Origin of the sequence: Chryseobacterium camelliae, from assembly GCF_002770595.1 — a bacterium.
Lineage (GTDB): Bacteria > Bacteroidota > Bacteroidia > Flavobacteriales > Weeksellaceae > Chryseobacterium > Chryseobacterium camelliae.
Map to the genome: position 1 here is coordinate 1,672,473 of NZ_CP022986.1, position 230,686 is coordinate 1,903,158.

The following is a 230,686-nucleotide window of genomic DNA, read 5'->3' on the forward strand; positions in this document are numbered from 1 at the left end:
TAGGGTTTCTGCAGGCTTAGATCATCCCATACCAAATCTCCCAGGCTGATTCCCAGCACAGCTTTTTTCTTATTCCCTTTAACTTCATTTACAATAGCTCTCCTGAAATAATCCAGCTCTTTTTCGCTATGCGGCTGAGGGTCCCCGAATACAAGAATATCGAAATTTTTGCTTTCATTCTGCCTGTACAGGCCGAAATTCAGCTCCTTAGGGAGCTCCCCTGTAGGTGCGGAACCTCTGTATTTAAAGTCAGCCGGCGAACCATTGGGCTTATACTGGTAATAATATAGCGGAAGATTATTGGTATTGACAGGCGTCATATATCCGGAAGGCTTGATCACGAAGATGGTCTGCCCGTCCTGAACCGGTAAGCTGTATCTCCCGTTTTTATCGGTCAGCACCACCTGGACCCCATTGGAAACAGCGACTCCTTCAATTCCTTTTTCACGGTTTTCTTTCTTCTGGTTTTTATTCCCGTCCTCATATACATATCCTGAAACGGAAGCCTGTGAGAATGCCATCGCAGAGATCAGCAGGCAGGGCATTAAAAATCGTTTATTCATGTTGCTTGTTTAGATTAATTGTTTGTAACTTATTTATTCCACCACACTTTGATGTTGATATCATCCCCTCCCATCTGCTGTACTGCATTCTGGTAGCTGTCCGTATTCAGGATTTTAGGATTGGGAGGATACATCAGCCTTTGAGGGAGGTTACCGTTGTTAAGAAGGCCTCCGTTGTTGGGAAGCACAGGGAATCCTGTCCTTCTTTTTTCAAACCACTGCTGCTGGTCTACAAAAAACAGCGCCACATATTTCTGAAGCATAATTCTTTGCAGGGTCCCATTATAAGCGACATTGGCATTGGAGAAATAATTGGCCGGAACGGTTGCTCCCCATTGTTCAATGATCGCCTTCACCCCATTTTCATAATACGTCTGTGCACTTCCCTGAATAATTCCTTTGAAAGCAAGCTCTGAAAGGATGAACTGGAGCTCTGCATACGGATAGATCAGGATTTTAAGCGGTGCTTTGGCTAAATTCTGGTTCATATTCGAAGGCTGGTAATTGAATACCGTTCCGAACTGATACCCGGAAGGTGCCCCTTTGTACCCGATGTTTGCATTGCTCAGGTTTTTAGCCTGGGAGAAAAACATAGACATGCGAGGGTCATTGTTGGATTTCAGGGTCTCCACGAAGAATTCTGAAGCCGCCCTGCCCGTCGTAAAATCCTGTGGCCTTGTAATAGGGGGAAGCAATGGTGAAACTCCTGAAATATCCAGTTTTGCCGTATCATTATTGCTTTGAAACAAAGGATAAGTGGCAGGATCACTTATAATTTCCTGAATCCTCTGGTATACATTGACTTCGCCATTTTTACTGAGGATCCTTGTCAGCAATCTCAATGAAAGAGAGTTGCAGAATTTTTTCCAGTTCAGGATTCCATTGGCATCCGTTTCAGCTTTATAGAAAAGATCGCTGCCATTGAGTGGTTTTGTGGTCACAAAAAGTGCATTGGCAGCTTTCAGGTCATCCAGCAGTTTTACATAAATATCCTTCTGTCGGTCAAATTTAGGCTGCGATATGCCGTCATCTAGCTTTGACGCTTCACTAAAAGGCACATCTCCATACGTATCTGTAAGGTTGGAATAGATCCACGCATTGAGCACCATAGAAATGGCCCGGTAATTAGGATCATTATCCCTTTCAGCGGCACGTCTCATATCCTGGATCTGCATCAGCCATTTATAGCTGTTGTTCCAGAATCCTGCCCCGGTATTTTCAGTGATATAATAACGGCTGAGAGAGTTGCCTTCATTGGGGAAATCCAGGGAAACCTGCATGATATCAAAGGTGAAATCATTGGCCCTCATATAATTGAACGAAGCAAGGTTGTACTGTATCGGAACCAGCAATTTGGCTGCAATCGGGTCGCTGATCCTGCTGGAATCCACATTCACTTCATCCAGGTCCCTGTCACAGGAAACTGAAATAAACCCTATCCCTGCGATCAAAACTATATTGAATAATAACTTTTTCATGACTTTAAAATTTAGAATTTAACATTTAGCTGGATACCTACCGTCCTTGCCGTTGGCAGCTGTCCTATTTCCACTCCAGAAGTGATCTGGCTGTCATTAAGCGTGGCCACTTCCGGATCGAAGAGCGGGAACTTCGTCCACATCCACAGGTTTCTTCCGAACAGGGCCAGGGTGAGGTCCGTGATTTTCAGCTCATCGGTAACGCTTTTCGGGAAAGAATAGGAAATCCGCGCATCCCTTAGCTTGACAAATGAAGTATCGAAGGAATTCGTTTCCACATTGGCTCTTCTGTAGTAATCTGCATAGTAAGTAGATACCGGAATGCCTTTCGTATTCGGGGAATATGATCCGTCCGCGTTCTGCACGACCCCTTCACCTACGATCAGGCCGCCGGGATTATCCCTTCCGATCAGCGTATGGGTAAGCTTACCCTGTTCCGTCATCTTATGGTGGGACTGAGAGTAACCGATCCCTTTGTACTGTCCGTCAAAAGAAAAGCTAATGGTGAAGTTTCTGTACCTGAAGTCGTTCTGTATTCCTGCCCTCCATTTCGGGTAGGCATTACCGATCTTTTTAGTTTTGGTAGGTTTGGCAGTAAGCCCATCACTTCCGAACACTACCTGTCCGTCCGGTGAATACATAAGTCCGTAACCGTACATATCACCCAGCGATCCGCCGACTACGGCATTGTAGTAGACTACGCCTCCTACACTTCCCATGATATAAGGCTCGCCCTGGAACTCTTCAGGAAGAGACATGATTGTATTCCTGTTCATGGACCAGTTGGCATTAACGCTCCATGAGAAATTTTTGTTTTTAACAGGATATGTATTTAAGGTCATTTCAAGGCCGCGGTTCCTGATCTCCCCGGCATTGATTACCCTGCTGCTGTATCCTGTTTCCCACAAGGCCGGGATCCTGATGATCTGGTTTTTATTGTTATTCTGGTAGGCCGTGATGCTATAGCTGATCCTGTTTTTAATAATGCTGAAATCCATACCGGCCTCCATATTCGTGAGCATTTCAGGTTTCAGGTTAGGGTTCGGATATAAGGAAGGGGATTCCACAGAACCGTTGAAATTACTGTTGTTGTAGTATTTCAGCAACATATAAGGATTGGTATCGTTTCCTACCCTGGACCATGATGCCCTTAGTTTCCAGTAATTGAAGTTGTTGGAAGATAAATTGAAAATATCGGAAAGGATAACGGAAGTTGCCGCCGAAGGATAAAAGTAAGACCTGTTCTCCTTAGGAAGCGTACTGCTCCAGTCATTTCTTGCGGTTAAATCCAGGAACACTTTGTTTTTGTAGCTGATATTCACCAATCCGTAGGTACTGTTTACCTGACGGTCTCCGGGAGCGGCAATTTTATTGATGTTTGCAATTCCGTTCGGAAGGGTATACACTCCGGGTCTCAGCAATCCGTCTGCGATATAATCACCCATGGTATATTCAAGGTAACGGATGTTTCCTCCTGCAGAAGCGCTGAAATCAAAATCTTTAAACTTGTTTTTATAGGTAAACAGGATGTCATTGTTCATATCCATCTGCTTGATGTGCTGCTCCCTGTACATCCCCTGGAGGTAGTTGGCAGAGCTCCAAGGCCTTTTCTGGGTACGTTCTTCATTCGTCAGCTCAAGCCCTGACCTCAGCATGACCTCAAAGTTCTTGGTGAATTTGTAATTAAGGTTCACATTTCCGGTGATGAAGTGCTTATCTACGCCGTTCAGCATTTCATAAGCGATGAGATAAGGATTATCAATGTATGAACTGAACGGGTGGATCTGGTCGATCTGGTATTGGCCTTTCTTCCAGATCGGCGAGTACCAGGCAAGGTCTACGTTCGGGTTCTGGAAAATCATAAAGTATGAGATGGATTGGTTGCTGTATCCCGTAGCCGGAAGGTTATCACTGGATGTTTTGCTGTAGTTGAATTTCACCCCGACTTTCAGCTTTTCATTCAGTTTGTGATCAAAGGAAAGCGCGGCATTCAGCCTGTCGAATCCGGTGTTGGGCATCATCCATTCATTTTTCAGATAGGTGAGTGAAGTTCTGAATGAGGTATTTTCATTGGAACTTTCCAACGCAACGTTGTTGGAAAAGGTAGTCCCTGTCTGCCAGAATCCTTTGATGTTATCTTTGTACGGCCTCCACAGCTGACGCTGAAGGCTCTGCCCTTCCACGGTAGGATCATACTGAAAGTAAGACTGTCCGGCGAATTTAGGTCCGAATGCACTGCTGGTGGAACCGGTGTTGACCCCGTCTGCCGAAGCGCCGTATGAGTAGTAATAATTCCCGGAGGCATCCTTCTGCATGGTTCCCTGCCCGTATTCATACTGATAATCCGGCCATTTCAGTACCGTATCGTAGCTTGAATAAGAATTCAGCGTAATCTGGATCTTTCCTTTTTTGGTTTTCCCTGATTTCGTGGTGATCATGATCGCTCCTCCGGCTCCCCGGGATCCGTATAATGCGGCAGCTGTAGAACCCTTCAGTACGGTAATGGATTCTATATCGTCTGGGTTGATGGTATTAAGCCCGTTCCCGTAATCAATCGGCAAGTCTGCTTTGGAACCTGCACCGTAAGCCGAGAAACCTGTTCCCGTCGTGGTTCCGTTCAGCGGAACACCATCTACGACAATCAGGGCATTGTTCTGGTCCATGTTCATGGAAATATCTCCACGAAGCTTGATCAATGCACTTCCCAGCGGGCCGGCTCCGGCGGTCTGGATCTTTAGTCCGGCCACTTTTCCTTCCAGGGATTGTGCCCAGTTGTTGTTCTGGGTCCTCAGGATTTCTTCAGAGTTGATCTTTTCAGCTACATATCCCAAAGACTTATCATTCCTTTTGATCCCCAAAGCAGTCACCACTACCTCATCAATATTTTTGATCGTGTCTTTTTTAATTTTTTGCTGAGCCGAAAGATTGACGCTTACCAATCCTAACAGCGATAAAACCAACAGCTTGTGTGTCTCTTTACGCATATTATTTTTGTTTGCGCAAAATTAGAATGACATGACGAGTATGGCTTTAACAGCGTTTTAACATTTATTAAATAATTATTAAACGAAATATGAATTTATCTTTAACACAAATGCATACTATCTTGATTGACTATACATTAAAATCATTAATAGTTTTTAATATAAAATATTTAAAATTTTAACCTATATTAAACAGACACCATATTTCCATAAGCATTCATTATCTATAGCCATGGTATGCAATGCATTAGCTTATCATAAAAAATCCTGTTTCTCTTCAGAAACAGGATGGTTACTATATGAACTTAATGTTATTTATTCTTCAGCTGATCAGGAATATTGGTCGTCACGAATTTGATTCCCTGACTTTTCAACTGCTGGTAAATTGCCGGATCATTAACGGTCCATGCATTGGTAATCAGTCCCAGCGCATTGGCTTCGGCAATCCAGGTGGGATTTTTCGCGAAAATACTGTAGTGGTAATCGATACCGTCCAGGCCTTCATCTTTAACCTGCTCCGGTGAAAGCTCCCCATTCAGGTACTGAACTTTGAATTTCGGTTCTATTTTCTTGATTTCCTTGCAGATATTCAGGCTGAATGAAATGAACTGGCTCTGGTCTTCCAGCTTCATATCCTTTACCATTTCGATGGTTTTTCGTACCAGTTCATCTTCAAGTTCCTTTGTTTTTGCAGGCTTGATTTCAATGATCAGCTGCAAGGCTTTATCCTTCTTTCCTTTTTTAAGGTAGCTTTTTAACGTAGGAAACTTTTCACCGTTGGACAGGTCCTCCTCTTCAAGCTGCCTGAAATTGGTTTCCGAAATTTCCATCTTTCCGTGGTGTTCATCATGGTTGACCACCAGTACACCGTCTTTGGTCATGCGCACATCAAATTCAGAGCCGTAGATCTTTAACTTCTGCGCATTCTGCAGCGACTGAAGTGAATTTTCTGTTGTGGGAGGCTGCGTCTGCCAATACCCTCTGTGTGCAACGACCTGAGTTTGTGCCTTCATAAGGACTGTACTTAATATGGTGATACCTAAAATAAAATTCTTCATAATACAAAATTAAACAATTAAAAATCTTATGCCATCGCAGGCTTTATGAAAATAATATTAAATTTAAAAAGTATATTTTGCACCCAACTGGATCTGGTAAGGGTTTCCGCTTAGCGGAGCCAGACCGCTCGTATTCAGGTTATACTTAAATTGCTTCACGGCAGCATCGAATCCTGTAATTCTGTACAGCGACATATTTCCGTATGATTTGTTGACCCCCCATTCTTTGTTCAGCAGGTTGGCTACGTTAAAAATATCTACAGAAAGCTCAAATCCCCCGATTTTCTCAAACTTGATCTTTTTTGCTATACGGACATCCCATACTCCGTAGAATCCGTTTTTACCGCCATTACGTTCAGCAATTGTATTGTTGTAATCCGTAATGTAATTCTTCAATGCTTTACCTACTTCAGGATTATCCAGCAAAGTCTGGGTGAGGTTCGGGAAAATATAAGCCAGATCGTTTGAATCTACAAAATCCCCGTTAACGTTTCCTCCTGCCGTCATAGAAAACCGCGTCCCTCCGATTCCTGAATACCTGATCCCTACCGTAAATCCGGCGAAAGTAGGCGAGTTCCCGTACAGCACCACTTTATTACGGAACTGATTGTCAGAATAGGTCATTTTAAGGTTTCTCGGATCGCTTTCGATCATCGTAAACAAAGTAGCGGAATTCGCTACATTTCCGTTATAGGATGTATTATCCTTTATATCAGACCAAGTATAACTCATCGTTATTTCCCCATCTTTGAAATAGCGGTAACTGGTATCCAGCACAAAGGAGAACTGGTTGACTTTTCCGTCACTCACCAATTCCAGTACACGGCCGAAATTCTGGTTGATCCTTCCTTCTTTCCAGTTCATGGTTCCGTTGGCATTGACCGTATTTAAAGGAACAAATACGCCCCTTCCTCCTTCATTATCCAAGGTAAAGTAAGGATTGGCCACCATATTCCTGTCATAATAGAAATAGTTGTTTCTTCCCAGTGCCGCATAGCCTGCAATCCCTGCCCTCCATCTTTCGTTGAAGAAATGGGTATAGGAAATATTGGCTTTATACACCAATGGGATCTTCGCGTCCTTTCCGGTATAATTGATGGTCGGTAACTGATATTGTGACAGGGTAGGAACCGTGTTGTAATCATTCCTGTACCCTGCAAAATCAGGAGTAATGCCTATGGCGGTCGGGTTAACATCTACCGTTGCCAGGTGCCTGCCGTCAAACACCAGGTTATTGATAATCATATAATTATTGATGTCCGAAGAGAATATTCCTGCTCCGAACCTCAGGAAATCTTTATTGCCTTCATTGATGTTCCAGTCAAACTGAAATCTCGGCTGGATGATGAATGACCGGATCTGGTTGTCTGTCCGTATCCCCATCTCATCATAGAGTTTCTGGTTCAGTTCAGCTTTAGGGTACCCTCCGTAATCGAATCTCAGACCGGCCATCAGATCCAGTCCTTTAGCGATCTTCGTCTGAATCTGCCCATACAAACCGATATTCCAGATGTCAGATTTTACCGATGGATCTGCTACGAGCGGAACTTCCCTGTAAAACCTGTATGGTGTCAGATTATTGAAGTTATCCGTTCCTAAAAACTGGAACCTCCCGTTGACCTCACTTCCGTAAACAGATTTTGCATGGGTATACATCAGGTCTGCCCCGAAAGTGTATTTGATCTTGTCTGTATTATAATAAAGGTTATCTACGATCTGGAATACATTGTTCCTGAAACTTTCCTGCCCGAAACGGTGTCCACCGATCTGGATATTGGTCGTCAGATTAGTCCCGTCGATCGTGGATGGCACCCTTTCAACGATTGCTCTGGGAACCGGATGACCAAGCTGATCATTCTGGTAGCTGTCCTGGAATGTATAGAGGTACTGACCTTTCAGTTCGTTGGTCAGGTTAGGCTTCAGGTTGGACCGTAAAGTTAAGAGTAAGCTATTGTCAAGGTTTCTGTCGTTTCCGTAAGATTCAAAAAAGTTGATAGCAGTATTGTCTACCAGGCCGTTCTTATTCAGATCGTAGGTAAAGTTGTCTCTCAGGGTAAGCAAATGTTTAGGGCTGATCTGCCAGTCAAGGCGTAGGAACCCGGCATCAGAATTCCTTACTTTATCAAAAGTCCCGAACTGCGGGGAACTTCCCACGCCGTATTTGTCTCTTGCAATGTTCAGGATATTGTTCAGGGTTTCATTGGTTACATTAAACCGCAAAGCATCTTCTTTGGTTTGCACATCGGCGATAATCAGTGGCCTGGAATCCAGCTGATGGTCCCATGCCGCAAAAAAATGCAGCTTGTTTTTAATGATCGGGCCGCCGAGTGAGAACCCGAACTGCGAAGTGGAAAAGTCATTGGTCCTTACGTTTCCCCTGATGTCATATTTGCTGGACAGCCATCCTGTTCTCAGGTATTCCCAGGCGCTTCCTGAAAATGTATTGGTTCCTGATTTCGTTACCGCACTGATGGTTCCTCCTCCGCTTCTTCCTAATGTTACATCATACTGGTTGGTTACAATTTTGAATTCCCTTACCGCTTCAATCGAAATGGAATACGGTGCACCGCTCCGGCTGGTGGTAGACCCTGCAGAAGTCGGGTTTTTGGCAGTCATCCCGTCAATGGTAAAATTAGTAGAGGAACCCAACTGCCCGGATAAATTTCCGCCTTTTCCGCTTAGAGGAGAAAGCTCGGTGAGACTGGTAAAGTTCCTTCCGTTTACTGGCAAAATGCCGATATTCTTCGCGGTAACGGCCGTAGCTGCCCCAAGGTTACCGATTTTATTCTTGAGGTTACCGGAAATAACCACTTCTTCAATAGCCTTCTCGTTTCCAAGATTCATGTTCACGGTCACTTGGTCACCGAGGTTAAGCATATACCCTTCCCTCTTATCATCATTGACGATTACCGTATAAGGTCCGCCAAGAGGAATTTCTTTAAAGATATATTCCCCTTTTGAGTTGGTTTCAGTCTCTGTACGGAAACCGGTAGATTCATTAATGATAGTCACTTTCACCTTGTCCTGCGCTTTATTATTGACGCCTGTTACCTTCCCAACGATAGCCGCCTGGGTAGTCTGCGCATAACTGAGCGTGCCCAGACCCAAAAACAACAATCCCAATACAATCTTTACTTTTCTCATATTCAAAAATTAACTGAGTGCAAAGCTATGACAGTATTCCAGGCGCCTGTTTAAGGGAATTTTAACATTTCTTGAATTAAATTATAACAGGATGTTACATCATTTTAAACATCCATTTTTATCATGAACACAATCAAATCATTAGTATATGTTACAGGATTTTAATTTTATGGGAATATTTAATTGCCTTATTTTTTAAATGGAATTACTTTAATTATTTTTGCTTAAAAGATAGAACGTAATGTCCGAAAACATTCAGCAAAAAATAGAACGGCTCCGCCAGGAACTTGACCAGCATAACCAGAACTATTATGATCTGGACGCCCCTACCATTTCAGATTATGATTTTGACATGCTCCTGCAGGAGCTTCAGGACCTGGAAGCCAAGCATCCCGAATATTATGATGAAAATTCCCCTACGGTACGGGTAGGCGGAGGAATTACCAAAGTATTCCCTACCATCCGCCATAAGTTCAGGATGTATTCTCTGGATAACTCCTACGATTTTGATGACCTGGAAGACTGGGAAAAAAGAATCATTAAAACGATTGACGATCCTGTGGAATTCGTGGCTGAACTGAAATATGACGGCGCCTCCATTTCCATCCTGTATGAAAACGGAAAGCTTACCCAGGCTGTTACGAGGGGAGACGGTTTCCAGGGGGATGAGATTACCCCGAATGTAAAGACCATTTCAGATATCCCATTGAAGCTGAAAGGTGATTTTCCCGATCAGTTTTTCATGCGCGGAGAAATCTACCTTACACGGAAGAATTTCGATAAAATCAACAAACAGCGCGAGGAAGATGGGCTGGATCCGTTCATGAATCCAAGGAACACGGCCAGCGGAAGCCTGAAGATGCAGGACAGCGCAGAAGTGCGGAAGCGCGGGCTGTCGTCTGTGCTCTACCAGTTTGTTTCGGAAGAATTTCCGGCGGAAACCCATTGGGAACTGCTGGAAAAAGCACAGTCCTGGGGCTTTAAAACTTCCCGGCAGGCAAAATTATGTACCTCAATGAATGAAGTACAGGAATTCATCACGTATTGGGACAATGAGCGCCATAACCTCCCTTTTGAGATTGACGGGATCGTGCTGAAAGTCAATTCGCTCAAGCAACAGAGACAATTGGGGTATACCGCCAAGTCACCGCGTTGGGCGATGGCCTATAAATTCAAAGCCGAAAAGGTAGAAACCGAACTGCTGAGCGTATCTTACCAGGTAGGGCGTACCGGAGCTATTACACCGGTTGCCAACCTGAGGCCGGTTTTACTGGCCGGAACAGTAGTAAAAAGGGCATCGTTGCACAATGAAGACATCATCAAAAAACTGGACCTCCACGAACATGATTTTGTTTATGTGGAAAAGGGCGGTGAGATCATCCCGAAAATCATTGAAGTCAATCCGGATAAGAGAAGTCCGGACAGCAAGGAGATCGAATACATCAGACATTGCCCGGAATGCGGAACGGAACTGGTAAAAGTGGAAGACCAGGCCATTCATTTCTGTCCGAATGAGCTTCACTGCCCGCCTCAGGTCATCGGAAGAATGATCCATTATGTTTCCCGAAAAGCCCTGAACATAGAAAACTTAGGCAGCGAAACCATCGAACAATTTTATAAGGCTAAGCTGATCGAGAATCCGGCGGATTTCTATGCTTTAACCAAGGAACAGCTCATGCCACTGGAAAGACTGGCGGAAAAATCTGTCCAGAATATCCTGAACGGGATCGAACAGTCCAAGACAGTCCCTTTTGAAAAGGTATTGTACGGAATCGGGATTAAGCACGTAGGAGAAACCGTTGCCAAAAAGCTGGTGAAGAATTTCGGGACTATCGATGAGCTGAAGAACGCAACGCTGGAAGAACTTTGCCAGGTAGAGGATATCGGGACCAAGATTGCCGTAAGCATTGCAGACTTTTTCAACAATCCGGAAAATATCCTGATGATTGAACGCCTGAAATCCTATGGCGTACAGCTGGAACGGGGAGAAAGCACCAACGAAGTGATATCCAATATCCTGGACGGGAAGACATTCCTGTTCACCGGAAAGCTTTCGCTGTTTACCCGGGAGCAGGCTGAAGAAATGGTGGAGAAGCACGGCGGGAAAAATATTTCTGCGGTATCCAAAAACCTTAATTTCCTCGTAGTGGGCGAGAAAGCCGGCAGTAAGCTTAAAAAAGCCCAGAGCATTGGTGCCATAGAAATCCTGGACGAACAGCAGTTCCTCGACCTGATTGAGAAACAGCAGTAAACTGTACTGAAAAAGAAATAGTAAAGTATATACCTATGAAGACTGTCCTTACCGGGCAGTCTTCTTTCAATATAACTGCAATCATATTGGAAAGGTAAAATTTATTGTACTTTTAGGTAGCTTAATAAAATGATGTTATGAACCTCTTACCGGAACATTCTGTTGAAAATGAACTGTTGCTGATCTTTATTTCTGTTTTATTGGGCCTGCTGATCGGCGCAGAGCGCGAGTACCGCAATAAATCGGCAGGGCTGCGCACCTTTATCCTGGTCTGCTTCGGGGCCTGTTTGTTTACCATTCTGTCCGTTGTGATCGGCAAGGATGACCCGGACCGGATTGCCGCCAATATCATCACCGGGATCGGGTTCCTGGGTGCAGGGGTTATTTTCAAAGGGGACAACAAAATAGACGGGATAACGACCGCAACTACGATCTGGGCAACAGCTTCCATCGGAATGGCTGTAGGTGCAGGTCATATTTCCATTGCGTTGTTGGGAACCTTACTGGTGCTTCTGGTTCTGAGCATCCTGACCTACCTGGAGAAGCTCATCGATAAAAACCATAAAATTATCGAATATAAAATTACAGTACCGAAAGCGGAAGACCTTCTGTATTGTGAACAGATTTTCGCACAGCATCATCTGAAATCCAGCGTCTCAAAACAGCAGTATTCAGAAGGGAAATTCAGCACGATATGGATCCTTACAGGCAAAAAGAGGAACCACGAATTGTTGGTCCAGGAGATGCGGAACAATAGCAGGATTACCAGCTATCAGTTTTAAAAAAAGCAGAAGCTTCCGCTCCTGCCTGTTATCTATTATTGTTTTTTCTTGAATACATAGAGATCTTTATTAGGACCCTCTACCGGCTGCCCGTTCATATCGAGCTGGGTAAGGGTATTGTTACCGACCTTGTACTTGTAATGTGTATCATTGCCTTTCAGTTCAAGAATATCAGTTGCAGCATTCCATATATAAGTTCCGTGATCTTTATTTTTGGACTTCCTTTCCAGGTATTCTTCCTGAAGCTGGAAGCTGTTATCTTTTTCAAGGGTAAGGGTAGTCTGAATTCCCGGGCAATCGGCACAAGGCACTACCGCTTCATAGGTTCCGTACCAGTCGGCATTGCTTTTTTCAGCCTGTGATGATGCGGGTGCAGCGGCAGAGGACGAATCCACAGGGGTCTGGATCGCCATCGGGTCTGTTTTCAGGTTTGCGGAAGAAACTTCCTGCTGCTTTTCTTTGGAACATGAACCGAGAACAACCAGTGCTGCCATCGAAATGATCTGAATCTGATTTTTCATAACAATAATTTTAGGTGATGCAGGTAATTGGGAACAAAAATTAAGCCGTCGTGAGGTTCACTGGTTTACAGGGAAACTGATCATTTGAAAATTCATCAATCCGGAAATTTTAAAATCCATCTGACCATTACCCATCACGATCAATCATCAATCATTACTTATTACCCATTATTACTCATTACCCATTACTCATTACCCATTACCCATTACTCATCATTCACTATCCCTTGCCCATAACTCTTCCTCTCTCCTGCCCTCAATTCACCTTTTCTTTGTAAATTAGGGCAAAATTTTGATTATGACCAAAAAGATACTTCTATCTGTATTCCTTGTTCCGGCTGCCATGGCTTTTGCCCAACAGTACGGGGGAATGTGGATCCCGACGGAGCTGAATGAAAAAGAAATGAAAGAGCTGGGCATGAAAATCTCTGCCAAGGATATCTTCAACACGCAGAAACCCAGCATTAAAGATGCGGTAGTCCAGTTCAATGGAGGATGTACAGCGGAAATTATTTCCCCGAAAGGACTCCTGCTGACCAACCACCACTGCGGATACGGACAAATCCAGAATCACTCTACCGTTCAGAATGACCTGCTCACCAACGGCTTCTGGGCTAAGAATATGACCGGTGAACTTCCTAACCCCGGTGTGACGGTTGATTTCATCGTTGATATTAAAGAAGTAACGCCTCAGATTCTTGAAGGTACGGAACGGCTTACCGAACCTGAACTTACAAAGAAAATCGCCGCGAACATCGAGGCATATAAAAACAGCCAGAAAATCGAACCTTATCAGTCGGTTTCCGTAAAATCCATGTACTACGGCAATAAATTCTATGCTTTTACCATTGAGACGTATAAAGACATCCGTCTGGTAGGTGCACCGCCGCAAAGCATCGGAAAATTCGGTTCCGACACGGATAACTGGGTATGGCCGAGGCATACCGGAGATTTTTCCATGTTCAGGATTTATGCGGATAAGAACAATAAACCCGCAGAATATTCCACAGACAATGTCCCGTATGTTCCGAAACATTACCTTCCGGTATCCATTAAAGACAAAAACGAAAACGATTTCACTTTTGTATTCGGCTTCCCGGGAAGGACTACCGAATACCTTCCTGCCATTGCCGTTGAAAAGATCATGACGGAAATTGATCCGGCAAGAATTGCTGTAAGAGATGTGGCCCTGAAAACCCTGGACGAGAAAATGCGCGCCGATGATGCCACAAGGATCCAGTATGCATCCAAATATGCATCGGTGGCCAATTACTGGAAAAAATGGATCGGTGAAGTTGAAGGACTGAAAAAGTCTAATGCCGTAGCGAAAAAGAAAGCATACGAAAATACTTTAGCAAATAAAAACGAGCAGATCAAAATCACGCTGGACCAGCTGAATAAACTGTACAGCGACCAGGCTCCTTTTGCCCTGAACAATGCCTACTATTCTGAAGTGATCAGGAATGCTGAAACCCTGATGCTGGCTAATCTGTATTATAATTACGTTACTGCGACAGAAGCCGGGAAAATGGATGAAAAAAGTACTGCCTCACTGAAATCCAGGCTGAAGTCATTCTACAAAGATTACAACCCTGAACTGGATGCCAAGGTTACCGCCAAGCTTCTTGCCCTGTATGCCAATAAAACGGCACCTCAGTTCTTGCCGGCAGGCTTTGAAGCATACAAAAATGAAGCGCAGAACCTGCAGACTATTGAAAATATGTCTAAAAATTCAATCATCAGCGGCAGGTCCCAAGTAAACGGAGCTTCTCTGAGCGAGGATATCGATAAAGCATTTTCTAATCCGGATAAGCTGGTTAAAACATTAAAAAAAGATCCGGTATACGAGCTGTTTTTAACCATGAGAGAAGCTTATACCACAAAAGCTGATCCACAGTTCGCCACTTTGCAGGCTAAAATCGATGCTTTGCAGAAAACCTACATGGCGCAGCAGATGGCTACAGATAAGACCCGTAAGTTCTTCCCGGATGCCAATTCCACCCTTAGGGTGACCTACGGAAAAGTAAAAGGCTCTTCACCGAGGGATGCCGTTTCCTATAACTACCAGACCCACCTGGCGGGAGTCATGGAAAAATATGTTCCCGGAGATTATGAATTTGATGTTCCGAAAAAGCTGATCGACCTGTACGGGAAAAAAGATTTCGGGAATTACAAAGATAAAACAGGCGATGTCCCCGTAGGATTCACCGCCACCAACCATACCACGGGAGGGAACTCCGGAAGCCCGGCGCTGGACGCCAACGGGAACCTTGTCGGACTGAATTTCGACCGCCAGTGGGAAGGCACGATGAGCGACATCAATTATGATCCGCGTTTCAGCCGCAACATCATGGTGGATACCAAATACATCCTTTTCATCATCGACAAATTTGCCGATTCCAAATGGCTGATCGATGAAATGAAGGTGGTTAAGTAATCTGTCGTTATGCTGTAAAAATATTTTCGGCCGCTCCAAAGGAGCGGCCGAAAATATTTATCTCAATTTCATCAGTGCCCGAAAATATCTTTCAGGCTGACTTCCGTAAAGGTTCCCATCTGATCTACGGCTTCCCTGTTCAGGTTCTCCCTTTTACCGATGATCGCCGTATTGAACCGGATCGGCTTAACAGCGGCATCATAAAATGCTCTGAGGTCTTCAAATTCCAGGTTCTGGATCTGTTCGTAAATATCTTTCCTGAAATCATGGCTGATCCCCAATTTTTTCAGCCTTAAAGTATTGAAGAAGATATTCGTACGCGTAATCCGTGCAGATGCAATTTGTTTCAGGGCTGCATTCCGTGCATTTTCAAACTGGATCGGCACTTCAGGAAGTTCATTCATCAGTTCATCCATGGTATCGACGGCAACCTGGAGCTTGTCCGGCTGCGTCCCGATGTAGGTGGTGATATAATCGTGGTGGCCGAGTTCAGCATTCGCAGCGTAAGAAACATAGGCGGAATAGGCCAAACTTTTACTTTCCCTGATCTCCTGGAAGACGATGGATGACAATCCTCTTCCGAAATATTCGTTGAATACGTTGATTTTTCCTAAATCATGGATATCCACTTCTTTTCCGCGGCCTGCTTTGCTCATTTCCATCTGCACCATATCATAATCCGTAAAATAGACATTTCCGGTGGTTTCCGGTTCAGGATAGATCTTCGGTTCAGGAACCTGGAGGCTTTGCGGCTGAATATAATTTTCAATGTATCCTTTGAAACGTTCAAAGTCCTTTCCATAGAAAAACAGCTGATACGGATAGCTAAACAGGTTTTTCATCCGGTCGGTGAAGACTTCTGCGCTGCTGTTTTCCAGTTCTTCCCTGGAAATCACATCCGTAAACCTGGAAAATGGGCCAATCTTCGTATAGGTAGTCAGTGCCGTCATGATGCGGTTCTTATCTTTCTTCACGGCAGCACGGTTCTCCAGCAGCGTTTGTACAAACTGACGGTAAATTTCCTGGTCCGGCTTTACGTTGTGCATCCAGTGCTGAAGCAGGGCGATTCCTTTTTCAATATTTTCTTCCAGCCCGTTTAAGGAAATAAGCAACTGGTCATGCGTGGTTTTAAAATCGTTGGTTACCCCGATCTTGAAAAATTCCATTTTCAGTTCCTCGGGAGAGTAACGGTCGGTACCCAGATACTGCAATACCTGTGTAGCAACGCCAAGATCCCGGTCATGGTCGCTGCCCATGGGAAAGATAAAATGGACCTGGGCCAGGTCGTTGTATTTATTACTGACAAAGCTCAGCGCCTTGCCTTTCACCTCATCCTTGCGGATCTCTTTATCATAATCGATAAATTCAGGCTGGATGTCCTGGGTTTTCTCTGCCAGGATCGCTTTTAAAAAGTCAGATTGAGCTTCACGGTTGATTTTCACCGGCGTGATGCCCGGATTGTCAACCCGGATCAGCTGATCATTGATACCTTTCTCTTTGTATACGGCAACATAATTATCCTTAAAGAATTCCTGTGCAAAATTAACGACATCTTCTTTCGTAAAGGATGCATACTCCTCCATTTCATTTAGTTCCTGCTCCCAGGTCCTGCCTTTAATATAGGTATCGTAAAGGTTAGTGGCCAGTCCGTCTGCCGTTTCCAGGGTTTTCAGTCTCTGAAGCTTAAAATCATTGATGATAGCCGGGAGCATCCAGTCCGGGAATTCCCCATTCTTTAACAGTTCGATCTCCTTTAACACCATGTCTCTGGCCTCGTCCAGCGTCTGGTTTTCTTTGGGTACAGCTACTATTGAGAAATAACCGTATTGCTTCAGGCCTACGGAAAAAGCCTGTGCCCAGAGCATTCTCTGCGTCTGGTTGATGTGCAGGTCCAGAAGTCCGGCTTCTCCCCTGTTGCTTAGGATGTTGGCTGCAATATCTGCCAGCATGGCTTCGCGTGTGCCGTAACTTTCCGTTCTCCAGGCCAGCTGTATCCTGGGCGTAGTCGGGCTTTTCACGGTCCTCTGAACGATCCGGGTCATTGGCTGTTCTGTTACAGGAGTTTTCTCAGGAAGTTCGCGGTAAGGAATGCTGCCGAAATATCGGTCGACCAGCTGAATAGTTTCCTCGAAATCAAGGTCTCCTACCAGTACCATGGCGTAATTATTGGGAACGTAATACTCGTCAAAATACTGGTGGATGGCTTTCATCGAAGGATTTTTCAGGTGTTCCGCCTTTCCCAGCGTGGTTTGCTGCCCGTTCGGGTGGTTGGGGAACAGCGCATCCATCAGTTCATACTGCACCAGCCTGGAATCATTGTCCTGCGCACGGTTGAACTCTTCATACACCGACTCCAGTTCGGTATGGAAAAGCCGTAACGTCAGTTCAGAAAACCTTTCCCGTTCTATTTTAAGCCATTTTTCCAGCTCATTGTTCGGGATATTATTCTTATAGACCGTTTCATCAAACCAGGTATGGGCATTAGTCCCTGTGGCTCCCAGGGAAGAAATAGCCTTGTCATACTCGTTGGCAATGGCATATTGGCTGGCTTTCTGGGAAACCTGGTCTATTTTCGTATAAATCTCTTTCTTTTTTTCTGCATCCGGCTCTGCTTTGTGCTGCTCGTAGAGTCCGGAAATTTCATCCAGCAAAACCTTTTCCTTTTCCCAGTCCAAGGTTCCGATCCTGGAAGTCCCCTTAAACATCATATGCTCAAGGTAATGGGCCAGTCCGGTGTTATCCGCAGGGTCATTGTTGCTTCCCGTTCTCACCGGGATATACGTCTGGATCCTCGGAGCATCGGTATTCCTGGCAACAAATACCTTCAGTCCGTTCTTCAGGGTGTAGATCCGTACATTATTTTCATCGTAGGTAATGGTGGTGTATTCGTAGTTATTATTATCAGTGTGAATCGTTTCCTTATATTTTTTATCCGTCATAAACTCGTTTCATTTTTCTCCTCAATCCTGAGGCATTACAAATGTAAGCAATCGTAAGGGAAAGGTCCCTGTTTTTCTTGTTATTGCATCTATGATCATCATAATCAAAACCCAAAGCGAACGCCGGCTGAATTCAACGCTGATGTATGGGAGCTTATTCCGGCTATCCGCTCATACTCCTCGCGCCGCAGCCAGTCCAAGCTGCTGCGGGTAACCGCTGCTATCCGGGCTAGTGAATCGAAATCCTGTCAGGTCAGTACGGTTTACCCGTCATCCAGCCTTGTCAAGGTTTTAAACCTTGACAAGGCTACCGTACCTCAACATCAGTCTCAACCTTCAGCCTTATTTCCTTTAATCCAAAATAAATTCAATAAGTTTGCATCAGTTTTTCCAAATTTACGCACCATGTCCGGAAACATCCTCATCATCGATGACGAGATCAAGCTCCTCAAGCTCTTAGGAATGATCCTCTCCCAGGAAGATTTTAACGTCAAACAGGCTTCCACCGCACGTTCAGCCATGACCATGCTGGAACAGGCTGAATTTGATGTCGTATTAAGCGACGTCCGCCTGCCGGATGCATTTGGTGTCGAGCTTGTACAATCCATCAAGGCAAAATACCCGCACCTGGAAATTATCCTGATGACCGCCTTCGGGAATATTACCGATGCCGTTCAGGCGATGAAAAATGGCGCTTACGACTATCTGGTTAAGGGGGATGACAATGAAAAGATCATCCCGCTCGTGTACAAAGCTATGGAAAAAGCAAAAGATAATGCGGTTAAAAAAGCACAGAAAGCAACGGTTCAGAAAGGTTTTGAAGCCATTATCGGAACATCGCCGCTGATCCTTCAGGCCAGAAGGCTGGCAGAAAAAGTGGCTGTCACCGATGCTACGGTCCTGCTGACCGGCGAAACCGGGACCGGCAAAGAAGTTTTTGCGAATGCCATCCACCAGGGCAGCGAAAGGAAAAAAAATAATTTTGTCGCCATCAACTGTTCCGCATTCAGCAGGGAAATCCTGGAAAGCGAACTTTTCGGGCATAAAGCTGGCGCCTTTACCGGAGCGGTAAAAGATAAGAAAGGGCTTATAGAAGAAGCCAATGGCGGCACTTTGTTCCTGGATGAGATCGGGGAAATGCCTGTTGAACTCCAGGCCAAATTACTGCGCGTCCTGGAAACCCGCGAATTCATAAAAATGGGGGAAACCAAAGTGTCAAAATCAGATTTCCGGCTTATTGCCGCTACCAACCGGGACCTGGAAGAGGAAATCAGACAGGGAAATTTCAGGGAAGACCTGTATTTCCGTCTGAACATTTTCGAGATCCGGCTCCCTCCCCTCCGCGAAAGGAAAGAAGACCTGAAAGCCCTTGCTAAAAACTTCATTGACTTCTTCTCCCAAAAACTGCATGTTTCCAGCCTCCATGTAGATCCCGAATACTATACACTATTAAGAAAGAACGACTGGAAAGGCAATATCCGTGAACTGCGGAATACCGTGGAACGAAGCCTTATCCTGATGAACGATCATCAGCTGGATGCAGAAAGCCTGCCTCAGTACTCTGAAAAAAATGTTTCCGGAACCGACTCTTTAAGCATGAAATCCCTGGAAAAAGAGCACATCCAGAAAGTCCTGCAGTATACAAAAGGCAACAAAGCGGAAGCTGCACGCCTGCTGGAAATCGGGATTGCTACGTTGTACCGCAAGCTGGAGGAATATGGACTTCGGTAAAAGTTATGAGTTTAAAGTTAAGAGTTAGCCATTCGTTTCTTTAGGATAGAAACAATGATCATTTTAATAACAGGCCTATCATTTTGATAGGCTTTTTTATTTCACGGCACTTTCCAAATTCCACATAAAATATTATTAATCAAACCCTTATTCAAACAATTCCTAAAATGGAATCCCTTTTGGCATTAAGGATACAGAATAAATAATATACAATGACAATTTCAAGACAAACCTTCCAGAAACGGAACCATGCCGTACTCAGTATGCTGATGGTTCCGTATGCAGTATCCACCGTATCAACCCTGATCGTTTCGATATGATGCTGCTGTGCCTTATCATCCTGTGTGTATTCCTGTTCTGGATGATCTACAGGTCCGTTGAATTTTTTGATCAAATATAAATCAGATAAAGAATTATGTGGAGTTTATTTTTCCTTTCCATCCTCGCTTTCGTGTACATCTGCTATGTACTTATAAAACCTGAAAAATTTTAGCCTGAAAACATGAATACAGAAATCTTAGGCATTATTGTCATGTTTGCCATAACCACCGTGATCGGTGTATTTTTAGGAAAATACATTGCCGGTGTATATGGCTATAAAAAAACTTTTTTGAACAGGCTTTTCCAGCCGGTTGAACATCTCATCTACAGAATTTCGGGAATCAATCCGGATAAGCAGATGACCTGGAAACAGAATATGTTTGCCATGCTCACCATCAATATCGTCTGGTTCATCATCGGATTTTTGATCTTGCTGAATCAGTCGTGGCTTCCCATGAATCCGGACGGCAATCCTGATATGTCCCCCGATCTGGCCTTTAACACGGCCATATCCTTCCTGGTCAACTGCAACCTGCAGCATTATTCCGGCGAAACCGGAGTCAGCTACTTTAGCCAGCTATACCTCATGTTCCTGCAGTTTGTAACCGCGGCTACGGGAATGGCAGCCATGGCAGTGCTCTTCAAGGCATTTAAGGATAAAACGACCACGGAATTAGGTAATTTCTACGATTTTTTCGTGAGGTCCATGACCAGGATCCTGGTTCCGGTAAGCATTGTAGTCGCCTTCATCCTTTCTGCCAACGGAAGTCCGATGACGTTTGAAGGTAAAGACCATATCACGACTCTGGAAGACCAGAAAGCGGATGTTTCCAGGGGTCCGGCAGCTGCCTTTATCGCGATCAAGCATCTAGGGACTAACGGCGGCGGGTTTTTCGGGGCCAATTCCGCACATCCGCTGGAGAACCCGAATTACCTGACAAATATGACCGAAATGGTTACCCAGATGATCATCCCGTTTGCATTGGTATTTACATTAGGTTTCTACCTGAAGAAAAGGAAACTGTCTTTGACTATTTTCGCGGTCATGACCATCGGTTTTATAGCCTTAACCGTTCCGAATATCATCAATGAAACCCAGGGAAATCCGCTGATTACCCAAATGGGCACCGATCCTCATCTCGGAGCGATGGAAGGCAAGGAAATCCGTTTCGGAAGTGCTGCTTCGGCCTACTGGAGCATTGCAACAACAGTGATCTCTACAGGATCTGTTAATGCCATGCACGACAGCACCATGCCGCTTTCCGGGATGAACCAGCTTCTGGCCATGATGATCAACTGCTTCTACGGAGGCTGCGGTGTGGGCATCCTGAATTACTTTATCTTCATTATCCTCGCTGTATTCATCAGTGGCCTGATGGTGGGACGTACCCCTGAATTTTTAGGCAAGAAAATCGAAGCCAAAGAAATGAAAATTGCCATGATCGTAGCTTTATTCCACCCGTTCCTGATTCTTGTGGGTACTGCCCTAACCGCCTATCTGCCGGAATTCGGAGCCAAAACACTTAATAATCCCGGATTTCACGGCTTCAGTGAAATGCTGTATGAATTCACGTCTTCTTCCGCCAATAACGGATCCGGATTTGAAGGCCTGGGCGATAATACGCCATGGTGGAATATCTCCACCGGCATTGTATTGCTGCTGTCAAGATTCATCCCGATCATCGGCCCGATAGCTATTGCAGGATTGCTTGCACAGAAAAAATACATCCCGGAAAGTGCAGGAACCCTGAAAACGGATACGGCAACCTTCGGATTCATGACCTTAGCCGTCATTCTTCTGATCGCCGCACTGTCCTTCTTCCCTGCCCTGACGCTGGGACCGATCGCAGAACAGCTGCAATATTTCAGTAAATAGAATTAAACATTGAAAGATTAAAGAGATTGGAAACATTTAAAAATTTAAGGATTGAAGGATTAAAAGATTAATCATTACGTAATGAAAATGAAGTTTTAACCTTACTCACCAATTTCAGTTTTCAAATTTTCAAATTTTTAAATGCTTAAATTTTTAATTTTTTAAATCTCTCAATCTCTCATCCCCTCACTACAAACGACATCCATTCAAAGCAATGAAAAATCAGTCACAGACACTATTTCAGAAAGATCTGGTTAACGAAGCCATACGCCAGTCATTCGTTAAGCTGAATCCGAAAATCATGTTTAAAAATCCGGTCATGTTCCTGGTGGAACTCGGAACCGTGGTCATGCTCATCGTAAGCCTGTTCAGCCTGACAGGCGACCGTTCACAGGGCAGCTTTGCCTATAATTTCCTGGTCTTCGTCATTCTTTTTTTCACGGTCCTGTTCGCCAACTTCGCGGAAGCGATTGCAGAAGCCCGGGGAAAAGCCCAGGCAGATACGCTAAGGAAAACCCGGGAGGAAACTCCGGCCAGAGTCATCCTGGAAAACCATCCCGGATTCCAGTTGGAAACGGTCTTTAAAAAATCCGCCGACATGAAGCTGGGCGATGTGTTTCTCTGTGAAGCCGGCGACCAGATCCCCATGGACGGGGAAATCATCGAAGGACTGGCTACCATAGACGAATCTGCCATCACCGGGGAAAGCGCTCCCGTGATCCGGGAAGCCGGAGGAGACAAAAGCTCTGTCACCGGCGGTACGAAGGTACTTTCCGACAGGATCAAAGTGAAGGTAACCACAAGGCCCGGAGAATCTTTTTTAGATAAAATGATTGCCCTGGTAGAAGGTGCATCCAGACAGAAAACACCCAACGAAATCGCACTTACTATATTGTTAGCCGGGTTTACGCTGACTTTCATCATCGTTACCGTAACCCTGAAACCTTTTGCAGACTATGCGCAGACGCCGATCACCATCGCAGCATTCATTTCACTTTTTGTTTGCCTGATCCCGACAACCATCGGCGGGCTGCTGTCTGCGATCGGGATTGCAGGGATGGACCGGGCTTTAAGGGCCAATGTGATCACCAAAAGCGGCAAAGCTGTGGAAACAGCAGGAGATATTGATGTTCTGCTGCTGGATAAAACGGGAACCATTACCATCGGGAACCGGAAGGCCACACAGTTCCACCCTGTTCATACGACCGAGATGGAGGAATTCATTAAAGCTGCGGCCCTGAGTTCCGTTGCGGACGAAACCCCGGAAGGGAAATCCATCATCGAATTAAGCCAGCTGAAACCTGAGCAACTGCTGGTCCCAAACCCTGTGTATATTGATTTTACGGCTGAAACCAGGACATCCGGTATCGATTTTGAAAATACAAGGATCCGGAAAGGAGCTTATGACACCATTAAGAAACTGACGGAAAAAGCAGGGAATACATTTCCTCAGGAAACCCAGGAAGCCGTAACCCGGATTGCTGAAAACGGAGGAACCCCTCTGGTTGTTTCGGTGAATGAACAGGTATGGGGCGTCATAGAACTTCAGGATATCATTAAAACCGGGATCCAGGAACGTTTTCAGAGGCTGAGGAAAATGGGAGTGAAAACCGTTATGGTAACAGGCGACAATCCCCTGACCGCAAAGTTTATTGCCGAAAAAGCCGGTGTAGACGATTTTATAGCCGAAGCCAAGCCGGAAGATAAGATGAACTACATCAAAAAAGAACAGCAGGAAGGAAAGCTGGTGGCCATGATGGGAGACGGAACCAATGACGCACCCGCCCTTGCCCAGGCCGATGTGGGTGTAGCCATGAACAGCGGCACCCAGGCAGCCAAGGAAGCAGGAAATATGGTGGACCTTGATAACGACCCCACCAAACTGATCGAGATCGTAGAAATCGGGAAACAATTGCTGATGACCCGCGGAACGCTGACCACCTTCAGCATTGCCAATGACGTAGCGAAATATTTTGCCATCATTCCGGCCTTGTTCATCACCTTTATTCCGGCCCTGCAAAAGCTGAACATCATGAACCTGCACAGTCCGGAATCTGCGATCCTGTCAGCCATTATTTTCAATGCGATCATCATCCCGATCCTTATACCGCTTGCCCTGAAAGGCGTTGCTTACAAACCGATCGGTGCGAGTGCCCTGCTGAGAAGGAATCTGTTGATCTATGGCCTGGGAGGGATTATTGCCCCGTTTATCGGAATAAAACTGATTGACCTGGTTATCAGCCTGTTCTTTTAACATTGAACCATGAACATATTAATACGGGTCATTCTTCCATCCCCATTTTATTACCTTAAATTTTTATCAAAATGAAAAATCATATCATATCTTCGTTACGACTGACTCTTGTCATGCTTGTGATAGTAGGAATTTACCTGGGCATTGTGTATGCCGGCGCCAAAATATTACCTACTCAGGGCAATGCAGAGATCATCCATTATAAAGGCCGGAAGTTTTACGCTAATATCGGTCAGGAATTTAAATCTCCTAAATATTTCCATGGCCGTCCTTCTGCGGTCAATTACAATGCCGCCGGAAGTGCCGGAAGCAATAAAGGGCCAAGCAATGAAGAATATCTGCAAACCGTCCAGAAAAGGATCGACACGCTTACCATGCAAAATCCCGGAATGCAGAATGTAAAAGTTCCTGTAGAACTGGTGACCGCCAGCGGAAGCGGACTGGATCCGGACATCTCGCCGGAAGGTGCGCTTTACCAGGTAAAAAGGATTGCAAAAGAAAGAAACCTCCCTGTAGAACAAGTTGAGGCCCTGATCCGGAAACAAACTGAACAATCCGTTTTCGGGCCTTCCAAAATCAATGTCCTGAAACTGAACATTGCGCTGGATAGAATGCAGCAAAAATAATCTGATCACCATTGCTTTTAATCCCTTTTATTTTATTTAAATCATCACTTCTTTAATATACATGTACAGTATTTGCTGTACTCTATCCACCCATGAAAAAATTCATCACCACCACATTTTTACTAGGCTTATTTTTATCTAAAGCCCAAACCTCAGATTCAGCGGCCGTTCAGCCTAAACTAACTTTTTCCGGCTATGCGGAGCTGTTCTATACCTATGATTTCAATGAACCGGCCAATCATATCCGGCAGAACTTCCTGTATTCGTATAACCGGCACAATGAAGTCAACCTGAACCTGGGATTGGTAAAAGCTGCCTATCAGACCGAAAACATGCGTGCTAACCTGGCTCTGATGGCCGGAACCTATGCCCAGGACAACCTGGCAGCTGAGCAGAATGCCCTGCGATATGTTAATGAAGCGAATATCGGGATCAGGATTTCGAAAACGAAAAATCTCTGGATCGACGCCGGTATCATGCCCTCCCATATCGGCTGGGAAAGTGCCATAGGAAAGGACAATATCAATCTTACCCGGAGTTTTGCCGCAGAAAACAGCCCTTATTTTGAGACCGGAGCCAAAGTTTCCTATACTACAGACAACGGAAAATGGTTCATCAGCGGGCTGGTCCTGAACGGATGGCAGCGGATTGCCAAGCCGGAAGGCAACCAGACGATTTCTTTCGGGCATCAGGTGATCTATAAGCCTAATGATAAGATTACGCTGAACAGCAGCTCTTTTATAGGAAACGATAAAGCCAAGGCAGAAAAGAAAATGCGGTATTTCCATGATCTCTTCGGAAATTTTCAACTGACGGACCAATTTTCAACCACACTGGGTTTTGATATCGGAGCCGAACAAAAGGAGAAAGGCAGCCACCAGTACAACCTTTGGTACAGCCCGAATATCCTGATGAAATATCAGCTGAATGATCAATGGGCTGTAGCCGGCCGGCTGGAATATTACAGTGACAGAAACGGAGTCATCATCAGTACAGGAACGCCTAACGGATTTCAGACCTACGGCTATTCCCTGAACGTGGATTATACAATTTTTAAAAATGTGATATTCCGTACAGAGGCCAGGGGATTCACTTCTAAAGATGCCATATTGATGAAAAACGACGAAGTACTGAAAGGAAACTTTTTCCTTACCACCAGTTTAGCAGCCTGGTTTTAATCAGGGATTATATCTAAAACCTAACAGATATTCACGCCTGTTAGGTTGATGTTCATTAAGACTGCGTTTATTAAGAAAACTACTTGGCCAAATGGAAGAAATTATTCCCGTGATTTTATGAAGGATGCACGAAAGATGACATGAGATGATCCATGAAAATCAAAGATTTCATCTTATGTGTTCTTCTGTTTTCAAAGCTTATATCTTCATGATTCTAATGTGGTAAAAATAACTTTTGTGACTTTGTGGTCAAATTGAACAGGTATCTTTTATCCCCCGCTTATTCCTACCGGCAGCCATGCAGAAAATACAATTAAAAAAAATCAAATTCATGTCTTCAGCAAAAGATTTTTCAGAACTGATTCAGAAATCCCGGAAAGGGAAATTCAAAATCTACATCGGGATGAGCGCCGGTGTGGGAAAGACGTTCCGGATGCTTCAGGAGGCCCATTCCATGATACGGAACGGGATTGATGTTAAAATCGGTTATGTTGAAACACACGGACGTGAAGAGACCCAGGCCCTGACCGAAGGAATACCTGAAATCCCGAGAAGGTCATCGTTCTATAAGGGCAAAAACCTGGAGGAAATGGACCTGCAGGCGATCATCAACCTTCACCCGGAAGTGGTTATCGTGGACGAACTGGCGCACACCAATATCGAAGGCTCAAAAAATAAAAAAAGATGGCAGGATGTGCTGGAAATCCTGGACAACGGAATTAACGTCATCAGCGCCATGAACATCCAGCATATTGAAAGCCTGAATGAGGAAGTCCGGAAGATCACCGGGATCGAAGTAATGGAGCGGGTCCCGGACAAGATCCTGGCCATGGCTGATGAAGTGGTTAATATAGATCTCACAGCTGATGAATTGCTTACCCGCCTGAAAGAAGGCAAGATTTATAAAAAAGAAAAAATACAGACCGCTTTACAGAACTTTTTCCAGAGCGGGCATATTTTGCAGCTGCGTGAGCTGGCGCTGAAGGAAGTGGCGACCCATGTGGAAAAGAAGGTGGAAACGGAGATCAGGACGGAAAACTTCAAGCCCGTAAAGTTTCTGGCCTGCATCAGCAGCAACGGGAAAATAGCCAAAAACATCATCCGGAAGACCGCACGGCTGGCCAGTTATTATAACAGTCCGTGGACCGTTCTCTATATTCAGAAACCTTCGGAAAGCCTGGAAAAAATTGCTCTGGATAAACAGCGTTATTTGATTAATAATTTTAATTTAGCACAGGAATTGGGCGCCAAAGTCATCCGTGTACAGAACAACAGCGTGTACAGCGGCATTCTGGAGTATGTTGTTGAACACAATATCACCACGGTATGTATGGGAAAGCCTCATGCGAGATTATGGCAGAGGGTGTTCGGGTACAGCTGGATCTATTCGCTGATGAACCGCCTGAATGAACGGCAGACCGATATTATTATTTTATCCTGAATCAAACTGATGAAACTCAAAACAAAACTTACCTTAGGCGTCGGCCTCCTTTTTTTACTGATCGTTTTGCTTTCAGTAATGGGATCTGTCTACATCAATAAATTGAAATCGGACACGGAAAAAATCCTTAATGCCAATTACAACAGCATCGAATTTTCCAAAAATATGCTGCTTGCGCTGGACAGGATTGAAACGGACCGGGAAGCTGCCGTACAGGCTTTCAGGAAAAATAATGAACTTCAGGAAAAAAACCTGACGGAATCCGGCGAAAAGGAAGCCACCCAAAGCCTGAACCTGCACTTCAACAGCTACCTGCAACATCCGGATGATGAAAAGGAAAAACTGATCCGCGAAGACCTGGTCAGGATCATGACGCTTAACATGAAAGGGATTGAGCGGAAAAGCGATATGGCTATTATCACCGCAGAAAATGCCACGTTCTGGATTGTCAGCCTGGGAACCGTATGTTTCCTGATCGCTTTTGTACTGCTGTTCAAACTTCCTCAGACGATTGCAGAACCGATCAGCCAGCTTACATCCGGCATCCGGCAGATTGCCAATAAGAATTACAGTGAAAGGGTCCATTTCAAGGGCAGTGAAGAATTCAACGACCTGGCCCGGTCATTCAATGTCATGGCTGAAAAGCTTCAGGAATACGAAAGCAGTACCCTGTCTAAACAGCTGATGGATAAAAAGCGTATTGAAACCTTGGTCAACAATATGCATGATGCAGTCATTGGCCTTGATGAAAACCATTTCATTTACATGATCAATAATGAGGCTCTGAAAATCACCCATTTAAATAAGGAAGAAATCATCGGGAAGACGGTTCATGAAGTTGCCGTTAATAATGACCTGGTCCGGGAACTGCTGAAGAACATGAATCATCCGCAGAAAGACCCGATCAAAATCGTTGCGGATCACAAAGAAAATTATTTTGAGCAGGAAGTGGTTCCGATCAATATCATAAAAACGGGTGAGAATGAAAAAAAATACATCGGCAGGGTCATCCTGCTAAGAAATATTACGCCGTTCAAAGAGCTGGATTTTGCCAAGACCAATTTTATCGCCACGATTTCCCATGAGCTGAAAACGCCTATTTCGGCGATCAAAATGGGTGTGCAATTGCTGGAAAACCAGAAATTCGGAGAACTTAATGAACAGCAGAAGGAACTGCTGAAAAGCATCAATGAAGACGGGCAACGACTGCTGGATATTACCGGAGAACTGCTAAACCTTTCACAGGTTGAAACCGGAAATATCCGGCTGAATATTGAACCGTGCTCTCCTAAAGAATTGGTTCAGGCTGCCATAAAGAATGTGGAAAAACTTGCGGAACAGAAGAATATTTCAATTGTCACCGACTATGAAACCGGAGACCAGGATGCTGTGGCCGCTGATTTTGATAAGACCGTCTGGGTGATGAATAATTTTCTGAGCAATGCCATCAAACACTCTTTTCAGGATGAAACCATTTCCATCCGGGTAGAAAGGAAAGGATCCTCTGTGTCCTTCAGCATTACAGACACCGGGAAAGGGATTGATGAAAAATACCACCGCCAGATTTTCGACCGCTATTTCCAGGTCCCGGGAGAGCACCAGAACGGCACCGGACTCGGACTGGCTATTTCCAAGAACTTCATTGAGAAGCAGCACGGGGAAATCGGGGTTAAAAGTTCACTGAATCAGGGCAGTACTTTTTATTTTTTGCTGCCGGTGAAATAATAATTTATTTAATTTTGCTTATACATACCTGAGGTGATCTAAATTTAAGTATGAATGAAATACATTTCTATTCAAGCAAAATAAAAAGTTTAATTCTGCTTATTTTATCTTCTGCTTTTGTTTATCTTTTTATTCATTTCTATGAAGAACTGATATACAAAAGCTTGTTCAGAATAATCATCAGCTATATTGGATGCATTCTTTTTTCCTTTGGTATCGTATATTCGATGCTGATTCTATTCAGGCAAAAACCATTGCTTACTATTAACAATAATGAGATTATTATTTATGATCCTTTACGAAAAAAGATATTGGTTCCTTTTGAAAATGTAGCAAGCTTCTTTGAAACATCTAGTTCTTACAGAGGAATTAAAACTTCGCATCAAATAAATATTGTGATGAAAAATGGAAGGCTAAAAAAAAGTAAAATTATCAACACTATTTTTCCTCAATTTGAAAATGTAGGATATACCATACAGGTTAATATGCTCAATGTTAAAACAAAAAAGTTAATGATTATTTTAAATTCATATCTGAGAGGTAATAGCTCACAGTGTCAAAAAAAATAAAAATGAAAGCTAAATTTTTTAAGGTTCCTCAGGAGTTCAGAGAATGGTTTGAAAAGCATCACCTGACAGAAAAAGAACTTCTGGTAGGCTTTTATAAGGTTGGAACCGGAAAACCTTCGATGACCTGGCCGGAATCGGTAGATCAGGCATTATGCTTCGGATGGATCGATGGGGTGCGAAAATCGATTGATCAGGAAAGTTACAGCATTCGTTTTACACCCAGGAAACCTACGAGCATCTGGAGTGCTGTTAATATCAAAAAGATGGGTGAACTAACCCAATCCGGCCTTGTAACGGAAGCAGGATTAAGGGCTTTTGCACTTCGGACAAAAGAAAAATCTGCCATATATTCGCATGAAAATGAATCACCTGAATTAACCAGTGAATTTGAAAAACAGTTTATCGCCCATACAACAGCATGGGAGTTTTTCAACAGCCAGGCGCCATCATACCGGAAGGCGGTATTGCATTGGATTATGGGTGCAAAGCAGGAAAAAACCAGAATTTCAAGATTAGAAAAAACAATCAGAGAAAGTGGAAATCAGAAAAGGATATTGTAATATTTGAGTACAAATTCCTTAGTTGGGCCATTCCGCGAAATCTGATTGGTCCTGCACCTGAAATCTGTTTTGTCCGTTCAAAAAATTACATAGATGTATGGAGCGGCAGATTCCTTTTGAAAAAGAATAAGTTGATTGACCAGTCACAAATCAAAGACTCCATACGGATTAAAGAAACAACCCCATATCCGTATGGGAATAATCTGTAAATTTTATCATAACTTTGAGCCTTTAAAACAAAGTTCAATCGGAAAGAATTAAGTCATGCAGACAGAAACATTAGATTTTTGGGTAGGAAATTTCAACAGTGAGGAGGATTTTTATGAATTTGTGGAGGAAGATGAGAACTATTATCTTCTCGAAGAATCTGATGACACGCATATTTCGCAGTTTGCAGCTTCACAGGATACGGTTTGGTTCGATCATGATCTGGTAGAATACGGTTTCGAAGACGGGAACAGAACGATCTACGAGAAATTTGCCGGATATTCCTTTGCCGAACAATGGCTTCCGATCCTCGTCAACAGGCTTAATGAGATCAACCTGAAATTTGATATCAATGCCCTAATTTTTGTAAGCCAGGGACAGGTTCTTAAACCCGTTTCGGTTGAAAATGATTTTTTCTCCCTGGCGTATGTGGGGGGAATTGAATATAGCTTTTAATATTAATTATTACTTTACGATTCTGTAATTAGATACATAATCCACTATATTAAAAATAAAACTTTCACGTGCAGTGAAAGTTTTATTTTTGCTTTAAATTTTAAATATTATCAATGCGCTTCCAGCCAGTTATCCCCTACGCCGACTTCAACCAGCAGCGGAACCTGGGTTTCAATTGCATTTTCCATTTCCATTTTGATGATGTTGGTGGCTACTTCCACCTCATCAACCGGAGATTCAAACACCAATTCGTCATGAACCTGGAGCAGCATCCGGGTCTTTAGCTTCTCTTTTTCCAGTTCTTTCTGGATCTTGATCATGGCCATTTTCACCACATCGGCTGCACTTCCCTGGATTGGGGCATTCACGGCATTCCTTTCGGCGTGGGCACGCACAACAAAGTTATTGGAGCTGATGTCTTTCAGATGGCGTTTCCTTCCTAAAATGGTTTCCACATAGCCGATTTCGCGGGCTTTCTTCACCTGTTCCGCCATATAGGCCTTCAGCTTGGAATACGTTTCAAAATAGGCTTCGATCATCTGCTTGGCCTCGCTTCTGGACAATCCGGTCTGCTCCGCCAGTGCAAAGGCACCCTGGCCGTATAAGATCCCGAAGTTTACGGTTTTGGCCTGGCTACGCTGGATTTTGGATACTTCCTCCAGTGGAATATTAAAGAGTTTTGCAGCAGTGGAAGCATGGATATCTTCCCCATTCTGAAAGGCTTTGATCATGTTATCTTCACCGGAAATTTCAGCAATCAGCCTCAGCTCGATCTGGGAATAATCGGCAGAGATAATTTTTTTGCCTTCTCCGGCCACAAAAGCCCCCCTGATCTGCTGTCCCCTCAATGTACGGATCGGGATATTCTGCAGGTTTGGGTTGACACTCGCCAGACGGCCGGTAGCTGCTGTAGTCTGCGAAAAGTTGGTATGGACGCGGTTATCGGATTTTTCAATCTGCGACGGCAGCGCGTCCACGTATGTGGATTTTAATTTCTGATAGGTCCGGTATTCCAGGATATGCTGGATGATTTCATGTTTGGATGCCAGTTTCTGAAGGATATCTTCTGAAGTGGCGTACTGCCCGGTTTTGGTCTTCTTTGCCTTAGGATCCAACTGCAATTTTTCAAACAGGACTTCACCGAGCTGTTTCGGTGAATTTACGTTGAACTCCTCTCCGGAAAGTTCAAATATTTTTTGTTCCAGTTGCCTCAGGTCGTTTTCCAGGTCTATGCTTTCCTGTGCCAGCCATTTTTCATCCAGGGAAATTCCGGCAAGCTCCATTTTGGCCAGTACTTCCATCAGTGGCATTTCGATATTGAAAAACAGGTCTTCCAGGTTTTCTTTTTTCAGCTGCGGAGCAAAGAGTTCGTATAACTGGAAGGTCACATCCGCATCTTCTGCCGCATAATCCGTCTGCGTCCTCAGGTCCGCATCCCGGAAGTTGCCTTGATTTTTTCCTTTTTTCCCGATGATGGTTTCGATGGAAACAGGTTTATAGCCGAGGTAAACTTCAGAAAGGTAATCCATTCCGTGCCTTCCATCCGGGTTCAGCAGGTAATGCGCGATCATGGTATCAAACATGGCTCCTTTTACGGTTATATTATACCTTCTGAGGATTTTATAATCGAACTTTAAATTGTGCGCGACTTTCACCAGGTCTTCTTTTTCAAAGAAAGGCCTGAAAATCTCCAAGGTCTGGAGTGCTTCTCCCTGATCTTCGGAGACCGGGACATAATAAGCCAGTCCTTTTTTGTATGAGAAACTCATGCCTACCAGTTCGGCTTCCAGCTCATTGAGTGAGGTGGTTTCGGTATCAAAACATACTACTCGTTGCTTCAAGAGGTTCCTGACCAGCATTTTTTGTGCCTTCGGATTGTCGACGAACTGATACAGGTGATCGTTATGCTCAATAGTTGATTTCGTTCCTGCCGCCTGATCCAGCTCTTCATAAGTAGCAAAAAGGTCCAGCTGCCCTACGGCCTGCGCTACTTTCTGCTGAGGTGTGGTTTCTGTTATAGTGATTTCAACATTTGTAACGGTTGTATTTCCGCTTACGATAGGTGCAAAAGCCCTGTACAGGTTATCATACAATCTTCTGAACTCGATTTCGTCGAAGACTTCTTTCACTTTTTCGAAATCAGGAGTTTCAAGGTCATATTGTTCCTGGTGGAATTCTACCGGGGCATCACAGATAATGGTCGCTAATTTTTTTGATAAAATCCCGCGTTCCGCAGAGGCTTCCACTTTTTCCTTAAGTTTTCCTTTCAGTTCATGGGTATTGGCCAGGAGATTTTCGATGCTTCCGTACTCTTTCAGGAATTTCATGGCTGTCTTCTCTCCAACGCCATCCAGTCCCGGAATATTATCCACAGAGTCACCCATCATCGCAAGGAAATCGATGACCTGCTTAGGATTTTCGATCTGGTATTTTGCTTTTACCTCTTCCACGCCTAAAATTTCCACCTCGCTGCCTTTCAGCCCGGGTTTGTAAATTTTGATTTTATCCGTTACCAGCTGGGCAAAATCTTTATCCGGGGTCACCATAAATGTGGTGTACCCTTCTTTTTCCGCTTTACAGGCAATCGTACCGATTACATCATCAGCTTCATAACCGGTTACCCCTAAAATCGGGATGTGCATCGCCTGCAGGATGCGGTGGATATATGGAATAGCAGCCGTGATCGCCTCTGGCGTTTCACTCCTGTTAGCTTTGTATTCAGTAAAATCCGTTGTCCTGATGCTGGCTTCTCCCACATCGAACACAACAGCCAGATGGGTAGGCCTTTCCCTCCTGATCAGTTCGATCAGAGAGTTGGTAAACCCGAAGATAGCAGAAGTATCCAGTCCTGTACTGGTAAGCCTTGGGTTCCTGATCAATGCATAATATCCCCTGAAAATCATTGCATAGGCATCGATAAGAAAGAGCCTTTTATCCTGTGTAGCGTCCATATTGTCCATGAGAACAAAGATAAGAAATTAGTTTTCTTTTCTTCGTCCGAAAGCTGATATTGAAAGAAGATCATCTGAGTCAATACTTCATCAGAATAATTTTGCTGAAAAACATTAAATACGACCTATATACAGCTTGGTATTTTATTTACCCATAAAAAAAGACCCCTGATGAGGCCTTCATGTATTGCTATTAATCTATTTCCGCTTTCAGCAGGAGGTCCTGTACCTGGACTTCATCTTCACAGGTCTTTTTAAATGCGGTGATAAATTCTTTTAAATGCTCCGGGTTTTCAGAATAGGCACAGAACATATCGGCTTCCGGATCAAATTTGATGTCTCCGGCCAGGTCGGGCCTCTTTTCTTCCACGAAAACTTTTGCCAGTGACGCCCAGTCGTACCCGTTCCCTTCGAAACCTTCATCCTTTCTCCATTCAAAAATCTCCGGTTTATACGTTCCTGCATTTAAACATACTGAAAATGTCTTTTCTGAGGCAACCCAGAAAAAGGGTTTAATTGCCGTTTCAAAATTGTACGCTTCCATACTTTAAGTGAATTTAGTTTGCTGTATTAAAGGTAGGAAATTTCTGTTTTGGCATGAAACTTTATAACATTTATTAACTTTTTGAATGGATTAAGCTTCCACTGCGTTAACGGTTATGCTGTTTGTAGCATCTGCCGCAAACTCTTCTGCAGCAATTCTGATTGCACTCTCTGCAAAATAATTGCTGACAAACGGAGCGATTAATGTAATCATTCCTCCGGCTGCTTTTGCTCCGGACACATAATTTGCCCGGATATTTTCCTGAATCATGGCGTTTCCTCTCTGATTATGCGCCTGCGAAACACGGTTTATATTACGCTCATTGATCATTCCCCGCAAAGTTCCGTTCCTATTGGTAATTCTGTCTTGTAATTCGGGGCCGAACTCACCATTCCTCATTCTTGTAATCATTTCGCTCAGCTGGGGATTATTTCTTAGGGAATAGGTACCCCGACGTTCAGCCTCGGCAACGCCGCCATCGAATGTAGCAATATCACTTCTGGTAGCATTATTCATAACCAGATTCGTTCTGATATCTCTCATGTCATTTCGGGGAGACAGAGGATCCCAGCTATCTGTTGGCTGAATTAAACTCGATGAATCTTCAGAATTACCTTTTACATTCTGATAATCTCCGTCACTTAATACACTGTTGATTCCCTGTGCTGTGTTGGACGCTATAGGATTAATTACGTAAAAGCCAACAGGAAGCCATGCCCCGAAAATGGCAGTCTGAGTAAGAACATGTAAGCTTCTGGCTCCTCCCAACATTCCACCCACCGGTAATGTTGTTCCCATACTGAATCCGAACAGTACTCCCGCGATAAGACCTGAACCGATATTGATCCATTTTTCGGTATTGTTATTGGAGGCAATGCTATTAGCTGCATTGCCTGCTGCAATACGGCTGATAAAAGGAAGCAGAACCCCTCCTTCTTTACAGGCTAACATGGAGTTTTTTGTCAATGCAAAATAAAGGTCTTTGGTCGCTATATTTATACTGTCGAAACGCACTTTACTATGATGGTTCTTCCACTGGCTCTCCTGATACCCGATCATTTCGCTGCAGGTAGGCGTCTGCATCATTTGCCATATGCCATATCCTATGGCAGCTATTGCAATAACACCTCCTACGATCCAGCCTGCAACAGGAATAGTAGCCGAGGTAGCAGCTACAGCCAGCATCCCCAACACAACACCACCTCCGAAGGCAACAGTTCCTGCACCTGAACTCCATCCGCTTTTACATTTGAATTCATCAGATAATTTCTTATCCAGTTTTACTAAGAATACTCTCTTCTGTGATCCAAGCTGTACCGTCTTAAATTTCCTGTCGTCACTTACAAGGAACTGCTTATAATCAGAATTCAACTGATTAGTACACACTGCAAACACTTTTTCCGGTAAATAAACTGCCATTTTACTTTTATTTAAAAAAATAATATTCCATTATATTGAAAAAAAGGATCATGATGATGATTCCTATGGATAAGATCATAGCAATGACCTGCCATGGTTTCATCCTGTTGATGATGCTGTACTTTATTGTTTCACCTCTTCGTACAAATACGCCAAAGTTTGGAATAATGTTAGGGTTCATCGCATTCTTGAGCACTTTTGTATTAAAATTCTCATTGATGTAGGGCTTTATATAATCGATGAATGCATCCAGTTTTTTAATATCCTGTTCACTGGAAAAAGGAGCAAACCCAGTGTTACCGACTCTTATTTTAAGAAGTTGATCTTTAGTTTTAATGGTTAAATAACGGACACCTTCATTGCCCATGTTTTTAATCATTACAATATCTTTCATATTAAAATTACAGACATTATTTCTAAATATTGCAGTAATATTTTTCTGCGCATCGATCCTGATGATCCACTCCTTATCCTGATCTTTGATCTGATTGGTCATGAGTTTCAGTATTGCGATACTTCCTAAAACAGTCATTAGGGCCGCAAGAATAAGGGGGAAGAGAAAAAATATATTGGAAAAAAAAATATGGGATAGATACAGGGTTCCGAGCATTATAATTAATGCCGGAATAACAAGCAGCAATGCAATTCTCAGTTCAGTTTTAGCATCCAGTCCCTGAAATCTAAATTCTTTACTTTCCATTTTTTAAGGAACAAAATTTTCCAGCTTTTTTACGGTGAATATACATTCGTTCTCAATATTATCAGCGATCTCTTCTTTTAAAACCACTTTGCCTGTTTTCAAAATCCTTGTTTCACTGTCTATTTCTACAGTGGTCCTGAAAATGAGCTTATAATCTGTGAAATTATAGCCTACAACGTTTTTATGTAATTCATCATATCTTTCAGTAATCTGTTTTTTCAGATCCTCTGACATAGCGTATTCTGCCACTTTTCTTACGGTTACCATTCCATTGCTTTCGTCTACTTTATCATACCTGATTTTCAAGGGAATAATGAGCGGCGGTACAATTGTAGATATTAGGTCAAAATCCCGTTCCTCCCAGTCGCTGCTGAACAGATACTGATCGAAACAACAGAAATAGAAAAAGTTGCGCCAGTATTCTTCATTATTATTGGCGTCAACAGAAAACTGCTGATCGCCAATGTTTATTAATTCCCGGATAGCTGATGGATTAACTTCCTGCAATTTTTTAATAAATGGCAAACTGTGCAGATTCTCTTTTTTGAAAACATTCCATGCAGAATTGATCTCTTCTGTATTTAATATCTCATCAATTTTTCCCGTCCGGTCAAGCCTGAATACTACATTATTTTTAATTTTTTCCGTCGCTTCTATAAAATCAAAAGTATCGGCTATTATAGCAGAAGAAATAGATTTGTTGTAATCTTCAAGTTTTACAAAACCTTTCCTTTCGGAAAAATTTAATTTTAGAAGATATTGAAACTTCTGCTCTACATAATGCTCCAGAACCCCGTTAAATTTCGAAGTGTTTACCTGTTCACACCGGTATCTACATTGATTTTCAAAACCTTCATGATCAGGGCTATTATGTTGACTTCTGTCTTTTTCAAGCAATACAAAATTAAGTTGCAAAGGAATTTCACTCCCGATAATCATATGGGTTAAACCACAATTTTCATTATGAAAACCGACTAATTCTTCGACAGAAATATGTTCTTTTGCCGCAATTGATTCTAAAGTATCTTCTTTCTGTATTTCGTATTTAATAATATCCATAGTTTTAATTTATATCCACCTGGCCACCTGTAATTGTCACATTGCTGTTAACAACCATTCCCGGACTTCCCCCGGTTTTTCCTACATTGGTAAGCGTACCGCCTTCTACATTTACGGTATCTGATTTAATGGTTATGGCCGTTCCTGTAATCTCAATATAGCTTTCCCCTACTTTCAGGGTAACCTTTGTAGCACCGTTGAGATCGATGACCCCATTTTTATCCATATTCAGGATACTTTGTCCTTTTCCTACATCCGTGCAATGCTTAGACCCGGCATTGACGGTATTATCGTTTCCTACGGTAACGGTCTTATTGTTATTGGCGTTGGTAACGGCATTTCCGGCACCATCAAACTTCATATGGGCACCGCCCTGGTCGGTTAAGAGTACCGAGCCTTCGCCATCGTTAAGCTCCAGCTTGTTTCCGCTGCGGGTGCTCAGGCTTTTGATATTGTTTCCTGTACCGCCACCACCGCCTACCTGTCCGTGGAACATTCCTCCCATCACGAAAGGACGGTCCGGATGCTGATGGACGAAATTAACAATGACCTGATCGCCAACCTCAGGAATAGCCATAAATCCCCGGTTTTTGCTTACTTTTTCACTGCTTCCTCCATCAGGAGTCATTACCCTGATCAATTCTGTGGTGGACGGCCCGTTCTGCCAGTCAAACTGAACCTGCACACGGCCCTGGTTTAACGGATCGGTATTGGAAATGACTTTGGCAAACTGAGGCTCAGCTTTGGGTACCTCGAATTCCGGGCGGGGAATATATCCTGTATCGGAAGCTATGGCTTCAAAAGTACCGGTATAGTATCCTCTGGAATCAACTTCATGCTCTGTGGCAATAATCATGAGTTTGGTAAAATAAGCCGTTTCATTGCTGTCTTCCTTCCGCATTTCCACATCGGCAATGCATCCCGGATACAGGAAAGGAACCGTAGTAGAACCTGAGGTCACGAAAACATCGGAAGCTTTGCTCCCGGCAGTCCCTTTTTGGGAAGCATCAATGTCCATGAATGATATGGCTTTTATCGGAGCTACCCGCAGTGAGGGCGTAGTAAATATCTTTTCAGATATTTCATAAGCGCGTCTGGCAATATCTGATGTATGACTGATTTTTGAATTTCCGGTAGTCAGCTTTTCGTTCTTGCTGCTGTTGTAACCGTAAAAAGTGGGATTGACATGCTGAGCCTTCATGGTTATCCTGATATCGGTCACGCTGCTGCCGTATACTAATTTGACCGGTTTTTCCTGAGGAGGCAGTTTCCCGAAATGCAGCACTTCACCGTCATAATAAAACTGTTCTCCGTATGCTTCTGCAATTCTTGCCAGATAATTATAGTGCGTTTCCTCATACTGCGAACTGTACGAAACATTTCCGTGCTGAGCATCTACCCTGTAATCAAATTTATTCTGTCCCAGCCCTTCTTTGATAATCTGATCTGCAATGCTATTCAGACTGACTTCCTGGCCGCCGCCGAAACTCTGGATGTGAGGTGCGGCATCCAGAAGAACGGTAGGGCTGAATCCACTGAGGACAATATTTCCCAAGCTGCCTTTTTCCTGGCTGAAACCCACTTCCGTAATGACACCCACAAAACTTCTTTCAGGACTGCTTTCAAGATCTTTATACCTGAAAATAACGGTGATCCTTTTGCCTAAAAAATTCTGGGCTTCTTCCAGATTATGGTTTTCTGGCTTGCCAAGGCTGTCGTAAGCAAGCATCAGATCAAATTCATGGTGTTTTACAGCACTCTGCCTGAGCTTAAAGTGTTTAAAATGCCGGATTATTTTACCTTCGATAACGATGTCAAGCCTGACTACACGATTGATTCCCAGTATCTGGCTTTCTGCGATGGCAACTGCATTATGAATTCTGGAGGTAGGCTGCCGGGACCAGATCCGGTCTTCCGTACGGATAGGGTCTGTCATCTTTGAAGCCTCGTTCATAAACATGTTCTGGCCATCCGGCGCAAGATCAGGATGGGTAAGCTTTTCAGCTGACGACAAAAGCGGGTCGTGAAATGGTTTTGAAGGTAATTGCCCCGTTTCCTGTAATGGCTGTAAAACACGATTTTCCGGTACCTGATCCGGTCCGGAATTTATTTCAAATTCATTATCCTTAATCATAATCTTTTGTTTTGAGTCATTTGACAGTGTATTGCTTCAATACCGCTGTTTTGAAATTCTTCAAATAAAAGTATAAAACATAACGCCTGAAATGGTTCAGTCCGTTATCGAATAAAAGGACAGAACAGGTTATTTTTGTATGTTCCCTGCTCTGCCTGATGTTTAGTTTATTGGGTAAGATGATTGGTGACAGGTCTAGCCGTTCACTGATCCCGGCCATACTCCGTGGTACGCAGAATCTCCGTATGTAATTTTTTCTGCACTTACGACGAAGCTGATCAGCATGTTATTGGTATCAATAGCGTCGAAGTCCACTTCGTGCTGGATAACATATCCGTTTTCCCAGTTCAGGGTGATCAGGGTACCTTCCTCATGGGATTTGTTGAATGTAATTTCTCCTGAAGTAGGTTTGTATTTTCCATTAAGTAGGCTTTCCAGAATGTCTGACTGCTCTGTAGCTTCTATGGATAATTTAATGATTGCATTGGAAGGATCCGAGGCTACTCTTCCGGAAACATCTGTAGATCTGGAAACACTGTAGTTCAGTTTTAATAATTTCTGACCTTCTCCGCCGTTGAATTTTAAGATTCCTCTTGAATTGCTTGCCATGATTTGTAAATTTTAATCGTTAATATTTTGTGACTTGGTGTCTGATTGTGTTAACAAATATAGAGGTCCTGTAACTCCCACAAAAGTTTTTCGTAATCAATTTCATTTATTGTAGTAATACTACGATTTCATGTCGTAATTCTACTACTTATTAAAACCGGATATTTAAAAACTTAATTTACAACTACTTGACCAATCATACCATCAACTTTATGATGAAATACTGCACTTTTCCGAACAATAGATGGATTAAATAAAAGTATGTTTTATTGATATGCCGGAAAGAAAAATAAAAACCGGCCTTATGATGACCGGTAATATATTACATTATATTGAGAATGGTTTAACGATAGGATTCTTTAAAAGTAAAATCACTTTGGTAAACCCTTGTACTGTCGGTTGGAACCGGCTGCTGATTAACCAGCACCTGAAAACTGCTGTTGTCCGGAGCAATCCTGATATCCATTTTAAAATCTTTTCCTGCTTTGCTGAACTGTTCATTGACTTTCTCCCAGCTGAAAAAAGCCCGGCCCTCAAACGCCTGTCCTTTTCCGGTTTCCCAGAAGAAAGCAATCTCTTTAGGCACCGAACGCTCTTTAACCGGAGGTTTTTCTACCCAGGGACGGAGCATGATTTCTTTTTCCCCATTATAGTATTCCGGCTGCATCCTGAAAACCTTCAATCCTTTATTTTCTGAGCTGATATAAGGTGCCCAGGCATATCTTTTCTGATAATTCTTCCATTCGGCAGGCGACGCATCAGGAATAAACATCTTTGCTTTGATCTCCTGCCTTGTCTGGGATATTGCAGAGAACATCTTTTCTGCATATTTCTGGTCATCCTTCACTACCTCGGCCTGAAATTCACCCAACTGTATTTCTACATAGCCGAAACGAAGCCACACCACCACCATTCCTTTCGGGGCAAAACCGAAAACAAGCGTCCCGAACTTGTAGTAGGACATTCCGAACTTATTGTATTTTTCATTATAATCAGGTTTATCCCTGATATTGATGAATTCCTTTAAAGGTTCATCCGAAGATTTTGATTCCTCATTCGCATATGCTCTCTGAACAAGATCCTGAATTTTCTCTTTGGGAAAGTCTGCTTTAAGATGGTAAAAGGTATCTTCATAATTGGAAAAATAGACGATATCCGCACCGATCGGTGTGCCGCCCTGCTCAGTAAATCCTTTCCCAGAATCTCCCCAGGTTCCCGATGAGCTGCCGTACGGTAAATGCGCCGGAACACCCTCCAGGGTAATAATCTCATCTTCTACCGGGGTAACCAGATAATTGTTCCATGGATGTGAAATCTGTACACTATAACTCGGCAAAGGCATATCTTTTTTACTCATATCCTGACAGTTGATAAGCTGGAGCATACCCAGCAGAAAAATAAAAACTTTGTATTTATCCATTGAGTATATATCTTTTGCGTTCTGCCAGAGGCTTTGCTCCGGATACCCTCGGGCCCATTCCTATTGAATCCATATTGGCAGACCAATGCAGGTAACGGTTCCTGAGTTTTTTCAGGTCACCGCTGTCCAGATTTGAATCCAGGTAAGAATACCGCTTTGATTCAGCAATATATTCACCTGCTGAAGGATTTTTATGGGCATTGTAATCATTGACATACTGGTTTCTCAGGCTGTTGCACTGAACAATATATCCGCTGGTTAATGTACTGCTGATTCCCTGTATGAAAGCATCTTTGATTTCCTGGCGGGACACCAGATTTTCATCGTACTTAACGTCAAACTGTTTGGAATAATGAATCATGTGATACAGCGAAACCTTACCATACTCATTGGATACGTTTCTTTTTCCCCACAGTCTATATTTGATTATGGTAGCCTTGCTGGGAACCACACTGGATTCGATCCATATTTCAGAGTCAATGAACCAGCCCTCTTCTATTAAAAGGTCCCTGAAACGTTTGCATTCCGTACTGCTGTTAATCTGTTCGTATAACAGCACTTTCTCTTCTGCATTATCCACATAACCGCCACCGATGTCTGAATGCACACCGGGCAAAGTGAGCTGCAGACCGCGGATTCCCGCACTGTCTATGTTGGTAAGGCTGAAATTATCCCGGTATTCTTCTGCTGACGCCAGCTGAAGGACAAAAGACGCGTTCCTCACGGCATTCAGTCCCAGCTGTTTGGAATCGTCATCCACAATACTGAATCCGAATAATGAAGTCCCTTTATGATTGACTCCATAGGAAGCCACAGTATCGTATAATCCGACAAAATTAAATCTGATGTTTTTAACCTTCAGGTTCTTGCTGAGCAGGCATGCTCCGAAATACCCGTATTTAAGCAGTGGCGAATCCGGCTCATTGATGATCAGGTATTGCGAAGGCATCGCCTCTGCATCTGATTTTTCATAATACGTAGGCGGATAGACGATGATTTGTTTATCCGACAGGGCTTCTGATTTTGCTGTGCTGCTCGCAATATGCAAAAAATGGCGCGCCGCCGCGGCTCCCCTGCTGAATCCGTATACATTAACGGTGAGCACATCAATGGTTTTCCCCGAAAATTTCATCTGGATGGCCTCCGCTCCTTTTACACAGCCTTTGGTCGCTTTTGCTTTCACGCCCCTTTCATTCATCCCCATCCCTGCTCCCCGGATCGGATACCCGAACGTATCACCATCAGACTTCATATCCACTGTTCCGATGCCTTCGATGTAATAAGATACCTGGTTCTGTGCATTGGGATCAACGGCATCATAGCCTTTGGCTACATTACTGAAGTCATTGGCATAACTTCCTTCGGGAGCAGCCTGGCGGCTTCCTGCCTGGGTATTGGTCTTGTTGTTCAGGGTTCCGTCAAAAAACAGGTTCAGGCTGACATCGATGGTATTCACAGGTTTATCAGCAGGACTGATCGGCTGAACCTTATTATAGCTTACCCCTGCTTCCGCGCCTTTCTGCTCTACGGTTTCAGCACTGTTATGGCTGATGCCTTCTTTAGCGAAGGTCCTGTAGTCGCCACCGGTCTGTGTAATGACTTTCCCTTCTACAATATATTCGATGCTCATCCCTAGTGATTTTTAGATTTCTCTCCACTGTTATTCTGAACTTCTTTTTCCGCATGGTGTTCCACCTTGCCCTGGCTGCTTACTTCCACCCCTTTCATGCTGGTCACTTTGTGCTCTTTTTCACCGTATACCTCCATATCCCCTTTCACGTAGTGGCTCATTTTACCTACCACATTGGTGAGGAAATCGGCGCCTGTAGAGAGGTATTTCATTGATCCTACACTTTCGGTGTAATTGACCATGATGGTGTCTGATTTATTCATTCCCACATTGGTTGTCATATTCATCCCGACATTGATGTTCATATTCTTACAGTTGAACGTCATGGTCTCGGGTGCGGTAATGGTGATATTGCTGCCGGTAGTATCCAGCTGGATTTCATTGCCGGATTTATCTGTAATGATGATGCTTTCATCTTCCGTAAATACGATCCTGTGCCCGCTCCGGGTCTGGATGGCTTTCACACGGTTATCAGCACCGCCTCCCAGTCCAACGCCTCCATGGAACATTCCGCCCATGACAAACGGCCGGTCCGGGTGACTGTGGACAAAGTTCACCATTACCTGGTCTCCTACCTCCGGAATCGCTACATAACCCCTGTTCTGGGTGATCTGATCGGTTCCGCCGGCATCAGGGCTCATCATCCTGATGAAGTGGGTAGTATCATTGGTCTGCCAGTCGAACCTCACCTGCACCCTTCCCTGCCCTTCCGGGTCTGCATTGGAAATAACGGTAGCGATTTGCGGTTCGGCTTTAGGAATGGTATAATCGGGTTTCGGTAAAAATCCTGTATCTGAAGCTATGCTTTCAAAACTGCCCTTATAATGGCCGATGGTATCGATTTCATGGGATACTTCCGTAACCATTACTCTGGTAAAATAGGATGTTTCATTGGAGTCAGGCTTTCTCATCTGTACATCCACAACGCATCCCGGATGCAGGAACGGCACGGTGGTATTTCCTGAGATTGAAAATACATTGACAGCTTCGCTGCCTGCCGCACTTCTCTGGGAGTGTTCCACATCCACATGGGTAGCTGCTTTGATGGGAGCCACTCTGAGAGCAGGTGTTTTATAGATTCTATCGTTATTCTGATAGGCTGTTTTTGCCATATCGCTAACATGCTGTACCGGCGTTTCCCCTGACGTCAGCTTTTCATTCCTGCTGCTGTTGTATCCGTAAAACTGAGGCTTGGTATGGACAGCTTTCAGCTCCACCTTGACATCACTGGCGCTGCTGCCGTAAGTAAGCTTAATCGGTTTGTTCTGGGAAGGAAGTTTCCCGAAATGAAGGACTTCACCGTCATAGTAAAACTGTTCTCCATAAGCTTCCGCCATTCTTGCCAGGTAATTGTAATGTGTTTCGTCATACTGGCTGCTGTAGATAATCTGTGAATAATCATTGGCATCGATGCTTACATCAAACCGTTCCATATCAATGCCCTGTTTGATTACTTCATTGGCAATGATGCTCATATTAACCGGCTGTGCACCTCCGAAACTCTGAATATGCGGGGCTCCGTCCAGTAAAATGGTCGGGCTATAGCCTGAAAGCACAATATTTCCAAGGCTCATATTTTCCTGGCTGTATGCCACTCCTGTAATCACCCCTACAAAAGTCCTTTCGGGGCTGTTTTCGATATCTTTATAAGAGATAACCGCGGTCAGCCGCTTTCCGAGAAATTTATTCGCTTCTTCAAGCGTATGGGTCTGGCGGTTTCCCAAAGCATCATAAGCCAGTGTGAGGGTAAATTCATGGTGCCTCCTGGTACTTTGCTTCAGCCTGAAATGCTTGTAATATCGGATTACCTGCCCTTCCACCACTAAGGAAAGCTTTACCAGCCTGTTGATTCCGTTGTGATGGCTTTCCGAAATACCGTCTGCATTCTGTGACGGTCGGAAAGAGGGATTCTTTACTGTATCTTGTGATTCTGTTTTCATATGAAATAGTGTTTGGATCGGTTGGTGTTGATTACTGGGATACAGGACTGCTTTCCTTTACAGACCGTGAGAGAATCTTATTTTTTCTCATCAGGAAATCAGGCATGAGGTCCATAGGCAGGAAAAATGAACTTTCCCCTTTGCTCTGAAGGGTTTCGTTGATTCCCGGGTTCCAGGCGAGTAGCTGGTCTATATTCACGTGCAGCTCATCTGCAATCACTTTCAGGTTGAATCCTGCATTGATATCGGTTTCCGCAAGTTCGGGACGGCTGACTTTACTTCCGCCGTTCACAAGAAAGACGGTATTCATCCTTGAGGAATTATAATTCGCCAGTACGCTTTGCAGCTCACCGGTAGCATAGCATGCATTGAGGTATTTGTTAACGTGATTAATGGTCTCATCAGGCAGGTATTTATAGAAAATATGGTACTGTGATGAACCTGCCGCCTGCATCGCTTTGGCAATATTGCCTTCACCGCAGTTGTACGCAGCCACGACGGTAACCCAGTTGTTGTACTTTTTATACAGTTTGGACAGGGAGACAACGGCTGTTTTCGTGCTTTTGTACAGGTCATTACGGTTCTGTTCCGAGAGTCCGTACTGATTGGCATGGGAAGTCATGAATTGCCACACTCCCACTGCTCCGGCTCCGGAAATAACATTTCTGTTGAAACCGGATTCAATAAGTGCCAGATTTCTCAGGTGGCGTGGAAGCCCTTTCTGCGAAAGAGAATATTCTATAAATTTCACAATATCCTTATTGGTATTGATGATGGTCTTATACCTACGTACGCTGTTCTCGGACGTATCTGTTGCCGAAAGAAACTGTCCGTACGCAGACCATGAGCATACCCAAACCAGAATTGTTGTGAAAATCATTCTGAAACTATTCATTATAAGCTATTTAACATATTAAATGATTATTTCCCAGGAAACTCAGCATTCCGTAGTATGCTTCCTGAGCAATATTATGCTTCTTCTACTTTCCAGCTCACCTTCTGTTCTTCATGGTCCCAGTCTGCAAAGATGGTCTGCCCGGCTTTCACTTCTTCCCTTACGATCATCTTCGAAATCGGTCTGGCAAGCTGTGCCCTGATCACGCCGGAGATCTGCCTTGCGCCATATTTGCTGCTGAAGCCTCCCAAGGCAAGGTTTTTCACTGCCTCATCAGAAATTTTCAGGGTAATGCCCAGACGGTTTAATGAGCTGTGCAGAGATTTCAGCTGGATGTTGAAAATCCTTTCCGCAATAGATTCTGTGATTGGTGCAAACGGAATAATCTCTGTAATCCTCGCCAGGAACTCAGGCCTGAATTTTCCGGAACCTGACATGATCTGCATCAAAGCCGAAGATTCAGGGATCTTACCTTCTTCAAACTGACGTACGATTTCCTCACTTCCGATGTTTGAGGTAAACAGGATGAGCGCATTACTGAAATCGCCCTCCTTACCCAGCTTATCATGGACTTTTCCTTCATCCATGATCTGTAAAAACACATCGAAAACGGAATGATGAGCTTTTTCAATTTCATCAAACAGGACTACCGTATAAGGCTGCTGCCTGATTTTATTGACCAGCATTCCGCCTTCTTCATATCCCACATATCCCGGAGGCGCACCGTAAAGCAGTGCCGCAGAATGTTCTTCTTTAAATTCAGACATATCAAAACGGACCATTGCTTTCTCGTCATTAAAAAGCAGTTCAGCCATGGATTTCGCCAGTTCCGTTTTCCCGGTCCCCGTAGGTCCGAGAAGGAAAAATGAACCTATCGGCTGTCCCGGTTTGTTCAGTCCGCTGCGGTTTTCAACAATCGCATCGGAAAGGATTTTAAGGGCATGATCCTGGCCCACAACTCTTTTCAGAAGCATGGATTCCATATTGAGAAGCTTTTCTTTTTCCTGGGCCTGTATCTTCCCGATCGGGATATTGGTTTTGGCAGCCATAACGGCAGCCAGTTCCAGCCGGTCTACTTTTTCTCTCTTTTTTGAAGCATGCTGAAGGAGCTCTTCGTAGGTACGGTCAATAACTTTCCTGATCTCTTCTACCGGCATCGAATTGTCCAGTGCCGGCTGTTCGCTTAAAGATCCCCAGAGAATTGGGCTGATCTTATCTCTCAGCAAATTATAGGTCCAGATCAGTTCATCCGCCTTGTCCTTCTCGTCAGGATAGGTTTCCAGCAGAAGGCTTTCATAACTGCTCTTCCAGCTGTCGAGTTCCTTTTCCGAAAGCTCATCGAGCATCTTGATGGCCGACATGGTCCTGTCCAGCAGGTCAATCGCTGCATCCGGCAACTTTTTACCCTTGGCGTATCTTTTCGCCAGGCGAACACATTCGGGAAGGGCGGTTTTTTCCACTTCTATCCCGTGGTGTTTTTTATATCCGTCCAGCAGGACGTCAATCATTTTGACGCAGGTTTTTTCATCGGGCTCATGAACGGTCAGAACCTCAAAGCGCCTGTTGAATGCCTGCTCAGGCTCGATGATTTTCCTGTACTCTTCCTGTGTGGTAGCTCCGATGACGGTAATTTCACCTCTCGCCAGTTCAGGCTTCAGGAGATTGGCGACATTGCCTATGCTTCCCTTAGGGTCAAGAAGCGTATGGATCTCATCGATGAAAAGGATGGCCTTTTCTATTTTTTTGCATTCATTAATGATCTTTTTCAGGCGGTCTTCAATTTCGCCTTTATAGGAAGTGCCTGCCAGCAGTGCACCGGTATCCAGTTCAAGCAGCGTTGCATTCTTAAGCATTTCCGGAACGTTACCTTTATTGATTTCTATAGCAAATCCTTCCACCAGGGCTGTTTTCCCCACTCCGGGTTCCCCGATGATAATAACGTTGGGCTTGCTTCTGCGGCACAGGATTTCTACAAGCATCCTCAACTCCTTATCCCGCCCGATGATATTCTCCAGTTCCCCTTTTTTAGCCTGCGCGGTCCTGTCTACGCAATAGTTTTTAATGGAAGGGAAAGAGGCTTCGGAAAAATCTGAACCCTTGGAAAAAATAGAAGAAAATTCCCCGTTTTCTCCGGCAGCGAAAGGCGTATCTTTCCGGTACAGGTTAAATACCTCATGTTCCCGCAGTGGCAGTGATTTAAGCTGCTGAAGGCTGAAAGCTACCTGAGGCTTTACAATAGCCGTAAGGATGCAGACCGGTGTGATTTCATCCAGCCCCAGCTTCAGGCGTATATCGTCTGCTTCCTCCACGATACGGTCAACCGTTTCATCCTGTCCGGCTTCATCGGGAAGATGCGTGGTTTTAGGATAGTCTTCGATGCGCACATCCGCCCATTCGTAAAAATAGCCCGGATCCTTATCTATGCTTTTTAGAAATTCATTCAAACCGATATCCTTATGCATCAAAGCCTGCAGGATATGCGGTGCACCGTATGTGGCATTATAATTTTCTCTTGCAATAGACTGCGCAATATGAAAAAGCTGTTTTACCGTTTCGTTGGTGACCAGTACTCCCATGTTGTATTTTTTTCAATTAATGTTATCTGATTTGGTGGTGGTTAGAATCATTTTACCGCTTACAGCAGCATAATCCTTAATCCTTAAAAAAGTTTAATTCTTTTACTAAGATATTAGTTTTTTTCAGAACATAAAAATTTATGCCTTAAGGATGTAAGGTAACATTAATATTCTCAGCATAGCAAAGTATGATGAAAATTAAACAGAAAAGACTGCCTCTGAGACAGTCTTTACAGGTTATGATTGTTCCGGATTACCCCAGCGGCCAGATACCGTCGTAGAAAGAATTACCGTATGTGATTTTTTCTGCGCTTACCACGAAGCTGATCAGCATATTGTTGCTGTCTATAGCATCAAAGTCCACTTCGTGCTGGATGACATATCCGTTTTCCCAGCTAAGGGTGATCAGGGTACCTTCCTCATGGGATTTATTGAATGTGATTTCTCCTTTTGTAGGTTTGTATTTTCCGTTCAGCAAGCTTTCCAGGATGTCCGACTGCTCAGTAGCCTCCACGGTTAATTTGATAATCGCATTGGAAGGATCTGAGGCTACTCTTCCGGATACATCTGTAGATCTGGAGACACTGTAGTTCAGTTTTAATAATTTCTGATCTCCCCCACCGTTGAATTTTAAGATTCCTCTTGAATTGTTTGCCATAATTGTAAATTTTAATCGTTAATACTGTTTATTCGATGATTCTTATACAAAGATAAATCAGCAGATTTTTTTTTGAAAATTTTTAAAAATATTTTTTGAATTTTGTCGTATTTCTACGATTGCATGTCGTAATTCTACGATCCGTTTTATGGCTTTTCATCAACAATGACCTGCGTGGTATTCCTGGAACCATATTCAGTATATTCGTAATCGATCCTGATACCTGCGATCAGACCGTCTTCTTTGCGGATGATATACTGCCCGCTGTACAGGGCACCGGGAAATGCGGCATCTGGTTCGGTTTTCTGACTTAAAAGAATCTCAGAAGGTTGTACAGGGGGTTCAGCGGTCTGGATAATTGCTAAAGAAATTCCGGGATCGGATAAAGGAAACGGATAACGGGATATCCCATTCCTGAACGGAGTGCGTATAGAAGCAAAATAGGTTTTGATAAAGATATCGTCCTTCATCCTTTCATTAAAAAGCTCAGGTTTCTGAACGGCATAGGCAAACTCTTCAATGTAGGTTTTTGCATACGGACCCGGATATAAGTCCAGAAGCCTGTCTTTGATCTCCTTGAAACGGCCAGCCACCTCCGGGCTCATCCGTATACCGGTAATTTTTCCTTGCAGATCGGTTTTTATTTCTATAGGATTCAGGGATTTGATGCAGTCTTCGGCAAGGTCTCCCAGAATACCGTCTTTCCGGTTGTAAAAACTGAGTTTGGAATAATGGAAGAGATGATTGCCTTCTTCAAGACCCATCCATTGCAGGAGGGCATCATAAAAGACGGCCTGCTGGGAAACTTCCTGTTCAAGATATGTCTTTTCTACTATGCCAACGGAATATTTCCGGTTAAGCTGTTGCGGCTGAAAAGGGATTTCCGGGTTTCTGTCCGGGCTTTTGAACGGGGCATCATTCCTGAGGTTATACTGTGCAATATCCGAATCTGCCGGAATGAGGAGCCGTTTCCCGGGAATTAACCTGTCAACGATAAAATCTTCCCTGGCACACCGCCGGTTGTGGTATTCTTTCAGGTAAAGCGGATTTTCCAATTTTATGTCTTCAGCGATACTTTCAAGCGTTTCTCCGTGAAGGATAAAATGAACAATCATAGAGCGGTCTTTTGATATAGACCAATTTAGGTAAAAATTTTTAACATCCCAACAGTTTTTTCAGGCTGTCATCCGCGAGTACAACCGGTTAAATCAGGTATTTTTAAGGTAAACACATATTGTAAAATCAGTTTCCGTACTCATTATCTGGCAACACATGAATCGAATGCATCTTTCCATTTGGCATCATATTTTAACACCAGAGGCTGCTCAAGATTTGCTGATGTGTTCATCAGCCGGCCATCCTTTTTTCGGTATTCTATCCATCCTATGATTCCGCTCCCCCCGGAATCAATAACAAGCTGGCACAAAATGGTTTCTTTATTATCATAATCGATCACGAGATTTACTTCTTTTTGATCAATCTTCCATTCTGAAAAGGGAAAATTACTGCTCCTCACCAGTTCGGTGAGATAATCATAACAGTTTTCAGCCGTTTTACCTGCAGGAGCCTCAGCAATCCTGCGAACAGCAATGCTATCAGCAGCTTTTTCTTTTTTAACAGGCTCTCCCTTACAGGAACAGAAAAGAAGTACCAAGAACAGTCCTAGCATTTTTTCTGAACAGATGGGTAATATTTTATGGGTAAAATGAAGCCTGCCATATGTAATCCCGGATTTCATGACGGTTTTATTGATTAATACCATAAAAATCGGGTTCTTATTTCCCTGAAGTACAATGGGCTTTCTTTTCACTTTCAATGAGCTGACTGAAAATGTCATCAGTAGGTTTCGGCAATATGATCTTCGGGCTGAATGTGCAGACCTGCTTTTTTTTATCCTGCCATGAATCAATTTCATGCACCACCTTATCAATAACAAAGTTTTTATTATACCTGATAAAATAGGTATACCGGTCAGTTCCTTTCGGAAAATCTGTAGTCACTGAGAAACCGTTGCCTTCTTTTTTGATCCCGGATACCTGGTTTCCGCCATCCTGGGAAAAATTGGTTGACTGCAACTGTAATGCATAACCATTATCCTGCAGAAAGAAAACAAAAAGGCCATCACCGGTCCCCGGCTTATTGCTGAAAATCTTATCCTCTTTACCGTCACCGTTGATATCCAGGCTAGTCATGGATAATTCGTCATTTTTCATGTAGGCATCTATCGCTGATGAAGAAGAGGCCGTTTTCTGCGTGCCGTCATCCAATTTGTTATAGTAATCCACCAGTGAAAAAACCAATGGCCGGCTTCCTTCGCGGTATTCTATGACAAGCCAGTTGTTTTTCTGGTCTTTTTTACTGAAGACAAACTTTTCTTTCGGAAAGCGGATCGTCTTATGATGGGTGTAGACTGCTTTTTCTTTTAACCGGCCTGAAATTTCAGCCATATAGTAATTGCTGTCGTCTGCCACAGTATAAAATACATCTTCTCCCATGGCTTTCTTTAAGGAGTCGGATTCTTTCTCACCCGGATAGAGGATATATATTCCGCTGTTATTCACAAGGGTATCCTGAATACTGCCCATTACTTTCTGAACCGTTTCAGGTGCCGCCGCAGTTTTTGCGGTGACCGTGTTTTTTTTACAGGATATGGCCAGTGTAAAGAGAGAAAAAACTCCCAGCACTGTACTATGATATATTGGTTTTATCATTGGTTTATTTCTATGTGGTAAGCTCCGTTTTCATCCAGCAGCTGATGGAGTTCCGTTCTTTTCTGCATCTCGCTTTTGAAATCTGCAGGGTTGGACAGCCTTCTGATGGACACGTCAAACGTGTTCATTACTTCCGGGTTGGCCAGGTGCTTTGATACGGTAGAAGGTCCGAGCTCATTGATCTTAGCTTCCATCTCAGAGATGATGTCAGCTTCTGCCTTGCCTGCCTTTTTTCCAGCTGCATAGACATCGATAACCTGATCACCGGCATTGGCATAAATTCCTTTTTGCGTGGCCACACTGGTCCTGCTTATATTTCCATACATAATTCTTGCCTGGTCTCCGGGTGTTCTCGCGGTACTGGTAATGTAAATATCATTGTTTTTGGAGGCGGCACCCACTTCTTCCAGGATGGTTCTCGTCCTTTGCGAAATTCCGTCTGCCAACGCTGTTTCACCTTCAAAATGAATATTTACCGTACCTCCGCCTGCTGCAGGCGTGGTCTTCCCACCATGAATACATTCTTCCGGGTATTTAAAGATCTTCTTTATTTCCTTCAGGTATTTCCTTCTCTCTGTCCTACCGTTTCCTCCTCCGTTCACCAGCCAGCTAACGGTGTCAATATAATCTGCATCTGCGAGGAGATTGAGATTTACGGTTCCGTATTTCTTGCTTACTCCGTCGACTTCGTAAGTACATTCCTGCTTTGGGAATTGTTTACCGGTTGACCCGTCATATTCACTGAATGAAGTTTTCGGTACTGTCCACGTACTTCCCGGGCTCAGCTGCTTCCCTTGCTGCCAGAACCATCCTGCCGTATCTACGGTAAGGTTCAGCTCTTCCGCCACTTTTTCGTAATTGGTAACGACATCTACTCCGGAGTAGGATTTGTATCCCGCATAGCCGTCTTTCCACGTCAGCTGCATGAGCCCTCTTCCCACATAGGGCTTATAGCTGTCTTTACCGTTATACTCTTTTGTGGTCTGTAACCGGTCTGTTTCATGATACACCTGTGCCAGGAAATGGATTTTCCTGATGCAGGTATTGATTTCATATTTGGTAAAGGCCTCATTCAGTTTTTTAATAAAACTTTCATTGGTCTTATCATCCAGCTTACAGTTAGTGGCAGTAAACATGGAGGAAGTATTGGCCATCCCCTCACTTTCCCTGAGTTTTTTAAGGATTTCTTCAAACTCCTGAAGCGTAATATCACGGTTACAGAAGCATCTTTTACCAACAACAAAATAGGCACCTTCTTTTTTAAGGAATTCTCCCTCATGTTTTTTAAGATTGCCCTGACATTCTGCTTTAAGCCAAAGATATTCCGTTACCGTTTTGTATACGTCAAACGTCACCGTATCGCCTTTATGGTAGGCATCATTGGTTAAAGCCTTGACGATGGTTTCTGTTTTTGCAAATTTCTTTTGGGTGGAAAGCTGGGATTTGATTTTATCGGCAATAGTTTTAGCCACACTATTTTTCTGTTCTTCAGTGGATGTGGCATTATTCCCCCCGAAAGTGTAGGTATGGGTACCGTCTTTAATGCCGCTTAATTTCCCTTTCCATTCAGTAAGTTTTTCATCAGCTTTAGGGCGGAGCTTGATCTTAACTTTAGCCAGGTTATTCTGGACAATGGCCTTGAGAACCGTTATTTCATTACCGTTTTCTTTCCCCTCAAGTACCGGAAGGTCAGCATCTTTTGCGATAAAAACTGATTCTTTTTCTTTGATCCTGATGCTTACTTCTTTGCCCTCCAGCAGAAATGCTTTGGCAACCACATACACCTCTTCTTCCAGCGGGGCGCTGTTGATGCGGATAAATTCAGGGCCAAGCTTAAACAGATTGATGGAAATGACTTCATCTTTTTTATAAGAAGTTTTTGTGAGCGACTGTTTAATATTTTCCAGTTTGGTATATTTCTTATCCGCTTTTACAACAGGATCAATTTTAGATTTAATGATTCCGGCGATTTTATCTTTATCGATATTGTTGTTATTGTTGCCGAATTTATATTGATGCTGCCCGGCAGCCTCATCTGTTTCCTTGATAAACTCTTCTTTGGCGAAATAAGCATCCAGCAGGCCTTCTGTTTTCGGTTCCTGTACGATACTGGTGGTTTTGCCCTGCGGATTTGCCTGTGCCGGCTTCTGATCCGGCTTTATAATCCCGTTTGATTCTGCCCAGTCCCAGAGTTCCGCCAATTTCTTTTTTACAGATTCGGTCATGGAATCTACAATTCCCTTTTCCTCTTTTTGAGGCGCAGACTTTGAAGCTGCAGGGGAGCCCTCCGCCTTAGTCGAAGCAGCAGGATCTCTTTTCGGAGCACCTGCCGGTGAGGATGGTGGCGCAGGAGCTTTATAATCAGGATTATTTACTTTTGCATCGGAGGTTGCATGCTTTTTATTTTTATAGTATTCCACCGTCACATAAAACTGTAGCTCTTTAGGATTCCGCTCTCCTTTGGCAGCCTGTTGCATCAGCGCTTTGGTAAGGACAAATTCTGCAGCAGCCACCCCTGTTTTGTCTACAACAGCTTCCCTGCTTTCCACAAACAGATTATTTGCATCATGCCCATTTCCTTTAACATCATCTTCCCAAAGGGTAAAGATCAGTTTTTCCCCTGTAAGGTTAATGCATTTGGCTTTGGCCACCAGCTTGTCCTGATAGCTGAATACTGTTCCCGGAGCATCATCAACATACCGGAGTTCAACACTGCTTATTTTAGGAACGTCCGCCGGTTGTGGCGTAATATCTAACGTTGTTGGTCCCTTACCTTCCGGCTCATGGAGATAAGCCTCCAGGCGATAGGTATGCTTGGCGGCTACCTGTCCGAATGTAAAGCTTCCGCTTCCTGTTTTTCTGATGTTGGTCGTGGTAAAGCTTCCGTCGGGACGTTTTTTAAACAATTCCCAGGTAACCAGTGCCGGATTGCGTTTTTCACTCGGCGTAGCCGGATACCAGTCTGAAACCATATAGGTGGTCTGCTCACCGATCACGGGAGCAGGATTGCCTGATATTTTTGAAACACCCTGTTTAGCCATGGAAGAGAATTTTAAAGATTAATACGCGTCGAGATCGCTTTCCTGTACTGTTTCCCGGTAATCATCCATTTTAACCATGGGATTGATATGCTGTACGGTTTTACGGTCGGCATTCTGTACATTTTTCTTGCTTACTTCCCCGCGCTGCCCGTGATCTTTTATGGTAATCTTCCCTCCAACCACGCACTGGAGTTCGGAAGCTTCCGTAACAATACTTTTACCCATGACTTTTACTTTATCATAGGTTTTCTGCCATTTACCGGCAGGAGCATAGGAACAGGGAAGATTGCCGCCTGAACTGGGCTTGAGTTTACACTTTCCGAAACTCGGTCCGGAGGGATTGAACTGAAGGTCATCTTCGGTAACGGCAAGGTAGTCTGCATTTCCATCAGAATCATTCCAGTAATGCTGCTGATGGGCCGTCACTTTATACTGCGGGAACTGGTCGCCCTGGTTGCATTGCGCCTGCCCTTTCTGTACGACAAAGTGTTTGCCGTCGTGAAGCGATGATTGATCTGACATATCAATGGGATTTGGAGTACCCTCAAAGATAAAAATTTTACCTTTAAAAAATAAAAAAAGCAGAAATAATTTCTGCTTTTTACTATTTATAACCTATTAATGTTTAGTATATTCGGGCTTTTCCACGGGCATCATCGTCGGCATGAAATACTCATTAAGCCAGTAGAAGGTCTGTCCGTTCTGCTCTATCTTCACTGCAGGATCACTCCTGTGGGCCAGCAGCCTGTCGGCAAGATTTTTATAATTGCGGAAGTAATTCCTTACCGTTTCATTCGACACGATTTTGGATTTCCTCCAGCCTTTTAGCTTATACTTAGACATCAATTCTTCTTCGGAATTGTCAAAGCCTGTCACCACCCCTACCGCAACGCTCATTGGCTGATCAGATAAGTTGGCTTTATTCAGCATTTTGAGTGTAGGATTGTATTTCTGAACTAAACTGATGTATTCTTTCACCGCCTTTGACTGGTTAAAATCAGCGCGTTCAGCACCGGTGTTCCTGTATACTTCAGTATAGAAGTTCTTCAGCTGGTCATATTCCTCTTCTGAAACCAGGATTCCTTTTTCAAGGTTCGGTTTCATGTCTTTCAGGTCTTTAGGAACGTATCCTTTTACGAGGAAAGGGTTTCCGTAATTGATCAGCTGGGCCGCGATACCTGCAGGAACCGGATTCGTCAGTCCCGGATACAGGTATTTGTACTTAAGGTCTACATCGGTCTTTCCTGCTCCTACGGAAGAATGGAAATAATCATTCAGCGACTTATCAATGGTTTCATTATCCAGGGTCACCTGTGCAATAAGGCTGTCCACAGATTTTTTAAGGTATCCCGGTGTGGCAATATCCCCTTTTTTAGGGAAGATGACGAATCCCTGAGACATGCTCTGCTTAGGGTAATCCAGGGAAAAGAAGCCTTCATCCCCTTCCACAAGGTTAAAGTTATTTTTAGTCAGGACATCATTCTGATTGATGATTTTCTGTTTTTTAAGCTCTGCAACGTTTTTAGCCGTATTGGTAACAACATTTTCCGAAAGCAGGACGAAATCGTTATATGTATCGGAAGACCTTGCACTGGTCTGGAACATGATCATCCTTGCCTGGGCTTGCGTAAGCGCATTGATAACGCCGTACATATTCCCGCTCTGGCTGTCAGAGGAAGTCCCGACGGTAATCACGATATTGGTTTCATCCGGGAAGTTGGAAAGCAGGTTTCCGGCTGCCATCAGGCCTTCGCTCACCGGCTGGTACCCGCTGTTGCTCGGGCAGTTCATCTCATTACTTTTCTGGTCAATGAAGGTGGTAATTTTGCTGTAATCGGTATTCAGAGGGGATACCGCAACATTATCGCCGCAGGAATTGCTTTTATAAAGGACAACCCCATACCTCACAGAACTGAAATAAGAAGGTTTTTCAAATCTCAGCTGAAGGTCCTGAAGCAATGATTTTACAATAGGCGCATACGGGGCATTAGGAGCACTGATATCAAGATTGAAAACAATATTGATTCTCTTATCTTTTTCAGTGATCTCCCTGTAACGGTCAAAATAAATAGGTTCTCCTAATACATTGAACACATAGTTTTTGCTGTAATCCAGGATATTGGTAAAATATTTTGTCTTGGAATCCGGAGCAGGGACCTCATAGATCGGCAGGTTTACCGGAAAAATATTTTCCAGTGGCGTTCTTTTGTTAACATCGGTAAGCAGGACTCCCGTTTTATTTTCTGCAGTTCCGCTTCCCGGATTTCCTTCCTGGATTCCCAGTGTGGTTTCCGTGATTCCGGTATCGTTTTTCATTTTGACAGCGGAACGTTCTCCCCAGGCTGTGATCACATTGGAGCTTACCCAGCCGTACAGGTTTTTCCCTATGCTGTCGATATCAATGGTAGGATTTTTACCTACCAGGAATCTCTTGTTGTTTTCCGCCTGTTTGTATACGTAAACGATCTGACCGTTCGGTATTTTCACTTTGGCCTGCTCAATAAGGCTCGGTGAATTGAATACCATGATAGAGTCATTTTTATAATACCGTTCGGAATTTTTGATGACATCACTGTTGCTCGGCACCACAGCAACCCTAACCGGAAAACCGGTTTTTTCGCTTTTCAGGGCATTGTTCCACAAAAGCAGGTCAGACTCGGGCATCCATCCGTACGTCTTCACCGATTTCGGGGATACTTTTTTCATCAGCGCATCGGGAATATATTCTGCCACTTTTACCATGCCGTCCTTATGCTTCAGGACCAGCAACGGTTCCATAAAAGTGACTTCCTTATACGATTTCTCATCGCTTTTGTCCAGGTAAGCCGTATTTTTGGCCCGGTCTGAAATAGCAATCCAGGGAACAGACTTCTTAGGAAATCCATTGATCACGGTAGCATTGTCTATCTGACCGTACTGTGAAGGTTCAGGCGTTTTTTTCGCCGGCAGTTTTACCTGGCAACCTGTTACCAGTACTGCTGCACCTATATAATATGCTGCTAAAGGAAGTTTATTTTTCATCCTGATTTTCTTTTATGATGGTGAGGTCCGGAGAAAGCCGGAAGTTTATTATTTGCTTTGGTTGATGTCTACTTTGGTTACACAGTTCTGTGCGTCATCAAAATTTACCTTTACCGTCTGAATGACCTTGTTTTTATCAAACTGAAGGCCCGCACAGTACATATAGAAATTATTCACTTTACTGTCGTTGACTTTCACTACGGTATTTTCATTGTTGCAGAGATAGGTCCTCAGCAGGTAATTATAATGCATATTGAAGCTGTTCCCGTTGGCAATCTGCTGAAGATGGTATTTAAAATCATTATCGATTTTCGCATAGGCATCTTCCACGCTTACTTCCTCATCCATAGAATCGTAGCCGGAGATGATTTTAATGTGGTGCAGAATAGGCTCGATGTTTTCATCAGTATACAGCGTAACCACATAATCACCGGGTTTTTTGTACGAATAAATAGACAGCTTGTCCTTGGAATCTATTCTACCGGTTTCCCCAAACTTCCAGGTGAACTGCTTGGCTTCTGAAATAGCCCGGAACTGCACATTTTCATACTGCATGGCCTGAGAAGGCGCATCTATGGTGGTAGGGGCAACTACGGTATCTTTTGGCTTGGGAACGCTCCTGGCTGAAACCATTACCGGGAAAGACTTGGTGTATTCATTATCAATGATCAGCGTCACCTGATAATAGCCGGGTTTGGAATAAAAATGGATCCCGCTGCTTTTCTCCGAAGAAGTTCCGTCGCCGAAATTCCATCTTTTGGTTTTGGCAAACTGGGTTTTGTCTTCGAACATCAGCGTATCGCCTACCTTTACAGAAGAGGGGTACACTACCCCAACGATATCATCTGCAGAATGGATGACCTTCTTCTGCAGCCATAAGGCGACCAATGCCGCGATCAGCAGGGTGGCAATGACACCGATAATGATGTTTTTTTTGTTCTTTTGGAAGTAATTCATAATATGAGTGTGATGTGTTTTATTGCGTATTCTTGGTTAAATGTTTATTGAGTCCTGGCTTTCAGTGCATTTTCCCTCTCGAACAGCTGGCTTTTCTTTTCCCTGAACCCTATGGAGCATTCTTCAAACTGCTTTTCAAAGCTCTTGATATTTTCAGTTTTACTGGCAATGATTTTCTTATCGTTAAAATACATTTTGTAGAACTTGGCAATCTGTGGATAGGCATCCTTCCGGATATCGGCGATACCGTTATTGTTCTCGTAATAATTGGCAATGTCATTAATGCTGTACATGATGTTGTTTTCCTCAAAAGGCTGCGGCGTCTCATCGCTGAGTCTGTTGATCTGCGAAAAAGTACTGTCCATCAGCTTATACGTAAATTTTTGCTGCTGATCGAACTTGGCTTTTTCTTCAAGGTTCCTTATGGAAATCATGTCTTCATCTGAAAAAGGCGAGTCGAACCCTTTCAGGAAAATGATGCCTAAAAATATCAGGGCTGCAATGAGCATCAGGATCAGGTATACAAACTGATACTGTTTTTCTTTTCTGGATAATGTGATGTGTGCCTGCATAATATCAGATTTATCTTCTTCTTCGGTTTCCGGTGAATTTTCTGGTAGGATCTACTTTAAGCTCCTTATTGGCAATGCCTACTTTCCCCCTGCACTCGCTCAGGTCCCTGAGTGCGGTCTGTTCTTTATAGGATACATTGATGATCTGGTTCTTAAGTGCGAGCATGGGGACAATCTGCTTCATAAGGATGGCGTAATGCTTAAAGTTATCCGCACTGTCTTTCCCCATGATGTTCCGGGCATCCCTGATATTATCGCTGATATAATTCCTGAGGAAGATATCGTTATCTACCCTGTTGATGTCCAGCTGATCCATGCGGTACATGATACTGTCTACATGAATCCTGAGAAGATCGCTCCGGGTAAGCAGCTCATGGTAATCGTCCGCCTGCTTTTTAATACCCTTCTGCTGCACGTCATAGCTTTTGAAAAAGAAAAATACGCTGATGAACGAAACAGCTGCTAATACGGTGAAGGACAAAATGAACTTCAGAATCCCTATCCTGACGTCCGATTGGTTTAGTTTTTTCTCCCTGTTCGAAGACATATTTTGTAGTTTGTTTGGCATGGTGAAAATAAAAAAAAAATTTCTGTTGTACAACATCTGATTTGCAGTATTCTGCTCTATCTCTAATTATCCGAATAATAATTTTCACTTTGACAAGTTTTTCATAAATTAGACCTCGGTTTAATCATCACCACCAAATCGATTATTAACGTGAATAAATTATTAAGCAATTCTGTGCGGTTTTCTATTGCGGACAGTGATTTTTATTTCAAAAAAATAATGATCAGGACTCTTACTGAAAACCCTTTTTATATGCTCCTGAACGACTGCAATAATGGTCATGAGCTGATTAGCAGGAACTACAGGAGACAGGAAGATGTATTCGTCATTGAGCTTTTCATGCCGGTACTCAGTGGCATCGAAGCCATTAAGTACATCAGGAAAAGCAATACAGAGACCCCGATCATCACGTATTCCGGAACCTACCAGGAAGACATGGCGGAAATCCTGTCCAGGCTTCCGAACATTTATTATTGCCAGAAAAAAAGCAATATCATCAAGGAGATCATCAAAGGCAGGATTGCTTCAGGAAGCTTTGATTATGAAGCCTATTCCAGGGAATGGGAACAGCAGCCGCTGGCCGTACAGGAATATATGGAAAGGCAGAGGAAGAGCCAGGAAGAGCTTTCCCCGGCCGAGATACAGCTGATGAAATTCTGCTATGAAGGCTTCAGCAACAAGGAAATAGGCGAAAAACTCAACCTGAGTACGCGCACCATAGACACCTACATCAACAGGCTGACGGAAAAGCTGGGCTTAAAAACCAAACTTCACCTGATCCGTTTTTGTGTGGAAAACGGCTACTATAATTCCAGCATGTAAAAAGCGGATCCACCCTCTTTTCATACTGAGTAAACCATAAGCGCTCAACTCTTTACCGGAAAAATATTTTCCCACTAATTTGCTAATATTCAATTTTTTTAACTAAATTTGCACACCTAAAATTTAAAATTAAAAAAGGAAATGACAAAGGCAGAATTGGTAAACACCATCTCAAATAAGTTGGGAACAGAAAAGAATGAAACACAGAAAGTTGTAGAAGCTTTTATGCAGGAGATCAGGACTTCTATGTATAATGGGGATAACGTTTACCTAAGAGGCTTCGGTTCTTTTATCATTAAGACGAGAGCTGCTAAAACAGGAAGAAATATTTCTAAGAATACTGCAATCGAGATTCCTGCTCACAACATTCCTGCTTTCAAACCTTCAAAGTCTTTTGTAGAGAAAGTAAAAAACAAAGTTGCAGTAAAATAACAACATTAACTGAATATTAACTAGTTACTAAAAAATTTAACATTATGCCAAGCGGAAAGAAAAGAAAAAGACACAAGGTTGCAACCCACAAGAGAAAGAAAAGAAGAAGAGCAAACAGACATAAGAAGAAATAATCTTTCCTCTTTCTCAAGATTACAATATAATAATATAGTTGGTGGTTTTATTTTTTTAAAGGTTCACCGACTATATTTTTGTTTGCAACCATAAGATTCCGGCGGAAAAGCAACTTCTGCCTTCATTTCGGGGAAAGTATTGGTGATCTTAAATTAATTGCTATATTTATTACCCCTATTAAAATAATGAAAGACATGCCTTTTCCCGTAATCTTATTTAATTTATCTTATAAAAATGAAGAAAGAACTAATAGTTTCGCATGAGGATGATCTTACGAAGATTGCACTGCTGGAAGACGGAAGACTATGTGAACTTCATGAGCAAGAAGACAAAAGCGATTTTGTTGTTGGGGATGTGTTTATAGGAAAAGTAAAGAAGCTTGCACCCAATCTTAATGCAGCGTTTGTAAACATCGGTTACAACAAAGACGCATTCCTGCATTACCAGGACCTGGGACCGCAATACCTTACTTACCGTAAGTTTCTGAGAGATACGATTTCTAAAAAACAAAGCACTTCAGGCTTAAAAAATTTCGAGCTACAGCCCGAAATTGACAAAAACGGAACCGTGGACAAAGTCATTGCCAAAGATGATCTTGTTCTGCTTCAGATTACCAAAGAGCCTATTTCTACCAAAGGCCCCAGAATTTCCACGCAGATCTCCCTTACCGGGCGTTTTCTGGTTCTGATCCCTTTTGACAATAAAGTTTCCATTTCAAAAAAAATCAGTACATCTGAAGAAAAGGAAAGGCTCAGGACACTTATTGAAAGCATCAAGCCGGAAGGCTTCGGAGTCATTATCAGAACGGTAGCTGAAGGAAAAAAAGTAGCAGACCTGCACAATGATATGAATCACCTGATTCAGAAGTGGGAAAGCACCTTTAAAAACATTCAGAAAAATAAGGTTCCGTCTAAAGTATTAAGCGAAGAAGACAAAGCCTCGGCCATCATAAGGGACAATTTCAACCAGGATTTCGTGAGCATTATCTGTGATGATGAACCGATGGTGAACGAAATGAAAAACTATCTGGAGGTTATTGCTCCGGAAAGAAAGAATATCGTCCAGTTCTACGATTCCCATATTCCCCTCCTGGAATATTACAACGTAGAAAAACAGCTTAAACAAAGCTTCGGGAAACATGTAAACATTCCCGGCTCAAAAGGAGCTTACCTTGTGATAGAACACACGGAAGCTTTACACGTAGTAGACGTTAACTCCGGAAACAATATTACCACCGGAGCGGCAGTCAACAAAGAACATGCGCTCAGGGTCAATAAGATGGCTTCGACGGAAATCGCCAGGCAGCTCCGCCTCAGGGATATGGGAGGAATCATTGTTATCGATTTCATCGACATGACCAACCCAGAGCACCGGAAAGATCTTTATGAGCACCTCAAGCAGGAAATGACGCGCGACAAAGCCCGTCACAAAATTTTACCTCCGAGCAAATTCGGACTGATCCAGATCACCCGGCAGAGAAACCGTCCGGAAAAACAGATCGAAACCAAGGAAGAAAATCCTAACAAAGCCGGAGAAATAGTAGCTCCGATTGTCATTGTGGAACGTATGGAAGAAACCCTGAGAACCATCATGCAGAAAGAAAAAGGAAAAATTTTCCTTCATGTGCATCCTTTTGTGGAAGCTTACCTTACCAAAGGAATCAAAAGCATCCAGATGAAATGGTTCGTCAAGTACAAAAAATGGGTTACCGTAGTACCGCGCGACTCCTTTAAATATTTAGAATATAAAGTATATAATGCCAAGAAAGAAGAGCTGATAGGATATTCTAATTAAAACAAATCAAGCCTCCGCATGCGGAGGCTTTTTTATGCCTGATTTCAAAAAACACTTTTTCCAGCTACTTGGATTTCCATCTTTACAGATATTATGGATTTCTGCATAAAAATGGTGTAATTATTGCGTATACCTGTTTTTTCCAGAAGATATATTATTAAATTTGAGGTATGAGTTTCGGAAAAGATTTATTAAGGAAAATTAAAAGCGCTGAACTGCCCGGCGAGAATGCGCACGGAGTATTTTCACCGCCCTACCGTCCGGTATTTACTTATGATGAAGTGATTGCCAAAAACCCGAAATTTGCTGCGGTAAACATTGTTTTGTACCTAAAAAATGATGAATGGCATTTCCCCCTGATCCAGAGGACCGTTAATGTACATGACCGCCACAGCGGACAGATTTCGCTTCCCGGTGGAAAACGGGAAGAGATGGACCGGGATTTTGCCCATACCGCCATCCGGGAGACTTCTGAAGAGATCGGGATTGAGGAGCATTATGTACGGATTATCCGGGAAATGTCGCCGATCTACATCCCGCCCAGCAATTTTTATGTTTATCCATATATATCGTATTCCAAGAGAAATCCTGTTTTTATCCTGCAGGAGTCTGAAGCCCAGGAAGTCATAGAATTTCCGGTGACTTCGTTCCTGAGCATGCCGGATACCCCCGAAATAATGCCGTTGCCCGGTGCAGGCGGACATGAGGTTCCGGTGATTAATTTCAACGGATACATTATCTGGGGAGCTACAGCGATGATCCTGAGCGAATTCAGCCAGTTGCTGAAAAAAATGTAACTTTGTATGATTGTGTTTAATTGAAAGATGGCGAAGAAAAATATTTTTACCGATGCATTCGGAACCCCTTATTTTTTAAAGAGGCTGATTATTTTTATTCTGGGATTTGTTTCCTATCGTAGATTTAACGGCTTCAACAAGCTGAAAATAACCGGCACCGAGCATCTGGTAGACCTTCCGGACTCCAATGTCCTGTTTGTCTCCAACCATCAGACCTATTTTGCAGATGTTGCCGCCATGTACCATGCTTTCTGCGCCGTCAACAACGGATACCTGAATACGATCAAAAACCCGATCTACCTCCTCAACCCTAAAATTGATTTTTATTACGTAGCCGCCGAGGAAACCATGAATAAGGGGATTCTCCCCAAAATATTCAAGATTGCAGGTGCCGTAACCGTAAAAAGGACCTGGAGGGCTGAAGGCAAGAATGTCAACAGAATGGTGGACATGAGCGAAGTGGACAACATTATGAAAGCCCTCGATAACGGATGGGTTGCCACTTTCCCGCAGGGAACCACCTCAGCTTTTGCCCAGGGAAGGCGCGGAACGGCCAAGCTGGTAAAAAACCAGAGGCCCATTGTGATCCCGATTAAAATAAACGGCTTCCGAAGAGCGTTTGATAAAAAAGGACTGAGGGTAAAAGTAACCGGGGTAAAACCGACCATGGAGTTCAAGCGCCCGCTGGAGATCGATTATGACAAAGAAAACGCCCATGAAATCCTTCTGAAAATCATGACGGCTATTGAACAGACAGAAGATTTCAACGTATTGCACCACTATGATGAAGAACTTAAAGCTAAAAAATCAGAACAAAAGGATTCAGACCAATAAAGGAGATTACTTATGAAAAGAATTACAGGAATCTTATTTGCCGCTATCACACTGGCGTCCTGCAACAGCCAGAAGGTATATTCAGATTTCGACATCAGCTTTTCCCGAAGCGGAGGATTTGCGCCGGTATATGAAAACCTTCTCATCAAAGGCAACGATGCACACTACTCTTTTGAAGGACAGGGAAAAAAATACAAACAGGACTTTAAGGTTTCCAATGATGACCTGAAAAAACTGAACAACACGCTTTCCCAGAATAATTTCAGGAGAATACAGGAAGACCATAAGAAAATGTATGATAACATCACGACTACGGTGAATGTAAAAAAAGGTCCTAATGAAGGCAGTAAAACAGATGCCAGTATGGTGATGCCGAATTATAAGACCAACTGGAACAACATCATGAATGTCTTCCAGGAAATGATCAATAACAACGTAAAAAAACAGTAATTTCATTGAGAACCCATTTTATTGCCATTGGCGGAAGTGCCATGCATAACCTTGCCATTGCGTTAAAAGATAAAGGATATTACGTCACCGGTTCAGATGACACTATTTTTGAACCTTCCAGGTCCAGGCTTCAGCATAAAGGAATCCTTCCCGAAGAAATGGGCTGGTTCCCGGAAAAAATCACGCCCGATATCGATGCGGTGATCCTGGGCATGCATGCCCATCAGGATAATCCCGAACTTGCAAGAGCCAAAGAACTGGGACTTACCATCTATTCCTATCCCGAATTCCTTTACGAACAGTCAAAAAACAAAACCAGGGTTGTCATTGCAGGTTCCCACGGGAAAACCACCATTACTTCCATGATCCTGCACGTCCTGAACTTTCATCAGAAAGAGGTGGATTTTATGGTCGGTGCCCAGTTGGAAGGATTTGACTGTATGGTCAAGCTTACGGAAGATAATGATTTTATGGTGCTTGAAGGCGATGAATACCTCTCCTCGCCCATCGACCTCCGCTCAAAATTCCTGCTTTACCAACCCAATATAGCCTTAATGAGCGGCATTGCATGGGACCATATCAATGTTTTCACCACTTTTGATGACTATATTGAACAGTTCCAGAAATTCGTGGCTACAATTACGCCAGGTGGCGTACTGGTCTATAATGAGGAAGATCCTGAAGTGGTTAAAGTTGTGGACCAGGCAGAAAATTATTTCCGCAAAATCCCATATCATACGCCGGAATATGAAATCAGTAATGGAAAAGTATACCTGAAAACTGAGATCGGGGATATTCCTTTGTCTGTTTTCGGAGCGCATAACCTGCTGAATATGGAAGGTGCAAGGCATATCTGCCGCCAGCTGGGTGTGATGGATGAAGATTTCTATGAAGCCATTATGAGTTTTAAGGGAGCTTCAAAACGCCTGGAAAAAGTGGAAAGAACCGATAACGGAATCCTCTATAAAGATTTTGCCCATGCACCGAGCAAGGTAAAAGCCACCGTAAAGGCATTTAAGGAACAGTTTAAGAAAGAAAAAACCTACGGATTCCTGGAACTGCATACGTATTCCAGCCTGAATGCGGTTTTCCTGGAGCAGTATGACCATGCGATGGATGGCCTGGATGAAGCTGTGGTTTTTTATTCTGAAGATGCCCTGAAGATCAAAAGAATGGAACCCATCTCTCCGGAACTGATCAGGGAAAAATTTAAAAATGAATTTCTGAAAGTATTTACCAACGCAGAAGACCTGCATGCCTACTGGAATACACTGGACAAAACCCAGGGCGTATACCTGATGATGAGCTCGGGGAATTTCGGAGGATTGGACCTTGCAAAGTAGACAGATGTACATTCATATAAAAAATCCTTTCAGTATTACAGCTGAAAGGATTTTTCTTTATGGTAATTGTTTGTATTCTTCAATAAGGTTTTCCAGGATATTTTTAGCAGATTGTGTACTATAATCGTGGATAGACTGTCCCAGCCAGATACTTACAAAATCCGCATCCTGCTGAAGTTTGGCTGCATTCCTTAGTGCACCCGTCAGTTTATTCTGATACGGATAGGGCAGAATACAACCGGAACCTTCCAGTTTCCGAATGTACCTGTTGCTGATTCCTCTGGCGTATCGTCCCGAAAAACTTTTGGTAAGTACAATATCATTTTCATGTACTGTTTTCAATCTTTCTTTTTCAAATGGCAGCAGCGCACTTTCCTGAGCAGCCAGCAGCATGCTTCCTATCTGAAAACCTTCGGCTCCCAAAGCCCGGGCTGCCTGCATCGTCTGTGCATTGTAAATACCACCGGAATAAATCAGCGGTACCTGAACATGGTCAGCAATCTGTGGCAGTAATGACATCCCGCCAATCTGTGGAATATTTTCCGCATTAAAGGTTCCCCGGTGGCCTCCTGCTTCAATACCCTGCACTACGATAAGATCGATCCCTGCTTTTTCCAGTAACAGGGCTTCCCCCACACTGGTTGAGGTTCCGATTAGAAATATGTTCTTTTCCTTTAACCTAATGATGCTTTCCTCATCCGGAATCCCGAACGTAAAGCTGAGAATATCACACTCCTCATCAATAATGGCATCTACCTGTTCATGATAGGTATTAACAGTAAGACCTTCAAGGGCGGGCAGGTTCACATTCAAATCGTTTTCAGCGGCAAAAGTTTCGACGAATGCTTTAGCATGAGCATACTTTTCCTGCAATTCTGCTGTTATTTCAGGGATCTCGTGCACGAAAATATTAACGGCAAATGGTTTTTCCGTAAGGCTTCGGGTTTTGCGGATCAAAGGAATGCATTGCTCCGCCGGCAGATCTCCAAGGGCCAGAGAGCCCAAACATCCGGCATCAGCAGATGCTGCGACCATTTCCGGGGTACTTACCCCGAACATCGGCGCCTGAATGACAGGATACGGTATATTCAGTTTTTTACTGATGGTTTCCGGGAAAATCATGACCTTGTTTTTTAGTGTAATATATAAAAGATTGTCAAAAGTCTATCGTAAGATCATCAGATCAGATATCCGCCACCGCATTCAGCATTTTCTTTTCCCACTCAGCATCTTTCGGATCAAAGAACAGCCTTTTACCGGTATCCAGGGAACGTACGGTATTCATTTCATCTTCGCTGAGTTCAAAATCAAAAACATTGAAGTTTTCTTCGATCCTGGACGGCGTTACAGATTTCGGGATGACACAGAACCCTTCCTGGAGGTGCCACCTGAGGATGACCTGAGCAACTGTTTTATGATGTTTTTCACCGATCGATTTCAGGGAACTGTTGTTAAGAAGTTCTGAATTCCCGTTGCCTAAAGGACTCCACGGCTGAGTAATGATGTTATTCTCCCTGTTGTACACCTGAAGTTCTTTCTGCTGGAAAACGGGGTGAAGTTCGATCTGGTTAATCACCGGACTTACGGTAGCCGTCGATTTCAGCTCTTCAAGCTTCTCAACGGTAAAATTACAGACTCCGATGGCCTTTATTTTTCCTTCTCCGTACAGTTCCTCCATGGCTTTCCATGCGCCTTTAAAATCTGCATACGGCCAGTGGATAAGGTACATATCCAGATAATCCAGCTGTAAGCGGTCCAGTGTTCTCCGGAATGCACTTTTTGCCTTCTCGTAAGAAGTGTCCTGAACCCAGAGTTTTGAGGTAATAAACAGCTGTTCCCGGTCTGTTCCGCTGTTTCTAACGGCATTCCCCACAGCAGTTTCATTCTGATAGATTGCAGCAGTATCAATCATCCTGTAACCGGTTTCAATAGCTTTCAATACTGCATTTTCACATTCCTTCAGGTCTTCCATCTGCCAGACCCCGAAGCCGAGTGCGGGAATATCCACTCCGTTATTCAATGTAATTACAGGCTGCCCTGCATAAGTTTTCTTCTTCATACTATTTTGTTTAATTGTATCCTAACAAATTTCCGACAAAAAATTTACATGTCGGTTACCATTTTCACTGATTCCTGTTATTTCGGATGGGTTTTTACCTGGCATATTTTTACAGTCGGCTGATGATGCTTATTTTTACATAAAAAAACAATCCGTATGGACCATCACATCCAGTTAGCTTCTCCGGATGATTATCTCAGAATCATGGAAATATGGGAATCTGCAGTAAAGGCTACCCATGATTTTCTTACCAAAGAAGATTTTGAATATTTTAAAACAGCTATTCCGGAACATTACCTTCCTCAACTGGAAGTTTACCTTATCTTCAGCCAGCAACTGGCAGTAGGTTTTGCCTCTGCGTCAGGCGGGAATCTGGAAATGCTTTTCATTGATGATGCCGTACGCGGGAAAGGGTACGGCAAAGCACTGTATTCCTTTATGAAAGACAAAACCGGGCTCACCCGTGTAGACGTGAATGAACAGAACCTGCAGGCTATAGGTTTTTATGAAAAACTCGGATTCCGAAAAACGGGAAGGTCGGAAAAAGACAGTTCCGACAGGAACTATCCGATCATCCATATGAGCCTGCCGTGATCAGTTCATCACTTCCCTGAACAGCTTTTTGATATGCGCAATTTCATCAGGGTAGCTGTTCTTTTTCCGGCATCCGAAATACAAAGTGTTTTCCAGCTTTTTATCCCCTTCCCATACGAGCTTTATTTCCCCGTTTTCAATCTCACTTTTACAAAGGAAATCCGGCACCACTGATAATCCGGCACCGCTTTTCAGGCAGCGGATAATGGAATTGAGATTAGGGACAATATAATTGGGGCGGAAATCCGGCTTATGCCCGAAATTGAGGATCCAGAACTGAAAAAGATGTTCCATATCTCCGGTTGTCCCGTACCATTTCTGTTCTTTCAGCCATTCTTCAGCATATTCAATACCTTTTGACTGCAGGACCTCATGAAAACCTTCTGCATCAGTATCCTTACCGCCTACCAGGATCATCTGTTCCGAAGAGAAAGCCTCGTGCTCAATATTGGAGGAAACCCCTCTTTTAGGCGTGATGATCAGATCCAGAATGCCTTTATCCAGCTGGTCCAGCATTTCCGGATATTCCCCGAAGCGTATAATCAGGTTAAAGGGCAGGCTGGAAACGTACTGTTCCAGCGTGGTCTGGAAGGTTTCAAAACACATCCCCACACTGATGGTCGGTGTATGCTTTTCCGTAGACTTCTGGAAGTTCTTTTCCACTTCCTCGAGTTTGGACAGAGGTTCGGCCACAGCATTAAAAAGGACCTTCCCTTTTTCGGTAGGAACCATCTTCCTGCCTGTCCGGTCAAAAAGTTTATATCCCACATAAGCTTCCAGCGAACTCAGGTGAAGGCTTACACCGGGTTGCGAAATAAACAGGAGATCTGCTGCCCCGGTCATCGTTCCCGTTTTATAAACCGCTTTGAATGTCCTATACCATTCCAGATTAACCATTTTTTAAATATTATAATTATAATACAAAGGTATAAATTATATTATTTTTATAATACAATTACAGGGTTTAACTTTGCATCGTATTAAAACAACAACAATGAAAAAAGTATTGATTATCAATGGCGCACAGCGCTTTGGGCACTCAGGAGGCCTTTATAACACAACCATCACAGAGAATACGGTACAAGTACTGAAAGACTTCGGCAATGTTGACCTAAAAGTGACCCACGTGGATGAAGGATATGATCACGATGAAGAAGTGCAAAAATTTGTCTGGGCAGATTATATCATTTACCATACCCCGATCTGGTGGTTCCAGCTTCCTAACGGACTCAAAAAATATATCGATGAAGTATTTACAGCAGGACATGCTAAGGGAATATACCTGAATGACGGAAGGTCTTCTGCCCAACCCGATATTAATTACGGTACCGGCGGAATGCTGGGCGGCAGAAAATACCTGGTGACCACCAGCTGGAATGCCCCTTCAACAGCCTTTACGCTGCCGGGAGAATTTTTTAATGAAACGAATGTAGATGATGGTCCATTGTTCGGGTTCCACAGGATGAATGCATTTGTTTCCATGGAAAAACTGGAAAGTTTCCACTTTTATGATGTTGAGAAAAATGCTGCTGTCGAACGGGATATGCAACGCTACAGGGAACATTTGAGATCGGTCTTTGAAAAAGAGTTCAGCGGTGTTTCAGTTCCGCTTACCCAGGTGCGGGAAAAGAATGAATGCCTGTAAGAGAACGGTATTTCTGAAGTTTCCGGATCTCATTGTACAGATTCAGGCATAGGGATCTAAAAAAGGAGTATTAATTTCACCGGTACCGTTGTAAAACGGTTACGTGATTTTAATACTCTTATTGATACTGATATACTAGTTAATTGTCCGATGGAACAATCATAGCTGAGGATTATCCTATATACTCTTAGGAAGGGTAAACCAGAAGCGGCTGCCTTTCCCTAAAGTACTTTCAACCCCGATATTCCCCTGGTGAAGCTCAATAATCTCTTTGCATACATACAATCCGATGCCAAATCCTGCGATCTGTTTTGTATCGGCATTCTGGACACGGTAAAACCGGTCAAATATTCTTAGAGCATCATGATCTGCAATTCCCGGGCCCTGATCTATGATTTCAAATTTCACTTCGTTACGGTCAGAAGAAATCCGTACCTGGATGGGCGTTCCGGATGGGGCATATTTAATGGCATTTTCAATAAGATTGGTAATGACCAGCTGTATTTTGTTTTTATCGGCGGGCAGAACGGTTTCTACGTCTGTAATCAGTTCAAAACCATGATTATTGATGTTCAGGGTGTAATGGTCTGCAATCATTTCGGACACAAAGTTTTTAAAATCGAACGGCATTTTGTTCAGGGTCAGAAGGCCGTTGTCCAGCTTTGAAAAGTTTAAAAAGCCGTCTACAAGGTTTTCCATTCTTCTCACCTGGCTTTCGCTTCTCCGGATCAGATGGCTGATGTTGCTGTCTTCACAGTCTTTCAGTTTCCTTTGCAGAAGCTGGGTAAATGCTTTGATGGAAGTAAGGGGCGATTTAAGTTCATGACTGGCCAGATTGATAAAGTCTCCTTTCTTGCGCTCGATTTTTTTCCATTCCGTAATATCGGATACCGTACCGCAAAAGGTATTTCCTTTCTCTGTTTCCTTATTTAATACTTTTCCTACAACCTTAATCCAACGTATTTTATGATCTGCCCTGTTGACGATGCGGAATTCTTCATCAAACATACGATCTGAAGAAATGGATTCTGCCAATGCCTTCTGTATACGGCCCCTGTCTTCTTGCAGCATACTCCATAATCCGTTAATGGTCAGGCATTCATTTTCATCCAGCCCGAAAATTTCATTGCAATAGGCGCTGGTTTCAAGATCGCCGGTACTGATATTGAGCATAAAAGTTCCCAGACTGGCAGCTTCCACAGCAAGCCGGAGATGCTGTTCATTCTGAATGATCCGTGCATTGGCATCATTCATCTGATCGATCGCCCTTTTGGTAAGGCGCTTATGATTCGGGGCTGCATCATTATACTGCAGATGAACCGGATGGGAATTACCACCTTCATTTTCTTCAGACAGCGCTGCAAGTTGCCTGCGGAGTTCAAGCTTTTCCATAACCGTTCTGGAAAGTATTCTCAGGCTTTTCATCTGGCTTTCATCCAGTTGCCTTTCGCAGTGATCAATGACACATAAAGTACCCAGAGCATTTCCGTGGCTGTCTATGAGCGGCATCCCCGCATAAAATACGATATTGGTTTTTCCTGTGACCAGAATATTGTCTTTGAAGCGGACGTCAGCACGAGCATTTTCCACTACCATCATATTTTCAGGCTGAAGGATAGCATGGGCACAGAAAGAATGAGCCCTGTCCGTTTCCCTGACTTCCAGGCCTTTATTTGACTTAAACCACTGGCGGTTCTCGTCCACAAGGCTGATCAATGCCACAGGCGTCTGGCAAATCACTGATGCCAGTTCGGTGAGATCATCAAAATCATTTTCATAAGGTGTATCTAAAATACCGTAGGATTGAAGAGCCTGAATCCGCTGCAACTCATCAGATGGCATTAGGTTTCTGTCCATTTCGTGTTTTTGTATTTATTTAGCTAACCTCCTAGTACAATAACCATGCTACATATAAAAACAACCCCAATAAAAGAAGGCATGCAGGAAAAGAAACCCTCTGAAACAACAGCACATAGCTCCAAGAATAACATTCATTCAAAATCACAAAAAATAGATTTATTTTAACACCATATACCTATTGCTAATAAAAACCTTTATACGGCATATTTGTTGTAAAAATCAATATCAGCACTAAAAAGGTATAAGCGGCTAATTGATTTATTCTGTAATCCGAAAATCAAACGCCTCTTGTACTATAATAAATACGCAATGAATTATAGCCCTTTATTATCCTAACCTAAAACTTAATTCATGAAAAGCCTCATTACAATTTTATTTGCATTATTCTTTACATCACCCGGCTTCAGTGCCCAGGAAAAAGAAAGGTGCCGCTATACGAAAACACCGACAGGATACTTGATGGTGCTAAGGCAGGATGATGATGTCATCAGCCAAATTGAGCAACTGGCCAGGAATGAGCATATTCCTTCCGCCAGTTTCAGTGGAATCGGTTTTGCCAGGGAGGTAGAATTCGGGTTCTATGACTTCAAAGCTAAAAAATTCAATCCGAAAACATTTAAGAAAGTAGAAATGGGAAGCCTTACCGGTTCCATTGCCTGGAATGATAAAGGGCCATCCGTCCATATTCACGGTGTAGCAACAGATGAACAGTTCAATGCCTACGGCGGGCATATCCTTTCGCTTCATGTCGGAACGGGATCTATGGAAATTTATGTTCAGGTCAACGACCAGAAGCTTGAACGCAAAATTGAGCAGCCCCTGAATGCCAATGTCCTTCAGCTGAACTGCAATCCATAAATAATTATAAACATAAAGAGCTTCATCAGGAAGCTCTTTATTATAGATATTAATCTTTAGGCACCCGGAGATGCGTACTCACCGCAATCCTGTTCCACGCATTGATGGTAATAACAGCCATGATGATTTCTGCAACCTGCTTTTCACTGAAAAGTTCTTTAGCCCTGGCATAGGTATTTTCCGTTAATCCCTGCCGGCTGATCAGGGTAATTTCCTCGGTCATGGCCAGAAGTACCTGTTCTTCCTGAGTATAGAATTCAGAAGCTTCTCTCCATGCATTCAGAAGATAAATACGCTGTGGTGTTTCGCCATATTGTACTGCATCTCTGGTATGCATGTCCAGGCAAAATGCACATCCGTTGATCTGGGAAGCCCTTATTTTAATCAGTTCTTTCTGGATGTGGTTCAGTGATGTGGTCTGCAGGTATTTCTCCAAACCGCTCATGGCTTTGTAGGCGCTGCTGTCTGTAGCAGCCAGGTTAATTCTTGTACTCATTATTAATATTTTAGGTTAACATGAGGTCAAAGTTCAGGTTTAGCGGATGAAAAATACTTAAACTGGTTTAAGAACGTAATTTTGCCCTGATCTCACTCAGGTATTCCGGTGTGAAACCTAAATACGAAGCAATGAGGTATTGGGGAACCCGTTGGATAAACCATGGATATAAAGTACTGAAATGAATATACAGTTCCTCCCTTGAATATTCGTACAGGTAACGGATCCGGCTTTCCGCAGCGGCACAGGCGCGCTGATAGACCATCCTGAAATAATGTTCCATGGCGGGGTGCCGTTCAATCAGAAGTTTCTGCTGCTCATGATCCAGCACCAATATCACAGAAGACTCCACAGCCTGAATACAGAAATCAGTTTTCTGCTGGTGTTCATAGGCAAAAGTGTCTCCCATCCACCAGTGTTCTATCGCGAATTCCGTAGTGTATTCCACTCCTTTGCCATTGACAAAAAATTTCCTGATGCATCCTTTTTCCACAAAATATATGGACCTGCAGATTTCTCCCTGCTTCATAATATCCTGTTTCTTTCCGGCTTCCAGAACCCTGAAAAAAGAAAATATAGAGCTGTAGTCTTCTTCTGTGACGCTGATGAACTTTTGCAGATGCTGTTGTAAAGTTTCCATTGTAAATAATAGCCAAACTTAAGTTTATTTTTTTAGCTTTACAATTCAAACGTCATATCATGGAAATTGTCGCCAAAATACTTACTGCACTGGTTGCCATTGAACACCTCTATATCCTCTGGATGGAAATGTTTGCCTGGGAAACCAAAGGAAAGGAAGTCTTTAAAGCAGCGTTACCTCCTGAACTGTTTAAACCTACCAAGGGATTAGCGGCCAACCAGGGATTATACAACGGGTTTCTGGCTGCCGGACTGATCTGGTCTTTCCTGATCAAAGACCCTGAATGGCAGACCAATGTCGCCTTATTTTTCCTGGGATGTGTTGCTGTAGCAGGGATCTACGGGGCTATTTCCTCCACCAGGAAGATCTTTTTTGTTCAGGCATTGCCGGCAATCCTGGCCGTGATTGCTGTACTGCTCAAATAACGGTAATTTTTATCATCAGGGGTTAATGCCTCGGTAAGGTTCAGCAGAAATGTCCTTTAATTTCTGACTCAGTCCAATAGCACTCAAAAACCCTTCATGATAATCGAGCAGATTCAGATCTTTATCCAGGAATACCCACAACGGATACACCGGATGACTTTTATTTCCTGACAGAACTAAGGCCAGTTCATGAATACCGGATTTTCCGTTGGCAATATAACGGAATTCCTTCCCTTGGAAACGGATGGTTTCTTTTGTTTTTTCCGCTTCAAAAGCGATGAAATAAAAATTCTTGCCAAGTGCTTTTACCAGGCTACCATCCTTGTTCAGCTCAAAGAGTTCCATTTTACAGACCGTACACCAGTCGGTATACAGATGGATGATGACCGGCTTTGGCTGTTCCTTCCGCAACCTTTCCAAATCTGAAAAAGCAGTGGCCTGTATCTGTGAAAAAACACAGTACGGAACCATGAGTAAAACGATCAGGGCAGTTTTCATTTCAAGGTATATTTAATTCCCAGGAACCCACGGATTCCCTGCATCGGCGCGTATCCGTAAGCGGTATCGAAGGTATATCCCTTAGGATTGTTCACCGGGTCGTCCGCATACCGGTCAAACGGATCAAACGGCCTCATCAGCGGATCTTTCGGGGTAAAATTCAGCAGGTTTTTGATTCCGCAGTACACTTCGAATCCTGAATCAAAACTTCTGGACACCTGGATATTGGCCAATGTATACCAGGGTGAATATTCCGGCCGGTAATCATCAGGCAGTACAGGAAGGCGCATCGGCCCGTAGACCTGTCCGGTAAAATCTACCGTCAGGGCATTAGGAAACCTATAAGTAAAAGCATAAGTTCCGCTCCATTTCGGAGCATGCAATTGCCGTACTTTGTTGATTTCGTGGTCAAATTTCTGATATACATCCAGAAAAGTTATTCCAATGTTGAAACTTAACGGAAAATTAAAGCTGTATTCCGCATTGACCGAAGCTCCCCGGGAAATTCCATATCCGTTCAGGTTATCATAGATAATCTTATCCGGTTCCGAGTCGAAATCCCCAACAATCTTGTTGCTGAAATAGGTATAAAAAACTGAGGCATCGAGGCTGACCATCCGGTTTCCGGCAGGAATTTTCCAGATATAGTTGATATTTCCGTTCACAGAACGCTCCGGCTTCAGGTCTGAGCGTACCACCACCTCCCTTGAACCGGTAAGCGCTGCATGGTCCTCAGTAAATAGGTTCACTACCCTGAAACCTGTACCGAAATTAAACCGCAGGGCATGATAAGGATTCGGAGAAAATTTCCAGGCCAGCCTCGGAGAATGTACGGAATGATGGATCCGGTCATAATCGTACCGGTAGCCCAACAATAAAGTATGTTGATCATTGATTTCCCACTGATCCTGAGCAAAAGCCCCTAATATGGGTGAGTTCATCGGTTCATTGACCAGCCCGTCTGCCGAAAGGGTCCCCGGAGTATTATCATCATAAAAAGTCTTTTTGAAAGTCAGTCCCGCAATAAGATCATGCTTTCTGAAAGACCTGTTCCAGTAAGTCTGCACGAAAGCTACTTTCTGGGTGGCCTCATAAGGATTGGAACCGTAAAATGAATTCTGGGTATGGTAATTATAAGAAAACTGTGTGATTACCTGTTCTTTTACCGGCCACTGATAGAGCCCGAAAGCTTCCACCCTGTTGGTATAGATACTCTCTCCGTACACCTCACTGCTGCCGCGGTACCGTCTGTTCCACTGCATTTCCCCGCCATAACGGTCTTCGTAAAGGTACCTCAGCGCAATGCTGGCCATCCGGTTCTCCTTTCTGCGGAAATTCCATTTGTTGAATACGGAAATCCTGTTCTGCAATGCAGCATCAGTGAAATTGTCTTTATTGTCATCGATTTTCCGGCTAAAATTAAAATAATTGACGCTCAATAAAGAAGCTGCTGTTTTGCCCATGCTGAATTTGGTGGAAACATCAATACTATTTTCGCTCCAGGTACTGGTCATCAGGTCGGTACTGAATTTTGGTGCGGTCAGAGCATTTTTGGTAATAATGTTGATGACTCCGCCCATGGCCTCGGAGCCATAGAGTGAAGAGGCTGGGCCTTTAACCACTTCAATCCGGTCGATCAGGCTGTTCGGAATTCCGCTCAGTCCATATACGGTAGACAGCGAACTTACAATGGGCATCCCGTCAATCAAAATCATTGTATATGGCCCCTCCAGCCCGTTGATATGGATATCGCCGGTATTGCAGACCGAACAGTTCAGCTGCGGCTTGATCCCGTTCACCATGGCAATTGCCTCAAAAATATTCTGTGTGGGGTTTTTCCGGAAAAACTTCTGGCTGTATATTTCTACCGGAACCGGGCTTTTGGACCTGCTTACCGCCTTTATTGTACCCGTAATCACCACATCATCAATCTGCCGGGTTTTTATTGCATTTCCGGAAGCGGCAGAATCCTTTTTTTGAGCATACACTGAAACAATGCTGTCATGGTCCTGAGAAAAGCAATACGATGAAATCAACACCGTAAAAAATAATATTCTAAACATAAAATATAATTTGTTAGACAAAACTAACAATTATTTTTATATTGGCAAAACTTCAGGTCAGATGATGCTTACCTCAATTCATAAAAAATGATTACTTTTGGTACATTCCATATACCAATACAATGAGATATCATCAGTCGGGAAATATCCCTCAGAAAAGGCATACGATTTTTAAATCTCCTGAAGACAAATTCTACTATGAGCAGCTTTTCGGCACCGAGGGCTTCCATGGAATTTCTTCTTTGCTGTATCACATCCACCGTCCTACCCAGATCAAATCGATCAGTAAACCGAAGGATGTAACACCGAAAATTGCCATCGACAAGAACGTAACACCAAGGATGTTCAAAGGGATGAATGTAAGTCCTGAAGATGATGTCCTGGACAGCCGTAAGTTTCTGATGGTGAACAATGACCTGAAAATGGGATTGTCCAAACCGAGGAAATCCATGGATTATTTCTATAAAAATGCGGAATGCGATGAACTTCTGTTTGTACACAACGGAAACGGGATCCTGAAAACATTCGTCGGCAACCTTGAATTTTCTACAGGCGATTACCTGATCATTCCAAGGGGGACCATTTACCAGGTTGAGCTGCATTCCGATGATACCGTCTTCTTCATTCTGGAAAGCCATTCCCCGATTTATACTCCGAAAAGGTACAGAAATGAATTCGGCCAGCTCTTGGAACATTCCCCGTTTTGTGAAAGGGACATCGTTGCTCCTGTATTCGTAGAACCTAAAGATGAAAAGGGGGAATTCCTGATCAGAGTAAAGAAAGAAAACCAGATTACGGATTTTATCTACGCTACGCATCCTTTTGATGTGGTAGGCTGGGACGGTTATTTCTATCCTTATAAATTCAACATCAAAAATTTTGAGCCTATTACCGGAAGGATCCATCAGCCACCTCCGGTACACCAGAATTTTGAAGGCCATAATTTCGTGGTATGTTCATTCTGTGCCAGGATGTATGACTATCATCCACAATCGATACCGGCTCCTTACAACCACTCCAATATCGACTCCGACGAAGTGCTGTTCTATACTGAAGGTGATTTTATGAGCCGGAACCACATCGACCTGATGGACTTTACGCTCCACCCAGGCGGAATTGTGCACGGCCCGCATCCGGGAGCCATGGAACGCAGCATCGGAAAAAAATTCACGGAAGAGTACGCCGTGATGGTTGATCCGTTCCGTCCGCTGAAAATTACGGAAGAAGCCCTGAAAGTAGAAGACCCTTCTTACAAGACTTCCTGGCTGGATGAGGAAGACCCTACCCTGAAAGACCGTTTACAGGAGTAATAACAGAAATCCATCGAATCCTAAAGCTTTTTAAAAAAGATAAATAGTAAACGATCAGCTGCCGCACAGCTGATCGTTTTGTATTGGCTGACTATCCTTAAACATGATAAAAATCTTGGCTTATTTATACTAATTACAAAGTATATAAACTATCTTTAAAAGAATAAAAAAACATCTTTCATTCCTATAAAGTTTTACTATGGATCAATATATCAGCGCAGAAGAAGCCATTTATACCGTAAAAAGCGGCAACCGTGTTTTCTTTCACGGAAGTGCCTGTACACCTAATTATTTAATTGACGAACTGGCCCGGCAATCCCACCGCCTTGACAATGTGGAGATGGTTTCCATCACCCAGCAGGGGAATGTGGAAATTGCCAAACCCGAATACGCCGGGAAGTTTTTCGTCAATTCCTTATTTGTGTCTTCACCGGTACGGGATGCCGTTAATTCAGACCGGGGCGATTTTGTCCCTGTGTTCCTAAGTGAAATCCCTATTTTATTCAGAAAAAATATTCTTCCGCTGGATGTGGCATTGGTCACCGTTTCCCCACCGGACAGACACGGATTCTGTACCCTGGGAACGTCTGTGGATGTGGCCAGGGCCGCAGTAGATACGGCCAAGATTATTGTAGCCATTGTGAATCCCCTGATGCCGAGAACCCATGGTGACGGTATGATCCATATCAGCAGGATCAGTAAACTGGTATGGCATGAAGAGGAACTTCCTACCGTAGACTATGGGTCCAAGGTTGGTCCGGAAGAAATGGAAGTCGGTAAGAATGTAGCGGCACTTATTGATGACCGCTCAACCCTTCAGATGGGAATCGGGACTATTCCGGATGCCGTCCTGAAATGCCTGCATAACCATAAAGACCTGGGGGTCCATACTGAAATGCTGAGCGACGGGGTGATCGACCTGATCCAAAATGATGTCATCAATAACAAATACAAAGGTTATAACGATAATAAAACCATTACAAGCTTCTGCTTCGGCACCAGAAGGCTGTACGACTATGTAGATGACAATACCGTTTTCGCATTCAAAGATGTAAGCGATGTCAATTTCCCGATCAATATCATGAGGAATAAAAAAATGGTGGCCATCAATTCTGCCATTGAAATTGACCTGACCGGACAGGTATGCGCAGATTCTATCGGAACCATGCAGTACAGCGGGATCGGCGGCCAGATGGACTTCATGCGTGGCGCGGCGCTGAGCGAAGACGGAAAACCGATTATCGCCATTACTTCCAGGACGAAAAGAGGCGTTTCCAGAATTGTCCCGTACTTAAAACAGGGAGCCGGAGTCGTGACGACCAGAGGACACATCCATTGGGTCGTTACGGAATACGGAACGGCATATCTGTATGGAAAGAACCTGAAGCAGAGAGCCCAGGAACTGATCAGCATCGCGCATCCTGATGACCGCGAAATGCTGGAAAAGGCAGCTTATGAAAGGTTTAAGCATTAGATGATCCGGTACAATGCATATGATCTGATAGGTATTAAAATTACATAGCATCCTGGCTTTCGCAGGACTTAAAATTCCGGTTTATGAAAAAGCTGACTCTTCTTTCAGGGCCGGAGCCCTGAAAAGCACTTGGTTGAGTATGAATTATGGTGATCTATTTTACATTTCAATTCCTACATCAACCTTCCGTTATACTTACCTAACGTTTGTTTGTTTATATTTTTCGTATTAGTCAGAAATTCGTAATTTGCATTCCAATAAATAAAAGTAAAATAGAAATATGTCAACACTTACATTTGCCGAAAAAATTGCTCAGGCCGAGAATTTTCTGCCGATCAATGGTACAGATTACATTGAGTTTTATGTAGGAAATGCCAAGCAGGCTGCCCATTATTACAAAACCGCTTTCGGTTTTCAGTCAGTGGCATATGCCGGTCCTGAAACAGGCGTAAGAGACCGTGCATCGTATGTTCTCCAGCAAGGCAAAATCAGGCTTGTTTTAACCACCGGACTGAAATCCGATTCTGTGATCAGCGAGCATGTGAAAAAACACGGTGACGGGGTGAAAATCCTGGCCCTTTGGGTAGATGATGCGTATCAGGCTTTCGAGGAGACCACAAAAAGAGGCGGAAAACCATATCTTGAGCCGGTTACCCTGACCGATGAAAACGGCGAAGTAAGAATGTCCGGGATTTATACGTACGGAGAGACAGTGCATATGTTTGTGGAGAGAAAGAATTACTCAGGCGCTTTTATGCCGGGCTATGAACCATGGGTAAGTGACTACAATCCTGAAGAAGCCGGTTTATTGTACGTAGACCACTGCGTAGGAAATGTTGACTGGGATAGAATGATTCCTACCGTAGAATGGTACGAAAAAGTAATGGGATTTGTAAACATCCTGTCTTTTGATGATAAACAGATCAATACAGAATATTCTGCCCTGATGTCTAAAGTAATGTCCAACGGAAACGGCTTTGCCAAATTCCCGATCAATGAGCCGGCAGAAGGCAAAAAGAAATCGCAGGTGGAAGAATACCTTGATTTTTATGAGGGTGAAGGCGTTCAGCACATTGCCGTAGCAACCAGAGATATTATCCATACAGTAACCGAACTGAAGAAACGCGGTGTTGAATTTCTTTCTGCCCCGCCGGAAGCATATTACGAGATGGTTCCGGAGCGTGTAGGCCATATTGACGAAGATATCAAGAAACTTCAGGATCTTGGCATCCTTATTGACCATGATGAGGAAGGCTATTTACTTCAGATCTTTACGAAGCCTGTGGAAGACCGACCTACCCTTTTCTTTGAGATCATTGAAAGGCATGGTGCACAGAGTTTTGGTGCAGGAAACTTCAAGGCTTTGTTTGAAGCGCTGGAGAGAGAACAGGCCAGAAGAGGGAACCTTTAATTCAATAACAATATACGTTTTGTCAGGATGCAGAATCCTGGCAAAACTTTTTTATAGACACACGATTATGAGAAAAATATGCATCGGAATTATGCTTCTGGGAGCATCTTTAGGCGTAAAAGCCCAATATGGAACCCTGAACCAGATCCTTACCAGGCTTGAAGAAAGAAAAGGGATCAACCAGAATCTTGAGCACGAGAATATCGACAATAAAAAGTTCGTATTCATCAAAGATGCGGAAGATCACACAGAAAGAGACTTTATTGTCATCAAGGGCAATCAGGCGACCTATGTGGAAGTATTTGACGATAAATCCACAGGACAAAGCAGCTCCAATGTTTTTACCGGTGATATTGTCAGAAGGAAAAACATCGTTTCGCTTAGGGCAGACCAGCTGGAAAACAAGAAGATCCCGATGCCTGTTACCAAAACCCTCCTGCTGACCAAACAGGATAACATCCTGTACCTCATTGATGTCAATACCAGAGACCGCTGGATTGACGAAGCATCCTATTCGGGCTCAAAAAATAAATAAAAAACGATCCGGTTCGGAATCAAAGCATATCATACAGGCCAGAAGATCCAGGCCCGCCATGATCATGCTGAATGGTGACCATCGGAATGATAACGGATATATATATCCAACTAAATATACACCTTATGAAATCATTTGTAGAGTATTCTTCCCAATCAGATTTTTCCATCCACAACATCCCGTTTGGAGTGGCCGTATTCAATAAAGAATACATCAGCTGCTGTACGAGGATCGGAGACCAGGTGATTGACCTGGCTACCCTGTATGACTTCGGTTATTTTGAAGAGATTGAGGGGCTTGATGACAATGTTTTTGAAGCCTATACCCTGAATGAGTTCATAGAACTTGAAAAACCTGTCACCAATGCGGTGCGCAGCAAAATCCAGGAATTGCTTCAGGAAGGATCCATCCTGTCCAAAGACCAGAAAACCATCGAAGCCGCTTTCTACGAGCTTGATCAGGTAAAAATGATGATGCCCGTGCATGTTCCCAATTACACCGATTTCTACAGCAGCATTGAGCATGCGACAAATGTTGGGAAAATGTTCCGCGATCCTGCCAATGCCCTGCTTCCGAACTGGAAACATCTGCCGGTTGGATACCATGGTAGGGCTTCCTCCATCGTAGTTTCCGGAACGGAAATCATCCGCCCGAAAGGCCAGATGAAACCTGCCGATGCAGACCAACCGGTATTCGGATCGTGTAAGCAGCTGGATTTCGAGCTGGAAATGGCCTTTATCCTCAACAAAAACACGGAAATGGGAGAAAGCATTTCAACACAAAATGCCGAAGATGCCATTTTCGGGATGGTTATTTTCAATGACTGGTCTGCAAGAGATATCCAGTCCTGGGAATATGTTCCTCTGGGACCTTTCCTCGCTAAAAACTTCGGTTCATCCGTATCACCATGGGTAGTAACCCTCGAAGCTTTGGAGCCGTTCAGGACCGCCTCTCCTCAACAGGACCCTGAAGTACTGGATTACCTGAAATTTGAAGGCGATAAAAACTACGACATCAACCTTGAAGTCTATATTCAGCCTGAAAACGGAGACCAGAACCTCATCAGCGAAAGCAATTACAAACACATGTACTGGAACATGACACAGCAACTGGCCCACCACACCGTAAACGGCTGTAATGTGGAAGTAGGCGACATGTATGCCAGCGGAACCATTTCCGGCAGCGATCCCAAGTCATTCGGCTCTATGCTGGAGCTTACCTGGAGAGGCCAGAATCCTATTACCCTGAGCAACGGCGAAGAAAGAAAATTCATCAATGATAACGATACCGTTACAATGAAAGCCTGGGCAGAAAAAGATGGTGTACGTGTAGGTTTCGGTGAAGTAAGCGGTAAAATTTTACCTGCTAAATAAAATATACCACAAAAGTCACAAAAGATTTTAAATACTTAGTTAAAATGAAGAAGAAAATATTTATGCGTAAAAGTTCATATAAGTTTTTTTGAAAATCTTTGATTTTCAATTTAGTAAAATATGTATAGAAAAACTTAATCTTTTGTTGCTTATTATTTCTCAGAAAAAGTAATGTTTAAAAATAGTACTGTGTAATATAATATGCCAATTTTAATTTTGGAATATATTCAAGTTTTAAAAAATAATATTAATTCTTAAATTCAGCCCAACAATTACTAGAATTAGGAATATACATGATTACCCAGTCTTATTTAACCGATTTAACATACAGGATCAATGGAGCCTGTATTGAAGTCCATAAGATTTTAGGGCCGGGTCTCTTAGAAAGTGTATATCAACAGTGCTTAGAAGAAGAATTTCAATTGAGAAGTATAGATTTTAAATCTCAACTTAAAATTCCTGTAATATATAAAGGGAAAGAAATGAACTGTGACTTTTTCTGTGATTTTTTGGTTGAAGATCTTATTATTGTAGAATTAAAATCAGTTTCACAACTGAATGAAATCCATCGTGCGCAGATTTTAAATTATATTAACTTAATGAAAAAACCCAAAGGAATATTGGTGAATTTTAACGTAAAAAATTTATATCACCAAGGACAGGAAACCTTCGTAAGTAAATATTACGATATGCTTTTTTGATCTTAAGAGTATATTTTTATTTTCTTAAAATACTTTTGTGACTTTTGTGGTTCATACAATATGAAAACAATTATTCCATCCGAATTATCCCCCGTACAGCTGCAGACGATTATGCAGACTGCCGTTTCTCCGCGTCCGGTCGCTCTGGCTTCCACAGTGGATAAGAACGGGAACAGCAATTTATCTCCGTTTAGTTTTTTTAATATGTTCAGTACGGTTCCGCCGGTACTGATTTTTTCGCCGTCAAGAAGGGTACGCGACAATACCACCAAACATACGCTGGAAAATGTCCTGGAAGTGCCTGAAGTGGTGATCGGAACCGTGAATTTCCCGATTGTACAGCAGATTTCCCTAGCCTCAACGGAATATGAAACAGGCGTCAATGAATTTATAAAGTCCGGACTGACCATGAAGGAGGCAGATCTGGTACAGCCGAAACTTATTGAGGAGTGCCCAGTGAATTTCGAATGTAAAGTCCTTGAAGTGAAATCCCTCGGAGAGCAGGGAGGTGCCGGTAATTTGGTGATCTGTGAAGTGCAGAAAATTCATATCCGGGAAGAATACCTTAATGAGGAAGGGAATCTGGACCAGAAAAAACTGGATATGGTGGCCCGCCTTGGCGGAAACTGGTATTCCAGGAACAATGAAAACAACCTGTTTGAAGTTCCTAAACCTCTGGTGACCAAAGGAATCGGTTTCGATTTGCTTCCGGATGACATCAAATACAGCAGGGTCTTTTCCGGAAACGATCTGGGCATGCTGGCCAATGTAGAACAGCTTCCGGGAGTAAGCTTCTATGCGGATGAAGACATCCACAGGGAAGCAAAAAACCTGCTTCTGAAAAATAATATTGAAGAAGCCTGGAAACTGCTGACACAGGAAGAATAAAAATACTGCTGAAGCATGAGCACACGTTATTCAGCTTAGCAGTACTTTAAATAAAAAGGAGTGAAAATTTTCACTCCTTTTTTTTAGAAACAGCATTGATAAGTACCGTTGACGAGTTGCATGTGGCCGTATTTCGACGGGCACGAAAGAATAAAGCACCGGTCATTGCTGTTATTGATTGCATTTAAATGACATCCGGTCGGGGCGCAGGAAGATGTTGCCTGTCCCAGAATGCCTTTCTGAGCGGCTCTGTTTAATTTTTGAGCCTGGTGTAATGATTTCATAATGATCTGGATTTTAAGGTTATCATATCGTTCATTAAGATATGCTTTTTCCGGTAATGAATTCATCTATTCTTCAGAATAGTAGTCGGTTTTTTATAAAACTACATCTTTTCCCGGATGAACTCAATACATTTTTCAGTAACGGTATCAAGGTCTTCAGGTAATTCATGGCTTTCCCATGGCTCCTTTGCGCCAAAAGTATGTCCTGCATTTTCAACCAGGAACAATTCCGAGTTAGGATGCAGCAGGTACAGGTGTTCTGCATTTTTCACATCCACGCTTTCATCACGGGTGCCGTGAATGATCAGGAAATGTGCTTTGGCCATTTCGGTAGCCCTTTCTACATCAAAGCGGTGGTAATTCTGCTGGAAATCTTCATAAAACTGGTAATAATGCGGCATCTGCTGATTGGTTCTTCCGTTCAGCACATGGTAAACGCCTTTTTCCTTCCAGCTCTCAAGCTGATGGTTTTTGGGAAACCGTTCTAAGGTATCAACGCTGGCCAGGGTGATCAGTCCGTTGATGCGTTCATCTTCAAATGTTTTGATGATGGAAATACCGCCTCCCCTGCTGTGGCCTATCAAGATGATCTTATGGCGGTCTACTCTTGGATCCGAGGCAAAATAGTCAATCACCACTCCTAAATCTGAAAGCTCCTTGGAATAATTATTCTGCCCGAATGCTTCCAGGTCTGCAAAATTATTGGGATCTTCAACGGTAGTTCCGTTGTGTGAAAAGTTGAACTTGACAAAAAAGAATCCTGCCTCAGCCAGTTTTTGTGCCATCAGGTTCCAGGCACCCCAGTCTTTGTAGCCTTTGTAGCCATGCACGAAAATAACAAGCGGAAGCTGATTTCCAGAGTCGGGATACAGGGCATCGGCAAGGAAATCCCGGGTTTCAGGATTATTCAGGATGATATTCTGTTGTTTAATAATATTCATACCGTATTTTATTTAAAGCGTTTATGAAGATTCAGTGTGGTTACCGGTTCAGGAAACTCCTGATGTGTTCCAGCAAATCCGTTCCGGTAGCGAGCCTAATTTCATCTAAAATATTAAAAATAGAAATATACACAAAGGAAAACCTTATTTTTGCGTTATGTTGGATCTTAGAACGGTAACCGTAATGCGCTATATCGTCCCGCTCAGGGAAGGTGGTTCGCTGCCTGCTCTGGCAGAAGCGGATGACGATTTTAAATATGTACTTAAATTCCGCGGAGCCGGGCATGGGGTGAAAATGCTGATCTCCGAACTCCTGGGCGGAAAAATAACGGAAGCGATGGGCCTGAACATTCCGGAACTGGTTTTTGCCCATCTGGATGTTGACTTCGGAAGGACTGAGGCTGATGAGGAAATCCAGGACCTGCTGAAATTTTCGGAGGGGCTGAACCTTGGGCTGCATTATCTTTCCGGAGCTATTGCCTATGATCCGGGAATTGTTATCGACCCGCTCCTGGCTTCTAAAATCGTATGGCTGGATGCATTTATCACCAATATAGACCGCACCTACAAAAATACCAATCTGCTGATGTGGCACAAGGAACTCTGGGTTATTGATAACGGTGCGTCATTTTACTTCCACCATTCGTGGCAGAATTTTGATGCCTCTGCAAAAACCCCGTTCAAATACGTGAAAGACCATGTGTTGCTGCCTAAAGCTACCCGCCTTGACGAAGCAGACCAGTTTGCCCGTTCTGTACTGAATGACAACCTGTTCCGTGACATCGTTAATATTATTCCTGAAGAATGGCTGCACTGGGACGATGCGGAAGAATCTCCGGAAGAGATCCGTGAGGTGTATTTCCGGTTCATGAAAACCCGCCTTGAACATTCTCAAATCTTTGTAAAAGAAGCTCAGCATGCAAGAGGATAATATTTACGAATATGCCGTAATCCGGCTGGTGCCCAAAGTGGAGCGGGAGGAGTTTTTCAATATCGGACTGATCATGTTTTCGAAAAAGAAAAAATACATCCGGGTAGAATTTTACCTGTGTCCCGATAAATTCAGGCTGATGCACAGCAAGCTGGATTATGAGGATATCATCAGGAACCTGGTCAGCTTTCAGAAAGTCGCTCACGGAGACCGTGACGGGGGCCCTATTGCATTATTGGACATACCGGAACGATTCCGCTGGCTTACCGCAGTAAAAAGTGCCGTCATACAGACATCCCGGCCACATCCGGGAAAATCCAAAGACCTTGATCATACTTTTGGTAGACTTTTTGAGGAGTTAGTACGATAACACGCATCAAAAGTACTTTATGAATTCATCAGTCTTCGCTACTTCTTTACGCAGGTTTTCCACAAACCTGCTTTTTGTTGTTTTTACAGCATTATTTCAATTTACCTACAGCCAGCAGATTCCGGAAAAGACTTCGGCACCCGTGAGCACCCTCTTACCGGCAAGAACAATAGTATCTGAAAATATAGTATATAAGACCGATGAAAACGGCAAATCCATCGCTATGGATATTTACAGGCCTACAACAGCAGGCAACGAAAAGCTTCCGGTGCTGATTTACATTCACGGAGGCGGATGGGTACAGGGCGATAAAACCATCCGCGCCGATAGTTATATTGAAGATATGATCCTGAAACTGGTTGAAAAGCAATATGCCGTTGTGAGCATTGACTATACCCTGGTCAGCCCGGATATTCATTTCCCTGCACCGGTACAGGACTGTAAAGATGCCATACGCTGGGTGAGAAAAAATGCAGAAAAATACCATTTTGATACCGGAAATATAGGACTTTTCGGCGCTTCTGCAGGAGCACACCTGTCGCTTCTGGCTGCCTATACGGACGATACTCAATTCAAAGGATCGCAGGAACTGGCACCTTATTCTGCCAAGGTGAACTATGTGGTTGATAATTTCGGACCGGCAGATCTCAATAAACTACTTCATACAAGAGTGGGAAGGTTTCCGGTTTTCCTGATCGGATTATTTTCAAAACAAATTGTTGAGCTCAGGGAAAACCTGATCCGCGGAATCTCAGGGTATGAGATCAAAACAGACAAAAGAAAAGTGGTTGAATATTTTAAAACCATCTCCCCGGTGACTTATTCCTCCCATGGAATCCCTACGCTGATTCTTCAGGGCAATAAGGATAAAATCGTTCCGCTACAGCAGTCAATGAAACTCAGCCAACAGTTAACCGACCATAATATCAATAACAAACTGGTTGTAGTGGAAGGTGGCGTACATGGTTTCTGGACTACTGATAAGGCTTACCTTAAGCGTCTTACGGACCAAATGGTTGATTTCGTTGTTTCGCAGAAGAAGAATGCCGTGCACCAGGCTTCAGCAGGCACCATGGGCGTTGCAAAATAATTTGCTCTGGGTGATATTTATTTTACAGCGTTCAGGTCGTGCACCTATGACAAAAAAGTCATAATTGTACCGGCAATATCATCAGTCTTCAACTTTATGACTAAGAGTACACATTTCATATTTAACAACAATAAAAATCTAATAACCAATCACATACATCATCAATTATCTGATAATTTGCTAATTTGATATACATATCATATTTTTTATGCTTAAAATAGCTAACTTGGCCCAATGCCTATAGCATTCACATTAAACTGAATCAAACGTTACATTATTTTATTCAATAAACATACATGATATGGAATTTCTCAATAACATTAATGCACTGACCCTTGTTTTCACCTCCCTGCTTATTTTTGCTATTGCGTACCGGTTTTACGGTATTTATATAGCCAATAAAGTACTCAGGCTAAACGACAATAATACTACCCCAGCCATAGAATTTGCTGACGGCAAAGATTATGTGGCTACCAACAAGAATGTACTTTTCGGACATCATTTTGCAGCGATTGCTGCTGCGGGACCCCTTGTAGGTCCTGTACTGGCAGCCCAGTTCGGCTATCTTCCCGGTACATTATGGATCCTGATCGGCTGTGTTCTCGGCGGCGGCGTGCATGACATGGTGGTATTGTTTGCTTCCGTACGGCACAAAGGGCAGAGCCTTGCCACCATCGCTTCCAAGGAAATCGGGAAAACAACCGGTACAGTAGCCGGTTTTGCCATTTTATTCATTCTGATCCTGACCCTTGCAGGGCTTTCACTTGCCTGTATCAATGCAATGCATGAGGCTTCCTGGTCCCTGTTTACGGTAGTGATTACGATGCCTATCGCCATTATTATGGGCCTGATTATGCGGTACCGGAAAAATTCGGTTACTTTTGCTAGCATCCTGGGCGGGATTTTATTGATTGCAGGAATCATCGGCGGCCATAACCTGATGCAGAATGAAACGATGAACAATCTTTTCTCATGGGACATCAGCACCATTTCCATTGCCATCCCGCTATACGGTTTCCTGGCTTCCGTCCTTCCGGTATGGCTTCTCCTGGTTCCGAGAGATTACCTGTCAACCTACCTGAAGATAGGCACCATCATTATGCTGGCTATTGGGGTCATCGTTATTCATCCGACCATTCAGATGCCGGCTTTAACGCAATTTATTCATGGCGGAGGACCGGTAATCGGTGGACCTGTACTGCCGTTTATTTTTATCGTCATTGCCTGTGGTGCCATATCCGGTTTCCATGCCGTTATTGCCACCGGTACGACTCCTAAAATGCTGAACCGGGAACGGGAAATCCTTTTTGTAGGCTACGGAGCGATGCTGGTGGAAGGTTTTGTGGCTTTAATGGCCCTGATTGCCGCCTGTACCTTAATGCCCGGAGATTATTTTGCCATCAACACCCCGAAAGAATCCTATGATGCTTTCCTGGCCGCACACCCATCGCTTCACGGTGTGGATATCGATTATTTTTCTGAAAGAATCGGCATTGATCTTCACGGCCGGACCGGAGGTGCGGTTTCCCTGGCTGTGGGAATGGCCCATATCTTCAATAAAATCCCGTATATGGACCAGCTGATGGCCTATTGGTACAACTTCGCCATCATGTTTGAAGCCGTTTTCATCCTTACCGCCATCGATGCAGGTACGCGGGTAGGAAGATTTTTCCTGCAGGAAATGTTAGGCTCAGTGGTTCCTAAATTCAATGATAAAAACTGGGTGCCGGGAATCATTATCAGCAGCCTGCTGTTTACATTTGCCTGGGGATACCTGGTGTATACGGGAAATGTGAGCAGCATCTGGCCCTTATTCGGAATCAGCAACCAGCTTCTTGCTGCCTGCGGACTGATTGTATGTACAACCATGCTCATCCGTATGAACAGGGGAAAATATGCCCTCTGCTCCGCCATCCCCGGTGTCTTCATGGCCGTCATTACTTTCTGGGCCGGTTACGTACAGGTCACGGAAATTTATATTCCTAAACAACAGTATCTCTTAGCTGCATTAGCCGCAATAGCCATGATCCTGATGCTGGTTGTATTCGTAGGTGCTTTCAGGAAATGGTATGAACTTTTGAAAATCAAAACTACTGTTACCGATTTTTACGGTGAAGAGGTAAAAGAACTGGTGGAAAGGTGACGGATTTTGAGTTGTGAATGGGTCAATAGTCAATTCGCTGTGCTTGTCAATTTGTATAGTCAACAATCTACCATTCACTTGCGGAGCAAAATTCACCATTGACTGCGAAGCACATTCACTATTGATCAATTGATCGGTTCTGAATACAGCTGGCTTCCCCAGTACTGGACGTCTCTTTCCGCCAATTCCGAACTGGATAGCAACCGGTCTACTTCCTCTGCAATTTTGCGTACAGCGTTGGGATCGGCCGTCCTGATCCTGGTCTCATAATTTTCCTTGACCCCTTTCGCGGTAAAGTTCAGGGAGCCCATATACGCAATTTCATCATCAATGATGTAAATTTTGCTGTGGATGAATGTTTTATTGATGGAACCGCTTCCCTGGCCGGGTGAAACGAAGACCCTGAACGGGAACAGCTGCTTATAGGTATAATGATAAATTTTCTTCTTCTTCAGTTCGCTTACGATGTAATTCCGGATCAGAAACAAAAGGACAACAGCAATAAAGCCAAAAGCGAACTTGGGCTGTTCCAATAAAAAAATCAACGGAATTAGTGCTACAGCGAGACTAATCATTACAAAAAGCAATATGGCAGAAAGGTTTTTCAGGCTGTCATACGACTGCTTGGCATCCTCATCCACCTGCTGCTCCTGGATGATCAGCTTATTGATGTTCTTTTCATGGCCGTAAAAGTCTTCAATCTCGTCTGTGGTGATCAGGCTGATCTCAATTCCTTTATTATGCAGGAATATCAGCTCCTTTATCAAATTCGGAGACAGGTAAGGAGAGACGATCTTCACATTCTTTTTGGCATTCCTGATATCCTGGATCAGCTTGGTACCGGCACTTTTGCCGATATAGATATCGCAGACGGCATTGTTGTAAAATATTCCCATGTTGAAGTGACAGAATTAAAGAAGTTTAAGGCGTTGCCTGAATCTAAAATTCATGGATAATGGTTGAGTTTTTAATTTTTTAATTTATTAACCTTTTAAAGCAAAAACTTTGCAAAAGTACATTTTGCAAAGCTCTTTAGGTAACGGTATTGAATGCTGAGGTTATTTTTTCAGTTTTTCAATCCTTTTGATTTCGTTAAGCAGCAAAGGAAATGCAGGCTGGGCCATTCCAACATGGTCAAATCCCTGCAACTCGTATAAAGTGGTTTCTTTATGCCCTTTCAGTTTCATCATCCTGTTCATGTAGGCATTTTCCTCATATCTTCCCAGCAGTTCCTTCTCACGGTCGCCGGTGATCAGCAGCAAAGGCGGAGCGTCTGCCCGGATAAAATGGAGCGGAGCCATATCATCGATCCTGGCATCCAGTTCATCAATTCCTTTTTCTTTTCTCGTAGTAAAATGTGAAATCATCTGTCCGCTGAACGGAATAATCCCGGCCAGTGCATTGGCATCAAGGCCATACTTCTGAAGGTATTTTTTATCCAGTCCGACCATAGCAGCAAGGTATCCTCCCGCGGAATGCCCGGAAATGAAAACCAGGTCTTCCCGGCCACCGTATTTTTTGATATTTTTAAATGCCCACGCTGTAGCCGCTGCCGCATCTTCAATATATTTCGGGGCTTTTACCTTGGGCGACAGGCGGTAATTGACGCCTATCACAGCTATTCCTTTATTCTTAAGGGCTTCGGGAATTTCTTTTTCACCGCCGGTAATTCCTCCACCATGAAACCATATTACCGTAGGGAAATTTTTGATATTTTTGGGGATATAGACGTCCAGCACACAACGTTCGCTAATATAAGCATCTGAAGCGCTGACTTTCTGATCGTAATAGCTGATGTTATTTAATGTCTGGTATTCCTGAGCCAGAAGCGGCATAGTAACTAGGAACAGAAACAGTCCGGTAAGGATCCTTCGCATAATCAATTCTTTTACCACGAAGATAAACAATATTGCGGTACTGCGGTATGATCCTGACAAAACAGCAATAAAAAGCGGGCCCAATACCTGAGCCCGCTAACCGAAAAAATGAATATACATTAAAAATTAAAATTGAGTCTGGTAAATACGTACCTTCCGTTTTGCCCGAACTGTGACGTTGACCTTGAATAAATAAACTGGTCATTATTGGTGGAAGCCGGAAGGTTTTTAGTCGGATAAATATCAAATAGATTGTTGACCCCTACCGTAAGCCCTATATTTTTGGTAAACCGGTATGCGGCAGAAATATCCGTAATGATTTTGTCCCCTATTTTCTGGTGCTCATTCCATTCGGTAATTCCGTCACCGTTGGCATCAATGATATCAGCTCCCGTCACGGCTCCGAAGTAGGTATTCCTAAGATAGAAATCAGCACCTTTCCAGGAAATATTGTGGGAAAGGCTTGCTTTAAATCTCGGAACTGCTTCCTCGAGGTACACCCTTGACTTTTCAGAAAAATAAATATTTTCAAGGTTTGCAGACTGAAGCAGTCCGGTAGAGTGAATATCTCCTACCCTCCTGGTCTGGTTCAGGTTAATGGCAAAGTTATTATCCAGCCTCAGCTCCGAAAATTTTTTCTGGTGTGAGATAACAATGTCCACACCACGGGTTTCCGTATCGATGGCGTTGGCAAAAAACTGTCCGGCATTAACTCCTGCCTGATCAAAAGCCGCCCTTGCAGCGTCAGGAACGATTGCCCTCGTAAACTGATCGGTCAGGATAACCCTGTTGTTGATCTTCGTGAAATATCCGTCTGCCGTAAAGCTCAGATTAACGGAAGGAATTCTGTAGGTAAACCCTACACTTCCCGATTTGGATGTTTCCTGTTTCAGTTTAGGAATCCCGAGCAGGCCTGCAATGGCAGAATCGTTACTGAAGGTTCCCACTTCCAACAGCTGATTATTGGTAAACAGCGTTGACGTTACGTTATAATAAATCTGGTGAATGGAAGGAGCCCTGAATCCTGTAGAGCCGGCGAACCTGAAATTAAAATTGTCATCCAGCTTGATCCTGGAGGCAAGTTTATAATTGAAGGTGGACCCGAAATCCGAATAGTTTTCATAACGCGCGGCAGCATCCACCAGGAGCCATCTGTTGAAATTCATTTCAACATCTGCATAGGCAGCAACTGACTGCCTGCTCTTATCCACTGCATTTGCCGGCCTGAATCCACTGAACACCTGCGAGCCTCCTGCAAGAGCACTTCCGAAGAAATCTGTAGGGCGCTGGGTATTTCCCGTCCATACATTTCCGTTGACATCATACGTAGCATAAGAAGCCTCTTCCCCTGCGGTTATGGTGAAATTCTCGTACCGGTGTTCCCCTCCGAATGCCACGTTGATCCCGTTCCAAACATCATATTTCTTTGAAAAATCCAGGTTGATCGTATTCTGGGAAAACTTCAGCCCTCCGGCCCTGAATTCGTTCGGGGAGGCAAACCTCAGCGAAGTATTGCCGGTATTCTTAATGGTGTAATCAAATGAATTCTGACCGAAGGTATTGCTCAGATCGATATTCCATCCTTTCCAGTTTCCTTTTACTCCGGCCGCCAGGGAAATATCCTGGATATCAGTGCCGATCTGCGGAAGGTATCCGTTAGGATACAAAGCGGTAAAAGTCCTGCTCTGGTTAGGCCTTCTGTAAAAACCGCCGGACGTTCCGTTCCTCATGCTGTAGCCCCCGAAAGTATATACTTTCCACTGATCGTTCAACGGGACTTCCATATTGAGAAACAGCTGATGGTTATTGAGCTTCGACTGCCCTACCTGCATATTGAAATCTTTACGAGACTGCCCTCTGTATGCCAGTTCCTGATTGGTAAAATCCTGCCCCAATAATGCCTGCAACGCACTGATGGAATTAGCGGACTGTATCTGGGACTGGAAAATCGGTGAAAAATAATCTACCTGCTGTGCATATTGATGGATGGAATTAATGATCTGCTGGCTGTTCGGGGTTGAATTGATATTGCTGAACAGAGATGATAAGTTTACCCCATTATTCAGGGCACGCTGTTCCACTGCATTATAGGCATTGTATATATTCCCGCTTTCCGTGCCGGCCCGGTAGGTTGGCTCCCGGAACTGGGATGTCCACGTGATATTATAAAAGCCGCCCTTTTTTCCTATTTTGTTGCCGTAATTCAGGTCAACCTGAATATTCTGGCCATCAAAATCCCCTATATGGTCATTCGCAGCAGGCGTCAGGTTTCCTCCATAGCTTACCTGCCCGGTAAGTTTGCCCGTATCTCTTTTAAGGCTTAAATTAATGACTCCTGCAATAGCATCTGAACCGTATTGTGCCGAAGCACCATCTCTCAATACTTCAATTCTGCTGACCGCGAATGAAGGGATGGCATTCAGGTCTGTCCCAACCGTTCCTCTTCCGGGTGTACCGTTAACATTAACCAAAGCAGAAGTATGCCTCCTTTTTTCATTGATGAGCACCAATACCTGATCCGGCCCCAATCCTCTGAGCTGTGCGGGATCCAGGTGATCTGTTCCGTCTGAATTGGTCTGAACCGTTGAGGTAAATGAGGGAGCCACAGCATTCAGGATCTGGGCGATATTGGTCTGCGGTAAAGTAACAGAAACTTCCTTAAGATTAAATACATCCACCGGCACCGGGCTGTCTGCTTTCGATCTTGCCCCACCCCTGGATCCTAAAATTACCACTTCTTCCACATTGCCGGTTTTCAGGCTGTCATTCTGCTGGGCGTATGCAAACGTACCCAGAAAAAATACGACAGACGCTGATAAAATAGTCTTTCTACTTGCCATACATTTCTGATTTTATGAATTAATCTGCTCTTTAGCGGCAACAAAAATAATTCATATTTATTAGTCCACAAAACTAATAGACTTATAAATGACAGAAAATGTTTTTTATCAGTTTTTAATTTTTAAATTTTGGTCAGCTTGGCAAATTTGAGGATGAGGTTTTTCTCTCCTTCATGCTGGAAAATGACTTTGGCTTTGATATTCTGAGGATCTGTCCCATCCAGGAAAGTTACTTCACCGATTCCGAAACGGTCATGCCTCACCTTGTCGCCTACTTCTATATCCTGCGAAGATGCTCCGCTTGGATTGACGATTTTTGCAGTGCTCACCGGCCTCAGCTTTTTAGCTTCAGCAGCAGGTTTTGAGGTATCACCGCGTTCAATGGTCTTTTTCTCGATTCTTTTGAAACTCTTCAGCTCAGATGGATGCTCATCAAAAATATTGGACCTGATCCCGGCATTGTTGATGAATCTTTTTTCGATAGCCGGATTTACGAATTCTATATACTCGTCATCGATTTCACTCAGGAAACGTGACGGTTCTGCATCGGTAATCTTTCCCCACTGGAACCTTGATATTGCATACGAGAAGAACACCTGCTTTTCAGCACGGGTAAGGGCTACGTAAAACAATCTCCGTTCTTCTTCCAGGTCTTCACGGGTAGATGAGCTCATAAAACTCGGGAACAGGTTTTCTTCCAGTCCTACCAGGTGCACTACCGGGAATTCAAGGCCTTTGGAAAGGTGAATCGTCATCAGGGAAACCATATCTTCTTCCGCTGTGTTATTCTGTGTATCGGCAGACAGGGCAATATTTTCCAGGAAGTTGGATAAGCTCGGGTCACCATCTTCCAGCTGCATCTGCTCTTCAATGAACCCCTGCATGGAGTTCATTAATTCCTGCACGTTTTCTACACGGGAAATGCCTTCCGGAGTCTGGTCGTCTTTCAGGAATTTGATCAGGCCGCTTCGTTTCGCAACCTCCATAGCAACATTATAGGCCGTTTCTGTTTTCAGCAATACCTGGAAGGCTTTGATCATAGACCAGAAGTCATTCAGTTTGGTAAGCACTCCGTTGTTGAGGCCTAACTGAGGCGCATACATCGGGAGGTTATTCAGGACGGCGGAAACAGAAATATTCTGTGCATCGGCAAAAACGATCAGCTTATTCTGAGTGGTTTCGCCGATTCCCCTGGTAGGGTAATTAATAATCCTCATCAATGCCTCTGAATCATTTTCATTGATCAGCAGACGCAGGTATCCCAAAAGGTCCTTTACTTCTTTTCTCTGGTAGAAAGATAGGCCTCCGTACACTTTATAGGGGATATTTTTTCGCCTCAATGCATCTTCAAAAGCCCGCGTCTGGGAATTCGTACGGTACAGGATGGCAAAATCATCGTATTTTCTCTGGTCACGGTTGCGGAGCTCCCAGATATTCCCGGCTACAAAATTAGCTTCATCCGCATCAGATAGCGAACGGTATACTTTGATCCTGTCCCCTTCTTCGTTTTCACTGAATACATTTTTTTTGAACTGCTGCAGGTTCTTGGCAATCACGACATTGGCAGCATTTACGATATTCTGGGTGGAGCGGTAATTCTGCTCCAGGGAAACAGTTACCGCGTCCGGATAATCTTTTTTAAAGTTCAGGATGTTATAAATGTTCGCGCCACGGAAAGAATAGATGGACTGGGCATCATCCCCTACAACGCAGATGTTTTCAAATTTGGAAGCCAAAGCCTTGACAATAAGGTACTGGGAATGGTTGGTATCCTGGTACTCATCTACCAGAATATACCGGAACCGGTCCTGGTATTTTGCAAGTACTTCGGGAAAACGGGTAAGCAGCTCATTGGTTTTCAGGAGCAAGTCATCAAAATCCATCGCACCGTTCCTGAAGCATGCTTCCACATACCGCTGATAGATCTGGCCGATGAATCTCATATTGGCTTTTTCATCGGCTTCAATCAGTTCAGGATTGTTAAAATAGGCCTTAACGGTAATCAGGTTGTTCTTATACGTGGAAATTCTGGACTGTACTTTTTTAGGCTTATAAAGATCTGCATCGATATTCATGTCCTTCAGCACTTTCCTGATGACATTCAGGGCATCTTGCTGGTCATAAATGGTAAAATTGGAAGGATAGCCAAGGTAATGGGCTTCATTCCTGAGGATCCTTGCGAAAACCGAGTGAAAAGTACCCATCCATAAGCTTCTGGCATTGCTGGTCCCCACCACTTTGGCAATACGTTCTTTCATTTCTTTTGCTGCCTTATTGGTAAAGGTGAGCGCGAGGATATTGAAAGGATCGATACCATTGGTAATCAGGTGGGCAATACGCATGGTAAGCACACGCGTTTTACCGGAACCTGCGCCGGCAAGCACCATCAGCGGGCCCTGCAATGTGGTAACAGCTTCATATTGTGATTCGTTGAGTCCTTTCAGATAATCCATACAGCAAAAAATTTGGAATACAAAATTAATGTATTATAAGCAGATTTCAAATTTTAAACCTGCCTCTGAATTTCTTTTGTTATGATTAAAAGAAATATAAAACCGGGAGAACGGTTTGGATAGTAAAAGCATTGACAAAAATAAACCGGCAGAATTTCAGCCGGTTTATGATATGTATTATATATTCGCTCAATTGTTCATATAGGATCTGATGCGGTCTATCATTTCTCCAAGATCAAATGGTTTGGCAATAAACTCATTGGCACCAGCATCCAGTGCGGATTGCTCCAGGCCCCTGCTTGCAGACATAATCAGTACAGGAATGTCACGCAATTTTTCATCTGCTTTTATAATCCTGCATATATCTCTCCCGTCTTCACCGGAAAGCCACATATCCATTAAGATCACATTGGGCTTTTCTGATGCTTCCAAAGCATTCAGCATATCTGAACCTCTGTAAAATTTTTCAATTTCAAACCCTTCAAAATCAAGCATCATTTCAATAGAATCAACAATTGCGGGACTGTCATCCACCACCATTATTTTTGAAGCACTAGGCATGATTGTTTATATTTTTATTCTTTGGGATTTCGAAGCAAAAATCGGACCCTTTTCCTTCGGTTGAATGCACATAAATCCTGCCGCCTGTCCTTTTGATGATCTCAGACGAAATATACAATCCCAATCCGAGGCCCGGGAAGGTATGTTCTTTGGATCCGCTGACGCGATAATATTGTTCAAAAACCTTTGCCTGCTTATCCGGAGGGATGCCTATCCCGAAATCTTTGACACTGAAGCTGATGGTATTATTTTCTTCTTTTGCAGAAACAAGCACTTCATCGGCATCAGGAGAATATTTAATGGCATTGCTGATCAGATTGCTCATCACCTGAGAAATCCGGTGGCGGTCTGCATATATCTCGCCTATGCAGGACCGGTTCGCAATAATTTTATGCCGTGAGGTCATCTGCTGTTCTTTGATCACTTCATCAATCAGCTGATCAAAATCGAAATAGGATTCATTGAGCTGGATTTTGCCATTCTGGATTTTGGTCACATCCAGAAGGTCATTCACCAGTTCCGTCAGCCGGTCAATCTGGGCGTCCATTCTTTTGGCCACTTCGGCATTTTTAAGGTCACCCTGTTTCTGAAGGTTCATTTCGATGAACTGGGTATACAGTTTCAGGCTGGTAAGTGGTGTCTTCAGCTCGTGGCTGGCAATGCCCAGAAAATGGTCTTTCTGCGCCTGGAGTTGCTTAAAGTCATCGATATCTGTAAAAGTTCCGATCCACTGTTTTATACTTTTGTCTTCATCGTAGGCCGGAATTGCCCTCCCTAAGAACCACCTGTACCCTCCGGGATTGCGAGGGTCAGAGAACTCATATTCCACCTCAAAAGGTTTTCCGGTTTTCACGCTTTCCTGCCAGATCCTCTTTACATGATCATAAATTTCCGGCTTGATTATTTTTTTTAAGGATTCGGAAAGGTCTTCATTCTTATCGAAACCAGAGTACTTATACCAGCTGTCATTCATATAGCTGATACTGCCGTCTTTGTCACTCGTCCATACGAACTGGGGCATGGAATCGGCAAGGTCCCTGTATTTCTTTTCGCTTTCCTGAATTTTTGTCCTGGCCCTGACCAGATCGGTTACATCAACAGCTACATTATGTATGGCATAGACTTCCCCGTCTGAGTTTTTCAGCGGTTTGTAAGAAAAATTATAATAAAAGGTCTGCAGTTTTCCATCTACCACAAGGTCTGCACGGTCTTCAGTAGCGGTGTAGGTTTTTCCTGTTTTGAATATATCCCTTAAAAGGCCGATGAACGGCTGCCCTTCAAGTTCAGGGAGCGCATCTTCCAGTTTCATACCGATAACTGAAGCGTCCTTACCCCATGTTTTAAGCATAGGCTCATTGGCAAGTTCTATATATAAATCTTCGGAACGGTAGATCGCAATGGAGTATTCAGATTTCTGGATCAGGTCTTCAAAACGGTATTCGCTTTCCTTAAATTTACGTTCAGAAATTACCTGGTCTGTTATCTCAGTAGCAACGATACTCACCCCGACCACCTGTCTCTGATCATTATAAATGGGTGCATAAATAAAATTGAAGAAGTGCTCTGCATATTCTCCGTATTTTTCTAAGAAAACCGGCCATTTATTCCCGTTAAATACCTCCCCTTTACGATATACATTATTTAAAATCTCAACGAATCCCTGAGATTGTATTTCCGGAAGGACATCAAATATAGGCTGACCAATGACGCTGGCATCCCTGCCCCATAGTTCCAGCATCTGCGGATTGGCGTTTTGAATGATCAAATCATCACCCATCAAAAGAGACATTGCCACAGGAGCCTGGCTGAACAACGTGACCAGAGAATCCTGAGATATATTTTCTCCCAAGAAGCTTTTCATCGGAATATTTTTTAAATCACAAAATTAGACTTTGTTCGAAATAAGCAAAAAAAGGATGCTTATTCTGGAATCATTTTCTTAGCATGCAAACTTTGCTCCATTTTAACAAAAATTTGTAACAATTAATGTATTTTTGAAACTCATTGACAAAACAATTTCTAATTTATGAAAAAACGACTTCTTTCTGTTGCTGCTGCAGCTTTCTTCGGAATGATGCTTAATGCACAGCAAATCAAATTCGAAGAATATGATCTGCCTAACGGTCTTCATGTAATTCTTCATCAGGACAATTCTGCCCCGGTAGTGACTACAGGGGTAATGTACCACGTGGGAGCAAAAGACGAGTTAAAGGGAAGAACAGGATTTGCGCATTTCTTTGAGCACCTTCTGTTTGAAGGAACTCCGAACATCAAACGAGGGGAATGGTTTAAGATTGTATCCTCTAACGGAGGGCAGAATAATGCCAACACAACCAACGACAGAACCTACTATTATGAGACATTCCCGTCCAATAATGAACAGCTGGGTCTGTGGATGGAGGCAGAAAGAATGCGCCATGCCGTGATCAATCAGATTGGAGTAGACACACAGAGAGAGGTAGTAAAAGAAGAAAAAAGATTGAGAATGGACAACCAGCCATACGGTAATCTTTTCACAACTATCCAGAAAAATCTTTTCACCAATCACCCTTATAACTGGCCGACCATCGGCTCTATGGAAGACCTGAATGCGGCAAAGCTGGATGAGTTCCAGGCTTTCTATAAAAAATACTATGTTCCAAACAACGCTACATTGGTTGTAGCCGGAGACATTAAGCCTGAAGAGACTAAAAAATGGATCCAGGAATATTACGGCGGTATCCCTAAAGGTACGGTATATGCTAAAAATTTCCCGAAAGATACGCCGATTACCCAGCAAAAGGAAGTAACAGCCTATGACCCGAACATTCAGCTTCCGGCATATGTTTTTGCATACAGAACACCTGCAAACAAAGAAAAGGATGCCTATGTTTTAGATATGCTTTCTTCCTACCTGAGCAACGGTAAATCTTCTGTTTTATATAAAAAACTGGTAGACCAGGATAAAAAGGCCCTTCAGGTAGCCGCCTTTAACCAGGGACTTGAAGACTACAGTATTTTCGCATTCTTTGCCATCCCTATGGGACAGACTACGAAGCAGGTTCTTCAATCTGATATCGATGCAGAGATTAAGAAACTGCAGACAACACTTATTTCCCCGGATGATTACCAGAAACTTCAGAACCAGTACGAGAACCAGTTTGTAAACCAGAATTCGAGCATCCAGGGTATTGCAGCTTCACTGGCAACCAATCATGTGCTGATGGGAGATACAAATCTGATCAACAAAGAAATCGATATCTACAGATCCATCACCAGACAGGATCTTCAGAATGCTGCCAAGAAGTATCTTAACCCTAATCAGAGAATAATCATTAATTACCTTCCTGAAAAAAAGTAGTCTCAAAGAGAATACCGATTCAACAATGATTATTAAAACAATTTTTTACACATGAAAAAGCAATTAACCTATATAGCGGTAGCATTTTTATTCACAGGAATGCTTTCTGCACAGAAAATAGATATCAATGCAATGCCAAAGCCGGGACCGACTCCTGCCATCAACATTGCCAAGCCAAAAACCTTCCAGCTTAAGAACGGACTTACCGTCATGGTGGTGGAAAACAACAAGCTTCCAAGGGTAAGTGTAAACCTTACTATGGACAGGCCGCCTTACTACGAAGGAAACATAACCGGTGTAAGCGAAATTATGGCTGAACAGCTGGAAAACGGCACCATGAACATCAGCAAGGATGAATTCAACAAAAAGATCGACTATCTGGGAGCCCGACTGAATTTCTCTTCCGGAGGTGCTTCGGCCAATACCCTTTCCAAATATTTCCCTGAAGTAATGGGACTGATGGCAGATGCCATCGTAAATCCTAAATTCTCTGCTGAAGAAATCCAGAATTCCAAGGAGAGGACTATTGAAGCACTGAAGTCCGATGAAAAAAATGCTTCTTCTATTGCATCAAGGGTTTCCAATGCCCTTACCTACGGAAAGAATACCGCGAGAGGAGAATTTGAAACCGTTGAAACCATCAACAGGATACAGCTTGCAGATGTACAGAACATCTACAAGAAGTACTATGCTCCTGACAACGCGTACCTGGTCATCGTAGGAGACGTAAAATACGATAAGGTAAAACCGATGGTAGAGAAGGCATTCAGCGGCTGGAAAAAAGCGAATACACCTGTTGCCCCTCTTGAGCCGGCTCAAAACCTGGCCAAAACTGAAATTGATGTAGTGGATGTTCCTTCTGCGGTACAGTCTGTGGTATCTGTAGGCAATATCAATACCCTGAAAATGAAAGATCCGGATTATTTCCCTGCCACTATTGCCAATTATATTTTAGGCGGCGGCGGTGAAGCAAGGCTTTTCATGAATCTTCGTGAAAAGAACGGATTTACTTACGGAGCATATTCCAATATGAGCACCAGCAAATATTCCCCTGAGTTCTCTGCTGAGGCCAGTGTAAGAAATGAAGTGACGGATAAAGCCGTGAAAGAGTTCATGAATGAACTGAACGCGATCTCTACCGTAAAACCGGATGAGCTGGAAAATGCAAAAGCCAAGCTGAAGGGTAATTTCATCATGTCTCTGGAAAGACCTGAAACCATTGCAAGGTTTGCCCTGAATCAGAAAATCTATGATTTACCGGCTGACTTCTATACCAATTACCTGAAATCCATCGATAAAGTAACCGCAGCAGATGTAACGAATGCAGTAAAAACCAATATCCTGCCGAACCAGAGCAGAGTTTTCGTTGCAGGTAAAGCTTCCGATATTTCAGAAAGCCTGGAGAAACTGGGTTATCCTGTAAAATATTTTGACAAGGATGCCAATCCGGTAGGGAAACCTTCTGCCCAAAAAGTGGATGCCGGAGTAACAACGGCTTCTGTAGCGGATAAATACATCAATGCTATCGGAGGGATGGCTGCTGTTCAGAAAATCAATTCCATTACGATGGATGCTACCGCCAAAGTTCAGGGAATGGACATGAGTATGAAAATGACCGAGGCTAAAGGGGGAAAAAAGGCAATGAACATCAGCGTGATGGGAAATACCGTACAAAAAATGGTTTTTGACGGAAAGGAAGGATATATGGAGATGCAGGGCAAAAAGGCCCCTATAGGTGAAAAGGAAAAGGCTGAAATGATCAAGGATCAGGAGCTTTTTCCTGAACTGATGTTTGCAAAATCTCCTGAATATAAGCTGACCGGTATTGAAAAATACAATAACGAAGACTCTTACGTAATCAAAGGAGGTAAAGGAACTTATTATTACAGCGTAAAAACAGGTCTGAAAACCGGAGAAATAGAAGTAAGCGAAGCCGGTTCTGTACCAACCAGCTATTCCGATTACAAGGATGTAGCCGGAGTAAAGCTTCCTTACACCATGGTAAAGAATATGGGCGGAATGGACATCAATATGACCGTAAAGTCATACCAGGTGAACCAGGCTAAAGACGCTGATTTTAAATAAGAAGCTTAATCATACAGGCAAAGCGGCGCCTCGGGGCGCCGCTTTCTATTTTTACAAATCTTATTTTGTGATTCGGTAAAAAAAGATTAAATTTGCCCATTCAAAAAGATATCAGAATTAATGGATACTATATTTACACTATTAATGGTTCTTATCATGATCGCGAGTATTTTACTGGTTATCATCATTATGGCTCAGAATCCTAAAGGAGGAGGCCTTTCCAGTACTTTCGGAGGTGCATCTTCCGCACAGTTCGGGGTACAGAGAACCAATGACTTTATGGAAAAAGCTACCTGGACGCTGGGTGCGGTGATCATCATTCTTATCCTGATCAGCGTAGTGATTACCGGTAAGCCGACACAGGCACTGCCCAACACAAACCAGCCGGTGAAAAAAGAAGCCCCTGCACAGACGGCTCCTGCTTCACAGAATATGCCGGCGCAGACACCTGCGGCACCCGCCAAATAATAAGAAATTATTTCCTATACATAAAAAGCAGCTCAACTGAATTGAGCTGCTTTCTTATTTTAACTTTATTTTTTCAATGGTATGCCGGAGCCGGAGCCCGGCTTTCAGAAATGAATACTGCACCGGCTTTGTCGTCTTGTAATATTTGCAGATGAAGATCTGCATGGCACCGTAAAACCTGCTGAGGTATACTTCATCTTTTACCGTACTTTCCCCTTTGTGATGCAGGATAGAAGCCTGTCCGTAATAGTAGTTCCTATAGCCTTTCTGCAGCAGCGTATAGCATATATCAATATCCTCTCCATACATAAAATACGCTTCATCCAGTCCTCCCGCTTTTTCATATACCTCTTTCCTGATGAGCATGAACGCACCAGTTACCACTTCCACTTCAGCAGTTTCATGTTCACCGATGTCATTTCGGTAATAAGATTTGGTTTCATTCTTTTTAAAACCTACGAACAGTTTCTCAAAGGAATTGATCATGTCGGGTACAGAACGCTTGCTTTCCGGAAGAAAATTCCCGGCAGCATCATGCATCCGTACACCAAGGCATCCGAAATCCTTTTTTGAGTCTGCAAAATCAAGGATGTCCTGCATATAATACCCTTCAATTTCCGTATCCGGATTCAGGATCAGGATATATTCTCCCTCTGCTGTTTTGACAGCTTTATTATTGGCTTTGGCGAATCCTACATTATGTTCTGAAACAATAAACCTACAGTCCGGAAATTCATCGATCAGCTGTCTCCATGAGGAGTCTGTTGAGGCATTATCCACTACGATCACTTCACAGGAAATATCCGAAAGGTATATCTGAATAGACTGGAGGCAGTTTCTCAGGAGTCGGGTAACGTTGTAATTGACAATAACAATGCTGAGTTTCATCTCCGTTAGTCCTTTTCGTTATACGGCAGCCTGTTGACAATGGATCTTCCTAAAGAAATTTCATCGGCATATTCAAGCTCATCCCCTACTGCGATTCCCCTGGCTATACTGGAAAATGTAATACCAGAATTTTTGAATTTCTTATAAATGTAATAGGCTGTGGTATCTCCTTCCATAGTGGCACTGAGTGCAAAAATAAATTCCCTTACTTTTCCTTCATTCAGCTTTTTCTCAATGCTCGGGATGTTCAGCTGGTTGGGTCCTACCCCTTCCATAGGGGAAATTTTACCGCCCAGGATCAGGTATTTGCCTTTGTACTTGCCCGTATTTTCAATAGCAATTACATCACGAACGTCTTCCACGATGCAGATCAGCTCGTCGCTTCTCTTGCTGTTGCTGCAGATATCACAGATTTCGAAATCGGAAAAATTATGGCATTCCTTGCAGTATTTAATGTCATTAACAAGGCTGATCAGGGAGTTTCCAAGGCCCATAGCCCTGGAGTTAGGCTGCTTCAGCAGATGCAGTGCAAGACGCAAGGCAGTCTTCCTGCCGATTCCGGGTAATCCGGAGATTTCATCCACGGCTTTTGCCAAAACTTTACTAGGATAATCCATCTTACAAAAATAAGAATTATAGTTGAATTTTACAGCCGTCCATTGCTGCGCGGAGCATGATTTTAATGCTTCGGCAAAAAGATTTTTAAGCACCGTCCGATAACCTGTGAGAAAAAAATTGAGTCCCTGATTAATCATAAATGAAACAACCCTACACAATAAACTCATCATTCGTAACTCATCATTGATTACTCATTACCAATTACTCATTACGCATTGCCCATTACTCATTACGCATCGCTTATTCTCACGCCTGTCCCCTTTTCTCTTTAATCCAAAACCTCTATCTTTGGGTAACAATATATAATCTGAAAAAAATAAACGAATGGTACTTAACAACCTGAATTATCCGCTTGATTTCAAATTCAAGATCACCACTCTGGCCAGTGATTTCAATATCACGGACAGAAACGGCAATTACGTCGCTTATGTACGGCAGAAAATGTTCAAACTTAAAGAAGATGTGATTGTCTTTAATGACGAAAGCAAAACAAAGGAACTTTTCAGGATCCAGGCCAATAAATGGATTGACTTCAATGCTTCGTATTCATTAAAAGACCTGGTGAACAACAAAAATTTCGGGAGGCTGGCCAGAAAAGGAATGCGTTCCATCTGGAAATCCACCTATGACATCCTGGATGAAAACGACCAGCAGAAATTTACCGTTACCGAGGATAACGCCTGGATAAAGTTTTTTGATGGCATGGTAGGAGAAATCCCATTAATCGGAGCCTTCACCGGATATTTCCTGAATCCTTCCTACACCGTAAAAGGTATGGATGGTAAAGAATATTTCAGGCTGAAGAAAATGCCTTCTTTTTTCGGAAGGAGATTCCAGCTGGACCGTATGATCGATATCGATGATGAAGACGAAAGCCTTGTTGTCCTTTCTTTACTGATGATGGTATTGCTGGAACGTGCACGAGGATAAATAAACATTACAATAGTATGATGAAATATACATTGCTTTTCGCCGCAGCACTGGCGTTAATTTCCTGTAAAAAAGATCAGCCGGCTCAGGCACCAGGCTCTGCACAGGACTCTGCCCATGCAGTACAGGACAGCACTTCTGCATCGAAACCTTCTGCGGGTGCTATTGACATCGGAATATTCCCGTTCCCGAAGGAAATCAAAGAATGTTCCTGCTATTTTGCCAAAAATAAAGCTGATTTTGAAGCAGAACGCTATATTTATGCGGATGACGCCGGCAAAACAGCCTATATGAAACTGAACGGCAGCAGAATCGTGATGAACCTGATCTCTTCCAGCGATATGGAAGTGGATGAGGAGCTCAGTAAAGAAATAGAAAGCGATGACTATAAAATCTCGATAAGAGGTAAAAAGATCAAGGGCGAAGAAGCTTTGCTGTTCGAAGGGATCATGAGGATTGAAAAGCCGGACGGCACCGTCGTAACTACCCCTATTTACGGGGAATGCGGATGCTAGAAACAAAAATACTATTATGAAAGCCGTGACGGGGAGGAACTGAATCATACAATGAGCGGGCAGTACTTTTGCCACTATTTTTATACCCCTTTATTATTTCGTAATTTTGAACAAAATAAATGTTATGGAACTAACGAATATAGAACCGCAGATCATCTGGAAGAATTTTTCCAGATTGAATGCAGTTCCGAGACCATCGAAAAAAGAAGAAAAGGTAATTGCCTTCATCAGAGAATTCGGTGAAAACCTTGGATTGGATACTACCGTAGATGAGGTAGGAAATGTAATCATCAGAAAACCGGCTACTCCGGGAATGGAAAACCGCAAATCTGTTGTCTTACAGTCCCACCTGGATATGGTCTGCCAGAAAAACAATGATGTGAACTTCGACTTTGAGACGGAAGGCATCAGAATGGAAATAGAAGGCGACTGGGTAAAAGCAAAAGGAACGACCCTGGGTGCCGATAATGGGCTGGGTGTAGCTACCATTATGTCTATCCTTGAAAGCAATGATATTCCGCATCCTGCCCTGGAAGCCCTTTTTACAATTGATGAGGAAACGGGAATGACCGGAGCCTTAGGATTAAAACCGGGGCAGCTAACCGGTGATATTCTGCTAAATCTTGATACAGAAGAAGATGATGAAATTGATATCGGCTGTGCGGGAGGAATTGATGTTACCATTACCCAAACCTATCAGACAGAAGCTGCAAAAGGGCAGATTATACAGTTTGAAGTAAAAGGATTGCAGGGCGGCCATTCCGGAATGGATATCCATAAAGGATTCGGAAATGCCAATATCATTCTGGGGCGCCTTTTATACAAAGCGCTGGAAAAGCAGAATATCCAGCTGATCTCCATAGACGGGGGCGGACTGAGGAATGCTATCCCGAGGGAAGCCGTAGCTCTGGCATCGGTAAGGAATGCCGGTGAATTCATTGAAGATATCACAGCAGGCCTTAAAAAAGAGATCCTCGAAGAATTTGCCAGTGTAGAGCCGGGCCTTCAGGTCAATATCGAAAATGCCACCACTTCAGACAAAGCGATTTCTGAGGAAGATTCACGAAAAATCATCCTGACTTTAAAATCCCTTAACAATGGAGTGTACCGCATGAGTCCTGATGTACAGGACCTGGTTGAATCCTCAAATAATGTGGCAAGGGTTGAGCTGAAAGAAGGGGCTTTAAAAATTTTAAACCTGTCCAGATCGTCCGTTGAATCCTCTAAAGATTCTGTAGCGGAACAACTGAAGTCTGTAGCAGATTTAGCGGGAATGAATACTGAATTCAGCGGTTCCTATCCGGGATGGAAACCAAAACCGGGGTCCGAGATCGTCCAGCTGATGGAAAAAATATATACGGAAAAATTCACCGACAAGCCTCACGTAGTAGCCTGTCATGCCGGACTGGAATGCGGAATCATCGGAGCCAATTATCCGGATATGGAAATGGTGAGCTTCGGGCCTACGATCCGTGGTGCCCACTCTCCGGATGAAAGGGCCAATATCCCTTCTACCCAGAAATTCTGGGCATTTACCAAAGATATTCTGGCGAATATTCCTCAAAAGTAAAATGTTGCAATTGCTATATTGAATATCCAAAATCGATTGATTTTGGATATTTTTGTTTTTGTTTTACCTAAAAATCATAACTTTGAATAAGTTATAGAGATTATGAATATCCAGACTCTCAATGAAAAGCTTGAATTAATACAATGGTTATCAACATTGGAGGATGCTTCTGTTATCAAAAAACTGATGTTATTAAAAAAAGAAGAAACTAAAGACTGGTGGAATTCGATTTCAGAAGAAGAAGAAAAATCCATCAATGAAGGCATATTACAAGCCGATAATAATGAATTAAGACCACATTCCGAAGTAAGAAAGCTTTATGGAAAATGGTTATAACATATTTTGGACTCCCAATGCGCTACGCGAATTGGAAGATACTATATAATATCTTCAATATAACTTCAGTGATAAGGAAATAAAAAAGCTTGTTTTTAAAATTGAAAATTTTACCGAAATCATTTCCCGAAATCCTTTTGTATTTCCTAAAGCTGGAAATAAGTCTGTTCATAAAGCTGTAGTCTTGAAATTTAATACTCTATATTACCGTGTTCGTGGTAAAAATATCGAAGTTTTATCATTTTTTCAAACAGACAATCTCCGGATAGAAACAGACTAAAATAATTGATCTGAATAACCTATGAAAAGTATCACTGTATTTTGCGAATCCAGTTTCGGTTCAGATGATATCTGCTGCTGAACAGCGATTCGGCAGATAAGCTGTTGGAAATGATAAGGAATTATCAGGCTGCCATGGTTGGAAAGTAGATTTCAAAGATGAATTGTAGCATTCTGTCCAATGCATCATCCTTTCAGACTGAAGCTCTGAAAGGGTTTCTATTTTCGGCCGTACCATACTGATTTGCCGAATAATTTCGTCTAAAAATACCTGAAATAATTTTAAAGGGTAAGTTTAGTATATTTGCTTAGCAAAACACACCTAAAAGAGAAATACATGCCCATGAAAAACATTTTCCTGGCCGCAGGATTATTCCTGAGCCAAATCATTACAGCACAATACAACTATCCTAAAACACCGGAAAAACCAGTGGTGGATAATTATTTCGGCACCCAGGTTACCGATGATTACAGATGGCTGGAAGACCTCACTAATCCTGAAACAGACCAATGGTTCAGGGCACAGTCAGCATTCAGCCACAGCATTATTGATAAAATCCCGCACAGGGAAGATCTCTACAGACGAATGAAAGAAATGCAGCAGATGAACGGGGATTCCTTTGATATCATCCTGCAAAGACAAAATTTCTATTTTTATACAAAAACGAAAAAAAGCGAAAACCTGTCTAAACTGTATTCCAGAAACCTTTCCACAGGGGAGGAAAAACTGATTTTCGATCCCGAAACACTCGGTAAAAATACCCAGATCGTCAATTTCAACCTTGATTCCCAAACAAAAAAAGCAGCCATCCTGTTGTCAAAATCAGGAGGTGAAATTTGCATGCTCAGGATCCTGGACCTAACTTCAATGAAGTTACTCAATGATGAGATCGGTCCCATCTGGAGCGAATTCCCCTTTGAATTTACGCCCGACGACAAAGCCATCATCTACACCCGGATGAGCACAGCAGACCCGAACAGCAATATGCTCCTGAAAAACATGAAATCCATGCTGCATGTGGTAGGAACTGATGTGAAAAACGATAAAATTCTGGCGTCCAGGGAAGAATATCCGGAGCTCAACGCCTTAACAGAACAGTTTCACAGGGTTTACATTACTGATGACAATCAATATCTGGTGCTTACGCTAAGCTCTGTCAAATCGGAAATGCCGATTTTTATTGCCCCGTATTCGGAATTAAAAAATAAGAAGATCAGCTGGAGGCAGATAGTCAAACCGTCAGATGACATTACGGATATTTTTATTTCCGGCGACCAGCTGTTCCTGCTCACCCATAAAGATGCGCCCAATTATAAAATTACGCTCACCAGCCTTTCCAAGCCTGATTTCAAGAATGCAAAAGTGATTGTTCCCGAACGTAAAGATGGAGTAATCATCAGCATCCACAACTCCAAAAATTATCTTTATTATTCACTCGGCAACGGAATTACAAGAGATAAATACCAGGTCAGCCTGAAGACACTGGCAGGGAAAAAGATTGATTTCCCGGCCGGGGTGAATTCTTCGCTATCGCTTAATCCCAGGGAAAACGACAATATCTACTGTAACAACGTGAATTGGCTGACTCCGCTTACTGTCTATGAATATAACCCCGGACAGGGGCTACCGGTAAAAAGCAGGTTCCTTAACTCAGAGGCAGAGTTTCCTGACTACAGTGCCCGGTATGCGGTAAAAGAGGTTGAAGTAAAAAGCCATGACGGTGCTATGGTTCCGCTCTCTGTTATTTACCCTAAAAATATGCCTATGGACGGCAGCAGCCCTGCTTATATAACAGGATATGGCGGGTACGGGTTTTCTTATGAACCCCGTTTTTCCGCGAGATTGTCTGCGTTGCTGGAACAAGGTGTTGTAGTTGCAGTAGCCCATGTAAGAGGCGGCGGAGAAAAAGGCGAAGAATGGCATAAGGCAGGCATGAAGGCAACAAAACCTAACACCTGGAAAGATTTTATTGCCTGCTCGGAATATCTCGTGAAACAGCAATATACATCACCTTCCAGATTAATCGGTAACGGAGTAAGTATGGGCGGCGTACTGATCGGAAGGGCGATTACGGAAAGGCCGGACCTGTTTGCCGTTGCCATTGCTGAGGTAGGCATGACCAATACCTTACGATCTGAAACTACCGCTAACGGACCTAACCAGATCCCCGAAATCGGATCCATAAAAAATGAGGAAGAGGTTAAAAACCTTATTGAAATGGACGCGCAGAGTAAAGTGAAGAAAGGAGTATCCTATCCTGCTGTAATCATACGCGTGGGAATGAACGATTCCAGAGTGGTCCCGTGGATGCCCGGGAAGTTTGCTGCGGTATTGCAGAACAGCTCCTCTTCCGGAAAACCGGTTTTACTATATGCCAATTATGACAACGGCCACTTCACCAATGACCTGGATGTCGTGTTCAAAGAGTATGCAGATATATATGCTTTCGCCTTATGGCAGGCGGGACATCCGGATTTTCAGCCTGCCCATTGAAGCTGCTATCCATCAAAATACATTGATTTTAATACCATACCCCAGCCCTTTCAGCCCTTAATTCTGAAAGGGTTTTTAATTTTTAACAGAAAATTGTATATCCTGGCGAAATCTGATTCCTCAAAAGTTTGTACATTTAAATGATAAGTTTACTATTATGGCAGATGATTATCTGAATAAAATTCTGGCAGAATATAAAGAATGCCACGCCGCATATTCCGCTTTAGGCTCTAAAGTGGAGCACACGGTAAGGAGATTATGCAAAAATATACCTATCCATCAGATCACCAGCAGGGTCAAAACAAGATCGAGCCTGGCGCAAAAGATCATCAAGAAAGATAAATATAGGACCCTGGATGACATTACCGATATTTTAGGATTGAGAATCATCACCTATTTTGAAGATGACATTTCTAAAATTGAGGAAATCCTTAACCGTGAATTTACCGTAGACTGGAGCAATTCCGTTGACAAGGGACACATCGAGATTGATAAGTTCGGGTATAAAAGCATTCATTTTATTCTGCAGATCAATGAACAGAAAGCGAAGTCAAAAGAATATGCGGACTACAAAAATATCAGATTTGAAATCCAGATCAGGAGCATTCTCCAGCATTCATGGGCTGAAATCGAACATGATTTAGGCTATAAGTCGGTGACCGATATTCCTGAAAAGGCACAACGTACTTTTTACCGGGTTGCAGCCCTTCTGGAGCAGGCAGATATTGAATTTACCAAGCTGAAAAAAGAGATTCATGAATTTGAAAATTCAGTAAGTAAAAACCTGAAGAATAAAAGGGAGCTGATTAATATCAATGAGTCAACGATTATAGCGTTTGTAAAAAAGAACCCGCTGCTGCGCGAAATTGAAAGCATGGTAAGAAAAGCACTAAGAACGCCCGGCCAATCAAGATTTGATACAGCATATATCTCGGCGAATCACTTTCCGGCACAGCTTAAAGACCTGGGAATCCTGAACCTGATACAGCTTGAGGAAAAGCTTTTGCAGTATAAAGAAGAAATCATCACCAGTGAAATCAGTTATTTAAAGTCTGTCACTAAAAACCTGGCGGACCGAAGCATTAAATTTGCCATCCCGCAGGGCGCTCCCATACTCTGGCTGATCCATTATCTTCAAAGCCATCACAATACGAGGTGATAAAAAAACTCCCGGGAATAGATCCCGGGAGTCCATATATTATAAATAAAATCCGTTTAAGGGTAAGGAGCAATCTCCACTTCCAGCCCTTCCATAGCATCTGCTATATGGAGCTGACAACCCAGGCGGCTGTTATCTTTCACATGGAAAGCCTCAGCCAGCATGGCATCTTCCTCATCACCCATCGGCTCCAGGCCCGGATCGCTGATCACGTAAACCTGACAGGATGCACACATGGCCATCCCGCCGCATACTCCAATGGTCCCTTCTTCAGCCAGTTCATAGGAACGGATGATTTCCATCAGGTTCATAGACATATCCGTAGGGGCAACCACATCATGCGTAACACCTTCCCTATCGGTAATTTTTATGTTGATATCGCTCATTGATTCTAGTATTGATTAATAACATCCAACCGGATGCCAGTTTAATCTATTTTTTTTACCACTGCCTTTTCAGCTTCTTTACGGGTTCCGTCAAATCCGTCCACACCACTTACGGTTGTGTACTTCAGTACATATTTTTTACCCGGATTCAGTCGGTTGTAAACACTCTGGCACATAAGGGTAGCCTCATGGAATCCGCAAAGGATCAGCTTCAGTTTTCCAGGATAAGTATTGATGTCCCCGATGGCATAAACCCCGTCGATATTCGTCTGGTAATCCAAAGCATTGTTCACCACAATAGCATTTTTCTCAATATTCAGTCCCCAGTTGGCAATATCCCCTAATTTAGGCGTCAGCCCGAACAGCGGGATGAAATAATCCGTATCGATATCATAGGCTTCTTCCCCGTCTACCTGTACAGTGATCGCTTCCACTTTGCCGCCACCTTTAATAGCGGTAACTTCAGCCGGAGTAATAAGCTTTATTTTTCCCTGGTTTTTAAGTTCCTGTACTTTTTCCACGGAATCCAGGGCTCCTCTGAATTCATTTCTTCGGTGAATCAGGGTTACTTCACTGGCTACATTGGAAAGGAAGATACTCCAGTCCAGTGCAGAATCCCCTCCACCGGCAATCACCACTTTTTTATTTCTGAAATGTTCAGGCTCTTTTACAAAGTACTCAAGTCCTTTTTCTTCATAATCGGCAATATTGTCCAGTGCAGGTTTTCTCGGTTCAAAAGTCCCGAGTCCTCCGGCAATGGCTACAGCTTTAGCACGGTGAACTGTACCTTTATTGGTCACAACTTCAAACCATTCGTCATCCACTTTATGTAATGTAACTGCCGTTTCCCCTAAGGTAAAACCTGGCTGGAACTGCCTGATCTGCTCCATTAAATTATCTACCAGGTCCCCTGCATTAACTGCCGGATACCCCGGAATATCGAAAATAGGTTTCTTAGGATAAAGTTCTGCCAGCTGACCTCCAGGCTGCGGAAGAGCATCGATGATGTGGCATTTCATTTTCAGCAGACCTGCTTCAAATACAGCGAAAAGACCGGTTGGACCGGCTCCTATGATCAATATATCGGTTGTTATCATAACAATAGGATAATTTAATTAAACGTTAGCTGCAAATTTACTAATTTTAATGCGAAGCTGATTTAACTCAGTCTAAATAAATAAATGAGATTTGTCAAATAAAAGGCTCATCAAGAGCCCCATGATTTGGCAGTGTTTTTGTAAAATTCTAATTATGAAGAAATTATTAATATGCTTCGCATTATTTGCATGTTTTCTGGGCTATGGCCAGATTACCAATATTGCAGATGGTGAATCATTAACGTTCAGAATCCATTATGGTATCCTGAATGCCGGAACAGCTAACCTCACTACTAAAAAAACGATGTACAGGGGTACGCCTCATCTGTATGTAAAAGGCAGCGGGCAGACCACGGGAGCTGTAAAAGCTTTTTTTAAAGTGGAAGATTTGTATGAGAGTTTCATCAATACCAATACGGAACTGCCGAGCTTTTATGTGAGGAATGTACGTGAAGGCGGTTATACGCAACATTTTGAAACAGCTTTCAACCATGATAACCAGACGCTTATCCTCACTGATAAAAAAAATCCGGCCAATGGTTCCAGAGTAATTAAATCCGTGAAGGGCGTACAGGATATGCTGTCATGTTTTTATTACCTGAGGAGCAAAACTCCGGCCCAGCTTAAGGTAGGAACTGTGATCAATATGAATGTATGGATTGACGATGAAATGTTTCCCTTCCAACTGAAAGTAGCAGGTACGGAAAACCTGAAGACCAAATTCGGTACGATCAACTGCCTGAAGATTATTCCTTCCGTTAAAAGCGGCAGGGTGTTTAAGGAAGAAGAAGGCGTAACAATGTGGGTATCCAACGATGCCAACCATGTTCCGATGCTGCTGAAGGCCGAACTGGCTGTAGGATCCCTGAAGGCCAGCCTTGATGATTATAAAAACGTAAGATATCCGTTGAAATTTTCGAACTAGACGCAATTAGCTTATTATGTAAATGCCTGTTTTTAATAACAGGCATTTTTCGTTGGCATTTATAAGGTTTTGTCCTTTATGGCCTGCTTAATTCCAGTGATGAATATTCAGCAATATATTTTCTGTAAGGTTCTTATAGGATATTATAAAAATACATATCTCTAATTCCGACATGTAATATTGCTCGCTGCATCAGTATCTAAGGTTTTTTGTTACTTCTATAAAAAACAAGCCTCCGGGAATCCCCGGAGGCTGAAGTCAAAGTCTACACTTTTAATAGTTACTATTGTGATTTGTGACAACAAAGTTATTTCGTTTTAAAAGTACCTTTTACAGAGCTTTTCAGCTCTGTAAAGATACTTAAGGATTGGATTGATATTGGCTTTGTATTGTGATAGATGTGTTTTTTAGAAAAATCCTTACAGGGTTTTTACGCCCTGTAAGAACAATTGCACCACTTGTGTTTTTACCACCAAATTTCTACTACCTTTATGTTAAAATCAAAATTTCTCTTTTAAACAGCATTGCCTTCGTCATTATTCGTCTGCTCTTTTGTTAATTCAAAGATAGGAACATATCCTATAAAAAAACGACAAAAAGGCTTAGATACATATCGCTGAGTTTGTAGATATAATTCTACAGAATAGCCGGAGCTTTTTAGCTGCTTAAGGATCGGATTGGTGTTGGGTTTGTGTTGTGACAGATGTGTTTTTTAAAAAATCCTTACAGGGTTTTTACGCCCTGTAAGAATAATTGCATCACTTGTGTTTTTTACCACCAAATTTCTACTACCTTTATGTTAAAATCAAAATTTCTTTTTTCAAACGGCATTAGCCTTCTTCATTATCCGCCTGCTCTTTTGTTAGTATAAAGGTAGGAACAGATGGGGTAAAAAAACGACAAAAACATTTAGATACATATCGCTGAGCCTGTAGATATAATTCTACAGAATAACCCAGATTCATTATACATCCGGAAACAGTCAGCTTTGTCTTACGATTTCAATCAGTTCTACCAGATTATCGATATTGAGTTTATCGAAAATCCTTTTCTTCATTGTACTTACGGTATTCTGCTTGACATTGAGCAGATTGGCAATCTCGAGATTACCATATCCTGAAGCATACATTCCGGCAATCTCTTTCTCTCTGTCGGTGAGGCATAGTAAAGGATCGATCAGATCCGGATTGCGAAGTGAGTTCATTAGCATCCTCTGCGTATCCTGGGAAATATATTCTCCGCAGGTAATCATTTTAAGGACTGCTTCTTTCACTTCTTCCTCTTCACTCATTTTACTGAGGAATCCGTCTGCACCGGCATTGATGAATTTAAGTGACTGTTTGTTCTCATCAGTACCCGTATAGATCAGGATTTTAATATCCGGCCTTATTTTTTTTACTTCCGGTAAGACATTCAGAAAATTCCCGTCGGGGAAACAGACATCTATAATGGCAATATCAATGGGATGGGTTTTAACGGTTTCTGTAATCTGCTGCAGGGTTGAAGCCTGATGCACCTTAAAGTCCGATGCTATTTCTTCGAGTATGAATATGATGCCCTGCCGTATGAGGCTGTGGTCATCCGCAAGGAGAAAGGTGATGGGTTTGTGATCCTTATGATTCATGGTGTATGGTTAAATGGATATAGAAAGACACGGTGGTTCCTTTGTTACGTTTGCTGGTGACGGATATATTCCCGGGGTACAGTGCAATGAGCTGCTTGCAGAGGCTGAGCCCGAGACCGGCGCCCAGGTTTTCCACCTCATCAGAAATGATGCCCTGATAATAAGGTTCGAAAATCTTCTCAAGATCCGATTCTGAGATACCAACGCCTGTGTCACTGATTATGGTATGCATGGCTACGGTTGCCTCATTGACAGGCTCAGTATATACCGTCACTTTAATCTGTCCGTTCTCGGTAAATTTATTGGCATTTCCGATAATGTTCATATAGATCTGGTTGATCTTGGTATTATCTGAAAAAACCACAAGGTCCGGAGCGATCCTCTCATCTATGATAAACCGGTTGTTCCTGGTCTCAATATAAGGTTCTATGGACGCCAGTATGGAGGTAATTTCATCTTTAAGGTTAAAAACAGCCGGAACCAGTTTATTTTCCACCTGATGGTTTTTGGTATACTCCAGGATCTGGTTAGCCTGCATCAGCAGCGTATTATTCGTGAAGCTTACGGATTTCAGATATTCTTTAATGCTATCGTCATTGGTTTTCTTATGGATCCTGTTGATAAAGATGCCGATGATCTTCAGAGGCGATCTCAGCTCATGGCTCAGCATGCCCAGGATCCTGTTTTTAAAGTTCAGGTGCTCCTGGATCTGTTCGTTTGCTGCATTCAGCCGGTACTCATAAATAAAAGCCATCCTGGTAAGATACATGATCAGTACAGAAACAATGAACATCAATACCATCAGACCTAAAATCAGGTAATTCCTGATCCTGTTGCTCATTGAATTCTGCCGGTCATACTCTTTCTGCAGTTCCGATTTTGAATTTTTAACGGCCTTATCATACATATTCATCAGCCCGCTCGCGCTCACAAACAGATGATCGAATACTCTGAAGAATTTTCCGTTGTCCTGCCTGTTTGTATTCAGGTTCACCTGGATTTTTCTTACCTGCTCGGTATAGTGGTTGTTCACCAGGTTCAGTATACTGTCGAAATCCGCTTTTATATTGGCTGCATTCTGCATTTCACGCTGTTTTACCATTACAACAGTGCTGTCTTTCCTGACATTGACTTTTCCTGATATGGCATCTCCCAGGCGGCCGAAAAACCCCTTTTTCTTAATGGTGTCCGAAAAGGTTTTGGTCTGCACATCAAACTTATCGAAGTTATAATCCAGCTTATACCTCTGGATTTCCGGCAGTCTGGTCTTTAGCTTTAATCCGGACCCTCCTGAATACTGATAGGCAGAATCACTTAATGCCTTGAACTGATGGACCCGAGAAGAATCACTACGCTGTAACAGTGTAATGTCTTTAATTTCAGGGAACTGGTTGCCGTAACGGTTGATGCGGTCCACATTATTCCCCAGCCGGCTTACTGCCCCAAAATAAGACTGCAGGTATTTTTCATCCTGGCTTACCAGGTACTTCTGGAAGTAATCCTGTGCTGTCAGAAGTTCTTTTTTGGAAGTATCCGTTAAATTTCCCAGTGATTCCACTACTTTCAGCTGCTTCTCAATCAGGGAGAGGTTTTTCCTGTTGACGGTTTCATTATAGAAAAATCCGGCAATGATAAGCTGTATCAGCAAAATACAGACGATCAGCGAATAATGCACTATTTTGCGCCATCTGAAACTCAATGTTTTGGAATGATTATATTCATTTTTCATAATTTGTGTAGTTTTTTTGTTTGGTCCGGCCCATCTTCCGTCCCGGATCCTGCCTTCAATGTATCTTTCCTGAATCTTTTACCAATAGTCACTATTCATGAGCGTGAAAGCAAACGGACCAGGTTCACGAAAGATTTACTGAAGACTTATCATATAATCTTTAAATTTAAATAATTATTGGATAGTATCTCATAATTTTCAGATAATAATTTTCTATCAGTGATTAAAAAAAGGCCTCTCACGCTATCAGGAAGGTTGTTATTTCGGATTTATCAGGAAAATTATTCTATATAAACAAAGAAATCCCATGATTGGTTTCACAGGATTTCATATATCATTTAAAAAATAAATTACAAAGTTTTGAACTGCTCCAACGTTCTGATATCATTTTCAAAGAACATCCTGATATCGCTCATCTGGTACAGCAGCATCACAATTCGTTCAATCCCCATCCCGAAAGCATAGCCGGAATATTTTTCAGAGTCTATATTCACATTCTTCAGAACGGCAGGGTCTACCATTCCGCAACCCATGATTTCAAGCCACCCGGTGCCTTTGGTAATACGGTAATCCGTCTCGGAATTCAGCCCCCAGTATACATCAATCTCTGCACTTGGCTCGGTAAAAGGAAAGTATGACGGCCTCATCCTGATTTTTGATTTCCCGAACAGCTCCGTAGTAAAGAACTGGATCGTCTGCTTCAGATCGGCAAAGCTTACATTCTCATCGATGTACAACCCTTCGATCTGATGGAAAATACAGTGCGAACGTGAAGATACCGCTTCATTCCTGAATACCCTTCCCGGAGATAAAATCCTTATCGGTGGCTGGTTTTCTTCCATGTAACGGATCTGTACGGAGGAAGTATGGGTCCTCAGAAGGATATCGGGATTCTGCTCAATGAAGAAAGTATCCTGCATATCCCTTGCCGGATGGTACTCAGGGAGGTTCAGGGCGGTAAAGTTATGCCAGTCGTCCTCAATCTCAGGTCCGTCTGCTACGGCAAACCCGATGGATTTAAAAATTTCGATAATCCTGTTTTTCACCAGGTTGATAGGATGCCTGGATCCTAAGTCCAGAGGAAAAGCAGGCCTTGTCAGGTCTTCTTTCTCTGTAACCAGGGAAGAGGCTGTAGCGTTTTTTAGGTCCTCAAGTTTTGCCTTAACAGCATCTTTCAGGGAATTAAGCTTAAGTCCGAATTCTTTCTTCTGGTCATTCGGAACTTCCTTGAACTTTTCAAAAAAATCGTTCAGGATCCCCTTTTTACCATTGTATTTAATCCGGAAGTTTTCAATTTCCTCTTTGGAAGCGGAATTAAAGCTGTTTACCTCAAGAAGCAGTTCTTCTATCTTTTCTATCATTATCTTGCCCTTTCAAAATGTTTTGCAAAAATACGTTTTTCCGTTGAATATGTTTCCCAATCATATAAAAAATCTGCCCCTTTTGCGGAGAGGCAGACTTCAATCACTTATTTCACTTAAATAAAAAAATTATTTCTTTTCTAAAGCTTTAACGTTGATCTGCAGGGTCACCTCGTTTTTAATGACACCATTTTGGGCAGGAGCCTGGAACTTTACTCCGAACTCTTCCCGGCTGACATCCTTAGGTTCCGTGGCAATGCTTACTTCTCCTCCCTTCTTAACGGATACATTGGCTTTAAACTGCACCGGCCTGGTAATTCCTTTAATAGTCAGGTTACCATCCAGAAGCGTATTGTAATCTCCTTCTGCAACGGATGTCACTTTGGTAATTTCATAGGAAGCGGTTGGGAATTTATCCGTTTCAAAAAAGTCTCCGCTTTTCAGATGCCCGTTAAGTTTGTCCATCTGTGTTTTGTCATCCCTCAGATCTACAGAGGTGAGGGAGTTCATGTCAGCTACAAATTTTCCGCTTTCCAGCTTACCGTCATGTACCGTCACATCGCCACTTTCAAACTTGATGGTCCCGAAATGGCTGGTACTTTCAGACTTGAAAATCTTGTATCCCTTCCACTCTATTCTGCTGTTCAGGGTATCCAGCGTATACTGGCTGCCATTTTTGGTGGTGGTTACTTCACTGCTTTCGCTGGCAACGGGCTTTTCTTTTTTACACGAAACTACCGTCGTAGCCGCAAAAAATACAGGAATGGCCCATATAAGCAGTTTTTTTCTCATTTTTGTCATGATTTTATTATCCCTGCTAAGATAATAAAAAAAATAGTTTTTTCCTAAAAACCTTACCTTTGCCATATGCTATTAGAGATCAGCCACCTTAATTTTTCGTACTCGAAAGAGAGACCTCTTTTCCGGAACCTCAACCTGAAACTGGAAGAAGGGAAGATTGTTGCGCTTGCCGGAGAAAGCGGCTGCGGAAAGTCCACTTTACTGAATTTAATCTACGGGAAACTGGATTGGGAAAGCGGTGAAATTATTTTTGACGGACGGAAGCTTATGGGCCCGAAAGGAAACCTGGTTCCCGGTGAAGCGGAAATGAAGCTGGTTGCCCAGAATTTTGACCTGATGCCGTATGCTACGGTCGCAGAAAACGTCGGTAAATTTATCTCTAACATTAATCTGGCCCATAAAAAAGCTACCGTTACCGAACTGCTTGAAGTGGTAGGCCTACAGGACTACGCCGGAATCCTGCCAAAATACCTGAGCGGAGGACAGCAGCAGCGGGTGGCTATTGCAAGAGCGCTTTCCGTACTCCCAAAACTCCTGATTCTTGATGAGCCTTTCAGCAACCTTGATTTCCCCAGGAAGATAGAGCTTCGTGAGCGGCTGTTCAGATATGTGAAGCAACACGGCATTTCGCTGATGATCTCTACGCATGAGCTTCAGGATGTCATGCCATGGCTGGACCGCATTGTGATCCTTCAGGAAGGAAGGCTGATCCAGAATGACCATCCCGAAGAAATTTACAGGCATCCTTATAATCCATACGTAGCAAGGCTCTTTGGCGAAGTGAACATATTCAGTGAACAGGAACAGAAAGATTTAGGCATTCCTGAGTTTTTCTACTATCCCCATGAGATCGTCATCAATCATAACGGGCAGGAAGCCGAAGTACTGGAGAGCAGGTTTGCCGGAAACCATTACCGAACGATCATCAGGATCAACCATAAGGAGATGGTAATGGAAACAGGAGGTAAAATTCAGGAAAACCAGATCCGGATTGCTTTCCGCAAATAAATCATCCGATGCTTTTAACCTGCATGACTGCGGAGATGCAGTAATATTATACCGGATTTATTGAATTAACAGGTAAATTTATTGCATTTATAAGAATGCTTTAAAAAAAATATCTTACATTTGTTTTTTACAGCATAAGGAAATTTTTGGTTAATTCTCTTTCTGCCCCTGAAGACGAACATTAGCAGTCTGCAATCTAGTCTTTTGAAAGATAACACTGTCCAATTCTTTCCTTTTTTTGTGCCCGAAAATTAAAAAACCGCTGCCTGAGCATCTCAACGGCAGCGGTTTTTTATTGGATATCTGTATTCAGTTTTGACGTCTCACGCGTATCTTTCATCCGGAAATAAACCACGAGTGAAAAGAATATGCAGAGTGTGATGTACCAGTAAAAATAGTGCTCCACTCCTGCCTGCTTGAACCACAGGGCAATATATTCAGCCGTTCCTCCAAATACAGCAACGGTGAGGGCATAAGGAAGTCCTACACCCAAAGCTCTTACTTCGGAAGGAAAAAGTTCTGCCTTCACAACAGCATTAATAGAGGTATATCCGCTGACAATGATCAGTGAAATCATAATCCATACAAATGACATTCCCATAGAAGTGGTATGGCTGAGTGCGGTCAATAAAGGAACCGTACCTACCGTCCCCAATATCCCGAATGCCAGCAACAGGGACCTCCTCCCGATCCTGTCGGACAATGCACCGAAAACCGGTTGCAGGCACGCAAACAGAAACAGGGAAACGAAGGAAACAAGCGTGGACTCTTCCTTACTTAAATGGACGGTATTCACCAGGAATTTCTGCATGTAAGTCGTATAGGTATAGAACGCAAGCGTGCCGCCTAAAGTCAATCCTACCACCGTAAGAAGTGCCTGAGGATGCTTAAGAAGTTCTTTTATGGTACCCTTTTTATCCCGGACGGTGCCTTTTTTATTTTCAAAAGCTTCGGTTTCATGGAGATTTGACCTCAGGTACAAAGCAACTACAGACAGAACAGCACCAATGACAAATGGGATCCTCCAGCCCCAGGTTTCAAGCTGTTGTTCGGTTAGCAGGAGTTTCTGCAGGATCAGCTGGATGCCCAGGGCAATCAGCTGTCCGCCAATGAGGGTTACATACTGAAAACTGGAATAGAATCCTCTCCGGTCTTCCGTAGCCATCTCACTGAGATAGGTTGCCGAAACCCCATATTCCCCGCCTACACTCAGTCCCTGAAGCAGCCGTGCCAGAAGCAGCAGCACCGGAGCTAAAACACCTATGGTCCCATAAGAAGGCGTAAGGGCAATCAGAAGGGAGCCTAAAGACATCAGCAGCACGGAAAGCGTCATAGCTCTTTTCCGCCCTACCCTGTCGGCGATACTTCCGAACATCCATCCTCCCACAGGCCGCATCAGAAAACCCACGGCAAAAATCCCTGCCGTGTTCAGGAGCTGTGCCGTCATATCGGAATCCGGAAAAAACGACTTGGAAAAGTAGATGGCAAATGCCGCATAGGCGTACCAGTCATACCATTCAACCAGATTGCCAACCGAACCACCTACAATAGCTTTTATCCTTTCTCCGGTTGTGATCTGTGGCCTGTTTTGGATATTCATGCTGCTTGTTATATTATCAGGAAAGTAAGAATTTATCTAATTACGCTTTCTTTACAAACTCAGATTTCAGGGCCATGGATCCGAATCCGTCGATCTTGCAGTCGATATTATGGTCACTGTCCGGTCTCAATCTGATATTTTTAACTTTAGTTCCCGCTTTCACAGGCTTCGGGGCACCTTTTACAGGAAGGTCTTTGATCACCACTACAGAATCTCCGTCCTGAAGCTCATTCCCGTTGGAATCCAGTATTTTACCGGAAACAGATGCTTCAGAAGCTGCCTCTTCAGGATTCCATTCATAAAAACATTGGGAACATACCATCACATTATCGCTCGGATATGTAAATTCGGAGCCGCATTTCGGGCAAAGTACAGGATTACTCATATTTTTTCAGTTTTTGCAAAGGTAAGGTTTTGGATCCAGTTTTTTCTCTTGTGTAAAAGTGCACGCTCTATCATATTATGTAAATAATTCAGGTTTAAAATTTCCCAGGTAAACCTTCAGGACCTCAATGCCAAAACTTTATCCTGCCTGTGTTCAAATAAAAACCGTATTTTTGCAGAACTTTAGCTTTTCAGAGTCTAAAGCTCAATATTTAAAATGTCCCAAATGGAACTTATTCACAGAAACTTAGCAATCGGAATTCACGATGCTTTACAGGAAACTTTTTTCGAAAAAAACAAATATGCCGATAAAGTTATCGAAAGGCTGTTAAAAGCCAACAGAAAATGGGGAAGCCAGGACAGGGCTGTGGTTTCTGAAATTTTCTACAATATCATCCGCTGGAAGAAACGCCTGGAGTACTACATGGGAGAAGGCGTAAAACCCAATAACATCTATAAGCTGATTCTTGCCTATCTGTTGTGGAGCAAGACGAACTATAAAAAATTTGAGGAATTCGACGGGATCAAAATCGCCGACATCATTACCAAACTTAAAAAAGGAACGGTCCCTACCAAAGCCATTGAATATTCCATCCCGGAGTGGCTGGCGGAAACCCTGGAAAAGGAACTCGGACAGAACTGGGAAAAAGAGATGCAGGCCCTGAACGAACAGGCCCCTACCGTATTGCGGACGAATTCCCTGAAAACGTCAACCAAGGAACTTATTTCCGATCTTTCAGATGAAAACGTGGTTTCTTATCCTATAAAAAACTATCCTGATGCGGTACAGCTGGAGGAGAAGAAAAATGTATTCCTGACCAGCGCGTTTAAAGACGGACTGTTTGAAATACAGGATGCTTCTTCACAGAAAATAGGGTATTTCCTGGATGTACAGGAAGGACAACGGGTGGTGGACGCCTGTGCAGGCGCAGGAGGAAAAACGCTTCACCTGGCTGCCTTAATGAAAAACAAAGGACAGATCATTGCCCTGGATATTTTTGAATGGAAACTTGCAGAGCTGAAACGACGCGCCAAGAGAGCCGGAGCCCATAATATAGAAACCAGGCTGATCTCTGACAACAAAGTCATCAAACGCCTTCACGAAAAGGCCGACAGGCTGCTGATAGATGCGCCATGTTCAGGTTTGGGTGTACTGAAGAGAAATCCGGACAGCAAATGGAAAATTGACCAGGAGTTTATAGACCGGATAAAAGCGGAACAGCAGCAAATCCTTCAGGATTATTCCAAAATCCTTAAAAAAGGAGGAAAAATGGTGTATGCCACCTGTTCTATTCTTCCCTCCGAAAATAATGAGCAGGTAGAGGAATTCCTGAAAAACAATCCGGACTTTAAAATGATTAAAGACGAAAAAGTAATGCCAAGTCAGGGATATGACGGGTTTTATATGGCTTTAATCGAGCGTATTGCCTAAATAAACCGCCTTACCATATGAAGCTACCCTGCAGGGGTAGCTTTTGTTTTGCCCGGCAACAGTAAAGAATTATTTTTGAACCTAATTTTTACCCTTCATCTGAAATTTATTTTTATGCTGACAAGATTTTTATTTTTTTTCTTTTTTATTGCCGTATTCAGTTCAGGCTATGCGCAGACCTATGAAATACAGTACATCAGTTCTTCTAACGGGAAGGTATCTCCCGGCCAGCCTCCTACGCTGGTATGGGTCAATGACAAAGAGAATTTTATACTCAATACAACCATAAAAGAGCAGAAAAGCGAATACCCTTTTGAAATCACCAAGATTGAAAAACCCTCCAATACAGTCGTATCCTATGCTTTTCTAAAGCCCGGAGAAATTATTTCCGCATCTGATACCGAATCGGTAGGAAAACAGACTTTTGACTTCACATCAGAAACCAAAAAGATCCTGGGCTATAACTGTAAAAAAGCAGTCACCAAAATCAATTCCAATACCATAGAAGTCTGGTATACCAATGATCTCAAGATCAACGGCGGGCCTTCAACCCTTGGACAGAACCTTGGTCTGGTCCTGGAAATCGAACGCAATAAAAACAACCTGCTGACCGCCCAATCTATCAAAAAGGTAAAAAAAACATCCGTTGAAAGCCTTATGAAAGGGACAGTAACCTCAACGGACCAGCTGGGATACAGGGACCTGCTCTGGAAAAGCCGTTTTACCACCCTGAAGGTTTTTGACAATGAAACCATTAATTTTTCTGATGCTTCAAAATCAGACGAACAGGTGAAAAGATTTGCCAACGGAACGATTATCCTGAAGAAAATAAAGTTTCCGGCCATCAGTGAAGGGGAAAATATTTTTGTTGACCTTAAACAGCAGTCTAACGGAGATGCCTACGACAGGACGGGAACCGTATTCTTTATTCCGCAGGATCAATCCATGTCTTTTCTGGACGGGCTTGAGAAAGGGGTTAAAACACTTCCGGTATATGAAAACGGGAACGGGAAGCAGTACTTCGGCGTGGTTTCTGATGAAAAATACCTGGCTCCTGTAGAAATGATGAGGTTTTTTACCGCTTTCGGCATCCAGAAATTCAACCACATCCAGCTGAAGGGAAAGGAATGGCAGACGGTAAGCCCATATCGTGAAGACATTACGGATCTCAAACCGGCCTTGTCCGGAAAGGAATTATGGATCGGCACATTCATCGGGAATTACGATAAGGGCGGACATAAAGTAAGCCTGGAAATCACCATCCATAAAAGTGACCAGAATATTTACAGGAACAATACGGTCATTCCTCTTTTCAACACGCTGAACATCATGGAAATGGCTGGACAGGAGTATTCCACCATGTTTGACAAAGACAAAGGACTGCTGGTAGAATTCAATTTAAAGAAAGACCTGAATAATGCACAGCTGAAATACATCACTACCGGACATGGCGGATGGGAAAACGGAGACGAATTCATCCCTAAGGCCAATACCATACTTCTGGACGAGAAAATGATATTTTCTTTCATCCCCTGGAGGACGGACTGCGGTTCTTACCGCCTGTATAATCCTGCTTCAGGAAATTTCCCGGATGGTCTTTCCTCCTCAGATCTCAGCAGGTCCAACTGGTGCCCCGGAACGGTAACCAATCCTGACTTCATCTCATTAGGCAGCCTTAAAGCCGGAAAACATGTTATACAGGTAAAAATCCCTCAGGGACCGCGTGAAGGCACAAGCTTCAGCTCATGGAATGTGTCGGGAGTACTGCTGGGAAATGAATAAAAAAAACCTTCTCGTAATTTGAATTACAAGAAGGTAAAAACACAAATGATGAAAAAAAATTATTTCGAGTCACAAAATAACGATTAAAATTCTAATAAAAAATTACCATTTAGCATCGTTTTTTTAGTTTTTATTTCGTATGAGGGTAACATCATTCATTTGTGAAGAAAAAAATCAATTTCAGATCCTGATTTTAACACAAAAAGTTAATTAATTTCTACAAAATAAATTATTTAATTAAAATTTTAAACTTTAATAAAAATTTTATTGTTATTTATAAATTGTAACTCTACTTTTGATTTATAAATAACAATAAAATGTGTGGAATTGTGTGCCTGTTTGACGCCAAACAGAAAACTGAAATATTGAGACCTCAGGTATTGGAAATGTCTAAAAAGATCCGCCACAGAGGTCCGGATTGGAGCGGGGTCTTCCAGGATGATAAAGTGGTATTTTCCCATGAACGGCTGGCTATTGTAGATCCTACCTCAGGAAAGCAGCCGCTGTTCAGCAAAGACGGCCGTATTGTATTAGCCGTTAACGGTGAAATCTATAACCATCGCGAACTGAAAGAGGAATTCTCTGACTACGAATTCCAGACCCAGTCGGATTGCGAGGTTATCCTGGCCCTGTATGAAAAATACGGGAAAAATTTCCTTGAACAACTGAACGGCATTTTTGCCTTTTCCCTTTATGATATGGATAAAGGTGTTTACCTTATTGCCCGCGACCATATGGGTATCTGCCCTCTGTATCACGGATGGGACAGAAGCGGAAACTATTATGTAGCCTCTGAACTGAAAGCGTTGGAAGGCATCTGCAAAACCATAGAAACTTTCTTACCCGGACATTTGGTATACAGTGCAGACGGAAGCGGACTGGAACAGTGGTATAAAAGAGACTGGGAGTCTTTTGACCACGTCAAAGACAATGAAACGGATATAGACTTGCTGAGGAAAGGGCTTGAAGATGCCGTTCACCGGCAACTGATGAGCGATGTGCCTTATGGCGTGCTCCTTTCAGGCGGCCTTGATTCTTCCGTGATCTCTGCCGTTACGGCAAAATTCGCCCGTCAGAGAGTGGAAAGCGGCGATACGCAGGAAGCCTGGTATCCGAGACTGCACAGCTTTGCCGTAGGCCTGGTAGGATCTCCTGATCTTGAAGCCGCCCGTAAAGCGGCAGACCATATCGGGTCTGTACATCATGAAGTGAACTTTACGGTTCAGGAAGGGCTGGATGCCATCCGGGATGTGATTTACCACCTGGAAACGTATGATGTTACCACGGTAAGGGCATCTACCCCGATGTACCTCCTGGCCAGGGTCATTAAATCCATGGGAATCAAAATGGTCCTTTCCGGTGAAGGTTCGGATGAGCTGTTCGGAGGTTACCTGTATTTCCATAAAGCGCCCAATGCGAAGGAATTCCATGACGAAACGGTACGGAAACTGAGTAAACTGCATTTGTATGACTGCCTCAGAGCCAACAAAGCCCTGATGAGCTGGGGAATCGAAGGCAGGGTACCGTTTTTAGATAAGGAATTTATGGATATTGCCATGAACATCAACCCTGAGGACAAGATGATCAGCGTAGCTGAAGGCAAAATTGAAAAATGGGTATTGCGGAAAGCTTTTGAAGACCTTCTTCCTGAATCGATCGTATGGAGACAGAAAGAACAGTTCTCTGACGGGGTAGGCTATTCCTGGATCGACAGCCTGAAGGAAGTTGCAGAAAAAGAAGTAACGGATGAGATGATGGCCAATGCCCGTTTCAGGTTCCCGCTGAATACGCCTCAGAATAAGGAAGAATATCGGTACAGGACGATTTTTGAAGAACACTTCCCAAGTGAAACTGCCGCAGCTACAGTACCTTCCGTACCTTCTGTTGCCTGCTCTACGCCTATTGCCCTGGAATGGGATGAAGCCTTCAAGAAAATGAATGATCCGAGCGGAAGAGCGGTGAAAGTGCATGAGACGTCATACGACCAGGTGTAAAAACGAATGGTCAATTGTGAATTGTGCATCACCGGTGAATTTTGATAAAATTAAATGACCATTGATCCGCAGGAATTGACCATTGATCTGATGCTAGTGGTGATTTGATAGCGGAATATCCAATGTCAATGATCATTGATCAATCATCAATTATATCCATTCTCTCGGTATGCAATTTTTAAAATTTATTAATCCTGTAGTCATACAGGATTTTCTTTTGCATTAACGTTAATAATATTGTCAGAATTTAACCGTTAATAAAAAATAATATCTAATAAATAATTATATTTGGAAAACGAAAATATCAATTATAAAAAATGAGAAGAAACATTACCGTCTTGTTTGCTTTATTATCAATGAGCTTTGCTTTTGCACAGGGAAAATACGGCAGATACCTTAACTCAAAAAAGCTTGCTTTAACCTATAAAAGTGTGAAGGAAAATGACAAAGAAGATTATTACCAGCAGTATTACTGGCTTGTAAAGGCTGAACAGCTGAAAACATATCCGCACCTTAAAGATATAAAGCCGGTAGTCCTTTACGAATTCGTTAAAAAAGTAAATCCGCAGAATCCTACCAAAAAACTGGATGCAAGAGGAAAAGAGCTCAGAGAAACAGCAGAGCTGTCCCTGAACCAGTATTTCAAAAATAAGAATTTCGAGAACAACAGCGTGCTGATGCATAACCTGGAAACGTATGTAGATCCTTCCCAGGGAGAATATTTTACGAAAGTGGACCCTGAAAGAATCAAGGAACTGGTACCTAAGGAACTTTTCTCCTTTAACTCACTTAACAGGAAAACACAGGAGGAACAAACTTTTTATCTCTGGATCGACAAGAAAAATGATGATTTCAATATTGTAAACATTATCCCGGAAGAGAAGGAAAACAAAGCATTCTACGCAAGGCTGAAACAATACCTGCCGAACTATAAGTTTTCAAAATACGTACCTTCCGTAAAAAAAGGGAATAAAACTGATAAAACCGATGCAGATTATTATTACATCATGCCTTTCGAGCAGAATACGGATAACATCGAATACAAAACCAAGGATTTCAAAACTTTTATCCTGAGCCAGTACCGAAAGGCCGGCGAAGAATGGAAAGGGGTTGAAAAGCCTAGAAAATAAACTCAAATCCTGCGAAATTACCGCAGGATTTTTTTTGCATTTAACCCGGATAAAACCCAGTATGGTATTATTCTTGAAGCGTTTTGAGCAATCAATCTGTTACCAGATTCCAAGCCGGTTAACAATGTCAGAGGTAATACAACAACCCAATTCCGTAAAGAAAATTCTTCCCCTTATTCTGGCCACTGCCATATTCATGCAGATGCTGGATTCTACTATCCTGAATACCTCCCTGCCTTCCATAGCCAGGGATTTACAGGAATCGCCGCTCAACATGCAGAATGCCATCATCAGTTATGTGCTGACGCTGGCCGTCTTCATGCCTGCCAGCGGATTCCTGGCAGACCGTTTCGGAACGAGGAAGGTCTTCATTGTCTCATTGGTCCTGTTCAGCCTCGGATCACTGTTCTGCGCACTATCCCAGAACCTGACCCACCTGGTGATTTCCCGCGTCCTGCAGGGCGTGGGAGGCAGCCTGATGACACCGGTAGGAAAGCTGGCGCTCATTAAGACGTTTGATAAAAACGAACTGCTGAAAGCGATGAATTTCGCTATTATCCCGGCGCTAATCGGTCCGGTTCTCGGTCCATTGGTCGGCGGATATATGGTAGATTACCTTTCCTGGCACTGGATATTCCTGATCAACATTCCGATAGGACTCTTAGGGATGGTCCTGGGAGCGAAATACATGCCGGATTACAGGTCTAAAGATGTGGATTTTGACCTTAAAGGCTTTCTCATCTTTGCAGCAGCGTCCCTACTGCTTTCCGTTTCGCTGGAACTTTTCGGGGACATCCAGAATATCACGCCGGTATTACTGGTCTTTATCCTCGGATTTCTTTTCCTGTACTATTATTATAAACACGCCAAGAAGGATGCAAGCCCTATTTTTCCGCTGAACCTTTTCCAGGTACGGACATTCCGGGTAGGCGTTGTCGGAAACCTGGCCACAAGGCTGGGAATCAGTTCCGTGCCGCTGCTCTTACCGCTGATGATTCAGATTGCTTACGGACAGTCGGCTGTAACCTCAGGATGGATTGTGGCGCCAATGGCGCTAACGGCTATTTTCGGAAAATCCTCGGTGATTAAAATCCTCAACAGATACGGATACCGGCAGACTTTGATGGTCAATACTTTCATTATCGGCACCCTGATCTGCTTGCTGGCTATTCCGAATATCCACAGCTCTTTGTATTGGTTCGTCCCGATTATTGCGATTTTAGGATTTTTCAATTCCATTCAGTTTACCTCCATGAATACCATTTCCATTGCAGACCTGAGAAACTTCCAGACAAGCAGCGGTAACTCGCTCCTTTCTGTTAACCAGCAGCTTGCGGTTGGATTCGGGATCGCATTCGGACTGATAGTCCTGAAAATCTTCCAGAATTCAGACCTTATCGGAGGAGAAATCCATAATGCATTCCGGTATACTTTCCTTACTGTAGGTTTGCTGACGATCTTATCCGGATTTGTATTCAGAAGGCTGCATATCTCGGACGGCAAAAACATGCAGTCAAAATAAAAAGCTCCTACTCCACTTCATGATAATACTTTGTTAGAAGATATTGCCTGAACTTTCTTAGGCAGAAAATCCTAGTTAACACACATCAATGTCCATGATCATATTCCGGCCTATATTTGCATTATATTCGGAAGCGCAATGATGGCCATTTGGCATGATCATATGTTCCGTTATCATGGAAAAAGTTCATATGCAGTGATTAACGGTGAAGACGCTTTCTACTGATCAATTATTTTGCTGAAAATTGCTTCCGGATGGTTCATTTAAAAAAGAATGATTAAATTAACAGAATCAAGAAAAATATAAGTTATTATGTCAAATATCGGACTGATCATTGAAGAAAAAGCGGCAGATATAGGAAACTTTCTGGTAGGCAGGCTTCTGCCTTTCCGCGAAAAAAGGGCGGTAGGTCCTTTTGTATTTATTGACCACATGGGCCCGGCTGAACTGAAGGACTACCAGAACCTGGATGTCCCGCCTCACCCGCATATCGGACTCTCCACCCTGACCTACCTTCTGGAAGGGTCTATTTTTCACCGCGACAGCATCGGCAGCGCAATAGAGATCCAGCCGGGTGCCGTTAACTGGATGACGGCCGGCAAAGGGGTTGTACATTCCGAAAGAACGCCTGAATATTTAAGGGAAACCGATAAAAAGCTGCATGGATTCCAGATCTGGGTAGGACTGCCAAAACACCTGGAGCAAAGCGAACCTACCTTTCATCATACCGAGGCTGAAGAACTGCCGGAATGGGAGGAAAACGGCGTGCATTACAAGCTGATTGCAGGAGAAGCTTTCGGAAAGAAATCCCCGGTTCCCGTACACAGCAGACTGTTCTTTATAGAAATCAAAACGAAGGATCCACAGAACATCAAAATCGGAAAAGACCTGTACGGCGAAGCGGCCATGTATGTCCTGGACGGAACGGTAGACATTGAAGGCAACAACTATGGATCAAGACAGCTTCTCATCGCAAAAGACACCAAGCTATGCGAGTTCGGGATGAGTGAAAATGCCACAGTGTATCTTTTTGGAGGAGAACCTTTCGAGGAAGAACGTTTCATATTCTGGAATTTTGTGAATTCAGACAAAGAACGCCTTGAAGAAGCCAAAGTGAACTGGCACAACCAGAATCATGATGCCTTCCCTCCGGTACCCGGTGACGAAGAGGAATATGTACCGCTTCCGAAATCTATTTTAAACAGAAAGTAATTATTCCCATAGACCCATACATGAAAATACTTGCCTTTGCAGGAAGCACGTCTTCCACATCTATCAACCGTGAACTGGTAAAATTTGTGCTCAGGGATTTCGGGAATGAAGAAATTCATTTCATAGACCTGAATGATTTCTCCATGCCGGTTTTTTCCGTAGACCTTGAAAAGAAAGGATTCCCGGATGAAGCCCACCGCTTTCTTCAGGCCATCGGAGCCTGTGACGCTATCATCTGTTCGCTTGCCGAGCACAACCGCTCGTACAGCGCTGCGTTTAAAAATATTTTCGACTGGGCTTCCAGGATCGATGTAAAAGTTTTCCGGAATAAACCGATGCTGCTGATGAGTACTTCTCCGGGAGGCTACGGCGGAGGCAATGTGATGAATACGGCCAAAACCTTCTTCCCTCAATTCGGAGCAGATATCAGACAGACGTTTTCGTTACCGAAGTTCTATGAAAATTTTGACCTGGAAAACGGAATCATCAATCCGGAGATGCTGAAGGAACTCAAAGAGAAGGTACAAGCATTTAAAAATGAAATTCAATGATGAATGTAACCGTAACGGCAAGCCTAGGAACTACGCAGTATTATACGGAAGTTACTGCCGGCGACAATAAGATGGTCACCGACGAACCTGTAGATAAAGGCGGACAGAACAAAGGGCCGAATCCTTTTGAAATCCTGGCCGCATCCCTGGCCAGCTGTACCGCAGCGACCCTGAGAATGTACCTTGACAGGAAAGTATGGAACGCGGAAAAAATCAACGTCACTGTAGACCTTGAATATTTTCCCCTCACCAGAAGAACGGTCTTTAAACGGCAAATCAGCTTTGATGGCTCAGAACTTGATACAGATCAGGTCAAAAGGCTTCGTACGATTGCAGAAGCCTGCCCTGTTCACAAAATCCTGACCAACGATATCGAAATATTAACCCAATTCTCATGATATGATTGAAATACAACACAACAACGACGAGAAGCGAGGAAGCTTCGCAGCATTTATGGACGGCAAACAGGCCGGGCTTATGACGTACACCTGGGCGGGAGACACCCGCTTTATTATAGACCATACCGAAGTGGAAGACGCCTATAACGGAAAAGGTGTAGGCAAAGAAATGCTCTATGCAGCGGTTAACTACGCCCGTGAAAACGGAAAAAAAATCATCCCGCTCTGCCCTTTTGCCAAAGCCAACTTCCAGAAGCATGCAGAACTGCAGGATGTAATGGTCAATTAAGACTGATCCGGCAGATCTAAAATATATTAACCTTTCAGGACTCCGTTCTGAAAGGTTTTTTCTTTTTCAGCAGAAAAGAAAAAAACTATATTTGCTGAAATTATTTTTTCAGCATGAATCCAGGAACTACTCTCTTGCTATTTGTTTTTATCTATTTCATCGGGCTGCTGGTGATTTCTTATTTTACCAGCCGGAATTCGGATAACCAATCGTTTTTCATAGGAAACAAAAAAAGCAAATGGTGGCTCGTGGCCTTCGGGATGATCGGTACCAGCCTCAGCGGGGTGACTTTCATTTCAGTTCCGGGAACGGTTGGGAAAATGACCGGAACCGAATATATTTTCGGGGGTTTTGAGTATTACATGATGGTAATCGGCTTCTTTATAGGCTACTTTATCGTAGCTGCCATCCTGCTTCCGCTGTATTACAAAATGAACCTCACCTCCATTTACACATATCTGGGCAAAAGGTTCAATGTGGAAGCCCATAAGATAGGATCCATATTCTTTATTATTTCAAGGGCGATCGGTGCAACGGCCAGATTATACCTGGTGGTGAACGTGCTGCAGATCTTCCTGCTGGAAGGATTAGGAGTACCGTTCTGGGTAACGGCCATGGTTCTGCTGCTGATGGTTTTGCTGTATACTTTTGAAGGCGGCGTTAAAACGATCGTGATCACGGACACGCTGCAGACTTCATTCATGATCATCAGCCTGGTAGCCTGTATTGTTTACATCCTCTCGAATCTGAATTTATCCTTCGGGGAAGCCTACACGATCCTGGAACAGAAAAATTATACGCATTTCATCAATTCAGACCCGAATTCCAAAACGTTCTTTCTCAAAACGATCCTGGGCGGTATATTCATTACCATCGCCATGACGGGACTGGACCAGGAAATGATGCAGAAAAACATATCGGTGGATAACCTCCACAATTCCAAAAAGAACATGCTGACGTTTGCCGGCACGCTGCTCGTGGTAAACCTTGCCTTCCTATTTTTAGGCGGGCTGCTGTATCTTTTTGCACTGCAGAACGGAGCGGACTATTCAAAGGTTTCCACTCTGGTTGAAGGGAAGCAGGTTTTTGCTGATGTTTTCGGATTCAGGGATGCTTCAGGGAATGTTAAAAACATCATGGGAGACGACCTCTTTCCGGCGCTATCGCTTCAGGGCTACTTCCCGATGGCATTATCCGTTATTTTCATCATCGGGCTGATCTCGGCGCTTTTCCCTTCTGCGGACGGAGCGTTAACCGCTGTCACCAGCTCTTACTGTGTTGACCTCCTGAACCTTAACGAAAATAAGACCAAGACTGAAAAAGAAAAGAAACATCTCCGGATGAAAGTCCATCTTACATTTACCGTAGTTTTCTTTATCCTTATCATGGTTTTTAAAGCCATGAACGACAAATCCATCGTTTATCTTATCATGGAAATCGCAGGGTATACCTATGGCCCGTTGTTAGGCCTTTTTGCATTCGGAATCTTTACCCGGTTCCGGATTTCAAAAAAATATGCGATCCTTGCCGTAACCATTGCAGCCCCTGTATTAACTTATCTGATCAATACTGCAGTAACCACGTATACCGATTACCGCATTGGTGTGGAACTGATTATCCTGAACGGGTTACTGACCTTCATTGGATTATGGCTGGTGAAAAGCAGGTCATATCTGAGAGTGGTTGAATAAGGCACAGCCGTAAAAAGCTTATCATATTCCGGATAGCAACCAGGATGAATAAGACGATCTATAAACCGGATAATCAAATGATAATCAGGCACAATAAAGAGATTAAGGTTAACGGATATCGTTTTAAAATTTCGTTAAGCCGCTAAAAAATTGTACATTCGCAAGGCAAATAAATCATATATATGAGTAAAAGTATCGAAGAGTTAAAATCTCTTACTACACAAATCAGAAGGGACATTTTAAGAATGGTTCACGCTGTAAATTCCGGTCATCCAGGAGGAAGCTTAGGCTGTACGGAATATTTTACGGCACTTTACGGGAAAGTAATGCAGTATAACCTTCCTTTTACGATGGAGGGCAAGAATGAAGACCATTTTTATCTTTCCAACGGTCACATTTCACCGGTATTCTATTCTACACTGGCAAGATTCGGCTTTTTTCCGGTAGATGAGCTGAGAACGTTCAGAAAACTGGATTCGAGGCTTCAGGGCCACCCGACTACCCACGAAGGTTTACCGGGGATAAGAATTGCTTCAGGATCTTTAGGTCAGGGGCTTTCTGTTGCTCTGGGTGTGGCTCTAGGCAAAAAACTGGACGGAGATGATTCTTTGGTATATACGCTTCACGGTGACGGTGAACTTCAGGAAGGGCAGATCTGGGAAGCCCTGATGTTTGCGGCAGCGAAAAAAGTAGACAACGTTATTGCAACAATTGATTATAACGGACGCCAGATTGACGGTGATACGGACGATGTATTAAGCCTGGGTAACCTTCACGCGAAACTGGAAGCTTTCGGATGGACTGTTCTGGAAGAGAAAAACGGTAATGACATGGAAGCGGTAATCGGAATCCTTGAAAAAGCGAAGACCGAAACCGGAAAAGACAAGCCTGTAGTTATCATCCTTCATACTGAAATGGGATTTGGGGTAGACTATATGATGGGAAGCCACTCATGGCACGGAAAAGCGCCTAATGATGAGCAGCTGGACACGGCCTTCAAACAGTTATATTTAGAAGCTCCGGCAGATTACTAATTAGAGAACGACATCAAGTAATCAGCCATTAATAAATCAAGAAAAAAATGAAATATACATATACAGAAAAAAAGGATACCCGTTCAGGCTTCGGAGCCGGATTGGCGGAGCTTGCAGATAAGAACCCTAATGTTGTTGCGCTTTGTGCAGACCTTATCGGTTCCCTGAAAATGGAAAAATTTATTGAAAAAGCTCCTGAGCGTTTTTTCCAGATCGGGATTGCAGAAGCCAATATGATGGGTATTGCTGCAGGACTCAGCATCACCGGTAAAATTCCTTTTACCGGAACCTTTGCTAATTTCTCTACCTCAAGAGTATATGACCAGATCCGTCAGTCGATCGCCTATTCCGATAAGAATGTTAAAATCTGTGCTTCACACGCAGGTCTTACTTTAGGGGAAGACGGTGCTACGCACCAGGTACTGGAAGACATCGGGATGATGAAAATGCTTCCGGGCATGACTGTTATCAATCCTTGTGATTACAACCAGACGAAAGCGGCTACCCTGGCGATTGCAGACCATGAAGGCCCGGTATATTTAAGGTTCGGAAGACCTACAGTTCCTGTTTTCATCCCGGAAGATATGCCGTTTGAGATCGGAAAAGGAATCATGCTTCAGGAAGGCACTGATGTAACCATTGTAGCGACTGGGCACCTGGTTTGGGAATCCCTGGTAGCAGCAGATGAGCTTGAGAAAGAAGGGATTTCATGTGAGGTGATCAACATCCACACTATCAAGCCTCTTGATGAGGAAATCATCTTAAAATCTGTAGAAAAAACAGGTAAGATCGTGACTGCCGAAGAGCACAACTACCTTGGAGGGCTGGGAGAATCCGTTGCCGGAATGCTCGCCAGAAAAAGGCCGACAAGACAGGAGTTTGTTGCAGTGAATGATACCTTCGGGGAATCTGCTACGCCTGCTGAGCTGATGAAGAAGTATAAGATTGATGCTGAAGCTGTGAAAGAGGCTGTGAAAAGAATTTTAGCTTAATCAAAGCTCTGATATACGACAAAAGTCCTCATTTCTGGGGACTTTTTTTATTTTAATAATACTCTTGCTACTCTCTATTTCAACCTGCATTACCATCTGAAAAATTTCCATTTAGGGATAATAGCCAGCATCCCGAATCCGGTAAACAGGAACAGGTTGGTAACATCCGTATACAGAAAGGTTGATAGGTAATAATTATGCATAAAGAAATGCAGCACCAGAAGTGCCGGAAATGAAAAGATCCCGATTTTGCGGTAAAAAAACATCAGAATAAGACTGATGACCATAAGTGCATCAATGGTGAAGATAATATAGAAATAAGCCCCGGGAATGTTCAGGTAATCGTGCTGAAGATATTCATCCAGATCAATTCCGAACCCCATCACTGTAAACAGCAGCAGTGCCGCAAAGGCTAAAATAAATCCCCAGCCTTTCTTCGGATCTTCGTCAAAATAACTGTATTCTTCCATAAGTACAAAAATAAAGAACTTATGATCATGTTCATAAGTTCTTCATCATATTTATTCGTTTATCATTTGATTATACTGAAATCGCATCAATCAGTCTGTTTTTGTCACTCAGGTATTCCTCCATAGAGATCATACTTTCCGTTCTCATCACATCCTGAATATCATCGATCTGATAGATGATTCTTTTGGCATCATCGGTATTCTTGGCTCTCACCTTGCAGAAAATATTGTATTTCCCGGAGATTACACTTGCCTCGATAACGTTAGGAATAGTAGAAAGTTCTTTTAAAACTTCCTGAGTACGGTTGGATTTCGTAAGAAGAATTCCTATAAAAGCGGTAAAGTGATAATCTAATTTACCGTAATCAATATTAAGAGATGATCCCAAAATAATGCCTGCATCTTCCATCTTTTTTACTCTTACGTGAATAGTACCTGCAGAAACATCCATCTGCTTGGCAATTTCAGTAAAAGGCATTCTTGTGTTCTCTACTAAGAAATCAAGAATTTTCTTGTCTATTTCGTCCAGTTGATAGTTCATATTAGTTAAATTACAATTTTCTTAAAAAATCAATGTATTTTTTGCAAATTTAAAATAAATAATTAAACTAAAAAAATTATATCAAACATTAACAATAATTAACACATATGATAAAAATCATTAAAAATATACGATCATTTAGCACTTGATTTTACAGAATCTGTTTTTATTTCCGCTTTGGCATCGGCTGTTTTTTTATCTTTTTTCTTCTTTTTAAACAAAGAATTGAAGCTTTTACTCCAGACAATACCACCGCCATAGGCCTGATTTGCAGAACCGTTAGTACCCGCACCGGCGACCATACCGATGTTCGAAGGCTTGGAATACCCTCTCAGAATCAGGCTACCGTCGTTTTTCTTGGACAGGTCATACTCAATAGTTCCTTCACCGGAAAGATAGTTTACCTCCGTATTTCCGGTATTGGTTAGCGGAATTCCCAGTCCGGTCTTCACATTGATCCGTGGGGATACGGCAAAGCTTACCCCTGCATTGGCGCGGTCTCCGGTATTGGAGTACTGGTCTCCCTTAACGTAATTCAGGTCAATCTGAAACTCATTACTCATGGTATTCAAAACGGATCCGAGCTGTTTCAAAAGGATATTATACCCGGATGATTCTGCCACACCGGCCACATCCACCTCTACCCCTCCACTGTTGGAAACGTTAAAACTATTTAACAATAATACGGATCCGAACTGTAACACTTTCTCTCCTTCCTGGCTCATTTTTGCAGCAAGCGTCTCTTTTACCTGGCTGGATACATCCATTGCAGACACATTCAGGTCGATCTTAGGTTCGGTAAGGGTTTGGGTAATATTGGCCTGAAGCAATATACTGATCGGCTGCAGCCTTCCAAGGTTAAGGTATTCCCCTGCATTGGATACCATCCTTACATAATTGGCGGTAATATCCAGTGCAGGTTTCATGGCATCACCATCCCAGCGTATGCTGCTGCCTTTTTCGATCTGGAAGGTTTTATTCAGGATCGCACGCGATATAAAAGTACCGTTATCTACCCGGTAAGTACCGTTCATGGCTATACTGCCCTGTCTGCTCATCTGGAACCTCAGGTTATTTGCCGCACCTTTTACGGTAATATTTCCTACATCGTTTCCTACCAGGACATTTACCGTTGTTCCTTTATCAACATCGAGATTGAAGTCGATATTCATATTGCCTCCGGTCTTTTTCTTTTCTTCCAGGGTTACCAGTCCGTTCTTGCCCTCTTTTAGAAACCTCAGCATCTTAAATTCTTCAACATTGGATGTAGATCCGGAGTTGAAGGTAAAGGTACTTCCGTTCAGCGCCTTCATATTAGGTGTAGAGAGGCTGAGGCCGGAAACAGGTCCGTCTACATACAGGTCGCCCTGTCCGTAGACTCTTCCCCAGAACAGGTCATAATCTTTCTGAGTGGTATTCAGGACCAGCAGGTTATCAGCTCTCATCACCAGGTTGACTCCCATAGATGAAAGGGTTTCAAACTGGATGGCTCCGGATATCGTTCCCTTGGAATTGGTTCTTCCGTCACGGACTTCAATATTATTCAGGATGGCAAGACCTTTCGATAACGGAACTACCGTATCCTGGAACGAATAATCGACGCCTGTAAACAACAGTTTGAGGCCAAAGCCTTTCAGAGCAATATCACCGCTGTAATCGAGGTTGCTGAGCGTTCCGGCAATTTTAAGGTCGCCGGTCGCTTTACCCCGGAGGTTACCAAAGATCGTCTGAACGAACTGCTGGGCAAAAGCAACATCGAAATCCCGCATTTCAGCCGTAAAATCAAGTGTTGGTGACGGTGTATTATTATTCACGGTACCTGTCACATGAAGGTTGTTATTCCCGATCACTCCTGCGGAAGCCACTTTGATGTCCACATCATATACATTTAAGGAGAATCCGTTGGTTGCGGTAATGGTAATATCCCCCATATCGTTGCCGTTCATCATGATATCATCTATGGTAACATCTACGAGAGGCTGTATGGTGCTTTTATCCATTTTGATCTTAACCGTCCCGTTAGCGAGTCCTTTGATATCCATGGTATTGCCTCCGGACTGCATTTCCAGGAGTTTTTCAATGGCAAAATCATCAATGTCCGCATCTACGTAAAAATCCTTGGCTGATTTAAATTGCGCCTCCCTGATGAACAGGGCACTTTTGTCGGAATAAATCCTCAGGTTACGGATATCAAAATCGCCGGCTTTCTTCCTATAGGTTATGGAATGGTCCAGTTCCGGGCTGGTGTCGATAGCCCAGACCACATCATTGAATTTTACTTCCGTAGGTTCGAACCTGAAGACAAAATCCCCAGCTTCATTTGCTGACTGGTTGACATTAACGGCATATTCTTTCAGGTTATCGTCCAGCTCATCCTCAGGGCTGCCATGCTTGAATTTCGCGGCCAGGTGGAGAACGGTATTATTGTCATTCCTTCCGCTAAGCGTGAGGTCTTTGATTACATTTTTATTATATAATACTCTGCTGACCTTGGCATAGATCTGCTCATCCAGGTTCGCCGTATTGATCCTCACCATCACACTGTCTATCATGGCGCTGTCCCTGGTCACTTCTCTGTTATTGATCTTATAATCAGGATTGGCGGCAGCCAGTGCCTTATCAGCTTCAGTAATTTCCTCTTTTTTGGTCATGATGTACTGCAGGGCAGAAGCATCGAGATTCAAGATCAGGTTATTGGAATTACCGTCATACTGTCCTTCTACTTTTGCTCCCTGAGGCAGCTTCAGGTCCGGTAGGAAATAGCTGACCAATCCCTGCTGAACATCAAAATTCATGGCAAAACTCTGTCCCCGGTATAGTTTTCTCGGCGGCGGGCCGACCAGGATTTTCCCTAATCCATTCTCCATCATTCCGGCAAGGTCTGCCAGATTATACCTTCCTGAGATTTTACCGTTTACTGCCCCAGGAGCATCTACATCAATCACCCTGCTTCCGCCCTCGAGGAAGGTTTTTATTTTTGCATTAGGAATGCTGTATTTCTGGGCTGCTGTGGCAAAATTGATATTATTGGCTTCCACATCAAGGGTAAGGTCATTCAGTGAAGACATGGCCATTTTTCCATTTACCTGTCCGCTTACGATCTGGTTTCCTGTTTTACCGGTAAAGTAGTTCATGTTCAGATAATCAACATCGGCATTGATATCCATATTGATCCTCTTTGTACTGAAATCAATCAGTCCTTTCACGCTGGCTTTAGCCTGTTCATCATTTACGGTGATAAGCCCGTTGTACTTTCTGTGGTCCAGCAGACCATCCAGGTACAGGTTATTGATTTCCTTATCCATGATTTCTATACTTGAAATCCGGGATTTTGTGGTCAGGCGCATGGTATTGACATCAAAACTCTGCCCGTTCAGGTCAAAATTTCCGGAGATAAGTCCTACCGCCTTGCTTTTGGTAATCACGGACGTATTAAGGTCTTTCACTTCGGCATAGCCCGAATACTTCGGCATCGGAGTGCTGTAATCCGTAAGGGAAAAACGGCTGATTTTTGCCTGCCCGATACCGGTAATGAGGTTTCCGTTGGGAATATATACCTGTTGCGGAGTTACCCTCGCCGCACCATTGTATTTGAGCCTTCCGAAATCATCTGCAAAATTCTTCATTTTTGTGGAGATGAATGTCGGAAGCATGGCTTTAAGATCTTTGTATGTAAGGTCCGTGGACAGATTATTGGTTTCGATCAGAAAGTTTCCTTTAAGGATATTGTTGACCTTCATGGTACGCGTCGCAATATTCACATTTGAATTGGAAATGACAAAATTATCAAGATGGAACTTATTTAACGGACCGGTCATTGATCCGGCAAGGTTTACAGGCTTGCTGTTATCCCAGTTGGTCACAAAATAGCTGATATCATATCCGCTGATCTGGCTTCCCTGCTTGATGTTCATATCCCATCGCACCTTATCTGCAAAATCTGCCCATGAACCGTCATGGAGATTGAATTTGATACTGCCCTGAAGAAGTGAATGATCGGTATTCAGGGTCAGGTCTTTCAGCAGGAGATAATCTTTCGTCATGGAAAACTCCGTAGAAAACGTATCGACAAGGTGGGATTTCCCCCATCTTGTCGTCACAAAAGAAAAGTTATTGATTAAAGCCGAAACATCCCCCCCGTTTACCTTAACATTCGGTGCTTTTAGGTTTACATGCTGGGCAGTAAGCCACCTCCCTTTTTCACCTGGTGAATTAAGATTGACGATAGAGACTTTGGAATCGATCATCTGAACCCTGGAATTCAGCTGAAAAGGAGGTTTATCAGGATTTTTCTTTTTATCGCCGCTGTCAAACAGTTTGGTAAAGCGGATAAAATTGGAAATGCTGTCTCCCTTATAGGTAATCACTTTTACATCGGCATTAACCAGCGTGAGTGAATTGAAGCTCAGAGAATTGTTCTTCCCGATATTGGTGGCCAGTGAAAACCAATCGGAATTAGCCCGGAATTCCCTTGCCTTGATGAAGTCGTATCCTTTATAGTCTTTGATTTTTAATCCTTTGATGGTAACATCCCCGAAATAGTCCACTTCCACACTTTCCGTGGACATTTCCGCTTTAAAATCCCTGTTGACAATCTGTAGTGCCTGGTCAGCTGCCCAGCGCTTCGTTACCGGCAGGTTGATCGCAATGAGCACTGTAGCCACAATACCAAGAATAACCCAGAACAGGATCAGGAGAAGTTTTGCCCACCAGGAATAGCTGGTGACATCTTTTGCCGCCTGCTTCCCGAACTCCTGGGCAGTTTCCACAGGATGGAGGATGGCATCTGAGGCCAGTTCGGAAGCTTCTTTTACCGTCTCTTTTACCTTGCCCTCTACATTTTCGACAGTTTTCTGCACCTGGTCGCCCAGGTTTTCAGCTGCTGATTTTTTATTCTCATTCTCGTTATTATTCTCTAAATTTGCCATTATTATGAGCGACTCTATAATTTTAGGTATTGAATCGTCTTGTGACGACACATCAGCAGCCATCATCAGGGGAAATTCAATTTTGTCCAATATCGCTGCAAATCAGGAAATCCATAAAGAATATGGAGGTGTTGTTCCGGAACTGGCTTCGCGCGCGCATCAGCAAAATATCATCCCCGTTGTTGAAAAATCTCTGACCAAAGCAAATATACAACAAAATGCAATTTCAGCGATAGGATTTACACGCGGGCCCGGACTTTTAGGTTCACTCCTTGTGGGAACTTCCTTCGCTAAGTCTCTGGCAATGAGCCTCGACGTACCGCTTATTGAGGTTAACCATCTGCAGGCACATATTTTGGCGCATTTCATTGAGGATGCAAATCCCATGCCGCCCACATTCCCGTTTTTATGCCTTACGGTAAGTGGCGGACACACCATGATCGTCCTGGTAAAAGACTATTTCGATATGGAAATTATCGGTAAAACCACTGATGATGCCGCAGGGGAAGCCTTCGATAAGATCGGTAAAATTTTTGACCTTGATTACCCGGCTGGCCCTATCATAGACCGGCTGGCTAAAGAAGGCAATCCGGATGCTTTTACATTCAATAAGCCGAAGCTGGACCACTATGACTATTCCTTCAGCGGCATCAAAACCTCTGTATTGTACTTCATTCAGAAGGAAGTGAGGAAAAATCCGGATTTCATCCAAGAAAACCTTAACGATCTCTGTGCGTCCGTACAGAAAGCCATTATCGAGATCCTGATGAACAAGCTTGAAAAAGCAGCCAAAGACCTTAATATCAATGAGGTGGCTATTGCTGGCGGAGTATCGGCCAATTCAGCGCTAAGAAAGGCGATGGAAAGCAACCGGGAAAAGCTCGGATGGAGTATTTATATTCCAAAATTTGAATACACCACAGATAATGCTGCCATGATTGCCATGGTAGCGCAACTTAAATTTGAACGCGGAGAATTTACAGACCTGCGGACTTCAGCAACAGCGAAATACGATCTATGAAAATATTACTGGAAGAAAAAGTACTGGGAACCCATTCTAAGAAAAACTCAAAATATTATTGGGTATTGGAAACCGTTACAGGAAAAAATGAAGCCACTGAATCATCTGAAGACGGAGATTATCTCATGATAAGCTCAGAAACCGGGTATGTTCAGAATATCAAGGAAGAAATTATCGAAAAAATCAATTCAGAGAATGTATTCAGTTTTACCTACGAACCGAAGGAAGGGGATTATCTGTCCATCAAAAATAATTTAAGGAAAAACGAATACCTGAATTTAATTTTCATGAACAATAAATGGGTCGAAGAAATCTACGCATGTTCATACAGAGACTGTGAAGGTGACGTTTATACGACCATAAAAACCGGAGTGGCATTCCTGAGCGAGAACGAGATTATATTTTAAACCATTACATTTTTCTATGAAACTTTTTTACGGAGAGATCGAGGGAAATAAAGTCCTGATCAGTGACGAGGAACAGCAGCATATCGTAAAGGTCCTGCGGATGAAGGACGGGGAAGAAATCCATGTGACCAACGGGAAAGGAAGCCTGGCTTCCGGAAAACTGATGACTGAAGGGAAAAAGGCCTTTATAGAAGTGGATCAGCTTTCTACTGATCTTCCGGGATTTAATCCGAGGCTGCATATTGCCATTGCTCCTACGAAAAATATAGACCGTATTGAGTTCTTTGTTGAAAAATCCGTGGAAATGGGAATTTCCGAGATCACACTGTTGCAGACGGAAAAAACCGAACGGAAAAATGTGAACATCGATAAGCTGAGGAAACAGGCGGTAGCAGCATCCAAACAGAGCCTGCGTTTTCATTTCCCTGTCATCAATGACCTGACCAAAATCCAGGATTTTTTAAAGCATACCCATCCGGAAACCACCTTTGTCGCGCATTGCCATGAGAACCTGAAACGGCAGGAGCTTGCAACCATTCCGTTAATGGACAACATCACTTTTATGATCGGTCCTGAAGGCGATTTTTCGGAAAAGGAGATTTCTTTTTTATCCCAGCATACCATCCGGGCAGTTTCCCTTGGGAACCAAAGGCTCAGGACGGAGACAGCAGGGGTTTTCGTGGCAGCCTGGAACTATTTCAGGGGGATCCACTGATTTCAGCCTGTATTCCAGTAGGCTTATTCCGTTTTGGCCAGATAATGATTCAGGATCTCCTCTCCGCTCCGGATTGAATTAACTGCCCACCGGATTTTCATTTTCAGCCTCTTTTCTTCGCTTAACTTATAATCGATGCCTGATTTCATTAGCTTCTGTTTCAGTTCGTACATGCATATGGAAGCAGCTACGGAAACATTGAAACTCCTGGTGAAACCGTACATAGGAATAGCCAGTGTTTCATCTGCAAAATCCAGGATTTCCTGGGAAACCCCTTCCATTTCGGTCCCGAAGACCAGTGCCATAGGTTCTGTCACTTCATATTCCGGGAGCATTTTTGCATTATTTTCCAGCGAGACCGCAACGATCTTATACCCTCTGTTTTTAATCTCCCGGAGGGAGGCTATGTTTCTGGGAAGCTTTTCCACTTCTACCCAGGTATCCGCTCCTTTCGTCACACGCAGGTTGGGCTCGAAATTATTTTCTTCCTGCAAAGCCACCACTTTATGAAACCCACAGGCTTCCACGGAACGTACAATAGCTGCTGCATTTCTGAACTGGTATACATCTTCCAGCACAGGAAGCACGAAGTCTGAACTTTCCGGCGAAAAATGTTCGATTTTGGCCAGCCGCTCTTCTGTTAAAAACTGCTTTAAATACTCAAAAGTCTGTGCTAAATCCTTCATCATATATGATATAGAGTTTTCTAATTAATGAACCGCGTTGATCATGGCAGCTTTGTAACAGAAAATTTGCCAGAAACGTTTTATTCATTTTCAAATTTTTGCAAATTAACGTATTTTTGAGCGGACGAACCTGAAGCAGGTCAAAATTCTCTTAAAAATTACCGTATGAAACGAAAAGTGCTGCTGATCTATACCGGAGGAACCATTGGTATGGAAAAAGATTACGAAACCGGAAGCCTCAGAGCCTTTGATTTTGGGAACATCTTTGAGAAGATGCCCGAGATGAAGCTTATGGAATGTGAAGTTTTCGTCCATCCCTTTGCCAAACCGCTGGACTCTTCAGATATGGGACCGGAAGAGTGGAAAATCATCGCGCGCTATATTGATAAAAACTACCATGAATATGACGGCTTCCTGATCCTTCACGGTACAGATACAATGTCTTATACAGCCTCCGCCCTGAGCTTTATGCTGAAAGGCCTTACAAAACCTGTGATCATGACGGGCTCCCAGCTGCCGATCGGTGATCTCCGTACGGACGCTAAAGAAAACCTGCTGACCAGCCTCTATTATGCAAGCCTGTATGAAGGGGATGAAGCTGTCATCCAGGAAGTAGCCATTTATTTTGAGTATAAGCTGTTAAGAGGCAACAGGACGCTGAAATACTCAGCAGAATATTTTGACGCGTATTCCAGCCCGAACTACCCTATCCTGGGCCAGTCCGGCGTCCATCTGAATATTATCAAGGAAAACCTGTTCCGCTGTAAAACGCAGGAAACCTTCCATATCGATGAGCATATTTCGGGCGATGTGCTTTTCTGGCGGATTTTCCCGGGCATGAACCTTAACCATTTCAGGGATATTCCTAAAATGAAAGTACTCATCTTACAGGTATTCGGTTCCGGAACCATATTCAGCAGCGAGGGAACACAGGAGATCCTCCAGGAAATCAGGAACAACGGCACTGAAATCATTGTGGTGAGCCAGTGCATCTCCGGAGGCATTTCATTCGGCAAATATGAAAACAGCAACGTCTTTGCAAAAATCGGAGCGATCAGCGGAAAAGACATGACTGCAGAAACGGCCATTACCAAAGCCATGCACTTAATTGACAATCCTCGGTATCCCGGAAGCTTTGCAAATCACTTCTCTGAAAGCCTGTGCGGAGAAATTACAAATTAATTGCCGGAAAAATTTGCCAAGTCGAGAATTTATCCTATTTTTGCCATCTCAATAGAAAGGTGTCCGAGTGGTTGAAGGAGCTACCCTGGAAAGGTAGTATACGGGTAACCGTATCGAGGGTTCGAATCCCTTCCTTTCTGCAAAAAGTCTTAAGTATATTACTTAAGACTTTTTTTGTTTTCTATTCCTTGAGTATGAATATTTTACATACCTTTTTTCAGAAATACTATAATATAAAAATCATAGATATAAATGAGAACTAATGTTTCTATGTGATAACTATTATTTAATTGTGATGATCGTCTATAAATAAAAATAAAGTGATGACAGAATCAGGAAATATAAAATACAATACAAAAGGAGAAAAACCCTTAAAGAGTTATCAGATTGTTAGAGTAAGAAATATAGCCAATGCTAAAGAGGTATTAGATAACTTCAAAAATGCTGTATTAATATTCTTAAATAATAAAACCCTTCACTATGAAGATCCTAAATGGGAGAAATTACTTCCAAACGAAGTTGTAAGCAAAATTAAGCAACTAAATGATGATGACTATAAATACGATGAACTATTAGATGATATAGATATGACCATCTATAACTTCCAGGATATTAAACAATGGGAATGGTACAGTTCTATAGAAACTGAGAAAGGATTTGATATTATAGTGAAGGGTAAATTTAATGCATGGCAGTTCATTAATTTCATCCACTGTCAAAATGTTCCTTTAGACAACATCACAATTATAGATGCAGACAAAAAGGAATTTTATGAACTGAAAACTATCAAGGATTATACTTCATATAAAATTCTAAAATAAATCTATAATTCAGACATTTTTGTTAACAACATATTCGTCATCTGAATGGATTGTAAAAAGGATAAACGAGTACTTTACTGATTTTGCTACTCATGGTGTTTTTGGGAATAATAATAATGAAAGAATTAAAATCGACTGACGTCTATTTATATTGGTTATGGTACTTATACCTAAGTAGCAATTGGTATTTTATACGCTATGCCGGATTTATTTTTCTCCCTTACTTTGAAGTACAAAATAACCCATAAAAACAATCTATCATGAATGAATCCAATCAAAATTACAACGCCAATTCATCAGGCCAATTGGTGGTAGGAGGAGGCGCTCAGTTCTGGGCATACCTTTCACCGGAAAATGATACGTCAAAAATGATCACCCAATGGAAAATAACGTTTTCACAAAGGAACTGGAGCGACAGCATCTCTAATGAAAACCCGACAAAACAGCTTAAAACTCCTGGACTTTCCGGTATTTTTGATATCAAAGTAGAAACACTGAGCGGTTCTACAGGAACCTGGCGTGCCATTCCGCCTAAAGACGGAAGCAAAAACCAGATCGGTTGTAACTCCAACTGTGCAGCTATGGTAGGTATTGTAGCTGACAGCACGAGTCCGGCTCCGGGGGCTGTTAATGCTCATTTCTGGACGGTATGGGATGCCTTCTGCAAATCCGGTGCGGAATAGGAGCTCATCAATCATAAAAACTGATTTCAATCTGATCCCTCTGAAGCTATTCTTCAGGGGGATTATGCATACCATTCATACGCCAATTATCAAACTTTAATGTAATATTTATTTTCTCCGGATTGTCTGAATATAAAGGACAATTATTATGAGGAAGACATTTCTTTCTGTATGCATTTTATCCGCAGCCATCATTTCCGCACAGGAAAAAAGCACTGATACTGCCGGCATGAAAACAAAACATATCGAACAGGTGATTCTGAAATCACAGCATAAAAAGCAATATGCAGATAAAGCCGTCTATACATTCGATCCGGAAGCGGTTAAGAAAGCACGATATGCAAAAGACCTCCTTAAAACACTTCCTGAACTTCATTTGGATCCGGTATCCAATACCATCACCAGTACCAAAGGAGGAACAACACTATTTCTGATCAACGGGATCGAGGCTACCGATATGCAGATACGCAGCATACAGCCCGCAGAGGTTCTTAAAGTGGAATATTACGATAATCCGCCGGCTCGATGGGCCACACGGGCGGATATCGTTGTCAATATCCTGACGAGGAATCCCGAAACAAGATTGGTTTTCGGGACAGACCTCACCTCTGCGCTCAATACCGGATTCATTAATGGTTCAGCATACGCAGGCTACACTAAAGGAAAGAATGACTTCGGGCTGGAATATTCTATTAACCTCCGGGATTACCATAAAAGGAATGTAGAAAGCATTTATGATTATCCCCTGAACGACTCCCATTACCGCTCCAAAGAAAGCCGGAAAGAACATTTTGGCTATACGGATCAGCGTATCGCTCTCCGCTATACCCGGCTGCTGCCTGATCATTATACATTTCAGGCCAAACTGGGAGCACAGCTTTTGAGCAACTTCGCAAAAGGAAACGGATACAGCACTTTTTTGAAGGACGGCGGCTCGGAAGGCCATGCGATGTTCAAGAATACCTCCTCAGGCTATACAGCACCTACCATTGACCTTTATTTTTCTAAAAAACTCAATAAGAAAAATGAATTAAGCATTAATCTGGTAGGTTCATACTATACTACTGAATCATCAGAACTGGCACGCGAATGGGTCATTTCTTCCGGAAATTCGGTGTATGACAACGATATGCGGCTTGATGCCCGGCAAACGGGTATTGTCGGTGAACTTGCCCATGTATATGAATTCGGAAAGGGTAAACTGTCTTCCGGATACAGGATTTCCAATACTTCCATTTCCAATGACCTGGAAAACCTTGCCGGTTTTTCTGAATACAGTGTAAATTACCTCGAACAATATTTCTATACTGAATATTCCGGAAAGAAAGATCAATGGTCATACCGGCTTGGAGCTGACTTACCAACATTCATAATAAAAGTGCAGAAAATACTTTTGATGAATGGACCATTACTCCTAAGGTTATCCTAAGCTATCAACTTACAAATAGCCAGACACTGCGTTTTTCCAGCAGCTACAGGCCGCAGAGCCCGGGAAGCAGTGCGCTGAGCAGCAATATCGTTCAGATGGCTCCAAATATCGTCCAGCGTGGGAACCCGTATCTTAAGGCTTCCCAAAGATTCGGAAACAACCTGATCTACTCGTACAATAACAAACATTTTGACTTCAATACCAATCTTTTCTATTGGTACAACAACCGCGCAGTAAATCAGTATTATATTCTGGACAGTACATTCGGAGGATATGCCCTGACTTACGAGAATGCCAGAAATGCCCAGCAATATGGTATTCAGCTTTCCGGCTCTTATAAACCCTTCGGCAATAGCCTGATGGTGATCAAAGCTTCCCTGACTCCTACTGCTGAAACCATAAAAACCGGAAGCGGTACAGTCATCAGGAATAATTACCTGGGAAATAATCTGGTTATTTCATCAGAATACAAATCATTCAGTGTACAGTACATGCTTAATATTCCGGTATATAGCCTGGATGGCGCATTCCTGAAAACCAATGAGAACCAGAACCATGTTTTTGCAAACTATAAACAGAAAGAATGGACGTTTACTGCCGGCATGTACTGGATCGGTATTCCTTCCGACTATAAAACGAAAAGCCTTCCTGAAAGCCTGGTTAATTATTCACGTCACAATCGAAACTGGGATAACAAATCTATGCTGGTCCTTGGCATAAGCTATGATTTTTCCAAAGGGAAAAAGAATGAAATCAATCGTAATCTCAACAACAGTACCGCTCCTGCAGCTACTTTCTAGCTGAAAAAAATCCCTGCTTTGAGCAGGGATTAAATATCTGTTTTATGATTCTCTATTAAAGTTCTTTTCTCAGACGCGCCACCGGAATATTCAATTGTTCACGGTATTTGGCAATGGTCCTACGGGCAATATTATAGCCCTGCTGTTTCAGGATCACGACAAGTGCGTCATCTGTGAGCGGTTTTCTTTTATTCTCTTTGCTGATGACTTCCTGAAGATGGGTCTTGATTTCCTTGGTAGAAACCTCCTCACCGTCATCATTGGTCAGACTGTCGGAGAACAGGTCTTTAAGGTAAATGATCCCGTTCGGCGTATCTGCATATTTGCTTTTCACTACCCTGGAAATGGTTGAAATATCAAATCCTGTAATATCCGCAATATCCTTCAGGATCATTGGCTTCAGGGATTTCTCGTCGCCGGTAATGAAATAATCCTTCTGGAATTTAACAATGGCTGTAATGGTCTGCAACAAGGTATTCTGACGCTGGTTAATCGCATCAATATACCATTTGGCAGCATCCAGTTTCTGTTTGATGAATAATGCCGCCTGCTTGTGCTCGGAAGAATTCTTATCATGAGAATAGGTGGTTAAGATATCCTTGTATTCTTCTGATACCCGCAGAGTCGGTGCATTTTTGCTGTTAAGCATCGGGATTACCTGCCCGTCCTTCACCTGGATGACAAAATCCGGGATGATTTCCTGGTTGATGGTGATGGTCTGGGTATCGAAATTCCCGCCTACTTTAGGAGACAGTTTCGAGATTTCTTCCAGGGCATCTTTAAGATCTTCTTCTTCGATATCATACTTCTGGATGATCTTATTGTAATGCTTATTGGTTAAAGCATCAAACTGGTACCTTAAAATATTGGCCGCCAGTGAAACGGCTTTGTCTGAACTTACCTTTTTTTCAATCTGCAACAGCAGGCATTCCTGAAGACTGCGCGCACCCACTCCAGGCGGATCCAGCTTCTGGATGTAATTTTCCAGGATATCCTCTACCCTTTCTTTAGTGGTATAAACACCCTGCGAAAATGCCAGGTCGTCCACAAGAGATTTGATTTCCCTTCTCAGGTATCCGTCCGTATCAAGGTTTCCGATGATATACTCAGCAATTTTAAGGTCTTCATCCCCGATATTGATCAGGTGGATCTGCTCCATAAGATAATCGTACAGGGACTGGCCTTCCGTTAAAAGGCTTTCATTGTCAAATTCTTCGTCATCCGGAGAATAGTTGCTGGAAGCTGTTTTATAGCTGGGCTCATCGTCATAGAGGTACTGTTCTACATCAAAATCAGTTTCGATGCTTTCAGTCCCTTCGTCCTGGTAATCATCTTCCAGCGATGAAAATTCATCTTCTTTACCTTCTTCTTTTACAATTTCCAAAGCAGGGTTTTCTTCCAGCTCCCGTTCCAGCTCTTCTTCAAACTCCAGAGTATGAAGCTGGATCAGCTTCATCAGCTGAATCTGCTGGGGGGCTAATTTTTGTCCTAACTTAAGTTGTAAATGTTGTTTGAGCATACTAATATTGGGTTTTACATAACGTACCGTACGAATTTAATACTTTTTTTTCACAAACACTATATTTTAGCACGATTTTTGCTGTAGTCATGTTACTTAATAAGCTGTTAAAAAATTAAAAAGCCCTGAAGATTTATTTTTCAGGGCTTTTTTATGTTTAGAATTCTGCATTTTTCGGTGTTCTCGGAAAAGGAATCACGTCCCGGATGTTGGTCATTCCTGTAATGAACAACACCAATCTCTCCAGGCCAAGCCCGAATCCTGCGTGCGGGACGGAGCCGAATTTACGGGTATCCATATACCACCATAATTCATGCTCATCCACATGCATTTCCGCCATTTTCTGCTTCAGGACGTCCAGCCTCGCTTCTCGTTCTGAGCCGCCGATAATTTCGCCGATACCCGGGAACAAGACATCCATAGCGGCAACGGTTTTGTTATCATCATTCAGCTTCATATAGAATGCCTTGATTTCTTTCGGGTAATCAAACAAGACCACCGGGCTTTCAAAATGCTTTTCTACCAGGAACCTTTCATGCTCAGACTGAAGGTCTGCACCCCAGCTTTCAACAGGGTACTGGAATTTGCCTTTTTTATTTTCTTTTGAGTTCAGTAAAATCTCAATCGCTTCCGTGTAAGAAACCCTTTTGAAACGCTTGGATACTACATTTTCAAGCTTTTCGATAAGTCCTTCTTTAGCTCGTTCCTTTTCCGGTTTCGATTTCTGCTCCTCGGCAAAACGCTTATCCAGGAAATCCAGGTCATCTTTACAGTGATCTAAAGCATACTGGATCACATATTTCAGGAAATCCTCCGCTAAATCAATGTTATCTTCAAGATTGTTGAAGGCTACTTCCGGCTCAATCATCCAGAACTCGGCAAGGTGCCTTGTAGTATTGGAATTCTCAGCACGGAACGTCGGCCCGAATGTATAAATCCTTCCCAGTCCCATCGCTGCGGTTTCCCCTTCAAGCTGTCCGGAAACGGTAAGATTGGTCTTTTTCCCGAAGAAATCCTGCGCAAAATCAATGTCTCCCTGCTCATCTCTCGGGATTTGGTTCAGATCAAAATTGGTCACCCCGAACATTTCTCCCGCCCCTTCGGCATCAGCTCCGGTAATAACCGGGGTATTGATGTAAAAAAACTGGTTTTGGTTGAAGAATGAATGGATGGCAAAACTGATGGCATGACGCACCCTGAAAACAGCGCCGAATAAATTGGTCCTGAACCTCAGGTGAGCCTGCTCCCTCAGGACTTCCAGGGAATGTTTTTTCGGCTGCAGGATGGTTTTATCCCTTTCTTCCGTAAAATTGTCTCCTAAAATAATAATTTTCTTGGCAATGATTTCTACCGTCTGTCCGGCACCCTGGCTTTCCACCACTTCCCCTACTACCTTCAAAGAAGCAGCAGTACTTATTTTACTGATCACCTCTTCATCGAAATTTTCAAAATCAACAACAATCTGCAAATTATTGATTGTGGAACCATCATTAAGGGCGATGAATCGGTTAGAGCGGAACGCTCTTACCCAGCCGTAAACCGTAATATCATGATGTAATACTTTCCTGTAATCCTGTAGGATTTCCTTAATCGTCTGCTTTTTCATGTGTTGATGATAAATTTTTGTATCAAAATTAATGAGGGCAAAGGTACAAAAAACGTTTCAAGACTTGAATATTCCCATCGTTTAATTTTTTCTTTCCCAGAAGATTATTGTTGGGAAAACCATATACTCCATCTCCATCATTTTCGCGGCCACATTTCTGATCACGGTATTCCCAATAAAAATACTGACCGCAAATATCCTTAAACAGAATCAGCAGATTCAGGCTGTAAAAAAATAACCGGTAAATGCATGATTAACCGATATATAGTGAATGAGGATATAAAAATGTTATTCGTCTTTCTTGGAGGGAACCAGGAAAACGTCAATCAGCCCTTCAGGGAGCTGCATTTTGATGAATCTCTCTTCGCGGTTCACTTCAATGATCCAGTCTTTGATCATAGGAATAACTACTTCCTTACCATCGAGATTCGTAACAAAATACGTCTGGGCAGTCTGGTCATTGACAGACCGAATGACTCCGCAATCATTGTCATTTTCATCAAGGATGCTGTAACCAATGATTTCATGGTAATAGAACTGTTTGCCGGTAAGCTTCGGCAGAGTGGATAAAGGCAGGTAGACATTTTTGCCTAAGGATTGGTCCACCAATGCTTCGGTGGAATTTTTAAAGGCAATATTCAGCGAATCGGACTTGCTCCACGCCGTTTTTGCAATAAAAAAAGGCACCAGCAAACCGTTGATTTCAACAAAAATAGAATCCAGTTTAGTGTACAGCTCCGGCTGGTCGGTATCCAGTTTCAGGATCACATTTCCGGCAAGGCCATGTCTCCGTGTAATTTTACCCAATAAATAGCAGTCTTCTTTTTTCATGTTCCGAAGTATTGATCCTACATAATGATGTTATTATAAAAGCTTACATCAGGCTTTTAAACAATAAAGACACGAAAAAATCGTGCCTTTATATTGTATTTTCTTAAAGGAATTAAGCCTGAGTTTCTTCAGTACCTTCTGCCTCAGCAGCAGGAGCCTCACCTTCAGCAGTTTCCTCAGCAGGAGCGTTAGCCGCTTCTTCAGCAGCTTTTGCATCAGCCTCAGCTTTTGCAGCTGCAGCAATTCTTGCTTCGTTTACTTTAGTTTCAGCATCAAAAGCAGCTTTCTTGGCATCAGACTTAGACTGAGCAAGACCTTCTACTTTCCCTTGTACTTTAGATTCTTTAGTTTCAACCCAAGCATTGAATCTTTTTTCTGCTTCAGCCTCATCAAAAGCACCTTTTGCTACACCACCTTGTAAGTGTTTTTTGTAAAGGGCTCCTTTGTAAGAAAGGATTGCTCTAGCTGTATCAGTTGGCTGAGCACCGTTGTTTAACCACTTTACAGCAGAATCAACGTTCAACTCAATAGTTGCCGGGTTAGTAATTGGGTTGTAAGTTCCCAGTTTCTCGATGAATCTACCATCTCTTCTGGCTCTGGAATCTGCAACCACGATGTGGAAGAAAGGCTTTCCTTTTTTACCGTGTCTCTGTAATCTGATTTTTACTGACATAATGTTTGAATTTTACGGGAACTCGTCCCAGTTAAATATTTAAGAGTGCAAAGATAGTAAAAAAGTTTAAAGTAAGGAGATTCTGTGAAAAGTTTTATACATTCAAATAATTTATCTCAGGAGCCGGGAACCTGCTCTCGCTGCTCGCTTTTTTCTTCTGCCAAGAAAAAGAGCTCAGACAAGCCGCTCGATCAGGGCTATTTATGCAAGCTTACCCATGTAGAATAATCCCAAACACTTCTGGTTTTCCTCAATGGTGAGGGAATCTTTCAGGTGGTCCACGATCTTAGGGGAACTCCAGTAGCAGCCGATCCCGTTGGCCGTACAGGTGAGGTACATATTCTGGACCGCCATGGAAACCGCAGCAATCTCTTCCCATTCGGGTACCATACCACTGAAATTGACAACAATGGACACTATGGTATCTGCTTTATGGATTTTAAAGCCTATATCCTGGTATTTCTTTTCAAGAAACTGGTGTTCAGGCTGGGTTGCTTTATAGATGGCCTGCATTTCCGATGCAAGCTTAGCTTTTTCTTCTCCTCGGAAGATTTTAAAACGCCACGGCTTTGTCCGTTTATGATTAGGAGCCATGGTGCCTGAATTTAAAATTTCATCGAGAATTTGCTGAGGAATTTTTGTCTCCGTATAGTCTTTCGGGAAAATACTTCTGCGCTGCTCTATAATTTCTTTTAAAATTTCTGCTTTGTTCATACAACAAAATTACGAAAAAGAAGCAAGCAGGACGTCGACTTGAGGAAGTTTAATATTGGTTGGGGACAATGAGTAATGGGTAATGGGTAATGAGTAATGAGTAATGAGTAATGAGTAATGAGTAATGGATGCTTATCAAAAATACATTTTACATTTTACTTTTCACTTTTAAATCTCACATTTACAAAACCTCCACAATCTTCTGGTGGATATTGTTTAGTGTAAATGCATCCCCCGGAACCATACCCATCATCTTCCTGGCCATGGGGCTTTCAGGAGATATGGCATAGAAACGGTCGCCTTCAAAAAAAAATTCGCCGAGAGAAACTGAAATATAAAAACGCGCTTTATTCGTAATGACCAGGGACCCCAGCTGCACTCTTCCACTGGCATTGTTCAGTACTTTAGCCATATTCCGCCTCAGGTCATTCAAGGCACCGAGCTGCTTCTGCATCTGGTAGATTTCTTCCTGCATTTCTTCCCGCATACTGTCGTATTTAGGCGTTTTTTTAATGTCACGGCTGGCTTCCAGCGTAAATTCTATAAAATTTTTAAGCTTTTCTATTTTCTCTGCGATTACTTTTTTCACATAATCCCTTATGTCGTTTTTTTCATAAACTATCTTCTCCATATTTCTATTCTTGAGTATAAAGATAAAATAAAATTCATCGTGGTTTAAGCGGTACCTGGATGCTTTTCACAATAAAGATAATAAAAACTTTATATTATGAATGTGTTTTTGTCATTCAGGAAAGATGCCGGTACATATTTCCGCTTTGCTGCAAAAGCGATGATTGCAAATTTATTATGTTCAGGCAATAAAAAGATTTACAGCCTATTACCGCCTTAAATTCTGTCAGAATATTTTCTTACCAAAAACCTGCCATATGGGCATTAAAATAAATGATGATACCGCTAACAGGCCCAGCTTATGTTAAAAGATATTTATATTTGTCATACTTTGGGTACCTGTAGACGCTGGGGCATTATTTTTGCGCAGATCGTCTTTTATCACTTATCATTATAAAAGCTAAACAATGAATATTTTAACTGAAAAATTTAATACGCCATACCAGTCAGCACCGTTCAGTCAGATTAAAAATGACGATTACCTCCCGGCATTCCGGGAATTGATCCGCAAATCGGAAGAGGAAATCGATCATATTGTAAGGAATCTCGAAACTTCGTCTTTTGAGAATGTCATTGAAGCCTTAGCCTACTCCGGTGAACAGCTGGACCTGGCCTCGCATATATTTTTCAACCTCAACTCTGCAGAAACCAGCGACGAACTTCAACAGCTGGCTCAGGAGATCTCTCCCATTTTAACAGAGTATTCTTCCAAAATCTCTCAGAATGAAGCTTTATTTGATAAGATCAAGAAAGTATATGAAAACCGGGGAGAATACTCGCTTAATGAAGAACAAGAGATGCTCCTGGAAGAGACGTATAAAGGTTTTGTAAGAAGCGGAGCACTTCTGAATGAAGAGGATAAAGAAAAACTGAAGAAAATCAATATGGACCTTTCTTTAAAATCCCTTCAGTTCGGGCAGAATGTACTGGCTTCCACCAATGCCTATTATAAGCATATCACCCGTAAAGAAGATCTGACCGGTATTCCGGAGGCTATCCTGGAACAATATGCCGAAGAAGCAAAAGAAAGAGGCCTCGAAGGCTGGGTAATTACATTGCAATACCCAAGCTATATCCCCCTGATGACCTACTCCGAGAACCGTGAACTCAGAAAGGAACTGGCATTGGCGAACGGTAGAAAGTCATTTGACGGAGGTGAGTTTGACAATCAGGGACTTATTAAAGAACTCCTTCAGCTCAAGCAACAGAAGGCAAAGCTTCTGGGTTATGCCAATTATGCGGAATATGTGCTGGAAGAAAGAATGGCTAAATCTCCGGATTCGGTGCTAAATTTCCTGAATGAACTTTTAACCAAGGCAAAACCGTTTGCCGAAAAGGAAATCGAAGCACTGGAAAGCCTTGCTAAAGCAGATGGAATTGAAGCCCTGCAGAGTTATGACCATGCTTATTACGCTGAGAAACTCCGCAAGCAAAAGTTTGACCTCAACGATGAGGAATTAAAACCTTACTTTCCGCTGGAACAGGTACAGGAGGCTGTTTTCGGGCTATCGGAAAAGCTTTTCGGACTGACGTTTAAAGAGCGTACCGATATTCCTAAATACCACGAAGATGTTAAAACATACGAAGTACAGGAAAACGGAACGTATAAAGCATTGCTGTATGTTGATTACTTCCCGAGAAAAGGGAAAAGGGCCGGAGCCTGGATGACCAGCTATAAAAATCAATACAGGAAAAACGGTGATAATTCAAGGCCACATATTTCAATCGTTTGTAACTTTACAAAGCCTACGAAAGATACGCCAAGCCTGCTGACTTTCCAGGAAGTGACCACCTTATTCCATGAGTTCGGCCATGCGCTGCATGGAATGCTTGCTGACACCCAATATCCAAATTTATCCGGCACGTCTGTAAAATGGGATTTCGTAGAACTTCCTTCGCAGTTCCTGGAAAATTTCTGTTACGAGCCGGAATTCCTGAAAACATTTGCCCGCCATTACCAGACGGGGGCTGTACTTCCTGATGATAAGATCAGGAAAATAGAACAGTCCAAGAATTTCATGGAGGGCTACCAGACTTTGAGACAGATCGGATTCGGAGTCCTGGATATGAATTACCACACCAGGCCTTCAGAACTTGAGCACAAAAGTGTAAAGGAATTTGAGGATGAACATACAAAAGCCACACAGTTGTATCCATCCAATCCTGAAACAGCAATGAGCCCCAGCTTCTCCCATATCTTCCAGGGTGGTTATTCCGCCGGGTACTATTCCTATAAATGGGCGGAAGTACTTGATGCTGATGCTTTCCAGTATTTCAAGGAAGACGGGATTTTCAATCCTGAAGTAGCAGCAAAATATAAAATCCTGCTTTCTTCCGGCGGCACAAAAGACCCGATGGAACTGTACAAAGCCTTCAGGGGAAGCGAACCCAAAGTGGAAAGCCTCCTGAAAAGGGCATTCGGATAACAGATCATCTAAATTCATACAAAAGGACAGCCCGGAGCTGTCTTTTTTTTGTAATTTTAGCTCTGATAGAATTAAATCAACTGCCTAATACACATCTCATATGCTTCTAGCCATCCTTCTACCATTTCTTTCATTCATGATCCGGGGGAAAATCATCACCGGAATCATCTGCATGATCCTTCAGTTCACTTTGATCGGATGGCTGCCCGCTGCTATATGGGCCGCTTTATCCCTGCAGAATGCGAGGGCTGAAAAACGGAACGAGAAGCTGATCCGGGCTGTAAGGGAAAACCGTAAATAAAATAATTCGACCAATATTCTAATACCCTGATTTTCAGTAAAGATTATACATTTTTACATCAAGTACCGGCAGAACTTTCAAACATGGAAAAATCTCGGATCCGGAAATATAAATCCGTAATCAAGATCCTGCATTAATCTGGAAGAGGATATTATTCTACCTTGAGGCTCCCGGAGTCCATCATAAGCTCCGTTTTGCTGTGCAGCGATTACCGAAGCCTTTGAAGGATGCTGCGGTGCCACTACATTATACAGTTTCCCTTCTGAATGCTGGCTGATCATTTGTTCAACCACGGCAGCTATGTCTGCATAATGAATATGGTTTACCGGCAGTCCGGTATCAGCAATACGGTACCGGCTTAAAAGCCTGTCATCCCCCATCAGTCCGCCCAGCCTGAGAATATTGGCTTTAGGATAGCGTGCCCGGATCATACCCTCTCCCGGAACCTGTTCCGGCAGGAGATCATCTTCTGTAAATTCCTGCTGAATGTCAGGATAGACTCCCGTAGAGCTCATAAAAAAAAGCTGCCCTTTAAAATCGCCGATAAAGGAGGAAAGGTTCCGGAATCTTTTTTCAAGGATTTCGGTATCCATTCTTTTTCCTGACAGGGTCACCGTAACGATTAAAACATCCGGATGATCAGCCAGATCCCATGCTGCAGTATTCCGGAATTCACCTTCAGCATCAAAATCAATCAGCGCAGTTCGATAGCCTTTTGAAGTAAGTCCTTCAATTTTTTCAGGCGATGTGGTAGTACAGTATACAGCGTACTTTCCTGCAAGCTTTTCAGCAATCCTGGTTCCGAGCCAGCCGCAGCCTATGATTCCAATCGTATTCATAATCCAGATTTAATCTGCAAAAATACTTATTTCCAGGCCGGTATCCTATTCAAACACTGTTTAAACCAATAGATATGTTGATATACATTGCATATTTCTAAACTAAAACAGTATTATGACGGCAAATATTTGTGCTTCAACCAACGATTTTTACCAATGTGACATGGAATGCATATTAAAATCCTTTATCTCTTATGAAAAACACATCTAAAATAAAGTTTTTTCTTTATCTTAGTTAACGAAACTTATTTATCACCAATTCTATAAGCAGAGTCCGATTATGGCAGAACTTTATTTCATCAAGCTTCATCCTGTTATTGCCAGAATCAATTTATATAATGCCATCTGCCGCAACCCGGAAGACATCCTCCATTTTCTGCCTGAAGATCAGAATGCCTTTTTGGAGGTCCTCAAAAGTAAAGCTAAAGAAAATGTAGAAAACCTGAGTAATGAAGAACTTTCATGCATCGTTGCGTGGGCCAAAAAGTTAGCTGATGCAAATCAGGAAGATCTGCAGACAAGACTATTCATCAACGGGATTGATATTTTTCACCAGATAACCGAACCAAATACAGCGGATCAGTTTGTGGATATTTTCTCGGAATACCAGGAGATTTCCGGTGAACGCTTTGGTACTCACATGAAACCTGATCAGTTCAGCTATTTCCTGATTTACGGAATTTTATTCACCAGTATGTTTAACCCCCATGCGCTTAATGAAACAGCCCAGTATCTGAAAAAAGAATTCAGCAAACAGTTTGAAATGGCTGAGAGGCAGTATGCCCTGCACCGGCAAACAGATCACGGAAAGGATTTTTCGGCGCTTCATGCTGATTTTACGGCACTTTATGATCTTACCCGGTTTTCTAAGGACCATATTACACTTCTGCGGTACTCTTCCTGAACATTGAAATCAGGCACTTAGCCTCGGGCTTCTTCGGAAACCCTGCTGTTTCTTGCCTTCGCCAGCATCGGAATTGAAATAAGGCCCATCACCAGCATAATTGTGATCTGTAGCGGCAATGAGATAAAAGAATAGGTAAGGCCCATTTCCCCGCCCCATTCAGCACTTCGACCCATGGCAATGAATAAGGCCATAAAACCGTATTTCATAGCCAGATTAAAGGCACCGATCCCCCCGCTGGCCGGAACGATCATTCCGAGTGTTCCCACCACAATAATGAAGAATCCGTCTGCGATGGTAAAATCTGAAGTTTCAGGCAAAGCAAAGCATACCAGATAAGCAGCAAGGTAATAGGAAATCCAGATCCCAACCGTATACAGGATAAATTTTCCTTTTTGCTTTAATCTGAAAATGGAAGTAAGGCCCTGGAAAATCCCGTTGATGAAATTGATGATTTTGTCCAGAACAGGAACTTTAGCCAGCTTTTTCCGGAAAGCGAAGAACAGCCCGATCCCTGCCGCCAATATAACAATGCCAATGATAATTTTATTGGGATCCACCTTAATTCCCGACTGATGGTAGAAAGACAGGATAGCATCATATTTAAAAATAAACGTCAGCCCTAAAAAGCCCAGCATACACATAAGATCAACCACCCTTTCCAGGATAATGGTTCCGAATGACTGGTCCACAGGAACTTTTTCCACTCCATAAAGGGCCGTTGCCCGTGCTACTTCACCGCTTCTCGGAATGGTAAGGTTCATCAGGTATCCGAAAGAAATAGACCAGAGAGAATTGGAATTGGAAATTGTATGCCCCATAGGTTCCAGGAGGAGGTTCCAGCGTATGGCGCGCAGCCAGTAGGCGGCAATCCCGAAACATGCGGCAAACAATACCCAAAGGTAATTCGCTTTGGCAAGGGATTTCTGAATCACTTTAAAATCCAGCCCTCTAAGTGCAAGCCATAAAAAAAAGCCTGCAAAAGCAAGCGAAATAACTACCGTAAGCACGGACTTTAAAGGTTTTGTAAAGCTTTTCTCCATGGAATCAGGTAAGAAGATTGGTTTTTTCATCCGGGAAAACAATTTTTGGCTGGAACGCCTGCGCTTCTTCCGGGGTCATCTGTGCATAAGCAATAATAATAATGATATCATCACGCTGCACCTTTCTTGCGGCAGGGCCATTGAGGCAAACTTCCCCTGATTTTCTCTTTCCTTTGATTACGTACGTATCAAACCGCTCTCCGTTGTTTACATTAACAATATAAACCCTTTCTCCCACTACCAGACCGGCTGCCTCTATCAGCTCTTCGTCTATGGTAATACTTCCTATATAATTAAGGTCCGAAGCCGTAACTCGTACCCTGTGAATTTTAGACTTGAAAACTTCGATTAACATGCTGCAAATTTATTAATAATAATTTACAAAATGTAATTTCGTTTGAATTTAAAACTCCCAGATTTACAGCCGCTTAATTTTAGCAAATGTAAATCTTTATGGTTTTGCTTACTTAATTCTCATCAATAAACAATAAACCATCAATACTTGATATAAATATTTAGGAATTCATAAAATTAAAAAATTACTTTCAAAATCTCCTAAAGTCAATACAGATAAGCATTTGGCATAATTTTAGCAACGGATAACGTAGATTTTACGTAAAATATAAAATTATCATATTTTAACTGATTTTGATGAAATTTAAAAAAATAACATAAATTCCATCCTGAAAATTGCACATATGAAAAATTGTTTTATATTTGCTTCAACTACGAATTAACATTAATATTAAAAATTATGAACAAGTCTGAATTAATCGACGCTATCGCGAAGGATGCCGGAATCACTAAGGTGGCTGCCAAAGCAGCTTTGGAATCTTTCATTACTAATGTAACTTCTACTTTAAAGAAAAAAGACGGAAAAGTTTCTTTAGTAGGATTCGGTACTTTCTCAGTATCTGAGCGTGCTGCAAGACAAGGAATTAACCCTGCAACTAAAAAGCCGATCAAAATCGCAGCTAAAAAAGTAGCAAAATTCAAAGCGGGAGCTGATCTTTCACATGCAGTTTCAGGAGCTAAGAAGAAATAACACATGACGTGCCAATACACTGAAGGCTGCCTCTTATGAAGCAGCCTTTATTGATACATACTGATCAGCATCACGGTGCAAGGCGAGAAATCTTCCAGTCCACCCCTTCTAATGTGTACAGGATCCTGTCATGCAACCGGTTTGGCCTTCCCTGCCAGAATTCTATTTCATAAGGCCTTGCTATATAGCCTCCCCAGTTTTCAGGTCTTGGAACTTCGGTATTTTCATATTTTTCTTCGAGTTCTTTAAGCTTATATTCAAGAAATTCACGATCCGGGATAACCTCGCTCTGCGGAGATACTACAGCTCCCAGCTGGCTACCTTTTGGCCTCGAGTGGAAATAGCCATCACTCAGGTTGTCTGCAATTTTTTCTAAATGCGCCTTTATGATTACCTGTCTTTCCAGTCCCGGCCAGAAAAAATGCAGGCAGGCTTTATGGTTCTTTTCTATGGATCTTCCCTTCCGGCTGTTATAGTTGGTATAAAAAATAAAACCTTCATACGTATATGATTTCAGGAGCACCATTCGGGTACGCGGACAACCGTCATCTTCCAGGGTGGAAACAGCCATCGCATTGGCTTCAGAAATATTCGGATGGGCCCCTGCTTCGGAATACCAGTCCCTGAACTGTTCAATGGGATTATGTTTTACCTCACTTTCAATAAGTTGGGACTTATCATAGACTTTTCTCTTATCATGCAGGTTTTCCATAAATATTTTTATTAAATTTGAGTATGAATTACTCATACAAAGGTAAAATATTAATTTCCACACCTGATATTTCCGGGGATATTTTTTCAAGATCCGTAGTATTGGTCATCGAACACAATGACCAGGGTGCATTTGGCTTAATATTGAATAAGAAGAACGGCCAGATGAGTGACAGGTTCAAAGAATTTTTCGATTTCAAAATTGAAGTATACGACGGTGGCCCTGTAGAGAATGACAAGGTGCTTTTCATTGTGAAAGGAAAGAAGGTCACTGAAGTATATACTGAAATCACGCATGAATTTTATCTTACAGAAGATATTGAAAATATCATCAGTGCCGTTTTGAACGGTGAACTGAGTATCCATGATGTGAAAATCTTCTCAGGATATTCCGGGTGGTCGCCCATGCAGCTGGATAACGAAATCCAGAAGAAAGTCTGGACTGTAGTAGACGTCTACAACCTGGATTATACCTTGCCTAATGACCAGACGCTCTGGAAATCCATCATGCAGAACCTGGGCGGAGAATTCCTGCTATGGGCCAATTCACCGGAAGATATATCGCTTAATTAACCGTCAGTTTTTCATGGCGTTATATTAACATAACTTTAAGAGTATATTACACAATTATTACCCAGGAAATACCGTTATTTGTTTAACTAAAATTTCAACATTATGAAAGGATTGATAAAACTTATCCTCAAGCGTTTCCAATATTCCTCTTTAGAGCTTAAACCTGTTGTTATAAAGACTAATATTAGAAAATAAAAACTGCAGGATACACTTTCCTGCAGGTATTATCATATTTCTGATGTATCAGAATAAAACCCGGTAAAGGACAATCTTAAAATTTTGTTGTTTACCGGGTTTGCCAATTTTAGAATTGCTGCTTCCAGCGTTCTATCATTTCCGTAAAACGGATATTACCAAACGTTTTATTTCTAATTTTCCCTACCGGGAATATTCCTTTTTCATCAGATACCAGCAGGATCTCTTCTGCCTTCTGGGACTCAAATGCAATGATTTCATGTTCCTGGATATCGGCCATGTTATTCTTGTGTAAAAACGTGACCAGGTTTTCAAGCAGAGGAGAGATATACGCGCCTTCTGAATGTTTAGGTATCTTTATCGTGTCACCTTCGAGGAACAGCAGGTTTCCTGAAGTGGTACGTGCAATCCTTTTATTCGGGTTGAGCAAAATAACGTCATCCAGGTCATTTTCCTGAGCGTAAATTTCCCCGTAAATGTTTTCCGGGCAATGTACCCTGATATTGCTTAATAAATTGTTATTAACATTGATTTCTTTAATCAGGTCCAGCTCCAGCAGCCTGGGCTGGATGGCAATAACATCTTTCTCTTCCGCTTCATAAAAATAAGACACCGATGATGCGGCCAGCATTCCTTCATCCTGATTCCTGAACACCTGGAAATGAATAATCCCGTTAAGAATGCCTTTTCCTTCTATCACTTCACTGCGGAAAAGATGCTGGAAAAATTCCAGGGTATACGTAAGGGGAATGTTCATCCGCATTTTTCTCATGGAAGCCATCAGGAAGAAATAACACTCTTCATCCATAATGAGCTGAGCATTGCTGATGAAAAATGAAACCTTAACAGAATCTCCCATCATAAAAGCCCTGTTCCTGACCTGTAATTCACCTGATGTAAAATATTGATTTTCCAATTTTGCTGATTTATTGATAAAAAAATAATGAACGATAAATCGTTCATCAGTAATCAGAGCGCATTAAAGCCTCTTAAGCCGCTCCTAATTTAATTCTAAGGTTTTCAATAAGGTTTTCCCAATACATGGCATTTTCTTCCTCATCTCCCTCTTCACAGAAATCCGTAATATTCAGGGCAAGATCCTCTGTAATATCATCAACCGTAATGGTCATTTCAAAAAAATGTTTGGTCCCTTCATCCTCTTCCCATCTGAAACGGACAAAACCTTCAGGCTTATATCTAATCAATGTTGCTTTCTCAGCAGGGCCTCCTCCCCAGCTAAAAAAGAAATCATCACCTTTCTCCGTAACTTCATCCGCAAACCATTCGGAAAGCCCTTCAGCGGTCGCCAGATATTCGTATAAAATCTCTGACAGACAATGCATTGGAAATTCGTAATGGACTTTATGTTTCGACATATAATCTTTGTTTTATCGTCCCGCAATATATAAATTAATTTTTTTATTACGCAAACTTGTAATTAATTTTTTATATAATCCATATGATATTTATCAGAGATTTTTAAATGCGTGTTTAACTGTATTTCAAATGAAAAACCCCTCAGGAAATGAAGGGGTTCATGATCAGTTATTATTTAAAACATCAAGGATTACAGCGCATCCTTCACGGATCTCATCCAATGAGATCGTCAGCGGAGGGGAAATCCTCATGTATTCGTTCCTGTAAAGCTGCCAGAAAACAATCAGTCCTTTTTCCATGCATTTTTTGGCTACTTCCAGCGTATATTCCGGAGCGCCGAGGTTGACGGCCAGCATCAGTCCCTTACCGTTGATATTTTTAATCTTCGGATGAACCAGCAATTCCCTGAATAATGCCTCCTTTTCATCTACCTCATCCATCAGCCCGCTTTCCAGTACTTCTTTCAGAGTGGCATGACTCGCAGCAGCGATCAGCGGATTTCCGCCAAAGGTCGTAATGTGTCCCAGTTTTGGGGAGTGGGTTAAGGTTTCCATAATTTTACGGGAACTCATAAAGGCTCCTACCGGCACTCCGCCGCCCATTCCTTTCCCCATCACGAGGATATCGGGAACGATTCCGAAATGCTCGAATGAAAACAGCTTTCCGGTCCTTCCGAAACCCGGCTGAATTTCATCCAGGATCAGAAGTGCCCCCACTTCTTCGCATCTTTTTTTAAGCTTTCTGAGATAGTCTCTATCCGGAACCAGGAACCCTGCCGCTCCCTGTATGGTTTCCAGGATCACACAGGCTGTTTTTTCGGTAATCAGGTCAAGGTCCTGCTCATCATTAAAGCTGATGAAGGTAACCATCGGCAATAAAGGCCGGAATTCACGCTTATGAATTTCATTTCCGGACACACTGAGTGCCCCATGGGTGTTCCCGTGATAGGAGTTTTTAAATGATATGATTTCTTCCCTTCCGGTATAGCGTTTGGCCAGTTTAAGGCTTCCGTCAATGGCTTCCGCCCCGCTGTTGACCAGATAGGTAATTTCCAAAGGATCCGGCGTGGCTTCCGCAAGCAGCCTGCATAAGGCTACAGGCTGTTCCTGGGCATACTCTCCGTACACCATTACATGAAGGTATTGGTCTGCCTGATCTTTAATGGCTTTAACCACTTTTGGATGGGAATGTCCCAGGGTATTGGCAGAAACACCGGCTACGAAATCAAGGTATCTTTTTCCGTCTTTTCCGTAAATATAACTTCCTTCCGCTTTTTCCACTTCAAAACCTGCCGCATAGGGTGTTGTCTGAGCCTGGTAGGCAAAGAAATCTTTTTGCATTTCCATTCGTTAAAATTTCAGCAAAGCTAGTAAAGATTTTTGAAAATCAGAGTTTCGGAAAGATCGGTCATTAATGATATGCTGATAGGCATAGAAAAAGGCTGGTCAGGAATAAGATAAAATCCTGGTGAAAATCAGACAAAATAATCAGTGTCATAACTTCTCTGCACCCTTTACATAAAAATCACCCTTACGAATAAGGGTGATACACCAAATCACAAAATATTAATATAAATTCACCTCATGTTTTCACCCCTTCATGATTCAAATATAAACAAATTCCTGAATAATAATATGAGTATGACAAAAATTTAACATTTTTTCTGAAATTATTTTCCGAGTATTAGAGTATATCGTTATTATAAATTAAGTAAATTGAATATTTAAATCCTTTTTCGGATTTATAATTGAAAAAGGATTAATATATAAACCACTGATTAACAACAATAAAAAATCCGTTACAAAAGAGGTAACGGATTGTTTATATCCTGTAAAGCTTCATTTTATCTGCGTGTCCGCTTAGGCTTTTTGGCTTCTTCTTTAGCTTTTTCCTTTTCAATATTTTCCTGGACCTGGTCGTAGAGCGAAGTGTCCGCCTGATATTTGACCTCTTCATAGTTCGGAGAGTCTACCAGAATATCCTGCCATTTCCTGATTCTGTCTTTGGTGTTCCAGTTAAAATCCGGGAATTTCCTTTTTGACGGTTCTATCATGCTCATCGGATACGTATCTGAATTGGCTCCGACACTGCACGAAATAATCTGAAGAGCCTTTTCTTCAAACAAAGCTCCGATAATACCACAGGTGGATAGCGTAATTCCTACCCGCTCCGGTTTTTTCGTCTGTTGGTTTTCTTCATCTACATAGACAATAGACTGTGCATTTCCGATAACCTTCGCTTCTTTGATATTATTATTCTGGTAATAGACGGTCATGAACTTTCCTTTAACCTGGTTGAATTCATCCTTCAGGCTCAGTGAATCCACTTTGCTGATTGCAAATGCATTCCCCAGTACTTTCAAGGAGTCTATATTCTCGGTCTGGGTATTGAAATAGGCTTCCACCTTATCTCCGGTAACCTGTTTTTCACCGCTCCAGAGATAGGGGTTCCTGTACATATGCATGACACCATCCGTTTCATTGAAAGCAATGGAATCGGCCCTCCCCTGAGCATTGGATTTATAAAAACGGGCTTTACGGAATGCCCTTAAAAAGCTTTTTTTCACTGTAGCATCCAGGGAGTCCGGCCTTTGGTATGAAATAATCTTCTCCGATGCAAAATACAGGGAATCTTTTTCAAATATCTTGACCGCATACGGATTTTTAGTCATCATCGCGGAATCCTTCTTTTCGAATATTTCTCCGTACCCGCCCTTGATATACCTTTTTTCATTCGGATCATCCAGGGTTACATTTCCTGTCGCAGTTCCGAACCCCGTAAGCTGATTATAGTACATATCATCTCCGGTAAGGATCTTATCGTTATAAAAAATCCTGGAATTCTTTTTCAGAAAGGCTTCTTTGGTATTCATCCGATAGGTTCCCAGCTCGGTGTAGACCCTGTTTCTGGGATTCTTACGACTCGTAATCGTGGTTGGACCGAAAAATTCCGCAATTTTAGTGTTCTGGTTCTGCTTGATGTTGGGACCTTCAATAATATAGTCGGGACTATCGATCTTGACATTGCCTACAAAATCGATCATTTTGGTATCGAGGAAATAGGTAGCGGATTTGGTATACATCACATTCTGTCCGTCCGTGATGGTCCCTCCTGTATTGAAATATGCCTGGTTGGAAAGCCGGTCATAATACAGGATCTCCGTTTTGATCGTCTGTTTCGGATCGGTAAGAACGACATTTTTACGGGCAACCCCTTTTTGGGTATTGGCATCATATTCCATTTCCCCGGCTGTGATAACGGAACCGTCGGTATTCTGAAGCCTGGTATTCCCTATAGCCTTAACGAAGTTTTCTTCATCATAAATGATGACTTCATCTGCGGTAAGTATGGAGCCCTGATGTTCGATCTTCACATTTCCGGTGAGATAACGGTTACCGTCATATTTAGCAGGATCCTTAATGATCTTATCAGCATTGATGATATGAATCCTGTCCTGTGGATTCAGCTGCGGCGGTGTGGCATTTTTAACCGGGTTCTGAAGATACGGGTCCCTCTGCGCAGGCTTTAGTTTTTCCTGTGCGAAGACTGACGTTGAAACCAGAAATAACAGAGCAAATAAAAACCTCATTGATCAGTCATTCTTGGTACCGTAAAAATACAGCGAATGGGAATCGATTTTCACGCCGAAAGCGTCTTCTATAGCTTCTTTTATTCCCTGGATCCTCGGATCACAGAATTCGATGATTTCCTCTATCTCCTTATCGGAATCTTTTTTATAGATCACCAGGTGATCATGCTGTTTATCGAAATAAGACTTCTCATAGGATGAAGACGTCAGGGTCTTTTCTCCGAACTGGTGCTTCCGGATCAGCCCGGCATCCAGGAAGATCTCAATAGTATTGTAGATGGTCGCTTTGGAAACATGATATTTCTTCTGCATCATCAGCAAATACAGGTCATCCACATTGAAGTGGTGGTCCATATTGTAGATTTCCTCCAGTATCGTATATCGTTCAGGCGTGTTTCTGAAACCTTTTTCTAATAAATAGTTTCTTAACACATCTTTGATTAAGGCAATATTTTTCTCTTTTTGTAAAGTATCCATCAAAAAAATTATCTACAAATTTATTGAAATTTATTGAATTAGACGAAGATGTGTTATGTTAAAGAATTTAACTATTATGCCTGAAAAACTCTGACTGTTCTATTCTGGAGCCTGCAACACACTCTTCTGTAATAGGAGCCGATTCCACCACGACATTATGTGAAGTCACGCCCCATGCCTTGAAATCGTCACTTCCGATATATTTTACGAAGTTATAAATATTGAGGATGATCTTCTCTTTTACCGTCAACAGAATATCGTTGATATAGGTATTATCTATGATCACATATTTTAGATCCGGAGGAATATTATGTGCCCTGAGCGACGGGTGGCTGCTCCTTGAAGGAATAGTCCCGTCTGCCATCAGATCCCTCAGTACCATGTCAAAATAATCATTGATCCTTCTGTCGATCTTAAATCCTAACAGGAAATTAATCTTATAGATGGTTCCCGGCAGGACTTCATCTACGGTATATTTAAAAGTATATGGATCCTCTTGGTTGACGATATTCAGGATGAAGTAATGATCTGCCCTTTTAGGCTGTTTTTTGATGATGGAATAGATGATTTTAGACTCCACTTCCCCATAGCGTTTGGCACGGCTCAGATAAGCTAAGTTAGTCGCATATTTGGGAATGGTCTCATCCAGTTTCATGTCCTTGATGATCGGGATATAATTGTCCAGCTTGACAAATTTGATGAATTTGGTCTTGATCTGACGGCCGTTATACCATGCATACATGCATACTCCGATAGAACCGGCCAGAACTACTGTGATCCAGCCGCCTTCGAGGAATTTAATCACGTTGGCACTGAAGAATCCAAGTTCGATAGCCATATAGACCATCGCAAAGACCAGGATAAATACTTTATTAATCCGCTTTTTAAGCAGCCAGAATACCAACAGTATCGTCGTCATGAGCATGGTTACCGTAATGGAAAGCCCATACGCCGCTTCCATTTTCCCGGATTCCCTGAAATGGAGCACCACAATGATGCAGAAGAACAAAAGCCCCCAGTTGATCCTAGGGATATACATCTGCCCCTTAACCCCTGAAGGGTAATCAATTTTCTGGTTCGGCCATAAATTCAGTGACATGGCTTCTGAGAAGATCGTAAACGAACCCGTAATCAGGGCCTGGCTCGCAATGATAGCTGCTGCTGTTGCAAGAATAACGCCCGGTACGATCATCCATTCCTGCATGATCCCGAAAAACGGATTCATAACCGAAAACCCCGGCTTACCATAGTTGCTCAGCAGCCACGCACCCTGTCCAAGGTAGTTCAGGATCAGCATGATTTTTACAAAACCCCAGCTTACACGGATATTTTTGGCTCCGCAATGCCCAAGATCGGAGTATAATGCTTCAGCTCCCGTAGTACACAGGAAAACCGCCCCTAAAATAATAATGGCGCTGGGTGAATCAGCAATGAGTTTATATGCATAATACGGATTGAAAGACCGCAGGATCTCGAAATTTTCGCTCAGGTGCGACAATCCCAAACCTCCCAGCACAAGAAACCAGATGACCATGACCGGCCCGAAGAATTTCCCGATGAAGCTGGTCCCGAACTGCTGCACGACGAATATGACGATAAGTATTCCGATAGTAATAGGAACCACAGGCGTATGCGGATTATAGATCTGCAGACCTTCTATCGCTGACATTACCGTTAGAGAAGGTGTGATAACCCCGTCAGCTATAAGTGCTGCTGCTCCCACAATAGCAATGAGATACAGCCAGCCTTTTTTAAGGTTTTTCACCAGCGAGAAAAGAGCCAGGATACCTCCTTCTCCTTTGTTATCAGCCCTTAAAGCAATAACTACATACTTGATGGTGGTTTGAAGCGTGAGCGTCCAGATAATACAGGAAAGTGCTCCTTCGATGTATTCGTTAAAAGGCATGGTATTGCCCGCTCCCCGTGCGTTAACAATTGCTTTCATTACGTAAAGCGGTGAAGTACCAATATCTCCGAAAACAATTCCTAAAGAAACCAGTACTCCAATAAAAGAAAGCTTTTTAATGTCAAAGTGTTGACCGCTTTCTGTAAGTTCTGCCATATCAGCCAATTTATTTAAGAGCGCAAATTTAAATGAAATTTACAACCCCATGAATTTTTCTTCATGAATATAATAAATGAAAAAACTTCCTTTCGGAAGTTTTTTTCTATTATTTAACGTACATCGCTTTTTTGATCTCCTCTTTTACCTTATCCAGTTTCGGGAACCATTCTGCGAATAGTGCCGCTGAATACGGTGCAGGAGCATCCGGAGTCGTAATCCTCTTAATCGGTGCATCCAGGTAATCGAATGCTTTTTGCTGTACCATATAAGCAATTTCTGAAGCTACGGAACCAAACGGCCATGCTTCTTCAAGCACTACGAGACGATTGGTTTTCTTCACAGATCCTAAAACGGTATCATAATCCAGAGGACGTACGGTCCTAAGATCGATAACTTCAACAGAGATTCCTTCTTTAGCCAGATCTTCAGCAGCCTGGATCGCCAGCTTCATGATCTTACCGAAAGAAACCAGGGTAACATCTGTCCCTTCTCTCTTGATATCCGCTTTCCCGATCGGGATGTAATATTCTTCTTCAGGAACTTCCATTTTATCTCCGTACATCTGTTCAGATTCCATGAAAATTACCGGATCATTATCCTGAATAGCAGTTTTCAGCAATCCTTTCGCATCGTAAGGATTGGACGGAACCACTACTTTAAGTCCCGGACAGTTGGCAAACCAGTTTTCAAAAGCCTGGGAGTGGGTTGCTCCCAATTGCCCTGCAGAAGCTGTAGGACCACGGAAAACGATCGGGCAGTTCCACTGGCCACCGCTCATCTGGCGGATTTTTGCAGCGTTGTTGATGATCTGGTCTATTCCTACCAAAGAGAAATTGAACGTCATGAATTCCACGATCGGCCTGTTGCCGTTCATTGCAGCACCTACGGAAATACCGGTAAAACCAAGTTCTGCGATAGGAGTATCGATTATTCTTTTAGGGCCGAACTCATCCAGCATCCCTTTTGAAGCTTTGTATGCACCATTATATTCTGCAACCTCCTCACCCATCAGATAAATGGATTCGTCTTTACGCATTTCCTCGCTCATTGCCTGTGCAATTACCTCACGAAAAGTATATTCTGCCATATGTTTTAGAAAAAATTAAAGTACAAAAATAGTGTTTTTTTGTTAACACATCACAAACGGCATCTCAATTTAATGAAATGCCGTCTGCAATAGTATTTTAATAAAGATTAATTTACTTTCGTCCAGGTCTGGGTTCTTCCAAGTATTGAAACGCCGAGGTAACCTCTTACATTCAGCTGGTCTCCGCTTCTTGTAATGGTACATTTATAGGTTTTTCCGGTTTTAGGATCTGTGATGGATCCTCCCGTAAACTCACTTCCGTCCTTTTTAAGGCCGCGGATAATTTCCATCCCCAGAATCGGTTTGTTTTTACGGTCATCTTTACATTCCACACAGTTCGCATTGGCCGGCTTTATCAAAAGCTGGGAAATTTTCCCGTAATATTTACCGTCTGATTTCTTATAGATCTCTACAATAGATTTGGCCTGCTTGGTTTCATCGTCTATCGTTTTCCATTTCCCTTCGATCTGTGCAAAAGACATGACACTGAACAGGGAAAAAATAAAGGCTGCTAATAATTTTTTCATATTATGGCTGATTTAATTATCAATGATTTAATTTTAATCGTATGGTTAAAAATATAAATTAATTTCATACAAACAAAACTTTTGTTATCCGTCACATATCAATATGCTGAGTTCCGGCATTGAAAACAATTCCGTTATTCTGTAATCTGTATCAGGGACATCTTTTCGTACTGCTGTTCCCGGGTCTTCGGGTTCAGAAATTTTAGAGACAGCCTGGTGATCCGGTAATGGTTTTCCTGATCAACTACGCTGTACTTTCTGCCGACCTCGTTCAGGTGCTCGTCATAAACCACAAGATAGTCTCCCTTTTTTAAGGCACCGGCCTCTACTCTTGGCGTATTTCTTTGGGTATAGAAATCAAAAGCCCAGGGTTCATACCCTTTCAACATGAAAATCCTGTCTTTTTCAATATGATTCTTATTGACAAACTGAGCCAGCTTCAGACTGCCCTGATATTGGGTAAGGACCGGATAAAACTGGGTATTCAGATACAGGTTAACGGCAATGGCGAATATCAACGATGCAAAAACATACTTCCTGAAAAGGTCTTTTTTTGAAAAAATAACTATGATAAGGCAGCCGTAAACTGCTGCTGCCACAAGATACATGATGATATTTGGAATCCCGGTAAAGTATAGGGTAAGAAGAATAATACCGATGAGTACGGCAAAAATGACGAACAGCTGGATGCCATAGAGGATTCTTATCTTCTTAAGGCTGTTTTTCCTGAACATTTCTAAGAGATACGCTGCTGTTAAGACAGACAGGACCGCAATAAGGCCGTTGAGGTAATGCGGAAGCTTGAATTTTGAAGCCGAAAATACCAGCATAACCAGCCAGAATCCTCCTAAAGTAAGGAATTCGTTGCCCTCCGTTTTTCTGAACCTTGTTTTAATAAAGAATGCCGTCTTTTCAAATATGCCGAAATAAAAAGCCAGAGAAAACGGAAGAAATGCCCAGAGCAGGGTATGGAAAAAGAAAAAATAATCAGGGCTGGTCTCCTCAAAACCGCTTGCCGTAAGCCTGTTGACACTCTGGTTAAACAGAATGAACCTTATCCCTTCATCCCCGAACTGAACATGGTACGCATACAGGACCGGTATAATTCCGATGGCAAAACTCAGTGCCACAATGATGATTTTAAGGTTAAAAAACTTTTTCCAGTCCCGGGAATACAGCAGATATGCTAAAATACAGAAGCCGATGATGACAATTGCCATAAGCCCTTTTGAGGAAAAGGCCAGAGCTGTTCCCAATCCTGCCAGTATCGCACTGGAAATATGCTGTGTCTTAATGAAACGGACGAACTGCCAGATTGAAAAAATGATGAATCCCGTGAGTACGGCATCGGTCCTTACATCATGCGCAGACAGGATGATCGTCTGTACCGAAAGAAAAATCAGTGAGGCCAGGTATCCCGTATGTTCGTTGTCGTACAGGATTTCCGCAAGCTTTTTAGTGGAAAATGCTCCTAAAGCAAGGCAAAGCAGTGCCGGAATCCTATAGGCAACATGGCTGATGCCGAACATTTTCATGGATAGTGCAGCCAGCCAGAAATGCATATGCGGTTTATCCAGGTATGGGTTTTCTCCTTTGAAGATATGAAGGAAATCATTATTCAGGGTCATCCTCATGGCCATGGAGGCATGCTGCGCAGAATCATTTTCCATCAGCGGAATAAAAAGCCCTGAAATATAGACGATTGAAAAGCCAATATGGAGCATAATGATCTGGCGGGACGTCAGCAGTTGATTTTGATTCATCCGGAAGAATAGTTTTTTAGTATTTTTGCAAAAGTTTGCCATGCAAATGTAATAAATCAGGATCAACAAATGAATCATAATCAGTTTTACTCTCTGGTCATTCCCATGTATAATGAACAGGGCAACGCAGGACTTCTCATAGACCGTATCCGGGAGGCCATGGCAGGGTACCGCTACGAGCTTATCCTCATCGACGACCATTCGAAAGACGGAACGGTAAAGGAAATCATCGAAAAAAACGATCCGAATGTCGTGCTGATCCAGCTGAAAAAGAACTACGGACAGAGTTCTGCCATGATGGCGGGCTTTGATTATGCTTCAGGGGATTATATCATCACTCTTGACGGGGACCTTCAGAATGACCCAAGCGATATCCCGGCTATGGTAAATCTGCTGGAAAGCGGGGATTATGACCTTGTGGTGGGAAAACGCCAGAAAAGGAAAGATTCTTCGGTGCGGACCATTCCTTCCAGGATCGCTAATTTTATCATCAAGAGAACGACAAAACTTAATATTTCAGACCAGGGCTGTGCACTGAAGGTATTCACCAAAGAAACGGCAAAAGACCTGAACCTGTATGGTGAAAACCACCGGTTCATCAGCTTAATGGCCCATCTGAACGGTGCCAGGATAGCAGAAATGCCTGTCAAGCACCATGCCCGCCAGTTTGGAGTGAGCAAATACGGGATGAACAGGACTTTTAAGGTCATCAATGACCTTCTGCTGGTGCTGTTCAACCAGAAATACCTTTCCAAGCCGATTTACCTTTTCGGGAATATTGGGCTGGTGGCATTTATCCTGGGAATGCTGATCAACATGTATCTTCTGATTGTGAAGTTAATGGGCCATGATATCGGCGGAAGGCCTTTGCTGATTTTAGGGGTACTGCTTGTCTTTATCGGGATCCAGTTTTTCACGACAGGGATTATTATCGATATGCTGATGAAGACCTATTACGAATCCCAGAGCAAGCGTCCTTTCAACATCAGAAAAATAACGAGTTTTGGAGAACGCCAATCTTAAAAAAATACTGGTCAATGCGGTGAAAATTATCATCAGCATTGGATTATTGTATTTCGTTTTCAAAAAAATCCCGTTCCGGGAAGTGGCTGGTCTCTGGTCAACCGTCAGTATACCTTATGTGCTGGCTGCTGCTGTTTTCTTTCTGGCTTCGCAGATCCTGTCGACGAAACGCCTGGAGTTTTATCTGGAAGCCAACCGGTTCAGCCTCAGTTTCAGGAGCAACCTGGAGCTTTATTTCCTGGGGATGTTTTATAATTTTTTCATTCCCGGCGGTATTGGAGGTGATGCTTACAAAGTATACCTGCTGAACAAAAAGTTCGGCTGGAGCGCCAAAAAGATCACTTCTGCCCTTTTTAACGACAGGCTGAGCGGTTTACTGGCAATCTGTGTGCTGATCCTGGGATCTTCCGGCTTCCTGTTTGAGCCGAAATGGCTTCCGCTGATTGTTATTGCGATGGTTTCTGGCATTTTTTTAACGCTGATGATCACCAGAAAGTGGTTCCCGGCATACAAACCTGTATTTTATACTACCCTGGCCTATTCTGTAGCCATTCAGGCGCTTCAGGTGATCTGTTTTATGCTGTTGCTGAAAAGCCTGGGTGTTAACGGCCATTTTGCCATTTATACCGTGACCTTTCTGGGGAGCTCCATATTAAGCCTGATTTCCTTTGCGGGGATCGGTGTACGGGAAATGCTGTTCCTCCAGGCGTCAAAATATTTTGATTTCGATCCGGCAGTATCCGTATCTGCTTCACTGCTTTTTACGGTGATTACTGCTTTTTTCTCATTCTTCGGAATCTTTTTCCAGCTTAGAAAGCTTCATTTGCACCTTAAAGAAAACTGATATGAATTTTATAAAAAATAACCTGGCCAATGCTTTGACGCTCGGAAACCTCTTTTCGGGATGTGTGGGAGCCATCCATCTTATTACAGGGGATTATACCGTTACGGGGCTGTGCCTTATTTTCTCTCTGGTCCTCGACTTTTTCGACGGATTTGTTGCCCGCGCCCTTAAAGCGAATTCCAATCTGGGTGTTCAGCTGGATTCGCTTGCCGATATGGTGAGCTTCGGGCTGCTACCGGGACTGACGATGTTCAAAGCACTGGAACCTTTCGGAAATACGCTGGCAGGTATTGATTTTCCTTTTGAGATTCAGTACCTTGGACTGGTTGTGACTCTTTTTTCCTGTCTGCGCCTGGCCATTTTCAATATCGATGACGAACAGAAATACTACTTCAAAGGATTGAATACCCCGTCCAATACCGTCCTCATCTTCGGGCTGTACTATGCTTTTCAGGAAGATCAGAGTTTCGGCTTCCTGTTTGATAATGCCGGTATTCTGATCCTTCTAACATTTGTTTTATCCTGGCTGCTGATCAGTCCTGTAAAGATGATTGCCATGAAATTCAAATCCATGAAGCTGAAGGATAATTACCCTAAACTGGTCCTCCTGATCGGCGCCCTGATCATTTTAGCCGTTTTCAGGACAGTAGGCATCCCGATGGTAGTGATCTACTACATGCTGGTTTCTATGGTATTCCAGAAACAGCTTACCTCCTGACCTGACATATCAAGCTGATAAAACCATTTCAAATTAACCCAATTTCAAATTATCAAATAAAAATAATGAATTTAAAACTCCATAAACCGCTTTGTGTATTTGACTTAGAAACCACAGGAACCAATATTGGCAAAGACCGTATTGTAGAGATCTGTATCCTTAAAGTACATCCTGATGCATCCCGTGAAAGCCGGACCTGGCGTGTGAATCCTGAAATGCCGATCCCAAAGGAATGCAGTGCCATCCATGGTATTTATGAGGAAGATATCAGAGACTGCCCTACCTTTAAAGAAATTGCCCCGAAAGTAATGGAAATGCTTTCAGGTTCGGATCTGGGCGGCTTCAATTCTAACCGCTTCGATGTGCCGCTTTTAGCCGAGGAACTGCTGAGAGTAGGTATGGATTTTGATCTAAGCAAATTCAAACTGGTGGATGCCCAGACCATTTACCATAAAAAGGAACCGAGAAACCTGAGTGCGGCCTATCATTTCTATTGTGGGAAAACCCTTGAAAATGCCCATTCAGCGGAAGCTGATGTGATGGCTACTTTCGAGGTGCTGGATGCACAGGTGGGAAAATATGAAGATATCCCTAATGAGATCGCTCCTTTAAGTGAATTCACGTTCCATAACAAGCATGCGGATCTGGCCGGGTTTATCGGATATAATGAAAAGCTGGAAGAAGTATTTAATTTCGGGAAATATAAGGGACAGGGAGTAAAAGCTGTTTTCCAGAAGGACCTGGGATATTTCGGATGGCTTCAGAATGCTGATTTCCCGTTATACACGAAAAAGGTATTCATCAAAATACAGTTATCAAGTAAATTTTAATATATGTCAGAACTAGTTCGCTTTAAGTTTTATGAAAATGCCCTTGCTGCCAACAGGGATAAACAGATCCTTGCCGATGCTGGCATCAACAGTTTTATTGCGAACGAACAGCTGATCCAGTCGGACTGGCTGCTGTCGCAGGCTGTAGGGGGAATTCAGCTGCAGGTATTTGACGAAGACCTTGAAAAAGCGGAAAAAGCCTTGCAGGATTATCAGGAAAACGAACAGTTTTCCCTGGAGGTAGAACATACCATTGAAGATCCTGATTATGATTTCACCTGCCCGAAATGCGGTTCCAACCATATTTACAGAGACGACAGCGCAACCAGCTTTTTCGGCATCTCTATCCTCACCAGCCACACCTTCATCTGTTATTACTGCGGCAACGAATTTTCTCATGCCTGACAAAGCATTACTATAACCCCTCATTAATCCAATATAAAACCACTCATATGAAGATCATCTGTATAGGAAGAAACTACAGTGAACACGCCAAAGAACTGGGCAATGATATTCCTGAAAAACCGGTCATCTTTATGAAGCCGGACACAGCCATCCTGAAGGGAAATGATTTTTACATTCCTGAGTTTTCGAATGACGTGCATTACGAACTGGAAGTGGTGCTAAAGATTTCCAAAGGAGGGAAATACATCCTAAAGGAAGCCGCACACAAGCATTATGAAGAAATCGGGCTCGGTATTGATTTCACGGCGCGCGACCTCCAGAGCGAACTGAAATCCAAGGGGCTTCCATGGGAACTGGCCAAGGGATTTGACGGTTCTGCGGTAGTGGGGAACTTCTTCAAAAAAGATTCCTATGACCTTGCTAACCTTCAGTTTTCCTTGCTTAAAAACAAGGAAAAGGTACAGGATGGCCATACGAAAGATATGATGTTCACGTTCGATGACATTATCGCCTTTGTATCCCAGTATTTTACTTTACGGGTGGGCGACCTCATTTTTACCGGCACCCCGAAAGGCGTGGGAAAAGTAAATGAAAATGATATTTTGGAAGCATACCTGGAAGAACAGAAGGTGATTGATATACGGGTGATGTGATAATTCTCCTGTATATTCAGCATTTTTTCTTATCTTTAATAGCAAAACCAAGCTTATGATTAATATTGTAGTACCCGTAGATTTCAGTGAAAAAACAGAACAGCTCATCAATGGTGCTGTAAAATTTGCTAAAGATGTTAACGGAAAGATTTACCTGATCCATGTTGCGCCTACAGATATCGGTTTTGCCATCGGCGATATGGGTTTCCAGTATTTTCCGGAAGTAGAAGAAAATGAAATCAGAGAAGAATTGGTTCAGCTGAATAAGATCCAGCAGAAAGTTATGGCCCAGGGAGTTGAAAGCGAGCATCTTCTGAAACAGGGGATCGCCAAAGATATGATTTTAGAATACGCACATGATAAGCGTGCAGACTATATCGTCGTAGGTTCCCACGGAAGAAGCGAGATGTATGACGTATTTGTAGGAAGCCTGACCAAAGGCCTGACCAAAAGTTCAGATATTCCTTTGCTGGTTCTGCCTATCCAGGAATAAGCAGTTATAAAGATGACTTCTGCAGATCCCCCAATAAGGCAGCTTCAGATGCTGCGTTATCTGCGGCTGAATATAAATTATCAACCGTTTGATTTCAGTATGCTGCTGATCTTTTAAACCATCAGTTTACCATCTTAAACATAAAAAAACCGATCAGACATTGCTGTGCTGATCGGTTTTTTATTATATAACCAATTAATTAACCTTCTTTTTTATAGATCTCAGGATCGTAGTAAGGGTGTTTCCCTTCAGTAGGAGAATGGTAGTCTTTATCTTTGTTGTTCCCCAATCTCGATACCAACACATAGCACCAGTAAGTGAACAATGTACAGCAAACGATAAAAAGAATCCAGTTTAAAACATTGCCAAACGCATCAAAGAAACCGAATGTCCATTTGAAAACTTTGCTTAAGAATAGAAAGAAAGACGTCATTATTTTCCTTTTTTAAATTAACTTTGTACAAATTTATAAAAAATGTTTAAATTACTTTCAAAAGAAAGCAATATTTTTTCAATCCCGGTCTATATTGGTTTTCTTCTTTTGGTAGTTATCATATTTAACATCCTGAATTTCAATACTTATGAAGCAATTATTGAAAGTATTACCTTTCTTGGAATTGCCTTAGCTTATTTCTGTTTCCATACCATTGCCCTGAATTACCAGACCCACCTTCCGCTGTTTCTGTATACCTTTTTCATTTTCGGACTGTACCCCGGAAGCCTGGATATAGGGATTGCCGTAGCTCTGTTGACCAACTCCTTTCTCCTGCTTCTGCTTACCAGCACTGATGAAGATATCCGCAAGAAATCATATGTCCTGGTAGGATCTATTATCGCTCTGAACTTTATATTTTTACCGACTACCTGGCCGATGGCATTTTTCGTGATCATCCATCTCATTGCCACCTCAGAAAGGATCGGCCTGAACCTGTTCAGGTTCCTGCTGGGCATGGTGCTGATTGCCTTCAGTTATTTTTCCATAATGTTCTTCTTTAATTTCAGATCATGGAACTTTGATTATTTCCCCTTCGGAGCCATGAAGATGGTCACAGATTATACCGAATTGTTCCCACTGATTCCTATTGCCCTATTGCTGATCTACGCCGTTTATGACCATTTCAGAAACTACAATAAAAAAAGCCCGGTAAGCCGGTACAAATATACTTTCCTGCTGGTGTTTTCACTTGCACAGCTGATCTCCATTGTTCTGTACATGAACAAAAGCTATGAATATTTACTGCTCCTGGCCTTCCCCTCCAGTATTATCCTGAGCCGCATGCTGAGGTTTATGCCGAAATACTGGATGCAGGAAGTGAGCCTGTGGACCATTATTATAAGCCTGGTGACATTTAAAGCCGGCAATTATTTCCAATTATTTTAAAAGATTATGATTCAGATTGACGATAAATTGATTTCCGAGGAAATATTTTCCGAAGAATTTGTCTGTAACCTTACGAAATGTAAAGGTGCATGTTGCGTGGAAGGTGATGTGGGTGCCCCGCTCGATAAAGATGAGCTGGAGATCCTGGACACTATTTTTGACAAGATCAAACCTTACCTTACCCAGGAGGGCATCAAGGCCCTGGAAGAGCAGGGCACATGGACCACGGACCCGATGGACGGCATGTACGTAACCCCAATGGTGGAAGACCGTGAATGTGCCTATGTTACTTTTGATGCAAACGGCATTACGAAATGTGGCATTGAAAAAGCTTATGAAGACGGGGCGGTAGACTGGCAGAAACCTATTTCCTGCCACCTGTACCCTATCCGGATCACGGAATATTCTACATTTACAGCTCTGAATTACCATGAATGGAGCGTATGCAGTGATGCATGCACCCTGGGAAGAGAACTTCAGGTACCTGTTTACAAATTCCTTAAAACCCCGCTGACCCGCAAATATGGTGAAGAATTTTACACGGTTTTAAGCGAAGCTGCTGAAGAATGGAAAAAAGAATACGGTTCCTGATGAAAACTTGTATTTAGATCAAAGAAAAGCCGGACAATGTCCGGCTTTCTTATATACTTGATCAGAATATCTTATTTGAAATCCGCATCGGTAACTCCTGAATTCACCGTTACTTTAGTTGTTTTAATCGTCACCTGCTGGCCTTTGCCTTCAGCTTCGATCACTTCGGGAAATTTAATGCCGTCTACTGTCATATAGCTTTTCATTACAGCACTTCCTTCAGCCATGCCGGATTTGTAAAGCAGGCCGGTAGCAGCGTCGAAATAGAATTTACCTTTATCGGAAGTCAAAACATTATAGTCTTTCCCATCAATTTTTTCTACTGTTACTTCCTTAAAGCTGGAAGCATCATATCCTAGAGCATCGATTACCTTGCTTTTTTTGAGTTCTGCAATTTTATCGGCAGGAATATCGATCTTTTGTCCCATCTGGTCAAGATATCCTTTCTCACCATCAAACACCTGAACCACTTTCTGTCCCATTACAGATTGCTCAGACCTGAATTTATTACCCATCTTCTTAGTGACCATGGAAATTTCCATTCCCTGTATACTCAGTGTGTTATCCATAATCAAGGATTTTACGGATTCAAGCTTCTCTTTTCCGCCAAGAGCCTTCAGATAATTATCGATAACTTCTTTAGGCGTTAGTTTAGATACTTTCGCTTCCGTTTTTACTGAAGCTGCAGCAGTTGTTTGCTGTGCGGCTAAAGGAGTAGCAAAAAGTGCAGCACATACAAACGGAATGATTATCTTTCTCATAAAGTTAGTTTAAGACGTAAATATAGCAATATTGAGGGAATTAAATACATCTTACCACAAAATAAAAAGCCACCGGAATCCCGGTGGCTCTCTCCTCTCTGTAAGGATGATTATTTTTTCAGTTCTTCCAAAAATTCGTCGTGAGAGATCACGGTTTCTTTCTTGTCTGCTTTCTCAAGGATTACATCTTTAAGTTTAGCCATGGCTACTTCAGAAGAAATCTGCCTTACCTGCTCCTGGTCTTTCAGCATTTCAACAGCATAGCTCTGGATCTCCTCATCCCCTAAGTGGTGGATTCCATAGATCGCCAATTGATTCCTTACTAATTGCTCAGCCTGAGCCAACACATCAGCATAGTCAATTTTCACGTCATTATCCGTCATCAGTTTTCCTTCGATGATCTGGTATTTCAGTTGATTTTTCTCTGCTTCAAGGATTTCTTTAGCCTGATCTTCAGACTGGATATTCTGGTTAGAGAATACCAACCATTTTACCAGGAAGGCTTCCGGAAGTTTAACTTCTTCTTTCTCAGTTACCTGCTCCAATACTTTGTTCACGAAATGAACGTCGGCATTCTGCTGGAAATATTCGTCAAGTTCAGATTTTACTTTTTCCTTAAGGGCTTCTTCAGAAGTGATGTTCCCTTCTCCGTATACTTTGTCAAAAAGTTCCTGGTTAAGTTCAGCTAACTTAAGGCTGTAGAAGTCTTTCACTTTCACTTCCACTTCGTCATGGTGCATGTGCTCCACTTCGTCTTTGCTGAATCCTAATTCTTTAGCCAGCTCTTCATTACCTGCAAGAGTTTCTTTGGAAACTTTTACGGTTCCGTCCATTTTAAGGGACTTCACCAGTTTGAAAGCTTCTTTGTTTTCAGCGGTGATCACCGTATTTTTAGGCTGGTGATTATGCTCACCTTCGGCACCTTCCTCTACTACCTGAGAGATTTCCAGTGCGATATAGGAATCTTTGTTGATTTTTTCCTGAGGCTCCTGCTCCGCGAAACGCTTCTGCATGTTCTCAATGCTCTTGCTGATCTCTTTTTCAGAGGCTTCCACTTTGTAGTGAGGAGCTTCATATTTAGAAAGATCTATGGTGAATTCAGGCTCATACCCTACTTCAAAAGCTACTTCCAGCTGATCTGCATTGTAATCGAATTCATTTACCGGCTGAGGAACCGGCTGGCCTACAAGTCTCAGTTTGTTTTCGTTTACATAGCCATTCAGGGCATCGGAAACCTGCTTGTTGATTTCTTCGAATGCAATCCCTGCTTCATATTGTCTTCTAACCATACTTAAAGGCACTTTCCCTTTTCTGAAACCAGGAACTTGCGCATTTTTAGCATAATTAATCAACTGCTTTTCTACTTTTTCTTTGTAGTCAGATTTTTCCAATGTTACGGTAAGCAAAGCACTTACGTCATCATGGTTTTGTGCGGTAACCTTCATTATTGATTAAAATTTTAGGTTGCAAAAATATGAATTTTTTATGAAAATAACTCATTTCAAATAAATTCTTAAGCATCAAATATTTATCCATAAAAAACCACCGGGAGTTCCGGTGGTTTTTATGATCATCATTTGTGTATTAGTTAATGATATTATAGGTCGCCTGGGCATCGGTTTCGCCTCCTGTATGGCTTCCGTATACCACTCCGTTCCCGCTTACGGATGAAGCTTCAGAAACCGTAACCGGCTCATGGAATAACGTCAGGATCAGCTGGCTTTGTGCTGATGCATTTTTCACGGCTTTATTAACCACCCATTTTGTTTTCAGGCCTACATGCTTACCGTCTGCCCTGGTAGAAGAAGCATCATCGGTACGGGTAAGGGTGATATCAGAATTCGGGAAGTTGTATACCAGGAAATGTTGATCCTTAGCATCCCTGATTTCCTGCGTTGCATCTTCATCGCCGTTTTTAAAGATCACCTCTACACTGTAGGAATGGCCGTCCGTAAGTTTTACATTAGGGTTGGACGTGCTGTTCACCTGATAATCATAGACTACCGGTATCCCTGTAGCATCGTCGGTTACTTTAAGAAGGACGTCTGAAAGTTCTTCCTGTGGCAGGTCATCCGCTTCATCATCGCTTCGGTTACACGAAACCAATCCAAGGGATAAAACGATAGCTAAAAGTCCTAAAATAAATGCCGTATTTTTAAATGTATTTTTCATAACTGAGATTTAAATTTGTTAAAATTGATATTTGAGTGTTAAAATAAAATTTCTCCCCATTTCGTCGGAGAAGAATCGTAACCTGTTGAGATAATCCCTGTAGGTTTTATTAAAGACGTTTCGGATTGAAAAATCAATCCCGAAGTTTTTAGACAGATTGACCCCTGCCTGAAGGTTCCAGAGTGAATACCCATCCGGAGGAGTGGAAATATCCACACTCTGCTTGAATGAATTCCCCTCTGAATCATACCTTGTAATGAGGATGTTGTAAACCGGAAACCGCGTTTGTCTGAGGAGCGTATTATTGCTTACATTGACATAAAAGTTCTTCCATTTTTCATTATGATACTCCAGGGTATTGTTAATGTTCGGAGGCATCATAAGGATAAGAGGAACCTGATGTGTGAGGTCCTGGCCGTATACATATGAAGCATTTCCCTTATAGGTAAAATGATCTGAAATCTTCAGCTGTGCATCCACATCAATCCCATACATCTTGGCGTCGATCTGTTGGTATGAATAAACGACAAAATCCCCTCCCCACTGGGTATTCTGGTACCCCGTAGGAATCTGGTTGATGAAGTTTTTAGTATGAAAGAAATAAGGGTTTACGGAGATATTAAGTCCCTGTAGCAGATTGATCCTTGCATCGGCAATCAGGTTGAACTGATCTCCCACCTCATTTTTCATCCGCATATCCCCTTTTTCTATGATGGCTGCAGAATGGTGAAGCCCGTCTGCAAAAAGCTCTGCAATATTCGGGGACCTTGCCACTCTGGCGTAATTGAATTTAAGGCTGAAGTTGTCCGCAGGGCGGTAAACAATACCCGCATTTGCTGAAATATTGTTGTAATTCAGCTGCGGTCTGGTCAGGATCCTGTTCTGGTTGATCCGCACTACAAAATCCTTGTAATCATTTGCATACAGCTTATTCCAGTCTGACAGGTCATACCATTTGGTCACATCATAACGGTCGAAATCATATCGTCCGCCCAATTCAACCTCAAGCTTAGGCAATACTTTGTATTTATACACAGAGTAGATGCCTGCATAATACCGGTCGTAATTAGGAATTAAACGTCTTGCCTCTGTCTGAGGATTGGAATAATTATTCTGATATCCTGCATCAATTCCTGTTTCAAGGCTCCATTTTTCTCTTTCTATAAGGTGGTTGATGTTCAGGTCATTGGTAATCAGTTCCAGATCCAGGCCCGGTTTTTTGCTTAATGCTTCCGTACGGCGGATGTCATATTCTTTCCTGTGGTTATACTGGAAACTGTAGGTAGCGGTCAGCTTTCCGAAATCCCCGAACCTCTGGTACGCAGAAATCTTAGCAATATGATGTTCGATTTCCTGTCTGGGATTATCGATATCATAAGAGAAATCCCTTCTGTAAATAGGCAGTTTGGAAGACAGGGCTTCATACAGGTCTTCTGCAGATCCTACATGTGAGCTTCTTAAAATCCCGATGGAATTGTCTGTGAGGTAGTAATCAAAAGAAAATCCTTTGTCAAAATTCATCTTCTGTACCCCGAAATTAAATCCATAGTTCTGGACGCCGGTATTCATCAGGCCGTAATCGGCTGTCTGAAGATCGCCCAGCTTTTTAAAGCTTCCGTTGGTTTTCACGGCCCAGCCGTCTTTCCAGGTTTTGGCCAGTTTTACGTTAAGGCCTGCACCGCGTCCGTTGCTGATGCCCGATAAGGATACTGCACCTATGAGGGTATCTTTACGCGGCAGGATCTGAGGCTGCAGCACAACCACTCCTCCCACGGCGCCGCTGCCGTATTTAAGCGCAGATGCGCCTTTGATCACATCAATATGCTCAAAGTTGTTTACATCTACATTCGGAGCGTGCTCTACTCCCCATTCCTGCTCTGCCAGCCTTACTCCGTCATTAATGATGGATACCCGGCTGCCATACAGGCCATGGATGATCGGCTTTGAAATATTATTACCGGTTTTCAGCGCGTTAACTCCGGAAATATTCGTGAGCATATTACCGAGGTTTTCCGTAATATTCCTGGATATGTCCGTTTTATCGAGCGTCTTTACCACCATGCTGCCATTATTTTTATGGCTGCCATGTACGGTCACCGTTTCAATTTCTCCGATATGGTGTTCAAGCGTTATGGCGAGCTGCAGGTTTCCGTTTACCGTTACGTTTTCAGTATAATCATGACAGTCCGGATGCTTAGCCAGCAAAGTATAGGTCCCGGCAGGAATGTCTCCAAACGAAAACTTTCCTTTACCATCGGTTTTCGAGCTGTACTTACCGAGGATGATTTCAGCGTTAGCAAGAGGAGTCTTATCATGCAGATCTTTGACCGTCCCCTCCACACTGTATGTTTTTTGTGCGTTTATGAATACCAGTCCGAAGCAGACCAGCAATAAACCGTATATCAGTTTCATTATACAATAAATTGATTGTGTACTATTTACAGTACATTGCGTAAAATGTTATGAGATTAATGACTGACTACCGGTAAGCGTAACTATGTACATTCTTATGATTCACACTATAACCGCCAGATCATATGTGTAACCATTTGAGCAGATATAGGTACCGCTACGGACAGTAAAATCCATTAAAATCGAGAAAGTAAAATGTAAATTAAGAAACTGAAGGGGGCCCGCGGAGCCTGAAAGTAAATTTGGTCTGCTCCCACAGTCTTTCCTGAATAGCAATCAACAGTTCAGACTCACAAGAGACATGATCAAAAGTTAAACTGAATTCTTCAGGGACCAGGGTATTTCCGGTAGCCAGGAAATGACATGCAAGACAGTCGCCGGCTTTATTTTTGGAAACAGCCTCCTTCATGGCATTTTCCGTCTTCTTAAGGTTGAATCCCTTAAAAATATCAGCCGGATCATGGTGATGGAAGCTTTGGGAAAACAGCGCCAGAAAGTATATTCCAAACAGCAATTTGGAAATAAAACTTTTCAGATTTCTGTTTTCTCTAAAAATCATGCTTCAAAAGTATAAAAATAAATCAGAAAACCCTATTAAAGTTTCCTTAAAATGCTTTTCTGAAAGGCAGCAGATGCAGAAGTGTATGGTCCCAAGACAATAAATAACCGCACAGCCATAGTGTGTACTCCTTCAAAACGTTAAAAACATCAGCATCCGGAGTGTTATTTAAATCAGCACGACACATCATTCCGGAGTAAAAGGATTAGTCCAGCTGTGAACCCAGATATTCCCACTCCTGTAAAGCCAGTTCCAGCTCTTCTTTTACCTTGTTATATTTTTCCAGGGTCTCTTCAGAAGGGTTTTCTCTGGTGAAAGAAGTTTCGAATTCCTCTACTTTTGTTTCAAGTTCAGCAATTTTCTCTTCTACTTTTTTAATTTTATTCTGAATATTTTTCTGCTCTTTGCTTACGGCAGCTGATGGCTGGACGGCAGCCGCTTCAGCTTTGACTTCCGTTTTTTTCACCTCCGTTTTCGGAGCTTCATTGTGCAGCTTCGCTTTTTCTGCCGAGATTTCCCGGATGGATTCTTTCTGCCTGAATTCAAGGTATTCATTGATATCTCCTAAGAATTCCTTCATCTTTCCGTCACGGAATTCGTAAATCTTGTCACAAAGCCCCTGAAGAAACTCCCTGTCGTGCGAAATGACAATCAGGGTACCTTCAAACTTCTGTAAAGCCAGCTTGATGATTTCTTTGGACTGGATATCCAGGTGGTTGGTAGGTTCGTCCATGATCAGGGTGTTGAACGGACGCAGCAGCAGCTTACAGAGTGCCAGACGGTTCCTTTCTCCTCCGGAAAGTACTTTTGTCTTTTTATTGACCGCTTCGCCCTGGAACAGGAAAGACCCTAACAAATCACGGACTCTGGGCCTCGTTTCTTCCGTTGCGGCATCTTCCGCCTCTTCCTGGACGGTTTTGTTCGGTGTTAAAACTTCTTCCTGGTTCTGGGCAAAGTACCCGATATTTACATTATGCCCAAGGTTCCATGAACCTGAATAATCTTTGATATCTCCGGCCAGGATTTTGGCCAGCGTCGTTTTTCCCTGTCCGTTCTGCCCAAGCAGCGCAATCCTGTCGCCTCTCTGGACGATAAAATCCACATCATCAAAAATCTGCTTTTCGCCATAGGCTTTTCCTAAGTTTTCAGCCTCGAAGATCACTTTACCCGGCACTACGGACTGTACGAAACGGATGTTGAATTTGGAAACGTCTTCGTTATCCACTTCAATACGTTCGATTTTATCCAGCTTCTTGATTAGTGACTGAGCAAAAGAAGCTTTTGTTGCGCTTGCACGGAACTTGTTAATATTGTCTTCCATCTGCTTGATTTCCGCATCCTGATTCTTTTTGGCCTGAATCAGTTTTTCACGGCGGTCTTCACGCATGATGAGGTATTTGGAATAGTTAGCCTTATAATCATCGACTTTTCTGTTGTTCACATCAAAAGTACGGTTGCATACGGCCGTCATGAACTGCTTATCGTGGCTTACCAGAACAATGGCTCCGGGATAATCTTTCAGGAAGTTCTCCAGCCAGATGATGGACTCCATATCCAGGTGGTTGGTAGGCTCATCGAGAAGCATCAGGTCATTTTTCTGAAGCAGCAGCTTGGCCAGTTCAATCCTCATTCTCCAGCCTCCTGAAAATTCGTCGGTTATTTTCTGGAAATCATCGGCCTTAAAACCTAACCCGAAGAGTACTTTTTCTACATCACCTTCCAGATTATAGGCATCATGATGCATCAGAAGGTCGTTAAGTTCAGTCATTTTATTAATCAGGTCCGTGTAGGAATCACTTTCGTAATCAGTTCTTACCGTCATCTGATGGTTGACTTCCTCCAGCTCTTCTTTCCAGGCATTAATCTGCTCAAAAGCCTGCATGGTTTCATTCCATACGGTTCGGCCTTTTACAAAATCCAGATCCTGTTTCAGGAATCCGATGGTAATATTTCCTTCGGGAACCACATTTCCCTCATAGAAAGTAATTTCTCCGGAGAGCATTTTCAGCAATGTGGATTTTCCGGCCCCGTTTTTACCGACCAATCCTATTTTATCATCTTTTTTGATGGTGAAATTCACATTTTGAAACAGATAATTTCCCGAATGATGTAATCCTAAACCTTGAACCGAAAGCATTGTAAATAATGATTAAAATTTCCGGGGGCAAAAATACGGAAAAAGAAACGAAATTACCCATAAATAAAAAAGAGCTGCCTAACCTGGCAGCTCACACCTAAATTAAAACTGAAAAGGACTAACATTTGTTATAAAAATTTTCCTTTATCAATATCGTACGGTTCCAATCACTGTTGTTAGGAATATTGGTACCAAAAGCGTAATCTATAATGGAATCTTCCGGGAGCATAACGTCCGACTGTACCACCGAATCTACCGAATCCACATGGTAACCTTTGGCATTGCTCGGCATATTGAGCCCGTTGTTGATGAGTTCCGCATCTACTTCTGTATTTTCTGCTGAAAAATTTTTGTACAGGCCGAAATTGGCAGAAATATGAAGGTAACCGGCGAGTTTCTGATAATCATATACCGGTTTGGTACCGGAAGGGAACAACTTCATGTACCTACGTAACCCGTCTGACAGTTCTGACAGATAAGGATGTTTGTTATAATCAACAGCAAAATCTGAATCTTTAAAATCGGTATTAAAAACCGGAGTGATCCCATTGGATTCTTCCAGCATCAGCAAGCCGTATATTTTTGAAAGGTCATTATAGACCGTATCTCTGATGATATAGGCCTGTGAAGAAAACAGCCCTTCATCAATTTCATAATTCGTCAGGGGATATTTCCAGATCTTATGCCCTGAGGCATCCTTAGCCGTATTTCTTATATTTTCCACGTAATATACCACATCATTGTTGGTAATATGTTCCCCGGAAATATATACAGACTGTGAAGCCTCAAGATATCCGCCGCCTATATCAGCATGTACGCCGGGAACAAAAACTTCCCTGAGAAAGCCCTGTTCGGTACGGAATTCAGAATCCATTTTATCTTTTGACTCTTCAAAGAGGCCTGTAAGCGGGAAAAAGTACCGGCATTCATTCACGGCACAGATGTGCAGTCCGGCCTCAACAGCTTCGTGTACTGTGACATCATACGTATTGAAAGGAGCTGATTCCACCGTATCAAAAACGCCTAAAAATCTGATCCTGACGGTTTTTCCGCAATAGTGCCCGGCAGATAGCATCAGTTCGTTACAGAAAGTCCTGGCCAGCATGGCGCCACGGCTGAACCCGTACACATAAAAATGATATTCTTCAGCAGGTTCCCGGAGTTTTTCATGCACAAAAGCAGAGGCTGCCGCCAGCTTATCATCGGATGAATACCCGTGAAATCCTTTTGGATTTTTACAGATGGCCATCGCAAAATCACTGTCCTCGGCACCGGTTACGGTCCCTATCCCTTCAATATATATCTTTTCATTGTCCTGGAACAAACTGAAAAGCTTGTAAATATTCGTAGGGCAGCCATAATAGCTTTCGTTATTTTTTGCCGGCTTTACCGGGGAACCAGCATTGATTCCGTTGTTTCCTGTTCCGTCGAAAAAAATACCGAGAGAGACTATGTTGTTTTTCATTCTTATATCTGCTAGACCATTTCAGCAGGGACTCATATTGTCGAAGCCGTATTGGGATGAACAAAATAACAATGAAAAAAAACGGATTACTACCGTACAAAATACCAAATAAAAAATTCCGTATTTCTACGGAACTAAATTCTTTCTAACGGGTGGATGTTGTTGATGATGGCATAGATGACAATCCCTACGGTATTTTTAGCCCCTATCTTATCCACAATGCGCTGGCGGTGGCTTTCCACGGTCCGCGGACTGATAAACAGCTTGTCGGCAATCTCGTGATTAGTAAATTCCTGACAGATGAGTTTAACCACATCTTTTTCACGTTCGGAAAGCTCATCATCCATTTCAAAAAGGCTTTTCTTTTTAGTAGTGCTGTTCATGTAGGAAAGTAGCATCTGATGGTCTCCGGGTGTAAAGAACACGCCATTCCTATGGACCATGGTAATCGCTTCTATAAAGGTTTTCCTATCCGAATTTTTGGGCAGGAATGCGGATACGCCTAATTTAACCATATAACCCAGAATGGAGGTTTTATAGTGTGAAGAAAGGATGATAATCTTCAGGTCAGGGTATTTTTCTTTGAGTATGGCGACCAGTTCAAACCCGTTCATTGGCTGCATCTGGACGTCTACCAGAGCAATGTCGGGAAATTCACCGGCTTCAAGGCCTGTAAGGCGTTCAATAAAATCGGGCCCGCTGTTGGATGTGAGGCACACTGAGATATTTTGTTCCGTAGACAGCAGCATTTTTACGCCTTCAAGGATGAGTTGTTCGTCATCAATCAGGGCTATCTTGATAGGAGGATTCATTAGGGTATGGAATTTTAATGATTAAACGGCTTCCTTTATTCAAAATATTTTTCCATTTGTGTGCTGCGTTCATGGACTTAATACGGGATTCGATATTTTTAATGCCCATGCCCTTTTTTACGGCTTCGTATTCAAAACTCTGCCCGTTATCCGAAATAACCACAGAAAGGTTATCAGGATTATCCTTAATATAGATCCAGACTCTTGTCGCTTCGGAATGCTTCAGGACATTGGTGGTGAATTCCTGGATAATCCTGTACAATTGTACTTCTATAAAGATATTCTTTTTTTTGTATTTAGGACTTACATTCAGTGAAATATTAATCCTGTGGGATAAATTGGCCATCAGTTCCTCGATGTACAGAACCAGGCCAACAGATTCCAGGTTTACCGGATATAATGAATGGGAAATTGTCCTGGCCGCATCGATCAGGGAAGACATCTGTGCGGCTATATTTTTCCTGATGAGCTCGTCTCCTTTGGTATCCAGGTTATTAAGCCACAGGGAAAGAATATTAAGCCGGTTCCCGATGTCATCATGAATCATGACCGCGATCCGTTTGCGCTCTTCTTCCTGAGCCCTGATATTTTCCAGCACCAGGCTTTTCTGATGGTGTACTTCGGCTTCATACTGGGCATTTTTTTCTTCGATAATCCTGGTAATGAAAGCACGGTATGCCATCAGGCCAAAGCCTACGATAACTGTTACGGCAACAATTATAAGCAGAAGGGAGCTGATATTTAAGGTTACTTCTTTAATTTTAAAAAGGTATAGATTAATGATCCGTATACCACACTGGACAACAGGTTATTCAGTCCCCAGATAAGGCTTGCATTCAGCTGGGATATGGAGCCGAGCTGCTGCTGTATGATAAAGGTGAATACCGATACGGAATAATAGAGGAATATACAGGCATCTGCAAACAGAAAACGGTTGGCAAAATGTTTTTCTTTTATTTCACGGATCAGCGTATAGCCGGCAAAGCAGATGATGATGATATTGGAGATCACCTTTATATCATCAAGGTCAACCATCGGCTGCATGTATCCATTGACCAGTACGAAAATCAGTGCCAATACCAACACGGGCAAAACAAAACGTTGAGAAACATTATTTTTCTCTGAAAAAAGAAAATTCAGAATAAAAAATTCTCCCGCGATGTAGAGCGGGTACAGAAAGTTGGCATCCGGAAGACCGAAAGAATACAGGGCGACCTTAGTAGAAGCCTCAATAATGAAAAGAAAAATGATATAAAAAATATACCATTTTTCTTTGTTATTTAATAGTCTGAGCCTGCTTATACCGAGTATAAAGCACAGCAATAACAGACTGTTATTTAAATAGAGTATGATTTTAAATCCCAGTAGCATCAGATATCGCTATTCTGAACGGCGGGCACGGCTGTGACCAATCATAGGTATTGGAAATGGTGGTGATGCTTCCATTCCCCTCATTCATTCCATAAAAAGAAATAAAAATAAGGGTGACCATCATCCTCTGGTAAATATCGGAATATTTCAGCCCGAATGCACACACAATGCTGGTAGGGGCTTCATCGTGATCGTTTTTTGGATTGATATTGCTGGACGGCACAAAAAACTTGTTGAAAATCCGGGTTCCGCCCTGCTCGGTGCATTCGTAATAGAACCAGTTGGCCCCTTCATTTCTCCACGCTTCAATAGCTTCTACCGCTTTATCCTGAGCCATCATCGGCTTACTGTATACCGGGAAAGAAGTATCTGAGGTATTGTCTATCCTGCGCAGGTCGGTAGAGATAACGGCATTGTTTACGACTACGTACTGCTGAGTCTGGGTTAATGTAATATCTTGACTAAGGGGAGACAGAATACTGTAGGGAAAATCATTGATAAATAATTTCTGCCCTCTTTCATCCAAAGGACACAGAATCATAATCAACTGATTGTTGTACACTCCAATTTCCACTGAAAATTCCTGGTTTCTATTCCTTTGTACTATCCACTGGATCTGTTCCGAGGAAAGTTTGAAAACATAATTGGTAGGGACCAGGCTCTGAAGAGCTGAAAAATCTCTGCAGCTGGTGATCCAGGCTTCTAAAGCCATCTGGTACTGTCTGTTGTCTAAAGTTGTCATAAGCTCATGGTTAAAATGATTGCTGCAAAATTATGTAAAGTAAATTACCCCTGCAAACATTTATACCATATTGAAGGACAATTAATAATTTCTTATTGTAATATGGTAACAGCTTTGCTGCCTTTCCTTGATGTACAGGATCATACCTTTTTTAAGGTAGTATTGCAGGACCTTTTCAAGGGCAATTTCCATTTTAGGATTGTATTTCAGCACATCATTAAAACGTATGTATGAAATATCGAACGAGTTTCCATAATTGTGGGAACTGATACCGATAGCCGCATTGGCATTGACACGCCTCAGGCGGCACTGGTCTTCCAGCGTCCGCGTAAGGGAGGAAACCGTAAAGGTATGGCCGCCAGTTTCCCTGCTGAATCTTGCTCCCATCTTTTCGAGCGTGCTTTTAGCCTTTCCTACCATGTATGGCCTGCTGTAATCCAGTTTCTGGATCTTATATCCTTTGCCGTTTTTCTGGATCTTTTTCAGCTTTCCGCTGGCAATGTATTTCTGAACCATCGGAGCATCTTCCAGCAACCTGATCCCGAAACTTCTGGCAGCATCCAGATGCGGCTGATACAGCGGGGTCACTTCCACCCTCATCATTTGTTTTATATCGTAGCACGGAAGCTTTTTTTTAGAAACCTGAGCAAGAGAAAGGCTACCGAAACCCGATAATAAGACAGCAAGCAGGACTTTTTTCATGAATCACCCTTTAATTTTACATAAAAATAAACATTTATGCCGTACAAGTCAAAAACAATATACATATCATGATAGCATTTAATATAAAAAATGGGATTAAAAATCAATAATAAACCAATTTAAAGCTGGATTAACATAATATCTTTTATTTTATAATTGATTTTATTCTGAATTTAAAATTTTAAATTTGACTGAATTTAAAAACACATTGAATGACTAAAAAATTATTCGCCGAATTTTTCGGCACGTTCTGGCTTGTATTCGGAGGTTGTGGCAGCGCCGTTTTTGCTGCCGGTATTTCTGATATAGGAATCGGCCTTCTGGGTGTTTCCCTTGCTTTCGGGCTCAGTGTACTTACAATGGCTTATGCGGTCGGCCATATTTCCGGCGGGCATTTCAATCCTGCGGTTTCTTTTGGCTTACTTGCAGGCGGAAGGTTTCCGGCTAAAGAACTCATCCCTTACGTTATAGCTCAGTGCATCGGTGCCATTGCTGCCGCAGGATGCCTGTATATCATCCTCAACGGCGCAGGTCCTGTCCATTTTACCAGGCCGGGTGATTTTGCCACTAACTTTTACGGTGAAGCCGTTTATAATGGTAAAGCATTCGGGATGGGTGCTGCTTTCCTGGCTGAATTCCTTCTAACCGCTTTTTTCCTTATTGTAATTCTGGGATCTACAGACCGGTGGGCCAACGGGAAATTTGCCGGTATAGCCATCGGACTGGCATTAACGCTGATCCATCTGATTTCTATTCCGATCACAAATACATCCGTGAATCCGGCACGATCTCTTTCACAGGCTATATTTGTAGGCGGAGTGGCCATTTCCCAGCTCTGGCTGTTCTGGCTGGCTCCTATTGCCGGCGGGGTAACCGGTGGGCTTATTTACAGGTACCTGATGCAGAAGGACACAGAAGAACCTGTATAATCCAAATAAATCCTGCTTTGCGCAGGATTTATTTTGTTTTTCTGATTTCAAAAGGATTCCTGAAAATAAGTTCCTCATGCTTTCCTTTGATCTCCATTTTTCTGTACAACAGGCTCTGTGCCATTTTACGAAGGAAAAGATCTTTATCGTTCAGCTTCCAGTAAGAGTCCTCATGCACCTTTTTCGGCTGGCGTATGCTGTAGAACTCCGTGTCCCAGGTATCTGCATTATGATAAAATTCAATGATCCCGCAGTGTTCAGGAATCAGCGAATGATCCACCATCCCCATGGGAAGCAGGAAGCTGAATGCATTGCACACATAATCCCCGCAGGAAATCTTGTCGTGCTTCAGAAATTTTTCTCCGGTTACCGCATGCGTATAGGATTTCTTAAAATCGTTTTTAAAATCACTTTTTGACAGCTTGATCTCAATTTCATGGCTGTAGCCGTCCATATCAATAATCAGTACATCTGCTTCCCAGTCTGCCTGAAAATGGTTCGTCAGCACGATTTCCTTTTCAAAATTGCAGTGACTGTGGATAAAAGCATGTACCAGCTCTTCAATCTTCAACATAAAATAATCTCTAACCTAAATAAATTCACAATAAACTCAAAAAACCTACCCCAAAATACTCCATACCCTAAAACACCCGCACTCTTTACTCTCCCACGCTCCAACACTCCTACTCTCCAACACTAAAACTCTCCCATACCATCTACTGTTCACTCACCAGCAGGCTACACCCTCTGATATCAGAATGGTCTATCCTTCCCAGCACCTGAAAGCGGTCTTCCGTCACTTTCCCCAGATCCTGCGTGGCAATAAAAGCACATGAATGGATATTGGCCAGGTCGATGATGTTGATGGCTCCCGTCCTTCCCTCTTTTTCATAGGCAAAAGGATCTTCTGCGTTCCTGATCATTACTTTCATCCAACCTGGGCAACGGTATTCGTTTTTCCCTAAGGAATAGGCCTGGGAAAGCAGTTCTGTCATCGAATATTCCGAATAAATCTTATCCGTTCTGAATCCCTGCTGCAATATGCTGAGCAGCTCATCCTTGGTCATTTCTTCTTTCCGGCCTTTCATGCCTCCGGTTTCGATAACGATCAGCTGTTCCGATGGGTCTAATATCTTTTCTCCCTGTTGATCGGTACAGTAATCCAGGAAATCAAGCAATGCAAAGGAAACCCCGAAAAGAATGACCTTCCTGCCTGCGAGCGTATTCAGCAGTTCCAGAAGCTCTGCATGATTGTATAAGAAATACCCGTTTTCCGGCTTACCGGATTTCTGCATCAGGTCATCCACCATATAAATCAACGAGGAGTTCTGCCGTTCAAGATAGCTGGGCAGCAATCCGAGGAAAATATAGTCTTCAGGCGGCCCGATGAACTGACTGAAACTTTTCTCAATGCTTTCCTTGTACATGTTTTCATCGGCAATATAATGCCTGGAAAGATTCATCCGGGTTGTCCCCGAACTCTGAAAATACAGTTCCGGCAATGCCTGCTGATCTGAAACAGCATGGTTCTTGAACATTTCGATCGGCAGAAACGGGATGTCTGACAGTCCCTTTACCTCATCCGGGTTGATCTTCAGGTAATCCACAAATTTCCTGTATACGTCAACATGGTTATACTGATAACGGAATGTTTCCAGGGCAGCCTTTAAAAATTCCGGTTCAGTTCTGATATCGAATATCTTGCTCGCTAACATAGAAATATGATATTTAACACTCAGTATGAATAAGTTATCATAAAGGTATTGTTTTTTACTGATTTTTTACTTCAAAATTTAATTTTTGGTAAGCTTCTTGCAACTATCAATGCGGAATATGGATTAAAAACAAGGATGAATATATTTCATTCGGAGATTACCTCGCAAGGGGTAATTTTTTTTGTCTTTACTCGAATGTTTTCAGCTCAAATTCCTGTTCAAATACCCCATAGGTATAGTAAGATATCCAGTCGCCCAGGTTAATGTATTTTGCCTTATCTTCCAGCGTAAGAATCATAGGAAGGTGTCGGTGGCCGTAGATAAAATAATCAATCTGCTGTGTTTTCAGCTTTTCCTTGGAATAGATGACCAGGAACTCTTTATCTTCACCCAGGAATTCCTTATCCTCTTCCCCGGAGATCATTTTATTCTTCTGGGACAGATACAATGCAATCTTCATCGCAATATCAGGGTGCAGCCATTTGAACGCCCACTGGGCTACCGGATTGGTAAACAATTTTTTCATACGCTTGTAGCCTTTATCACCGGGACCGAGGCCATCACCATGAGCCAGCAGGAACTGTTTCCCGCTGATTTCAAAATACTGTTTCTGGTAGAATACGGTGCATCCAATCTCCTCTTCCAGGTAATCCTTCATCCACAGATCATGGTTACCTACGAAAAAGTAAATCTGCACACCGCTGTCTTTAAGTTCAGCAATTTTTCCGAGGACCCGAACATACCCTTTCGGAATCACATAGGTCCATTCATGCCAGAAATCAAACAGGTCCCCCATAAGGAAAAGAATCTGGGCATCCTTCTTGATTCCGTCCATCCAACGGATAAATTTCTCTTCCCGTACTTTGCTGGATTTAGGATCCGGAGCCCCGAAATGCTGGTCTGAAGCAAAATAAACCTTTTTCCCGGGTTCTAGGTTGATGATGGTCTTTAACACCGAATGACTTTTTGAATGAGTTACTGATTATCCTCTGCAAACCACTCTCCATAAGAGTTTTCCGTTTCGTGAAGTTTAAGATAGGCCAGGGAAATTCCGGCCGGAAGTTTTGACCTTATTTTGGATGCAATGGCATACAGCATATTTTCACAGGTAGGCTGGAATGTACAGTAGATCACTTTGTGCCCCTGTTCTTCCAGGTTGTCCCCGAGTTCTTTATGAGGGGAAAGCGCATTGACAAGAACCGCATGATCCCACACATCCACTATTTCAGATTTTACGATGCTTTTGATATCACCGAAATCCACCACCATCCCATTCTTGGGATCCTCCAGATCATTAACAGGCCTTCCCTTCACCGTTACAAACAGTTTGTAGGAATGCCCGTGCATATTCTTACATTTACCGTCGTAATTATACAGTACATGAGCGGTTTCAAATGTAAAAATTTTTGTAATACGTATCATAATGCAAAGATAAGGAATTTGATTTGAGTTTTATTGGGCTGCATACTGATAACAAACGGAATACCCTAATCCTTTCAATGGTATGGCACGGAAAAGAGGCAGAATTGGCTGTTATTCCGGAAGCGGAATTCCGGATCTGCTGATAAATGAACTGGTGCTCTGTACTGCGGCCCAGCAAGCATGACGGAAGAAGATACCCGTCTATCCAGGCCATCAGGAATCAGGGTCTGGAAGATCATAGAATCCCTAACAATTTCAGATCACAAGCTATAATATCTTCACACTTCTTTTTCTTACCGTATGGGCAGAAAAATATCCCAGCGCACCGTTACTTATATTACCTGGCGGGTTGGCAGGCGTAATTCCGCCACCGGGCCCACCGCCTGAAAGCTGAAGCAAAGCGGAATAAAAAGTATAGACATTCTGGTCAATACACTGCATTTCAACATGAATGGTATCCCCGGCCACTACTTTCACATCATCCGGATTATTACCATTGTCGTTGGGCAACAGCAGGGGTCGCTGGTTCAGCATTCCATTATTCACGTTATCCGAAAATTCAGTGAAGTAGATTTTTGAATTGCTGTTAATGCTGTATTTAAAAAGATACCGGTTTCCCAAAGTCTGGGGATCGGTAAAAACCGGTAAGAGAGTATAGCTTTTTTCACCTCCGACAGTAAAGGAATCCTGTTCCAGACCGTCAAAATCCACGGCTTCGGGCATGGTGCTTGTGGAAACATATTCTTTTCCATCTGCCTGTATTTTCAGTGTATAGGTCTTTCCTGCCTGTCCGGCAAAAGCTGAAGTACGGTAAGTTCCGTCCCCTATATACTGCAGCGTTTCGGCTTGTCCGGCATTATCACTCAAAACTACCTGTGCATTCTCTATTGCAGGATATTGGTTGGCTTCTGTAAATGCGACAGATCTTGTAATTTTCACGTAATACGGACCGGCCTGGTCAGTTACATTTCCTTCGATGACGATCTTTCCGCTTTGGTCTTCCAGGTTGAGGTCGATTTCCTTTTCACAGGAGGTAACCAGAAACAGGAACAGTATAATTAAAAATATATTTTTCATAGGTAAGTTTAAAATTTGAAATTATAGGTGATGTTCGGCACCCAACGGAATAACGAGGTCTGTATGGCCCTTGTCGTTCCGGGTTTATCTGGATTGTCTTCAAAAGTAATTGCATACGCATTTTGTCTCCCGTACACATTATAGACTCCGAATGACCAGGAGCCTTTGAAACGTTTGTTGGATTCCGGCTCGTACGTGGCACTCAGGTCCATTCTGTGATAAGCCGGCATCCTGTCTGCATTCCTGTTGCTGTACTGGAAAACCGTCTGTCCGTTCAGTTGATATTTTCCGGTAGGAAAAGTCACAGCATTCCCGGTGCTGTATACAAATAATCCTGAAAAAGACCACCTCGGATTCAGCTGATAGGTTGCCACAACGGAAAGGTCATGTGTTTTATCCTGTCTTGCATTATACCACTGATCATCATTGATCCCGTTTATTTTCCGCTCTGTTTTTGATAAGGTATAGGAAATCCATCCGGTCAGTGCTCCGCTTTTCTTTTTGGCAATAAGTTCCAGTCCGTACGCCCTGCCTTTCCCGAATAATAATTCGCTTTCTACGTCAGCAGCAGTATCGAACGTAATCTGCGCCCCGTTTTTATAATCAATCTGATTCAGCATCGATTTGTAATAGATTTCAGCATTCAATTCATAATTGTTATTATTGAAATTCCTGCTATATCCTGCACTTACCTGATCTGCAATTTCAGGTTTTACGGTGTAGCTGCTTCCGATCCATTGGTCAGTGGGGTTTCCGCTTCCGCTGTTACTTAACAGATGTAAGTTCTGCGTATTCCTGGAATAGCCCGCTTTTATACTGCTTACTTCATTAATTCTGTAATTGGCTGTGATCCTCGGTTCAAGATTAACATACGTTTTACCGATTTTCCCCTTTTCCAGATATTCCGAATCAGTTACAATTCCGTTTTCATACGTGTTGAAAGTATCCCCTCCTAAAATACTGAATAATGAAAGCCTCGCTCCGTAATTGATGGTCAGCTTTTCCGTTGCTTTAAAATCATCATTGATATACAGCGCATTTTCCCAGGAATATCTCGGATTCCTCGGGTAGCTGGTCACGCTGGTTCCTGAAGCGCTGCTCGGCGTTATGGTATGGTAAATGGATTGCAAGCCAAACTTTACATTATGGCTGTTTCCGGCAAACCATGAAAAATCCTGTTTCAGATTCCAGTCTTCAATCTTAGAATCCAGACCGAAAGTATTGTTGTTGCTGCTCAGGGCAACATTATAATTGTAATTGCTGTAGATGAATGATGTGTTGGAAAACAGCTTGCTGTTGATGATGCTGTTCCAGCGTAAAGTTGCCGTGGTATTGCCCCAGTCTGTAGAAAAAGTATTGCCTAAGCCCAAAACATCCCTTCCGAAATAGCCTGATAAGTAAAGCCGGTTATTATCATTAATCTGGTAATTGGCTTTCAGGTTTAAATCATAGAAATATAATTTGCTGTCTTTAAAATCATCGGTTGCTTTCAGAAAGACATCGGCATAGGTCCGTCTTCCCGAAACAATAAATGACGACTTTTCTTTCTGTATGGGACCTTCAACACTCAGCCTGCTGCTTATCAAGCCGATTCCGCCGTTTATATTGTAATCTTTGTTATTCCCGTCCTTCATTTTAACATCAAGCACGGATGAAAGCCGGCCTCCGTACTGGGCAGGGCTGTTTCCTTTGATGATGCTTACATCTTTCAGTGCATCACTGTTGAAGGTACTGAAAAATCCCAACAGATGCGATGCATTATACACAGCTGCCTCATCCAGAAGGATGAGATTCTGGTCTGTTGCGCCGCCCCGAACGGAAAAGCCGCTGCTTCCTTCGCCGTTACTTTTGATTCCTGGTAAAAGCTGGATGGTTTTCATCACATCTTTTTCACCAAACAGAACGGGAAGCCTGTCAATCTGTTTAATGCTCAACGTTTCTGTTCCCATTTGTGCCGTGGAAAGATTCTTATCTTTTTTTACGGCCGAAACAACTACTTCGTCTATTTCTGCAGTTCTTTCCTGCCCTTCCTGTTCCAGCTGAATATTCTGTTTGATATCCTGCTCAACATTCACGGTTTGCCGGAAATCTTTGAATCCGGGGTTGGAAACCACTAATGTATAGGTACCTTTAGGTAAAGAGAGGGAGTAAAATCCGTATTCGTTGGCAACGACAGCAATCTTTGGATCTTCGGCAACTTTTACGGAAACACCCAGGAGCAATTCTCCGTTTTTTTGGTCTCTGACTGTCCCGCTTACCGAATATTTCTCCTGCGCGAGAACAAATGAACTGAAACAAACTGCTGCTATGGAAGCGGCAACTTTCAGGGATGATATGTGCATTATTACAATTTGAAATAAAAATACTAAAAATAAACAGAACACATTCCCGTAACCTGAAAACACGGGTGTATCTAAGCACAAAACTGACAAAAGAAACTGATTTTATCCGGAGATGAGTCCGGAGATCGGAGCAGCAAAAAATCACATCAATTATATGATTACAATGACAAGCCAGTTATCCAGTCATTTCCCGGCCTTCTGATCTTTTGTGTATGCTTTTCCATTAAGATCCAGAGCGTACGCGATTCCACCACCAGTTCGCCTTTACAATAAAACTCTACTTTCCTGGGCTGCCGGATTCCTTCCGGCACCTCAGGATACGTCTTTACAGTGAGTATGTCATCCAGGTATACCTGTTTTTTGTACCGGATATGGTGATCGAAAAGCATCCAGATGTCCTCTTCATATTCGGTCCCGGATTTCAAAAGGTCCCAGTGTGCTGCGGCAACCATAGCTACCCAATGTACATACTGCACATTATTCACATGGTTATTCCCATCAATATGTTCCTCTGTAACGGTGATTTCTGTTTCATATACCAGGCTCATGTTCTTTACTTTTTATGAATTCCGGTCAAATATATTAACTTTTAAATTTTATCTTAGCATTACAAAACACATATAATGCTGGATTTATTCTTTCCCAACCGTTGCCTGGAATGCAACAGGATTATTGAGGCTGACCTTGCAGTCTGCAACCTCTGCTTCAGCCACATTCATTTTACCCACTTCGATTTTTCCGGGAACAATATCCTGAAGGAGCGATGCCTTCTGCTGTTTCCGGTTGCACATGCCTTTGCGCTGATGCAGTTTGAAAAAGAAAATATAAGCCGTAAAATTGTTCACGAGCTCAAATACAGGAACCGTGAGAAAATAGGGAAAATGATTGCAGGATGGATCCCTCAATACCTGGATTTTAAAGATCATCAACCCGACCTTCTGGTAAGCGTTCCGCTCCATCCCAGAAAACAGAGGGAAAGAGGCTACAACCAGCTTCATGCTTTCACAAATGCCTTATCCGATCTGTATGGAATCCCGGCTGACCACAGCCTGATCAAAAGAAACCATTACTCAAAAGCACAGGCACTGAAGGACAAGCAGCACCGCCTGCAGGCGGAAAATACTTTTTCATTAACCCGGAACATTACCGGAAAACATATCCTCCTGATTGATGATGTGTTCACCACAGGAAATACACTGGCTACCATTGCGTGGGAAATTTTAAGTGAGCCCGGCAATACAGTGAGCGTGCTGGTGATGGCAATGGATGAGTGAGGGTTTTGGGTTGGAGTGTTGGTGAGTTGGTGAGTTGGAGTGTGAGAGGGTTTTGTGGGCGGGATTATTGAGGAAACAATATTTAAAAAATGACAAAAGCTGTATCCTTGAGAATACAGCCTTTATATGGTATAGATCTTTACCTGTGGCCTAGCGCTGAAGTTTTTCGCCATAGCTCAGATCTCCTGCATCACCCAATCCAGGGGTAATATATCCTTTGGAAGTCAGGTTTTCATCGATGGCACCTACCCATATCTTAGCTTCCGGATATTGTTTTTCGATGGTTTCCACGCCCTGCCTGGATGCGATTGCAGCGACGATATGGAGTTCCGTAGGCTTACCGTGAGTCAGCAGGTCCTTGATGACTTCAATAAGGGAAGCTCCGGTCGCGAGCATGGGATCTGCCACGATCAGCGGCCTTCCTTCAATGCTCGGGCACGTAAGGTAATCCTGCTTGATGGAAAAATAATCATTGGCATCATGCTTCCGGTATGCAGCCACAAAACCGCAGTCTGCCTGATCCAGATAATTCAAAATCCCCTGGAATAAAGGAACTCCTGCCCTCAGGATGGTGGTAATAACAGGCTGTACGGCAATTTCTTTTATAGCAACCGTATCGAGCGGGGTCTGGATTTCCACTTCCCGGTGCTCAAGCGTTTTGCTGATTTCAAAAGCGGCTATCTCGCCGATACGTTCCATATTCCTCCTGAAACGCAGCCGGTCATGCTGTATTTTAACATTCCGGAGTTCATTGATCCACTGGTTGACTAATGAAAAGTCTTGTGATAAAATAGTAAGCATGAATGTCTCTTTTTGATTCTGCAAAACTACAAAATTTACTTACGGAATGTCAACACAAATGCAGTATATTTATCCATCAATAAGCACTACAAATACTCATACCAGAGACCCGACAATGATGAACAGTTTAATTTTAGGAAAAACCTGTCCGGAATTTATTAAAGACGAAACACTTCCTCAGCTCTTAAACCCCGTTTTTGAGCGTTACAGGCATAAAACCGCTTTTATTTATAAAGATAAGAAGCTTACCTACGGCGAACTCGACAGCTGGAGCAACGCTATAGCCAGGCAACTCCACCAGAAAGGCGTGATGCCCGGCGACCGCGTCGGCGTCTGGTATCCCCGCAGCCTCGAACTCCCGGTTTGCATCCTGGGTATTTTAAAAGCAGGCGCCACATACATTCCTCTTGACAGGGAAATGCCGGAAGACCGCATCAAAAAAGTTTTTACGGACATTAATGTAAAGACCTATTTTTCTGATACGGATGCCCATATCCATTGCCAGCCCATATCCATTTCCCCGCAGCCGCAGGAAGATGTTCCTGCTTTACCAGTGGACAGCCACCCTGATCATTGGGCCTATGTGTTGTTTACTTCCGGCAGTACCGGAAACCCGAAAGGAATCCCGATTTCCCACCGCAACATCTGCCACCTCATCCGTTCCGAAGAGGATTTCATCGGGATACAAGATACGGATACCGTATACCAGGGCTTTTCGGTTTCTTTTGACATGTGGTGCGAAGAAGTGTGGATCAGTCTTTTTTCCGGGGCAACCATCTGGGTGGCCGATGCCACTACCGTAAAGGCCATTGATGAATTAAGCCAGGTTTTAACGGAGAATAAAATTACCGTTCTCCACGCCGTACCGAGTATTTTGGCCATCATTGATGAGGTGCCCTCCATCCGCCTGATCAATACAGGAGGCGAAGCCTGCACTAAGCAGGTACAGGAAAAATGGGCACAACCGTACCGGATTTTCATCAACAGTTACGGACCTACGGAAACTACGGTTTCTTCCAATATGGCAATCCTTAACCGCAATCAGGAGCTGACCATCGGAGGGCCTTTACCGAATTACCATATCGCGGTCGTTGATGAACAGCTTAATATCGTTCCACGAGGGGAACGCGGAGAAATGATCATTTCCGGCCCGGGAGTAAGCAATGGATATTTCAATCTTCCTGAGCTTACCGGACAGAAATTCCTCCCCAACCCTTTTCCGGAAATGCCGGGGGATACGATTTATAAAACCGGCGACGCTGTGATCTTCCGTGAGGATGGATTTATCGATTTCCAGGGAAGGATCGATGACCAGATCAAGCTCAGGGGTTACAGGATAGAACTGGGCGAAATAGAATCCAGGCTAAACCGGCTTTCCGGAGTTTCATCCGCCGCTGTTGCCGTGAAAGAAGATGCCAATGGACAGGGACAGCTTGTAGGCTATACGGTCATGAACAATGATGCTGCCTTTGATGAAAGCGAAATGCGGAAGGAAATTGCCAAGTTCCTGGCACCGTATATGGTACCGATTGCCATTATCAGGATGAAAGAAATGCCAAGGATGCCGAGCGGAAAAATAGACCGCAAAAGGCTTCCGCTTCCTGAAAGCTTTACCCTCCACGAAAAGACCGAGGAAATCTCTATTGATTCCGCGGCTCCCATTAACGAAAAGCTGATCCAGACGCTGCAATGGGTATTTCCGGGCAAGCCAATCAGCCTGGAACAGGATTTCTTTACAGATCTGGGCGGCCATTCTTTACTGGCAGCCACGCTGGTATCGCATTTGAGACAGAAAGCAGGGATTCCCTATGCTTCTTTAAAAGATATTTACGAAAACCGTCCGCTCTCTGCTTTTGCAGAATGCCTCAGCCATAAGCAGCCCATTGAAGACTGGCATCAGGAGCCTTTCAAACGGGTTTCCACATTGCAGTATTACCTTTGCAATGCCGCACAGACGGTTTGCCTGCTGGCTATTTTTTCGTTGCTGAGCTTTCAGATCTTTTTCCCTTACCTCAGTTATTATTATTTTCAGCTGAATGACTACGGGACCGGTTTTGCACTGCTCAGCGCCATATTGCTGTATACACTTATCCCTCCGGTATATTCCCTGCTGATCATCATCGTCAAATGGCTGGTCATCGGAAAAATCAGGGAAGGGGACTATCCGCTCTGGGGCTGGTATTATTTCAGATGGTGGCTATGGAAAACCGTTAAAAGACTCATGCCCTCGGAATTCATTGTTGAAACACCGTTGTACCCGAAATACCTTAGATTACTGGGTGTAAAAGTACATCCCAGCGCACAGCTGAGCCTTCTTCCCATCGCTGCGGAAGACCTCGTAACGATTGATGCGAATGTCAATACCAGTTCAGGATGCAGCATAGATAATGCTTCCGTAGAAAACGGGATGTTAAGGATCAGGAAAGTGCATATCAAAGCGCATGCTTACTTAGGATCTGCTGCGATCGTATGCGGGGATACGGTGATTGAGGAGTTTGGAGAACTTCAGGACCTGAGCTGCCTGAATGAAGGCAAAAAGATCGGTTACGGTGAGGTCTGGAACGGAAGCCCGGCAGAAAAGCTGAGGATAAAATCGGGGAAAGAACTGGATGCCCCACAGCTTTCTTCGGCCGGAAAAAGAAACAGGTTCGCCTTTTTGTACGCCTGTTCATTATTTTTCTTTCCGCTGCTCATCGTTTTACCGCTGGCTCCTACTTTGTATACGTTGTACTATCTCGACGAACAGTCGCCGGATTACAGCTTTTATTATCTGTGGCAGGCTCCGCTGCTTTCCGCCGTTTATATCCTGCTGTTCATTCTGATCGTAAGCTTGGTGACGAGGGCGCTGCAATATAAAATGGAGCCGGGAATTTATCCGGTATACAGCTTTACGTATTACAGAAAATGGATCAAAGACCAGATTTTCAACCTGTCCCTGATTGTCATCCACCCTATTTTTGCCTCGGTGTACATCAGCAAGTTCTACAGGATGATGGGAGCAAAAGTAGGAAAGAATTCAGAAATCTCTACGGCCAGTGACGTATCACATCACCTGCTGGAAATCGGCGAAGGATCATTTATTGCCGATGCAGTGATCCTGGGCGAACATGATGTAAGAAATGAAAAGCTGATCCTTGAAAAAACGAAAATCGGCAATAACAGCTTCGTGGGCAACAGCGGGCTGATTCCGCAGGGCTATGAGTTGGGGGACAATATGCTCATTGGAGTGCTGAGCAAGGTTCCTACGGAGGAACAGCTTAATAATTCGCAGGAAAAAGACTGGTTCGGGTCTCCGCCTATCGGATTGCCTTCCAGGCAGAAATCAGATGTCTTCCAGGATAACCTTACTTACCATCCGCCTGTGCGGCTGAGAATAGCAAGAGCTTTGGTGGAAGGCATCAGAATTATCCTTCCGCAGACAGTCATTATCATCTGCAGTTTATTGTTCGTGGCTTATACGAGTACCTATATGGAGGGAAGGATTCATCACCTGCTGCTGTTTTCCCCTTTTTATTATCTGGGAATCGTTGCACTTCCCTGTTTTTTCTTTACGGCTCTGCTGAAATGGATTTTCGTAGGAAAATACAAAAAATCGGAAATGCCTATGTACAGCCTTAAAGTATGGCTGAGCGAAGGGATCACCACTTTATACGAGGCACTTCCGGTACAGTTTTTCCTTGATTTCCTGCGTGGAACTTTATGGCTGCCTTTCTTTATGCGCTTCCTGGGAGTGAAGATCGGTAAGAGAGTATGGCTGAATACGACTGATATCACAGAATACGATATGGTTTCCATTGGCGATGAAGCGATGCTGAATGAAGACTGCGGTCCGCAAACACATCTCTTTGAAGACCGGATCATGAAAGTAGGTCCCGTGAAAATCGGCAGGCAGACAACAATCAATACCAGAACAATCATTCTCTACGATACCGAAATCGGTGACCATGTGACCGTAGATGCCTTATCACTCGTGATGAAAGGGGAAGTTTTATCAGATCACACGTCATGGCATGGAAGCCCGGTGAGAGGGAAGTGAGGTATGAATTATAAATGATGATTGATTGTCGGTTGAACAGATCAGTAACTGAATTATTTAAAGCTATTTTTTTAGTTTTAAAAGATTGAATATCATAATATAAAATAAAAAGACTGAACAGTTTATAGCAATCGATTTAACCACTTAAACTTTACTGATGGAGTATACGATCCGGAAAATACATATTAAAGAAAACCTGTCCATTGCGGATGAACTGGTGGGTGAGCTGCACCTTTCGGAAAAGGAAATGAATCCGAATACGGCTGACTGGCCGCTAATCAGGGAGAATTACCTGCGGTTCATGGCTGAATGTGAGGAAGAAAATGACGGGACATTTCTGATCGCGGAAACTGAAGGCAAAGCTATCGGGTTTATTTTCGGATATATCGAGGAAAGGGACGACAGCAATTTCGAACTGGGCGATGCGGATGACCTTTATATTTCGGAGGGTTATGTAAAACCAGAATACCGGAAACAGGGGATTTATTCTGCGCTGAATGCAGCATTTGAAGAGGCTTATAAGCAACATCCTATCAGAAGGATCTACCGTTTCACCCTGTGCAGCAACCTTACCATGCAGAGCTGGCTCTCTAAGCAAGGCTACAGTCCGGTAAGGCTGATGTATGAGAAATGGCTGTAAATCAGAACCGGATCTCCTCAAGGTGCAGCCTACTTACCGTTTCAGGTGTAGCCAGATGAGTCACCGTATCATCGGATAAAAATAAGGGGATAGTACTATATGAACTTTTTTCAACCCAAACCATATCTTCATGTGCATCTACCGAATTCAGTTCACTGTGTATACCCATGCCTGAAGCTTTCAAAACTGCTTCTTTTCGCGTCCAGATGTTATAAAAAGACGTTGTCTGATCTGTCCGGCTTGCTATAAACTCCCTTTCATCAGGATGGAGAAAATCATGATAGAGCTCAGTATCCACCGGTTTCAGGAGTTCTGAATCCACTCCGCAGCTTTTCCCGGAAGTGAGGCATACGATGCTTAACGCATCATGATGGGAAGTACTGAACGAGAGCGCCATTCCTTCCAGGTATGGTTTTGATAAATCATCTTTTCGGTAGCGGTCCCATGAAAAACCCTGGTGAGGAAAATGTTTCCTTACCAGGGTTTCTAATAATAATTTTGACATTACCCTCCCTTTTCTGTCAGCAGGGTTTCTGTATCTGTTCACCGGCTCCGTAATGGAGGCAGGAAGTTGGGCAAAAAGCGCTTCCAGCCGTTCTCCGTCATTCTGACCAGGAAAACTGTATGCGACCCAGACTTCCATAACCGGTTTTATTTCTGTCTGAAATACACTTCAATCGGAACTCCGGTAAACCCGAATTCTTTTCTCAGCTGGTTTTCCGTAAACCTCTTGTAAGGCTCCTTCACGTACTGCGGAAGGTTGCAGAAGAATACGAACTGAGGCGAAGGCGTCGGCAGCTGTACGCAGTATTTGATTTTGATGTACTTCCCTTTGTTCGCCGGCGGCGGGGTTCCTTCAAAGATCGGAAGCATTACTTCGTTTAATTTTGAAGTTTTAATTTTCTTCTTACGGTCTTCATAAACGGTCATGGCGGTTTCCACTACTTTCAGGATCCTCTGTTTCGTTAATGCTGAAACGAACAGGATCGGGATGTCGCTGAACTGACCGATCTTATCCCTGATGGATTTTTCAAAATCCCTGACCGTATTGGTATGCTTATTTTCGACCAAGTCCCATTTATTCACCACGATCACGATGCCTTTCCTGTTTTTCTGAGCCAGCCCGAAAATATTCATATCCTGGGATTCCCAGCCTAAAGTGGCATCCACCATAATGATCACCACATCAGAAAATTCAATGGAACGGATGGAGCGCATCACGGAATAAAATTCCAGGTCCTCTGAAACTTTTGACTTCCTTCTCATCCCGGCAGTATCTACCAGCACGAATTCATGTCCGAATTTATTGTACAGAGTCTGGATACTGTCCCTTGTTGTTCCTGCAACATCCGTTACAATATTCCGGTCTGTATCCAGCAAAGCATTGGTAAGGGTAGATTTTCCTACATTCGGACGGCCGGCAATGGTAATTTTAGGCAATCCTTCGAACGGATCTTTATATTCTGTGGTCGGGAAATCATTAACAATATCATCCAGCAGTTCTCCTGTTCCGGAACCTGTTGCAGAAGATAAGGTGTAATATTTTTCGATACCCAGCTGATAAAATTCCGTAGCGGCCAGCTCCTCCTTAGCGGAATCCACTTTGTTCACAACGATGTAAACCGGCTTGTTCGATCTTCTCAGCATCTCAAAGATTTCATAATCGGTATCGGTAAGGCCTTCTTCCACATTCAGCATGAAAATGATTGAAGTGGCTTCATCCACAGCAAGCTGAACCTGTTTTGATATTTCCCCCTGGAAAACGTCATCGTTATTCACGTCATACCCTCCGGTATCGATCACGGTGAAATCTACACCATTCCAGTCGGATTTCCCATAGTGACGGTCACGGGTTACCCCGGCAGTAGCATCTACAATGGCTTCCCTTCTTTCCAGTAAACGATTAAAAAGTGTTGATTTTCCTACGTTGGGACGCCCAACGATTGCGACAATATTCGACATAAAAAATGTTTAATAAGCTAATTATTAATGGGTTTCTCCAACCTTTGGAGCCCAATTTTTTTGCAAAGATAAGGTTTTATTATTTAACCTCAATTCAGGTTAAATCATGAAGAACAGAATCATATGATGTTTTAAGTTGAACAGGGATGTAAAGTGTATCATTTATTCTGCTGTTTTTATTTCAGATGCCTGAAGAGCAAAAAAACAGCCCGAAGGCTGTCTTTAGAGAATAGGTAACTAACAAATCAACTACATTAAATCAAATCTGTCTAAATTCATCACTTTGACCCACGCGGATACAAAGTCTTTTATAAATTTTTCATGGGCGTCTGAAGCGGCATACACTTCTGCCACTGCTCTCAGTTCAGCATTGGAACCGAATACCAGGTCCGCCCGTGTGGCAGTCCACTTCAGTTCGCCGGTTTTACGGTCCCTTCCTTCATAAACTTCATTGTCCTGCGAAGCAGATTTCCATTGGGTATTCATATCCAGGAGATTAACAAAGAAATCATTGGTTAACACTTCTTTCTTCTGTGTGAAAATACCATGGGAAGAACCGTCATAATTAGCACCCAGGGCACGCATTCCGCCGATTAACACGGTTAATTCCGGTGCGGTAAGGGTTAGAAGCTGTGCTTTATCAATAAGAAGGGATTCTGTGGATACGGAAAATTTCTTTTTCAGGTAATTTCTGAATCCGTCTGCTGCCGGCTCAAGATACCTCATGGATTCTACATCCGTCTGCTCCTGTGAAGCATCAGTACGTCCTGCCGTGAAAGGCACTTCCACAGAGTGTCCGGCTTCTGCGGCCGCTTTCTCAACAGCTGCGCTTCCTGCCAGGACGATCAGGTCGGCAATGGATATTTTTTTGTTTCCGCCTTGTGCGCCGTTAAATTCTTTCCGGATATATTCCAGTACACCCAATACTTTCTGCAGCTGTGCCGGATTATTCACTTCCCAGTTTTTCTGAGGCTCAAGCCGGATTCTAGCACCGTTGGCACCGCCGCGTTTGTCGCTTCCCCTGAATGTTGAAGCGGAAGCCCAGGCTGTGGAAACCAGTTCTGAAATGCTTAATCCGGAATTCAGGATTTTATCTTTCAGGGCTTTTATGTCAGAATCATCCACCAGCTCATGGTCTACAGCAGGAACCGGATCCTGCCAGATCAGCTCTTCCTGAGGAACATCCGGTCCCAAATACCGGGCACGCGGTCCCATATCCCTGTGCGTCAGCTTGAACCATGCCCTTGCAAAGGCATCGGCAAAAGCATCCGGGTTTTCATAAAAATGCCTTGAAATCTTTTCATATTCAGGGTCCATTCTTAATGAAAGGTCAGTGGTAAGCATGGTAGGCCTGTGTTTTTTAGAAGCGTCGAATGCATCAGGAATAATTTCCTCTGCATTCTTTGCCACCCACTGGTGCGCTCCTGCCGGGCTTTTCGTCAATTCCCAGTCGTGCTCGAAAAGATTTTTAAAGAAATAATTGCTCCACTGGGTAGGTGTTTCCGTCCAGGTCACTTCTAGTCCGCTGGTAATGGTATCCGGACCTTTCCCTGATTTATAAGTACTTTCCCATCCAAGTCCCTGTGATTCTATGCCGGCCGCTTCAGGCTCTTTTCCTACATGGTCTGCCGGTCCGGCACCATGGGTTTTCCCGAATGTGTGGCCGCCGGCAATCAGTGCTACGGTTTCTTCATCATTCATGGCCATACGACCGAAGGTATCACGGATATCTTTTGCGGCTGCAATCGGATCGGGATTTCCGTCCGGTCCTTCCGGGTTTACGTAGATCAGTCCCATCTGGACTGCAGCCAGGGGTTTCTCAAGATCTCTGGAATGGATTTTTCCATCAGCATCATCATCAGCTGAAAGGACACCGTGGTTTTCAACAACCCCTTCTGATCCGTGGGAATATCTTATGTCACCGCCCAGCCAGGTTTTTTCTTCTCCCCAGTATACATCCTGATCCGGTTCCCATACATCCGCCCGGCCGCCTGCAAATCCGAAGGTTTTAAAGCCCATGGATTCCAGTGCTACGTTTCCGGTAAGGATAAGAAGGTCAGCCCATGATATTTTTTTCCCGTATTTCTGTTTGATCGGCCATAACAGGCGTCTTGCTTTATCCAGGCTCACGTTATCCGGCCAGCTGTTCAGCGGAGCGAATCTCTGCTGTCCGGCTCCGGCGCCTCCCCTTCCGTCTCCTACACGGTACGTTCCGGCGCTGTGCCATGCCATACGGATGAACAGAGGGCCATAATGCCCGAAATCTGCCGGCCACCAGTCCTGAGAGTCGGTCATCAGTTCATGAAGGTCCTTTTTAACAGCCTCAAGATCGAGGATTTTAAAAGCTTCTGCATAATCAAAATCCTCATCCATCGGATTGGATTTTGATGAGTGTTGCCTTAGAATATCCACCCTAAGCTGATCCGGCCACCAGTCCCTGTTCTGGGTACCGCCGCCGGCTACATTTTCCTGTTTCATGGCCCCGTTATGAAACGGGCATTTGCTGATGTCATTTAAATCTTTTCCTTCCATTATAGTTCTTGTTTATGTTATTCAGATATTATTATTGATGTTACAAACATACTCCAGTTTAGCCATAAATACAATCTATTAATTTTAATCTCTACAATAGTGAAAAACTATAACCTCATCATTTATTCTTCCGGTTTAAAAATTGCATACTGACCTAAAAAGCAGAAATTCACTTCAATAGTGTTTCGTCCAAATAAATTTAATTATTTTTATATCATGTCAAAACATTCCATATGAAAAAAATATTAACTATTGTTCTGGTTGCCTTTATCATGATGCAGTTTTTTCCTATTGATAAGACAAATCCTCCGTTGAATAAAGGGATGGATTTTATCAACATCAAAAAAACGCCTGCTGAGACGGCAAAGATCATCAGGGCGTCATGTTATGACTGTCATTCCAATGAAACCCGCTATCCCTGGTATTCGAATATTTCCCCAGCTTCATGGCTGCTCAAAAACCACATTGATGAGGGCCGTAAAGAACTGAATTTTTCAACCTTTTCGTCGTATCCTGCTAAGATACAGGCACACAAATTGCAGGAATGTATTGACATGGTGGTTAATAAGGAGATGCCTCTCGAAACTTATATCGTGGGCCACCAGGAAGCCAAACTGACGGATAAGCAGCGGAACGAGCTTGCAGCATACTTCAGAAAAATGAAAGATGATACTGAACGTAAAATAATGCTTTTAAAATAACCATCATGCAGGAGGGATTTACCAATAAATATATTGTCTTTTTCGACGGGGACTGCGGCGTATGTAATTTCTGGGTACAATGGATCCTGGAAAGGGATACCAAAGACCAGTTTATGTTTGCTTCCCTTCAATCGGAATTTGGGCAGAAATTCTTATCTGACAGAGGGCTGGATACCAAAGTTTTCAACACCATGTATCTCTGGAAGCCCAATTCTTATTATCTGATCAAGTCCAGGGCCGTATTGGAGATTGCCCGGCTATTGGGAGGAATATATCAGCTTTCCGTAGTAGGTAAGATTATTCCGAGCTTTTTAAGCGACAAACTGTACGATGTGGTTTCTAAAAACCGCATGAAACTGGCTAATCAGAAATGCTACCTTCCCACTCCTCACCAGAGGAAAAAATTCATTGAAGTTTAAATAAGATAAGATCAAAACAAAGGCTGCTTGTAAGAGAGCAGCCTTTTGGTTTATTGATTCAGGGACCATATGGAATAACTGTTGGGAGGACTCTGGATTTTCACCCACTGATATCCCTGGGTCGTGGGATACCAGCTGGAGTTTCCGGTGAAATCCTTGATCTGTTTACCGGCCCAGTTGGTCTGTATCCATCGTTCCTGCCATGAAGAGGAATTATTGATGTATACCACGAGTCCCGGGTTTCCGTTATACCCGTTCCGTCTGGCAATATATTCGTCATTATCCGTATACAGGATAGAAGTTGTTCCCGTTGCTTTATTATTGTGGATCCAGATAAGGTTATTGAGGCGCTCTTTATTCAGCCATTCTTCATAATCGCGGTAGAAGATCGTGGGATACCCTTCATGGGTAAGAATGTAGGCATAGGCGAGCATTTTGTTGTAGATGATATCCGTATCATGGTTCGCTACGAAAGTCACTGCCTTATAGGGGTTCCTTTTCCACATCATATCATCATTCAGCGCATTCAGGTTATTATTGTCAAAGGCCTCATCCATTTTGTAGTAAGCGGCAAAATCAAACACAGAGCTGTTGGCATTATTAGCCCACCATTCAAGAGTATTGACATTCGAATCCCATAATTCGCCCACAGAGAAACCGCCTACGCTGGAATTCCAGTTGTTCACTACCCAGGGCCCGAAACCTTTTACATAATCAAATCTCCATCCGTCAAATTTCATGGTATTCTTATAATATTTTGCCACAGAGTCATCCCTTCCCCAAAGCCAGTCCTGCACATACGGATTGGCATGGCAGAGGTCCGGATAACCCCCGAAAGCGCCTTCATCATTATCTCCATAGGAATTCTTATAAAAATCATTGTAATTCCTCGGGAATTTCCCTGAAGCCACTCCTGAAAAGTTCGTCCAGGTATTGTTTCCGGTGTACGGATTGTATTCGGATTGCCCGCCACTGTTGTGGTTGATAACAATATCGGCATATACCTGCATATTTTCCGCATGAGCCTTGGTAACGAGCGCTTCCAGTTCAGTTCTTGACCCGAAGCGGGTTTCCACGGTTCCGTTCTGGTTAAAATTCCCGAAATCATAATAATCGGTAGGGTCATATCCCATAGAGTACGGCCCGTTCTGAGCTTTTGAGGCCGGTGGCAGCCATACGGCACCAATTCCCGCATTGGACCAGTCGGTTAATTTCCCTTTTACGGTATCCCACCAGGTACCGCCTGCAGGCACATCCCAGTAAAACCCCTGCATCAGTACACCGCCTCCCGGTCCGGCAACAAATTTTGCGGTTGAAGATCCGTTTCCCGTACTGAAAGGCCGTCCGTCATGGTGGGTGACATCCACAGTTTTATTGTGCACCTCTGCCTGTGAAGCAGGCAGTATCTCGTCATTGCTCCGGCAGGAAACCACTGATCCCAGTGCCAGGCAGTAATACAGTAAAGCTGATTTTTTCATAAGCGCATTTAAATTATTAAACCTGTACCTAAATTACAATTTTATTGAAACAAATCCCGGACGGACTGAAATAATTTAATTTTTATTCATTCATAATAAAATGATCCGGCCTGTTTTCTTATTAAGAAATGATAAACTTTTAAGATTTTCAGGATAGATTTTCTTTTAATGCATATATTTGCACATTATGGAATATAACACCCAAAAAACTCAGCTTTATATGCCGGAATACGGCAGGATTATACAACAGTTGGTTGAGCGCTGCAAAGAAGTTTCCGATAAAGAGGAAAGAAATGAAATGGCGGCAGCAATCATCGATTTTATGGGTCAGAGAAACCCTCAGCTCCGTGACGAAGAAAATTACAATCATAAACTCTGGGACCATCTATTCATCCTGTCCGATTATGACCTGGATGTAGATTCCCCATATCCTTTCCCTACCCGTGAACAGCTGGCCGAAAAGCCTAAGCGCATGGAGTATCCCAAACTTCAGGGGGAATTCAAATTTTACGGGAAAAGTATCCTGCAGCTGATCGATAAAGCTATAGAACTGGAACCCGGTGAAGAAAAGGAAGCCCTGATTGAAGTGATTGCCAACAATATGAAGAAATCCTACAATGTTTACAATAAGGAACATGTAACGGATGATGTCATTTTCCGTCACCTGAAAGAGCTTTCTGAAAACAGGCTGGACCTGACCGGAATAGAATCGCTGGAAAAGAGCAAGATCTATTACACCAGCAATAACAACAGGAACAACAATAACAACAACAAAAACAACAATAATAATAAAAACCAGCCCAATAAAAAAAGACACAATTATAAAAACAGAAAATAAGATGAGTGGGACATTTCAAATACGGGGAGGAAAAAGACTGCAAGGTGAAATCACTCCACAAGGGGCCAAAAATGAGGCGCTGCAGATTTTATGTGCAGTGCTGCTAACCGATGATGAAGTAAGAATCAACAATATCCCGGACATCCATGATGTCAACAGGCTGATTGAAATCCTGGGAGACTTCGGTGTTCGCGTTACCCAGAACGGAAAAGGCGATTACACTTTTAAATCAGATAAAGTAAACTTCAATTATATCAAGTCCGATGAGTTCAAAAAGGATGGTGCCAAGCTGCGCGGGTCCATTATGCTGATGGGTCCTATGCTTGCCCGTTACGGAGAAGCATATATGCCGACTCCCGGCGGCGACAAAATCGGACGAAGAAGGCTGGACACCCATTTCCAGGGCCTTGTAGAACTGGGCGCTGAATTTCATTATGATGAGGAAGAAAACTATTATTCCCTGAAAGCCAAGGAACTGAGAGGAAAGTTCATCCTTCTGGAAGAAGCTTCAGTAACCGGAACAGCCAATATTGTGATGGCTGCCGTCCTGGCGAAAGGGAAAACCAGAATCTACAATGCTGCCTGCGAACCTTACCTTCAGCAACTCTGCAAAATGCTCAACCGCATGGGGGCCAATATTTCCGGTATCGGCTCGAACCTCCTGACGATTGAAGGCGTTGAATACCTTCACGGAACGGAGCATACCATGCTTCCGGATATGGTGGAAATCGGTTCGTGGATCGGACTGGCTGCCATGACGAAATCTGAAATCACGATTAAAAACGTCAACTGGAACCAGCTGGGTGTGATCCCGAATACGTTCCGAAAACTCGGCATCGAGCTTGAACAGAGCAATGACGACATTTATATTCCTGCTCAGGAGAACTATAAAATCCAGAAATTCATCGACGGATCCATCCTTACCGTTTCGGATGCTCCATGGCCGGGCTTCACACCGGATCTTCTATCTATTGTGCTTGTCGTGGCCACCCAGGCCAAAGGAAGCCTTCTCATCCACCAGAAAATGTTTGAATCCAGGTTGTTTTTCGTGGACAAACTGATCGACATGGGCGCACAGATCATTTTATGCGATCCGCACCGGGCAACAGTAATCGGGCTCAACCAGGAAACACCGCTCAGAGGAACCACCATGGTCTCCCCTGACATCCGTGCCGGAAATGCCCTTCTTATCGCAGCCCTTTCTGCGGAAGGCAAATCCATCATCCACAATATCGAACAGATTGACCGCGGTTATGAAAATATCGATGGTAGATTGAAAGCCATCGGTGCAGATATCGAACGGATTTAATTGATTGGTATTACATTTTATAAATAGAGGCTGCTTGATGAGCAGCCTTTTTTTGTGGTACTATACTGAGAAGTTCATTTTCTTCTGATAAATAATTCCTAATAACAAAATCAGAGGACACTAATGTTCTGATTTTTTGAAGTTTTATCGTATTAATTACTGAATAGTTTTTCTATTTTATATTTTAGTAATCTATTAATTTTTTAGTCTTTCGTACTATTTCCTGCCAATTAGGATCATCAAGAATAACAGCAGCATCATATTTATTTTTATATAGCTCGGGCTCCTGATAAGTATCCAGCATTGTCTTCAATTGAGATAATGCATATGATAAAGCCAGAGTTTTAGCTTAAATATATTTTATAAAGAATGGATTTATTTTGATACCTTTAGATCCTCCTACATGAATTAATCTATCAATCTTATTAGCTCTGCTAAATATAATTTTTTATTATTCAGTATATAATTTTGCGGAATATTTATAATATATTCTTTCTTCTCTTTTAACTTACTTTTTTGCAATGATAAGTTGGTATTATGTACGCCGTTATAATTTCTAATAAAATTACACACAGACTGGTCATCTTTATCAATTACGTATAATGTATCACCGTTATGAATGTTTTTTACCAAATAGAAATTCGACTGGCTTTTCTCTGCTGCGGAGTAGTAAGATAATAATTTGACGTAAATGTTTCTTTGCGGTTCGACTAAATCAGAAAAAATCACTTTCTTTTCAGTTAAAATTTCTTTTTCCTTGCATGAAAGAAAAGCAAAGAATATAACTAAAATTATATTTTTCATTCTGTATTTACTGGATTAATATTTTGACTATTTGGTTGCCTGCCTTGTATAATCTATATCCTACTAATTTATTTAATAGTAAACCTGTACTTGTATTGTAAAATTACTTTTTTAAGTGTTCTTATTAAATGTCACTGCCTATCATATAAAATAACAAGACATTAGCATCAGTGAGAAGGATTAAAAAATTATTCTTTTATTTTCTGAATAATATTAATCAGCTCATCGTAGGTACTTTCTTCTTCCTCTTCAATTATTTCTCCTGTGTCGTATTTTCCAATAATAACATTGTATTTATGAGTTCTGTCATAATTAAAGCTGAAACGTATATCAAAGTATTTTCAATTTGAATACCTATTGCTGTAGTATCTGCTTCCCAAAAATCAACAAGTTTATAGTTTCGTACTGATTCTCTACTTAGCTTTATAAGTAATTTATTTATTTCAGTATTTTTATTTTCCAAAATTTTAATTGATATATAGCTTCAAAAACTTATCTTTATGAATATTACTACTGAAATAGTAGTAAATTTAAACCTATACTACGTTTCATTCAAAAATACATTTAAGATCAAGTACCGGATATTAAAAATAAAAATGAATGCTGGTTTATATAATAAAGCCAATTCAAACATTTTTATAATTTTTTCTGCATTAAATGATCTTTTTTTTTAGTTCATATAATGACTTAGATATTAACTCTAAATCAGTAATATGCTCATCTTCAAATTCATCAATAGTACATTTTGAAGTTTTATCTATTAATGAAAAAAGCCCATCATTCCATAATCTGTTAAATTCATCAGAGGTTATAGTAAGTTCAACAATTTGTTCTGGAGAAGTCATATCAAAATCCAATGCAATTTGCGCTTCTTTATTTTTAGGGACAATAATTATCTTTGACACATTAATTAATATTCGTAAATATATTAATTAAATATATTGAGTCTAGCTTCTACATAACTACTTGCATCCATTACATTTTAAAGTTATAAATATTTATCTAATAGTTTTCTTATTCTTCGCTTTCTAAATTTATTATAGTATGTTACTTTCAAATAAGCTCTGGAGTTGTTCCTGAACAAAGTTTGGAGAATCTTTCAGGGTAATGGATATTGCCATTCATGTCACATGTCATAGGTGAGCTGTTCATTATAATTATTTTTATTGACCACTGATGATCCAGGTCTGAGTAGACGCCCTGCTGGAGCCTATTGAATTGGTTATAAGAAAAAGAATACCTTATTTCAAGAAGCCGCCCCGGACGATGCCGGGACGGCCATTGTAATCAAAACCAATATGAATCTTTTTAAGTGTACTTCCGGCAGGTATATGCTACTGAAGTACTCAGCAACCTGTTCTGTATAAGATAATGCTCCAGCCTTTGATGATCTTCCGCGCTTACATCGATATACAGCTGCACATACCCGAAATCCCGGCCGTCAAGGTACTCTATCTGTGCAGACAGCACCCGGTGGCAGATTCCGAACTTACGGTACATCGCATTCATCAGATGCTCGAGCTTCATCTTACCATTCAGCTCAATTTCAAGTATCAGTTCCCTGGTTTCCTGTAAAGGCGGACTGTGCAGCGCATGCAGTTCGCGGTCAGATCTTATCATAGTAAAGGCATTAGTGGGTCATTATTTTATGTCATTAAATCTTTAGCAAAAATATAAAAAAATATTACCCTATAAAATTAGTAGACTAATAATTTTCAATTTTAACATTTTAGCTCCTAAACTAAAAAAAAGAGCTATACTACAATTCCCGGATCCTTTGCAGCTTTTCCGAACCTGCGAGCCCGTTGGGATTACAACCAGGCTGCCCTTCCGGAACTTCAAGACCCTTCTGTTGATAGAATTTCTGCCAGAATTCATTGATTGTTCCGGTTTCAGGATCGACGAATGTCATCGGCTCCAGGGTAAAAATATGGTTTTCCCTGAATGCCCGTTCCACAAAATCTGAACAGTAATAGGAATTCTCATCGAGGATATAGTTGAAATTATAAGGTTTGCCTGTCATGGACTCTGCTTTTTCCAGCGCAGCAGGTATGGCTGTACAGTATGGTGGCTTTAAGCGGTATACGACTATTCTCTGTCCGTCATCAGACCTGTCTTTCAGGAAATCTTTCAGAGGCTGCTTTTGGGAACCGCCTTCAGGCGCTGCATGCAATACATAAGGATGATGACCGGACCATGTCAGAATCCCGATATGGTCAAAAGAAGCCTGTGCCTGCTTTTGGGTCACATTATTGATGGCTCCGGAAAGCCCGGTCGGTTTTGCCGTTACAAAGAGCAGATCGCCGTTTTTCAGGTCTGCTACCCGGGAACTCCTGCAGCTGCAAAGCACTGCTGCCATGCACACGGCAAAGAAGAGTTGCAGCAGGCTACTTTTTCTTAAAATTCTTTTCATAGCATTCAATCCAGTTCCGCACGGTAATCTTTTTACACAGTTCGGCAATCAGTTCCATAGGAATATCATCCATTTTTTTAAACCTGACGCATGATTTCCCCATATCCAGCTTCCGCTTTGAATATTTGGGATATTCACTGGTAAACCATGCCAGCAGTTCCGGCTGGGCATACATTCCCATATGGTACAGGGCAATAAAATTTTTCTGTGAGGCAATGCTGATAAAAGGCAACGGCGTTCCGGGGCTGCAATGGTAACCTGCAGGATAGAGATCCAGCGGAACACCCCAGCCCGGCATTCCGTACCCCATCCCGAACGTGAATCCTTCAGGAAGGTTGGTATCGATCGTATCTGAAAGCTTTTTGAATATGTCCTGCCTTTCTTCAGGAATCTGTGACAGGTATTCTTCTGCCGATAAAGCTGTAGTCTGCATGTATTGCCGTTTTTGAAAGGCTAAAATTATTAAAATTTACAGATAGTTGATTTCAAAACACGATTATTTTCTTATTGGAAAATTAAATCTTATTTTTGTCATACAAATTTTTAAACAATGCCGAACATTTCAAACAGAGCACTGCACATGCCGCCTTCACCGGTAAGAAAACTGGTTCCCTTCGCTTTACAGGCCAAGCAAAAAGGAATAAAAGTATATCACCTCAACATCGGGCAGCCCGATATTGAAACTCCGGAAACGGCTTTGAATGCTTTAAAGAACATTGATTTAAAAGTATTGGAATATGCTTTATCCGAAGGTAACACGGAGTACAGGAAGGCCCTTACCGAATACTATCATTCGCTAAGTTTTACGGATCTGACGCCTGATAACTTCATCGTGACCAACGGTGGATCCGAGGCGCTGAATTTCGCCATCTCAACATTATGCGATGACGGTGATGAAGTGATTATTCCTGAACCGTATTATGCGAATTATAATGGATTCACGAGCACATTCAATGTGAATGTGGTAGCCGTGCCTTCAAGCATTGATACCGGGTTTGCCCTGCCTCCGATTGAAGATTTCGAAAAGAAGATCACCGCAAGGACAAGAGCCATCGTAATCTGTAATCCTGGAAACCCAACCGGTTATCTGTATACACGCGAAGAGCTTCAGAAACTGGCAGAAATTGCCTTGAAATATGACATTGTCGTAATTTCTGATGAAGTGTACAGGGAATATGTATATGACGGCAAACAACAGGTTTCCATGCTGGCCTTCCCTGAACTGAGCGAAAACTGCATCATCATTGATTCTGAATCCAAGCGGTATTCCATGTGCGGCGTAAGGATCGGGTGTATGATTACCCGTTCCAAAAAAATACGAGATGCTGCCATGCTTTTTGCACAGGCCAGGTTAAGCCCTGTGCTTTTAGGCCAGATTGCAGCGACAGCCGCCCACCAGAATGACGGTGCTTACATCAGAGCCGTGAGAGAAGAATATACCCACCGAAGAAACGTACTTGTAGATTTACTCAATGCTATCCCAGGTGTGATCTGCCCGAAACCGAAAGGCGCTTTCTACTGCGTGGCTGAACTTCCGGTAGATGATACGGAAAAATTTGCCCAATGGCTTCTGGAAAGTTATACCAATGTAAACCGCGACACCATTATGGTGGCTCCTGCGGGTGGATTTTACAGTGATCCGGAACTTGGTAAAAAGCAGGTAAGGATTGCCTACGTTTTAAAAGAGGAAGATTTAAGAAGAAGTGTGGAGATTTTAAAGGATGCGCTTGAAAAATACAAAGCGGAATTTACCCTTTAATCCTTGATATAAGATGTCAGCAATACAGCCCATACGGATGAAATTCTTCTTCCCCATCGTTGTATTGCTGATTTTTTTTTCGTGCAGCAAAGAACCTGAAAAGCCCGGGCCGGCATCTTCCGGCGAAATCAGCCAGATTATCCTTTCTTACATCGGAGGAAACCACGGATCCTATACCATCATTAAAGTAAGCCCGGACTCCATTCATGTGGAAAAAGGCAATACCACAGATAAGAGCCATACGGAGAACAATATAGCCATCAGCGAAGCCTCCTGGCAACAGCTCATCAAGCCTATTGACATCCGTGCGCTCAATAAGATCCGGAGCTCACCGAGCCGGCAATCCGTAGACCGTACCGACGAAACATTTCAGGTAAAAACACGCAACAAAGTCCATGTATATGTGAACGCGTACACCGATACGCTCCATTACAGGCAGCTGGAAAATTTTAAAATTCAACTGGAAAAGATCCTTCCGAAAGACCATCATTAAACCATGCAAGAAAACGTTTCCTTACAGCCGTACAATACTTTCGGTGTTGAAGCCGAAGCCCGATATTTCACTGAAATCCATACGCCTGAAGAATTGAAGGCAGCCGTTAACTTTTCTTCTTCACGCGCCCTGAAAACCCTATTACTGGGAGGAGGCAGCAACATCCTGCTGACCGGGGATTTCGACGGACTGGCCATCAGGCTAAACCTGAAAGGGATTTCTGAACAGCCGGATGGTGTTAACCATATCTTGGTGACTGCACAGGCAGGGGAAAACTGGCATGAGTTCGTGATGTACTGCCTGGAAAAAAATTATGGCGGACTGGAAAACCTTGCCCTGATTCCCGGCAATGTAGGGACTTGCCCGATCCAGAACATCGGAGCCTACGGAACAGAGATCAAAGATGTTTTCGTACGATGCAGCGTTTTGAACCTCAGCACCATGGAAACGGAAGATTTCGAGCTCGAAAAATGCCGCTTCGGTTACCGTGATTCGATATTCAAGCAGGAAGGAAAAGGGCAATACATTATCCTGAGCGTAACCTTCAGGCTAACAACTCAGCATCACAGCATCAAAACAGAATATGGCGCCATTCGTGGCGAGCTTAGCAATGCAGGAATCGCAGAGCCTACCATCCGTGATGTGGCTCAGGCCGTCGTCCACATACGCAAGAGCAAACTGCCGGACCCGAAAGAAACAGGTAATGCAGGAAGCTTCTTTAAAAACCCGACGATTCCGTTACTACAGTTTGAGGAATTGCAGATCCGGTTTCCCCATATTCAGGGGTATCCTAACGGAGATGCTGTAAAAGTTCCTGCCGGGTGGCTGATTGAGCAGTGCGGATGGAAGGGCAAACAGATTGGCAATGTAGCTTCACATCCATTACAGGCCCTCGTTATCATTAATGCAACCGGGCAGGCAACCGGTAAAGAGATTTTTGATTTTTCCACCCTGATTATTGATTCCGTACGGGAAAAGTTCGGGATCGATCTGGAACGGGAGGTAAATATCATTTAAAACAGTGATACTTTGCTTATTAAACTGGGTTAAACTTAATGGAGTTCAGCTCAATTCAAATCAATCATATAACAAAAACACAGTTATGAAAATCACGATCCTCGGAGCCGGAAACATGGGCCTGTCTTTTTAAAAATCATTCCTGAAATACGAACTGACAGAGCCTGAAAACCTTCATTTGATCATAAGAAACCCTGCCAGGTTCACTAAAATAGCCGAAGAATTCCCGAAGTCGGAAATTTCAACGTTTGATCAGCTAAAGGAACTGAAAGCAGACATTATCATCCTGGCCGTTAAGCCTCAGGACTTTCTTCACCTTGCTGAAAACTTCAGGTTTAAACTGAAAGAACACCAAATGGTTTTATCCATTATGGCTGGAATTAAGATCGAAAAAATACAGAAAGCACTGAGCCATCCTACAGTGGTAAGGGCCATGCCTAACGCTCCTACCTTTCTCGGAATGGGGATTACAGGCTATACCGCCGCAGAAGGAATTCCCTTCAGCCAGCTGATGCATATTGAACGGTTACTGAATTCTACCGGAAGATCGGTTTACCTGGAAGATGAAGGACTGCTGGATGGTGTAACGGCGCTTTCAGGAAGTGGGCCGGCATACTTTTATTACATTGTCGATGCGATGATCAAAGCCGGGGTTGAGATGGGAATCCAGGAGAGCCTGTCCAGGCTTTTTGTGAAACAGACCCTACTGGGCGCTTACCATCTGATCAATAATTCCGACAAGAGCCTGGAAGAACTCATCAGCGATGTTGCTTCAAAAGGCGGAACCACCGAAGCTGCCCTGAATACGTTCAATGAGCACACCCTGAAAGACATCCTGAAAAACGGGATCCTGAATGCGGAGAAACGCGCCAGAGAACTGAATGGCTGATTCAGAAATCAAAGGGAACAAATAACACCTACATGCGGAATCACTGAATAAAATCCGGCATTATCTTCAACTGGAAACAAATGTACTCCTAAGAGAGCGAATGTAAAAATCTGATATTTATCATTTATTTTAATTTATTCTAAATAAGATTTAAACGGAGGGAATTAAATTATTAGATTTGCGCTCTGCTTATCTGAAAATCCAGTAAATCAATGTCAATCAGGTTTTTAACATCTATAATCCTATTTTTATCCGGCTCTCAGCTCTTATTGGCCCAAAACGAGAAATTACAGCTTACTGTTTATATTACCGGTAAATCGGGTGAGAAACTTTCCGATGTTACGGTTAGCTCTTCAGAAACTTCCCTGGTTACGGATCGAAATGGCAGTGCTATTGTGCATTTAAAAGCTGGAAAACATCATTTACAGTTCAGTCACCCTAACTACCAGGAAAAAGAATCCGATATTGATTTAAAAATTTCCACCATACTGACGATTCAGCTGCAGCCAGTGGATAAGCTGGAAGAAGTGGTGATGTTTTCTAAAGAAGGAAAAGGACTGACAACGAAAACCGTGATCGACCGCAAGGCTATGGAACATCTGCAGCCTTCAAGCTTTACGGACCTGATGGAACTCTTACCGGGAGGATTGGCGAAGGTGCCTGACCTGAATGCGAATAACCGTCCGGTGCTCCGTGAAAACAGGGGCAGTTTTTCCGCAACTACCACAGATTACAATACCACCGCTCTCGGAGTACAGTTCATGGTAGACGGAAATGTACTAAATTCCAATGCAGACATGCAGGTTTCCCTCGACAATAAACAATTTGCAGAAGGCCCCAGAGACCGTGAAACGGCAATAACGGGAGTGGATATGCGGACCATTTCCACCAATGACATTGAAAAAGTGGAAATCATCCGCGGAATCCCTTCTGCTTCCTATGGAGACCTGACTTCAGGGGTTATCAAAATTGAACGCAAGATCGGCCAGTCGCCCTTGCAGGCAAGGTTTAAAGCAGACGGTTTCAGTAAGCAATATTATGTGGGAAAAGGCTTCAACATCAACAATAACTGGCAGATCAGTGCCGGAGCAGATTTCCTTGATTCTAAAGCCACCCCGACAGACGATTTTGAGAATTATCAACGGATAACAGCGTCTGTCCGATCGAGAAAAAAAGGCATGTTGTGGTCCAATCCCCTGGAATGGCGTTCCAGTATTGATTTTTCCACCAACATCGATTCGAAGAAAAATGATCCCGATAACGGGGCACCTGAAATTGACCGCTATAGGCAAACCCGGACGAGGATCAGCCTGACCAATAACTTTATCTACGCTCTGGCCAAAGCGTATTTCTTTGATCAAATCACATTCAATACCGCTATCAGGCAAGGAGTTGAAAAAATTGACCAGACCAAACTTGTCCAGCTATCCGGCCCAAGATCCTTTTCTTTGGCTACCGAACAGGGTGAAAATGTCGGCGTATTTCCCGCTCTGCGGTATATCAGTGATTTTTCTACAGATGGGAAGCCACTGGATATCACGGCTCTTTTTCAAACGACAGGAACAAGAAAAACCTGGGGAATCAGGCATCAGTATGAAGCCGGACTTGACTGGAGGTATTCAAAAAACAACGGAAAAGGGCTGGTGTACGATATGAACTCACCGTATTCGGCAGCTTTCAGCAATACCAGGCCAAGGCCTTTCAACGATATTCCGGCCTCCAACCTTTTGGCCGCCTTCCTGGGTGACCGGATGAGTTATGCGATTGACCGCCATATCTTCACATTATATGCAGGCGTTAGATTTTCCAGACAACTGGGAACAGACCGCTCGTATGCCATCAGCAAAAAAGTGTTTGCGGAACCAAGGATCAACCTTCAGTATAACCTTCCGCATATCATGATCCATGATGTCCCGCTCAAAGCAGACATTACTTTGGGATACGGACAGTTTTATAAACAGCCTACCCTCCTAATGCTGTACCCGAACAGGAAATTCTGGGATTACACCCAGCTCAATTATTACCATAACGATGAACGGTACCGGTATGTAAATTTCATGACGTATGTGCAGAATCTGGAAAATAAGGAACTGACCGCTGCCAAAAGCATCAAGAAAGAAATACGGCTCG

General features: G+C 42.8%; 204 protein-coding genes and 1 tRNA gene (2 of these 205 only partly in view). 95 read left to right on the forward strand and 110 right to left on the reverse strand.

Features of this window, described 5'->3' with window-relative positions; all coding sequences use genetic code 11:
- From CGB83_RS07635 to CGB83_RS07655, 5 genes are all read right to left on the reverse strand, one after another.
- On the reverse strand, positions 1 to 563 hold the start of the coding sequence (locus tag CGB83_RS07635; protein ID WP_228420130.1) for a calcineurin-like phosphoesterase C-terminal domain-containing protein. 1,021 nt of this gene lie to the left of the window's left edge; only the first 563 of its 1,584 coding nucleotides appear in the window; the start codon lies at positions 561 to 563; the stop codon falls past the left edge of the window.
- A gap of 29 nt (positions 564 to 592) precedes the next feature.
- Positions 593 to 2,041 carry a SusD/RagB family nutrient-binding outer membrane lipoprotein gene (locus CGB83_RS07640; RefSeq protein ID WP_100075258.1) on the reverse strand — a complete coding sequence of 483 codons (1,449 nt, stop codon included), beginning with the start codon at positions 2,039 to 2,041 and terminating at the stop codon, positions 593 to 595.
- Between the two features lie 11 nt (positions 2,042 to 2,052).
- Positions 2,053 to 5,025, reverse strand: a complete 2,973-nt coding sequence (locus tag CGB83_RS07645; RefSeq protein WP_100075259.1) for a SusC/RagA family TonB-linked outer membrane protein — start codon at positions 5,023 to 5,025, stop codon at positions 2,053 to 2,055.
- Between the two features lie 311 nt (positions 5,026 to 5,336).
- On the reverse strand, positions 5,337 to 6,083 hold the full coding sequence (locus CGB83_RS07650) for a glycerophosphodiester phosphodiesterase (protein ID WP_100075260.1): 747 nt from the start codon (positions 6,081 to 6,083) through the stop codon (positions 5,337 to 5,339).
- Positions 6,084 to 6,146: 63 nt separating this feature from the next.
- The gene (locus CGB83_RS07655) at positions 6,147 to 9,227 is read right to left on the reverse strand and encodes a TonB-dependent receptor (protein ID WP_100075261.1); all 3,081 of its coding nucleotides are present in this window, start codon (positions 9,225 to 9,227) and stop codon (positions 6,147 to 6,149) included.
- 241 nt (positions 9,228 to 9,468) lie between these two features.
- Here CGB83_RS07655 and ligA point away from each other — a divergent pair, with 241 nt between their 5' ends.
- Both ligA and CGB83_RS07665 read left to right on the forward strand, forming a co-directional pair.
- Positions 9,469 to 11,478 carry an NAD-dependent DNA ligase LigA gene (gene ligA, locus CGB83_RS07660; RefSeq protein ID WP_100075262.1) on the forward strand — a complete coding sequence of 670 codons (2,010 nt, stop codon included), beginning with the start codon at positions 9,469 to 9,471 and terminating at the stop codon, positions 11,476 to 11,478.
- A gap of 137 nt (positions 11,479 to 11,615) precedes the next feature.
- Positions 11,616 to 12,260, forward strand: a complete 645-nt coding sequence (locus CGB83_RS07665; protein ID WP_100075263.1) for an MgtC/SapB family protein — start codon at positions 11,616 to 11,618, stop codon at positions 12,258 to 12,260.
- Positions 12,261 to 12,295: 35 nt separating this feature from the next.
- On the opposite strand, the gene CGB83_RS07670 is transcribed toward CGB83_RS07665, so the two are convergent.
- A complete protein-coding gene (locus tag CGB83_RS07670; protein ID WP_100075264.1) occupies positions 12,296 to 12,781 on the reverse strand; it encodes a copper resistance protein NlpE in 486 nt (161 codons plus the stop codon).
- A 298-nt stretch (positions 12,782 to 13,079) separates the two neighbouring features.
- Here CGB83_RS07670 and CGB83_RS07675 point away from each other — a divergent pair, with 298 nt between their 5' ends.
- Positions 13,080 to 15,218, forward strand: coding sequence for a S46 family peptidase (locus CGB83_RS07675; protein ID WP_100075265.1), 2,139 nt, complete (start codon positions 13,080 to 13,082; stop codon positions 15,216 to 15,218).
- A gap of 71 nt (positions 15,219 to 15,289) precedes the next feature.
- Here CGB83_RS07675 and CGB83_RS07680 read toward each other — a convergent pair whose 3' ends face one another.
- Positions 15,290 to 18,157: a M16 family metallopeptidase gene (locus CGB83_RS07680; RefSeq protein ID WP_100075266.1), complete on the reverse strand. Its 2,868-nt coding sequence runs from the start codon at positions 18,155 to 18,157 to the stop codon at positions 15,290 to 15,292.
- 405 nt (positions 18,158 to 18,562) lie between these two features.
- Between CGB83_RS07680 and CGB83_RS07685 the strand changes: the two genes are divergently transcribed.
- Positions 18,563 to 19,888 (forward strand): sigma-54-dependent transcriptional regulator, encoded by a 1,326-nt coding sequence (locus CGB83_RS07685; RefSeq protein ID WP_100075267.1) that lies wholly within the window; start codon positions 18,563 to 18,565, stop codon positions 19,886 to 19,888.
- A 151-nt stretch (positions 19,889 to 20,039) separates the two neighbouring features.
- On the opposite strand, the gene CGB83_RS07690 is transcribed toward CGB83_RS07685, so the two are convergent.
- On the reverse strand, positions 20,040 to 20,282 hold the full coding sequence (locus CGB83_RS07690; RefSeq protein WP_100075268.1) for a hypothetical protein: 243 nt from the start codon (positions 20,280 to 20,282) through the stop codon (positions 20,040 to 20,042).
- A gap of 21 nt (positions 20,283 to 20,303) precedes the next feature.
- Here CGB83_RS07690 and CGB83_RS20735 point away from each other — a divergent pair, with 21 nt between their 5' ends.
- The 10 genes from CGB83_RS20735 (at position 20,304) to CGB83_RS07740 (ending at position 31,101) form a co-directional block, all read left to right on the forward strand.
- Positions 20,304 to 20,381: a potassium-transporting ATPase subunit F gene (locus CGB83_RS20735; protein ID WP_077415921.1), complete on the forward strand. Its 78-nt coding sequence runs from the start codon at positions 20,304 to 20,306 to the stop codon at positions 20,379 to 20,381.
- Between the two features lie 9 nt (positions 20,382 to 20,390).
- Positions 20,391 to 22,085 (forward strand): potassium-transporting ATPase subunit KdpA, encoded by a 1,695-nt coding sequence (gene kdpA / locus CGB83_RS07700; RefSeq protein ID WP_100075269.1) that lies wholly within the window; start codon positions 20,391 to 20,393, stop codon positions 22,083 to 22,085.
- Positions 22,086 to 22,299: 214 nt separating this feature from the next.
- The gene (gene kdpB / locus CGB83_RS07705) at positions 22,300 to 24,339 is read left to right on the forward strand and encodes a potassium-transporting ATPase subunit KdpB (protein WP_100075270.1); all 2,040 of its coding nucleotides are present in this window, start codon (positions 22,300 to 22,302) and stop codon (positions 24,337 to 24,339) included.
- A 71-nt stretch (positions 24,340 to 24,410) separates the two neighbouring features.
- Positions 24,411 to 24,965, forward strand: a complete 555-nt coding sequence (gene kdpC / locus CGB83_RS07710; protein WP_100075271.1) for a K(+)-transporting ATPase subunit C — start codon at positions 24,411 to 24,413, stop codon at positions 24,963 to 24,965.
- A 92-nt stretch (positions 24,966 to 25,057) separates the two neighbouring features.
- A complete protein-coding gene (locus CGB83_RS07715) occupies positions 25,058 to 26,143 on the forward strand; it encodes a porin (RefSeq protein WP_100075272.1) in 1,086 nt (361 codons plus the stop codon).
- A 331-nt stretch (positions 26,144 to 26,474) separates the two neighbouring features.
- Positions 26,475 to 27,584 carry a histidine kinase gene (locus CGB83_RS07720; protein ID WP_100077530.1) on the forward strand — a complete coding sequence of 370 codons (1,110 nt, stop codon included), beginning with the start codon at positions 26,475 to 26,477 and terminating at the stop codon, positions 27,582 to 27,584.
- 9 nt (positions 27,585 to 27,593) lie between these two features.
- Positions 27,594 to 29,309, forward strand: a complete 1,716-nt coding sequence (locus CGB83_RS07725) for an ATP-binding protein (protein ID WP_100075273.1) — start codon at positions 27,594 to 27,596, stop codon at positions 29,307 to 29,309.
- A gap of 50 nt (positions 29,310 to 29,359) precedes the next feature.
- Complete coding sequence (locus tag CGB83_RS07730; protein ID WP_100075274.1) at positions 29,360 to 29,878, forward strand: STM3941 family protein; 519 nt, start codon at positions 29,360 to 29,362, stop codon at positions 29,876 to 29,878.
- Positions 29,879 to 29,880: 2 nt separating this feature from the next.
- Positions 29,881 to 30,438: a YdeI/OmpD-associated family protein gene (locus tag CGB83_RS07735; RefSeq protein WP_100075275.1), complete on the forward strand. Its 558-nt coding sequence runs from the start codon at positions 29,881 to 29,883 to the stop codon at positions 30,436 to 30,438.
- A gap of 264 nt (positions 30,439 to 30,702) precedes the next feature.
- Positions 30,703 to 31,101: an immunity 22 family protein gene (locus tag CGB83_RS07740; RefSeq protein ID WP_100075276.1), complete on the forward strand. Its 399-nt coding sequence runs from the start codon at positions 30,703 to 30,705 to the stop codon at positions 31,099 to 31,101.
- A 110-nt stretch (positions 31,102 to 31,211) separates the two neighbouring features.
- On the opposite strand, the gene polA is transcribed toward CGB83_RS07740, so the two are convergent.
- From polA to tssO, 22 genes are all read right to left on the reverse strand, one after another.
- Entirely contained in the window at positions 31,212 to 34,052 is a 2,841-nt protein-coding gene (polA, locus tag CGB83_RS07745) for a DNA polymerase I (RefSeq protein ID WP_100077531.1), read from the reverse strand.
- Between the two features lie 193 nt (positions 34,053 to 34,245).
- Positions 34,246 to 34,596: an immunity 51 family protein gene (locus tag CGB83_RS07750; protein WP_100075277.1), complete on the reverse strand. Its 351-nt coding sequence runs from the start codon at positions 34,594 to 34,596 to the stop codon at positions 34,246 to 34,248.
- A gap of 90 nt (positions 34,597 to 34,686) precedes the next feature.
- Positions 34,687 to 36,015, reverse strand: coding sequence for a hypothetical protein (locus tag CGB83_RS07755; protein WP_100075278.1), 1,329 nt, complete (start codon positions 36,013 to 36,015; stop codon positions 34,687 to 34,689).
- Between the two features lie 7 nt (positions 36,016 to 36,022).
- Positions 36,023 to 36,715 (reverse strand): hypothetical protein, encoded by a 693-nt coding sequence (locus tag CGB83_RS07760; protein ID WP_100075279.1) that lies wholly within the window; start codon positions 36,713 to 36,715, stop codon positions 36,023 to 36,025.
- Positions 36,716 to 36,718: 3 nt separating this feature from the next.
- Positions 36,719 to 37,774, reverse strand: a complete 1,056-nt coding sequence (locus CGB83_RS07765) for a LysM peptidoglycan-binding domain-containing protein (RefSeq protein WP_100075280.1) — start codon at positions 37,772 to 37,774, stop codon at positions 36,719 to 36,721.
- A 4-nt stretch (positions 37,775 to 37,778) separates the two neighbouring features.
- Positions 37,779 to 39,728, reverse strand: coding sequence for a type VI secretion system Vgr family protein (locus CGB83_RS07770; protein ID WP_100077532.1), 1,950 nt, complete (start codon positions 39,726 to 39,728; stop codon positions 37,779 to 37,781).
- Between the two features lie 375 nt (positions 39,729 to 40,103).
- On the reverse strand, positions 40,104 to 40,517 hold the full coding sequence (gene tssD, locus CGB83_RS07775; protein ID WP_172954687.1) for a type VI secretion system tube protein TssD: 414 nt from the start codon (positions 40,515 to 40,517) through the stop codon (positions 40,104 to 40,106).
- Between the two features lie 343 nt (positions 40,518 to 40,860).
- On the reverse strand, positions 40,861 to 41,937 hold the full coding sequence (locus CGB83_RS07780) for a DUF2931 family protein (protein ID WP_100075282.1): 1,077 nt from the start codon (positions 41,935 to 41,937) through the stop codon (positions 40,861 to 40,863).
- Entirely contained in the window at positions 41,930 to 43,567 is a 1,638-nt protein-coding gene (locus CGB83_RS07785) for a T6SS phospholipase effector Tle1-like catalytic domain-containing protein (protein WP_100075283.1), read from the reverse strand. Before CGB83_RS07785 ends, CGB83_RS07780 begins: the two co-directional genes overlap by 8 nt.
- 2 nt (positions 43,568 to 43,569) lie before the next feature.
- Entirely contained in the window at positions 43,570 to 45,507 is a 1,938-nt protein-coding gene (locus CGB83_RS07790) for a type VI secretion system Vgr family protein (protein WP_100075284.1), read from the reverse strand.
- Positions 45,508 to 45,538: 31 nt separating this feature from the next.
- Positions 45,539 to 46,402, reverse strand: a complete 864-nt coding sequence (locus tag CGB83_RS07795; RefSeq protein ID WP_100075285.1) for a lytic transglycosylase domain-containing protein — start codon at positions 46,400 to 46,402, stop codon at positions 45,539 to 45,541.
- 74 nt (positions 46,403 to 46,476) lie between these two features.
- Positions 46,477 to 48,978, reverse strand: coding sequence for an ATP-dependent Clp protease ATP-binding subunit (locus CGB83_RS07800; RefSeq protein WP_100075286.1), 2,502 nt, complete (start codon positions 48,976 to 48,978; stop codon positions 46,477 to 46,479).
- A gap of 253 nt (positions 48,979 to 49,231) precedes the next feature.
- A complete protein-coding gene (tssD, locus tag CGB83_RS07805; RefSeq protein WP_100075287.1) occupies positions 49,232 to 49,639 on the reverse strand; it encodes a type VI secretion system tube protein TssD in 408 nt (135 codons plus the stop codon).
- 143 nt (positions 49,640 to 49,782) lie between these two features.
- Positions 49,783 to 50,751, reverse strand: a complete 969-nt coding sequence (locus tag CGB83_RS07810; protein WP_100075288.1) for a hypothetical protein — start codon at positions 50,749 to 50,751, stop codon at positions 49,783 to 49,785.
- A 143-nt stretch (positions 50,752 to 50,894) separates the two neighbouring features.
- Positions 50,895 to 51,374 carry a hypothetical protein gene (locus tag CGB83_RS07815; protein WP_172954689.1) on the reverse strand — a complete coding sequence of 160 codons (480 nt, stop codon included), beginning with the start codon at positions 51,372 to 51,374 and terminating at the stop codon, positions 50,895 to 50,897.
- A 37-nt stretch (positions 51,375 to 51,411) separates the two neighbouring features.
- Positions 51,412 to 52,347, reverse strand: a complete 936-nt coding sequence (locus tag CGB83_RS07820; protein ID WP_157761375.1) for a hypothetical protein — start codon at positions 52,345 to 52,347, stop codon at positions 51,412 to 51,414.
- On the reverse strand, positions 52,344 to 55,388 hold the full coding sequence (locus CGB83_RS07825) for a glycoside hydrolase family 19 protein (protein ID WP_100075291.1): 3,045 nt from the start codon (positions 55,386 to 55,388) through the stop codon (positions 52,344 to 52,346). The genes CGB83_RS07820 and CGB83_RS07825 overlap by 4 nt, the downstream gene beginning before the upstream one ends.
- Positions 55,389 to 55,406: 18 nt before the next feature.
- Entirely contained in the window at positions 55,407 to 55,910 is a 504-nt protein-coding gene (locus tag CGB83_RS07830) for a DUF4280 domain-containing protein (protein ID WP_100075292.1), read from the reverse strand.
- A 96-nt stretch (positions 55,911 to 56,006) separates the two neighbouring features.
- A complete protein-coding gene (gene tssR / locus CGB83_RS07835) occupies positions 56,007 to 58,409 on the reverse strand; it encodes a type VI secretion system protein TssR domain-containing protein (RefSeq protein ID WP_100075293.1) in 2,403 nt (800 codons plus the stop codon).
- A 48-nt stretch (positions 58,410 to 58,457) separates the two neighbouring features.
- On the reverse strand, positions 58,458 to 59,366 hold the full coding sequence (locus CGB83_RS07840; RefSeq protein WP_100075294.1) for a PKD domain-containing protein: 909 nt from the start codon (positions 59,364 to 59,366) through the stop codon (positions 58,458 to 58,460).
- A gap of 44 nt (positions 59,367 to 59,410) precedes the next feature.
- Positions 59,411 to 59,938 carry a type VI secretion system transmembrane protein TssO gene (locus tag CGB83_RS07845; RefSeq protein WP_100075295.1) on the reverse strand — a complete coding sequence of 176 codons (528 nt, stop codon included), beginning with the start codon at positions 59,936 to 59,938 and terminating at the stop codon, positions 59,411 to 59,413.
- 10 nt (positions 59,939 to 59,948) lie between these two features.
- Complete coding sequence (gene tssO, locus CGB83_RS07850) at positions 59,949 to 60,485, reverse strand: type VI secretion system TssO (protein ID WP_100075296.1); 537 nt, start codon at positions 60,483 to 60,485, stop codon at positions 59,949 to 59,951.
- A 171-nt stretch (positions 60,486 to 60,656) separates the two neighbouring features.
- On the opposite strand from tssO, the gene CGB83_RS07855 reads away from it, so the two are divergent.
- The 7 genes from CGB83_RS07855 to CGB83_RS07885 all read left to right on the forward strand — a co-directional run bounded on the left by CGB83_RS07855 (position 60,657) and on the right by CGB83_RS07885 (position 67,113).
- Positions 60,657 to 61,328 (forward strand): response regulator transcription factor, encoded by a 672-nt coding sequence (locus CGB83_RS07855; RefSeq protein ID WP_100075297.1) that lies wholly within the window; start codon positions 60,657 to 60,659, stop codon positions 61,326 to 61,328.
- 141 nt (positions 61,329 to 61,469) lie between these two features.
- Positions 61,470 to 61,760 carry an HU family DNA-binding protein gene (locus CGB83_RS07860; protein ID WP_100075298.1) on the forward strand — a complete coding sequence of 97 codons (291 nt, stop codon included), beginning with the start codon at positions 61,470 to 61,472 and terminating at the stop codon, positions 61,758 to 61,760.
- A gap of 369 nt (positions 61,761 to 62,129) precedes the next feature.
- The gene (locus tag CGB83_RS07865; RefSeq protein ID WP_100075299.1) at positions 62,130 to 63,689 is read left to right on the forward strand and encodes an Rne/Rng family ribonuclease; all 1,560 of its coding nucleotides are present in this window, start codon (positions 62,130 to 62,132) and stop codon (positions 63,687 to 63,689) included.
- 170 nt (positions 63,690 to 63,859) lie between these two features.
- A complete protein-coding gene (locus CGB83_RS07870) occupies positions 63,860 to 64,486 on the forward strand; it encodes an NUDIX hydrolase (protein WP_100075300.1) in 627 nt (208 codons plus the stop codon).
- 27 nt (positions 64,487 to 64,513) lie between these two features.
- Positions 64,514 to 65,320 carry a lysophospholipid acyltransferase family protein gene (locus CGB83_RS07875; RefSeq protein ID WP_100075301.1) on the forward strand — a complete coding sequence of 269 codons (807 nt, stop codon included), beginning with the start codon at positions 64,514 to 64,516 and terminating at the stop codon, positions 65,318 to 65,320.
- A gap of 12 nt (positions 65,321 to 65,332) precedes the next feature.
- Complete coding sequence (locus tag CGB83_RS07880) at positions 65,333 to 65,770, forward strand: hypothetical protein (RefSeq protein ID WP_100075302.1); 438 nt, start codon at positions 65,333 to 65,335, stop codon at positions 65,768 to 65,770.
- Between the two features lie 5 nt (positions 65,771 to 65,775).
- On the forward strand, positions 65,776 to 67,113 hold the full coding sequence (locus CGB83_RS07885; RefSeq protein ID WP_100075303.1) for a UDP-N-acetylmuramate--L-alanine ligase: 1,338 nt from the start codon (positions 65,776 to 65,778) through the stop codon (positions 67,111 to 67,113).
- Positions 67,114 to 67,170: 57 nt separating this feature from the next.
- Here the strand turns inward: CGB83_RS07885 and CGB83_RS07890 are convergent, their stop codons facing one another.
- The gene (locus tag CGB83_RS07890; protein WP_100075304.1) at positions 67,171 to 68,235 is read right to left on the reverse strand and encodes an NAD(P)H-dependent flavin oxidoreductase; all 1,065 of its coding nucleotides are present in this window, start codon (positions 68,233 to 68,235) and stop codon (positions 67,171 to 67,173) included.
- A gap of 61 nt (positions 68,236 to 68,296) precedes the next feature.
- Positions 68,297 to 69,172 carry an aldo/keto reductase gene (locus tag CGB83_RS07895; protein WP_100075305.1) on the reverse strand — a complete coding sequence of 292 codons (876 nt, stop codon included), beginning with the start codon at positions 69,170 to 69,172 and terminating at the stop codon, positions 68,297 to 68,299.
- Positions 69,173 to 69,328: 156 nt separating this feature from the next.
- Between CGB83_RS07895 and CGB83_RS07900 the strand changes: the two genes are divergently transcribed.
- Positions 69,329 to 69,766, forward strand: coding sequence for a GNAT family N-acetyltransferase (locus CGB83_RS07900; RefSeq protein ID WP_100075306.1), 438 nt, complete (start codon positions 69,329 to 69,331; stop codon positions 69,764 to 69,766).
- On the opposite strand, the gene CGB83_RS07905 is transcribed toward CGB83_RS07900, so the two are convergent.
- Positions 69,767 to 70,663 carry a LysR family transcriptional regulator gene (locus CGB83_RS07905; protein ID WP_100075307.1) on the reverse strand — a complete coding sequence of 299 codons (897 nt, stop codon included), beginning with the start codon at positions 70,661 to 70,663 and terminating at the stop codon, positions 69,767 to 69,769.
- Positions 70,664 to 70,760: 97 nt separating this feature from the next.
- On the opposite strand from CGB83_RS07905, the gene CGB83_RS07910 reads away from it, so the two are divergent.
- Positions 70,761 to 71,411: an NAD(P)H-dependent oxidoreductase gene (locus tag CGB83_RS07910; protein WP_100075308.1), complete on the forward strand. Its 651-nt coding sequence runs from the start codon at positions 70,761 to 70,763 to the stop codon at positions 71,409 to 71,411.
- Positions 71,412 to 71,588: 177 nt separating this feature from the next.
- Here CGB83_RS07910 and CGB83_RS07915 read toward each other — a convergent pair whose 3' ends face one another.
- Positions 71,589 to 73,268, reverse strand: a complete 1,680-nt coding sequence (locus tag CGB83_RS07915; RefSeq protein ID WP_100075309.1) for a GAF domain-containing sensor histidine kinase — start codon at positions 73,266 to 73,268, stop codon at positions 71,589 to 71,591.
- 354 nt (positions 73,269 to 73,622) lie between these two features.
- Here CGB83_RS07915 and CGB83_RS07920 point away from each other — a divergent pair, with 354 nt between their 5' ends.
- On the forward strand, positions 73,623 to 74,129 hold the full coding sequence (locus tag CGB83_RS07920) for a PPC domain-containing DNA-binding protein (RefSeq protein ID WP_100075310.1): 507 nt from the start codon (positions 73,623 to 73,625) through the stop codon (positions 74,127 to 74,129).
- Positions 74,130 to 74,178: 49 nt separating this feature from the next.
- Here the strand turns inward: CGB83_RS07920 and CGB83_RS07925 are convergent, their stop codons facing one another.
- Entirely contained in the window at positions 74,179 to 74,625 is a 447-nt protein-coding gene (locus CGB83_RS07925) for a carboxymuconolactone decarboxylase family protein (RefSeq protein WP_100075311.1), read from the reverse strand.
- 67 nt (positions 74,626 to 74,692) lie between these two features.
- A complete protein-coding gene (locus tag CGB83_RS07930; protein ID WP_100075312.1) occupies positions 74,693 to 75,265 on the reverse strand; it encodes a Crp/Fnr family transcriptional regulator in 573 nt (190 codons plus the stop codon).
- Positions 75,266 to 75,324: 59 nt separating this feature from the next.
- On the opposite strand from CGB83_RS07930, the gene CGB83_RS07935 reads away from it, so the two are divergent.
- Positions 75,325 to 75,690 carry a DUF1304 domain-containing protein gene (locus CGB83_RS07935; RefSeq protein ID WP_100075313.1) on the forward strand — a complete coding sequence of 122 codons (366 nt, stop codon included), beginning with the start codon at positions 75,325 to 75,327 and terminating at the stop codon, positions 75,688 to 75,690.
- A gap of 15 nt (positions 75,691 to 75,705) precedes the next feature.
- On the opposite strand, the gene CGB83_RS07940 is transcribed toward CGB83_RS07935, so the two are convergent.
- Positions 75,706 to 76,188, reverse strand: coding sequence for a thioredoxin domain-containing protein (locus CGB83_RS07940; protein WP_100075314.1), 483 nt, complete (start codon positions 76,186 to 76,188; stop codon positions 75,706 to 75,708).
- The gene (locus CGB83_RS07945; RefSeq protein ID WP_100075315.1) at positions 76,185 to 78,251 is read right to left on the reverse strand and encodes a TonB-dependent receptor plug domain-containing protein; all 2,067 of its coding nucleotides are present in this window, start codon (positions 78,249 to 78,251) and stop codon (positions 76,185 to 76,187) included. The genes CGB83_RS07940 and CGB83_RS07945 overlap by 4 nt, the downstream gene beginning before the upstream one ends.
- A 122-nt stretch (positions 78,252 to 78,373) precedes the next feature.
- Between CGB83_RS07945 and CGB83_RS07950 the strand changes: the two genes are divergently transcribed.
- The 7 genes from CGB83_RS07950 (at position 78,374) to CGB83_RS07980 (ending at position 85,943) form a co-directional block, all read left to right on the forward strand.
- On the forward strand, positions 78,374 to 79,561 hold the full coding sequence (locus CGB83_RS07950; RefSeq protein WP_100075316.1) for a homogentisate 1,2-dioxygenase: 1,188 nt from the start codon (positions 78,374 to 78,376) through the stop codon (positions 79,559 to 79,561).
- A gap of 199 nt (positions 79,562 to 79,760) precedes the next feature.
- Positions 79,761 to 81,035, forward strand: coding sequence for an acetyl-CoA hydrolase/transferase family protein (locus CGB83_RS07955; RefSeq protein ID WP_100075317.1), 1,275 nt, complete (start codon positions 79,761 to 79,763; stop codon positions 81,033 to 81,035).
- 280 nt (positions 81,036 to 81,315) lie between these two features.
- A complete protein-coding gene (gene hppD / locus CGB83_RS07960; RefSeq protein WP_100075318.1) occupies positions 81,316 to 82,446 on the forward strand; it encodes a 4-hydroxyphenylpyruvate dioxygenase in 1,131 nt (376 codons plus the stop codon).
- A 67-nt stretch (positions 82,447 to 82,513) separates the two neighbouring features.
- Positions 82,514 to 82,981 (forward strand): hypothetical protein, encoded by a 468-nt coding sequence (locus CGB83_RS07965; RefSeq protein ID WP_100075319.1) that lies wholly within the window; start codon positions 82,514 to 82,516, stop codon positions 82,979 to 82,981.
- A 125-nt stretch (positions 82,982 to 83,106) separates the two neighbouring features.
- Entirely contained in the window at positions 83,107 to 84,354 is a 1,248-nt protein-coding gene (fahA, locus tag CGB83_RS07970) for a fumarylacetoacetase (protein ID WP_100075320.1), read from the forward strand.
- Positions 84,355 to 84,647: 293 nt separating this feature from the next.
- Positions 84,648 to 85,055: a GxxExxY protein gene (locus CGB83_RS07975; RefSeq protein WP_100075321.1), complete on the forward strand. Its 408-nt coding sequence runs from the start codon at positions 84,648 to 84,650 to the stop codon at positions 85,053 to 85,055.
- A 60-nt stretch (positions 85,056 to 85,115) separates the two neighbouring features.
- Positions 85,116 to 85,943, forward strand: coding sequence for a flavin reductase family protein (locus CGB83_RS07980; RefSeq protein ID WP_100075322.1), 828 nt, complete (start codon positions 85,116 to 85,118; stop codon positions 85,941 to 85,943).
- Between the two features lie 83 nt (positions 85,944 to 86,026).
- On the opposite strand, the gene CGB83_RS07985 is transcribed toward CGB83_RS07980, so the two are convergent.
- Complete coding sequence (locus tag CGB83_RS07985; protein WP_157761376.1) at positions 86,027 to 86,227, reverse strand: hypothetical protein; 201 nt, start codon at positions 86,225 to 86,227, stop codon at positions 86,027 to 86,029.
- A 101-nt stretch (positions 86,228 to 86,328) separates the two neighbouring features.
- Complete coding sequence (locus CGB83_RS07990; RefSeq protein WP_100075324.1) at positions 86,329 to 87,168, reverse strand: alpha/beta hydrolase family protein; 840 nt, start codon at positions 87,166 to 87,168, stop codon at positions 86,329 to 86,331.
- Positions 87,169 to 87,325: 157 nt separating this feature from the next.
- Here CGB83_RS07990 and CGB83_RS07995 point away from each other — a divergent pair, with 157 nt between their 5' ends.
- The 4 genes from CGB83_RS07995 to CGB83_RS08010 all read left to right on the forward strand — a co-directional run bounded on the left by CGB83_RS07995 (position 87,326) and on the right by CGB83_RS08010 (position 91,702).
- Positions 87,326 to 88,099, forward strand: coding sequence for a HipA family kinase (locus tag CGB83_RS07995; protein ID WP_100075325.1), 774 nt, complete (start codon positions 87,326 to 87,328; stop codon positions 88,097 to 88,099).
- On the forward strand, positions 88,086 to 88,469 hold the full coding sequence (locus CGB83_RS08000) for a DUF3037 domain-containing protein (RefSeq protein ID WP_100075326.1): 384 nt from the start codon (positions 88,086 to 88,088) through the stop codon (positions 88,467 to 88,469). Before CGB83_RS07995 ends, CGB83_RS08000 begins: the two co-directional genes overlap by 14 nt.
- Before the next feature lie 19 nt (positions 88,470 to 88,488).
- Positions 88,489 to 89,559, forward strand: a complete 1,071-nt coding sequence (locus CGB83_RS08005; RefSeq protein ID WP_100075327.1) for an alpha/beta hydrolase — start codon at positions 88,489 to 88,491, stop codon at positions 89,557 to 89,559.
- A 301-nt stretch (positions 89,560 to 89,860) separates the two neighbouring features.
- Positions 89,861 to 91,702, forward strand: coding sequence for a carbon starvation CstA family protein (locus CGB83_RS08010; RefSeq protein WP_172954690.1), 1,842 nt, complete (start codon positions 89,861 to 89,863; stop codon positions 91,700 to 91,702).
- A 125-nt stretch (positions 91,703 to 91,827) separates the two neighbouring features.
- Here CGB83_RS08010 and CGB83_RS08015 read toward each other — a convergent pair whose 3' ends face one another.
- The 6 genes from CGB83_RS08015 to CGB83_RS08040 form a co-directional block, all read right to left on the reverse strand.
- Positions 91,828 to 92,598: a phospholipase D-like domain-containing protein gene (locus tag CGB83_RS08015; RefSeq protein WP_100075328.1), complete on the reverse strand. Its 771-nt coding sequence runs from the start codon at positions 92,596 to 92,598 to the stop codon at positions 91,828 to 91,830.
- Between the two features lie 162 nt (positions 92,599 to 92,760).
- The gene (locus CGB83_RS08020) at positions 92,761 to 93,579 is read right to left on the reverse strand and encodes an alpha/beta hydrolase (protein ID WP_100077534.1); all 819 of its coding nucleotides are present in this window, start codon (positions 93,577 to 93,579) and stop codon (positions 92,761 to 92,763) included.
- A 119-nt stretch (positions 93,580 to 93,698) separates the two neighbouring features.
- Positions 93,699 to 96,419, reverse strand: coding sequence for a TonB-dependent receptor plug domain-containing protein (locus CGB83_RS08025; RefSeq protein WP_100075329.1), 2,721 nt, complete (start codon positions 96,417 to 96,419; stop codon positions 93,699 to 93,701).
- Between the two features lie 122 nt (positions 96,420 to 96,541).
- Positions 96,542 to 98,872 (reverse strand): ATP-dependent helicase, encoded by a 2,331-nt coding sequence (locus tag CGB83_RS08030; RefSeq protein WP_100075330.1) that lies wholly within the window; start codon positions 98,870 to 98,872, stop codon positions 96,542 to 96,544.
- Between the two features lie 189 nt (positions 98,873 to 99,061).
- A complete protein-coding gene (locus CGB83_RS08035; RefSeq protein ID WP_100075331.1) occupies positions 99,062 to 99,433 on the reverse strand; it encodes a response regulator transcription factor in 372 nt (123 codons plus the stop codon).
- Positions 99,426 to 101,294: a PAS domain-containing sensor histidine kinase gene (locus tag CGB83_RS08040; RefSeq protein ID WP_100075332.1), complete on the reverse strand. Its 1,869-nt coding sequence runs from the start codon at positions 101,292 to 101,294 to the stop codon at positions 99,426 to 99,428. The genes CGB83_RS08035 and CGB83_RS08040 overlap by 8 nt, the downstream gene beginning before the upstream one ends.
- A gap of 165 nt (positions 101,295 to 101,459) precedes the next feature.
- On the opposite strand from CGB83_RS08040, the gene CGB83_RS08045 reads away from it, so the two are divergent.
- The 3 genes from CGB83_RS08045 to secG all read left to right on the forward strand — a co-directional run bounded on the left by CGB83_RS08045 (position 101,460) and on the right by secG (position 105,326).
- Positions 101,460 to 102,773 (forward strand): M16 family metallopeptidase, encoded by a 1,314-nt coding sequence (locus tag CGB83_RS08045; protein WP_100075333.1) that lies wholly within the window; start codon positions 101,460 to 101,462, stop codon positions 102,771 to 102,773.
- Between the two features lie 51 nt (positions 102,774 to 102,824).
- Complete coding sequence (locus CGB83_RS08050; protein WP_100075334.1) at positions 102,825 to 104,858, forward strand: M16 family metallopeptidase; 2,034 nt, start codon at positions 102,825 to 102,827, stop codon at positions 104,856 to 104,858.
- Between the two features lie 120 nt (positions 104,859 to 104,978).
- Entirely contained in the window at positions 104,979 to 105,326 is a 348-nt protein-coding gene (gene secG, locus CGB83_RS08055) for a preprotein translocase subunit SecG (protein WP_100075335.1), read from the forward strand.
- 54 nt (positions 105,327 to 105,380) lie between these two features.
- Here the strand turns inward: secG and CGB83_RS08060 are convergent, their stop codons facing one another.
- Both CGB83_RS08060 and recR read right to left on the reverse strand, forming a co-directional pair.
- On the reverse strand, positions 105,381 to 106,214 hold the full coding sequence (locus tag CGB83_RS08060) for a glycosyltransferase family 2 protein (RefSeq protein ID WP_100075336.1): 834 nt from the start codon (positions 106,212 to 106,214) through the stop codon (positions 105,381 to 105,383).
- Between the two features lie 5 nt (positions 106,215 to 106,219).
- Positions 106,220 to 106,831 carry a recombination mediator RecR gene (recR, locus tag CGB83_RS08065; RefSeq protein ID WP_100077535.1) on the reverse strand — a complete coding sequence of 204 codons (612 nt, stop codon included), beginning with the start codon at positions 106,829 to 106,831 and terminating at the stop codon, positions 106,220 to 106,222.
- 325 nt (positions 106,832 to 107,156) lie between these two features.
- Between recR and CGB83_RS08070 the strand changes: the two genes are divergently transcribed.
- The 6 genes from CGB83_RS08070 (at position 107,157) to CGB83_RS08095 (ending at position 114,115) form a co-directional block, all read left to right on the forward strand.
- Positions 107,157 to 107,762 carry an LURP-one-related family protein gene (locus CGB83_RS08070; protein WP_100075337.1) on the forward strand — a complete coding sequence of 202 codons (606 nt, stop codon included), beginning with the start codon at positions 107,157 to 107,159 and terminating at the stop codon, positions 107,760 to 107,762.
- A gap of 17 nt (positions 107,763 to 107,779) precedes the next feature.
- Positions 107,780 to 108,277, forward strand: a complete 498-nt coding sequence (locus CGB83_RS08075; protein WP_228420132.1) for a hypothetical protein — start codon at positions 107,780 to 107,782, stop codon at positions 108,275 to 108,277.
- A 124-nt stretch (positions 108,278 to 108,401) separates the two neighbouring features.
- Complete coding sequence (locus tag CGB83_RS08080) at positions 108,402 to 109,847, forward strand: aminoacyl-histidine dipeptidase (RefSeq protein ID WP_100075338.1); 1,446 nt, start codon at positions 108,402 to 108,404, stop codon at positions 109,845 to 109,847.
- A gap of 102 nt (positions 109,848 to 109,949) precedes the next feature.
- On the forward strand, positions 109,950 to 110,183 hold the full coding sequence (locus CGB83_RS08085; protein ID WP_100075339.1) for a hypothetical protein: 234 nt from the start codon (positions 109,950 to 109,952) through the stop codon (positions 110,181 to 110,183).
- A gap of 622 nt (positions 110,184 to 110,805) precedes the next feature.
- Positions 110,806 to 112,956 carry a prolyl oligopeptidase family serine peptidase gene (locus CGB83_RS08090; protein WP_100077537.1) on the forward strand — a complete coding sequence of 717 codons (2,151 nt, stop codon included), beginning with the start codon at positions 110,806 to 110,808 and terminating at the stop codon, positions 112,954 to 112,956.
- A 157-nt stretch (positions 112,957 to 113,113) separates the two neighbouring features.
- Entirely contained in the window at positions 113,114 to 114,115 is a 1,002-nt protein-coding gene (locus tag CGB83_RS08095; RefSeq protein ID WP_100075340.1) for a GTP pyrophosphokinase, read from the forward strand.
- A 56-nt stretch (positions 114,116 to 114,171) separates the two neighbouring features.
- Here CGB83_RS08095 and CGB83_RS08100 read toward each other — a convergent pair whose 3' ends face one another.
- Both CGB83_RS08100 and CGB83_RS08105 read right to left on the reverse strand, forming a co-directional pair.
- Positions 114,172 to 114,501: a 2Fe-2S iron-sulfur cluster-binding family protein gene (locus tag CGB83_RS08100; protein ID WP_100075341.1), complete on the reverse strand. Its 330-nt coding sequence runs from the start codon at positions 114,499 to 114,501 to the stop codon at positions 114,172 to 114,174.
- A gap of 41 nt (positions 114,502 to 114,542) precedes the next feature.
- Complete coding sequence (locus tag CGB83_RS08105) at positions 114,543 to 115,598, reverse strand: NAD(P)/FAD-dependent oxidoreductase (protein WP_100075342.1); 1,056 nt, start codon at positions 115,596 to 115,598, stop codon at positions 114,543 to 114,545.
- Positions 115,599 to 115,752: 154 nt separating this feature from the next.
- Between CGB83_RS08105 and CGB83_RS08110 the strand changes: the two genes are divergently transcribed.
- The gene (locus tag CGB83_RS08110) at positions 115,753 to 116,523 is read left to right on the forward strand and encodes a DUF3108 domain-containing protein (RefSeq protein ID WP_100075343.1); all 771 of its coding nucleotides are present in this window, start codon (positions 115,753 to 115,755) and stop codon (positions 116,521 to 116,523) included.
- A 982-nt stretch (positions 116,524 to 117,505) separates the two neighbouring features.
- Here the strand turns inward: CGB83_RS08110 and CGB83_RS08115 are convergent.
- From CGB83_RS08115 to CGB83_RS08130, 4 genes are all read right to left on the reverse strand, one after another.
- The gene (locus CGB83_RS08115; RefSeq protein ID WP_100075344.1) at positions 117,506 to 118,147 is read right to left on the reverse strand and encodes a response regulator; all 642 of its coding nucleotides are present in this window, start codon (positions 118,145 to 118,147) and stop codon (positions 117,506 to 117,508) included.
- The gene (locus tag CGB83_RS08120) at positions 118,137 to 119,876 is read right to left on the reverse strand and encodes a sensor histidine kinase (protein ID WP_100075345.1); all 1,740 of its coding nucleotides are present in this window, start codon (positions 119,874 to 119,876) and stop codon (positions 118,137 to 118,139) included. Before CGB83_RS08120 ends, CGB83_RS08115 begins: the two co-directional genes overlap by 11 nt.
- A 350-nt stretch (positions 119,877 to 120,226) precedes the next feature.
- Positions 120,227 to 121,237, reverse strand: coding sequence for a phenylalanine--tRNA ligase subunit alpha (gene pheS, locus CGB83_RS08125; RefSeq protein WP_100075346.1), 1,011 nt, complete (start codon positions 121,235 to 121,237; stop codon positions 120,227 to 120,229).
- Positions 121,238 to 121,366: 129 nt separating this feature from the next.
- Positions 121,367 to 122,029 carry a YceI family protein gene (locus CGB83_RS08130; RefSeq protein ID WP_100077538.1) on the reverse strand — a complete coding sequence of 221 codons (663 nt, stop codon included), beginning with the start codon at positions 122,027 to 122,029 and terminating at the stop codon, positions 121,367 to 121,369.
- A 75-nt stretch (positions 122,030 to 122,104) separates the two neighbouring features.
- Here CGB83_RS08130 and CGB83_RS08135 point away from each other — a divergent pair, with 75 nt between their 5' ends.
- Positions 122,105 to 123,046: a sulfate/molybdate ABC transporter ATP-binding protein gene (locus CGB83_RS08135; protein ID WP_100075347.1), complete on the forward strand. Its 942-nt coding sequence runs from the start codon at positions 122,105 to 122,107 to the stop codon at positions 123,044 to 123,046.
- 292 nt (positions 123,047 to 123,338) lie between these two features.
- Here the strand turns inward: CGB83_RS08135 and CGB83_RS08140 are convergent, their stop codons facing one another.
- Positions 123,339 to 124,646 carry an MFS transporter gene (locus CGB83_RS08140; protein WP_100075348.1) on the reverse strand — a complete coding sequence of 436 codons (1,308 nt, stop codon included), beginning with the start codon at positions 124,644 to 124,646 and terminating at the stop codon, positions 123,339 to 123,341.
- Positions 124,647 to 124,686: 40 nt separating this feature from the next.
- Entirely contained in the window at positions 124,687 to 125,031 is a 345-nt protein-coding gene (locus CGB83_RS08145) for a zinc ribbon domain-containing protein YjdM (protein ID WP_100075349.1), read from the reverse strand.
- A gap of 225 nt (positions 125,032 to 125,256) precedes the next feature.
- Between CGB83_RS08145 and CGB83_RS08150 the strand changes: the two genes are divergently transcribed.
- The 12 genes from CGB83_RS08150 to CGB83_RS08205 all read left to right on the forward strand — a co-directional run bounded on the left by CGB83_RS08150 (position 125,257) and on the right by CGB83_RS08205 (position 139,057).
- Positions 125,257 to 126,462: an RsmB/NOP family class I SAM-dependent RNA methyltransferase gene (locus tag CGB83_RS08150; protein ID WP_100075350.1), complete on the forward strand. Its 1,206-nt coding sequence runs from the start codon at positions 125,257 to 125,259 to the stop codon at positions 126,460 to 126,462.
- Positions 126,463 to 126,576: 114 nt separating this feature from the next.
- Entirely contained in the window at positions 126,577 to 128,244 is a 1,668-nt protein-coding gene (locus tag CGB83_RS08155) for a GLPGLI family protein (RefSeq protein WP_100077539.1), read from the forward strand.
- Between the two features lie 317 nt (positions 128,245 to 128,561).
- Positions 128,562 to 130,238, forward strand: coding sequence for an asparagine synthase B (gene asnB / locus CGB83_RS08160; RefSeq protein WP_100075351.1), 1,677 nt, complete (start codon positions 128,562 to 128,564; stop codon positions 130,236 to 130,238).
- Positions 130,239 to 130,555: 317 nt separating this feature from the next.
- Positions 130,556 to 131,368: a hypothetical protein gene (locus CGB83_RS08165; protein WP_100075352.1), complete on the forward strand. Its 813-nt coding sequence runs from the start codon at positions 130,556 to 130,558 to the stop codon at positions 131,366 to 131,368.
- A 124-nt stretch (positions 131,369 to 131,492) separates the two neighbouring features.
- Positions 131,493 to 132,890: an MFS transporter gene (locus tag CGB83_RS08170; RefSeq protein WP_100075353.1), complete on the forward strand. Its 1,398-nt coding sequence runs from the start codon at positions 131,493 to 131,495 to the stop codon at positions 132,888 to 132,890.
- A 312-nt stretch (positions 132,891 to 133,202) separates the two neighbouring features.
- On the forward strand, positions 133,203 to 134,102 hold the full coding sequence (locus CGB83_RS08175; protein ID WP_100075354.1) for a pirin family protein: 900 nt from the start codon (positions 133,203 to 133,205) through the stop codon (positions 134,100 to 134,102).
- 20 nt (positions 134,103 to 134,122) lie between these two features.
- Positions 134,123 to 134,653 carry an NADPH-dependent FMN reductase gene (locus tag CGB83_RS08180; RefSeq protein WP_100075355.1) on the forward strand — a complete coding sequence of 177 codons (531 nt, stop codon included), beginning with the start codon at positions 134,123 to 134,125 and terminating at the stop codon, positions 134,651 to 134,653.
- On the forward strand, positions 134,653 to 135,051 hold the full coding sequence (locus tag CGB83_RS08185) for an OsmC family protein (protein ID WP_100077540.1): 399 nt from the start codon (positions 134,653 to 134,655) through the stop codon (positions 135,049 to 135,051). The genes CGB83_RS08180 and CGB83_RS08185 overlap by 1 nt, the downstream gene beginning before the upstream one ends.
- Position 135,052: 1 nt before the next feature.
- Positions 135,053 to 135,340, forward strand: a complete 288-nt coding sequence (locus CGB83_RS08190) for a GNAT family N-acetyltransferase (RefSeq protein ID WP_172954691.1) — start codon at positions 135,053 to 135,055, stop codon at positions 135,338 to 135,340.
- A gap of 113 nt (positions 135,341 to 135,453) precedes the next feature.
- Entirely contained in the window at positions 135,454 to 137,031 is a 1,578-nt protein-coding gene (locus tag CGB83_RS08195) for a sodium:solute symporter (RefSeq protein ID WP_100075356.1), read from the forward strand.
- Positions 137,032 to 137,213: 182 nt separating this feature from the next.
- A complete protein-coding gene (locus CGB83_RS08200; RefSeq protein WP_100075357.1) occupies positions 137,214 to 138,065 on the forward strand; it encodes a transketolase in 852 nt (283 codons plus the stop codon).
- Between the two features lie 47 nt (positions 138,066 to 138,112).
- The gene (locus CGB83_RS08205) at positions 138,113 to 139,057 is read left to right on the forward strand and encodes a transketolase family protein (RefSeq protein ID WP_100075358.1); all 945 of its coding nucleotides are present in this window, start codon (positions 138,113 to 138,115) and stop codon (positions 139,055 to 139,057) included.
- 89 nt (positions 139,058 to 139,146) lie between these two features.
- Here the strand turns inward: CGB83_RS08205 and CGB83_RS08210 are convergent, their stop codons facing one another.
- From CGB83_RS08210 to CGB83_RS08220, 3 genes are all read right to left on the reverse strand, one after another.
- Positions 139,147 to 139,527: a hypothetical protein gene (locus tag CGB83_RS08210; protein WP_100075359.1), complete on the reverse strand. Its 381-nt coding sequence runs from the start codon at positions 139,525 to 139,527 to the stop codon at positions 139,147 to 139,149.
- A gap of 70 nt (positions 139,528 to 139,597) precedes the next feature.
- Positions 139,598 to 140,068: an Lrp/AsnC family transcriptional regulator gene (locus tag CGB83_RS08215; RefSeq protein WP_100075360.1), complete on the reverse strand. Its 471-nt coding sequence runs from the start codon at positions 140,066 to 140,068 to the stop codon at positions 139,598 to 139,600.
- A gap of 134 nt (positions 140,069 to 140,202) precedes the next feature.
- Positions 140,203 to 144,996, reverse strand: coding sequence for a translocation/assembly module TamB domain-containing protein (locus CGB83_RS08220; protein ID WP_100075361.1), 4,794 nt, complete (start codon positions 144,994 to 144,996; stop codon positions 140,203 to 140,205).
- Between the two features lie 4 nt (positions 144,997 to 145,000).
- On the opposite strand from CGB83_RS08220, the gene tsaD reads away from it, so the two are divergent.
- From tsaD to CGB83_RS08235, 3 genes are read left to right on the forward strand one after another with little or no spacing between them, the layout of a single operon-like run.
- Positions 145,001 to 146,017, forward strand: coding sequence for a tRNA (adenosine(37)-N6)-threonylcarbamoyltransferase complex transferase subunit TsaD (tsaD, locus tag CGB83_RS08225; RefSeq protein WP_100075362.1), 1,017 nt, complete (start codon positions 145,001 to 145,003; stop codon positions 146,015 to 146,017).
- A complete protein-coding gene (locus CGB83_RS08230) occupies positions 146,014 to 146,424 on the forward strand; it encodes a hypothetical protein (protein ID WP_100075363.1) in 411 nt (136 codons plus the stop codon). Before tsaD ends, CGB83_RS08230 begins: the two co-directional genes overlap by 4 nt.
- A gap of 16 nt (positions 146,425 to 146,440) precedes the next feature.
- A complete protein-coding gene (locus CGB83_RS08235; RefSeq protein ID WP_100075364.1) occupies positions 146,441 to 147,139 on the forward strand; it encodes an RsmE family RNA methyltransferase in 699 nt (232 codons plus the stop codon).
- Positions 147,140 to 147,162: 23 nt separating this feature from the next.
- On the opposite strand, the gene CGB83_RS08240 is transcribed toward CGB83_RS08235, so the two are convergent.
- Complete coding sequence (locus tag CGB83_RS08240; protein WP_100077542.1) at positions 147,163 to 147,825, reverse strand: TrmH family RNA methyltransferase; 663 nt, start codon at positions 147,823 to 147,825, stop codon at positions 147,163 to 147,165.
- A gap of 165 nt (positions 147,826 to 147,990) precedes the next feature.
- Between CGB83_RS08240 and CGB83_RS08245 the strand changes: the two genes are divergently transcribed.
- The 6 genes from CGB83_RS08245 (at position 147,991) to CGB83_RS20650 (ending at position 152,740) form a co-directional block, all read left to right on the forward strand.
- On the forward strand, positions 147,991 to 149,007 hold the full coding sequence (locus tag CGB83_RS08245) for an asparaginase (RefSeq protein ID WP_100075365.1): 1,017 nt from the start codon (positions 147,991 to 147,993) through the stop codon (positions 149,005 to 149,007).
- A gap of 53 nt (positions 149,008 to 149,060) precedes the next feature.
- Positions 149,061 to 149,147 (forward strand) — tRNA-Ser (locus CGB83_RS08250).
- Positions 149,148 to 149,330: 183 nt separating this feature from the next.
- On the forward strand, positions 149,331 to 149,828 hold the full coding sequence (locus CGB83_RS08255; protein WP_100075366.1) for a hypothetical protein: 498 nt from the start codon (positions 149,331 to 149,333) through the stop codon (positions 149,826 to 149,828).
- A 260-nt stretch (positions 149,829 to 150,088) separates the two neighbouring features.
- On the forward strand, positions 150,089 to 150,511 hold the full coding sequence (locus CGB83_RS08260) for a hypothetical protein (RefSeq protein WP_100075367.1): 423 nt from the start codon (positions 150,089 to 150,091) through the stop codon (positions 150,509 to 150,511).
- 148 nt (positions 150,512 to 150,659) lie between these two features.
- Positions 150,660 to 151,940: a TonB-dependent receptor gene (locus CGB83_RS20645; protein WP_335621874.1), complete on the forward strand. Its 1,281-nt coding sequence runs from the start codon at positions 150,660 to 150,662 to the stop codon at positions 151,938 to 151,940.
- On the forward strand, positions 151,934 to 152,740 hold the full coding sequence (locus CGB83_RS20650; protein WP_335621879.1) for an outer membrane beta-barrel protein: 807 nt from the start codon (positions 151,934 to 151,936) through the stop codon (positions 152,738 to 152,740). Before CGB83_RS20645 ends, CGB83_RS20650 begins: the two co-directional genes overlap by 7 nt.
- Positions 152,741 to 152,795: 55 nt before the next feature.
- Here the strand turns inward: CGB83_RS20650 and rpoN are convergent, their stop codons facing one another.
- From rpoN to CGB83_RS08295, 6 genes are all read right to left on the reverse strand, one after another.
- Positions 152,796 to 154,259 carry an RNA polymerase factor sigma-54 gene (rpoN, locus tag CGB83_RS08270; protein ID WP_100075368.1) on the reverse strand — a complete coding sequence of 488 codons (1,464 nt, stop codon included), beginning with the start codon at positions 154,257 to 154,259 and terminating at the stop codon, positions 152,796 to 152,798.
- Positions 154,260 to 154,416: 157 nt separating this feature from the next.
- Entirely contained in the window at positions 154,417 to 155,865 is a 1,449-nt protein-coding gene (gene asnS, locus CGB83_RS08275) for an asparagine--tRNA ligase (protein WP_100075369.1), read from the reverse strand.
- 288 nt (positions 155,866 to 156,153) lie between these two features.
- Positions 156,154 to 156,696: a ribosome maturation factor RimM gene (gene rimM, locus CGB83_RS08280; protein WP_100075370.1), complete on the reverse strand. Its 543-nt coding sequence runs from the start codon at positions 156,694 to 156,696 to the stop codon at positions 156,154 to 156,156.
- A gap of 112 nt (positions 156,697 to 156,808) precedes the next feature.
- Positions 156,809 to 157,369, reverse strand: coding sequence for a 30S ribosomal protein S16 (locus tag CGB83_RS08285; RefSeq protein WP_100075371.1), 561 nt, complete (start codon positions 157,367 to 157,369; stop codon positions 156,809 to 156,811).
- 201 nt (positions 157,370 to 157,570) lie between these two features.
- Complete coding sequence (locus CGB83_RS08290) at positions 157,571 to 158,083, reverse strand: nitroreductase family protein (protein ID WP_100075372.1); 513 nt, start codon at positions 158,081 to 158,083, stop codon at positions 157,571 to 157,573.
- A gap of 181 nt (positions 158,084 to 158,264) precedes the next feature.
- Complete coding sequence (locus CGB83_RS08295) at positions 158,265 to 158,714, reverse strand: hypothetical protein (RefSeq protein WP_100075373.1); 450 nt, start codon at positions 158,712 to 158,714, stop codon at positions 158,265 to 158,267.
- A 406-nt stretch (positions 158,715 to 159,120) separates the two neighbouring features.
- On the opposite strand from CGB83_RS08295, the gene CGB83_RS08300 reads away from it, so the two are divergent.
- Both CGB83_RS08300 and CGB83_RS08305 read left to right on the forward strand, forming a co-directional pair.
- Positions 159,121 to 161,139, forward strand: a complete 2,019-nt coding sequence (locus CGB83_RS08300; protein WP_100075374.1) for a M3 family metallopeptidase — start codon at positions 159,121 to 159,123, stop codon at positions 161,137 to 161,139.
- Between the two features lie 100 nt (positions 161,140 to 161,239).
- Entirely contained in the window at positions 161,240 to 161,440 is a 201-nt protein-coding gene (locus tag CGB83_RS08305; protein WP_100075375.1) for a YqaE/Pmp3 family membrane protein, read from the forward strand.
- Between the two features lie 77 nt (positions 161,441 to 161,517).
- Here CGB83_RS08305 and CGB83_RS08310 read toward each other — a convergent pair whose 3' ends face one another.
- Positions 161,518 to 162,279 (reverse strand): Rossmann-fold NAD(P)-binding domain-containing protein, encoded by a 762-nt coding sequence (locus CGB83_RS08310; protein ID WP_100075376.1) that lies wholly within the window; start codon positions 162,277 to 162,279, stop codon positions 161,518 to 161,520.
- Between the two features lie 280 nt (positions 162,280 to 162,559).
- Here CGB83_RS08310 and CGB83_RS08315 point away from each other — a divergent pair, with 280 nt between their 5' ends.
- Positions 162,560 to 163,183, forward strand: a complete 624-nt coding sequence (locus CGB83_RS08315; RefSeq protein ID WP_100075377.1) for a hypothetical protein — start codon at positions 162,560 to 162,562, stop codon at positions 163,181 to 163,183.
- Positions 163,184 to 163,200: 17 nt separating this feature from the next.
- On the opposite strand, the gene CGB83_RS08320 is transcribed toward CGB83_RS08315, so the two are convergent.
- A complete protein-coding gene (locus tag CGB83_RS08320) occupies positions 163,201 to 164,226 on the reverse strand; it encodes a lysylphosphatidylglycerol synthase transmembrane domain-containing protein (protein ID WP_100077543.1) in 1,026 nt (341 codons plus the stop codon).
- Between the two features lie 4 nt (positions 164,227 to 164,230).
- Entirely contained in the window at positions 164,231 to 164,581 is a 351-nt protein-coding gene (gene panD / locus CGB83_RS08325) for an aspartate 1-decarboxylase (protein ID WP_100075378.1), read from the reverse strand.
- A gap of 399 nt (positions 164,582 to 164,980) precedes the next feature.
- Here panD and CGB83_RS08330 point away from each other — a divergent pair, with 399 nt between their 5' ends.
- Positions 164,981 to 165,271 (forward strand): HU family DNA-binding protein, encoded by a 291-nt coding sequence (locus CGB83_RS08330; protein ID WP_100075379.1) that lies wholly within the window; start codon positions 164,981 to 164,983, stop codon positions 165,269 to 165,271.
- Positions 165,272 to 165,341: 70 nt separating this feature from the next.
- On the opposite strand, the gene pdxH is transcribed toward CGB83_RS08330, so the two are convergent.
- Positions 165,342 to 165,983 (reverse strand): pyridoxamine 5'-phosphate oxidase, encoded by a 642-nt coding sequence (gene pdxH / locus CGB83_RS08335; protein ID WP_100075380.1) that lies wholly within the window; start codon positions 165,981 to 165,983, stop codon positions 165,342 to 165,344.
- 23 nt (positions 165,984 to 166,006) lie between these two features.
- Here pdxH and CGB83_RS08340 point away from each other — a divergent pair, with 23 nt between their 5' ends.
- Complete coding sequence (locus CGB83_RS08340) at positions 166,007 to 166,555, forward strand: YqgE/AlgH family protein (RefSeq protein ID WP_100075381.1); 549 nt, start codon at positions 166,007 to 166,009, stop codon at positions 166,553 to 166,555.
- A 304-nt stretch (positions 166,556 to 166,859) separates the two neighbouring features.
- Here CGB83_RS08340 and CGB83_RS08345 read toward each other — a convergent pair whose 3' ends face one another.
- From CGB83_RS08345 to CGB83_RS08385, 9 genes are all read right to left on the reverse strand, one after another.
- Positions 166,860 to 167,666: an aminotransferase class IV gene (locus tag CGB83_RS08345; protein ID WP_228420134.1), complete on the reverse strand. Its 807-nt coding sequence runs from the start codon at positions 167,664 to 167,666 to the stop codon at positions 166,860 to 166,862.
- A 73-nt stretch (positions 167,667 to 167,739) separates the two neighbouring features.
- On the reverse strand, positions 167,740 to 168,126 hold the full coding sequence (locus tag CGB83_RS08350; protein ID WP_100075382.1) for an START-like domain-containing protein: 387 nt from the start codon (positions 168,124 to 168,126) through the stop codon (positions 167,740 to 167,742).
- A gap of 165 nt (positions 168,127 to 168,291) precedes the next feature.
- On the reverse strand, positions 168,292 to 169,467 hold the full coding sequence (locus tag CGB83_RS08355) for an aspartate aminotransferase family protein (protein WP_100077545.1): 1,176 nt from the start codon (positions 169,465 to 169,467) through the stop codon (positions 168,292 to 168,294).
- 503 nt (positions 169,468 to 169,970) lie between these two features.
- Positions 169,971 to 171,716 (reverse strand): OstA-like protein, encoded by a 1,746-nt coding sequence (locus CGB83_RS08360; RefSeq protein WP_100075383.1) that lies wholly within the window; start codon positions 171,714 to 171,716, stop codon positions 169,971 to 169,973.
- Positions 171,717 to 171,719: 3 nt separating this feature from the next.
- Positions 171,720 to 172,193: a Fur family transcriptional regulator gene (locus CGB83_RS08365; RefSeq protein WP_048511068.1), complete on the reverse strand. Its 474-nt coding sequence runs from the start codon at positions 172,191 to 172,193 to the stop codon at positions 171,720 to 171,722.
- A 67-nt stretch (positions 172,194 to 172,260) separates the two neighbouring features.
- Entirely contained in the window at positions 172,261 to 174,255 is a 1,995-nt protein-coding gene (locus CGB83_RS08370) for a KUP/HAK/KT family potassium transporter (RefSeq protein WP_100075384.1), read from the reverse strand.
- A gap of 109 nt (positions 174,256 to 174,364) precedes the next feature.
- Entirely contained in the window at positions 174,365 to 175,345 is a 981-nt protein-coding gene (locus CGB83_RS08375; RefSeq protein WP_100075385.1) for a pyruvate dehydrogenase complex E1 component subunit beta, read from the reverse strand.
- A gap of 107 nt (positions 175,346 to 175,452) precedes the next feature.
- On the reverse strand, positions 175,453 to 175,872 hold the full coding sequence (locus CGB83_RS08380) for a DUF2147 domain-containing protein (protein WP_100075386.1): 420 nt from the start codon (positions 175,870 to 175,872) through the stop codon (positions 175,453 to 175,455).
- 134 nt (positions 175,873 to 176,006) lie between these two features.
- Positions 176,007 to 177,635 carry an ArnT family glycosyltransferase gene (locus CGB83_RS08385; RefSeq protein ID WP_157761377.1) on the reverse strand — a complete coding sequence of 543 codons (1,629 nt, stop codon included), beginning with the start codon at positions 177,633 to 177,635 and terminating at the stop codon, positions 176,007 to 176,009.
- Between the two features lie 69 nt (positions 177,636 to 177,704).
- On the opposite strand from CGB83_RS08385, the gene CGB83_RS08390 reads away from it, so the two are divergent.
- The 7 genes from CGB83_RS08390 (at position 177,705) to CGB83_RS08420 (ending at position 182,601) form a co-directional block, all read left to right on the forward strand.
- Positions 177,705 to 178,658 (forward strand): glycosyltransferase family 2 protein, encoded by a 954-nt coding sequence (locus CGB83_RS08390; protein WP_100075388.1) that lies wholly within the window; start codon positions 177,705 to 177,707, stop codon positions 178,656 to 178,658.
- Positions 178,639 to 179,502, forward strand: coding sequence for a lysylphosphatidylglycerol synthase transmembrane domain-containing protein (locus CGB83_RS08395; protein ID WP_100075389.1), 864 nt, complete (start codon positions 178,639 to 178,641; stop codon positions 179,500 to 179,502). Before CGB83_RS08390 ends, CGB83_RS08395 begins: the two co-directional genes overlap by 20 nt.
- A gap of 1 nt (position 179,503) precedes the next feature.
- Entirely contained in the window at positions 179,504 to 180,220 is a 717-nt protein-coding gene (locus CGB83_RS08400) for a CDP-alcohol phosphatidyltransferase family protein (protein WP_100075390.1), read from the forward strand.
- A 65-nt stretch (positions 180,221 to 180,285) separates the two neighbouring features.
- Complete coding sequence (locus CGB83_RS08405; RefSeq protein WP_100075391.1) at positions 180,286 to 181,050, forward strand: 3'-5' exonuclease; 765 nt, start codon at positions 180,286 to 180,288, stop codon at positions 181,048 to 181,050.
- A gap of 3 nt (positions 181,051 to 181,053) precedes the next feature.
- Complete coding sequence (locus CGB83_RS08410; RefSeq protein ID WP_100075392.1) at positions 181,054 to 181,455, forward strand: putative signal transducing protein; 402 nt, start codon at positions 181,054 to 181,056, stop codon at positions 181,453 to 181,455.
- 47 nt (positions 181,456 to 181,502) lie between these two features.
- Positions 181,503 to 182,108: a fumarylacetoacetate hydrolase family protein gene (locus tag CGB83_RS08415; RefSeq protein WP_100075393.1), complete on the forward strand. Its 606-nt coding sequence runs from the start codon at positions 181,503 to 181,505 to the stop codon at positions 182,106 to 182,108.
- A 55-nt stretch (positions 182,109 to 182,163) separates the two neighbouring features.
- A complete protein-coding gene (locus CGB83_RS08420; protein ID WP_100075394.1) occupies positions 182,164 to 182,601 on the forward strand; it encodes a universal stress protein in 438 nt (145 codons plus the stop codon).
- A gap of 199 nt (positions 182,602 to 182,800) precedes the next feature.
- Here the strand turns inward: CGB83_RS08420 and CGB83_RS08425 are convergent, their stop codons facing one another.
- Positions 182,801 to 183,034 (reverse strand): DUF6341 family protein, encoded by a 234-nt coding sequence (locus CGB83_RS08425; protein WP_100075395.1) that lies wholly within the window; start codon positions 183,032 to 183,034, stop codon positions 182,801 to 182,803.
- A gap of 42 nt (positions 183,035 to 183,076) precedes the next feature.
- On the opposite strand from CGB83_RS08425, the gene CGB83_RS08430 reads away from it, so the two are divergent.
- Both CGB83_RS08430 and CGB83_RS08435 read left to right on the forward strand, forming a co-directional pair.
- Complete coding sequence (locus CGB83_RS08430; protein ID WP_100075396.1) at positions 183,077 to 183,982, forward strand: DUF6427 family protein; 906 nt, start codon at positions 183,077 to 183,079, stop codon at positions 183,980 to 183,982.
- A 6-nt stretch (positions 183,983 to 183,988) separates the two neighbouring features.
- Positions 183,989 to 184,573, forward strand: coding sequence for a DUF3109 family protein (locus CGB83_RS08435; protein ID WP_100075397.1), 585 nt, complete (start codon positions 183,989 to 183,991; stop codon positions 184,571 to 184,573).
- Positions 184,574 to 184,644: 71 nt separating this feature from the next.
- On the opposite strand, the gene CGB83_RS08440 is transcribed toward CGB83_RS08435, so the two are convergent.
- The 12 genes from CGB83_RS08440 to CGB83_RS08495 form a co-directional block, all read right to left on the reverse strand.
- Positions 184,645 to 185,334 (reverse strand): hypothetical protein, encoded by a 690-nt coding sequence (locus tag CGB83_RS08440; RefSeq protein ID WP_100075398.1) that lies wholly within the window; start codon positions 185,332 to 185,334, stop codon positions 184,645 to 184,647.
- A 110-nt stretch (positions 185,335 to 185,444) separates the two neighbouring features.
- Positions 185,445 to 186,779: a trigger factor gene (locus tag CGB83_RS08445; RefSeq protein ID WP_100075399.1), complete on the reverse strand. Its 1,335-nt coding sequence runs from the start codon at positions 186,777 to 186,779 to the stop codon at positions 185,445 to 185,447.
- A 139-nt stretch (positions 186,780 to 186,918) separates the two neighbouring features.
- Positions 186,919 to 187,506, reverse strand: coding sequence for a hypothetical protein (locus CGB83_RS08450; RefSeq protein ID WP_100075400.1), 588 nt, complete (start codon positions 187,504 to 187,506; stop codon positions 186,919 to 186,921).
- 18 nt (positions 187,507 to 187,524) lie between these two features.
- Complete coding sequence (locus tag CGB83_RS08455) at positions 187,525 to 189,918, reverse strand: TonB-dependent receptor (RefSeq protein WP_100075401.1); 2,394 nt, start codon at positions 189,916 to 189,918, stop codon at positions 187,525 to 187,527.
- Positions 189,919 to 190,120: 202 nt separating this feature from the next.
- Positions 190,121 to 190,477 (reverse strand): hypothetical protein, encoded by a 357-nt coding sequence (locus tag CGB83_RS08460; protein WP_172954692.1) that lies wholly within the window; start codon positions 190,475 to 190,477, stop codon positions 190,121 to 190,123.
- Positions 190,478 to 190,682: 205 nt separating this feature from the next.
- On the reverse strand, positions 190,683 to 192,614 hold the full coding sequence (locus CGB83_RS08465; RefSeq protein ID WP_100075402.1) for an ABC-F family ATP-binding cassette domain-containing protein: 1,932 nt from the start codon (positions 192,612 to 192,614) through the stop codon (positions 190,683 to 190,685).
- Between the two features lie 118 nt (positions 192,615 to 192,732).
- A complete protein-coding gene (locus tag CGB83_RS08470; RefSeq protein ID WP_100075403.1) occupies positions 192,733 to 194,079 on the reverse strand; it encodes a T6SS phospholipase effector Tle1-like catalytic domain-containing protein in 1,347 nt (448 codons plus the stop codon).
- Positions 194,080 to 194,213: 134 nt separating this feature from the next.
- The gene (locus CGB83_RS08475; RefSeq protein WP_100075404.1) at positions 194,214 to 194,891 is read right to left on the reverse strand and encodes a response regulator transcription factor; all 678 of its coding nucleotides are present in this window, start codon (positions 194,889 to 194,891) and stop codon (positions 194,214 to 194,216) included.
- On the reverse strand, positions 194,860 to 195,573 hold the full coding sequence (locus tag CGB83_RS08480) for a sensor histidine kinase (RefSeq protein WP_228420136.1): 714 nt from the start codon (positions 195,571 to 195,573) through the stop codon (positions 194,860 to 194,862). The genes CGB83_RS08475 and CGB83_RS08480 overlap by 32 nt, the downstream gene beginning before the upstream one ends.
- Before the next feature lie 65 nt (positions 195,574 to 195,638).
- Entirely contained in the window at positions 195,639 to 196,262 is a 624-nt protein-coding gene (locus CGB83_RS08485; protein ID WP_172954693.1) for a hypothetical protein, read from the reverse strand.
- A complete protein-coding gene (locus CGB83_RS08490; protein ID WP_100075406.1) occupies positions 196,246 to 197,004 on the reverse strand; it encodes a hypothetical protein in 759 nt (252 codons plus the stop codon). The genes CGB83_RS08485 and CGB83_RS08490 overlap by 17 nt, the downstream gene beginning before the upstream one ends.
- Before the next feature lie 81 nt (positions 197,005 to 197,085).
- Positions 197,086 to 197,706, reverse strand: a complete 621-nt coding sequence (locus CGB83_RS08495; protein WP_100075407.1) for a DUF5715 family protein — start codon at positions 197,704 to 197,706, stop codon at positions 197,086 to 197,088.
- 212 nt (positions 197,707 to 197,918) lie between these two features.
- Here CGB83_RS08495 and aqpZ point away from each other — a divergent pair, with 212 nt between their 5' ends.
- A complete protein-coding gene (gene aqpZ / locus CGB83_RS08500; RefSeq protein WP_100075408.1) occupies positions 197,919 to 198,635 on the forward strand; it encodes an aquaporin Z in 717 nt (238 codons plus the stop codon).
- A gap of 28 nt (positions 198,636 to 198,663) precedes the next feature.
- On the opposite strand, the gene CGB83_RS08505 is transcribed toward aqpZ, so the two are convergent.
- The 7 genes from CGB83_RS08505 to CGB83_RS08535 all read right to left on the reverse strand — a co-directional run bounded on the left by CGB83_RS08505 (position 198,664) and on the right by CGB83_RS08535 (position 205,739).
- Positions 198,664 to 199,209, reverse strand: a complete 546-nt coding sequence (locus CGB83_RS08505) for a hypothetical protein (RefSeq protein WP_100075409.1) — start codon at positions 199,207 to 199,209, stop codon at positions 198,664 to 198,666.
- A 142-nt stretch (positions 199,210 to 199,351) separates the two neighbouring features.
- Positions 199,352 to 200,350 (reverse strand): LuxE/PaaK family acyltransferase, encoded by a 999-nt coding sequence (locus tag CGB83_RS08510; protein WP_100075410.1) that lies wholly within the window; start codon positions 200,348 to 200,350, stop codon positions 199,352 to 199,354.
- A gap of 187 nt (positions 200,351 to 200,537) precedes the next feature.
- Positions 200,538 to 201,305, reverse strand: coding sequence for a UDP-2,3-diacylglucosamine diphosphatase (locus CGB83_RS08515; RefSeq protein WP_100075411.1), 768 nt, complete (start codon positions 201,303 to 201,305; stop codon positions 200,538 to 200,540).
- A gap of 20 nt (positions 201,306 to 201,325) precedes the next feature.
- Positions 201,326 to 201,772: a 6-pyruvoyl trahydropterin synthase family protein gene (locus tag CGB83_RS08520; RefSeq protein ID WP_100075412.1), complete on the reverse strand. Its 447-nt coding sequence runs from the start codon at positions 201,770 to 201,772 to the stop codon at positions 201,326 to 201,328.
- 267 nt (positions 201,773 to 202,039) lie between these two features.
- Complete coding sequence (locus CGB83_RS08525; protein ID WP_100075413.1) at positions 202,040 to 202,849, reverse strand: DUF4249 domain-containing protein; 810 nt, start codon at positions 202,847 to 202,849, stop codon at positions 202,040 to 202,042.
- Between the two features lie 8 nt (positions 202,850 to 202,857).
- Positions 202,858 to 205,191: a TonB-dependent receptor gene (locus CGB83_RS08530; protein ID WP_100075414.1), complete on the reverse strand. Its 2,334-nt coding sequence runs from the start codon at positions 205,189 to 205,191 to the stop codon at positions 202,858 to 202,860.
- Positions 205,192 to 205,349: 158 nt separating this feature from the next.
- Complete coding sequence (locus tag CGB83_RS08535) at positions 205,350 to 205,739, reverse strand: acyl-CoA thioesterase (protein WP_100075415.1); 390 nt, start codon at positions 205,737 to 205,739, stop codon at positions 205,350 to 205,352.
- Between the two features lie 75 nt (positions 205,740 to 205,814).
- Here CGB83_RS08535 and CGB83_RS08540 point away from each other — a divergent pair, with 75 nt between their 5' ends.
- Positions 205,815 to 206,465 (forward strand): ComF family protein, encoded by a 651-nt coding sequence (locus CGB83_RS08540; RefSeq protein ID WP_228420138.1) that lies wholly within the window; start codon positions 205,815 to 205,817, stop codon positions 206,463 to 206,465.
- Positions 206,466 to 206,615: 150 nt separating this feature from the next.
- Here CGB83_RS08540 and upp read toward each other — a convergent pair whose 3' ends face one another.
- Complete coding sequence (gene upp / locus CGB83_RS08545) at positions 206,616 to 207,266, reverse strand: uracil phosphoribosyltransferase (protein WP_100075417.1); 651 nt, start codon at positions 207,264 to 207,266, stop codon at positions 206,616 to 206,618.
- 115 nt (positions 207,267 to 207,381) lie between these two features.
- Here upp and CGB83_RS08550 point away from each other — a divergent pair, with 115 nt between their 5' ends.
- Together CGB83_RS08550 and CGB83_RS08555 are read left to right on the forward strand one after the other, a co-directional pair.
- Positions 207,382 to 211,302 (forward strand): Pls/PosA family non-ribosomal peptide synthetase, encoded by a 3,921-nt coding sequence (locus tag CGB83_RS08550; RefSeq protein ID WP_100077548.1) that lies wholly within the window; start codon positions 207,382 to 207,384, stop codon positions 211,300 to 211,302.
- Between the two features lie 157 nt (positions 211,303 to 211,459).
- Positions 211,460 to 211,942 (forward strand): GNAT family N-acetyltransferase, encoded by a 483-nt coding sequence (locus tag CGB83_RS08555; protein WP_100075418.1) that lies wholly within the window; start codon positions 211,460 to 211,462, stop codon positions 211,940 to 211,942.
- A 1-nt stretch (position 211,943) separates the two neighbouring features.
- Here the strand turns inward: CGB83_RS08555 and CGB83_RS08560 are convergent, their stop codons facing one another.
- From CGB83_RS08560 to katG, 3 genes are all read right to left on the reverse strand, one after another.
- Positions 211,944 to 212,585: a 4'-phosphopantetheinyl transferase family protein gene (locus CGB83_RS08560; RefSeq protein WP_100075419.1), complete on the reverse strand. Its 642-nt coding sequence runs from the start codon at positions 212,583 to 212,585 to the stop codon at positions 211,944 to 211,946.
- A gap of 8 nt (positions 212,586 to 212,593) precedes the next feature.
- Positions 212,594 to 213,904 (reverse strand): ribosome biogenesis GTPase Der, encoded by a 1,311-nt coding sequence (gene der, locus CGB83_RS08565; protein WP_100075420.1) that lies wholly within the window; start codon positions 213,902 to 213,904, stop codon positions 212,594 to 212,596.
- 249 nt (positions 213,905 to 214,153) lie between these two features.
- Positions 214,154 to 216,436, reverse strand: a complete 2,283-nt coding sequence (gene katG, locus CGB83_RS08570) for a catalase/peroxidase HPI (RefSeq protein ID WP_100075421.1) — start codon at positions 216,434 to 216,436, stop codon at positions 214,154 to 214,156.
- 233 nt (positions 216,437 to 216,669) lie between these two features.
- Between katG and CGB83_RS08575 the strand changes: the two genes are divergently transcribed.
- A complete protein-coding gene (locus tag CGB83_RS08575; protein ID WP_100075422.1) occupies positions 216,670 to 217,137 on the forward strand; it encodes a heme-binding domain-containing protein in 468 nt (155 codons plus the stop codon).
- 5 nt (positions 217,138 to 217,142) lie between these two features.
- Positions 217,143 to 217,556 (forward strand): thiol-disulfide oxidoreductase DCC family protein, encoded by a 414-nt coding sequence (locus CGB83_RS08580; protein WP_100075423.1) that lies wholly within the window; start codon positions 217,143 to 217,145, stop codon positions 217,554 to 217,556.
- A gap of 50 nt (positions 217,557 to 217,606) precedes the next feature.
- Here CGB83_RS08580 and CGB83_RS08585 read toward each other — a convergent pair whose 3' ends face one another.
- Positions 217,607 to 219,034, reverse strand: a complete 1,428-nt coding sequence (locus CGB83_RS08585) for an alpha-amylase (protein ID WP_100075424.1) — start codon at positions 219,032 to 219,034, stop codon at positions 217,607 to 217,609.
- A gap of 187 nt (positions 219,035 to 219,221) precedes the next feature.
- Between CGB83_RS08585 and CGB83_RS08590 the strand changes: the two genes are divergently transcribed.
- Complete coding sequence (locus tag CGB83_RS08590) at positions 219,222 to 219,872, forward strand: DUF4290 domain-containing protein (protein ID WP_100075425.1); 651 nt, start codon at positions 219,222 to 219,224, stop codon at positions 219,870 to 219,872.
- 1 nt (position 219,873) lies between these two features.
- Positions 219,874 to 221,181 carry a UDP-N-acetylglucosamine 1-carboxyvinyltransferase gene (gene murA, locus CGB83_RS08595; RefSeq protein WP_100075426.1) on the forward strand — a complete coding sequence of 436 codons (1,308 nt, stop codon included), beginning with the start codon at positions 219,874 to 219,876 and terminating at the stop codon, positions 221,179 to 221,181.
- 408 nt (positions 221,182 to 221,589) lie between these two features.
- On the opposite strand, the gene CGB83_RS08600 is transcribed toward murA, so the two are convergent.
- From CGB83_RS08600 to CGB83_RS08625, 6 genes are all read right to left on the reverse strand, one after another.
- A complete protein-coding gene (locus CGB83_RS08600) occupies positions 221,590 to 221,985 on the reverse strand; it encodes a hypothetical protein (RefSeq protein WP_100075427.1) in 396 nt (131 codons plus the stop codon).
- Positions 221,986 to 222,238: 253 nt separating this feature from the next.
- Entirely contained in the window at positions 222,239 to 222,448 is a 210-nt protein-coding gene (locus CGB83_RS08605; RefSeq protein ID WP_100075428.1) for a hypothetical protein, read from the reverse strand.
- Positions 222,449 to 222,638: 190 nt separating this feature from the next.
- Positions 222,639 to 222,890 carry a hypothetical protein gene (locus CGB83_RS08610; RefSeq protein WP_228420140.1) on the reverse strand — a complete coding sequence of 84 codons (252 nt, stop codon included), beginning with the start codon at positions 222,888 to 222,890 and terminating at the stop codon, positions 222,639 to 222,641.
- Positions 222,891 to 223,293: 403 nt separating this feature from the next.
- Positions 223,294 to 223,605 (reverse strand): NIL domain-containing protein, encoded by a 312-nt coding sequence (locus CGB83_RS08615; protein WP_100075429.1) that lies wholly within the window; start codon positions 223,603 to 223,605, stop codon positions 223,294 to 223,296.
- 139 nt (positions 223,606 to 223,744) lie between these two features.
- On the reverse strand, positions 223,745 to 224,398 hold the full coding sequence (locus CGB83_RS08620) for a YiiX/YebB-like N1pC/P60 family cysteine hydrolase (RefSeq protein WP_100075430.1): 654 nt from the start codon (positions 224,396 to 224,398) through the stop codon (positions 223,745 to 223,747).
- Positions 224,373 to 224,831 carry a DUF1801 domain-containing protein gene (locus CGB83_RS08625; protein ID WP_100075431.1) on the reverse strand — a complete coding sequence of 153 codons (459 nt, stop codon included), beginning with the start codon at positions 224,829 to 224,831 and terminating at the stop codon, positions 224,373 to 224,375. The genes CGB83_RS08620 and CGB83_RS08625 overlap by 26 nt, the downstream gene beginning before the upstream one ends.
- A 117-nt stretch (positions 224,832 to 224,948) precedes the next feature.
- Between CGB83_RS08625 and CGB83_RS08630 the strand changes: the two genes are divergently transcribed.
- From CGB83_RS08630 to CGB83_RS08650, 5 genes are all read left to right on the forward strand, one after another.
- The gene (locus CGB83_RS08630; RefSeq protein ID WP_100075432.1) at positions 224,949 to 226,157 is read left to right on the forward strand and encodes a pyridoxal phosphate-dependent aminotransferase; all 1,209 of its coding nucleotides are present in this window, start codon (positions 224,949 to 224,951) and stop codon (positions 226,155 to 226,157) included.
- A gap of 13 nt (positions 226,158 to 226,170) precedes the next feature.
- On the forward strand, positions 226,171 to 226,650 hold the full coding sequence (locus tag CGB83_RS08635) for a hypothetical protein (protein ID WP_100075433.1): 480 nt from the start codon (positions 226,171 to 226,173) through the stop codon (positions 226,648 to 226,650).
- Between the two features lie 3 nt (positions 226,651 to 226,653).
- On the forward strand, positions 226,654 to 227,667 hold the full coding sequence (gene murB, locus CGB83_RS08640) for a UDP-N-acetylmuramate dehydrogenase (protein ID WP_100075434.1): 1,014 nt from the start codon (positions 226,654 to 226,656) through the stop codon (positions 227,665 to 227,667).
- A gap of 178 nt (positions 227,668 to 227,845) precedes the next feature.
- Positions 227,846 to 228,556, forward strand: a complete 711-nt coding sequence (locus tag CGB83_RS08645; RefSeq protein WP_228420142.1) for a pyrroline-5-carboxylate reductase family protein — start codon at positions 227,846 to 227,848, stop codon at positions 228,554 to 228,556.
- Positions 228,557 to 228,768: 212 nt separating this feature from the next.
- Positions 228,769 to 230,686, forward strand: partial view of a TonB-dependent receptor gene (locus tag CGB83_RS08650; protein ID WP_100075435.1) — the 5' portion only. Its footprint extends 842 nt past the window's final position; 1,918 of the gene's 2,760 nt are visible here — the first part of the coding sequence; its start codon is at positions 228,769 to 228,771; its stop codon lies off the right edge, out of view.

Bases quoted from the DNA above. Each gene is read 5' to 3' on its own strand.
- CGB83_RS07640 (WP_100075258.1), bottom strand. From the start codon at position 2,041: ATGAAAAAGTTATTATTCAATATAGTTTTGATCGCAGGGATAGGGTTT.
- CGB83_RS07645 (WP_100075259.1), bottom strand. From the start codon at position 5,025: ATGCGTAAAGAGACACACAAGCTGTTGGTTTTATCGCTGTTAGGATTG.
- CGB83_RS07650 (WP_100075260.1), bottom strand. From the start codon at position 6,083: ATGAAGAATTTTATTTTAGGTATCACCATATTAAGTACAGTCCTTATG.
- CGB83_RS07655 (WP_100075261.1), bottom strand. From the start codon at position 9,227: ATGAGAAAAGTAAAGATTGTATTGGGATTGTTGTTTTTGGGTCTGGGC.
- ligA (WP_100075262.1), top strand. From the start codon at position 9,469: ATGTCCGAAAACATTCAGCAAAAAATAGAACGGCTCCGCCAGGAACTT.
- CGB83_RS07665 (WP_100075263.1), top strand. From the start codon at position 11,616: ATGAACCTCTTACCGGAACATTCTGTTGAAAATGAACTGTTGCTGATC.
- CGB83_RS07670 (WP_100075264.1), bottom strand. From the start codon at position 12,781: ATGAAAAATCAGATTCAGATCATTTCGATGGCAGCACTGGTTGTTCTC.
- CGB83_RS07675 (WP_100075265.1), top strand. From the start codon at position 13,080: ATGACCAAAAAGATACTTCTATCTGTATTCCTTGTTCCGGCTGCCATG.
- CGB83_RS07680 (WP_100075266.1), bottom strand. From the start codon at position 18,157: ATGACGGATAAAAAATATAAGGAAACGATTCACACTGATAATAATAAC.
- CGB83_RS07685 (WP_100075267.1), top strand. From the start codon at position 18,563: ATGTCCGGAAACATCCTCATCATCGATGACGAGATCAAGCTCCTCAAG.
- CGB83_RS20735 (WP_077415921.1), top strand. From the start codon at position 20,304: ATGTGGAGTTTATTTTTCCTTTCCATCCTCGCTTTCGTGTACATCTGC.
- kdpA (WP_100075269.1), top strand. From the start codon at position 20,391: ATGAATACAGAAATCTTAGGCATTATTGTCATGTTTGCCATAACCACC.
- kdpB (WP_100075270.1), top strand. From the start codon at position 22,300: ATGAAAAATCAGTCACAGACACTATTTCAGAAAGATCTGGTTAACGAA.
- kdpC (WP_100075271.1), top strand. From the start codon at position 24,411: ATGAAAAATCATATCATATCTTCGTTACGACTGACTCTTGTCATGCTT.
- CGB83_RS07715 (WP_100075272.1), top strand. From the start codon at position 25,058: ATGAAAAAATTCATCACCACCACATTTTTACTAGGCTTATTTTTATCT.
- CGB83_RS07720 (WP_100077530.1), top strand. From the start codon at position 26,475: ATGTCTTCAGCAAAAGATTTTTCAGAACTGATTCAGAAATCCCGGAAA.
- CGB83_RS07725 (WP_100075273.1), top strand. From the start codon at position 27,594: ATGAAACTCAAAACAAAACTTACCTTAGGCGTCGGCCTCCTTTTTTTA.
- CGB83_RS07730 (WP_100075274.1), top strand. From the start codon at position 29,360: ATGAATGAAATACATTTCTATTCAAGCAAAATAAAAAGTTTAATTCTG.
- CGB83_RS07735 (WP_100075275.1), top strand. From the start codon at position 29,881: ATGAAAGCTAAATTTTTTAAGGTTCCTCAGGAGTTCAGAGAATGGTTT.
- CGB83_RS07740 (WP_100075276.1), top strand. From the start codon at position 30,703: ATGCAGACAGAAACATTAGATTTTTGGGTAGGAAATTTCAACAGTGAG.
- polA (WP_100077531.1), bottom strand. From the start codon at position 34,052: ATGGACGCTACACAGGATAAAAGGCTCTTTCTTATCGATGCCTATGCA.
- CGB83_RS07750 (WP_100075277.1), bottom strand. From the start codon at position 34,596: ATGGAAGCGTACAATTTTGAAACGGCAATTAAACCCTTTTTCTGGGTT.
- CGB83_RS07755 (WP_100075278.1), bottom strand. From the start codon at position 36,015: ATGGCAGTTTATTTACCGGAAAAAGTGTTTGCAGTGTGTACTAATCAG.
- CGB83_RS07760 (WP_100075279.1), bottom strand. From the start codon at position 36,715: ATGGAAAGTAAAGAATTTAGATTTCAGGGACTGGATGCTAAAACTGAA.
- CGB83_RS07765 (WP_100075280.1), bottom strand. From the start codon at position 37,774: ATGGATATTATTAAATACGAAATACAGAAAGAAGATACTTTAGAATCA.
- CGB83_RS07770 (WP_100077532.1), bottom strand. From the start codon at position 39,728: ATGAACGAGGCTTCAAAGATGACAGACCCTATCCGTACGGAAGACCGG.
- tssD (WP_172954687.1), bottom strand. From the start codon at position 40,517: ATGGCAAGCAATTCAAGAGGAATCTTAAAATTCAACGGCGGAGAAGGT.
- CGB83_RS07780 (WP_100075282.1), bottom strand. From the start codon at position 41,937: ATGGATAAATACAAAGTTTTTATTTTTCTGCTGGGTATGCTCCAGCTT.
- CGB83_RS07785 (WP_100075283.1), bottom strand. From the start codon at position 43,567: ATGAGCATCGAATATATTGTAGAAGGGAAAGTCATTACACAGACCGGT.
- CGB83_RS07790 (WP_100075284.1), bottom strand. From the start codon at position 45,507: ATGAAAACAGAATCACAAGATACAGTAAAGAATCCCTCTTTCCGACCG.
- CGB83_RS07795 (WP_100075285.1), bottom strand. From the start codon at position 46,402: ATGAATAGTTTCAGAATGATTTTCACAACAATTCTGGTTTGGGTATGC.
- CGB83_RS07800 (WP_100075286.1), bottom strand. From the start codon at position 48,978: ATGGGAGTACTGGTCACCAACGAAACGGTAAAACAGCTTTTTCATATT.
- CGB83_RS07810 (WP_100075288.1), bottom strand. From the start codon at position 50,751: ATGATTGTTCATTTTATCCTTCACGGAGAAACGCTTGAAAGTATCGCT.
- CGB83_RS07815 (WP_172954689.1), bottom strand. From the start codon at position 51,374: ATGAAATCCGGGATTACATATGGCAGGCTTCATTTTACCCATAAAATA.
- CGB83_RS07820 (WP_157761375.1), bottom strand. From the start codon at position 52,347: ATGATAAAACCAATATATCATAGTACAGTGCTGGGAGTTTTTTCTCTC.
- CGB83_RS07825 (WP_100075291.1), bottom strand. From the start codon at position 55,388: ATGGCTAAACAGGGTGTTTCAAAAATATCAGGCAATCCTGCTCCCGTG.
- CGB83_RS07830 (WP_100075292.1), bottom strand. From the start codon at position 55,910: ATGTCAGATCAATCATCGCTTCACGACGGCAAACACTTTGTCGTACAG.
- tssR (WP_100075293.1), bottom strand. From the start codon at position 58,409: ATGAAAAATAAACTTCCTTTAGCAGCATATTATATAGGTGCAGCAGTA.
- CGB83_RS07840 (WP_100075294.1), bottom strand. From the start codon at position 59,366: ATGAATTACTTCCAAAAGAACAAAAAAAACATCATTATCGGTGTCATT.
- CGB83_RS07845 (WP_100075295.1), bottom strand. From the start codon at position 59,938: ATGCAGGCACACATCACATTATCCAGAAAAGAAAAACAGTATCAGTTT.
- tssO (WP_100075296.1), bottom strand. From the start codon at position 60,485: ATGTCTTCGAACAGGGAGAAAAAACTAAACCAATCGGACGTCAGGATA.
- CGB83_RS07860 (WP_100075298.1), top strand. From the start codon at position 61,470: ATGACAAAGGCAGAATTGGTAAACACCATCTCAAATAAGTTGGGAACA.
- CGB83_RS07865 (WP_100075299.1), top strand. From the start codon at position 62,130: ATGAAGAAAGAACTAATAGTTTCGCATGAGGATGATCTTACGAAGATT.
- CGB83_RS07870 (WP_100075300.1), top strand. From the start codon at position 63,860: ATGAGTTTCGGAAAAGATTTATTAAGGAAAATTAAAAGCGCTGAACTG.
- CGB83_RS07875 (WP_100075301.1), top strand. From the start codon at position 64,514: ATGGCGAAGAAAAATATTTTTACCGATGCATTCGGAACCCCTTATTTT.
- CGB83_RS07880 (WP_100075302.1), top strand. From the start codon at position 65,333: ATGAAAAGAATTACAGGAATCTTATTTGCCGCTATCACACTGGCGTCC.
- CGB83_RS07890 (WP_100075304.1), bottom strand. From the start codon at position 68,235: ATGATTTTCCCGGAAACCATCAGTAAAAAACTGAATATACCGTATCCT.
- CGB83_RS07895 (WP_100075305.1), bottom strand. From the start codon at position 69,172: ATGAAGAAGAAAACTTATGCAGGGCAGCCTGTAATTACATTGAATAAC.
- CGB83_RS07900 (WP_100075306.1), top strand. From the start codon at position 69,329: ATGGACCATCACATCCAGTTAGCTTCTCCGGATGATTATCTCAGAATC.
- CGB83_RS07905 (WP_100075307.1), bottom strand. From the start codon at position 70,663: ATGGTTAATCTGGAATGGTATAGGACATTCAAAGCGGTTTATAAAACG.
- CGB83_RS07910 (WP_100075308.1), top strand. From the start codon at position 70,761: ATGAAAAAAGTATTGATTATCAATGGCGCACAGCGCTTTGGGCACTCA.
- CGB83_RS07915 (WP_100075309.1), bottom strand. From the start codon at position 73,268: ATGGACAGAAACCTAATGCCATCTGATGAGTTGCAGCGGATTCAGGCT.
- CGB83_RS07920 (WP_100075310.1), top strand. From the start codon at position 73,623: ATGAAAAGCCTCATTACAATTTTATTTGCATTATTCTTTACATCACCC.
- CGB83_RS07925 (WP_100075311.1), bottom strand. From the start codon at position 74,625: ATGAGTACAAGAATTAACCTGGCTGCTACAGACAGCAGCGCCTACAAA.
- CGB83_RS07930 (WP_100075312.1), bottom strand. From the start codon at position 75,265: ATGGAAACTTTACAACAGCATCTGCAAAAGTTCATCAGCGTCACAGAA.
- CGB83_RS07935 (WP_100075313.1), top strand. From the start codon at position 75,325: ATGGAAATTGTCGCCAAAATACTTACTGCACTGGTTGCCATTGAACAC.
- CGB83_RS07940 (WP_100075314.1), bottom strand. From the start codon at position 76,188: ATGAAAACTGCCCTGATCGTTTTACTCATGGTTCCGTACTGTGTTTTT.
- CGB83_RS07945 (WP_100075315.1), bottom strand. From the start codon at position 78,251: ATGTTTAGAATATTATTTTTTACGGTGTTGATTTCATCGTATTGCTTT.
- CGB83_RS07950 (WP_100075316.1), top strand. From the start codon at position 78,374: ATGAGATATCATCAGTCGGGAAATATCCCTCAGAAAAGGCATACGATT.
- CGB83_RS07955 (WP_100075317.1), top strand. From the start codon at position 79,761: ATGGATCAATATATCAGCGCAGAAGAAGCCATTTATACCGTAAAAAGC.
- hppD (WP_100075318.1), top strand. From the start codon at position 81,316: ATGTCAACACTTACATTTGCCGAAAAAATTGCTCAGGCCGAGAATTTT.
- CGB83_RS07965 (WP_100075319.1), top strand. From the start codon at position 82,514: ATGAGAAAAATATGCATCGGAATTATGCTTCTGGGAGCATCTTTAGGC.
- fahA (WP_100075320.1), top strand. From the start codon at position 83,107: ATGAAATCATTTGTAGAGTATTCTTCCCAATCAGATTTTTCCATCCAC.
- CGB83_RS07975 (WP_100075321.1), top strand. From the start codon at position 84,648: ATGATTACCCAGTCTTATTTAACCGATTTAACATACAGGATCAATGGA.
- CGB83_RS07980 (WP_100075322.1), top strand. From the start codon at position 85,116: ATGAAAACAATTATTCCATCCGAATTATCCCCCGTACAGCTGCAGACG.
- CGB83_RS07985 (WP_157761376.1), bottom strand. From the start codon at position 86,227: ATGAAATCATTACACCAGGCTCAAAAATTAAACAGAGCCGCTCAGAAA.
- CGB83_RS07990 (WP_100075324.1), bottom strand. From the start codon at position 87,168: ATGAATATTATTAAACAACAGAATATCATCCTGAATAATCCTGAAACC.
- CGB83_RS07995 (WP_100075325.1), top strand. From the start codon at position 87,326: ATGTTGGATCTTAGAACGGTAACCGTAATGCGCTATATCGTCCCGCTC.
- CGB83_RS08000 (WP_100075326.1), top strand. From the start codon at position 88,086: ATGCAAGAGGATAATATTTACGAATATGCCGTAATCCGGCTGGTGCCC.
- CGB83_RS08005 (WP_100075327.1), top strand. From the start codon at position 88,489: ATGAATTCATCAGTCTTCGCTACTTCTTTACGCAGGTTTTCCACAAAC.
- CGB83_RS08010 (WP_172954690.1), top strand. From the start codon at position 89,861: ATGGAATTTCTCAATAACATTAATGCACTGACCCTTGTTTTCACCTCC.
- CGB83_RS08015 (WP_100075328.1), bottom strand. From the start codon at position 92,598: ATGGGAATATTTTACAACAATGCCGTCTGCGATATCTATATCGGCAAA.
- CGB83_RS08020 (WP_100077534.1), bottom strand. From the start codon at position 93,579: ATGCGAAGGATCCTTACCGGACTGTTTCTGTTCCTAGTTACTATGCCG.
- CGB83_RS08025 (WP_100075329.1), bottom strand. From the start codon at position 96,419: ATGGCAAGTAGAAAGACTATTTTATCAGCGTCTGTCGTATTTTTTCTG.
- CGB83_RS08030 (WP_100075330.1), bottom strand. From the start codon at position 98,872: ATGGATTATCTGAAAGGACTCAACGAATCACAATATGAAGCTGTTACC.
- CGB83_RS08035 (WP_100075331.1), bottom strand. From the start codon at position 99,433: ATGCCTAGTGCTTCAAAAATAATGGTGGTGGATGACAGTCCCGCAATT.
- CGB83_RS08040 (WP_100075332.1), bottom strand. From the start codon at position 101,294: ATGAAAAGCTTCTTGGGAGAAAATATATCTCAGGATTCTCTGGTCACG.
- CGB83_RS08045 (WP_100075333.1), top strand. From the start codon at position 101,460: ATGAAAAAACGACTTCTTTCTGTTGCTGCTGCAGCTTTCTTCGGAATG.
- CGB83_RS08050 (WP_100075334.1), top strand. From the start codon at position 102,825: ATGAAAAAGCAATTAACCTATATAGCGGTAGCATTTTTATTCACAGGA.
- secG (WP_100075335.1), top strand. From the start codon at position 104,979: ATGGATACTATATTTACACTATTAATGGTTCTTATCATGATCGCGAGT.
- CGB83_RS08060 (WP_100075336.1), bottom strand. From the start codon at position 106,214: ATGAAACTCAGCATTGTTATTGTCAATTACAACGTTACCCGACTCCTG.
- recR (WP_100077535.1), bottom strand. From the start codon at position 106,831: ATGGATTATCCTAGTAAAGTTTTGGCAAAAGCCGTGGATGAAATCTCC.
- CGB83_RS08070 (WP_100075337.1), top strand. From the start codon at position 107,157: ATGGTACTTAACAACCTGAATTATCCGCTTGATTTCAAATTCAAGATC.
- CGB83_RS08075 (WP_228420132.1), top strand. From the start codon at position 107,780: ATGATGAAATATACATTGCTTTTCGCCGCAGCACTGGCGTTAATTTCC.
- CGB83_RS08080 (WP_100075338.1), top strand. From the start codon at position 108,402: ATGGAACTAACGAATATAGAACCGCAGATCATCTGGAAGAATTTTTCC.
- CGB83_RS08085 (WP_100075339.1), top strand. From the start codon at position 109,950: ATGAATATCCAGACTCTCAATGAAAAGCTTGAATTAATACAATGGTTA.
- CGB83_RS08090 (WP_100077537.1), top strand. From the start codon at position 110,806: ATGAAAAACATTTTCCTGGCCGCAGGATTATTCCTGAGCCAAATCATT.
- CGB83_RS08095 (WP_100075340.1), top strand. From the start codon at position 113,114: ATGGCAGATGATTATCTGAATAAAATTCTGGCAGAATATAAAGAATGC.
- CGB83_RS08100 (WP_100075341.1), bottom strand. From the start codon at position 114,501: ATGAGCGATATCAACATAAAAATTACCGATAGGGAAGGTGTTACGCAT.
- CGB83_RS08105 (WP_100075342.1), bottom strand. From the start codon at position 115,598: ATGATAACAACCGATATATTGATCATAGGAGCCGGTCCAACCGGTCTT.
- CGB83_RS08110 (WP_100075343.1), top strand. From the start codon at position 115,753: ATGAAGAAATTATTAATATGCTTCGCATTATTTGCATGTTTTCTGGGC.
- CGB83_RS08115 (WP_100075344.1), bottom strand. From the start codon at position 118,147: ATGAATCATAAGGATCACAAACCCATCACCTTTCTCCTTGCGGATGAC.
- CGB83_RS08120 (WP_100075345.1), bottom strand. From the start codon at position 119,876: ATGAAAAATGAATATAATCATTCCAAAACATTGAGTTTCAGATGGCGC.
- pheS (WP_100075346.1), bottom strand. From the start codon at position 121,237: ATGATAGAAAAGATAGAAGAACTGCTTCTTGAGGTAAACAGCTTTAAT.
- CGB83_RS08130 (WP_100077538.1), bottom strand. From the start codon at position 122,029: ATGAGAAAAAAACTGCTTATATGGGCCATTCCTGTATTTTTTGCGGCT.
- CGB83_RS08135 (WP_100075347.1), top strand. From the start codon at position 122,105: ATGCTATTAGAGATCAGCCACCTTAATTTTTCGTACTCGAAAGAGAGA.
- CGB83_RS08140 (WP_100075348.1), bottom strand. From the start codon at position 124,646: ATGAATATCCAAAACAGGCCACAGATCACAACCGGAGAAAGGATAAAA.
- CGB83_RS08145 (WP_100075349.1), bottom strand. From the start codon at position 125,031: ATGAGTAATCCTGTACTTTGCCCGAAATGCGGCTCCGAATTTACATAT.
- CGB83_RS08150 (WP_100075350.1), top strand. From the start codon at position 125,257: ATGGAACTTATTCACAGAAACTTAGCAATCGGAATTCACGATGCTTTA.
- CGB83_RS08155 (WP_100077539.1), top strand. From the start codon at position 126,577: ATGCTGACAAGATTTTTATTTTTTTTCTTTTTTATTGCCGTATTCAGT.
- asnB (WP_100075351.1), top strand. From the start codon at position 128,562: ATGTGTGGAATTGTGTGCCTGTTTGACGCCAAACAGAAAACTGAAATA.
- CGB83_RS08165 (WP_100075352.1), top strand. From the start codon at position 130,556: ATGAGAAGAAACATTACCGTCTTGTTTGCTTTATTATCAATGAGCTTT.
- CGB83_RS08170 (WP_100075353.1), top strand. From the start codon at position 131,493: ATGTCAGAGGTAATACAACAACCCAATTCCGTAAAGAAAATTCTTCCC.
- CGB83_RS08175 (WP_100075354.1), top strand. From the start codon at position 133,203: ATGTCAAATATCGGACTGATCATTGAAGAAAAAGCGGCAGATATAGGA.
- CGB83_RS08180 (WP_100075355.1), top strand. From the start codon at position 134,123: ATGAAAATACTTGCCTTTGCAGGAAGCACGTCTTCCACATCTATCAAC.
- CGB83_RS08185 (WP_100077540.1), top strand. From the start codon at position 134,653: ATGAATGTAACCGTAACGGCAAGCCTAGGAACTACGCAGTATTATACG.
- CGB83_RS08190 (WP_172954691.1), top strand. From the start codon at position 135,053: ATGATTGAAATACAACACAACAACGACGAGAAGCGAGGAAGCTTCGCA.
- CGB83_RS08195 (WP_100075356.1), top strand. From the start codon at position 135,454: ATGAATCCAGGAACTACTCTCTTGCTATTTGTTTTTATCTATTTCATC.
- CGB83_RS08200 (WP_100075357.1), top strand. From the start codon at position 137,214: ATGAGTAAAAGTATCGAAGAGTTAAAATCTCTTACTACACAAATCAGA.
- CGB83_RS08205 (WP_100075358.1), top strand. From the start codon at position 138,113: ATGAAATATACATATACAGAAAAAAAGGATACCCGTTCAGGCTTCGGA.
- CGB83_RS08210 (WP_100075359.1), bottom strand. From the start codon at position 139,527: ATGGAAGAATACAGTTATTTTGACGAAGATCCGAAGAAAGGCTGGGGA.
- CGB83_RS08215 (WP_100075360.1), bottom strand. From the start codon at position 140,068: ATGAACTATCAACTGGACGAAATAGACAAGAAAATTCTTGATTTCTTA.
- CGB83_RS08220 (WP_100075361.1), bottom strand. From the start codon at position 144,996: ATGGCAAATTTAGAGAATAATAACGAGAATGAGAATAAAAAATCAGCA.
- tsaD (WP_100075362.1), top strand. From the start codon at position 145,001: ATGAGCGACTCTATAATTTTAGGTATTGAATCGTCTTGTGACGACACA.
- CGB83_RS08230 (WP_100075363.1), top strand. From the start codon at position 146,014: ATGAAAATATTACTGGAAGAAAAAGTACTGGGAACCCATTCTAAGAAA.
- CGB83_RS08235 (WP_100075364.1), top strand. From the start codon at position 146,441: ATGAAACTTTTTTACGGAGAGATCGAGGGAAATAAAGTCCTGATCAGT.
- CGB83_RS08240 (WP_100077542.1), bottom strand. From the start codon at position 147,825: ATGAAGGATTTAGCACAGACTTTTGAGTATTTAAAGCAGTTTTTAACA.
- CGB83_RS08245 (WP_100075365.1), top strand. From the start codon at position 147,991: ATGAAACGAAAAGTGCTGCTGATCTATACCGGAGGAACCATTGGTATG.
- CGB83_RS08255 (WP_100075366.1), top strand. From the start codon at position 149,331: ATGACAGAATCAGGAAATATAAAATACAATACAAAAGGAGAAAAACCC.
- CGB83_RS08260 (WP_100075367.1), top strand. From the start codon at position 150,089: ATGAATGAATCCAATCAAAATTACAACGCCAATTCATCAGGCCAATTG.
- CGB83_RS20645 (WP_335621874.1), top strand. From the start codon at position 150,660: ATGAGGAAGACATTTCTTTCTGTATGCATTTTATCCGCAGCCATCATT.
- rpoN (WP_100075368.1), bottom strand. From the start codon at position 154,259: ATGCTCAAACAACATTTACAACTTAAGTTAGGACAAAAATTAGCCCCC.
- asnS (WP_100075369.1), bottom strand. From the start codon at position 155,865: ATGAAAAAGCAGACGATTAAGGAAATCCTACAGGATTACAGGAAAGTA.
- rimM (WP_100075370.1), bottom strand. From the start codon at position 156,696: ATGAAAAAAGAAGACTGCTATTTATTGGGTAAAATTACACGGAGACAT.
- CGB83_RS08285 (WP_100075371.1), bottom strand. From the start codon at position 157,369: ATGTCAGTAAAAATCAGATTACAGAGACACGGTAAAAAAGGAAAGCCT.
- CGB83_RS08290 (WP_100075372.1), bottom strand. From the start codon at position 158,083: ATGAACAAAGCAGAAATTTTAAAAGAAATTATAGAGCAGCGCAGAAGT.
- CGB83_RS08295 (WP_100075373.1), bottom strand. From the start codon at position 158,714: ATGGAGAAGATAGTTTATGAAAAAAACGACATAAGGGATTATGTGAAA.
- CGB83_RS08300 (WP_100075374.1), top strand. From the start codon at position 159,121: ATGAATATTTTAACTGAAAAATTTAATACGCCATACCAGTCAGCACCG.
- CGB83_RS08305 (WP_100075375.1), top strand. From the start codon at position 161,240: ATGCTTCTAGCCATCCTTCTACCATTTCTTTCATTCATGATCCGGGGG.
- CGB83_RS08310 (WP_100075376.1), bottom strand. From the start codon at position 162,279: ATGAATACGATTGGAATCATAGGCTGCGGCTGGCTCGGAACCAGGATT.
- CGB83_RS08315 (WP_100075377.1), top strand. From the start codon at position 162,560: ATGGCAGAACTTTATTTCATCAAGCTTCATCCTGTTATTGCCAGAATC.
- CGB83_RS08320 (WP_100077543.1), bottom strand. From the start codon at position 164,226: ATGGAGAAAAGCTTTACAAAACCTTTAAAGTCCGTGCTTACGGTAGTT.
- panD (WP_100075378.1), bottom strand. From the start codon at position 164,581: ATGTTAATCGAAGTTTTCAAGTCTAAAATTCACAGGGTACGAGTTACG.
- CGB83_RS08330 (WP_100075379.1), top strand. From the start codon at position 164,981: ATGAACAAGTCTGAATTAATCGACGCTATCGCGAAGGATGCCGGAATC.
- pdxH (WP_100075380.1), bottom strand. From the start codon at position 165,983: ATGGAAAACCTGCATGATAAGAGAAAAGTCTATGATAAGTCCCAACTT.
- CGB83_RS08340 (WP_100075381.1), top strand. From the start codon at position 166,007: ATGAATTACTCATACAAAGGTAAAATATTAATTTCCACACCTGATATT.
- CGB83_RS08350 (WP_100075382.1), bottom strand. From the start codon at position 168,126: ATGTCGAAACATAAAGTCCATTACGAATTTCCAATGCATTGTCTGTCA.
- CGB83_RS08355 (WP_100077545.1), bottom strand. From the start codon at position 169,467: ATGCAAAAAGATTTCTTTGCCTACCAGGCTCAGACAACACCCTATGCG.
- CGB83_RS08360 (WP_100075383.1), bottom strand. From the start codon at position 171,716: ATGAGGTTTTTATTTGCTCTGTTATTTCTGGTTTCAACGTCAGTCTTC.
- CGB83_RS08365 (WP_048511068.1), bottom strand. From the start codon at position 172,193: ATGGATACTTTACAAAAAGAGAAAAATATTGCCTTAATCAAAGATGTG.
- CGB83_RS08370 (WP_100075384.1), bottom strand. From the start codon at position 174,255: ATGGCAGAACTTACAGAAAGCGGTCAACACTTTGACATTAAAAAGCTT.
- CGB83_RS08375 (WP_100075385.1), bottom strand. From the start codon at position 175,345: ATGGCAGAATATACTTTTCGTGAGGTAATTGCACAGGCAATGAGCGAG.
- CGB83_RS08380 (WP_100075386.1), bottom strand. From the start codon at position 175,872: ATGAAAAAATTATTAGCAGCCTTTATTTTTTCCCTGTTCAGTGTCATG.
- CGB83_RS08385 (WP_157761377.1), bottom strand. From the start codon at position 177,635: ATGAATCAAAATCAACTGCTGACGTCCCGCCAGATCATTATGCTCCAT.
- CGB83_RS08390 (WP_100075388.1), top strand. From the start codon at position 177,705: ATGAATCATAATCAGTTTTACTCTCTGGTCATTCCCATGTATAATGAA.
- CGB83_RS08400 (WP_100075390.1), top strand. From the start codon at position 179,504: ATGAATTTTATAAAAAATAACCTGGCCAATGCTTTGACGCTCGGAAAC.
- CGB83_RS08405 (WP_100075391.1), top strand. From the start codon at position 180,286: ATGAATTTAAAACTCCATAAACCGCTTTGTGTATTTGACTTAGAAACC.
- CGB83_RS08410 (WP_100075392.1), top strand. From the start codon at position 181,054: ATGTCAGAACTAGTTCGCTTTAAGTTTTATGAAAATGCCCTTGCTGCC.
- CGB83_RS08415 (WP_100075393.1), top strand. From the start codon at position 181,503: ATGAAGATCATCTGTATAGGAAGAAACTACAGTGAACACGCCAAAGAA.
- CGB83_RS08420 (WP_100075394.1), top strand. From the start codon at position 182,164: ATGATTAATATTGTAGTACCCGTAGATTTCAGTGAAAAAACAGAACAG.
- CGB83_RS08425 (WP_100075395.1), bottom strand. From the start codon at position 183,034: ATGACGTCTTTCTTTCTATTCTTAAGCAAAGTTTTCAAATGGACATTC.
- CGB83_RS08430 (WP_100075396.1), top strand. From the start codon at position 183,077: ATGTTTAAATTACTTTCAAAAGAAAGCAATATTTTTTCAATCCCGGTC.
- CGB83_RS08435 (WP_100075397.1), top strand. From the start codon at position 183,989: ATGATTCAGATTGACGATAAATTGATTTCCGAGGAAATATTTTCCGAA.
- CGB83_RS08440 (WP_100075398.1), bottom strand. From the start codon at position 185,334: ATGAGAAAGATAATCATTCCGTTTGTATGTGCTGCACTTTTTGCTACT.
- CGB83_RS08445 (WP_100075399.1), bottom strand. From the start codon at position 186,779: ATGAAGGTTACCGCACAAAACCATGATGACGTAAGTGCTTTGCTTACC.
- CGB83_RS08450 (WP_100075400.1), bottom strand. From the start codon at position 187,506: ATGAAAAATACATTTAAAAATACGGCATTTATTTTAGGACTTTTAGCT.
- CGB83_RS08455 (WP_100075401.1), bottom strand. From the start codon at position 189,918: ATGAAACTGATATACGGTTTATTGCTGGTCTGCTTCGGACTGGTATTC.
- CGB83_RS08460 (WP_172954692.1), bottom strand. From the start codon at position 190,477: ATGATTTTTAGAGAAAACAGAAATCTGAAAAGTTTTATTTCCAAATTG.
- CGB83_RS08465 (WP_100075402.1), bottom strand. From the start codon at position 192,614: ATGCTTTCGGTTCAAGGTTTAGGATTACATCATTCGGGAAATTATCTG.
- CGB83_RS08470 (WP_100075403.1), bottom strand. From the start codon at position 194,079: ATGAAAAACAACATAGTCTCTCTCGGTATTTTTTTCGACGGAACAGGA.
- CGB83_RS08475 (WP_100075404.1), bottom strand. From the start codon at position 194,891: ATGAATCCTCCTATCAAGATAGCCCTGATTGATGACGAACAACTCATC.
- CGB83_RS08480 (WP_228420136.1), bottom strand. From the start codon at position 195,573: ATGGCATACCGTGCTTTCATTACCAGGATTATCGAAGAAAAAAATGCC.
- CGB83_RS08485 (WP_172954693.1), bottom strand. From the start codon at position 196,262: ATGCTACTGGGATTTAAAATCATACTCTATTTAAATAACAGTCTGTTA.
- CGB83_RS08490 (WP_100075406.1), bottom strand. From the start codon at position 197,004: ATGACAACTTTAGACAACAGACAGTACCAGATGGCTTTAGAAGCCTGG.
- CGB83_RS08495 (WP_100075407.1), bottom strand. From the start codon at position 197,706: ATGAAAAAAGTCCTGCTTGCTGTCTTATTATCGGGTTTCGGTAGCCTT.
- aqpZ (WP_100075408.1), top strand. From the start codon at position 197,919: ATGACTAAAAAATTATTCGCCGAATTTTTCGGCACGTTCTGGCTTGTA.
- CGB83_RS08505 (WP_100075409.1), bottom strand. From the start codon at position 199,209: ATGTTGAAGATTGAAGAGCTGGTACATGCTTTTATCCACAGTCACTGC.
- CGB83_RS08510 (WP_100075410.1), bottom strand. From the start codon at position 200,350: ATGTTAGCGAGCAAGATATTCGATATCAGAACTGAACCGGAATTTTTA.
- CGB83_RS08520 (WP_100075412.1), bottom strand. From the start codon at position 201,772: ATGATACGTATTACAAAAATTTTTACATTTGAAACCGCTCATGTACTG.
- CGB83_RS08525 (WP_100075413.1), bottom strand. From the start codon at position 202,849: ATGAAAAATATATTTTTAATTATACTGTTCCTGTTTCTGGTTACCTCC.
- CGB83_RS08530 (WP_100075414.1), bottom strand. From the start codon at position 205,191: ATGCACATATCATCCCTGAAAGTTGCCGCTTCCATAGCAGCAGTTTGT.
- CGB83_RS08535 (WP_100075415.1), bottom strand. From the start codon at position 205,739: ATGAGCCTGGTATATGAAACAGAAATCACCGTTACAGAGGAACATATT.
- CGB83_RS08540 (WP_228420138.1), top strand. From the start codon at position 205,815: ATGCTGGATTTATTCTTTCCCAACCGTTGCCTGGAATGCAACAGGATT.
- upp (WP_100075417.1), bottom strand. From the start codon at position 207,266: ATGCTTACTATTTTATCACAAGACTTTTCATTAGTCAACCAGTGGATC.
- CGB83_RS08550 (WP_100077548.1), top strand. From the start codon at position 207,382: ATGATGAACAGTTTAATTTTAGGAAAAACCTGTCCGGAATTTATTAAA.
- CGB83_RS08555 (WP_100075418.1), top strand. From the start codon at position 211,460: ATGGAGTATACGATCCGGAAAATACATATTAAAGAAAACCTGTCCATT.
- CGB83_RS08560 (WP_100075419.1), bottom strand. From the start codon at position 212,585: ATGGAAGTCTGGGTCGCATACAGTTTTCCTGGTCAGAATGACGGAGAA.
- der (WP_100075420.1), bottom strand. From the start codon at position 213,904: ATGTCGAATATTGTCGCAATCGTTGGGCGTCCCAACGTAGGAAAATCA.
- katG (WP_100075421.1), bottom strand. From the start codon at position 216,436: ATGGAAGGAAAAGATTTAAATGACATCAGCAAATGCCCGTTTCATAAC.
- CGB83_RS08575 (WP_100075422.1), top strand. From the start codon at position 216,670: ATGAAAAAAATATTAACTATTGTTCTGGTTGCCTTTATCATGATGCAG.
- CGB83_RS08580 (WP_100075423.1), top strand. From the start codon at position 217,143: ATGCAGGAGGGATTTACCAATAAATATATTGTCTTTTTCGACGGGGAC.
- CGB83_RS08585 (WP_100075424.1), bottom strand. From the start codon at position 219,034: ATGAAAAAATCAGCTTTACTGTATTACTGCCTGGCACTGGGATCAGTG.
- CGB83_RS08590 (WP_100075425.1), top strand. From the start codon at position 219,222: ATGGAATATAACACCCAAAAAACTCAGCTTTATATGCCGGAATACGGC.
- murA (WP_100075426.1), top strand. From the start codon at position 219,874: ATGAGTGGGACATTTCAAATACGGGGAGGAAAAAGACTGCAAGGTGAA.
- CGB83_RS08600 (WP_100075427.1), bottom strand. From the start codon at position 221,985: ATGAAAAATATAATTTTAGTTATATTCTTTGCTTTTCTTTCATGCAAG.
- CGB83_RS08615 (WP_100075429.1), bottom strand. From the start codon at position 223,605: ATGATAAGATCTGACCGCGAACTGCATGCGCTGCACAGTCCGCCTTTA.
- CGB83_RS08620 (WP_100075430.1), bottom strand. From the start codon at position 224,398: ATGAAAAGAATTTTAAGAAAAAGTAGCCTGCTGCAACTCTTCTTTGCC.
- CGB83_RS08625 (WP_100075431.1), bottom strand. From the start codon at position 224,831: ATGCAGACTACAGCTTTATCGGCAGAAGAATACCTGTCACAGATTCCT.
- CGB83_RS08630 (WP_100075432.1), top strand. From the start codon at position 224,949: ATGCCGAACATTTCAAACAGAGCACTGCACATGCCGCCTTCACCGGTA.
- CGB83_RS08635 (WP_100075433.1), top strand. From the start codon at position 226,171: ATGTCAGCAATACAGCCCATACGGATGAAATTCTTCTTCCCCATCGTT.
- murB (WP_100075434.1), top strand. From the start codon at position 226,654: ATGCAAGAAAACGTTTCCTTACAGCCGTACAATACTTTCGGTGTTGAA.